At 67.7% G+C, this 227,589-nt stretch carries 204 protein-coding genes, 1 tRNA gene and 1 pseudogene (2 of these 206 running past the window's edge); 113 read left to right on the forward strand and 93 right to left on the reverse strand.

The window, feature by feature from the left end:
- Positions 1-770, forward strand: the 3' portion of a protein-coding gene (locus LGR54_RS05200) for an SDR family NAD(P)-dependent oxidoreductase (protein ID WP_230360915.1). The gene continues 4 nt to the left of window position 1, outside the view; the window shows 770 of its 774 coding nt (coding positions 5-774); its start codon lies beyond the left edge, outside the window; it ends in the stop codon at positions 768-770.
- A gap of 13 nt (positions 771-783) precedes the next feature.
- Here LGR54_RS05200 and LGR54_RS05205 read toward each other — a convergent pair whose 3' ends face one another.
- Positions 784-1,653, reverse strand: a complete 870-nt coding sequence (locus LGR54_RS05205) for a LysR family transcriptional regulator (protein WP_230360916.1) — start codon at positions 1,651-1,653, stop codon at positions 784-786.
- A 205-nt stretch (positions 1,654-1,858) separates the two neighbouring features.
- Between LGR54_RS05205 and LGR54_RS05210 the strand changes: the two genes are divergently transcribed.
- Both LGR54_RS05210 and LGR54_RS05215 read left to right on the forward strand, forming a co-directional pair.
- Positions 1,859-2,872, forward strand: a complete 1,014-nt coding sequence (locus LGR54_RS05210) for a DMT family transporter (protein WP_230360917.1) — start codon at positions 1,859-1,861, stop codon at positions 2,870-2,872.
- Between the two features lie 153 nt (positions 2,873-3,025).
- Positions 3,026-3,364: a rhodanese-like domain-containing protein gene (locus LGR54_RS05215; protein WP_230360918.1), complete on the forward strand. Its 339-nt coding sequence runs from the start codon at positions 3,026-3,028 to the stop codon at positions 3,362-3,364.
- A 163-nt stretch (positions 3,365-3,527) separates the two neighbouring features.
- On the opposite strand, the gene LGR54_RS05220 is transcribed toward LGR54_RS05215, so the two are convergent.
- Positions 3,528-4,907 carry a transaminase gene (locus tag LGR54_RS05220; RefSeq protein ID WP_230360919.1) on the reverse strand — a complete coding sequence of 460 codons (1,380 nt, stop codon included), beginning with the start codon at positions 4,905-4,907 and terminating at the stop codon, positions 3,528-3,530.
- Between the two features lie 49 nt (positions 4,908-4,956).
- Positions 4,957-6,336 (reverse strand): aspartate aminotransferase family protein, encoded by a 1,380-nt coding sequence (locus LGR54_RS05225; RefSeq protein ID WP_230360920.1) that lies wholly within the window; start codon positions 6,334-6,336, stop codon positions 4,957-4,959.
- A gap of 179 nt (positions 6,337-6,515) precedes the next feature.
- Here LGR54_RS05225 and LGR54_RS05230 point away from each other — a divergent pair, with 179 nt between their 5' ends.
- Positions 6,516-7,940: a glutamine synthetase family protein gene (locus tag LGR54_RS05230; protein ID WP_230360921.1), complete on the forward strand. Its 1,425-nt coding sequence runs from the start codon at positions 6,516-6,518 to the stop codon at positions 7,938-7,940.
- Positions 7,941-8,208: 268 nt separating this feature from the next.
- A complete protein-coding gene (locus LGR54_RS05235) occupies positions 8,209-9,318 on the forward strand; it encodes a polyamine ABC transporter substrate-binding protein (RefSeq protein WP_214009332.1) in 1,110 nt (369 codons plus the stop codon).
- A gap of 80 nt (positions 9,319-9,398) precedes the next feature.
- Here LGR54_RS05235 and LGR54_RS05240 read toward each other — a convergent pair whose 3' ends face one another.
- Positions 9,399-10,781: a PLP-dependent aminotransferase family protein gene (locus LGR54_RS05240; protein ID WP_230360922.1), complete on the reverse strand. Its 1,383-nt coding sequence runs from the start codon at positions 10,779-10,781 to the stop codon at positions 9,399-9,401.
- Positions 10,782-11,362: 581 nt separating this feature from the next.
- Between LGR54_RS05240 and LGR54_RS05245 the strand changes: the two genes are divergently transcribed.
- From LGR54_RS05245 to LGR54_RS05290, 10 genes are all read left to right on the forward strand, one after another.
- Positions 11,363-11,845 (forward strand): MSMEG_0572/Sll0783 family nitrogen starvation response protein, encoded by a 483-nt coding sequence (locus tag LGR54_RS05245; protein WP_230360923.1) that lies wholly within the window; start codon positions 11,363-11,365, stop codon positions 11,843-11,845.
- Positions 11,846-11,907: 62 nt separating this feature from the next.
- A complete protein-coding gene (locus LGR54_RS05250) occupies positions 11,908-12,963 on the forward strand; it encodes a Nit6803 family nitrilase (RefSeq protein WP_230360924.1) in 1,056 nt (351 codons plus the stop codon).
- Positions 12,878-14,008 (forward strand): MSMEG_0568 family radical SAM protein, encoded by a 1,131-nt coding sequence (locus LGR54_RS05255; RefSeq protein WP_230360925.1) that lies wholly within the window; start codon positions 12,878-12,880, stop codon positions 14,006-14,008. The genes LGR54_RS05250 and LGR54_RS05255 overlap by 86 nt, the downstream gene beginning before the upstream one ends.
- Positions 14,005-14,559 carry an MSMEG_0567/Sll0786 family nitrogen starvation N-acetyltransferase gene (locus LGR54_RS05260; protein WP_230360926.1) on the forward strand — a complete coding sequence of 185 codons (555 nt, stop codon included), beginning with the start codon at positions 14,005-14,007 and terminating at the stop codon, positions 14,557-14,559. Before LGR54_RS05255 ends, LGR54_RS05260 begins: the two co-directional genes overlap by 4 nt.
- 1 nt (position 14,560) lies before the next feature.
- Entirely contained in the window at positions 14,561-15,541 is a 981-nt protein-coding gene (locus LGR54_RS05265) for a sll0787 family AIR synthase-like protein (RefSeq protein WP_230360927.1), read from the forward strand.
- On the forward strand, positions 15,541-16,692 hold the full coding sequence (locus tag LGR54_RS05270) for an MSMEG_0565 family glycosyltransferase (RefSeq protein WP_230360928.1): 1,152 nt from the start codon (positions 15,541-15,543) through the stop codon (positions 16,690-16,692). Before LGR54_RS05265 ends, LGR54_RS05270 begins: the two co-directional genes overlap by 1 nt.
- Positions 16,685-16,990, forward strand: a complete 306-nt coding sequence (locus tag LGR54_RS05275; RefSeq protein ID WP_230360929.1) for an MSMEG_0570 family nitrogen starvation response protein — start codon at positions 16,685-16,687, stop codon at positions 16,988-16,990. The genes LGR54_RS05270 and LGR54_RS05275 overlap by 8 nt, the downstream gene beginning before the upstream one ends.
- Positions 16,987-18,249, forward strand: a complete 1,263-nt coding sequence (locus LGR54_RS05280; protein ID WP_230360930.1) for an MSMEG_0569 family flavin-dependent oxidoreductase — start codon at positions 16,987-16,989, stop codon at positions 18,247-18,249. Before LGR54_RS05275 ends, LGR54_RS05280 begins: the two co-directional genes overlap by 4 nt.
- A gap of 4 nt (positions 18,250-18,253) precedes the next feature.
- A complete protein-coding gene (locus LGR54_RS05285) occupies positions 18,254-19,093 on the forward strand; it encodes a Pnap_2097 family protein (RefSeq protein WP_230360931.1) in 840 nt (279 codons plus the stop codon).
- 145 nt (positions 19,094-19,238) lie between these two features.
- Positions 19,239-19,631, forward strand: coding sequence for a VOC family protein (locus LGR54_RS05290; protein WP_230360932.1), 393 nt, complete (start codon positions 19,239-19,241; stop codon positions 19,629-19,631).
- Between the two features lie 5 nt (positions 19,632-19,636).
- Here LGR54_RS05290 and LGR54_RS05295 read toward each other — a convergent pair whose 3' ends face one another.
- The 7 genes from LGR54_RS05295 to LGR54_RS05325 form a co-directional block, all read right to left on the reverse strand.
- Entirely contained in the window at positions 19,637-20,545 is a 909-nt protein-coding gene (locus LGR54_RS05295; protein WP_230360933.1) for a lipid A biosynthesis lauroyl acyltransferase, read from the reverse strand.
- Between the two features lie 22 nt (positions 20,546-20,567).
- Positions 20,568-21,590, reverse strand: a complete 1,023-nt coding sequence (locus tag LGR54_RS05300) for a zinc-binding dehydrogenase (protein ID WP_230360934.1) — start codon at positions 21,588-21,590, stop codon at positions 20,568-20,570.
- Positions 21,591-21,622: 32 nt separating this feature from the next.
- A complete protein-coding gene (locus tag LGR54_RS05305) occupies positions 21,623-22,402 on the reverse strand; it encodes an SDR family NAD(P)-dependent oxidoreductase (RefSeq protein ID WP_230360935.1) in 780 nt (259 codons plus the stop codon).
- Positions 22,372-23,652: a beta-ketoacyl-ACP synthase gene (locus LGR54_RS05310; protein ID WP_230360936.1), complete on the reverse strand. Its 1,281-nt coding sequence runs from the start codon at positions 23,650-23,652 to the stop codon at positions 22,372-22,374. Before LGR54_RS05310 ends, LGR54_RS05305 begins: the two co-directional genes overlap by 31 nt.
- Before the next feature lie 151 nt (positions 23,653-23,803).
- Positions 23,804-24,985, reverse strand: coding sequence for a beta-ketoacyl-ACP synthase (locus tag LGR54_RS05315; RefSeq protein WP_230360937.1), 1,182 nt, complete (start codon positions 24,983-24,985; stop codon positions 23,804-23,806).
- The gene (locus tag LGR54_RS05320) at positions 24,978-25,493 is read right to left on the reverse strand and encodes a 3-hydroxyacyl-ACP dehydratase FabZ family protein (RefSeq protein ID WP_230360938.1); all 516 of its coding nucleotides are present in this window, start codon (positions 25,491-25,493) and stop codon (positions 24,978-24,980) included. The genes LGR54_RS05315 and LGR54_RS05320 overlap by 8 nt, the downstream gene beginning before the upstream one ends.
- 37 nt (positions 25,494-25,530) lie before the next feature.
- The gene (locus LGR54_RS05325; protein WP_213360002.1) at positions 25,531-25,812 is read right to left on the reverse strand and encodes an acyl carrier protein; all 282 of its coding nucleotides are present in this window, start codon (positions 25,810-25,812) and stop codon (positions 25,531-25,533) included.
- 377 nt (positions 25,813-26,189) lie between these two features.
- On the opposite strand from LGR54_RS05325, the gene LGR54_RS05330 reads away from it, so the two are divergent.
- Entirely contained in the window at positions 26,190-31,550 is a 5,361-nt protein-coding gene (locus tag LGR54_RS05330; protein ID WP_230360939.1) for an alpha-2-macroglobulin, read from the forward strand.
- Positions 31,547-33,628: a penicillin-binding protein 1C gene (gene pbpC, locus LGR54_RS05335; protein WP_230360940.1), complete on the forward strand. Its 2,082-nt coding sequence runs from the start codon at positions 31,547-31,549 to the stop codon at positions 33,626-33,628. Before LGR54_RS05330 ends, pbpC begins: the two co-directional genes overlap by 4 nt.
- Positions 33,629-33,632: 4 nt before the next feature.
- Here pbpC and LGR54_RS05340 read toward each other — a convergent pair whose 3' ends face one another.
- The 6 genes from LGR54_RS05340 to LGR54_RS05365 form a co-directional block, all read right to left on the reverse strand.
- Positions 33,633-33,839, reverse strand: a complete 207-nt coding sequence (locus LGR54_RS05340; protein ID WP_230360941.1) for a DUF1127 domain-containing protein — start codon at positions 33,837-33,839, stop codon at positions 33,633-33,635.
- 631 nt (positions 33,840-34,470) lie between these two features.
- Positions 34,471-34,544 (reverse strand) — tRNA-Gln (locus LGR54_RS05345).
- A 290-nt stretch (positions 34,545-34,834) separates the two neighbouring features.
- Complete coding sequence (locus tag LGR54_RS05350) at positions 34,835-35,512, reverse strand: response regulator transcription factor (RefSeq protein WP_230360942.1); 678 nt, start codon at positions 35,510-35,512, stop codon at positions 34,835-34,837.
- Between the two features lie 16 nt (positions 35,513-35,528).
- Positions 35,529-35,894, reverse strand: coding sequence for a response regulator (locus LGR54_RS05355; RefSeq protein ID WP_230360943.1), 366 nt, complete (start codon positions 35,892-35,894; stop codon positions 35,529-35,531).
- Positions 35,891-36,535: a response regulator transcription factor gene (locus LGR54_RS05360; protein ID WP_230360944.1), complete on the reverse strand. Its 645-nt coding sequence runs from the start codon at positions 36,533-36,535 to the stop codon at positions 35,891-35,893. Before LGR54_RS05360 ends, LGR54_RS05355 begins: the two co-directional genes overlap by 4 nt.
- Positions 36,532-39,618: a PAS domain-containing protein gene (locus LGR54_RS05365; protein WP_230360945.1), complete on the reverse strand. Its 3,087-nt coding sequence runs from the start codon at positions 39,616-39,618 to the stop codon at positions 36,532-36,534. The genes LGR54_RS05360 and LGR54_RS05365 overlap by 4 nt, the downstream gene beginning before the upstream one ends.
- Before the next feature lie 463 nt (positions 39,619-40,081).
- Between LGR54_RS05365 and LGR54_RS05370 the strand changes: the two genes are divergently transcribed.
- The 7 genes from LGR54_RS05370 to LGR54_RS05400 all read left to right on the forward strand — a co-directional run bounded on the left by LGR54_RS05370 (position 40,082) and on the right by LGR54_RS05400 (position 46,350).
- Complete coding sequence (locus LGR54_RS05370; protein ID WP_230360946.1) at positions 40,082-41,005, forward strand: MBL fold metallo-hydrolase; 924 nt, start codon at positions 40,082-40,084, stop codon at positions 41,003-41,005.
- A 98-nt stretch (positions 41,006-41,103) separates the two neighbouring features.
- On the forward strand, positions 41,104-41,583 hold the full coding sequence (locus LGR54_RS05375; RefSeq protein WP_230360947.1) for a carboxymuconolactone decarboxylase family protein: 480 nt from the start codon (positions 41,104-41,106) through the stop codon (positions 41,581-41,583).
- A 76-nt stretch (positions 41,584-41,659) separates the two neighbouring features.
- Positions 41,660-42,415: an SDR family oxidoreductase gene (locus LGR54_RS05380; RefSeq protein ID WP_230360948.1), complete on the forward strand. Its 756-nt coding sequence runs from the start codon at positions 41,660-41,662 to the stop codon at positions 42,413-42,415.
- 44 nt (positions 42,416-42,459) lie between these two features.
- Complete coding sequence (locus LGR54_RS05385; protein WP_230360949.1) at positions 42,460-42,873, forward strand: cupin domain-containing protein; 414 nt, start codon at positions 42,460-42,462, stop codon at positions 42,871-42,873.
- Between the two features lie 47 nt (positions 42,874-42,920).
- Positions 42,921-43,874 (forward strand): mechanosensitive ion channel family protein, encoded by a 954-nt coding sequence (locus LGR54_RS05390; protein WP_230360950.1) that lies wholly within the window; start codon positions 42,921-42,923, stop codon positions 43,872-43,874.
- A gap of 617 nt (positions 43,875-44,491) precedes the next feature.
- Complete coding sequence (locus LGR54_RS05395) at positions 44,492-45,616, forward strand: Ppx/GppA phosphatase family protein (RefSeq protein ID WP_230360951.1); 1,125 nt, start codon at positions 44,492-44,494, stop codon at positions 45,614-45,616.
- Positions 45,613-46,350: an RlmE family RNA methyltransferase gene (locus LGR54_RS05400; RefSeq protein ID WP_230360952.1), complete on the forward strand. Its 738-nt coding sequence runs from the start codon at positions 45,613-45,615 to the stop codon at positions 46,348-46,350. The genes LGR54_RS05395 and LGR54_RS05400 overlap by 4 nt, the downstream gene beginning before the upstream one ends.
- Positions 46,351-46,362: 12 nt before the next feature.
- Here LGR54_RS05400 and LGR54_RS05405 read toward each other — a convergent pair whose 3' ends face one another.
- Positions 46,363-47,799 carry an MFS transporter gene (locus LGR54_RS05405; RefSeq protein WP_230360953.1) on the reverse strand — a complete coding sequence of 479 codons (1,437 nt, stop codon included), beginning with the start codon at positions 47,797-47,799 and terminating at the stop codon, positions 46,363-46,365.
- 307 nt (positions 47,800-48,106) lie between these two features.
- Here LGR54_RS05405 and guaB point away from each other — a divergent pair, with 307 nt between their 5' ends.
- From guaB to LGR54_RS05505, 20 genes are all read left to right on the forward strand, one after another.
- Positions 48,107-49,597, forward strand: a complete 1,491-nt coding sequence (gene guaB / locus LGR54_RS05410; protein WP_230360954.1) for an IMP dehydrogenase — start codon at positions 48,107-48,109, stop codon at positions 49,595-49,597.
- Between the two features lie 63 nt (positions 49,598-49,660).
- A complete protein-coding gene (locus LGR54_RS05415; protein WP_214009556.1) occupies positions 49,661-50,098 on the forward strand; it encodes an MAPEG family protein in 438 nt (145 codons plus the stop codon).
- Between the two features lie 15 nt (positions 50,099-50,113).
- Positions 50,114-51,415: an RsmB/NOP family class I SAM-dependent RNA methyltransferase gene (locus LGR54_RS05420; protein WP_230360955.1), complete on the forward strand. Its 1,302-nt coding sequence runs from the start codon at positions 50,114-50,116 to the stop codon at positions 51,413-51,415.
- A 71-nt stretch (positions 51,416-51,486) separates the two neighbouring features.
- Positions 51,487-53,058 (forward strand): glutamine-hydrolyzing GMP synthase, encoded by a 1,572-nt coding sequence (gene guaA, locus LGR54_RS05425; RefSeq protein ID WP_230360956.1) that lies wholly within the window; start codon positions 51,487-51,489, stop codon positions 53,056-53,058.
- A gap of 390 nt (positions 53,059-53,448) precedes the next feature.
- A complete protein-coding gene (locus LGR54_RS05430; RefSeq protein ID WP_230360957.1) occupies positions 53,449-54,354 on the forward strand; it encodes a BTAD domain-containing putative transcriptional regulator in 906 nt (301 codons plus the stop codon).
- A gap of 563 nt (positions 54,355-54,917) precedes the next feature.
- Positions 54,918-56,855 carry a phage tail sheath C-terminal domain-containing protein gene (locus LGR54_RS05435; protein ID WP_230360958.1) on the forward strand — a complete coding sequence of 646 codons (1,938 nt, stop codon included), beginning with the start codon at positions 54,918-54,920 and terminating at the stop codon, positions 56,853-56,855.
- 32 nt (positions 56,856-56,887) lie between these two features.
- Complete coding sequence (locus tag LGR54_RS05440) at positions 56,888-57,400, forward strand: phage tail protein (protein ID WP_230360959.1); 513 nt, start codon at positions 56,888-56,890, stop codon at positions 57,398-57,400.
- A gap of 33 nt (positions 57,401-57,433) precedes the next feature.
- A complete protein-coding gene (locus LGR54_RS05445; protein WP_230360960.1) occupies positions 57,434-58,225 on the forward strand; it encodes a hypothetical protein in 792 nt (263 codons plus the stop codon).
- On the forward strand, positions 58,225-59,076 hold the full coding sequence (locus LGR54_RS05450) for a hypothetical protein (RefSeq protein WP_230360961.1): 852 nt from the start codon (positions 58,225-58,227) through the stop codon (positions 59,074-59,076). The genes LGR54_RS05445 and LGR54_RS05450 overlap by 1 nt, the downstream gene beginning before the upstream one ends.
- A gap of 3 nt (positions 59,077-59,079) precedes the next feature.
- The gene (locus LGR54_RS05455) at positions 59,080-60,117 is read left to right on the forward strand and encodes a Pvc16 family protein (protein ID WP_230360962.1); all 1,038 of its coding nucleotides are present in this window, start codon (positions 59,080-59,082) and stop codon (positions 60,115-60,117) included.
- Positions 60,114-61,490 carry an ATP-binding protein gene (locus LGR54_RS05460; RefSeq protein WP_230360963.1) on the forward strand — a complete coding sequence of 459 codons (1,377 nt, stop codon included), beginning with the start codon at positions 60,114-60,116 and terminating at the stop codon, positions 61,488-61,490. Before LGR54_RS05455 ends, LGR54_RS05460 begins: the two co-directional genes overlap by 4 nt.
- Positions 61,487-61,720, forward strand: a complete 234-nt coding sequence (locus LGR54_RS05465; RefSeq protein ID WP_230360964.1) for a hypothetical protein — start codon at positions 61,487-61,489, stop codon at positions 61,718-61,720. The genes LGR54_RS05460 and LGR54_RS05465 overlap by 4 nt, the downstream gene beginning before the upstream one ends.
- A gap of 2 nt (positions 61,721-61,722) precedes the next feature.
- Positions 61,723-62,346 carry a hypothetical protein gene (locus tag LGR54_RS05470; RefSeq protein WP_230360965.1) on the forward strand — a complete coding sequence of 208 codons (624 nt, stop codon included), beginning with the start codon at positions 61,723-61,725 and terminating at the stop codon, positions 62,344-62,346.
- Between the two features lie 22 nt (positions 62,347-62,368).
- The gene (locus LGR54_RS05475; RefSeq protein ID WP_230360966.1) at positions 62,369-62,695 is read left to right on the forward strand and encodes a hypothetical protein; all 327 of its coding nucleotides are present in this window, start codon (positions 62,369-62,371) and stop codon (positions 62,693-62,695) included.
- The gene (locus LGR54_RS05480; protein WP_230360967.1) at positions 62,695-63,861 is read left to right on the forward strand and encodes a phage late control D family protein; all 1,167 of its coding nucleotides are present in this window, start codon (positions 62,695-62,697) and stop codon (positions 63,859-63,861) included. The genes LGR54_RS05475 and LGR54_RS05480 overlap by 1 nt, the downstream gene beginning before the upstream one ends.
- Before the next feature lie 9 nt (positions 63,862-63,870).
- A complete protein-coding gene (locus LGR54_RS05485) occupies positions 63,871-64,701 on the forward strand; it encodes a phage baseplate assembly protein V (RefSeq protein WP_230360968.1) in 831 nt (276 codons plus the stop codon).
- Positions 64,698-65,096, forward strand: a complete 399-nt coding sequence (locus LGR54_RS05490; RefSeq protein WP_230360969.1) for a GPW/gp25 family protein — start codon at positions 64,698-64,700, stop codon at positions 65,094-65,096. The genes LGR54_RS05485 and LGR54_RS05490 overlap by 4 nt, the downstream gene beginning before the upstream one ends.
- Positions 65,097-65,116: 20 nt before the next feature.
- Positions 65,117-66,331, forward strand: a complete 1,215-nt coding sequence (locus tag LGR54_RS05495) for a hypothetical protein (RefSeq protein WP_230360970.1) — start codon at positions 65,117-65,119, stop codon at positions 66,329-66,331.
- Positions 66,328-69,270, forward strand: coding sequence for a baseplate J/gp47 family protein (locus tag LGR54_RS05500; protein WP_230360971.1), 2,943 nt, complete (start codon positions 66,328-66,330; stop codon positions 69,268-69,270). Before LGR54_RS05495 ends, LGR54_RS05500 begins: the two co-directional genes overlap by 4 nt.
- On the forward strand, positions 69,267-70,961 hold the full coding sequence (locus LGR54_RS05505; RefSeq protein ID WP_230360972.1) for a hypothetical protein: 1,695 nt from the start codon (positions 69,267-69,269) through the stop codon (positions 70,959-70,961). The genes LGR54_RS05500 and LGR54_RS05505 overlap by 4 nt, the downstream gene beginning before the upstream one ends.
- A 120-nt stretch (positions 70,962-71,081) precedes the next feature.
- Here the strand turns inward: LGR54_RS05505 and LGR54_RS05510 are convergent, their stop codons facing one another.
- Positions 71,082-71,405 (reverse strand): hypothetical protein, encoded by a 324-nt coding sequence (locus LGR54_RS05510; protein ID WP_230360973.1) that lies wholly within the window; start codon positions 71,403-71,405, stop codon positions 71,082-71,084.
- A gap of 30 nt (positions 71,406-71,435) precedes the next feature.
- Here LGR54_RS05510 and LGR54_RS05515 point away from each other — a divergent pair, with 30 nt between their 5' ends.
- Genes LGR54_RS05515 through LGR54_RS05525 form a run of 3 tightly spaced genes read left to right on the forward strand, consistent with a single transcriptional unit; the run spans position 71,436 to position 79,871 of the window.
- A complete protein-coding gene (locus tag LGR54_RS05515; RefSeq protein WP_230360974.1) occupies positions 71,436-74,315 on the forward strand; it encodes a hypothetical protein in 2,880 nt (959 codons plus the stop codon).
- Between the two features lie 9 nt (positions 74,316-74,324).
- A complete protein-coding gene (locus LGR54_RS05520) occupies positions 74,325-75,923 on the forward strand; it encodes a DUF4157 domain-containing protein (RefSeq protein ID WP_230360975.1) in 1,599 nt (532 codons plus the stop codon).
- Positions 75,924-75,938: 15 nt separating this feature from the next.
- Entirely contained in the window at positions 75,939-79,871 is a 3,933-nt protein-coding gene (locus tag LGR54_RS05525) for a DUF4157 domain-containing protein (RefSeq protein ID WP_230360976.1), read from the forward strand.
- A 41-nt stretch (positions 79,872-79,912) separates the two neighbouring features.
- On the opposite strand, the gene LGR54_RS05530 is transcribed toward LGR54_RS05525, so the two are convergent.
- The 10 genes from LGR54_RS05530 to LGR54_RS05575 all read right to left on the reverse strand — a co-directional run bounded on the left by LGR54_RS05530 (position 79,913) and on the right by LGR54_RS05575 (position 91,691).
- Positions 79,913-81,694 (reverse strand): methanol/ethanol family PQQ-dependent dehydrogenase, encoded by a 1,782-nt coding sequence (locus LGR54_RS05530; RefSeq protein WP_230360977.1) that lies wholly within the window; start codon positions 81,692-81,694, stop codon positions 79,913-79,915.
- A gap of 234 nt (positions 81,695-81,928) precedes the next feature.
- Positions 81,929-82,645, reverse strand: coding sequence for an HAD family hydrolase (locus tag LGR54_RS05535; protein ID WP_230360978.1), 717 nt, complete (start codon positions 82,643-82,645; stop codon positions 81,929-81,931).
- A 4-nt stretch (positions 82,646-82,649) separates the two neighbouring features.
- Positions 82,650-83,345, reverse strand: a complete 696-nt coding sequence (rpe, locus tag LGR54_RS05540) for a ribulose-phosphate 3-epimerase (RefSeq protein ID WP_230360979.1) — start codon at positions 83,343-83,345, stop codon at positions 82,650-82,652.
- An 84-nt stretch (positions 83,346-83,429) separates the two neighbouring features.
- Positions 83,430-84,362, reverse strand: coding sequence for a CbbX protein (gene cbbX, locus LGR54_RS05545; protein ID WP_230360980.1), 933 nt, complete (start codon positions 84,360-84,362; stop codon positions 83,430-83,432).
- Positions 84,363-84,570: 208 nt separating this feature from the next.
- The gene (locus tag LGR54_RS05550) at positions 84,571-84,990 is read right to left on the reverse strand and encodes a ribulose bisphosphate carboxylase small subunit (protein ID WP_230360981.1); all 420 of its coding nucleotides are present in this window, start codon (positions 84,988-84,990) and stop codon (positions 84,571-84,573) included.
- 29 nt (positions 84,991-85,019) lie between these two features.
- The gene (locus LGR54_RS05555) at positions 85,020-86,489 is read right to left on the reverse strand and encodes a form I ribulose bisphosphate carboxylase large subunit (protein ID WP_230360982.1); all 1,470 of its coding nucleotides are present in this window, start codon (positions 86,487-86,489) and stop codon (positions 85,020-85,022) included.
- 115 nt (positions 86,490-86,604) lie between these two features.
- Entirely contained in the window at positions 86,605-87,690 is a 1,086-nt protein-coding gene (gene fba, locus LGR54_RS05560) for a class II fructose-bisphosphate aldolase (protein WP_230360983.1), read from the reverse strand.
- An 11-nt stretch (positions 87,691-87,701) separates the two neighbouring features.
- Positions 87,702-89,657 (reverse strand): transketolase, encoded by a 1,956-nt coding sequence (tkt, locus tag LGR54_RS05565; RefSeq protein ID WP_230361473.1) that lies wholly within the window; start codon positions 89,655-89,657, stop codon positions 87,702-87,704.
- An 83-nt stretch (positions 89,658-89,740) separates the two neighbouring features.
- A complete protein-coding gene (locus LGR54_RS05570) occupies positions 89,741-90,616 on the reverse strand; it encodes a phosphoribulokinase (protein WP_214009825.1) in 876 nt (291 codons plus the stop codon).
- 10 nt (positions 90,617-90,626) lie between these two features.
- The gene (locus tag LGR54_RS05575) at positions 90,627-91,691 is read right to left on the reverse strand and encodes a class 1 fructose-bisphosphatase (RefSeq protein ID WP_230360984.1); all 1,065 of its coding nucleotides are present in this window, start codon (positions 91,689-91,691) and stop codon (positions 90,627-90,629) included.
- A 186-nt stretch (positions 91,692-91,877) separates the two neighbouring features.
- On the opposite strand from LGR54_RS05575, the gene LGR54_RS05580 reads away from it, so the two are divergent.
- Positions 91,878-92,831 carry a LysR family transcriptional regulator gene (locus tag LGR54_RS05580; RefSeq protein ID WP_230360985.1) on the forward strand — a complete coding sequence of 318 codons (954 nt, stop codon included), beginning with the start codon at positions 91,878-91,880 and terminating at the stop codon, positions 92,829-92,831.
- 57 nt (positions 92,832-92,888) lie between these two features.
- Here LGR54_RS05580 and LGR54_RS05585 read toward each other — a convergent pair whose 3' ends face one another.
- The 3 genes from LGR54_RS05585 to LGR54_RS05595 are packed head-to-tail and all read right to left on the reverse strand — an operon-like array spanning position 92,889 to position 95,713.
- A complete protein-coding gene (locus LGR54_RS05585) occupies positions 92,889-93,824 on the reverse strand; it encodes a RimK family alpha-L-glutamate ligase (RefSeq protein WP_230360986.1) in 936 nt (311 codons plus the stop codon).
- Positions 93,821-94,777 (reverse strand): methenyltetrahydromethanopterin cyclohydrolase, encoded by a 957-nt coding sequence (gene mch, locus LGR54_RS05590; RefSeq protein ID WP_230360987.1) that lies wholly within the window; start codon positions 94,775-94,777, stop codon positions 93,821-93,823. Before mch ends, LGR54_RS05585 begins: the two co-directional genes overlap by 4 nt.
- A gap of 39 nt (positions 94,778-94,816) precedes the next feature.
- Entirely contained in the window at positions 94,817-95,713 is an 897-nt protein-coding gene (locus tag LGR54_RS05595) for an NAD(P)-dependent methylenetetrahydromethanopterin dehydrogenase (protein WP_230360988.1), read from the reverse strand.
- Between the two features lie 772 nt (positions 95,714-96,485).
- On the opposite strand from LGR54_RS05595, the gene LGR54_RS05600 reads away from it, so the two are divergent.
- From LGR54_RS05600 to LGR54_RS05655, 12 genes are all read left to right on the forward strand, one after another.
- On the forward strand, positions 96,486-96,866 hold the full coding sequence (locus LGR54_RS05600) for a 4a-hydroxytetrahydrobiopterin dehydratase (RefSeq protein ID WP_230360989.1): 381 nt from the start codon (positions 96,486-96,488) through the stop codon (positions 96,864-96,866).
- A gap of 8 nt (positions 96,867-96,874) precedes the next feature.
- The gene (locus LGR54_RS05605; RefSeq protein ID WP_230360990.1) at positions 96,875-98,110 is read left to right on the forward strand and encodes a formylmethanofuran dehydrogenase; all 1,236 of its coding nucleotides are present in this window, start codon (positions 96,875-96,877) and stop codon (positions 98,108-98,110) included.
- Positions 98,111-98,203: 93 nt separating this feature from the next.
- Complete coding sequence (locus LGR54_RS05610) at positions 98,204-99,874, forward strand: formylmethanofuran dehydrogenase subunit A (protein WP_230360991.1); 1,671 nt, start codon at positions 98,204-98,206, stop codon at positions 99,872-99,874.
- Positions 99,871-100,779: a formylmethanofuran--tetrahydromethanopterin N-formyltransferase gene (fhcD, locus tag LGR54_RS05615; RefSeq protein WP_230360992.1), complete on the forward strand. Its 909-nt coding sequence runs from the start codon at positions 99,871-99,873 to the stop codon at positions 100,777-100,779. Before LGR54_RS05610 ends, fhcD begins: the two co-directional genes overlap by 4 nt.
- On the forward strand, positions 100,776-101,570 hold the full coding sequence (locus tag LGR54_RS05620) for a formylmethanofuran dehydrogenase subunit C (RefSeq protein ID WP_230360993.1): 795 nt from the start codon (positions 100,776-100,778) through the stop codon (positions 101,568-101,570). Before fhcD ends, LGR54_RS05620 begins: the two co-directional genes overlap by 4 nt.
- Positions 101,571-101,776: 206 nt before the next feature.
- Positions 101,777-102,175: a cytochrome c family protein gene (locus LGR54_RS05625; protein WP_230360994.1), complete on the forward strand. Its 399-nt coding sequence runs from the start codon at positions 101,777-101,779 to the stop codon at positions 102,173-102,175.
- A 274-nt stretch (positions 102,176-102,449) separates the two neighbouring features.
- A complete protein-coding gene (locus LGR54_RS05630) occupies positions 102,450-103,340 on the forward strand; it encodes a quinoprotein relay system zinc metallohydrolase 2 (RefSeq protein ID WP_230361474.1) in 891 nt (296 codons plus the stop codon).
- Between the two features lie 450 nt (positions 103,341-103,790).
- Positions 103,791-105,596, forward strand: a complete 1,806-nt coding sequence (gene xoxF5, locus LGR54_RS05635; protein ID WP_230360995.1) for a lanthanide-dependent methanol dehydrogenase XoxF5 — start codon at positions 103,791-103,793, stop codon at positions 105,594-105,596.
- A 318-nt stretch (positions 105,597-105,914) separates the two neighbouring features.
- Positions 105,915-106,460: a c-type cytochrome, methanol metabolism-related gene (locus LGR54_RS05640; RefSeq protein ID WP_370638159.1), complete on the forward strand. Its 546-nt coding sequence runs from the start codon at positions 105,915-105,917 to the stop codon at positions 106,458-106,460.
- A 22-nt stretch (positions 106,461-106,482) separates the two neighbouring features.
- Positions 106,483-107,334: a substrate-binding domain-containing protein gene (locus LGR54_RS05645; RefSeq protein ID WP_230360996.1), complete on the forward strand. Its 852-nt coding sequence runs from the start codon at positions 106,483-106,485 to the stop codon at positions 107,332-107,334.
- Positions 107,335-107,411: 77 nt separating this feature from the next.
- A complete protein-coding gene (locus LGR54_RS05650; RefSeq protein ID WP_370638160.1) occupies positions 107,412-108,032 on the forward strand; it encodes a PQQ-dependent catabolism-associated CXXCW motif protein in 621 nt (206 codons plus the stop codon).
- 516 nt (positions 108,033-108,548) lie between these two features.
- Positions 108,549-109,145: an HXXEE domain-containing protein gene (locus LGR54_RS05655; RefSeq protein ID WP_230360997.1), complete on the forward strand. Its 597-nt coding sequence runs from the start codon at positions 108,549-108,551 to the stop codon at positions 109,143-109,145.
- Positions 109,146-109,181: 36 nt separating this feature from the next.
- Here LGR54_RS05655 and LGR54_RS05660 read toward each other — a convergent pair whose 3' ends face one another.
- The 5 genes from LGR54_RS05660 to LGR54_RS05680 form a co-directional block, all read right to left on the reverse strand.
- Positions 109,182-109,850 carry a hypothetical protein gene (locus LGR54_RS05660; protein WP_230360998.1) on the reverse strand — a complete coding sequence of 223 codons (669 nt, stop codon included), beginning with the start codon at positions 109,848-109,850 and terminating at the stop codon, positions 109,182-109,184.
- Positions 109,851-109,876: 26 nt separating this feature from the next.
- Positions 109,877-110,665 carry an ABC transporter permease gene (locus LGR54_RS05665; protein WP_230361477.1) on the reverse strand — a complete coding sequence of 263 codons (789 nt, stop codon included), beginning with the start codon at positions 110,663-110,665 and terminating at the stop codon, positions 109,877-109,879.
- Positions 110,666-110,772: 107 nt separating this feature from the next.
- Positions 110,773-111,585, reverse strand: a complete 813-nt coding sequence (locus tag LGR54_RS05670; protein ID WP_370638142.1) for an ABC transporter ATP-binding protein — start codon at positions 111,583-111,585, stop codon at positions 110,773-110,775.
- 489 nt (positions 111,586-112,074) lie between these two features.
- Positions 112,075-113,067, reverse strand: coding sequence for a PQQ-dependent catabolism-associated beta-propeller protein (locus LGR54_RS05675; RefSeq protein WP_230360999.1), 993 nt, complete (start codon positions 113,065-113,067; stop codon positions 112,075-112,077).
- A 67-nt stretch (positions 113,068-113,134) separates the two neighbouring features.
- Complete coding sequence (locus LGR54_RS05680) at positions 113,135-114,379, reverse strand: ABC transporter substrate-binding protein (protein ID WP_230361000.1); 1,245 nt, start codon at positions 114,377-114,379, stop codon at positions 113,135-113,137.
- 323 nt (positions 114,380-114,702) lie between these two features.
- On the opposite strand from LGR54_RS05680, the gene LGR54_RS05685 reads away from it, so the two are divergent.
- The 4 genes from LGR54_RS05685 (at position 114,703) to LGR54_RS05700 (ending at position 117,785) form a co-directional block, all read left to right on the forward strand.
- Positions 114,703-115,206, forward strand: a complete 504-nt coding sequence (locus tag LGR54_RS05685) for a DUF3280 domain-containing protein (RefSeq protein WP_230361001.1) — start codon at positions 114,703-114,705, stop codon at positions 115,204-115,206.
- An 11-nt stretch (positions 115,207-115,217) separates the two neighbouring features.
- Complete coding sequence (locus LGR54_RS05690) at positions 115,218-116,243, forward strand: ABC transporter substrate-binding protein (RefSeq protein ID WP_230361002.1); 1,026 nt, start codon at positions 115,218-115,220, stop codon at positions 116,241-116,243.
- Positions 116,244-116,334: 91 nt separating this feature from the next.
- The gene (locus LGR54_RS05695) at positions 116,335-117,054 is read left to right on the forward strand and encodes an ABC transporter permease (RefSeq protein ID WP_230361479.1); all 720 of its coding nucleotides are present in this window, start codon (positions 116,335-116,337) and stop codon (positions 117,052-117,054) included.
- A complete protein-coding gene (locus tag LGR54_RS05700; protein ID WP_230361003.1) occupies positions 117,051-117,785 on the forward strand; it encodes an ATP-binding cassette domain-containing protein in 735 nt (244 codons plus the stop codon). The genes LGR54_RS05695 and LGR54_RS05700 overlap by 4 nt, the downstream gene beginning before the upstream one ends.
- 326 nt (positions 117,786-118,111) lie before the next feature.
- On the opposite strand, the gene fae is transcribed toward LGR54_RS05700, so the two are convergent.
- Positions 118,112-118,618 (reverse strand): formaldehyde-activating enzyme, encoded by a 507-nt coding sequence (gene fae / locus LGR54_RS05705; protein WP_214009807.1) that lies wholly within the window; start codon positions 118,616-118,618, stop codon positions 118,112-118,114.
- A 532-nt stretch (positions 118,619-119,150) separates the two neighbouring features.
- Here fae and LGR54_RS05710 point away from each other — a divergent pair.
- From LGR54_RS05710 to LGR54_RS05765, 11 genes and pseudogenes are all read left to right on the forward strand, one after another.
- Positions 119,151-119,348 carry a hypothetical protein gene (locus LGR54_RS05710; RefSeq protein ID WP_230361004.1) on the forward strand — a complete coding sequence of 66 codons (198 nt, stop codon included), beginning with the start codon at positions 119,151-119,153 and terminating at the stop codon, positions 119,346-119,348.
- 225 nt (positions 119,349-119,573) lie between these two features.
- Positions 119,574-120,038 (forward strand): hypothetical protein, encoded by a 465-nt coding sequence (locus tag LGR54_RS05715; RefSeq protein ID WP_370638143.1) that lies wholly within the window; start codon positions 119,574-119,576, stop codon positions 120,036-120,038.
- A 74-nt stretch (positions 120,039-120,112) separates the two neighbouring features.
- Positions 120,113-120,382 carry a histidine kinase gene (locus tag LGR54_RS05720; protein ID WP_230361005.1) on the forward strand — a complete coding sequence of 90 codons (270 nt, stop codon included), beginning with the start codon at positions 120,113-120,115 and terminating at the stop codon, positions 120,380-120,382.
- 118 nt (positions 120,383-120,500) lie between these two features.
- Positions 120,501-122,201 carry an ATP-binding protein gene (locus tag LGR54_RS05725; protein WP_230361006.1) on the forward strand — a complete coding sequence of 567 codons (1,701 nt, stop codon included), beginning with the start codon at positions 120,501-120,503 and terminating at the stop codon, positions 122,199-122,201.
- On the forward strand, positions 122,198-122,899 hold the full coding sequence (locus LGR54_RS05730) for a response regulator transcription factor (RefSeq protein ID WP_230361007.1): 702 nt from the start codon (positions 122,198-122,200) through the stop codon (positions 122,897-122,899). Before LGR54_RS05725 ends, LGR54_RS05730 begins: the two co-directional genes overlap by 4 nt.
- A 192-nt stretch (positions 122,900-123,091) precedes the next feature.
- Positions 123,092-123,169: a pyrroloquinoline quinone precursor peptide PqqA gene (gene pqqA / locus LGR54_RS05735; RefSeq protein WP_213354238.1), complete on the forward strand. Its 78-nt coding sequence runs from the start codon at positions 123,092-123,094 to the stop codon at positions 123,167-123,169.
- A 57-nt stretch (positions 123,170-123,226) separates the two neighbouring features.
- Positions 123,227-124,171, forward strand: a complete 945-nt coding sequence (gene pqqB / locus LGR54_RS05740) for a pyrroloquinoline quinone biosynthesis protein PqqB (protein WP_230361481.1) — start codon at positions 123,227-123,229, stop codon at positions 124,169-124,171.
- Positions 124,168-125,223, forward strand: a pseudogene (pqqC, locus tag LGR54_RS05745) (pyrroloquinoline-quinone synthase PqqC). The gene pqqB and the pseudogene pqqC overlap by 4 nt, the downstream one beginning before the upstream one ends.
- Entirely contained in the window at positions 125,220-126,371 is a 1,152-nt protein-coding gene (gene pqqE, locus LGR54_RS05755) for a pyrroloquinoline quinone biosynthesis protein PqqE (protein WP_230361010.1), read from the forward strand. Before pqqC ends, pqqE begins: the two are co-directional and overlap by 4 nt.
- 29 nt (positions 126,372-126,400) lie before the next feature.
- Positions 126,401-127,105, forward strand: a complete 705-nt coding sequence (locus LGR54_RS05760; protein ID WP_230361011.1) for a hypothetical protein — start codon at positions 126,401-126,403, stop codon at positions 127,103-127,105.
- A 194-nt stretch (positions 127,106-127,299) separates the two neighbouring features.
- Positions 127,300-127,665, forward strand: coding sequence for a hypothetical protein (locus tag LGR54_RS05765; protein WP_370638161.1), 366 nt, complete (start codon positions 127,300-127,302; stop codon positions 127,663-127,665).
- A 97-nt stretch (positions 127,666-127,762) separates the two neighbouring features.
- On the opposite strand, the gene LGR54_RS05770 is transcribed toward LGR54_RS05765, so the two are convergent.
- From LGR54_RS05770 to LGR54_RS05805, 8 genes are all read right to left on the reverse strand, one after another.
- Positions 127,763-128,605: a quinoprotein dehydrogenase-associated SoxYZ-like carrier gene (locus LGR54_RS05770; RefSeq protein ID WP_230361012.1), complete on the reverse strand. Its 843-nt coding sequence runs from the start codon at positions 128,603-128,605 to the stop codon at positions 127,763-127,765.
- Positions 128,606-128,793: 188 nt separating this feature from the next.
- On the reverse strand, positions 128,794-129,831 hold the full coding sequence (locus LGR54_RS05775; protein WP_230361013.1) for an L-idonate 5-dehydrogenase: 1,038 nt from the start codon (positions 129,829-129,831) through the stop codon (positions 128,794-128,796).
- 53 nt (positions 129,832-129,884) lie between these two features.
- Positions 129,885-131,165: a TRAP transporter large permease gene (locus LGR54_RS05780; RefSeq protein ID WP_230361014.1), complete on the reverse strand. Its 1,281-nt coding sequence runs from the start codon at positions 131,163-131,165 to the stop codon at positions 129,885-129,887.
- Complete coding sequence (locus tag LGR54_RS05785) at positions 131,162-131,743, reverse strand: TRAP transporter small permease (RefSeq protein ID WP_230361015.1); 582 nt, start codon at positions 131,741-131,743, stop codon at positions 131,162-131,164. Before LGR54_RS05785 ends, LGR54_RS05780 begins: the two co-directional genes overlap by 4 nt.
- A gap of 141 nt (positions 131,744-131,884) precedes the next feature.
- On the reverse strand, positions 131,885-132,919 hold the full coding sequence (locus LGR54_RS05790; RefSeq protein WP_230361016.1) for a TRAP transporter substrate-binding protein: 1,035 nt from the start codon (positions 132,917-132,919) through the stop codon (positions 131,885-131,887).
- 88 nt (positions 132,920-133,007) lie between these two features.
- Complete coding sequence (locus LGR54_RS05795) at positions 133,008-133,778, reverse strand: SDR family oxidoreductase (protein ID WP_230361017.1); 771 nt, start codon at positions 133,776-133,778, stop codon at positions 133,008-133,010.
- An 11-nt stretch (positions 133,779-133,789) separates the two neighbouring features.
- Positions 133,790-134,989 carry a mandelate racemase/muconate lactonizing enzyme family protein gene (locus tag LGR54_RS05800; RefSeq protein ID WP_230361018.1) on the reverse strand — a complete coding sequence of 400 codons (1,200 nt, stop codon included), beginning with the start codon at positions 134,987-134,989 and terminating at the stop codon, positions 133,790-133,792.
- Between the two features lie 167 nt (positions 134,990-135,156).
- Positions 135,157-135,978 (reverse strand): FadR/GntR family transcriptional regulator, encoded by an 822-nt coding sequence (locus LGR54_RS05805; protein ID WP_230361019.1) that lies wholly within the window; start codon positions 135,976-135,978, stop codon positions 135,157-135,159.
- 267 nt (positions 135,979-136,245) lie between these two features.
- Between LGR54_RS05805 and LGR54_RS05810 the strand changes: the two genes are divergently transcribed.
- Positions 136,246-137,922: a B12-binding domain-containing radical SAM protein gene (locus tag LGR54_RS05810; RefSeq protein ID WP_230361020.1), complete on the forward strand. Its 1,677-nt coding sequence runs from the start codon at positions 136,246-136,248 to the stop codon at positions 137,920-137,922.
- A 35-nt stretch (positions 137,923-137,957) separates the two neighbouring features.
- Here LGR54_RS05810 and LGR54_RS05815 read toward each other — a convergent pair whose 3' ends face one another.
- Positions 137,958-138,665, reverse strand: a complete 708-nt coding sequence (locus LGR54_RS05815; RefSeq protein ID WP_230361021.1) for an LrgB family protein — start codon at positions 138,663-138,665, stop codon at positions 137,958-137,960.
- Positions 138,643-139,059, reverse strand: coding sequence for a CidA/LrgA family protein (locus LGR54_RS05820; protein WP_230361022.1), 417 nt, complete (start codon positions 139,057-139,059; stop codon positions 138,643-138,645). Before LGR54_RS05820 ends, LGR54_RS05815 begins: the two co-directional genes overlap by 23 nt.
- An 88-nt stretch (positions 139,060-139,147) precedes the next feature.
- Between LGR54_RS05820 and LGR54_RS05825 the strand changes: the two genes are divergently transcribed.
- Both LGR54_RS05825 and LGR54_RS05830 read left to right on the forward strand, forming a co-directional pair.
- Complete coding sequence (locus LGR54_RS05825; RefSeq protein ID WP_230361023.1) at positions 139,148-140,035, forward strand: LysR family transcriptional regulator; 888 nt, start codon at positions 139,148-139,150, stop codon at positions 140,033-140,035.
- Positions 140,036-140,167: 132 nt separating this feature from the next.
- The gene (locus LGR54_RS05830; RefSeq protein WP_230361024.1) at positions 140,168-141,190 is read left to right on the forward strand and encodes an LLM class flavin-dependent oxidoreductase; all 1,023 of its coding nucleotides are present in this window, start codon (positions 140,168-140,170) and stop codon (positions 141,188-141,190) included.
- A gap of 50 nt (positions 141,191-141,240) precedes the next feature.
- Here LGR54_RS05830 and LGR54_RS05835 read toward each other — a convergent pair whose 3' ends face one another.
- The 8 genes from LGR54_RS05835 to LGR54_RS05870 form a co-directional block, all read right to left on the reverse strand.
- Positions 141,241-142,065, reverse strand: a complete 825-nt coding sequence (locus LGR54_RS05835) for an enoyl-CoA hydratase/isomerase family protein (RefSeq protein ID WP_230361025.1) — start codon at positions 142,063-142,065, stop codon at positions 141,241-141,243.
- Complete coding sequence (locus LGR54_RS05840) at positions 142,062-143,330, reverse strand: CaiB/BaiF CoA-transferase family protein (protein WP_230361026.1); 1,269 nt, start codon at positions 143,328-143,330, stop codon at positions 142,062-142,064. Before LGR54_RS05840 ends, LGR54_RS05835 begins: the two co-directional genes overlap by 4 nt.
- 103 nt (positions 143,331-143,433) lie before the next feature.
- Positions 143,434-144,177 carry a GntR family transcriptional regulator gene (locus tag LGR54_RS05845; RefSeq protein WP_230361027.1) on the reverse strand — a complete coding sequence of 248 codons (744 nt, stop codon included), beginning with the start codon at positions 144,175-144,177 and terminating at the stop codon, positions 143,434-143,436.
- 83 nt (positions 144,178-144,260) lie between these two features.
- Positions 144,261-145,793, reverse strand: coding sequence for a tripartite tricarboxylate transporter permease (locus LGR54_RS05850; RefSeq protein ID WP_230361028.1), 1,533 nt, complete (start codon positions 145,791-145,793; stop codon positions 144,261-144,263).
- A gap of 28 nt (positions 145,794-145,821) precedes the next feature.
- Positions 145,822-146,328 (reverse strand): tripartite tricarboxylate transporter TctB family protein, encoded by a 507-nt coding sequence (locus tag LGR54_RS05855; RefSeq protein ID WP_230361029.1) that lies wholly within the window; start codon positions 146,326-146,328, stop codon positions 145,822-145,824.
- A 106-nt stretch (positions 146,329-146,434) separates the two neighbouring features.
- Positions 146,435-147,439, reverse strand: coding sequence for a tripartite tricarboxylate transporter substrate binding protein (locus LGR54_RS05860; RefSeq protein ID WP_230361030.1), 1,005 nt, complete (start codon positions 147,437-147,439; stop codon positions 146,435-146,437).
- A gap of 202 nt (positions 147,440-147,641) precedes the next feature.
- Complete coding sequence (locus LGR54_RS05865) at positions 147,642-148,328, reverse strand: GntR family transcriptional regulator (RefSeq protein ID WP_230361031.1); 687 nt, start codon at positions 148,326-148,328, stop codon at positions 147,642-147,644.
- A 108-nt stretch (positions 148,329-148,436) separates the two neighbouring features.
- Complete coding sequence (locus tag LGR54_RS05870; RefSeq protein WP_230361032.1) at positions 148,437-149,642, reverse strand: alanine--glyoxylate aminotransferase family protein; 1,206 nt, start codon at positions 149,640-149,642, stop codon at positions 148,437-148,439.
- A 180-nt stretch (positions 149,643-149,822) separates the two neighbouring features.
- Here LGR54_RS05870 and LGR54_RS05875 point away from each other — a divergent pair, with 180 nt between their 5' ends.
- The 4 genes from LGR54_RS05875 to LGR54_RS05890 all read left to right on the forward strand — a co-directional run bounded on the left by LGR54_RS05875 (position 149,823) and on the right by LGR54_RS05890 (position 156,089).
- A complete protein-coding gene (locus tag LGR54_RS05875) occupies positions 149,823-152,795 on the forward strand; it encodes an FAD-binding and (Fe-S)-binding domain-containing protein (protein ID WP_230361033.1) in 2,973 nt (990 codons plus the stop codon).
- A 179-nt stretch (positions 152,796-152,974) separates the two neighbouring features.
- Positions 152,975-153,961 carry a tripartite tricarboxylate transporter substrate binding protein gene (locus LGR54_RS05880; RefSeq protein ID WP_230361483.1) on the forward strand — a complete coding sequence of 329 codons (987 nt, stop codon included), beginning with the start codon at positions 152,975-152,977 and terminating at the stop codon, positions 153,959-153,961.
- Positions 153,962-154,031: 70 nt separating this feature from the next.
- Positions 154,032-154,544, forward strand: coding sequence for a tripartite tricarboxylate transporter TctB family protein (locus LGR54_RS05885; RefSeq protein ID WP_230361034.1), 513 nt, complete (start codon positions 154,032-154,034; stop codon positions 154,542-154,544).
- A 12-nt stretch (positions 154,545-154,556) separates the two neighbouring features.
- Positions 154,557-156,089: a tripartite tricarboxylate transporter permease gene (locus LGR54_RS05890; protein WP_230361035.1), complete on the forward strand. Its 1,533-nt coding sequence runs from the start codon at positions 154,557-154,559 to the stop codon at positions 156,087-156,089.
- 127 nt (positions 156,090-156,216) lie between these two features.
- Here the strand turns inward: LGR54_RS05890 and LGR54_RS05895 are convergent, their stop codons facing one another.
- The 4 genes from LGR54_RS05895 to LGR54_RS05910 all read right to left on the reverse strand — a co-directional run bounded on the left by LGR54_RS05895 (position 156,217) and on the right by LGR54_RS05910 (position 160,370).
- On the reverse strand, positions 156,217-156,429 hold the full coding sequence (locus LGR54_RS05895) for a cysteine rich repeat-containing protein (protein ID WP_214009777.1): 213 nt from the start codon (positions 156,427-156,429) through the stop codon (positions 156,217-156,219).
- 128 nt (positions 156,430-156,557) lie between these two features.
- Entirely contained in the window at positions 156,558-157,583 is a 1,026-nt protein-coding gene (gene tehA, locus LGR54_RS05900; protein WP_230361036.1) for a dicarboxylate transporter/tellurite-resistance protein TehA, read from the reverse strand.
- 98 nt (positions 157,584-157,681) lie between these two features.
- Positions 157,682-159,874, reverse strand: coding sequence for a xanthine dehydrogenase family protein molybdopterin-binding subunit (locus tag LGR54_RS05905; RefSeq protein WP_230361484.1), 2,193 nt, complete (start codon positions 159,872-159,874; stop codon positions 157,682-157,684).
- A gap of 22 nt (positions 159,875-159,896) precedes the next feature.
- Complete coding sequence (locus LGR54_RS05910; RefSeq protein WP_230361037.1) at positions 159,897-160,370, reverse strand: (2Fe-2S)-binding protein; 474 nt, start codon at positions 160,368-160,370, stop codon at positions 159,897-159,899.
- Positions 160,371-160,725: 355 nt separating this feature from the next.
- On the opposite strand from LGR54_RS05910, the gene LGR54_RS05915 reads away from it, so the two are divergent.
- Complete coding sequence (locus tag LGR54_RS05915; RefSeq protein ID WP_230361038.1) at positions 160,726-161,685, forward strand: carbohydrate kinase; 960 nt, start codon at positions 160,726-160,728, stop codon at positions 161,683-161,685.
- A gap of 13 nt (positions 161,686-161,698) precedes the next feature.
- Here LGR54_RS05915 and LGR54_RS05920 read toward each other — a convergent pair whose 3' ends face one another.
- The 4 genes from LGR54_RS05920 to LGR54_RS05935 form a co-directional block, all read right to left on the reverse strand.
- Positions 161,699-162,640, reverse strand: a complete 942-nt coding sequence (locus LGR54_RS05920; protein WP_230361039.1) for an aminotransferase class IV — start codon at positions 162,638-162,640, stop codon at positions 161,699-161,701.
- A 76-nt stretch (positions 162,641-162,716) separates the two neighbouring features.
- Positions 162,717-164,513 carry a hydantoinase B/oxoprolinase family protein gene (locus LGR54_RS05925; RefSeq protein ID WP_230361040.1) on the reverse strand — a complete coding sequence of 599 codons (1,797 nt, stop codon included), beginning with the start codon at positions 164,511-164,513 and terminating at the stop codon, positions 162,717-162,719.
- Between the two features lie 14 nt (positions 164,514-164,527).
- Positions 164,528-166,333 (reverse strand): hydantoinase B/oxoprolinase family protein, encoded by a 1,806-nt coding sequence (locus LGR54_RS05930; RefSeq protein WP_230361041.1) that lies wholly within the window; start codon positions 166,331-166,333, stop codon positions 164,528-164,530.
- Between the two features lie 14 nt (positions 166,334-166,347).
- Positions 166,348-168,420, reverse strand: coding sequence for a hydantoinase/oxoprolinase family protein (locus LGR54_RS05935; protein ID WP_370638144.1), 2,073 nt, complete (start codon positions 168,418-168,420; stop codon positions 166,348-166,350).
- Positions 168,421-168,576: 156 nt separating this feature from the next.
- On the opposite strand from LGR54_RS05935, the gene groEL reads away from it, so the two are divergent.
- The 8 genes from groEL (at position 168,577) to LGR54_RS05975 (ending at position 178,248) form a co-directional block, all read left to right on the forward strand.
- Positions 168,577-170,142, forward strand: a complete 1,566-nt coding sequence (gene groEL, locus LGR54_RS05940; RefSeq protein WP_230361043.1) for a chaperonin GroEL — start codon at positions 168,577-168,579, stop codon at positions 170,140-170,142.
- A gap of 510 nt (positions 170,143-170,652) precedes the next feature.
- The gene (locus LGR54_RS05945; protein WP_230361044.1) at positions 170,653-171,777 is read left to right on the forward strand and encodes an ABC transporter ATP-binding protein; all 1,125 of its coding nucleotides are present in this window, start codon (positions 170,653-170,655) and stop codon (positions 171,775-171,777) included.
- 63 nt (positions 171,778-171,840) lie between these two features.
- Positions 171,841-173,046 (forward strand): hypothetical protein, encoded by a 1,206-nt coding sequence (locus tag LGR54_RS05950; protein ID WP_230361045.1) that lies wholly within the window; start codon positions 171,841-171,843, stop codon positions 173,044-173,046.
- Between the two features lie 209 nt (positions 173,047-173,255).
- Positions 173,256-174,140, forward strand: coding sequence for an ABC transporter permease (locus LGR54_RS05955; protein WP_230361046.1), 885 nt, complete (start codon positions 173,256-173,258; stop codon positions 174,138-174,140).
- Positions 174,141-174,151: 11 nt separating this feature from the next.
- The gene (locus LGR54_RS05960) at positions 174,152-175,009 is read left to right on the forward strand and encodes an ABC transporter permease (protein WP_230361047.1); all 858 of its coding nucleotides are present in this window, start codon (positions 174,152-174,154) and stop codon (positions 175,007-175,009) included.
- A 110-nt stretch (positions 175,010-175,119) separates the two neighbouring features.
- Entirely contained in the window at positions 175,120-176,541 is a 1,422-nt protein-coding gene (locus LGR54_RS05965; RefSeq protein ID WP_230361048.1) for an aminotransferase, read from the forward strand.
- Positions 176,542-176,615: 74 nt separating this feature from the next.
- The gene (locus tag LGR54_RS05970; protein ID WP_230361049.1) at positions 176,616-177,308 is read left to right on the forward strand and encodes a GntR family transcriptional regulator; all 693 of its coding nucleotides are present in this window, start codon (positions 176,616-176,618) and stop codon (positions 177,306-177,308) included.
- 55 nt (positions 177,309-177,363) lie between these two features.
- Positions 177,364-178,248, forward strand: coding sequence for an NAD(P)-dependent oxidoreductase (locus tag LGR54_RS05975; protein ID WP_230361050.1), 885 nt, complete (start codon positions 177,364-177,366; stop codon positions 178,246-178,248).
- Between the two features lie 179 nt (positions 178,249-178,427).
- On the opposite strand, the gene LGR54_RS05980 is transcribed toward LGR54_RS05975, so the two are convergent.
- Positions 178,428-179,429, reverse strand: coding sequence for an AraC family transcriptional regulator (locus LGR54_RS05980; RefSeq protein ID WP_230361051.1), 1,002 nt, complete (start codon positions 179,427-179,429; stop codon positions 178,428-178,430).
- An 81-nt stretch (positions 179,430-179,510) separates the two neighbouring features.
- Between LGR54_RS05980 and LGR54_RS05985 the strand changes: the two genes are divergently transcribed.
- The gene (locus LGR54_RS05985; RefSeq protein ID WP_230361052.1) at positions 179,511-180,713 is read left to right on the forward strand and encodes an MFS transporter; all 1,203 of its coding nucleotides are present in this window, start codon (positions 179,511-179,513) and stop codon (positions 180,711-180,713) included.
- 60 nt (positions 180,714-180,773) lie between these two features.
- Here the strand turns inward: LGR54_RS05985 and LGR54_RS05990 are convergent, their stop codons facing one another.
- Positions 180,774-181,577, reverse strand: a complete 804-nt coding sequence (locus tag LGR54_RS05990; RefSeq protein ID WP_230361485.1) for an ATP-binding cassette domain-containing protein — start codon at positions 181,575-181,577, stop codon at positions 180,774-180,776.
- A gap of 308 nt (positions 181,578-181,885) precedes the next feature.
- Here LGR54_RS05990 and LGR54_RS05995 point away from each other — a divergent pair, with 308 nt between their 5' ends.
- Positions 181,886-182,335 (forward strand): PPC domain-containing DNA-binding protein, encoded by a 450-nt coding sequence (locus LGR54_RS05995; RefSeq protein ID WP_230361053.1) that lies wholly within the window; start codon positions 181,886-181,888, stop codon positions 182,333-182,335.
- A 23-nt stretch (positions 182,336-182,358) separates the two neighbouring features.
- Here LGR54_RS05995 and LGR54_RS06000 read toward each other — a convergent pair whose 3' ends face one another.
- Positions 182,359-183,384 carry an NAD(P)-dependent alcohol dehydrogenase gene (locus tag LGR54_RS06000; RefSeq protein ID WP_230361054.1) on the reverse strand — a complete coding sequence of 342 codons (1,026 nt, stop codon included), beginning with the start codon at positions 183,382-183,384 and terminating at the stop codon, positions 182,359-182,361.
- A 107-nt stretch (positions 183,385-183,491) separates the two neighbouring features.
- On the opposite strand from LGR54_RS06000, the gene LGR54_RS06005 reads away from it, so the two are divergent.
- From LGR54_RS06005 to LGR54_RS06015, 3 genes are all read left to right on the forward strand, one after another.
- Complete coding sequence (locus tag LGR54_RS06005; RefSeq protein ID WP_230361055.1) at positions 183,492-184,394, forward strand: LysR substrate-binding domain-containing protein; 903 nt, start codon at positions 183,492-183,494, stop codon at positions 184,392-184,394.
- Positions 184,395-184,492: 98 nt separating this feature from the next.
- Entirely contained in the window at positions 184,493-186,418 is a 1,926-nt protein-coding gene (locus LGR54_RS06010; protein WP_230361056.1) for a glycosyltransferase family A protein, read from the forward strand.
- Positions 186,419-187,046: 628 nt separating this feature from the next.
- Positions 187,047-187,748: an outer membrane protein gene (locus LGR54_RS06015; protein WP_230361057.1), complete on the forward strand. Its 702-nt coding sequence runs from the start codon at positions 187,047-187,049 to the stop codon at positions 187,746-187,748.
- Positions 187,749-188,584: 836 nt separating this feature from the next.
- Here LGR54_RS06015 and LGR54_RS06020 read toward each other — a convergent pair.
- Complete coding sequence (locus LGR54_RS06020) at positions 188,585-189,793, reverse strand: acetate/propionate family kinase (RefSeq protein ID WP_370638145.1); 1,209 nt, start codon at positions 189,791-189,793, stop codon at positions 188,585-188,587.
- Between the two features lie 305 nt (positions 189,794-190,098).
- Positions 190,099-190,812 carry a FadR/GntR family transcriptional regulator gene (locus tag LGR54_RS06025; protein WP_230361058.1) on the reverse strand — a complete coding sequence of 238 codons (714 nt, stop codon included), beginning with the start codon at positions 190,810-190,812 and terminating at the stop codon, positions 190,099-190,101.
- Between the two features lie 189 nt (positions 190,813-191,001).
- Between LGR54_RS06025 and LGR54_RS06030 the strand changes: the two genes are divergently transcribed.
- From LGR54_RS06030 to LGR54_RS06075, 10 genes are all read left to right on the forward strand, one after another.
- Positions 191,002-192,006 (forward strand): ABC transporter substrate-binding protein, encoded by a 1,005-nt coding sequence (locus LGR54_RS06030; protein ID WP_230361059.1) that lies wholly within the window; start codon positions 191,002-191,004, stop codon positions 192,004-192,006.
- Positions 192,007-192,016: 10 nt separating this feature from the next.
- Complete coding sequence (locus LGR54_RS06035) at positions 192,017-192,847, forward strand: ABC transporter permease (protein WP_230361060.1); 831 nt, start codon at positions 192,017-192,019, stop codon at positions 192,845-192,847.
- A 3-nt stretch (positions 192,848-192,850) separates the two neighbouring features.
- A complete protein-coding gene (locus LGR54_RS06040) occupies positions 192,851-193,654 on the forward strand; it encodes an ABC transporter ATP-binding protein (protein WP_230361061.1) in 804 nt (267 codons plus the stop codon).
- Between the two features lie 69 nt (positions 193,655-193,723).
- Complete coding sequence (locus LGR54_RS06045; RefSeq protein WP_230361062.1) at positions 193,724-194,476, forward strand: ABC transporter permease; 753 nt, start codon at positions 193,724-193,726, stop codon at positions 194,474-194,476.
- A complete protein-coding gene (locus tag LGR54_RS06050) occupies positions 194,476-195,180 on the forward strand; it encodes a fumarylacetoacetate hydrolase family protein (RefSeq protein WP_230361063.1) in 705 nt (234 codons plus the stop codon). Before LGR54_RS06045 ends, LGR54_RS06050 begins: the two co-directional genes overlap by 1 nt.
- Before the next feature lie 303 nt (positions 195,181-195,483).
- Positions 195,484-196,671, forward strand: coding sequence for an FMNH2-dependent alkanesulfonate monooxygenase (gene ssuD, locus LGR54_RS06055; protein ID WP_230361064.1), 1,188 nt, complete (start codon positions 195,484-195,486; stop codon positions 196,669-196,671).
- A 65-nt stretch (positions 196,672-196,736) separates the two neighbouring features.
- Positions 196,737-197,243: an NAD(P)H-dependent oxidoreductase gene (locus LGR54_RS06060; protein WP_230361065.1), complete on the forward strand. Its 507-nt coding sequence runs from the start codon at positions 196,737-196,739 to the stop codon at positions 197,241-197,243.
- 152 nt (positions 197,244-197,395) lie between these two features.
- A complete protein-coding gene (locus LGR54_RS06065; RefSeq protein WP_230361066.1) occupies positions 197,396-198,391 on the forward strand; it encodes an ABC transporter substrate-binding protein in 996 nt (331 codons plus the stop codon).
- Between the two features lie 3 nt (positions 198,392-198,394).
- Positions 198,395-199,207: an ABC transporter ATP-binding protein gene (locus LGR54_RS06070; RefSeq protein WP_230361067.1), complete on the forward strand. Its 813-nt coding sequence runs from the start codon at positions 198,395-198,397 to the stop codon at positions 199,205-199,207.
- On the forward strand, positions 199,204-200,061 hold the full coding sequence (locus tag LGR54_RS06075) for an ABC transporter permease subunit (protein ID WP_230361068.1): 858 nt from the start codon (positions 199,204-199,206) through the stop codon (positions 200,059-200,061). The genes LGR54_RS06070 and LGR54_RS06075 overlap by 4 nt, the downstream gene beginning before the upstream one ends.
- A gap of 13 nt (positions 200,062-200,074) precedes the next feature.
- Here the strand turns inward: LGR54_RS06075 and LGR54_RS06080 are convergent, their stop codons facing one another.
- Both LGR54_RS06080 and LGR54_RS06085 read right to left on the reverse strand, forming a co-directional pair.
- Positions 200,075-200,305: a hypothetical protein gene (locus LGR54_RS06080; RefSeq protein ID WP_230361069.1), complete on the reverse strand. Its 231-nt coding sequence runs from the start codon at positions 200,303-200,305 to the stop codon at positions 200,075-200,077.
- An 86-nt stretch (positions 200,306-200,391) separates the two neighbouring features.
- Positions 200,392-200,898: a ferritin-like domain-containing protein gene (locus LGR54_RS06085; RefSeq protein WP_230361070.1), complete on the reverse strand. Its 507-nt coding sequence runs from the start codon at positions 200,896-200,898 to the stop codon at positions 200,392-200,394.
- Positions 200,899-201,256: 358 nt separating this feature from the next.
- Between LGR54_RS06085 and murI the strand changes: the two genes are divergently transcribed.
- The 3 genes from murI (at position 201,257) to rpsD (ending at position 204,291) form a co-directional block, all read left to right on the forward strand.
- The gene (gene murI / locus LGR54_RS06090; protein WP_230361071.1) at positions 201,257-202,078 is read left to right on the forward strand and encodes a glutamate racemase; all 822 of its coding nucleotides are present in this window, start codon (positions 201,257-201,259) and stop codon (positions 202,076-202,078) included.
- A gap of 145 nt (positions 202,079-202,223) precedes the next feature.
- Positions 202,224-203,462 carry a lytic murein transglycosylase gene (locus LGR54_RS06095; RefSeq protein ID WP_230361072.1) on the forward strand — a complete coding sequence of 413 codons (1,239 nt, stop codon included), beginning with the start codon at positions 202,224-202,226 and terminating at the stop codon, positions 203,460-203,462.
- Between the two features lie 211 nt (positions 203,463-203,673).
- The gene (gene rpsD, locus LGR54_RS06100; RefSeq protein WP_230361073.1) at positions 203,674-204,291 is read left to right on the forward strand and encodes a 30S ribosomal protein S4; all 618 of its coding nucleotides are present in this window, start codon (positions 203,674-203,676) and stop codon (positions 204,289-204,291) included.
- 90 nt (positions 204,292-204,381) lie between these two features.
- Here rpsD and LGR54_RS06105 read toward each other — a convergent pair whose 3' ends face one another.
- The 7 genes from LGR54_RS06105 to purC form a co-directional block, all read right to left on the reverse strand.
- A complete protein-coding gene (locus LGR54_RS06105) occupies positions 204,382-204,693 on the reverse strand; it encodes a hypothetical protein (protein WP_230361074.1) in 312 nt (103 codons plus the stop codon).
- 146 nt (positions 204,694-204,839) lie between these two features.
- A complete protein-coding gene (gene grxD, locus LGR54_RS06110; RefSeq protein ID WP_230361075.1) occupies positions 204,840-205,178 on the reverse strand; it encodes a Grx4 family monothiol glutaredoxin in 339 nt (112 codons plus the stop codon).
- Between the two features lie 161 nt (positions 205,179-205,339).
- Entirely contained in the window at positions 205,340-205,576 is a 237-nt protein-coding gene (locus LGR54_RS06115) for a BolA/IbaG family iron-sulfur metabolism protein (RefSeq protein ID WP_230361076.1), read from the reverse strand.
- Positions 205,577-205,585: 9 nt separating this feature from the next.
- Positions 205,586-207,814, reverse strand: coding sequence for a phosphoribosylformylglycinamidine synthase subunit PurL (gene purL / locus LGR54_RS06120; protein ID WP_230361077.1), 2,229 nt, complete (start codon positions 207,812-207,814; stop codon positions 205,586-205,588).
- A gap of 84 nt (positions 207,815-207,898) precedes the next feature.
- Entirely contained in the window at positions 207,899-208,597 is a 699-nt protein-coding gene (purQ, locus tag LGR54_RS06125) for a phosphoribosylformylglycinamidine synthase subunit PurQ (protein WP_230361078.1), read from the reverse strand.
- Positions 208,598-208,607: 10 nt separating this feature from the next.
- Entirely contained in the window at positions 208,608-208,850 is a 243-nt protein-coding gene (gene purS / locus LGR54_RS06130; protein WP_230361079.1) for a phosphoribosylformylglycinamidine synthase subunit PurS, read from the reverse strand.
- Positions 208,851-209,030: 180 nt separating this feature from the next.
- Entirely contained in the window at positions 209,031-209,840 is an 810-nt protein-coding gene (gene purC / locus LGR54_RS06135; RefSeq protein ID WP_230361080.1) for a phosphoribosylaminoimidazolesuccinocarboxamide synthase, read from the reverse strand.
- 316 nt (positions 209,841-210,156) lie between these two features.
- On the opposite strand from purC, the gene LGR54_RS06140 reads away from it, so the two are divergent.
- From LGR54_RS06140 to LGR54_RS06150, 3 genes are all read left to right on the forward strand, one after another.
- Complete coding sequence (locus LGR54_RS06140) at positions 210,157-210,480, forward strand: DUF1476 domain-containing protein (protein ID WP_230361081.1); 324 nt, start codon at positions 210,157-210,159, stop codon at positions 210,478-210,480.
- A gap of 134 nt (positions 210,481-210,614) precedes the next feature.
- Positions 210,615-211,664 (forward strand): SH3 domain-containing protein, encoded by a 1,050-nt coding sequence (locus LGR54_RS06145; RefSeq protein WP_230361082.1) that lies wholly within the window; start codon positions 210,615-210,617, stop codon positions 211,662-211,664.
- Between the two features lie 152 nt (positions 211,665-211,816).
- Positions 211,817-212,446: an SH3 domain-containing protein gene (locus LGR54_RS06150; protein WP_230361083.1), complete on the forward strand. Its 630-nt coding sequence runs from the start codon at positions 211,817-211,819 to the stop codon at positions 212,444-212,446.
- Positions 212,447-212,522: 76 nt separating this feature from the next.
- On the opposite strand, the gene purB is transcribed toward LGR54_RS06150, so the two are convergent.
- From purB to LGR54_RS06185, 7 genes are all read right to left on the reverse strand, one after another.
- Positions 212,523-213,830 carry an adenylosuccinate lyase gene (purB, locus tag LGR54_RS06155; protein ID WP_230361084.1) on the reverse strand — a complete coding sequence of 436 codons (1,308 nt, stop codon included), beginning with the start codon at positions 213,828-213,830 and terminating at the stop codon, positions 212,523-212,525.
- Between the two features lie 100 nt (positions 213,831-213,930).
- Positions 213,931-214,155: a hypothetical protein gene (locus tag LGR54_RS06160; RefSeq protein ID WP_230361085.1), complete on the reverse strand. Its 225-nt coding sequence runs from the start codon at positions 214,153-214,155 to the stop codon at positions 213,931-213,933.
- An 18-nt stretch (positions 214,156-214,173) separates the two neighbouring features.
- On the reverse strand, positions 214,174-214,860 hold the full coding sequence (gene rpe, locus LGR54_RS06165; RefSeq protein ID WP_214009728.1) for a ribulose-phosphate 3-epimerase: 687 nt from the start codon (positions 214,858-214,860) through the stop codon (positions 214,174-214,176).
- Positions 214,861-215,068: 208 nt separating this feature from the next.
- On the reverse strand, positions 215,069-215,899 hold the full coding sequence (locus tag LGR54_RS06170) for a glycine betaine ABC transporter substrate-binding protein (protein WP_230361086.1): 831 nt from the start codon (positions 215,897-215,899) through the stop codon (positions 215,069-215,071).
- A gap of 105 nt (positions 215,900-216,004) precedes the next feature.
- Positions 216,005-216,853 carry a proline/glycine betaine ABC transporter permease gene (locus LGR54_RS06175; protein WP_230361087.1) on the reverse strand — a complete coding sequence of 283 codons (849 nt, stop codon included), beginning with the start codon at positions 216,851-216,853 and terminating at the stop codon, positions 216,005-216,007.
- Positions 216,854-216,865: 12 nt separating this feature from the next.
- Positions 216,866-218,065, reverse strand: a complete 1,200-nt coding sequence (locus tag LGR54_RS06180; protein ID WP_230361088.1) for a glycine betaine/L-proline ABC transporter ATP-binding protein — start codon at positions 218,063-218,065, stop codon at positions 216,866-216,868.
- A gap of 163 nt (positions 218,066-218,228) precedes the next feature.
- Complete coding sequence (locus LGR54_RS06185) at positions 218,229-219,245, reverse strand: P1 family peptidase (RefSeq protein WP_230361089.1); 1,017 nt, start codon at positions 219,243-219,245, stop codon at positions 218,229-218,231.
- Positions 219,246-219,441: 196 nt separating this feature from the next.
- On the opposite strand from LGR54_RS06185, the gene LGR54_RS06190 reads away from it, so the two are divergent.
- Positions 219,442-220,173 carry a cytochrome c biogenesis CcdA family protein gene (locus LGR54_RS06190; protein WP_230361090.1) on the forward strand — a complete coding sequence of 244 codons (732 nt, stop codon included), beginning with the start codon at positions 219,442-219,444 and terminating at the stop codon, positions 220,171-220,173.
- 10 nt (positions 220,174-220,183) lie between these two features.
- Here the strand turns inward: LGR54_RS06190 and LGR54_RS06195 are convergent, their stop codons facing one another.
- From LGR54_RS06195 to LGR54_RS06230, 8 genes are all read right to left on the reverse strand, one after another.
- Complete coding sequence (locus LGR54_RS06195; protein WP_230361091.1) at positions 220,184-220,687, reverse strand: GNAT family N-acetyltransferase; 504 nt, start codon at positions 220,685-220,687, stop codon at positions 220,184-220,186.
- A gap of 204 nt (positions 220,688-220,891) precedes the next feature.
- Entirely contained in the window at positions 220,892-221,992 is a 1,101-nt protein-coding gene (locus LGR54_RS06200; protein WP_230361092.1) for a branched-chain amino acid ABC transporter substrate-binding protein, read from the reverse strand.
- A 147-nt stretch (positions 221,993-222,139) separates the two neighbouring features.
- Positions 222,140-222,499: a DUF6867 family protein gene (locus LGR54_RS06205; RefSeq protein WP_230361487.1), complete on the reverse strand. Its 360-nt coding sequence runs from the start codon at positions 222,497-222,499 to the stop codon at positions 222,140-222,142.
- A gap of 121 nt (positions 222,500-222,620) precedes the next feature.
- Positions 222,621-223,334 (reverse strand): ABC transporter ATP-binding protein, encoded by a 714-nt coding sequence (locus tag LGR54_RS06210; RefSeq protein ID WP_230361488.1) that lies wholly within the window; start codon positions 223,332-223,334, stop codon positions 222,621-222,623.
- 26 nt (positions 223,335-223,360) lie between these two features.
- Positions 223,361-224,311, reverse strand: coding sequence for an ABC transporter ATP-binding protein (locus LGR54_RS06215; protein WP_230361093.1), 951 nt, complete (start codon positions 224,309-224,311; stop codon positions 223,361-223,363).
- Positions 224,311-225,750 (reverse strand): high-affinity branched-chain amino acid ABC transporter permease LivM, encoded by a 1,440-nt coding sequence (livM, locus tag LGR54_RS06220; RefSeq protein WP_230361094.1) that lies wholly within the window; start codon positions 225,748-225,750, stop codon positions 224,311-224,313. The genes LGR54_RS06215 and livM overlap by 1 nt, the downstream gene beginning before the upstream one ends.
- Before the next feature lie 10 nt (positions 225,751-225,760).
- Positions 225,761-226,678 carry a branched-chain amino acid ABC transporter permease gene (locus LGR54_RS06225; RefSeq protein ID WP_230361095.1) on the reverse strand — a complete coding sequence of 306 codons (918 nt, stop codon included), beginning with the start codon at positions 226,676-226,678 and terminating at the stop codon, positions 225,761-225,763.
- A gap of 437 nt (positions 226,679-227,115) precedes the next feature.
- Positions 227,116-227,589, reverse strand: the final stretch of a protein-coding gene (locus LGR54_RS06230; RefSeq protein ID WP_370638146.1) for an NAD(P)/FAD-dependent oxidoreductase. 717 nt of this gene lie beyond the right edge of the window; 474 of the gene's 1,191 nt are visible here — the last part of the coding sequence; the start codon falls outside the window, past its right edge; its stop codon occupies positions 227,116-227,118.

Genomic DNA, 227,589 nt, shown 5'->3' on the forward strand with positions numbered 1-227,589 from the left:
CCGGTTACCAGATGCTCGATCCCTCGACCCTCGTCGTCCTGATCACCGGTGCCACCTCCGGCATCGGCGCCGCCACCGCCCGGCGTTTCGTGCTGGCCGGCGCCAAGGTGATCGCTACCGGCCGGCGCGCCGACCGCCTCATCGCGCTGCGCGACGAGCTCGGCGCCAATCTCCTGCCGCTGGAAGTCGACGTGCGCGACAACGAGGCGTTCATCGCCGCCATTGCCGGCCTGCCGGCGGCCTTCGCGGGCATCAACGTCGTCTTCGCCAATGCCGGTCTCGCCCTCGGCCTCGAGCCGGCCCACAAGGCCAGCCTGAAGGACTGGGAGGACATGGTCGACACCAACATCAAGGGCCTGCTCTACACCGTCCGCGCGGTGCTGCCGGGCATGGTGGAGCGCGGCGCCGGCCATGTGGTGTTCACCGGCTCGGTGGCCGGCGACTACGCCTATCCCGGCGGCAACGCCTATGGCGGCACCAAGGCCTTCGTGAAGCAGTTCGCGCTGAACCTGCAGGCCGACCTGCTCGGCACGCCGGTGCGCGTCACCAATATCGAGCCGGGCATGGTGGAGACCGAGTTCTCGCTGGTCCGCTTCCACGGCGATGCCGGCAAGTCGGAAGCCGTCTATGACGGCGTCGAGGCGCTCACCGGCGAGGACATCGCCGAGCAGATCTTCTTCTGCTGCACCGTGCCGCGCCACGTGAACATCAATAGCCTGCAGGTGTTCCCGGTCGCCCAGAGCTTCGCCGGCTTCAAGGTCGCGCGCTGAGTTCCAGCGCCGATCAGGCCGCGACCACGGCGCTCGGGGCGGCGAGCGCGCCCCGCAGCGTGTCGGCGAGCCGGCGCGCCGCCGTCGAGGCGCTGGGCGACAGCAGCAGCCCGATCTCGAGGTCGGGCAGCGGCGGCAGTCCGTCGGCGGCGCCGAGCCGGCGCCATTCCGATGGCGCGGCGCATTCCGCCATGGCGGTGATGCACAGCCCGGTTTCCACCGCCGAATAGATCCCGCCCTGCGACGACGAGGTGCAGGCGACCCGCCAGCGCAGCCCGGCATCGTCGAGCGCGGCGGCGATATGCGGCCGGGCGCGGCAGCCGGTCGGGAACAGGGCGAGCGGCAGCGGGTCCTGCCGCTCCGGGCGATGGCCGCGCGCGGCGAGCCACAGCAGCTTCTCGCGCTTCAACAGTTCGCCGGTCGGCCGGTTGAGGTCGCGGGTGAACAGCGCCACGTCGATCTGCCCGCGCTCCACCTCCGGCTCCAGCGTCTTGGACAGGTCGCAGCGGATGGAGATCTCCACGCGCGGATAGGCGGCGGCGAAGCGGGAGATGACCGGGGTGAAATAGGCGTCGACATAATCGTCGGGCATGCCGAGCCGCACGCTGCCTTCCGGCGTGCCGCCCTTCATGTCGGCGAGCGCTTCGCTCTCGAAGGCCAGCATGCGGCGCGCATGCGCCACCAGCCGCTCGCCGGTCTCGGTCAGCGAAATGCCGCGGCGCGAGCGCTCCAGCAGCCGCACGCCGAGATTCTCCTCCAGCTGCGCGATGCGCGCCGACACCGCCGACTGCGTGCGTCCGACGCGCTCGGCCGCCGCGGTGAAGCCGCCATTGTCGACGACGGCGATGAGCATGCCGAGCGATTCGGTGTCGAGGTGTCGCATGGTGAGGTCCGGTGTTGAGGTCCGGCTTGCCGATCCGCCAATAGTATCAAATTTGCTCATCCATTCACAAATTAAATTCGTTTTCACGATCCTGAGGCATCGTGTTAGTGCAAAATCAGATCGTCGGATGCCCATATGCCGAGCAAATTGCTCGCTGGGGCGGCACGGACGGTCGGTGTTCACCTGAAATCTCCGAGTTCGGACCATGTCCCCGCCTCCTCCCATTTCCGCCGCCCTGTCGCCGACAGGTGTGGACGATGCTGCGCTGCTGTCTCCGGTCCTCGTCGAGGCCAATGAGGCGCGACTGCGACGGCAGGCGTTCGGCGCGGTGCTGCTGGCGGCGGCGATCATCGGCTTCTCGCCGATCCTGGTCCGGCTGTCCGATGTCGGGCCGGCGGCGATCGGCTTCTGGCGGATGTTCTTCTCGCTGGGGCCGACCGCGCTGTGGGCGCTGGCCGAGCGGCGGGAGGCGAAGCTCCATGCCCGCATCCGCGCCCAGACCGCGCCGCGCCTCACCGGCCGGCAGATGCTGCTGGTGGCGGCGGCCGGCGTCGCTTTCGGCGCCGACCTCATCCTGTTCCATGCCGGGCTGGCGCGCACCAGCACCGCCAACGGCGTGCTGATCGGCAATCTCTACGTCATCTTCGTCTTCGGGCTCGGCTGGATGTGCCTCGGCGAGCGGCCGACGCGCGGCCTCTTGATCGCGCTCGGCTTCGCCATGGCGGGCGCCGCGCTGATCGTCGGCTCCAGTCTCGGCGGCGGTGGCCGGCCGGGAAGCTTCATTGGCGACCTGCTCTGCGTCGGCGGTGCGCTCGCCTATGCCTTCTACATGCTGTTCGTGCGCATCCTGCGGCTCGAGAACCCCGGCCGGCCAGCGCTCGGCGGCGGCATGACGGCGCTTTTGTCCAGCGCAGTCGGCATGGTGATGTGCCTCGCCTGGGCGATCGCCGCCGGCGAGCGCATCATGCCGGCGGGGATGGATGGGCTGCTGGCGGTCGCCGGCCTCGGCGCCATCGTGCATGCCGGCGGGCAGGGGCTCACCACCTTCGCGCTCGGCCGTCTGCCGGCCGGGGTGATCTCCATGGTGATGCTGCTGCAGATCCTGGTCGGCACCGCGCTGGCGGCGCTGCTGTTCCGCGAATTCCCGCCGGCGCTGGTGCTGCTGGGCGGTGGCCTGCTGGTGGCCGGCGTGGTCGCCGCGCGTCCGCGCGGGCGCTGATCCCGCTTTCCGGTGCCGGTGCGGACGGCGCCTGCCGACGAGGCTCGCGCCGCCACTCCTTGCCGGCACCCCTTGCGCCGCCGCTCCCGCGGTATTAGGTCCAAGGCGGGTCCGGCCGGTTCCCGGATCCATCGGTTTTCAGGAGTGCGCGCAATGCAGCCCAACCCGTTCGGTGGCGTGATCGAACATCTGTCGGTCGATCAGGTGAAGGCCGGGCTCGAGGACGGCAGCATCCTCCTCGTCGACGTGCGCGAGCCTAATGAGCTCGCCGCCGAGCGCATTCCCGGCGCGGTTGAGTTCCCGCTCTCGACCTTCGACGCGGCGGCGCTGCCCGATCCCGGCGACAAGCTCCTCGTCTTCTCCTGCCGCTCCGGCCAGCGCTCGCAGAAGGCGGCCGCCGCCGCACAGGCGTCCGGCCACGACCTCTACCGCCACATGGCCGGCGGCATCCTTGCCTGGAAGGAAGCCGGCTTCCCCACCGAGCAGGGCTGAGCCCGGCCCGGCGCGGCCCTCGCGCTTCTCTCGTTTTGCTTTAGGAATATGTGCTAGCGCGTTGATTTAACGTCAACAGCGCGACCGTTTCCACGCGAATGTCACCCGCGTGCCCGGCCGGTGCCTCGTTCGGTCCCGCCGATCCGTCGGGCCGCCGCTTGGACTATCCCGCCAACCGCGCCAGCACCTCGTCCATCGCCCGGCCCATGCGCTCGACCTGTTCCGCCGTCGTCGACGGGCTGGCCAGCATCATGTCGTGGAAGGGCGAGATCAGCGTGCCGCGCACCAGCATGGCGAGGTGGATGGTCGCTTCCAGCGCGCCGAAATGCGCCGCCTTGGCCTCGGCGCCGTTGCGCAGCGGACGGGCCGAGCGCACCACTTCCACCCGCGCCCCGCAGCGCGCCACGTGCCAGGGCAGGCCGGCCTTGGCGATCACCGCGTCGAGCGTCGCCTGCATGGCGTCGGCGGTGGCGTTCATGTGGGCGTAGGCGGCCTCGGTCGCGACCTCCTCCAGCGTGGCACGCAGCGCGGCGAGCTGGAGCGGGCTGCCCGACAGCGTGGTGCCGATGCCGGAATGGCCGGGCGGCAATGCGGCGCGCGCCCGGTTCAGCCGGTCGACCACCTCTTCGCTCATCCCCCACACCGCCGCCGGCACACCGCCGGCGATCGCCTTGCCGACCACGAACAGGTCCGGCTCCAGCCCGAAGGCGCTTGTATAGCCGCCCGGGCCGGTGGAGAGGGTGTGGGTCTCGTCGATCAGCAGCAGCGTGCCGTAGCGGCGCGTGAGTTCGCGCAGCCCGGCGTGGAAGCCCGGCTGCGGCAGCACCATGGCGCAATTGGTCATCACCGGCTCGGTGATGACGCAGGCGACGCTGCCATCGGCCAGCGCGGCTTCCACCGCGTCGAGATCGTTGAACGGCGCCACCCGCGTCAGCTCGCTGAGATCGCGCGGCTCGCCGACCAGGCCGGCCTTGTTGGCGGCCCGGCCCTGGCGGTCGAGCTCGACGAAGGTCTCGTCGACCGCGCCGTGATAGGCGCCGTCGAAGACGAGGATGCGCGGGCGGGCCGTCGCGGCGCGGGCGGCGCGGATGGCGAAGCGGTTGGCATCGCTCGCCGTGGTGGCGATCTGCCATTTGGCGAGGCCGAAGCGGGCAGCGAGCAGATCGCCGACCGCCGCCGCGTCCGGGCTCGGCAGCATGGTGGCGAGGCCGCGGCTCGCCTGCGCGATCAGCGCCCGGCGCACCGGCGCCGGCCCGTGGCCGAACAGCGCCGCGGTGTCGCCGAGGCAGAAATCGTCATAGGCGTTGCCGTCGATGTCGACGAGGCGGGCGCCGGTCGCTTCCGCCACCACCAGCGGCACCGGCGTCGACCAGTCGCTCATCCAGTGCATCGGCACGCCTTCGAAAAGGTGTGCCGCCGCGCCGGCGGCCGCCCGCGTCTTCGGGCGGGTGCCGAGATAGAGCGCCTCGGCCTCGGCGCGCAGCGCAGTGACCCGTGCCGGGTCGACGCCGCCCTGCTCGGAAGCCATGAAAGGCGCGTTCATCGGCAGACCCTCCCTCAGGTCGGACGGCATTGAAGCACGGACGGGTCGATCAGCCCACCCAGCCCCAGCGCTTCAGCTCGGCATAGGTGTCGTCGAGCGTCTTCTTCGCCCGCGCCACCAGCTCGTCGGCCTCGCCATGCGAGAGGGTGAGCGGCGGGGCGATGATCAGCCGGTCGCGCACGGCGCGCATGACGAGGCCGTTCTTGAACGAGAAGTCGCGCGCCAGCGTGCCGACCTTGCCGACGTCCTGGAAGGCGGTGCGGCCCGGCTTGTCCGGGGTCAGCTCCAGCGCGCCGACCATGCCGAGCATCGGCGCCTCGCCGACGAGGGGGTGCTCGGCGAGCTTGGACCAACGCGCCTTGAGATAGGGGCCGATATCGTCGGCGACCCGCTCCACCAGCTTCTCGCGCTGCATGATGGCGAGGTTGGCGAGCGCGGCGGCGCAGGCGGCGGGATGGCCGGAATAGGTGTAGCCGTGGTTGAAGTCGCCGCCCTCCAGCAGCACGTCGACCACCCGGTCGGCCACCATCACGCCGCCGAGCGGCATGTAGCCGGAGGTGATGCCCTTGGCCATCACCAGCAGGTCCGGCTTGGTGCCGAAGGTCTCGCAGCCGAACCACGAGCCGGTGCGTCCGAAGCCGCAGATCACCTCGTCGGAGACGAACAGGATGTCGCGCTCGCGGCAGATGCGGGCGATCTCCGGCCAGTAGGTGGCGGGCGGTACGATGACGCCGCCGGCGCCCTGGATCGGCTCGGCGATGAAGGCGGCGATGCGGTCCTCGCCCAGCGCGTCGATGGTGGCTTCCAGCGCCTGCGCGGTGCGCAGGCCGAACTCGTCCGGGGTCTCGCCCTGGCGCGCCTCGCCCCAGAAATAGGGCTGGGCGATGTGGACGACGCCGGGGATGGCCACGTTTTGCGCGTGCATCGGCGCCATGCCGCCGAGATTCGCCGCGCCGACGGTCGAGCCGTGATAGGCGTTGCGCCGGGAGATGATGACCTTCTTCTCCGGCTTCTCCTTGATGTCCCAGTAGCGGCGGACGAGGCGGATCACCGTGTCGTTGGATTCCGAGCCGGAGCCGGTGAAGAACACCCGGTTGAACTGCGGCGGGGTGAGCTCGGCCAGCTTGGCGGCGAGCTCGATGGCCGGGGTGTGGGTGGTCTTGAAGAAGGTGTTGTAGTAGGGCAGCTCGCGCAGCTGCTTGGATACCGCGTCGGCGATCTCCTCGCGGCCATAGCCGACATTCACGCACCACAGGCCGGACATGCCGTCGAGATAGCGGTTGCCGTCGGAATCGGTCAGCCACACGCCGTCCGCCTTGACGATGACGCGCGAGCCCTCGGCATTGAGCGCCTTGGTGTCGCTGAACGGATGCAGGTGGTGCGCGGCATCGAGGGCGCGCAGCTCGGCGGTGGTCTTCGGCAGGGTCATGATCGGCGTGCTCCAGGGTTACCGCACAATGTGATCACATTTCGCGTGCGTCAAGCGGTTCGGCATGCCACAAAGGCGTCATCGCGGCGCGCGACGACGTCTCGGCTCCCTCGGGGATGCCTTGACCAAACCGCCCGCCGCATGACCAAAATCAGACAGGGCCTCAATCGGAAGTTATCATGCCGTCAACCGAAGCCGCGCCGGTCGCGGTCGCCGATCTTGCAACCAACCCGACGATTACTGACGCCGCCGATGAATTCGGCGCTTATGTCGCCCGCGAGGGTGTGCCCGATATCGTCGAAGTGCTCCTGCCCGACACCCACGGGGTGCTGCGCGGCAAATGGATCCCCGGCGGGGCCGGGGGCAAGATCTGGACGGACGGTGTCGCCATCCCGCTTTCCATCTTCGGGTTGGACGTGTGGGGGCGCGAGGTCATGGAGACCGGCCTGCACATGGAGACCGGCGACCGCGACGGCATCTGCCGGCCGGTGCCGGGCACGCTGAAGCCGGTGCCGTGGTCGCCGCGCCCGGCGGCGCAGGTGATGATCACCATGCATGAGCCCATCCACCTGCCGGACGGCCGCGGCGGCGAGCGCCCGTGGGAACTCGATCCGCGCCACAAGCTGGCCCGTCAGGTCGAGCGGCTCGCGGCGCTGGGCCTGTCGCCCTGCGTCGCCTTCGAGCTCGAATTCTACCTGATGAAGCAGCAGCCCGGCGCCGACGGCGCGCCGGAGCCGGTGTTCCCGGCCAAGGGGCTGGCGCGGCAGAACATGTACGCCATGTCGGATCTCGACGCCTATGCGGCGCTGCTGCACGAGGTCCGCGAGGCCGCGCGCATCCAGGGCCTGCCGGCCGACACGGTGATCTCCGAGGCGGCGCCCGGCCAATACGAGGTGAACCTCTATCACAGCACCGACCCGATGGCGGCGGCCGACCACGCCATCCTGCTGCGTCGCCTGATCGACGGCGTCGCCCGCAAGCACGGGCTGAAGGCCAGCTTCATGGCCAAGCCGCTGCTCGACTTCGCCGGCTCGGGCATGCATGTGCATGTCAGCCTGATGGACCGTTCCGGTTCCAACGCCTTCGGCAAGGGCGAGGAGGGCGAGGCGCTGCTGCGTCATGCCGCCGCCGGCCTGCTCGCCACCATGGCGGACACCGCGCTGTTCTACGTGCCGGGCTTCAACGGCTATCGCCGGCTGGTGCCGGGCAGCTACGCGCCGACCGGCATCTCATGGGGCTACGACAACCGCTCGGTGGCGGTGCGGGTGCCGAACGGCCCACCCAAGGCGCGGCGCCTCGAGCACCGCATCGCCGGCGCCGACGCGCATCCCCATCTCGTGCTCGCCGGCATTCTCGGCGGCATGCTGGAGGGCATCGAGCGCCGGCTGGAGCCGCCGGCGCCGCTGGTCGGCGACGCCTACAGCGTGGAGACGCCGCTGCTCAGCCCGGAGATGGGCGAGGCTATCCGCCGCTTCGCCGCGTCGGACTTCGTCGGCCGCGCCTATGGGGCCGAGTACCAGCGGGTGTTCGCGATCATGAAGCAGGCGGAGCTCTCCGCCTTCCAGCGCAGCATCAACCCGCTCGAATACGAGACCTATCTGTGAGCGTCGCGCGATCCCGCTCCATCCACGGTCCGGCGGGGTCACGCGATCGCGAGGGAAATGCGCAAGACTGGGGAAATACGACAGACTCAGGGGTGCCGGCGGAAATGGAGAACAATTTGATCCCCATTGCCCGCACTCTGGGCACGATCACGACTTGAGCAGGCCGGGGCGAGCTACTAGCCTTGGCCTGATCGTCGACGGACCGTTTGAGGTCCGCCGTTCCGAAGTGCCTCGTTCAACGTCTACCTTCCCGAAGGAGAACACTAAAATGGCCCGCCTACTCGCGACACTCGCGGCAGGTTTCCTGGCCGCGCTGGCGATCACCCCCGCCAGCGCGCAGGAAAAGGTCGTCAACGTCTACAACTGGTCCGACTACATCGACGAGTCGGTCCTGGAGGAGTTCACCAAGGAAACGGGCATCAAGGTCCGTTACGACGTGTTCGACTCGAACGAGGTGCTGGAGACCAAGCTGCTCGGTGGCAAGACCGGCTACGACGTCGTGGTGCCCACCGGTTCCTTCCTGCAGCGCCAGATACAGGCCGGCATCTTCCTGCCGCTCGACAAGGCCAAGCTGCCGAACATCAAGGACCAGTGGCCGGTCATCTCTGATCGCCTCGCGGTCTACGACCCCGGCAACCAGTACGCCGTGAACTACATGTGGGGCACCACCGGCATCGGCATCAATGTCGACAAGGTGAAGCAGCGCCTCGGCGACATCCCGCTCGACAGCTGGGACATCGTCTTCAAGCCGGAGATCCTCGCCAAGCTGAAGGATTGCGGCGTCTACATGCTGGACGGCCCGGAGGAGATCATCCCCACCGCGCTGCGCTATCTCGGCAAGGATCCGAACTCCAAGGACCCGGCGGACATCGAGGCGGCCGGCAAGTTGCTGGCGCCGATCCGCAAATACATCAAGAAGTTCGATTCGTCGGGCTACATCAACGCGCTGGCCGGCGGTGACATCTGCATCGCCACCGGCTGGTCCGGCGACGTCTTCCAGGCCAAGACCCGCGCCGAGGAAGCGGCGAAGAAGACCGGCAAGAAGCCGGTGAACATCGAGTACATCATCCCGAAGGAAGGTGCGCTGATGTGGTTCGACAACTTCGCCATCCCGAAGGATGCCCCGCACCCTGAAGAGGCGCTGGCCTTCATCAACTTCATGATGAAGCCGGAAGTGGCGGCGAAGAACTCCGACTACATCTCCTATGCCAGCGGCAATCTCGGCGCGCAGCAGTTCATCGACAAGGCGATCCTCGACAATCCGGCGATCTACCCGACCAAGGAGACGCAGGAGAAGCTGTTCACCGTCACCACCTATCCGCAGAAGGTGCAGCGCGTGGTCACCAAGACCTGGAACGACTTCAAGCGCGGCCGCTGAGCCGGGCTCTCGTCCCAGGACAGGCAAAGCACGATACGGAAAGGCCGGGCACGCGCCCGGCCTTTTTGTTTGCGCGGGCCTCAGAAGTAGCTCGCCGCCATTTCCGGCGAGACTTCCAGCGTGTGCGCCATGAATTCCAGCCCGCGCTCCAGCTGCGCCCGGCTCACCGGCCCGCCGAGGCCGACGCGCACCGCCTCCGGCGGCGGCCCGCCGACGGTGAAGGCGTCGCTCGCCACCACGCCGATGCCGGTGCTGCGCACATGGGCGGCGAAGGCCGGGCAGCTCCAGCCATTGCGCAGCGGCAGCCAGATGTTGAAGCTGAGCGGGTCCGACAGATAGGTGCCCGGCTCGAAGAAGCGGGCGGCGATCTTCTGCCGCGCCGCCGTCTCCGAGCGGATGAAGCGCAATATGGTGTCGGCGGTGCCGTCGTCGATCCAGCGCGTCGCCACCGCCGCCATCAGCGGCGAGGCCATCACCGACACCGCCCGCATGGCGGCGTTGAACGACCAGCCCGAGCGGGTGTCCGGCACCACCACATAGGCGAGGCGCAGCCCGGCGCCGATGCATTTGGCCAGCCCGGCGATGTGCCAGCAGATGTCGGGGGCGATGGCCGCCAGCGGCGGCGGGCCATAGGCGGCGATGAAGCCATAGGCGTCGTCCTCGACGATCGGCAGCCCGTGACGGCGGGCGATGGCGCAGATCGCCGTGCGCCGCCGCTCCGGCGTGGTGATGGTCATCGGGTTCTGCAGCGTCGGGTTGAGGTAGAGCGCCTTGGGCCGGTGGCGCAGGATCGCCGCCTCCAGCGCCTCCGGTACGATGCCGTCCGCGTCCATCTCGACGCCGGCGAGGTTGAGCTCCAGCTGCGCGGTGATCGCCCGGATCCCGGGATAGGTGATCGCCTCGGCGAGCACCGTGTCGCCGGCTTTGGCCAGCAGCGAGAAGATGCCGACCAGCGCCGGATGCGCGCCCGGAGTGATGAAGATACGCTCCTGTGCCGGCACCAGCGCCCGCCGGCCGAGCCAGGCCGAGGCGGCGTCCTTGTCGAGCGGCGAGCCGCCGAAGCCCTGGTAGCGCAGCAGCGGCATGAGATCGCGCGCCACCGCGGCATAGCCGTCCTGCATGCGGGCGATCAGTTCGGGATCGTCCGGCTCCGGCGGCATGTTCATGGTGAAGTCGGCGGCGCGCAACCGCTGCGGGGCAGGGGCCCTGGGCAGCGAGGCGGGCTTGCGCACGAAGCTGCCGCGCCCGACGGTGGAATCGATCAACCCGCGCTTGCCGGCCTCGACATAGCCGCGCGCCACGGTGGTGAAGTCGACGCCGAGCCGCGCGGCCAGCCGGCGCTGCGGCGGCAGCTGGTCGCCGGGCACCAGCAGGCCGGCGGCGATGTCGGCGGCGATCGCCTCGGCGATGGCGAGATAGCGCGGCCCCTCGCGGCCCTCGATCTGCGGCACCCAGTCCTTCATCCTGCTTCTCCTCGGCGGCCGGCCGCTGTTCTCAGGCACTTCCGCGCAACGCCCGCCGCTCGCCCTCGGCCCGGGGATGCCGGCGTCTCGATGCGCCTGCCTTCCCATCCTCTCCCCGCCCGAACTCGGCTGTTGCCAGGTTGCGTTCCGGCGAAGCGGGCCGGCGAGGGGAGACGCGATTGGGATGTGAAGAAGACCCCTCATCCCAGCCTTCTCCGACGGTGAGAGGGAGAAGAAAGCGGCTCCCGCTCGCCCATTCTCCGAAGCCCGTCGCCCCGCATCCCCGGAAAAGATGCGCGGCCCTCCTTAGCCGGCCGACCGGCGCCTGTCACCGGATCAAGCGCTCCTTCCCTGCGATTGACCGCACATTGTTGCAATTCGAAATGCGGGAAAGTTCGGCAGGTGGCGCGCTTGGCATCACAGAGAATGGTCGCTGATTGACGGGATGTCTAGCTACATTGAATGCATCAATAGTACCAAATTACCATATTTGATCGTATTTTTGATTGCTACATTGTTGGCACGGTCGTTGCTCTCTTGTTGCATGCCCCTCCGGGCAAACCCGCAACAAGGAGTGACCCATGCCCGCCGTGACCCATCCGCCCCACAAGACCGGCGACTTCTTCGTGGACTATGAGGAGAAGCTGTTCGAGGACGTCAAAGCCGCCCCCGGCGAAAAGGCGCTCGTCACCTTCCACACCGTCGCCTTCGAGGGCTCGATCGGCTTCGTCAACCTGCTCCAGGCCACCCGGCTGCAGCGCAAGGGCTACGAGACCTCGGTGCTGCTCTATGGTCCGGGCGTCACCCTCGGCGTGCAGCGCGGCTTCCCGAAGATCGGCGACGAGGCGTTCCCCGGCCACCAGAACTTCAACAACCAGATCAAGAAGTTCATCTCCGAGGGCGGCAAGGTCTATGCCTGCCGCTTCGCCCTTCAGGCGCTGTACGGCCATGGCGAGCCCTCGCTGATCGAGGGGATCATCCCGATCAGCCCGCTCGACGTGCTCGACCTGGTGCTGATCCACAAGCGCGACAACGCCTTCATCCTCGACACCTGGACCTTGTGAGCGGGGCGACGCCACGGGCGCGGGCGGTCTCGCCCGCCGACCCTCTCTCGCGAGGAGCGACGATGACAGAGAACCAGACCGTTCGCGCCGCCGCGGTGCAGATCGCCCCCGATCTCACCTCGCGCGCGGGCACCATGGACAAGGTGCTGAACGCCGTCACTGAAGCGGCGGGCAGGGGGGTGAAGCTCGTGGTGTTCCCGGAGACCTTCGTCCCCTGGTACCCGTATTTTTCCTTCGTGCTGCCGCCGGTGCTGTCGGGCCGCGAGCATTTGCGGCTCTATGAGCAGGCGGTCACCGTGCCCGGCCCCGAGACCGAGGCGATGGCCGCCATTGCCCGGCGCCACGCCATGGTGATCGTGCTCGGCATCAACGAGCGCGATCACGGCTCGCTCTACAACACCCAGCTGGTCTTCGACGCCGACGGCTCGCTGAAGCTCAAGCGCCGCAAGCTCACCCCGACCTTCCACGAGCGGATGATCTGGGGGCAGGGCGACGGCGCGGGCTTAAAAGTGGTCGACACCGCCGTCGGCCGGGTCGGCGCGCTGGCCTGCTGGGAGCACTACAACCCGCTCGCCCGCTACGCGCTGATGGCGCAGCACGAAGAGATCCACGTCGCGCAGTTCCCCGGCTCGCTGGTTGGGCCGATCTTCGCCGAGCAGATCGAGGTGACGATCCGCCACCACGCGCTGGAATCGGGCTGCTTCGTGGTCAATTCCACCGGCTGGCTCACCGAGGAGCAGATCGCCTCGGTGACGCCGGAGCCGGGCCTGCAGAACGCCCTGCGCGGCGGCTGCATGACCGCCATCGTCGGGCCGGAGGGGCGGCATGTGGTGCCGCCGCTCACCTCGGGCGAGGGGCTGCTGGTCGCCGATCTCGACCTCGGCCTGATCACCAAGCGCAAGCGGATGATGGATTCGGTCGGCCACTACGCCCGGCCGGAGCTCATGCATCTGGTGCTCGATACTCGCCCCGCCCAGTCGCTGCATGTCGAGACCCCCCTCAGCCATCCAACCGAAGCCGGGAGCCACTTCGATGGAGAACGCGACGAATCCGACGCAGGATCTGCCGACCGAGCTGTTGATCAGCGAGCTGCAATCCTTCGGCGCGCGGCTGTCTGACCCCAGGGTCGGCGCCGAGAGCCGGCGCGGCGGCGCCGGTCCCTCCGACCACAAGGCGCTGACGCTGGACGGCATGACGGTGATGGTGCCCGTGCACACCGCGCCGGCCTTTGACAGTCCCTATGTCGTCGAGAAGCCGGACGCCGCGGGCCGCAGCCAGATCATCCGCGACGGCCGTAAGGTCGGCGAGGTGAGCTTCCCGGCGCGGCCGCGCTTCTACGACCTCACCACGGCGGACGGCATCCCCTACAACAAGATCGCCGTGCTGCATGGGCGCGACGTGCTGGCCACCACGGTGCTGCAGACCTGCATCCGCTATCAGAGCCGCACCAAGACCTGCCAGTTCTGCTCCATCGGCCAGTCGCTGGCGGCCGGGCGCACCATCGCCCACAAGACGCCGGCGCAACTCGCCGAGGTCGCCAAGGCGGCGGTCGAGCTCGACGGCGTCAAGCACATGGTGATGACCACCGGCACGCCGAAAGGCGATGATCGCGGCTGCGCCATCCTCGCCGAGAGCGTGCGGGCGGTTAAGGCGGCGGTCGACCTGCCGGTGCAGGTGCAGAGCGAGCCGCCGGAGGATTTCGGCTGGTTCCAGCGGCTGAAGGACGCCGGCGCCGACGCGCTCGGCATGCATCTGGAAGCCGTCACCGAGGGGGTGCGCCAGCGCATCATGCCCGGCAAGGCGCAGGTGTCGGTCGAGACATACATGGAGGCCTTCGCCGCCTCGGTGCCGGTGTTCGGCCGCGGGCAGGTCTCCACCTATATCCTCGCTGGCCTCGGCGACACGCCGGAAGCCATCCTCGCCATCAGCGAGAAGCTGATAGCGCTCGGCGTCTATCCGTTCGTGGTGCCCTTCGTGCCGATCTCCGGCACGCCTTTGGAGAGCCACCCGACGCCCTCCTCGGCGTTCATGGGCTCCATCCTGGCGCCGTTGTCGAAGATGCTGGTCGAGGGCGGCCTGAAGTCCACCGACATCAAGGCCGGCTGTGGCCGCTGCGGCGCCTGTTCGGCGCTCGCCACCTATGAGCGGAGGCTGGCGCCATGATCATCGACGGCGGCGTTCCGTTCCCGCAGCCCTTCCTCGCCAGCGCCTATCAGGTGAAGTTCGCCCCCTCGCGCTGGGAGCGCGAGGGGGCTTATGCGCTGCGCCGGGCGGTGTTCTGCGAGGAGCAGGCCCTGTTCAAGGGCGACGATCGCGACGCGGTGGACGACTACGCCATTCCCATCGTCGCGCTGGCCATGCTCGGCGTGGCGGCCGACCGGGTGGTCGGCACGGTGCGCATCCATGAGGAAGCGCCCGGCCTGTGGTGGGGTTCGCGCCTGGCGGTGGATGTCGATTACCGCCGCATCGGTGCCTTGGGCGCGACGCTGATCAGGCTCGCCGTCTCCTCCGCCCACGCCATGGGGTGCACCACCTTCCTCGCCCATGTGCAGGAGCAGAACGCGGTGCTGTTCCGCCGTCTGCACTGGCGCATCGTCGAGGAGGTCGAGCTGCATGGCCGCAAGCATTTCCGCATGCAGGCCGACCTCGCGCATTACCCGCCCTGTTTCTCGCCGGAATGGGGCTTCACCGCCCTGCCACGAAAGGCGGCGTGAGATGGATGCGAGCGCCTTCGCCACCCTCGTCGACGAACTCCGCGCCAATGCCGGCCTTGCCGCCAAGGCCGAGATCGGCGACGTCGCCGCCCGTCTCGGGCTTTCCGGGGCACACGTGCCGGTCGGCGACGACTGCGCGGCGATTCCGGACGGCGACGGGCACCTGCTCTTCGCCATAGAGGGCTTCATCAACGGCTTCGTCGCCGCCGATCCCTGGTTCGCCGGCTGGTGCGGGGTGATGGTCAACCTGTCCGACATCGCCGCCATGGGCGGGCGCCCGCTCGCCGTGGTCGACGCGGTGTGGGCGAAGGATACTGACAGCGCAGCCGCGGTGCTCGACGGCATGCGCGCGGCCTCGCGGGCCTATGGCGTGCCGATCGTCGGCGGCCATTCCAATCTGCACACCGCGCAGGAGCAGCTGGCGGTGGCGGTGCTCGGCCGTGCCGGCACGCGGCTGCTGACCAGCTTCGACGCCCGCCCCGGCGAACAGCTGATCGCCGCCATCGACCAGCGCGGCGCCTATCGCGCGCCGTTCGATAATTGGCAGGCGGCGCTGGCCGCCCCGCCCGAGCGGCTGCGCGCCGATCTCGCGCTGCTGCCGGAGATCGCCGAGCGCGGCCTGTCCCGCGCCGCCAAGGACATCAGCCAGGCCGGCCTCGTCGGCACGGCAGTGATGCTGGCGGAATGCTCGGAGGTCGGCATCGCCATAGACCTCGATGCCATCCCGGTGCCGGAAGGCGTCGCGCTGGCGCGCTGGCTGCGCAGCTTCCCGAGCTTCGGCTTCCTCATCACGGCGGCGCCGGCGGATGTGCCGGCGATCCTCTCTCTATTCGCCGCGCGGGATATCTCGGCCGCCGCCATCGGCACCGTCTCGGCCGGCCATGCGGTGAGCGTGGCGAGCGGCCGGCACCGCGCGCTTGTCCGCGACTACGCCGCCGAGCGGCTGATGGGGCTCGGCGCGAAGCAGGAGGAGATGGCGTGATGGCGGCCTCCCTGCGCATCGCCGTGCTCTCCCACTCGACCAATCCGCGCGGCGGCGTCGTGCACGCGATGCAGCTTTGCGAGGCGCTGGCCGATCTCGGCCACCGGCCGGTGCTGCACGCCCCCGATGCCAAGGGCACCGGCTTCTTCCGCACGCCGCGCTGCGAGGCGGTGGCCTTCGAGGTCGGCCCGGCGCCCGCCGGCATGACCGAGATGGTCGAGCAGCGCATCGCCGACTACGTCGCCCATTTCGAGGCGGCGGGAACGGAGGGGTTCGATCTGTTCCACGCCCATGACGGCATTTCCGGCAATGCGCTGGCGACGCTGAAGGCGCGCGGCCGCATCCCCGGCTTCGTCCGCACCGTGCACCACATCGATGCATTCGCCGATCCGCGCCTCGCCGCCTTGCAGGAGCGCGCCATCCGCGCCGCAGATGGCTGGCTCACGGTGAGCCGCCTGTGGCAGGCCCACCTCGCCGAGGTCTACGGTCTCGCCGCCGATCTTTCCGGCAACGGCGTCGACGGCGCCCGCTTCCGCCCGCAGCCGGATGGCGGGGAGGGCGCGTTGCGCGCCCGGCTCGGCCTCGGCGCCGGTCCGATCCTGCTGGCGGTCGGCGGCATCGAGGCGCGCAAGAACACCCTGCGCATCCTCGACGCCTTCCTGCAATTGCGCGCCTTGCATCCGAAGGCCGAGCTGGTCGTCGCCGGCGGCGCCTCGCTGCTCGACCACGGCGCCTATCAGGCCGAGTTCCGCGCCATGCTGGCGCTGCACGGCGCGCACGGCGTCCACGTCACCGGCCCGCTCGCCGATGCCGACATGGCGCGGCTGTACCGGATCGCCGACGCGCTCGTCTTCGCCTCGGTGAAGGAGGGCTTCGGCCTCTGCGTGCTGGAGGCGATGGCCTGTGGCGTGCCGGTGGTGGTCTCCCGCATCGCGCCGTTCACCGAATATCTCGCCGATGACGAGGCGATCTGGTGCGACCCGCAGCGTCCGGCTGCCATCGCCGATGCCATGGCGCTCGCCTTGCGGCCGGGCAGCCGCGCCACCTTCGCCCCGCGCGGGCTGGCGGTGGCCGCCCGCCACGACTGGACGCGCGTCGCCCGCGCGCACCTGCCCCTCTACACACGCCTCGCGGAGACGGCTCATGCCTGAGATGCGCTTCACCATCGCCTGGCCCGACGGCGCGCGCGAAGACTGCTACTCGCCCTCGCTGGTCATCCGCGACCATCTCGCCGAGGGAGCCGTCTATCCGCTCGCCGATTTCATGGCCCGCGCCCGCACCGCGCTCACCATCGCCTCCGACCGCGTGGCCGCCAAATACGGTCATCCCTGCTCGCTGGCACTCGGCCAGCTCGACCGGCTCGAACGCCGGGCCGCCGGCTTCAAAGACCAGCCGCAGGCCGAAGTCGCCTGCCTCCGCTTCCAGCTCCCCCAAGGATTTGCCCGATGAACCCCAGCACCGCGCATTACCGCGCCATCGTCGTCGGCGGCGGCCAGGCCGGCCTCTCCGCCTCCTACCACCTCGCTGAAGCCGGCATCGACCATCTCGTGATCGAGAAGAAGACCGCCATGCACAAATGGCGCGACGAGCGCTGGGACGCCTTCTGCCTGGTCACGCCGAACTGGCAGTGCCAGCTGCCCGGCCATCCCTATGATGGCGACGATCCCAACGGCTTCATGGTGAAGGACCAGATCCTCGGCTATCTCGACCGCTTCCGCGCCAAGGTGAAGCCGCCGATCCTCGAGCACACCGCCGTCTCCGCCGTGGAGCGCCACGGCAGCGGTTTCCGTGTCGAGACCTCGGCCGGGACCTTCACCGCTGACGCGGTCATCCTCGCCACCAGCCTCTACGGCACGCCATCGATCCCCCGCGCCGCCGAGCGGCTGCCGGACGACATCGTGCAGCTGCACACTGTCGATTACCGCAACGCCGATACCCTGCCACCGGGCGGGGTGATGGTGGTCGGCTCCGGCCAATCCGGGGCGCAGATCGCCGAGGACCTGCACCTTTCCGGCCGCAAGGTACACCTCGCCACCGGCAACGCGCCGCGCTGCGCCCGCTTCTATCGCGGCCGCGACGTGGTGGACTGGCTGTGGGACATCGGCCAGTACGCCATCACCGTCGCCGATGACGGCATGGGCAAGAAGCGGCACGACACTAACCACTACCTCACCGGTCGCGACGGCGGGCGCGATATCGACCTGCGCCGCTTCGCCCTCGACGGCATGGCGCTCTATGGCCGGGTGCAGGGCGTCTCCGGCGGCCGCATGCGGTTCGCCGCCGACCTCAAGGCCAATCTCGACGCCGCCGACAAGGTCTATAACGGCATCAACGCCCTGATCGACCGCCACATCGCCGAGAAGGGCATCGAGGCGCCGCCGGCCTCGGTCTATTTCCCGTTGTGGGAGCCGGCGGAGGAGCCGGCCGAGCTCGACCTGAAGGAGGCCGGCATCACCAGCGTCATCTGGGCCACCGGCTTCAGGCCGGACTGGTCCTTTGTCGGCCTGCCGATCTTCGACGGCACCGGCTATCCGGTGCAGCGGCGCGGCGTCACCCATGTGCCCGGTCTCTATGTGCTCGGCCTGCCCTGGCTGTGGACCTGGGGCTCGGGACGCTTCCTCGGCGTCGCCGCCGATGCCGAGCATGTGGTGGAGCATCTCGTCGGCGCGGCCTCGGCGCCGCGCCAGCTGCTCGCGCAGGCGGGGTAGCGCCATGAGCGTCGATCTTCCCGCGCATCGTCTCGTCACCGAGCCGGCCTTGGAGACCGTGGTGCGGCTCGGCATGCCGCATCTGGCGCCGCAGGGCCTGTCGGAAAGCTGGCTGCTCAAGCGGCTCGGCGACCTGCACTGGCAGATGCTCGCCGCCCGTCTCGGCCGCCCGGCCTCGGCGGTGGAGGATCGCGAGGGCAACCGCGTCTATGCCGCCTTCCGCCAACTGCGGCTGGAGGCGGCCCGCCTCGACCGCGCGGGGGAGGATGACGCACTGGTCATCCGCTCGCGCCTGTGGCGGCTGACGCGCACCCAGCTGATCAGCCGGCACACGCTGGAGATAGGTGGCGAGGCGTTGGGACGGGTGACGCTGGTCTCGGCCTTCATCCGCCGCGAGGGCGGCTCCAACCGGCGTGTCTGCCGGGTCGAGGTGCCCGGCCTCGCCGAGCTGCCGCTCTGGGGGCCTCCGCAGCCGGACCCGCCGTCGCTCGATGAGGGGGAGGGGCCGTCGGCGGAATTCGCCTTCACGCCGTGTCCGCCGGAGGATTTCAACGGCGCCGGCTTCCTGTATTTCCCCGCTTACGTCGCCATTGCCGAGCGCGCGCTCTACGCCGCCGGCTGGATGCCGCCGGCTGGCCTGCCGGTGCGCGAGCGCACGGTCCGCTTCCACGCCAATCTCGATCCCGGCGACCGCGTCGAGGTCCGCGCCCATCTGCTGCCCGCAGAGCCGGGCGAACTACATGTTGCCGCCGTGCTCAGCCGGGGCTCGGATGGCGCGCGGATGGCGGAGATCGTCACCCGCCGTCATGGCGCGCTCGCTCCGGCGCCGCTACAAGCGATCTAGAGCGTTTTCGAGCGAAGTAGAATCCGGTTCGCGTGAAGAAAACGCGTCCGAACAAGACCCTAGAGCCTTTCCGGTGAACCGGAGTTCGCCGGAAAGGCTCCAGGCGCGGAGCGGCATCCCGGCCGCGAGCAGGGGGGAGACGGCGATGTTCTCGCATGTGCGTGTCGGCGTGAGCGATTATGAGCGCGCCTTGGCCTTCTACGCGCCGCTGATGGACCTGCTCGGCCACGCGCTCAAATTCGCCGAGCCGGAAAACGACTGGGCCGGCTGGAAGCCCGCCGATGCCGACCGGCCGCTGTTCCTCATCGGCGGCCCGTTTTCCGGCGCGCACGACCCCGGCAACGGTCAGATGACCGCCTTCCTCGCCCCGGACCGGGCGACGGTCGCTCGCTGGCACGCTCTGGCGCTGGAACTCGGCGGCACGGATGAGGGCGCGCCGGGCCTGCGCCCGCACTATCACGCGAATTATTACGGCGCCTATGTCCGCGACCTCGACGGCAACAAGCTGTGCGTCTGCTGCCACGCGGCGGAGGGGTAGGCCGGCTACGGCTCGCGCCAGCGCCGGTAGAACCACGTCCACTGCTCGGGATGCTCGCGCACCCAGCCTTCGACCACCGAGGTGATCGCCTGCATCGAGGCGTCGACGTCGATCTTGCCATTGGTGTCGCGCGGCAGGTCGAGCGGCGGCGTGCAGGTGATGCGGAAGCGCCCGCCGGGCAGGCGGATCACCCGCACCCCGTGCACCGGGCACTCATAGAGTCGCGCCAGCCGGGCGATGGTCGGGTTCGCCGTGCAGGGATGGCCGAAGAAGTCCACCACCGGCCCGCCGCGCCGGTCCTGGTCGACGAGGATGCCGAGATGCTTGCCCTGGTCGAGCACGGTGGCGAGCTCGAACACCGCCACATGCGAGGCGGCGACGAGGTTGCCCATCACCTGTTCGCGCTGCTTCAGCAGCAGGCCGGCGAGGAAGTCATTGTCCGGTGGGCGGAACAGCACCGCGCTGTCGAGGCCCTGGGCGGCGGCGGCAATGGCCGGCAGCTCCCAATTGGCGAGATGCGCGGTGAAGATCAGCGCCGGCTTGCCGTCATAGCGCATCGCGATGAACTGCGTCGCGCCGGACACCTCGATCCGGCTCTTGGCCGGCTCCCACATATTGTACTGCCAGATGTGGTCGAGATGGACGAACTCGCCGCCGACGCGGCCCATATTGTCCCACATGCCGAGCGCGATCGCCTCGCGTTCGGCCTCGGTCTTCTCGGGATAGGCGCGGCGCAGATTGCGCAGCGCCCGCTGGTGCACCGAGGTGCGGGGCCCGATGAGCTTGGCCCAGAAGGCGCCAGCCTCGGCCGCCCGCTCGGCGCTCACCAGCCGCAGCAGGCGCACCACTCCCCACACCGTGCCGGAGATCACGGAGTTGCGCAGGCGCTTGTGCCAGGGTAGGGCGGTGCTCACCCGTGTCGGTCCGTCGGTGGGATCAGAAGGTGATGACGACCTTGCCGAACACCCGGCGGGTCTCCAGCCGCTCCAGCCCCTTGCTGAAATCCTCCAGCGGGAACTGGCTGTCGATCACCGGCTTCACGCCGCGCGCCATGCGGGTCAGTCCGTCGGCGATGGCGCGGATCGGCGCGCCGAACGAACCGATGATGCGGTACTGCCGCTGGAACAGCTGCATGAGGTTCATGTTCACCGACACGCCGGAGGTCGAGCCGCAGGTGACCAGCCGGGCGCCGGGGCGCATGGACAGCAGCGAGCCGTTCCAGGTCTCGGCGCCGACATGCTCGAACACCACGTCGACGCCCTTCTTCCTGGTGATCTTGCGCACCTCGTGCTCGAAGCGGTCGGTCTTGTAGTTGATGACGTGATCGGCGCCGAGCGCCAGTGCCTTGGCGCACTTCTCGTCGTCGCCGGCGGTGGTGATCACCGTGCAGCCGATCTCCTTGGCCATGCGGATCGCTACCGTGCCGATGCCCGAGCCGGCGGCGTGGACGAGGATGGTCTCGCCCGGCTCCAGCTTGGCGTTGTCGAACAGCATGTGCTCGACGGTGGAGAAGGTGACCGGGGCGGTGGCGGCGTCCACCCAGTCGATCCCGTCCGGGATCGACACGCAGAGCCGCTCCTTGATGTTGAGCTGGTCGCGGGCGAAGCCGTCGACATGGAAGCCCATGACGCCGGCGACCTCCTCGCAGAGATTGTCGCGGCCGGACTTGCACATGCGGCACTGGCCGCAGGTCAGCGCACCGTACATGGCGACCTTCGAGCCCGGCTTGAAGCGGGTGACGCCCTCGCCGATGGCGGTCACTTCGCCCACCGCCTCGGCGCCGACGACCAGCGGCATCTTGCGCTTGGCGAAGGCCATGCCGCGCCAGCCCCACACGTCGATGTGGTTGAGCGCCAGCGCCTTGATCGAGACCTGCACCTCGCCGGGGGCCGGCGCCTCGGGGGCGGGCAGGTCGACGAGATCGAGCTGGCGGTCGGAGACGAGTTGAAGCGCGCGCATGGCGTGGCCCATCCTTCAGAAGATCGTAAAATTCAGCGCTGGATGGCTAGAGCAGCCGTGAGGCCGCCGTCAACCGGCAGTGTCGCGCCGGTGACATAGCCCGCGCCGGGCGAGAGCAGGAAGCCCACCACCGACGCGACGTCCTCCGGCCTGGCGAAACGCCCGGCCGGGATCTGCTTCTCGACATTGGCGCGGTAGGCGGCATAGGGCGCCAGCATCTCGGTGTCGACGAAGCCGGGGGCGACGACGTTCACCGTCACGCCGCGCCGGGCGCCCTCGATGGCCAGCGTGCGGCAATAGCCGCCCAACGCCGCCTTGGAGCCGGCATAGATCGCGTTGCCGGCATTGGCGACATCGGCGGCGATCGAGCCGATGGCGACGAGGCGCCCGGCCCGCGCCCGCGACATCGGGCGGATCAGCGCGCCGGCCAGCTTCACGAACGACCAGTAATTGACCTGCATCAGCCGCTCGGCCTTGTCCTGGTCGACCATGGCGGCGAGCGTGTCGTAGCTCATGCCGGCATTGTGGACGAGGCCGAAATACGGCTCCTCCGCCACCTGCGCGGCGAAGGCGTCGACCGCGCTTTTGTCGGCGAGGTCGAGCGGGCGCGCCTCCAGCACGGCCTCGGGGCGCGCGGCCCTGATCTCGGCGATCAGCGCCTCGGCCTCGGCGACGGCGGTGCGGACGGTGAACACCACCTCGAAGCCGGAAAGCGCCAGCGCCTTGACGATGGCGGCGCCGACACCCCGGCCGCCGCCGGTGACGAGAACGCGGGATGCGCTCACGCCGGCTCGCCCGTCATGATCACGCACACATTCTGCCCGCCGAAGCCGAACGAGTTCGACATCACCCGGTTCACCTGCGCGTCGCGGGCGACGTTCGGCACCACGTCGAGCGGGATCGCCGGGTCCGGCGTCTCGTAATTGATGGTCGGCGGGATGCGGCCGTTCTGGATGGTCAGCAGCGACACCACCGCCTCGATGGCGCCGGCAGCGGTCAGCGTGTGGCCGATCATCGACTTGTTGGAGGACAGCGGGATCGAGCCGATCCGCTCGCCGAACACCGCGCTCATGCCGGTGAACTCCATGCGGTCGTTCTCCGGCGTCGAGGTGCCGTGGGCGTTGATGTAGTCGATCTCGTCCGGGCTCACCCCGGCATCGGCCAGCGCGGCGCGCATGCAGCCGATCACCGGCTTGGCGTCCGGCGAGGAGCGGGTCCGGTGGAAGCTGTCGGCCATCTCGCCGACGCCTTCGACCACGCCGAGGATCTTCGCCCCGCGCGCCACGGCGTGCTCCAGGCTCTCCAGCACCAGCGCGCCGGCGCCCTCGGCGATGATGAAGCCGTCGCGGTTCTTGGAGAACGGACGCGACGCCGCTTCCGGCTTCTCATTGTTGGTCGACAGCGCCGAGAGCAGCGAGAAGCGGATGAGGGCTTCCGCGGTCACCGAGCCGTCGGTGGCGATGGACAGCGCCGCGTCGCAGTCGCCACGGCGGATCGCCTCGACGCCGAGCTGGATCGAGGTGTTGCCGGAGGCGCAGGCGGTGGACAGCGAGATCGGCTGGCCACGGGTGCCGAAGCGGTCGGCGAGGTGGTCGGCGATCGAGCCGTAGAGGAAGCGCTCGTGCCAGGCGCCGTGCTGGTGCGTCTCGGCGGCGCGCAACAGGTCGTCATAGGTCACGGCGGCGTTGGCGGCGGCTTCCTGCGCGAGGATGCGGCGCTGCGGCCATTCGATCTCGATCGGCGGCACGGCGCAGAACAGCGGGCCGGGGAAATTGCCCTTCGAGCCGATGCCGGACTGGTCGATGGCCTCGTCGGCGGCGAGCTGCGCCAGCTGCTCGGACAGGTCCGGCGCGGTGCGGCCCGATTCGGATAGGAAGTCGACCGTGCCGGCGATGGTGGTGCGCATCGAATCGAGCGGGAAGCGGGTGATGCGGTGGATGCCGGACTGGCCCGCGGTGAGCTTCGCCCAATTGTCCTCTTTGCCCTGGCCGAGCGACGTCACCAGGCCCATGCCGGTGACGACGACGATCGGCCGACCGGCCTTGTCGGTATAGGACGCCATCATGTGCTCCTCGGGAGCGTAGTGCTCCCCTGTGCGGTTTTAGCTCTTGTCGATCAGGCCCTTATGCCGGATCGCTAAGAAAACGCCTTAGAGGCGGTCGGCTGAAATCCGTTCCGGTCGCAAGGGTTCCTCGGCCCTTGCGGAACGGCCCTCAGTCGACGCTCTCGACCAGCGCCACGCCTTCCCCGCGCCAATGCCCCACTCCGGTGACGATGACACGCTTCAGCGCCTCATCGAAAGGTTTTTCCAGCGTCTCGCCGGCGAGCGGCGGGAACAGCCGGCCCTGCGCGACCGAGAGCGCCGCGATGGCCAGCGCCACCGGCATCTGCGCTTCCAGCCCGTGGCCGACGCGGTCGGTGACCGAGCGTACCGGCAGGCCGGAGCGCTCCAGCACCAGCGCCTCGGCCTTGGTCGGCTCGGGCGCGCCGGAGGCGGCGGAAAGAATGGCGGTGCCCTCGGCGGTGTCGCCGCGCGCGGTGGCGATCATCGTCGCCAGCGTCGCCTCGACGGCGCCTTCGTCGCCGCGCCGCGCCCGCTCGGACCAGATGCCCGACAGCTTGGCGATCGGCCTGGCGCCGCGCGCCGTGGCGTGCTCCGGGCTCTCCAGCACCAGGAAGGCGCCGGCCGAGCCGGTCGGCACGCCATTGGCGCTTTTCAGCACCGGCGACCAGGGAGCGTGCTTGGCGAGATGCTTCAGCGCGTAGAGCAGCAGCATGTCGCGCCGCTCGGCATTGTAGGCGCCGCCCACCAGGGCGATCTCGCTGGTGCCGGCGGCGATGCGCGAGAAGCCGATGCGCACCGCGTCGGTGCCCGAGCTTTCCTCGCCCATGAAGGTGCGCGAGGAGCCGGTGACGCCGTGCACGATGGAGATGTTGCCGGCGAGCAGGTTGGACAGCTGGGCGAGGAACAGAGTCGGGCGCAGGTTGGATTGCAGCTGCTCGTTCAGGAACACGTCGGGCTTGGGCTGCTTCTCGATCTCGGTGAGGATGGCGCCGTCGACCGACTGGTCGCGCTCGCCGCCGCCGGCTGCCACCACCATGTCGGTGGTGCCGAGAATGTCCTTGTTGCCCTTGATCCCGGCGGAATCCAGCGCCAGCCCGGCGGCATAGGTGCCGATGCGCTGCCAGGGCTCCATCTGCCGCTGATCGCCCTTCTTGGCGATCTGGCTGTCGAAATTGATCTTGGCCAGCGGGTGGACGACATAGGGCGCGAAGCCCGTCTCGTCGACCACCGGCTTGCCTTCGTTCAGCGCCGCCCAGTGGGCCTCCAGCCCTTCACCGAGCGACGAGACGAGCCCGATGCCGGTGATCCAGACGTCGCGACGGTCAGACATGCGTAAGGTTTCCTGCGCTCGCCGGGGCGGCGGAGCCGAGTTCGGCCGGGGCGCCCATCGGCATGCCGATGCGCTCGGCGGTTTCGAGGAGGTAGCCGCGCAGCTCCGGGGCCGGGAACGGCATGGTCTTCAGGGTCACCTCGGCATTGCACACGAGCTTGCCCTCGACCCGCCCCTCGGCCTTCAGCCGCGCATAGCCGGAGCCGTCATGCACCATCTCGGCGAACACCTCGATGACCTGGCCGGGCACGACGAAGGTCCGCAGCTTGCCCTTGTCGACCGAGGCGAGGAACGCCATGCGGTCGTAATTGTTCAGCCGGAGCAGCAGCATGCCGCAGCTCTGGGCCATGATCTCGAACAGGAGCACGCCCGGCAGCAGCGGATGGCCGGGAAAGTGCCCTTCGAAGATCGGGCTCTTGTCCGGAACGGTATTGGCCGTCCTGAGGGTACGGGCCTCGAGATCGAGAGCCAGCACCTTGTCGACCATCTGGAAATATTCGAGCCGCATGTCTGCTTGCGCCTGCTCGTATGCCGTGCCAGTCCGCTCAGGCGGACTTGGCGGCGATCAGCTCGTCGATGCGGGCGCACAGGTTCTTGAGCACGAAGTACTGCTCGGTGGTCGCCTTGCCCTCGTTGACTTCCTGCGTCCAGCTTTCCAGCGGCAACTTGATGCCGAACGCCTTGTCGATGGCGAAGGCGATGTCGAGGAAGTCCAGGCTGTCGATACCGAGATCGTCGATGGCGTGGCTCTCGGGCGTGATGTTCTCGCGCGGGATATCGCAGGTTTCGGCGATGATGTTGGCGACGGTCTCGAACGTGGAAGACATGGAATGCCTCTGGTCTCTGTGGCCGCGTCCGGCCACGATGTGAATCGGAGTGCGCCCGTCGGAACTCTCGTCCCGGCAGGCCTCCCGCTTGGGTGACGGCCCGTATACCTAAGCGCGCCCGGCTATTCAATGGCGCTGGCGCAGCAATCTCTTGTGCCCGCTCCTGTGCCCACAGCGCCGTGTCACCGGCATGTCATGCGTGCCCGCGCCCCGAGAGCGCACGGAACGGGGCGGAACGGACATGGCGAGCCGGCCGATTCCGGCCTATCCTCGCGCCACGTCACCCGACCGTCGCTCGCACGGCGGAGAGTGGCGCGCCGCTGCAGCCGGCGAGACGGCAAAAAATATCGGCAGGAAACGCCCCGGGGAGAGTCGAGATGTCCGCAGCCCTTCGTCCCGCGACGCTGGTGCGGGCCTTCGCCGCGCCGCTCGTCCTCGCCCTCCTCGCCGGCGCCGCCATGGCGCAGACCGCCCCGCCCAAGACCGCGCCCGTCCCGCCCGCCAAGCCGGCGGCGAGCGCACCGGCCAAGCCCGTCGCCGTCCAGCCGGCGCCCGAGCCGGCGCTGCCGAAGACTTATAGCCGTCCCGATCTCGTCGAATCTGCCCGCCGCCTGCAGTCGCTGGTCGACCGCGACCGCGTGCCCTTGGAAAAGCCCGCCGCCCAGCTGCGCCGCGACGCCGACGCCGCCTTGCAGGCCGGCGATGCCCGCGCCGCGGCCGGCCTCTATTCCCGGCTGGTGCGCCTTGCCCCGGACGATGCCGGCCTGTGGATGCGGCTGTCGCGCGCGCTCACCCGCATCAAGCCGAACCAGGACGAGAGCGCCGACACCTTTCTCGACCGTGCCAGCGCGGCCGCCTTCCTCGCCTACCGCAAGGCGACGACGCGCAACGGCCAGGCCGACGCGCTGTTCGCTCTCGGCCATCTCTATGCCGAGCGCTCGCTCTGGCGCGCCGCCCTCGACACGCTGGCGCTGGCGCTCACGGTCAGCGACGTGCCGGCCGAGCACGGTTTCTACGACAAGCTGCGCGCCGAGCAGGGCTTCCGCATGCTCGACTACACCGTCGATTCGGACGCGGCGAACCCCCGCGTGTGCGTGCAGTTCTCCGAGGAGCTGGCGAAGGGCCCGGTCGACTTCGCCTCCTTCGTCGCGCTGTCGGGTCCCGGCGGCGCGGTCGACAAGCCGGCGGTGTCGGTGGACGGCCAGCAGCTCTGCATCGAGGGGCTGCGTCATGGCGAGGCCTACGATCTCACCTTGCGTGCCGGCGTGCCGTCGGTCATCCCGGCGGAAAAGCTGCAGAACACCGCCGACCTGACCATCTATGTCCGCGACCGCAAGCCCGGCGTGCGCTTCACCGGGCGCGCCTATGTGCTGCCGCGCACCGGCCCGCGCGCGATTCCGGTGGTGACGGTGAACACCTCGCGCGTGGCCGTGGAGGTGCTGCGGATCGGCGACCGCTCGCTGATTCCCACCGCGCTCGACGGCGATTTCCGCCGCGACCTCGGCTCCTACGACCTGTCGCAGCTGAAGGACGGCCAGGCCGAGCTGGTGTTCTCCGGCGAGCTGGAGACCGCCTCGCCGCTGAACGAGGACACCACCACCGCCTTCCCGGTCGACGAGGCGGTGGGGACGCTGAAGCCCGGCGTCTATGTGCTCGCCGCCCGCCCGGCCGGCGACGCCGCCAATCCGGACGACGACTACTCGACCCGCTCGGCGCAGTGGTTCGTGGTGTCCGATCTCGGCATGACCGCGCTGTCGGGCTCGGACGGCCTGCATGTGCTGGTGCGCGCGCTCGGCTCGGCGAAGCCGGTCGCCAATGCCGAGATTCGCCTGCTCGCCAAGTCCAACGAGGTGCTGGCCACGGCGCGCACCGATGCCACCGGCTCGGCTGTGTTTGACGCCGCCGTCACCCGCGGCGAGCAAGGCTTCGCGCCGGCGGTGGTCGTGGCGCGGGGGGAGGGTGACGACTACGCCTTCCTGTCGCTGGAGGACCAGGCCTTCGACCTGACGGATCGCGGTGTCGGCGGGCGTGCCGCGCCCGGCCGCATGGACGCCTTCCTCACCACCGAGCGCGGCGTCTACCGCTCGGGCGAGACCGTGCATCTCACCGCGCTGCTGCGCAATCCGCAGGTCGCGGCGGTCGCCGGCGTGCCGCTCACGCTGGTGCTCAAGCGCCCGGACGGCGTCGAGGATCGCCGCGCCCTCGTCGACGACCAGGGCGCCGGCGGCCGTGCCACCGCCTTCGAGCTGATGGCCGGCGCCATGACCGGCACCTGGCGCGTCGACGCCTATGTCGATCCGCGCGGTGCCCCGGTCGGCTCCGCCACCTTCCTCCTCGAGGACTATGTCCCCGAGCGGCTCGCCCTCGACCTCTCGACTTCAGCGAAGCAGATCGCCCCCGGCGTCCCTGTTGCCATCGCCGTCGAGGGCCGCTGGCTGTTCGGCCCGCCGGCCGTCGGGCTCGACGTGTCCGGCGAGATCGAGCTGAAGGTGGCCAAGGAGCGTCCCGGCTGGGCGGGCTGGCGCTTCGGCCGCGCCGATGACGGCTTCACCGCCGTGCGCGAGCCGCTGCCGGACATCCGCGTCACCGATTCGGCCGGCAAGGCCAGCCTTTCCGCTGCTTTGCCGGCGGCGCAGACCACCGGCCAGCCGCTGGAGGCCGAGATCTTCGTCGAGCTCGACGAAGGCGGCGGCCGCGCCATTCGCCGCTCGCTGACCCTGCCGGTGGCCGCGTCGGTGTCCGGCATCGGCGTGAAGCCGCTGTGGACCGGCTCCGGCCCGGCCGAGGGCACCAGCGCCGCCGTCGAGGTCGCCTTCGTCGACCCTGCCGGCAAGCAGCAGGCCGCCGCCGGCGTCGCCTGGACGCTGTACCGCATCGAGAATCGCTACCAATGGTACCGGGTCGGCAATAGCTGGGACTTCGAGCCGGTGCAGGCGACCCGCAAGGTCGCCGACGGCACGCTGGACCTCGCCGCCGACAAGCCGGCGCGGCTGGACGTGCCGGTGGAGTGGGGCCGCTACCGGCTGGAAGTGACCTCCGGCGCCGGCGCCACCCGCCTGTCCACCGCGGTCTCCTTCGAGGCCGGCTGGGGCGGCGGCGCCACCGCCGACGCTCCGGACCGGCTGGAACTCACCCTCGACAAGCCGAACTATGCCGAGGGCGACCGGCTCGACGTGCACATGACCAGCCGTACCGCCGGCTCGGCCACCGTGCTGATCGTCGGCGACGGCGTGCTGGCGTCGAAGACGCTGGAGGTGCCGGCCGGCGATTCGACGGTCAGTTTCGACGTCGCGGCGGGCTGGGCGCCGGGCGCCTATGCGCTGGCCTTCCTGCATCGCCCGCTCGATGTCGCCGCCGGCCGCAATCCCGGCCGCGCCATCGGCCTCGCCTGGTTCGGCGTCGACCGGGCGAAGCGGGTGCTGGAGGTGGCGCTCGATGCGCCGGAGCGCATCCGACCGGAGACCACGCTCTCCGTGCCCGTGCAGGTGAAAGGCAACGGGGCGGGGGAGGCTTATGTCACTCTCGCCCTCGTCGATGTCGGCATCCTCAACCTCACCGATTTCAAGACGCCGGATCCGGATGGCTTCTATCTCGGCCAGCGGCAGCTCGGAACTGAGGTGCGCGACTTCTACGGCCAGCTGATCGACGGCATGCTCGGCGCACGCGGGCGGCTGCGCTCGGGTGGCGACGCCATGGATGGCGGCTTGCAGGCCGATCCGCCGACCCAGCCGCCGCTCGCCTTGTTCTCCGGCCCGGTGAAGCTGGACGGGCAGGGCCGCACGAACATCGATTTCGCCGTCCCCGCCTTCGACGGCACGGCCAAGCTGATGGCGGTGGCGTGGTCCGGCGAGGCGGTCGGCCATGCCGGCAAGGATGTCGTCGTCCGCGACCCAGTGGTGGCGACCACGACGCTGCCGCGCTTCCTCGGCGCCGGCGACCGTTCGACGCTGAACCTCGCCCTCGACAATGTCGATGGCCCGGCCGGTGACTATTCCCTGTCGCTGGTGACGGACGGACCGGTGAAGCTGGGCGCCGCCGCCGCCAAGGTGACGCTGGCGCCCGGCGCCCGGCAGAACCTCAAGGTGCCGCTGGAAGGCACCGGCATCGGCCCGGCCCGTGTCTCGGTGCGCCTCGGCGGGCCGGATGGGCTGAGCATCGTGCGCGACTACGCGCTGGAGGTGCGCCCGGCCTATCCCGCCATTTCCCGCCGCAGCGTGACCGCGCTCGCCACCGGCGCCTCGCTGACGCTGAGCGGCGATCTCGTCGCCGATCTGGTGCCCGGCACCGGACGGGTGACGGTCTCGGCCGGCGGCGATCCCGCCTTCGACGTGCCGGCGCCGATGGTGGCGCTCGACCGCTATCCCTTCGCCTGTTCCGAGCAACTGACCAGCCGCGCCATGCCGCTGCTCTATGCCGCCGAACTGGCCAAAAGTTCTGACTTAATGACCGGGCTCGACCTGAAGAACGATCCCGGCAAGACCATCCGCGACGCCATCGCCCGGCTGGTGGCGCGGCAGGGCTCGGACGGCTCCTTCGGGCTGTGGCAGGCGGGCGGCAACGACCTGTTCCTCGATGCCTACGTCACCGACTTCCTCACCCGCGCCCGCGAGCGCGGCTTCGCGGTGCCGGACGTGCCGTTCCGCCTCGCCCTCGACCGGCTGCGCAACGCGCTCGCCTATGCCAATGACGGTGCCACCGACGATGGCGCCGCCTATGCTATCTATGTGCTCGCCCGCAACGGCCGCGCCCCGCTCGGCGACCTGCGCTACGTCGCGGACGCCAAGATGGGCGACGTCTCCTCGCCCTTCGCGCGCGGCAACATCGCGGCCGCGCTCGGCCTGCTCGGCGACAAGGGGAGGGCGGAGAAGGCCTTCGCCGCCGCGCTGGAGCTGTTGCCCGAGCAGCCGGAGGCCGATTTGCTCGGCCGCGCCGATTTCGGCTCGCAGCTGCGCGACGCCGCCGGGGTGGCGACGCTCGCCGCCGAGGGGGGCTTCCCCGGTCCGGCGCGCACCGCCCGCGCCCGCGCCGTGACCATCGGCAACGACGTCACGGCCACCTCGACGCAGGAGGATGCCTGGCTGCTGATGGCCGCCCGCGCCGCCCGCGAGGGCAGGGGTGTCAGCCTCGACATCGACGGCACCGCGCATTCTGGCCTGTTCGAACGGATTTTCGAGCCGGCTGGCCTCACTGCACACCGCACTATCCTGACCAATCGCGGCGCGGCGCCGGTCGACGTCGCCGTCAGCATCGACGGTCCGCCGTCCAGCCCTGAGCCGGCCGCCGCCAACGGGTTCTCGCTGAAACGCTCCTATTTCGACCTCGCCGGCAACCCGGCCGACCCGTCGAACGTTCAGCAAAATCAACGTCTTGTCGTGGTCATCGAGGCCCAGGAAGACGAATACGCCCCCTCCCAGGTGATGATCGTCGACTGGCTCCCCGCCGGTTTCGAGATCGATAACCCGGCGCTGGCGGTCGGCTCGGATGCCGGCGCGCTCGCCTGGCTGGGGGATACCACCGAGACCGCCCATGCCGAGTTCCGCGACACCCATTTCATGGCGGCAGTAGACCGGACCCAAGGCTCTGAAGAAGCTGAACTTTTGCGTGTCGCCTATATCGTGCGCGCCGTCTCGCCGGGCAACTACGCGCATCCCCCGGCGACGGTGGAGGACATGTACCGCCCCGGCCGTTTCGCCCGCACCGAGGCCGGCACCACGGTGGTCAGGGAGCGCGGGCGGTGAGCGATAACCCGCACCCGCTCTGGCAGCGCTGTGCGGTCGCCGCCCTGCTGGCGGGGGTGATTTTCATAGGCGGATCATATGCTTGGCTCGTCGGCGTGCGTGCCGCCGCCCCGCCACCGCCGGCCATCGCCACCTCGGTCGAGGTGCTCGACCGCGACGGCCGGCTGCTGCGCCCCTTCGCGCTGCAGGATGGTCGCTGGCGCCTCGCCGCCGATCCCGAACGCATCGACCGGCGCTATGTCGACATGCTAATCGCTTATGAAGACAAGCGTTTTTACGATCACGCCGGCGTGGATCCACTGGCTCTGCTGCGTGCGGCCTGGCAGTTCGTGACCCATGGCCGCGTCGTCTCCGGTGGATCGACGCTGACCATGCAGGTCGCCCGCCTGCTGGAACCCCGGCCCGCCCGCACGCTGGCGGCCAAGCTCGCCGAAATGCGCCGCGCCATCGAGCTGGAAGCGCGGCTCAGCAAGGCTGAAATCCTGAAGCTTTACATGAGCTTGGCGCCGTTCGGCGGTAATCTCGAAGGCGTGCGCGCCGCCAGTCTCGCCTGGTTCGGCAAGGAGCCGCGCCGCCTGACATTGGCCGAGGCGGCACTGCTGGTCGCCCTGCCGCAGTCCCCCGAGGCGCGCCGGCCGGACCGCCAGCCAACCGCCGCCGGCGCCGGGCGCCATCGTGTCATCGAACGGCTTGAAAAGACAGGGCTATTCGGCGAAGCCGAGGCGCGCTTCGCACTCGCCGCCGATCTCCCCACCGCTCGCCGGGAGCTTCCGAACCTCGCCTTTCACGCCGCCGAGACGGCACGCCGCGAGCGTCCGACCCTTTCCGTCCACCGCCTGACCATCGATGCGGCCCTGCAGGAGCGGCTGGAAGCGTTGGCCGCCGAGCGCATGGCAATGTTGGAGCCCGGCGTTTCCCTCGCCATGGTGGTTGTCGACAACGCATCCGGCGAGGTGCTGGCCCGCATCAGCGGCGCCGACCCGCAGGACCGCTCCCGCGCGGGTGCCGTCGATCTCACGCGGGCGTTCCGCTCGCCGGGATCGACGCTTAAGCCGTTGATTTATGGGATAGCTTTCGAGGATGGCCTCGTCCACCCGGAGACGCTGATCGAGGATCGGCCGATGCGTTTCGGCGCTTATCGGCCACGTAATTTCGACCTCGACTACCAGGGAACGGTGCCGGTGAAGCGGGCGCTGCAAATGTCGCTCAACGTGCCGGCGATCGCGCTTCTGCAGGCGGTGGGGCCGCAGCGCCTCGCCAGCCGACTGAACGCGGCAGGGGTGGAACTCAAGCTGCCACCGGGCGAGGTGCCGGGACTGGCAGTCGGGCTGGGGGGCGCCGGGGTGACGTTGGAGGGGCTCACGGCTCTCTACGCCGCCATCGGCAATGGCGGCGACGTCCATCCGCCGCGCCGAAGGCTCGATGACGCGCTAATGCGGCCGGACGTGGGAAGCAGGAAGATTCTATCGCCGGTCGCCAGCTGGTATCTGGCGCAGACATTGGCGGGCTCACCACCGCCCCGCAATGCGCGCGGCGGGCTGATCGCCTTCAAGACGGGGACGTCTTTCGGCTATCGCGATGCCTGGTCGGTAGGGTTCGACGGGCTGAGGACGGTGGGGGTATGGATTGGTCGGCCGGATGGCCAGCCGGTACCCGGAATGATCGGTCGGGAGAGGGCAGCGCCGCTGCTGTTCGACGCCCTTGCGCGCATCGCGGTTCGTCCGGCTTCACTGTCGGCGCCGCCCCGCGAAGCGTTGACGGTGCGAAACATCGAACTGCCGCCACCTCTGCGACGTTTCCAGCCACATGATACTGGCATCGGGACCGGAAAGGAGCCGCAAATTGCCTTCCCGCCATCCGGTGCGACCCTCGATATCGAGCCGTCGGATCCGGTACCGCTGAAGATACGCGGCGGGGAGGGGCTAACGGTGTTCGTCGACGGCATACCGGCCGGCACGACGGATGCGTCCGGCGTCTTCCTCTGGCAACCGACGACCGAGGGGTTCGTCCGACTGACAGTAATGGACGCTGCCGGTTTGGCCGACAGCGTATCCATTCGGCTGCGAACGAGTCGCTAGCAGCTCAGCAGCCGGAGACGGCGGCGCGAGCGATGTCCTGACGAGCCAGGCCGCGACGGGCGAGGGCGGCGTCGGACAGACGCGACAGGGCTTCATAGCGCTGGGCGATACGGCGGCCTTCGCTGACGGCGTCGAAGAAGGCAACAACGGCCTCGACGGCGCGCGAGAGGAAGTCAGGGGAAGTACGACGGGAAAGCGACACGGTGCTCATGGGAGCCTCCAATCAAAGGCATTCTGTATGCCAGTGAATATAAGCGATCTGGTGCGATGCAAAAGCCGATATGCTGCATGGCAGCACTGAGTGGGTTGCATGCCGCAGCGTGACGTCAATCGACTGAAACGCACTCCGCCCGGCGCATGAACATCACTCAGTTCGCAATAGTGGTATTATATGGCCTTTAATCGATGCTGCCATGCGCCTGTTGCGGAGCTCTCATGACAATTCGTCATGCGTTGGGCGCAGCCGTGGATCGGCATTTGGATGGGCGATGTGCCCCGCATGGTTGCGAGCAAAGCGCACCCGGCCACCTGTCAGACCTCGTCACGGGATCGTCGTGGCAGCAACCGTTCGATGTGACGATAGGTGGGGCGATCGCGGGTCTTCAATCATCAACCGACGCCGACGACGTCCCTCGTTCGGCGTGCCCATAAATCCTTTGCTTGAATCCGTTACGCGCACGCGATGCGCGGCATTCGTCGGGCGGGAACTAGGCTTTGGAAGTTGGCCGACGAGCAGCCGGCAGCGGAGGCCAAGCTCTCCTACATAATATTAACCGCATGGCCGCCGAGCGAGGCGGGCCAGATCCTGTATGTCGATGATCGCTCGTTCGTCGCCGAAAATTTGGCTGGGGGACCAGGATTCGAACCTGGACTAACGGAGTCAGAGTCCGCAGTTCTACCGTTAAACTATCCCCCACCGAAGACTTTGAAAAGGCAAGCGAATAGCGCCTGACTAGTCATAATCGGCAGTCGGCTTTGCAAGCCGTCGGCGAACGGATGGGCATATAGCGCGCTGTTCGTTCGTGGTCTACCCCCTAATGCAGGATATCTGGGGATGGCTCGCAATGAGCCAAGCCGTTGTCATCCGCGTGGTGCCGGCGCTAACTCCACGGAGGGCATGAAAACAAGTGCTGCCAACGTGCCCGCGATCCATGCGGTGGGGGGAACTCAGGGAACAAACCGCCCGAGCATTCTATGGGGAACGGCTCATTCCCGCGCTTGCCGCAATGGCGTCGGCAGGGTTCCCCATGCCCGGATCAGCTGGCCGACGGTCGCGACCTGCATCTTCCGCATGGCGTTGCTCCTGTGAAGTTTCACCGTCACCACGCTGATGCTGAAGTCGTGGGCGATCTGCTTGTTGAGGCGTCCACGCACCACCTCGACAAGAACGGCACGCTCCCTAGGCGTCAGCAATCCAAGGCGTTCAGCGTTGCGTTTCGCGACCTCCCAGGTCGCCCGCTGCGAGCGGTCGCGCTCGAGCGCGACCGTGATGGCGTCCAGAAGCACCTGGTCACGGACCGGCTTGGTCAGAAAATCGACGGCGCCGGCCTTCATGGCCTGCACGGTCATCGGGATATCGCCGTGCCCGGTGAGGAAGATGATTGGCTTGGTGTTGCCGCTGGCCGCAAGGCGGCGCTGAAGATCGAGCCCGCTGGCACCGGGCATGCGCACGTCGAGGATGAGGCAGCCGGGCTCGTCCGGGTCCCACGAGTCCAAGAATTCCTGGGTCGATGCAAAGCAGACCGGGGTCAGCCCGATCGACGAAATCAGCTCGCTCAAGCCCTCGCGGACCGCCGCATCGTCATCCACCACCAGAACGACGGGGGAGCTCACTCCGGCTGAAACGGACGATGATTGGGCTGGGCGTGACACTTGCTGCAACATGATCCCTCTCCCAGCTTCAATCGATGAAGGTCTTTTCCACGGCCGCCAGTAACAGCTGGCCATCGATCGGCTTGCGGAACAGAACGGTCGCCAGGGCCGATTTGCCCGGATGATCCGCAATCTCGTGGCGGCCGGTCACCAGGAAGATCGGCAGGTTCGGGCGCGTTCGGCCGATGGTTTCGCGAAGCTGGAAACCGTCCATTTCGGGCATGCCGATATCCGTGATCAGGCAATCGAGATCAGACAGTCCCGCCGCGAGAAGAGCCCTCGGCGAAGAGAACGTCCGAACGGCATAGCCGGCCGATTCCAGAAGATTCTCCAAGGACTCGAGCAGGCGGATGTCGTCGTCGACGATCGCGATGATACGCTTGGAACTGCTCACGCTTCTCTCTCTCCGCGACGCGAATGTGTAACCGGGATACTCAGTCGCTCGGCGATCCTCACCAGATCGGCGAGCGAGGCGGCGTCCATCTTTCGGAGCACGTTTCGTCTGTGCAGCTGGAACGTGACCTCGCTGAGATCCAGTGCGGCGGCGGCCTGCTTGTTCAGCAAGCCGCTGACAATGAGCGGCAGGACCTCGCGCTCGCGCGGCGTCAGCGTTGCATACCGCGCCTTGAGGCGATCGAGATCGGCGCGCTCGGCGCGCAGGCGCCTGTCCTGGGTGAACGCGGCTTCGAGGGCGGCCATGAGGGCCTCCTCGGTGAACGGCTTGGTGAGAAAATCCACCGCGCCGTGCTTGATCGCCCGCACCGACGAAGGGATGTCGCCATGGCCGGTGATGAACACGATCGGCGGATGGTTGGTGCCGGCCAGTTGCCTCTGCAAATCGAGCCCGTTGATGTCGGGAAGCTCGATGTCGAGGAGCAGGCACGCAGGCGCGTCGGGCCGGCCGGCACGCGCATAGTCGCCGGCCGACGCGTAGGCGGCTACGCGAACGCCGTGCGATTCCAGCAATTCGCTTAGGGCTTCGCGCACGCTGGGGTCGTCGTCCACGATCAGCACGATGGGCATCTCCGGCGTCATGAGGGCTCGAACGCCTGGATCGGCAGCGTGAAGGCGAATGTCGCGCCCCCGGCGTCGTTGCGCTCCACCCACAGCCGGCCGCCATGGGACTCGATGATCGACCGGCAGATCGCCAGCCCCATGCCCATGCCGGTCTGCTTGGTGGTGAAGAAGGCGTCGAAGACCTTCTCCGGCTGCAGGACGCCGGGTCCGTTGTCGCTCACCTCGACTCGTACGACGTCGCCGTCGCGAACGGCGCGTACGCCGAGACGGGGCTTCGGCGTGTGGCCATCCATCGCCTCGATCGCATTGCGCATGAGGTTGACGAGCACCTGTTGAACCTGGACGACGTCGAACGCGATGTCCGGCAGTTCGGCATCGACATCTGCCGCGACGCCGACCCGCGTTTGCGACGTCCGGTCCGCGAGCAGCCGCCCGACATCGGCGATGACATCCCCGATCGACGCGCGATACCGCGGCACGACCTCCTGCTTGAACAGGGCGCGGATCCGGCTCACGAAATCCGCTGCGGCGTTCGCGTCGCGAATGATCCGTTCAACGGTGATCTGGGCCCGCTCCAGATTCGGTGGATTGGCGGTCAGCCAGCGCTGGCAGGCCTGAGAATTCCAGACCACGGCTGCCAGGGGCTGGTTCACCTCATGGGCGATCGACGCGGACAGCTCGGCGAGGCTCGCCGCCTGGCTCGCGCGGGCGAGGCGCTCCCGCGCCAATCGCAGATCTTCCTGCGCCCGGACCTCGGCATCGATATCGAGGCAAATCACGTTCCACTGGACGATGGCGCCATCGGCGCCGCGCATCGGCGCCGCGCGCGTCTCGATCCAACGGTATTCGCCGTCATGGCGCCGCAGGCGGTGGCGGCGCGCATAAGGCTCGCCCGTCAACAGGGAGTGGGCGTAGTCCGTCTTCACGGCCGCGAGGTCGTCGGGGTGGACGCCGGCCTCCAGGGTCTGCGCCAGGCGCGACCCATCCGCCTCGCTCAGCTCTTCCAGCTGGTATCCGAGGAACTCGCGGAGCTGTTGGCTACGGTACACCGGTTCGCCGTCCGGCGCTGCGCAGTCGATCATCGCCGGCAACGTTTCCACGAGCTGCCAGAGGAACCGCTCTCTCTCGCGCAAGGCGGCCTGCGCCTGCATCTCCTCTTCGATATCGATCGAAGCGATGTACCATTGGATGATCTCGCCATTCGCATCGCGCAACGCCTGCGCCCGGGCCTCGATCCAGCGATACACGCCATCGCTGCAGCGCCGGCGGAAGCGATTGACGAACGGCTCGCCCGTCGTGAACCCGTGCAATGCCCTGCGCAGCATGATGGGAAAGTCTTCCGGGTGGGCGACATCCCGGGCCAGGTCCTCGAAATCCTCGATGTGACCCGGCGCCCCTACGGTGCCGAGATATCGCTTGCTGGCATAGGTCAGCTTGCGCGCGCGATCGAAGCTCAAGATGTTGACCGGCACCGCGTCGATCATCTGCTCCAGTTGCTGCTTGCTGCGCCGGAGCGCCGCTTCGGCCACGACCTGATCGTCGATATCGTGGCAGAGGCCATACAATTGAGCGATGCGACCATTCTCATCCCTCGTCGCTTCCGCGCTGGCCTGCATCCAGCGATACACGCCATCGGCCCGACGCATGCGCCACCTCATGAAAAGATGCTCGCCTGTCGCAAAGTGGCGTTCGAACGCGGCGTAAACATCGGCGCGATCGTCCGGATGGATAATCGCATCCGTTATCGCAGCGAACCTGCTTTTGCCCGGCAGATCCAGGTCCGAGACGTCAAATCCCAGGTAGTCGACGAACCGCTTGTTGAAGAACACTGGCAATCTGTCCGCGTTTATCCGCCAGAGATAGCCAGGCACGATGTTCACGAGTTGCGAGAATTCTCGTTCCCGCTCGCGTACTGCCGCCTCCGCGCGCTTGCGTTCGGTCAAGTCAAGAATGTAGGCGACCCCTTGCCGGGACTGCCCGTCGAAGCAGGCCGCGCCGATCAGTACCGGGACCCGGCTGCCATCCTTCCGGAAGTACTCCTTCTCACGGGGTTGCATCTTGCCTGTGATGGCCAGTTCCTCGGCCTCTTCCTCGGCGTGCACCGCCTGCCATTCGGGCGGCGTCATGTCGAGCCACCGGATGCCGGCTTCGACGTCGGCCCTGTCGTACTGGACCATGCGGAGAAACGCGTCGTTGGCGTCGATGAGGGTTCCGTCCAGATCCCAGATGACGATCCCGATAATGTCGGCATCGACGAGTTGACGGAGCCGTCCCTCGCGCTCCTGCAACGCCTCCTGCGCGACGACGCGATCATGGACATCGACGCACACGCCGTACCATCGGATGATCGCCCCAGTTTCGCTGCGCAGGGGTTCGGCGCGCCCCTCGGTCCAACGGAACCCGCCATTGGCGCGCCGCTGCCGGTAGGTCATGCAGAACGGCTCGCCGGTCTCGAAGGCGTGGCCGAGCGCCTTGCCGACCGCCGGCATGTCCTCGGGATGGATATCGGCAAGCGACCGCGACCCGTCAGCCTCGATAAGGTCGCCCAGCTCGACCCCGACGGTGTCCGCCAGCCGCTTGTTGATGTAGGAGGGCTCGCCGTCCGGCATGACGCACCAGATCATCGCGGGCACGGCGTCGACCAGTCGCTTGAGTTCCTGCTCGCGCAGCCGGAGTGCCTCGGCCGCCCGGGCCTGATCGTCGATGTCGTGGCACACGCCGTACCATTGCAGGATGTCACCCGCCTGGTTGCGCAGCGGCTCGGCCCGGCTCGACATCCAGCGATAGGCACCATCCACGCGACGCAGCCGGTAGCGCAGCGCGAAGGGCGCGCCGGTCGCCAGGCTGAGGCCGAGCGTATCGCGGAACGCCGGTGCATCGGCGGGATGGACGGCGGCGATCAACGCCTCCAACCCGTCAGATGAGCTGCCGGCAACCTCCGGGCCCAGATAGTCCGCCATGCGCCTGTTAAAGAAAGTCGGCTCGCCGTTCGGCGTGAGGCGCCACACGTGACAGGGAACCATGTCGACAAGCTGCGAAAGCTCTCGCTCACGATCGTGCAGAGGTTCGTCGTGCGTTGTCTCGATTGCGATGGACGACACGTCACGTCCTCCTATGGGCCCACGTTCCCGGGGCCTGCGACCATGGCGGCAGACTATCACTCCTTCCGAGCGGGTGATCCCGACTGGCAGGAGGGTAGGGGGGCCAGGGGCAGCAGGCATCCTATGGAAATCCATAGGTTGCCGGGGAATGGCGACCCGGTCGGTGCGGTCGCACCAGCTCACGCGATCGCCCGGAGAGCGCGACCGTGCGACATGCGATCCGCGGCGCATCCCGTGGGAGGCGGCGCGGCGATGAGCCGCGTGAAGAATGCGCACTCCCGAAAACAAGAGAAGACAAGGCGTGCGGAAGCCTCTTGCTTGTCACTCTAGGTGACGCGCCGATCCACTCACACAAGACCACCTATGCCACGGCATAGGTCGTGCTCTGCCTCGATCCAATCGACGGATGCCGGCCCTCTCCGTAGCGTCATCCCTGCTGAAAATAAGACCCGATCAGCAGGAGATGAACATGAGCCTCGACATTACACCGCCCCCCGTCAGATCGGGGGCCGACGAATTGGTGCCGTCGCGCTATGCCGTGAAGGTTGGCGAGATCGATGTACTGGTCATCAGCGACGGGGTGCTGCCGCTCCCGACCAAAATGCTGGGACACAACGCGGATTCTTCCGCTCGGGCCGCCTGGCTGAAGGACATGTTCCTACCGCCGGACGCGTTCGACTGGTCGCTGAACGTGGTGCTGGTGCGCAGCGGCGACCAGATCATCCTCATCGACGCCGGGCTTGGGCTGGACCCGGATCTGAACCTGCCGCGGGCAGGGCAGTTGGTGAAGCGGCTGGCCTCCGCCGGCATCGATCTCGCCTCGGTGACCGACATCGTGCTGACACACATGCACATGGATCACATCGGCGGGCTCCTCGTCGACGGGGTGAAGGGCAAGCTGCGCCAGGACCTGCGGATCCACGTGGCGGCCGCCGAGGTCTCGTTCTGGGAAGCGCCCGACTTCACCCACGTCAACATGCCGCCGGGGTTCCCCGACGCGCTCCGTTCCGCTGCCACGCGTTTCGCGAACGAGTATCGCAGCCAGCTTCGGCTGTTCGACGACCAGTATGAGGTGGCTCCGGGTGTCGTCGTCCACCGCACCGGCGGCCATACGCCCGGCCACAGTGTGGTCCGCCTCGCCTCCGGCAGCGACCGGCTGACCTTTGCCGGCGATGCCGTCTTCACGGTCGGGTTCGACCACCCCGACTGGTACAACGGCTTCGAGCACGATCCCGAGGAGGCCGCCCGCGTGCGGGTGCGCCTTCTAACGGAGTTGGCCGCGACCGGCGAACAGCTGGTGGCTACCCATCTGCCGTTCCCCTCCGTCGGCCGGGTGGCGATCGATGGCGACGCCTTCCGCTGGGTGCCGGCCTACTGGGACTACTGACCTTTCGCCCGATCAGGGCCGGAACAAAGCGTGGGCTCGTGAATCCCGCGCGCCCACGCCCGACCACTCGCCTCATCGCAAACGAAACAGAGCCCGCAATGTCCCAGCGCCTCAACTATCCTCAGCAGTCCCCCGAATTGTTCAAGAAGTTCATGGATTTCAGCGTCGCCCTGAAGGACAGCGCCATCGAGGAGAAGATCCGCGACCTCGTCCAGATCCGTGCCTCGCAGCTGAATGGCTGCGCCTTCTGCCTCGACATGCATGTCAAACAGGCAAAGATTGCCGGCGAGACTGAACTCCGCCTCTATCACGTCGCCATCTGGCGGGAGTCCAACCTCTTCGTGCCGCGTGAACGCGCCGCGCTCGCCTGGACCGAGGCGCTGACGAAGCTGCCCGAGGGCGGTATCTCCGACGACCTCTACGAGCGCGTACGAGGCCAGTTTTCCGAGAAGGAACTGTCCGATCTCACCTTCGAGGTGATGGCGATCAATGCCTGGAACCGCGCCGCAATCGCCTTCAAGACCGTGCCGGGTTCCGCCGACAAGGCGTTCGGCCTCGACAAGGCCGGTCTCAGCTAAGCCGCCACCCCCTCGTTCCATCCCCGTCGAACGCATCACGCACCGCCTCGCGCGGCTGCGAAAGGAGACTTGTGTCATGAAGATCGTCATCATCGGCGGAACCGGCCTGATCGGTTCCAAGACCGTCGACCGCCTGCGCAAGCGCGGCCACGACGTACTGCCTGCGTCGCCGAATTCCGGCGTCAATACCATCACCGGTGAAGGCCTCGCCCACGCCCTCGCCGGCGCCGAAGTGGTGTTGGACCTCGCCAACTCGCCGTCCTTCGAGGACCAGGCGGTGCTCGACTTCTTCGGCGCTTCCGGCCGTAATTTGCTGGCCGCCGGTAAGGCAGCGGGCATCCGCCACCATATTGCTCTATCGGTGGTGGGCACCGAGCGGCTGCAGGAAAGCGGCTATTTCCGCGGCAAGCTGCTGCAGGAAAAGCTGATCCGCGAATCCGGTCTGCCCTACACCATCGTGCACTCGACGCAGTTCCTCGAGTTCCTGCCCGGGATCGTCAAGTCGGCGACGAGCGACGAGACGGTCCGGCTGTCGCCGGCCTATGTGCAGCCGATCGCGTCCGACGACGTGGCCGATGCGATGACCGATGTGGCGCTCTCAGTGCCGGTCAATGGCATCGTCGAGATCGCCGGCCCCGAACGCGTCGCTCTGAGCGAACTCGTACGGCGCTATCTGCGTGCTATCGGCGATGCCCGCTCCGTCGAGGCTGATCCCGAGGCCCGCTATTTCGGCGCCCAGCTCGACGAGAAGAGCCTCGTCTCCGACGCCAATCCCCGGCTCGGCGCCATCACCTTCGAACAATGGATGAGCACGCAGCGCTCGGCCGCCTGATCGGCGCCGACCGCTCCGTCCGCTGACACTCTTGGGAGGATCCCATGTTTCGTACGCTTGGCGCCGTCTTCATTCTCGCGCTGTCCCTTGGAGCCGCCCATGCTCACGGCGCCGACAAGGAGTCTAAGGTTACGCTGGTCTATGAGCACGAACTGCCCAATGTGCCGGGCAAGAGCATGAGGGGAGTGCTGGTCGAATATGGTCCGGGTGGCTTCTCCGCCGCCCATACCCATCCGACCTCGGCCTTCATCTATGCGACCGTGCTGGAAGGCGCGATCCGCAGCCAGGTCAATGACGGGCCGGTCGTCACCTATCGCGCCGGCGAGAGCTTTTCGGAACTGCCGGGCGACCGTCATGGCGTCAGTGAGAACGCCAGCGAGACCGAACCCGCCAAACTCCTCGCGGTGTTCGTCGTCGACACCGACCAGAAAGAGTTGACCTACCCGCTGACGAAGTAGCGCTCCACCGCCCACCCGACGGCTCGCGCCATGGGTGGGCGCCGGCCTTGGGGGAACGTCCGATGACAATAATCTACGCATGGTCTCCGCTGGCGCTGCTCAATCTGTTCGGCGTCGCGGGGATCATCGTCTGGCATGTGGTGCCTCGCCGGCGCACGATGACGCGCCTCGTCGTACAACTCGGCTTCTTCGCCGTCATGACGGGCGTGCTGCTGTATTACGGCGTCGTGCCCTACCGGCTGGAGGGATATGGCGACTATCAGTTCACCGACGTCACGCTGATCCTCGCCAAGCTACTGTGGTGGATCCACCTCGCATGGGCCGTCATCGGCTTTGTCCGGCTGTATCTGGTGATCGAAGGGCATCCCCAGCAAGCGCGGCTGCTGCAGGACATTTTCGTCGCCGTGATCTATCTCGGCGTCGCGCTGGCGATCCTGTCCTTCGTGTTCGGCATGAACGTCTCCGCCCTCGTGGCGACATCGGGCGTCGTGGCGATCACGCTTGGCCTCGCGCTGCAAAACACCCTGGGGGACGTGTTCTCCGGCATCGCGCTGACTTTGGGGAGGCCTTACCGCCTCGGCGATCTGGTGGTTCTCGCTGACGGTACCGAAGGGCGTGTCGCTGAAACCGATTGGCGCTCGACCCATGTCCGGACCGTCGCCAATAACGTCATCGTGCTCCCCAACAGCGTGCTCGCCAAGATGACGATCACCAACCTCGGACGGCCCGACGGCTCGCATATGCAGAGCGTCGTCATACGCGTCGCTCCGACACAAACGCCGTCGATGGTGACGGGCGTGATGCGCGAGGCGCTTGCCAGTTGCGGCGTTCTCATGCGCAGTCCCGAACCTCTGGTCGCGCTCAAAAGCGTCGATGCCGCCGCGATCGTGCTCGAACTGAGCTATTGGGTCGTGACACCGGCCGACCGCATCCCGGCGCGCAATGAGGTGCTCGATGTCGTCTATCGCCATAGCAAGACGGCAGGCCTCGAGTTCGCCTGACCACCTTCCAGCTTCCTTTGCAGGGAGGCCGCGGCACGACTGGTCTCTCGTGAAAAGCGTCGCGATGTGGTTCGTCGGTCGTCTCACCGGAGGTGAACAAGTCGCGGCATCCCTTTCAGAGGGCGATGGAAAACGTCACGGCATTGCGGGCCTGAACGGTGCCGGGCGTAGGGGGGCAGCGCAGCGATAGGGCGCTCGATGAGCGCGTGCGCGGTAGCTGCCGGGCGGGCGAATTCGGCGAGGGCGACATCTCCGTGAATGCCTCGGGCCATTGGCTCGGCGGAACAGCGCCACGCTCCACAGATCGCCCGATAACTACCTCTGTCGCTTGCCTTAAGCTCATCGCGGGGATTTTCGAGCGCCGACCATCGGTGAACCGTGGACCGCGGCGATCATCCGGGCTGGAGCCCGAGCCCGCGATTGGTACATCCAGTCGCCATCGCCAGACGGAAGAACCGCTCGGGCAGCACGCGCCGCCACCGGATTGGCGAGACGTCGATATCAAGCTCATTGCACAAGCTGGCTTGGATGCTACATTTCATGCAACTCATGAAACTGGGCCGAGCTGCCGCTTCGTGCTGGCGGCCGGCTGATCGGCTTCGGCCGGGGATAGAACAATGGTCGACGAGACCCACAAGCCGGCAGATCTCCGGTCTGCCGCGTGGTCGTGCAGGGAGGAGACGTCGCATTCACGTCACCGCTCGCGCCCTTGGCAAGGGCGGCGCGGCGATGGCGCGACGGCGGATCGACAATCCACCGATTCCTGTTATGCGGCGCTCGATCTGGGCACCAATAATTGCCGGCTGCTGGTTGCGCGCCCGACCTCCGGCGGCTTTCGCGTCGTCGACGCCTTCTCGCGAATCGTGCGTCTCGGCGAGGGCCTGATCGGATCGGGACGACTTGGCGAGACGGCGATGAACCGCGCCGTCGAGGCGCTCGGCGTCTGCGCCTCCAAGCTGTCGGTGCGGCGCATCGCGGGCCAGCGGCTCATTGCCACCGAGGCCTGCCGCTCGGCCGCTAATGGCGACGCCTTCATCGCTCGCGTCGAGGCGGAGACCGGCCTCAAGCTTGAAATCGTCGACCGCGAAACCGAGGCGCGACTCGCCGCCGCCGGTTGCACCCCGCTGGTCGACCCGTCCTCGGATGGCGCGCTGTTGTTCGATATCGGCGGCGGCTCGACCGAGGTCGTCTGGCTCGACCGGGTGGAGACATGCGACGGCGGTCCGCCGGCGGCGGTGATCCGCGCCTGGGTGTCGGTGCCGCTCGGCGTCGTCACCGTGGCGGAGCGGCATGGCGGCGTGCTGGTGACGCGCGACGGCTTCGAGGCGATGGTGAACGAGTTCCGCCCGCATCTCGACGGCTTCGTGGCGGCGGTCGGCCCGCATGATTGTGGCCGACTGCACCTTCTGGGCACCTCGGGCACCGTCACCACCATCGCCGGCGTGCATCTCGACCTGCCGCGCTATGACCGCTCGCAGGTCGACGGGACCTGGCTCGACGCGCCGCAGGTGTGCGGCGTGGTGGACCGGCTGCTGGCCATGCCGTTCTCCGAGCGCGTCGCCAATCCCTGCATCGGCGCCGAGCGGGCCGATCTGGTGCTGGCGGGCTGCGCGATTCTCGAAGCCGTGCGCCGCGCCTTTCCTTGTGACCGTCTTCGCGTCGCCGATCGTGGCCTGCGGGAAGGTATTCTGGTCGAGCTCATGCGAGCCGACCGCGTCTGGCGTAGCGGAGCCTATCGATGAGTGAACGCGTACCGGGAAAGGGACCGGGGGCGACCCGCGGCGAGTCGAGGCCGCTGAAGGTGCGGCTGAAGAAGGCGCGTTCGCTGTCTTCGTCGTCGCAGAAATGGCTGCAGCGGCAGCTGAACGATCCCTACGTGGCGCGCGCCAAGCGGGAAGGGTGGCGGTCCCGCGCGGCCTTCAAGCTCATCGAGATCGACGAGAAGGCCAAGCTGCTGCGCCCCGGCCTGCGGGTGGTCGACCTCGGCGCGGCGCCGGGCGGCTGGAGCCAGGTGGCGGCGAAGGCGGTGAAGGCCGAGGAAGGTCGCGGCAAGGTGGTGGCGATCGATCTGCTGGAGATCGATCCCATCGCCGGCGTCGACTTCGCCCAGCTCGACTTCCTCAAGGACGAGGCCCCCGCCCAGTTGAAGCAGATGCTCGGCGGCGAGGCCGACCTCGTGCTGTCCGACATGGCCGCCAACACCACCGGCCACCGGGCGACCGACCATCTGCGCATCGTCGGGCTCGTCGAGCTCGCCATCGACTTCGCACGGCAGGTGCTGGCGCCCGGCGGCGGCTTCGTCGCCAAGGTGTTCCAGGGCGGTACCGAGAACGAGCTGCTCGCCGAACTCAAGCGCAACTTCGCCACGGTGCGTCATGTGAAGCCGCAGGCGAGCCGGGCGGATTCGGCTGAGCTCTATGTGGTGGCGACCGGCTTTCGCGGGCGCCAGGACGAGACCGGCCGGGACGAGGACTGACGCCGCCAGTAATCAGGCGGTGCTGCCCATCTCGCCCGGCGCCTCGGTGGGCGCGGCCGGCTTGCTGCCGGGCTTGCGCGCCAGTTCCGCGCCGGCGTCGTCCGGCAGGCGCAGATAGAAGAACACCGAGCACACCGCGATCAGCGCGATAACAGTGAACGCCACGCTGAAATCCCCCAACTGGATCGTGCCGTCGCCGCGCCATGTCCGCATGCCGTCGAGGATCAGCGCCGCCACCGCGACGCCGGTGGAGATCGACACCTGCTGCGCCACGCTGGCGAAGCTGGTGGCCCGGCTCATCGCCTCGTTAGAGATGTCGGCATAGGACAGCGCGTTGGTGCTGGTGAATTGCAGCGAGCGGAAGAAGCCGCCGAACAGCAGCGCACCGATCAGGATGAGATGCGGCATGTCCGGCCGGAAGAAGGCGGAGATGCCGATGAAGGTCGAAGCGATCACGCAGTTGACGATCAGCACCCGGCGGAAGCCGAAGGCGCGGATGATCGGCGCCGCAGTCAGCTTCATGGTCATCGCGCCGGCGGCAGAGGCGAAGGTGATCATGCCCGAGGCGAAGGGCGTCATGCCGAAGCCCAGCTGCAGCATCAGCGGCAGCAGGAAGGGCAGGGCGCCGATGCCGATGCGGAACAGCGAGGCGCCGACCACGCCGGCGAAGAAGGTCGGGACCTTCAACAGCGTCAGGTCGAGGATCGGCCGGTCGGTGTGCCGCGCGTGGCGCACATAGAAGGTCATGGCGACGGCGCCGACCGCGATCACCGTCAGCGCGATCCACGGCGCCACCGCCTGCTGGCCCAGCAGCGCGAAGCCGAAGACGAGGCCGGCGAGCCCGACGCTCGACATCAGCATGCCGTGCAGATCGAACGGCGCCACGTCCTCCTCGCGGATATCCGGGATGAAGAGGCTGGCGAGCACCACGCCGACCATGCCGATCGGGATGTTCAGGAAGAAGATCAGGCGCCAGTCGAAATAGGTGGTGATGAAGCCGCCGATCGGCGGGCCGAGCACCGGGCCGAGCAGCGCCGGGACGGTGAGCCAGGCCAGCGCCGAGACGAGTTCGCCCTTGGGCACGGTGCGCAGGATCACCAGCCGCCCGACCGGTACCATCATCGCCCCGCCCATGCCCTGGATGATGCGGTAGATCACGAAGTCCGGCAGCGAGGTGGCGAGCCCGCAGAGCAGCGATCCGGTGGTGAACACGACGATGGCGGTGCGGAACACCGTGCGCGAGCCGAAGCGGTCGGCGAACCAGCCGCTGGCCGGGATGAACACCGCCAGGCTGAGCAGGTAGGAGGTGAGGGCGAGCTTCAGCGAGATCGGGTCTTCGTGCAGATCGGCGGCGATCGCCGGCAGCGAGGTGGAGATCACCGTCGAATCGAGCTGTTCCATGAACAGCGCGCAGGCGACGATGAGCGGGACGAGACGTTCGGGGCGCACGTGACTTTATCCGTCTTGACCAGTCGGATCGGGTAGCAGGCACGTCTCTATAGACGCTAGGTTGTCATCCCGCGAGTGTGCCGTTTCGTCATCTCGCGTCTTCGTCATTGCAATGCGCAAGGGCGGCTCGACGCGGGGCGGCAATGCGTTTCGCACAGAGCGAGACCGCTAGGAATGGCGACCATGCCATGGTATGAGCCCTCGCCAACTCGGAGAGAGCGGGCGACCTTGGTGCCCGTGTCGCTTTGACCATCCATCCATCGGGCACATGCGGGTCGTTCCGCCTGCCCCAAATCGGGAGTTGGCGATGCCGGTGATCGACGGCCTCGCGCGGGAAGCGCTTACATTCGACGATGTCCTGCTGAAGCCCGGCCTGTCCGATGTGATGCCTGGTCAGGTTGATATCCGCTCGCGGGTCACGCGTTCGATCCTGCTCAACCTGCCCATCCTGTCCTCGGCGATGGACACCGTGACCGAATCGCGCATGGCCATCGCCATGGCGCAGGCCGGCGGCCTCGGCGTCATCCACCGCAACCTCGATCCCGAGGTGCAGGCCGAGCATGTGCGGCAGGTGAAGAAGTTCGAGAGCGGCATGGTGGTGAACCCCGTCACCATCCACCCCGACCAGACGCTGGCCGACGCGCTGGCGCTGATGAAGCTGCACTCCATCTCCGGCATCCCGGTGGTCGAGCGCGGGCCGAACGGGCGCGGCGGCAAGCTGGTCGGCATCGTCACCAACCGTGACGTGCGCTTCGCCACTCATCCCGACCAGCCAGTCGCCGAGCTGATGACCAAAGACCGGCTCATCACCGTCAATGAGGGCGTCGAGCAGGCGGAAGCCAAGAAGCTGCTGCACCAGTACCGCATCGAGAAGCTGCTGGTGGTGGACGACGACCATCGCTGCGTCGGCCTCATCACGGTGAAGGACATCGAGAAGGCGGTCGCCAATCCCAACTCCACCAAGGACGAGCAGGGCCGCCTGCGCGTCGCTGCCGCCACCACGGTGGGCGAGGACGGTTTCCACCGCACCGAGCTGCTGATCGACGCCGGTGTCGACCTCGTGGTGGTCGATACCGCCCATGGGCATTCCCGCAAGGTTCTCGACCAGGTGAGCCGCATCAAGCAGCTCTCCAACAAGGTGCAGATCCTCGCCGGCAACGTCGCCACCGGGGAGGGCGCCCGCGCGCTGATCGATTCCGGTGCCGACGCGGTGAAGGTCGGCATCGGTCCGGGCTCGATCTGCACCACCCGCATCGTCGCCGGCGTCGGCGTGCCGCAGTTCACCGCCATCCTCGATGCCGTCGAGCAGGCCAGCAAGCTGGACACGCCGGTGATCGCCGATGGCGGCATCAAGTTCTCCGGCGACCTCGCCAAGGCGCTGGCCGCCGGCGCCGAATGCGCCATGATCGGCTCGCTGCTGGCCGGTACCGACGAGAGCCCCGGCGAGGTCTATCTCTATCAGGGCCGCTCCTATAAGTCGTATCGCGGCATGGGTTCGGTCGGGGCCATGGCGCGCGGCTCGGCGGACCGTTACTTCCAGGCGGAAGTGAAGGACACGCTGAAGCTGGTGCCGGAAGGCATCGAGGGCCAGGTTCCCTATAAGGGCCCGGCATCCGGCGTGCTGCATCAGCTCGCCGGCGGCCTGCGCGCCGCCATGGGCTATGTCGGCGGCGGTACGCTCGGCGAGTTCCGCGAGAAGGCGGAGTTCGTGCGCATCTCCGGCGCCAGCCTGCGCGAGAGCCATGTCCACGACGTGACCATTACCCGCGAGAGCCCGAACTACCCCTCGCGGACCTGACGAACGCGCCGCCGGGAACCGGTTTCCCGGCGGCCATCCGCAGCTTCGGGGGCCTCCGACGCCATGACCTATGCCGCGATCCTGATGCCGGTCTTCGCGATGGTGCTGCTCACTTTCGCAGTGCTCATCCGGCTTGGCGTGCTGCGGTGGCGGGCGGTGAAGGCCGGGCTGGTCGCCGACCGCGAAGGCGCGGTCACCGGCGACGAGCGGGTCTGGCCGGTGGCGGTGCGGCAGGCGTCCAGCTGCTTCCGCAACCAGTTCGAAGTGCCGGTGCTGTTCTATGTGCTGAGCGTGCTGGTGCTGGTGACGCGCAAGGCCGATTTTCTCTATATCGTCCTCGCCTGGATCTTCGTCGCCAGCCGCTGGGTGCATGCCGGCATCCATTGCGGTCCGAATCTCGTCGGGCCGCGCTTTTCCCTGTTCTTCGTCGGCGTCCTCGTGCTGATGGCGATGTGGCTGCTTTTCGCCCTCTCCATCCTCGTCGCGCCGATCGTGCCGTGATTGTCGGATCGTAACATGACCCCTGCCGCGCGCCTCGCCGCCGCCATCGACATCGTCAACACCATCGCCGCCGACCGGCGCCCCGCCTCCGAGGTGCTGAAGGAGTGGGGGCGCGGCCACCGTTTCGCCGGTTCCGGTGACCGGGCGGCCATCGCGGCGCTGGTCTATGACGTCGAGCGCCGCAAGGCCTCCGCCGCCTATGTGATGGGCGCCGAGGAGGGGCGGGCGCTGGCGCTCGGCGCGCTGAAGCTCGCGCGGGGGCTCGACGTGGATGCCATCGCCGCGCTGTGCGACGGCTCGCGCTTCGGGCCGACGCCGCTCACCGACGAGGAGCGCGCCAGGCTGGAGGCCGGCAGCCTCGACGGCGCCCCGGCGCCGGTCGCCGGCGACTATCCCGAATGGCTCGACGCCTCGCTCGCCGCGGTGTTCGGCGAGGCACGGGCGGCCGAGGGACAGGCGCTCGCCGAGCGGGCGCCGCTCGATTTGCGCGTCAACACGCTGAAGGCCGCGTCGGAGAAGGCGACCGAGGCGCTGGCGCACCTCAACCCGGCCACCACCGACTGGTCACCGCTGGCGCTGCGCATCGGTTTCGAGGCCGACGGCAAGGCGCACGCGCTGACCGCCGAGCCGGCCTTCATCAAGGGGCAGGTCGAGATCCAGGACGAGGGCTCGCAGATCGCCGCCATCCTCGCCGCCCCGCCGCGCGGCGGGCAGGTGCTGGACCTGTGCGCCGGTGGCGGCGGCAAGACGCTGGAGCTGGCGGCGCTGATGGATAATGCCGGCCAGCTCTACGCCTATGACAGCGACATGCGCCGGCTGGCGCCGATCCACGAACGCCTGCAGCGCGCCGGCGTGCGCAACGTGCAGGTGCGCACGCCGCGCGGCGCCGCCGACGTGCTCGCCGATCTCGAAGGCCGCATGGACCTCGTGCTGGTCGACGCGCCCTGCACCGGCACCGGCACCTGGCGTCGCAACCCGGACGCCAAGTGGCGCATGCGGCCCGGCGCGCTTGCCGAGCGGCAGAAAGACCAGGCCGAGGTGCTCGACGCCGCCGCGCGCTTCGTCAAGCCGGGCGGGCGCATCGCCTATGTGACCTGCTCGCTGCTCGACGAGGAGAATGGTGGGCAGGTGCGGGCCTTCCTCGCCCGCCACCCCGATTTTGCCGTCGTGCCTCCGGACGAGACCGTGCTGGCGCTCGGCGAGCGCGGCATCCGCCTGAAGCAGGCGGCGCTGGCGAGCGCGGAGGGCCTGCTGCTGACGCCGCGGCGCACCGGCACCGACGGCTTCTTCGTTAGCCTGCTCGCCCGCGCGGCGTGACGGTGAAAGTGCCTCTCGCAGAAGTGCCTTTGATTGTGGACGTGACACAGGACAGCGATTAGAAGCCCGCCATGACCCAGACCGCTGACACCCCGACCCACGACACCCTGCTCATCATCGATTTCGGCTCGCAGGTCACGCAGCTCATCGCGCGGCGCGTGCGCGAGACCGGCGTCTATTGCGAGATCCACCCCTTCCAGAACGCCAACGAAGCGTTCGAGCGGCTGAAACCGAAGGGGGTGATCTTCTCCGGCGGCCCGGATTCGGTCATTCGCGAGGGCAGCCCGCGCGCCCCGCAGGCGGTGTTCGACAGCGGCGTGCCGATCCTCGGCATCTGCTATGGCCAGCAGACCCTGGCCACCCAGCTCGGCGGCGTCGTCGAGGGCGGCCATGCCGCCGAGTTCGGCCGCGCCGATGTCGAGATCAAGGCGGCAAGCCCGCTGTTCGACGGCATCTGGGAGGTCGGCAAGCGTTACCCGGTGTGGATGAGCCATGGCGACCGGGTGACCCAGCTGCCCGAGGGCTTCAGCGTCATCGCCACCTCGGAGAACGCGCCCTTCGCCATCGCCGCCGACGAGAGCCGGCAGTATTACACCACCATGTTCCACCCCGAGGTGGTGCACACACCGGATGGCGGTAAGCTGCTTGCCAATTTCGTGCACAACATCGTCGGGCTGAAGTCGGACTGGACGATGAAGGCCTTCCGCGAGGAGGCGATCAAGCGCATCCGCGAGCAGGTCGGCACCGAGAAGGTGATCTGCGGCCTGTCGGGCGGCGTGGACTCGTCGGTGGCGGCGGTGCTGATCCACGAGGCGATCGGCGACCAGCTCACCTGCGTGTTCGTCGACCACGGCCTTCTCCGCCTCGGTGAGGCGCAGAAGGTGGTGACGCTGTTCCGCGACAGCTACAACATCCCGCTGGTGCATGTGGACGCTGAGGAGATGTTCCTCAAGGCGCTGGAAGGTGTCACCGACCCCGAGGTGAAGCGCAAGACCATCGGCAAGCTGTTCATCGACGTGTTCGAGGCCGAGGCGAAGAAGATCGGCGGCGCCGCTTTCCTCGCCCAGGGCACGCTATACCCGGACGTGATCGAGAGCGTGAGCTTCACCGGCGGCCCGTCGGTGACGATCAAGAGCCACCACAATGTCGGCGGCCTGCCCGCGCGCATGAACATGAAGCTCGTCGAGCCGCTGCGCGAGCTGTTCAAGGACGAGGTGCGCGCGCTCGGCCGCGAGCTCGGCCTGCCGGAGGTGTTCGTCGGCCGCCATCCCTTCCCGGGGCCGGGCCTCGCGATCCGCTGCCCGGGCGAGATCACCCGCGAGAAGCTGGATATCCTGCGCCTCGCCGACGAGGTCTATCTCGAGGAGATCCGCCGCGGCGGGCTCTACGACCAGATCTGGCAGGCCTTCGCGGTGATCCTGCCGGTGAAGACGGTCGGCGTGATGGGCGACTACCGCACCTATGACTATGTGGTCGGCCTGCGCGCGGTGACCTCGGTGGACGGCATGACGGCGGATTTCTACCCGTTCGACATGGCCTTCCTCGGCCGGGTGGCGACGCGGATCGTCAACGAGGTGAAGGGCGTGAACCGCGTCGTCTACGACGTGACGTCCAAGCCGCCGGGCACGATCGAGTGGGAGTGACGGATACAAACGGCGGCAATAGCGTAGCTTCGGCGGTGGTTTTCGCCGCCGAATAGCTGTCATTCCTGCCTGTTTTCCGGTCCATTGATACAGCCGGTCTCCTTCTCTCTATTTCGCATCTTGAAACCGCCCTCGTTCTCCGACTGGGGGCCGCTTCAAGAAGCGAGAGCGCTCTCGCGTGGACCCACGTGCACACAGGCTGGTCCACCGGGTGTGTAATCGCGTCGCGAGCAATGTCCGGCCGGCGCAAAGCCGCCTGGCAGGGGCGGGCTGTCGCGTCGGACGGCCTCGTTCCGATCGAGCCGCGCGGATTCTGCCGTTACGGAAAAGCGGTCTCTTGTGCAACCCAAGGAATCTGTTAACCTTTCGGTAGGGTTGCGGGGCAATCGCATGGCTTCGAAAGCGCATCTTGCTCCTGCGTTGTCTGTTGCCTTGTCGGGAACCGGCCTGTTCCGCTACGGCGACGAGCCGCTCGAGCTCGGCCTGAAGGGCACAACCATCGAGTTGCTCTCCTATCTCGCCTGCAATGCCGGGCATCCCGTGCGTCGCGAGTATGTGGCCGAGCGGCTCTGGAACGCCTCCACCGGTGAACGGCAGCGGTCGGCATTGAACTCGGCCGTCTGGCGCATCAGCAAGAAACTGCCGAAACATCCCGGACTGCGCCTGGCGGTGTCCGATACCACATTGTGCCTCACCATCGATGAATCCATCCCGGTCGACATCCGCGAACTGCGTGCCGCTGTGCGCGGGGCGACAGGCCCGCAAGGCATGACGCGCGAGGCGGCCGGCAAGCTCGAAGCGGCGCTTGCCGCCACCGCCGCGCCCTTCATGGATGGCTTCGACGCCGACTGGATACTCACGGAGCGCGAACGCGTTTCCAACACCCGCATTCGCGGTATGATCGCGTTGATGCACTGGCGCGGCATCAATCGTCACTACGAGGATGCGCTCGAGATCGGTCGCAGCCTGCTCAGCGAGGACCCGTTTCGCGAAGCTGTCCAGATCGATGTGATGTGGCTCTACGTGCTGAACGGGCAGCGCGTGCAGGCGCTCAAGCAGTACATGGCCTTCGCCGCGATGCTGCGAAACGAATTGTCGATCGAGCCGATGCGCGAAACCAGGGCGCTCTACGAGCACATACGCCATCAGCTCACCGGCCGTCCCGATCTTCTGCTGGCTGAAGCTCCCGCCGCGCCCGGGCCGGACCACACCCACGAGAACCTGGCGCTCGGACTGGCCGCCGCCGAGCAGTCGCGCCGGGAGTTCTATCAGACCCTGCGCGCTCAACTCGGCTAGCCGCCCCCTCCGCGACGAAATCCTCCCAAGCAAGCCTCATCTGCTTATGGCCAGCGCTCGTCATGAGCGGGGCTCGTCATGACACGGTTGCCAATCGGCACGCCGGTCATGTCCGGTACCCGGCATCGCGGGATGACCGTCCGGTGACGCCGCGGTGATCCCGTCGACATCGCCGGACACGGACTGGTGCATGCGGTCGGCAGCAGGAGCGATTCGAGGACGACTTATAAAGGGCATAGGTGGGTTGGTGTCCCGGTCGATCCGGCAACCGCGCGGAAGTACGCCTTGGCTCGGAGTGCGCACATACCCGACTGGAAATCAGGTCGCGGGCGGCAAGCGGCCCGTGCCGGCGAGGAGGACTACGCCTTCTTCATGCGGATACGCATATCGGTCGCCTCGGACGGCAGCGAACGTCGGCCGCAATTCAGCATCGTGGACCTCGCGGCGGGACGGACAGAGCGTTTCGCGACGTATGAACGCGCTGCCGCATGGCTCGCGCGAAATGTTCAACGGATTGTCTCGGGTCCGCCGGGCGATGTGGCCGACCCCTAGGGAGAATGCCAATGTACAAGCATCCGGGTGTCTACATTGAACATGTCCCGTCGGGCTTGCTGGCGATCGAGGCAGCTTCCACCTCTGTTGCGGCCTTCATCGGACCGGTCAAGCGCGGGCCGGTCGGGGAGCCGGTCTTCATCACCAGCGTGTCGCAGTTCGCGCTGCAGTTCGGCTTGCTCAATGACGGCACCAACGGCATTCGCGACGAAGGCGACAACGCCGATAGCTTCGGCCACGCGGTCAATGCCTTCTTCGGAAACGGCGGCAACAAGGCCTATATCGTGCGTGTGGCCGAGGCGAGTGGCGGCAATGCCCCGACGGCCGCCACCGCCGCGATCCCCAATCCCGAGTCGAACACGACCGGCTTCCTGCTGACCGCGAAATCACCCGGTGCCTGGGCCAACGACATAATCGTGCGGCTCTCGACCACCGACACGAGCACCGTTCCGGACCTCGACCTCGGCTATACGCTCCGGCTCGGGGTGCTGGCCGACGGCAAGTTCCAGGCGCTCGAGGTCTTCTCGGGGCTGCAGTTCGATGCGGCCTCGCCGCGTTCGCTCGAGAAGGTCGTCAGCGAACAGTCGGCGCTCGCCACGCTGAAGCCGGCGACGATCGGCACCAATCCCGGCGAGATCCAAGTCATCGCCAAGGCGCTTCAGGGCGTGGCGACGACCCTGCCGACGGCCCTCGCCCTCGGCGGCAAGAAGCTCGACGTGAAGATCGGCGACAGCCCGAAGTTCACCATCGAGTTCGCCGAGGACAGCGGTGACGCCAACGCCATCGCCGCGCTCATCCAGAGCGCGGCGCGAGCCAACCCCGCCGGCTCTCCCGAGTTCGCGGTCACCGTCAGCGGGGGGAACGCCTTCCGCCTCGCCTCGAAGATCGCCGGCCCGGCCGGCAACGTCTCCTCGCCGTCGGGAACCGCACGGACCCTGCTCGGCCTCGGTGCCGGCGTAACGGCGGTCGATGATTCCGAAAGCACCTTGCCGACCGGCACCTCCACCATCGAGGGCTTCTTCGACGACGGAACCGATGGTACATCGGCTCCGGCCAAGTCGGCCTATGACACGGTGTTCGAGACGCTGCGGGACTATCGCGACGTCTCCATCGTCCTGCTGCCTGGCAAGGCGTGGATAGAGGCGGGCGACAATTCCGTCATCGAGGCGGCGATCACCCATTCCGAGTTCATGCAGAACCGGATGGTTATCGTCGATCCGCCGGTTCCGGTCGGCAACGACACCCTCGTGTCGCCCAAGGACGTGAAGGATCTCGGCGCGCCGACATCTCCCTATACCGCGCTCTATTATCCCTGGCTCAATGTCGGCAACCCGCACTACAATCCGGACACCGCCGCCAACAAGCCGAAGACGTTCCTGATACCGCCATCGGCCTTCGCCGCGGGCATGTGGGCGCGCATCGACACGCGCCGCGGCGTCTGGAAGGCGCCGGCCGGCCTCGAGGCGGACGTGCGCGGCACGCTCGGTCCGAACATCCTCATCGGCAACGACCTGCAGGACAATCTGAACGAACTGGGCATCAACTGCCTGCGCGCCATCATCGGGCCGACCGTCGTCTGGGGCGCGCGCACGCTCGCGACGAAGACCAAGCCGGAATACCGCTACGTATCCGTCCGGCGCACCCAGAACATGATCGGCGAGAGTCTTTACGCCGCCTTGCAGTCGGTCGTCTTCGAACCGAACGACCACCGGCTGTGGGCCAGCCTGCGCGCCTCGGTCACCGCCTTCATGGATGGCCTGTTCCGGGCCGGTGCCTTTCAGGGCGAAAAGGCGTCGGATGCCTATTTCGTCCAGTGCGGCCTCGGCTCGACCATGACGCAGGGCGACATCGACGCCGGCATCGTGCGTGTCGCGGTCGGCTTCGCGGCGCTGAAGCCGGCCGAGTTCGTCGTTGTCCAGATCAAGCAAATCGTTGGTCAGAACGCCTGAGACGGCCAAGCGCGAATGGAGGAGATGGACCCATGCCCGCCCCTATGTTTCCCGCAAATGCCCACCGGTACGATCCTTACCGGACGTTCAAGTTCCAGGTGGTGATCGGCGGCCGCACCGTCGCCGGCCTGTCCAAGATGGGAGCGCTGAAGCGCACGACGGAGGCCGTCAAATGGCGCGGCGCCGGCGATCCGTCGTCGCAGCAGGTCATGCCCGGCGGTTCCAGCTTCGAGGCCGTGTCGCTGGAGCAGGGGCTGAGCCACGATACCGTTTTCGAGGAATGGGCGAACGCGGTGAACAATGTCGCCGATGGCGACGCCGGCATGAGCCTGAAAAACTATCGCCGGGATGTCGTCATCAACGTGCTGAACCTGCAGGGGGTCCCGGCGATCACCTACCAGTTGCGGCGCGCCTGGGTATCGGAGTTCACGGCGCTGCCCGAACTCGACGCCAACAACATGAATACGGTCGGCATCCAGTCGATCACGATCCAGCATCAGGGTTTTGTCCGCGATCCGGGAACGGCCGAACCGGCCGAGACCTGAGGAACGCGACGTTCCGGAGGTGGAGCCGCCGCCATGGCCAGCACCTTTCCATTTGCACGCCTGCGTCCTCTCGACGGCGCGGTGGAGCTTGCCGCCGCTACCGCGACGGCGGCGACGTCGACGCGGCCGGAGGCCGTCACGGCCCTGCTCTGCGTCCTGCTCGACAGCGTCGGGGACCAGCCGGCGACCCGGCAGGCCATTCGTGCGCTACCCTGCGCCACGCGCGAATGGCTGGTGCAGTGGACGGCTGCCCGCCTGAACCCCGGCCTGCGCTGGTTCGAGGCGCGTTGCGCGCACTGCCGCGAGCCGTTCGACTTGTCGCTCGACCTGGCGCGGCCGATCTGGCGCGCCCCGGATGAGGCGCTCACCGAAATCTCGGTGGCCACCAGCCTGGGCCCGCGGCGGTTCGCCGTGCCGACCGGCGAACATGAGGAGCAACTGGCGCTCCGCGAGCCCGGCGCCGACCCCCGGCGCGATGTCGCGAGCCTGTGCGGCCTGTCGCCGGCCGCCGATGAGGAGGCCGACCGTTTCGACGAACACGACTTGCAACTGATCGACGAGGCGCTGGAGCGGGCATCTCCGGACATCGCCGACATGGCTGCCGCCCGGTGCCCAAGCTGCGGTCGGGATACCGAGTGCTGCGTCGATCCGCTGTTGTTCGCCTTTCCACGCGAGGCCGACATCCTTTCCGAGATCCACCTGATCGCCAGTGCCTATGGCTGGGACCATGACGGGATCCTGCGGCTGCCGGCGCGCCACCGGGCCGCCTATGCCGGCATGATCGCGCGCGAGCGCCGCGCGCAGACATCGATGGCGAGGCGGTGATGAGCTTTCTTGCGCGCCTCTCGCTCCGCTCCCGCCCGACGCTGTCGCGCGTCTCGGCGGTGATGCCGAAGGGCCTCGCGGTGCGCCAGCCCGCGCCGGTCTATCGCGCGGCCGAGACGCCCGACGACGAGGAGGAGCAAGCACAGCCCTTACGTCGTGCCGCTACCCGTCCGATCCGTCGCGTGGAGGGGGCCGCGCCGGCCGAGGACGAGATACCGAGAGCCACGGCGCCGGCGCCGGAGCAGCACGAGGACGAGGAGCCGCCGGCAACGGCCCGGCGCGCGCCCATGTCGCTGAACCGCGCCCATGAGCAGAATGAGGAGCCGCAGGAGGAAGGCGAGCCGGACGAGCCGACGCCCGCTTCGCGCCTCATCCGCCGGGCCGAAGAGGTTCCGCTCGAGGACGGCGACAGACCCTTGCGCCAGCCCTTTCAGGAGGACCTGTCGCCGGGAGCCTCGCCGCTGCCGCCCGACATGGCCACCGAAGAGGAGCCGCCGGCGATGCAGGCGCTGCGGAGGGCAATTCCGCGCCCGGCCGGCCCGTCGCCACGTGGCGAGGTGGGGGTGCCGCCGCCCCCCGGCGGTGTCTTCGACGAAGGAGCGCCGGACCGATCCCATCCCTTCGCGCCTGCGTTCGGGGGCGAGGCGGCCAGCCTCGCGCATGCCCTGATGCCTTTCGATACGGGATTTGCCCCTGCGGGCGGTTCCGGGCCCGACCGGTCCGAGCGGCCGCAGGTGATCATCGATCAGGTCGATGTGGTGATCCACGAGCCCGCGCCACCGGCGGTGGCCGCGCGAGCGCCCTTCGACGCCGCGCGTGCCATGCGCGCGCGCTATCTGAGAAGGCTGTGAGCCATGGCTGTCCCGGTCTCGTCGCTGTCGGTGGCCGTGCAGGGCATCGCCGATTTCCTGGACGGACAGTTCGGCGAGGACGTCGTCATCTCGACGGACAATCCGCAACGCGCGGCCGAGCGGGTGAAGGGGGGCGATAAGCACTTCCTCAACCTGTTCACCTACCGTGTCATGCCGTCCGGCTTCCATGCGTCGGCCTCGGCCAGGGAGCCGTTCTTCATCCGGATCAGCACACTCCTGACGCCATTCCTGAGCGACGCCCAATCGAATGTGCCGGACGCGGACCTGCGCATCCTCGGCCATGCGATCCGGGTGCTCGCCTCCAGCCCGGTGGTTCCCGTCTCGGCGTTGCCGGGTAACAGCGCGGATCCCGAGGATTTTCGCTCGCAGCCGCATCTCGACTACCGGCTGCAGGCGGTGTTGCAGGCCCCCACGATGGAGGAGCTGAACCACATCTGGACGACCCAGGGCGGCGAACTCGCCTACCGTCTGTCGGCCGCCTACGAATTCGCGCTGATCCCGGTCGAACCGCTCGAGCGCCAGCCGGCGGCCGGTCCGATCACCACGGCGATCATCGACACGCGCTCGCGGGTGAAGCCGCAGCCCGAGGGATATAACGAGCTCGGCGTCGAGGCGAGGGCGGTTCCACTGGCGGCCACGACGACGACCAAGCAGCCGCCGCCCGTCGACATTCTCCCGGTGGTCCTGTTCGCGCTTTCCGGGGGGCTGGCGAGCGCCGCGACGATCGCGCCCGCCGCGGCATCGACGAAGCTCGCGATTTCCGGCCTGCCGGGGAGCAAGGTGTCGGTGACTGTGACCTGGACCCGCGCGGACACCTCGATCGAGGTCCAATCCAAGCAGTCCTTCACCATCGCCGCGGTGCGTCTCGACGACCCGGCCGCCATCGTCGCGCTGGCGCTGGACGCGCCACAGGCGGGTGACGGGGCGCGGATCACGATGCGGCCGGCCGACGCCGGCGGCGTCGAGGTGGCGAACGCTCCCTTCGCCAACACGCTGACACTTTCGGTGGCCGAGTCATGACCATCGCCGCGGGGAGGATCACGCCGGACCGCAACGCCCTCGACGGCGAATGGGCGCGTGTCGAGTTGCTCGTCATGCTGGCGGAATCGCTGCGTTCCGGCGCCACCCTGCCGGATGCGTTCCCGGCCCGCTTCGACGACGCCGGCGAGCGGGTCGCCGGTGAGCGCGCCAATGGTTCGTGGGCGGCATTGCGCAACGTCACGGCCGAGACGGTCCTACACCAGTTCATCCAGTTAGATCTCGACATCCTGGCACTGGCGCTGGCGCCGGAGGCGCGCCCGGCCCTGGCGCCCCGGTTCCACTCGCTGCAGCCGCATACGGGCGAGGCCAACCCTTGCCTCGCGCTGATCCAGGAACTTCTGATGCTCGACGGCGGCGAGCAGATCGGCATGCTGTTCGACCGGCTTGAGCCGCATTCACCGCTGGTCGCCTCCGGCATCGTGCGCGTGGTCGGCAAGGGCGCCTACCAGTCGGTCAGCGCCTCGCCGGTGGCCGCGAAGGCCTTACTAGGCCGGGCCACCGACCTGTCGCCGCCGCCCGGCGCGCATCTGGTCACCGTGGAGGCCTCCTGGGACGATCTGGTCCTGCCGCCTGCCGCGTTGGCTGACCTGCGCGGTTTTTCCACCTGGATTCGCTGTCGCGACGGGGTGATCGACGACTGGAAGGCGCGGCCGTTGGGCGGGCCGCTGGCCCTGTTCTGCGGCCCGTCGGGATCGGGCAAGAGCTTCGCCGCTGCCGTCATCGCGACTGAGCTCACGGCTCGGACCGGCGAGAACTGGGCTCTCTACGCGCTCGATCTCGGCCGCATCATGTCGAAATATGTCGGCGAGACCGAGCAGAATCTGAATGCCTTGCTCGACGCGCTCGACGGTCGGCGCGCGATCCTGCAGATCGACGAGGCCGACGGGCTTCTCGGCAAGCGGGGAGAGGTGACGGACGCCCGCGACCGCTACGCCAATCTCGAAGTCTCGCACATGCTGTCGCGGTTCGAGCGCCACGCCGGGCCGGTGATCCTCACCACCAATTTGCGGGCCAACATCGATGCGGCGTTCCTGCGCCGTTTCCAGCAGATCGTCGACTTCCCGGCGCCCGACACGAAGGCGCGGCGCCTGCTGTGGGAAAGGCTGCTGCCGGCCCGCGCGCCGCGCGCGGCCGACCTCGACATCGAGGAGCTGGCGAGCGGGGTGCGGCTTTCCGGCGGTGCGATCCACAACGCCGCCTTCTTCGCATCGGTGCTCGCCTTCGAGGACGGCGGGACCATCGCCGGCGAGCATCTGGCGCGCGCCGTCTGGGCGGAACTGTCGAAGGACAACCGCCAGGTGCGCCGCTCCGAACTCGGCCCGCTGGGCAGATATCTGGAGGAAACCTCATGAGGATCCGGCGCATCCGGCTTGTGCTGCCGTCCCGCATGCGAGGGGCTGCCGACGGCGATGCGCGGCAGATTGCCGAGACGGTCGCCCGGGCACTGTTGCGGGAAGGAGCCACGGCCGGAACGCTGCGGATCGAGGTCAACGGCGCCGGTCGGTCGGCGGGTCACATGGCGGCGGATCTGGCCGGCGTTGCCTCGCGCGCCGCGAGGTCGGCGACCATGTGGGAGGGATGACGATGGCGGTAGCGACCAAAGGCATGCTGTTCGAATACGGTCTGTCGCTGCCGCCGCTGGCGCTCGTCTTCGATTTCAATCCTCAGCAGATATCGCGGTCCCGCTCGGTAACCGTCCGCACTGGTAACGCACCGGGCGCCCGCCTCGGTTACGATTTCCTGACGCCGCTGGACGCGCCGCGCGCCGCGCAAGGCGTCGAACTGCAGGGCGAATCCATCTCGATCACCATCCTGCTCGACGCGACCGACAAGATGCTGGAGGGCGACACCATCGCGGCGCAGTTCGGCGTGCAGCCGCAAATCGATACCTTGCGCTCGATGCTCGAGCCGAAGGTCCAGGGACCCGGCGGGCTGCAAGTCCTGTCCAGCCTCACCGGCGGCGGCGCGCGCGCCTTCGAGCGCCAGGAGACGGCCTCGGTGCTGATCTTCGCCTGGGGCTTGCAGTTCTTGCCGGTCTTCCTGATCAGCGTCGGCCAGAACGAGACGCTGCACCTGCCGAGCCTCCACCCCTACCGGGCGGAGATGTCGCTCACGATGCAGGTGATCGAGTCCAACAACCCATTCTTCATGGCGGAAAAGGTGCGCCAGACGGCCATGGCGGCGCTCAACGCCGTCAGCGGCTTCTGAACGCCGTTGCGAGGAGGTGCCGATGGTTTTCTTCAAGGGCTCCTACTACGAGAACGTGCCGCTGTTCGAAAAGGACGAGGAGGGCCGCAGCAGCTTTGCCGGCGTCCAGCCGCGTCCGATGGCGAAGGTCGAGCCGGTGCTCGAACATTCGGTCGCGCTGAAAGAGCGTCTCGACTCCCTGGCGCAGCACTACTACGCCCAGTCGCGCGACTGGCGCCGCATTGCCGAGGCCAACCCGGATGCGCTTTTCGCCGAGGACCTGCTCTACGAGCCACAGCCGATCGCCGACAATGGCAGTGAGCGCATCGGCAGCGTCGTGCTCATCGCGCGCCGCAGGGAGGTGCGCTGATGGTCTCGCTCGGTGCCCTGCTCGATCCTGGCTTCCGCCAGCCGGCAAGCTGCCTGATCGAAGTCGGCACGACCCTTGCCGACATTGGTGGCCTCGCCGAGTTGGTGACCCTGGTCGAGATCACGACCAGCCGCGCCGAGGCGGCGACCGGAACGATCGTCATCGAGGACCGGCGCAAGGAGGACGGCCAGTGGATCGCCGCCGACTGCGGCCTGTTCACGCGCTGGGCGCCGATCAAGGTGTCCGCCGATTTCCGAACCCATGTCGAGGAGATCTTCCGCGGCTACATCGTGCAACCGAAGCCGTCCTATCCCAATTCCGGTGGCGAGACGAAGCTGGAGCTGCTGATCCAGGACGAAAGCGCAGCTCTCGATCGCGAGCATATGCGCAGCATCTGGGGCGACACGGCGCCGATGAGCGACAAGGACATCCTCGCCGCGCTGATCGCACCGCTCAGCCTCTCCGTCGATCCCGAATCCGGTGCCGGCCAGTCGAGCCGCTCGCTGTCGCAGGACGCCACACCCATCGTCTTCCTCCGTGAGCGGGCGAAGGCCAATGGCTACGACCTGCTGTTCTCGGAAGGAAAGGTCTACTTCGGCCCGAAACGTCTCGACGGCGAGCCGCAGGCGCCGATCATGGTCTATGCCGGCCGCTCGACCAACTGCCTCGCTCTCGACATCACCGACGACGGCCAGCGCCCGGATGCCGTCCGCTTCGACCATGCTCCGCAGACCGAGGGCGCGAAACCCGTCGTCGAGACCGTCAAGCCGGACGTGCGTGCGCTGGGTCTGTCGCCGGTCGCCGACGAGGGCGCGTCGCTCGGCACGCCGTCGGTATGGCGCGTCTCCAAGGAGGGCGACGAGACCGAGGAGGAACTGCGCGCCCGCGCGCAGGCGCTCGTCAACGAGCATTCGTTCCGCATCCGCGCCAATGGCGAGATCGACGGTTCGCTCTACGGCCATGTGCTCAAGCCCGGTCGGACCGTTACCGTCGACGGGGTAGGGGCACGCTATGGCGGCACCTATTTCGCCGACAAGGTCGTGCACCGCTTCGCGCCGGAGGGCTATCGCCAGCAATTCGAGCTCATGCGCAACGCCACCGGCGAAGAGGCCGGCCCGCTTGGGCCCCTGTCGGGCGCGGCGTCTGCGATCGCATCGCTCTTCTGAGGTGACGAGATGGATGAGTTCACCGCGATCGAGAAAACCGTAAGGCAGCAGCAGACCCGCTATTACGGGAAGTACCGCGCCTTCGTGTCCGACAATGCCGACCCGGAAAAGCTCGGCCGATGCAGGCTGGTGGTGCCGAGCGTGCTGGGCGAGACCACGACCAATTGGGCGCTGCCCTGCACGCCCTATGGCGGCGCGGCGAATATCGGCTTCCTGGCGGTTCCGCCGGTCGGTGCGCAGGTGATCGCCGAGTTCATGGAGGGAGACGTTTCCTCGCCGCTATGGACGGGCACGTTCTGGCGCAAGGCTGACGAACTGCCCGAGGAGTTCGCTGCCAATTCGGAGCCGAGCGCCAAGGTGCTGCGCACCGAAAGCGGTCATGTCCTGTTGCTCGAGGACAAGTCCGGTGACGAGAAGATCACGCTGAAAAGCTCGGCCGAGGCGGTGGTGGAGATGATTTCCGACGGCTCGGTGTCCATCACCGATTCCGGCGGGGCGACGGTCACACTCGATGCCAATACCAGCGAGATCCGTATCGAGGACGCCAATGGCAACTCCTGCGTCCTGTCGGCTTCCGGCATGACCTTCAAGGATCCGTCTGGCAACGAGATCACCACCGAGGCCGGCGGCATCACCGTCAAGGCTCCGGCGACGGTGACGATCCAGGGGGCCTCGGTCGCGGTGGGCGGTTCCGGTGGCGAGCCGCTGATCAAGGGCACGTCGTTCCTCGCCGCCTTCAACGCCCACACGCATCTGTGCTCCGCGCCCGGCTCGCCGTCGGGACCGCCGGTGCCGCCGCTCACCCCGTCCTCCCTCACGACAAAGTCGACAGCCCTATGACCCGCGCGCTCGAAACACGTCTGCCCCGCGTCCGCTATATGCGCTTCCCCTTCGAGATGACGAAGGCGGGCGCACGGACGTCGGAGCGCGTCGATCACATCCGCGAACAGATCATGCAGGTGATCTTCACCAGTCCGGGGGAGCGGGTCTTCCGGCCGGAATTCGGCTTCGGCGCGCGCCGCTATGTTTTCGAGCCGAACTCGGCGGCGCTGTGGGAGGCCGTACGCGGCGGCCTGCAGGGTTCGCTGGTCGAGGCACTTGCCGGCGAGGTCGATCCGAAAACGATCCGCGTCACCGTCGGGGCGCCGCCCGGCAATCCCGAGCAGCTTCTGGTGACCGTCACCTATGTGCTGGCCGCCATGCAGAAGGAGGAAAGCCATGCGTTCCGCCTCTAGTCGCCGTACCGGGTGGCGCCATGGCTGAGCTGGCTTCACCCGCCCTGACCTTCGGCCTCGGCTGCCCGGACTGCGGCGAACGCCGCGCGGTCCTGCCGCTGCCCATCCCGTCGATTTCCGACGATTTCGACTGGCGCATGCGCGACTACGACAGCTTCCGCCTGTTCATGATGCAGGAGCTGTCTTCCCGCTTTCCCGAGCGCCGGCGCTGGACGTCGGCCGATGTGGAAGTGGTGATCGTCGAATTGCTGGCGGCCGCGCTGGACCGCGCGTCAAATGCGCTGGATGCCGTCCATGCCGAGCGTTATCTTGAGACGGCGCGCCGACCTCAGTCGATCCGGCGGCTGCTCAAGTTGATCGGATATGACGCGGTCGAGCGCGTCGACCCGGCGGTCCTCGCCAGCCTGCCGCCGCCGGCGACCGGGATCACCGAAACGCCTGCTCAACAGCTCGAACGCTATTGGCGCCTCGACCCCCAGGCGATGGAGGCGGCCCGCACCGACGGTCCCCGGTTGACCGGGGAAGTGCGCCGCATGGTGACGCTCGGCGACCATGAGGCCATCCTGACCCGGCATCCCATGGTGGCGCGCGCCCGCGCGCGGCTGGTCTGGAGCGGTGCCTGGAGCACGGTGCTCGTCGCGACGCTGCTTGAGGACAATCGCGGTCTCGACGAGCCCCTGCATTCTGGACCGCTGCCTGCCGACGGCAAGCCGAGCGGCCTGGACGAGGGACTGTGGCGGGAGATCGTCGATTTTCACCGGGTCGAGCGGCTGCCGTTGCCGCCGGTCAACGAGAGCCTGACGGCGCGCGCCCTGCTGCGCGGCATGGTCGAGCTGAACCGCATGATCGGTACCGAGGTTTTCCTGGAGGTGGCGAAGGCGGCGCCAGTGTCCATCGCGCTGTCGGTGCGCGCGAAGAGGGGATATTTCCGCTCCGAGTTGAAGCAGGCCCTTTATCAGGTCTTTACCGACGCAGAGGACGGGTTCTTCGAGCCGGGCCGGCTCGGCTTCGGTGAAGATCTCTTCGCCTCGGACATCATCGATGCGGCCATGCGCGTCGAAGGCGTTGCCGTCGCGTGCCTCAACCGCTTCAAGCGCGTGGGATCCTATCCCGACCAGGCCGGCACCGGTGTCGTCGCCATCGCCGACGACGAGTTCGCCTTCTGCGCCAACCATCCCTCACGACCGCAGGACGGCACGTTCCGCATCTCCGTCAACGCGGGAGATGGCCTATGACACGGCTCCCTCCCATCGGTCGCCGGGATTATCGTTTCGATCTGACGCGGTGGAACCGCGCCGGGCTGACCCGCTTCCAATACGTCGATGGCAATGCCGCCGTGTGGCTCGAAGAACTGCGGCTCGGCATGCTCGCGTTCTATCTGCGCGGCGTCGACCCGGAGGAACGCGAGCCCGAAAAGTGGCGCGAATTGTTCATGAAGCCGTTCTCGGAATCGGAGCTGCCGGGGCCGATGCGCCGCTATGTCGAGGCGGTGGCCTGGGCGGACCTGCTGCCGGCGGTACCCGCGAAACCGGAGAACGCCGGCCATCGCAGCAGGCGGCTTATCGACCAATATGCGCGTGCGCCCGGCGAATATGGCTGGGAGATCATGCGCGCCTTCGCCCGCGCCTCCCATGTGTTGCTCGGCCACGTCGACGCCTATGCCAACGAGGGTTATCTGCGCACCGCGACGCAGTGGGACAATCTGCGCAAGCTGGCGGCGATGGTGAACTACCAGCCCGCGCCGCCGGCATCCGCCACCGCGACCGTGGCGATCGAGGTCGCGCCGGGCATCGGTGCCATCGAGGTGGCACGGGGACTGGCGATGAAATACACCCCGCAGGAGGGTGGCGCGCCGCTGATCTTCGAGACGCTGAAGCCGGTCGAGGCGCACCCGGCGCTCAACCGGGCGCGCGCGGCGCAGTGGAACATCAATCCGCGCAACCTTGTTGCACCGGCCAGCCAGCCTTGGATCGTGCCGCCCAAGACAAAGCTCGCACAGGGCGACGTAGCGGTGCTGGGCGAGCGGGGGGCATCCGGTTCTGCGCGTTTGCTGACGGCCATAGAGCATGATGCGGCCAGCGGCACGGCGGTGATCGCCTTCGAGCCGCCGACGGGGCTCGACACGCCGCTGGCGCAGAGTTTCCTTCATGTCGAGCCGGACGCCGTGCGCCTCGGTCTGCCGGCGACGGTGGAAGGACATCTCGTCGTCAAGGTGTCGGGTGCGACCCAATTCGAGCTCCACGCGGTCGTCGAGGTGAGCGTCGACGATGGTCGGTCGGAATCGATGCTGGCGACGGTGGTGGGGGTCTCGGGCGACGAGCTCGTCCTGGTGGCGCCGAGGTCGGCCGGCGGTGCGGTCAAAGTGGAAGCGCTATCCGCCGTGGCAGCGAATGCCGACGGCCGCTTCGAGACCCCGCTCAGCGTCGACCGGCTGCATTTCGCCGGCAGCGTCCTGGGCAGCGCGGTGGTCAGCCAGTCCAGTTACACGACCCGCAGGGCAGGGGAGAGCGAACTGGGCGTCGCCCGTACGTTCAGCCGGCCCGGCGGAGCCGCCGGGCTTGCCTTTGCCCGGATGGCGGGCAACCCGGTTCACAATGGCCATGTCGTCTCCGATCCGAACTTCAATGCCATCGGCTCGGGTGGAAGCGTGAGGTTCGCCGGCAAGCCGTCCAAGGGCCTGAGGGAAGGCGACTGGTTCGTGGCGCGGCCGATGGGCAGCGACGGGCTGACCGCGCTGAGGGTCGTGGGGGTCCGCAGCGAGGCCGATGTCCACCACATCCTTTTCTCCCCGGCACCGCCATCGGCGCCGGAGCGCACCGAATTTTTCGGGCCGATGAGCCGGCAGTTGCGCGCGCTCGGCTTCGACCGCAATCCCGAGGACGCCATCGTCGGCGGTATCTGCGAACTCGAGGGCTTGCCTGCCGAGGCGCGGAGCCTGGTGAAGCCGGGCCGGACGCTGCTCATCGTCGACGAGCGGCCGGAGCCGAAGCGAGCCGCATCGGCCGTCGTGATCGAGATGGAGGCCCTCGCCAGCGGCAATCTGCGCCTGACGCTCGCCAGCGAAACGGACTTCGCCGGCTGGCAGAAGGGGTGGACGGTGTTCCATCTCAATACAGCGACGATCTCCCATGGCGAGACCAAGGACCCGAAGACGCTCGGTTCTGGCGACGCCGAGAAAGGCCGACAGGACTTCCTGTTCAAGGCGACGACACTCAGCTTCATCCCGTCCAATATCGCGTTCGCCGGCGTCGCTCCCGACATGGATGTCGTGGTCGACGGCGTGCGTTGGGAATATCGCGACCTCAGCGATCCTTTGGCGGAGGAGACGGATTCCTGGTCGGTCAGGCTGAACGACGACGATACGCTGCAGATCCAGTTCCGCCGCCGCCTGCCCACCGGCAGCAACAATGTCGCCGTGCCGCGCCATCGCCTCGGCAGCGGCCTTGCCGGCACCGGCGTGCCACCATGGTCGTTTACCGCGCCGATGAAGAACAACCGCTTCGTCACCGCGATCGTGCAGCCTTTCGCCACCGCTGGCGGCGCCGACCGCGAGCCGGTTTCCGCCATGCGCGAGAATGCCCCCGCCAATCTGGCCGCCAATGGACGCGCGGTCTCGCTCCGCGATTTCGAGCGGCTCTGCGCGCGCCATGCGAGCGTGTGGCAGGCGAAGGCGCGGCAGATCGTCGGTCCCCAGGCCGGCGTGGCGGTCGACGTGGTGATCGTTCCGGCCGGCGGCGGCGCGGTGACCGAGCGGCTCGCCGACGATCTGACGGCATTCGTGCTGGCCCGCTCGGCGCCTGCGTCGACGATGAGCGTCACCGGCTACTCCGCCGTGCCGGTCCGCATTGCCGTCACGGTTCAGGTCGACATCGATCGTTACGAGACGTCCGATGTTATCGACCGCGTGGCCACCGCCCTGCTCGACGCCTTTTCGCTTCGGCGTCGCCGGCTCGGCCAGCCGCTCTACATCGCCGAGATCCTTGCCGCTTGTGAGCGCACCGATGGCGTATCGAATGCCGTCGTCGACACATTCGCGCGCAAGACCGGCGGACCCGAGCCGCTGAGGGAGGCAACGGTCGGCACGATGCTGGCGGCGATTTTTGCCCGCGAGGGACAGGTCGTCCATCTGCTGGCGGGAGCTGACCTCGTCGTACGGGCGGAGGCGTTGGCATGACCGATATCAACGATCTGAAAACCCGCGCCGGTCTGCTGCTCTTTCGCCAGCTGCCCGAGGAATACCGCTTCCTCGACGGTCCCGGCCCCGATGCCCCACCCGGCGAGCCCGGCGACCTCGAAGCCTATCTCCACGGCTTCGGCCACCTGCTCGACCTGATCCGCGGCACGACCGAGCAGTCCTATGCCGATGCCTTCGGCGATCCCATCGATTTCCCCCACCAGGACATCGAAACCAATCTCGAGATCCAGACCTGGCTGCTACCCTATCTTGCCGACCTCGTGGGGGCCGAGCTGCTCGCGCCTGATCCTGCCCAGCGCAACGACGAACTGTCGAACACGGTCGGCTGGTACAAGACGAAGGGCACGCTCGGCAACGCCGATTCCATCGCCGACACGATTAGCGGCACCGAGACCGTGACCATCGAAGGTTGGCGGCGGGTGCTGCTGACGCCGCGCATGAAATTGCCGCCCTTCACCGCGCCGAAGGCTGCACGTGGCGACGGCGATCCGCTTGGGGCTTCGGCGATGCCGCTCGGCACGCCCGACCTGCGCAAGGCCAACCGGGCGATCGTCGATCCTTCCGGTGCCAATCCGCTTTACCGCCTCGCTTTCCCGACACGCGACGCCGATGGTCTGCCGGGAGCCGCCGACGTGCTCTACTGGAAACCGCGCGCCTATGAAGGTGCGCCGTGCTTCCCCAATGCCTATGACGATACCAGCGTCCGCACGCCGGACCTGCGCAACCCGGCCGATCCCGCGGTCGGCCCGCATCCGCGCCGCTTGCTGCTGCATGTGCGCCCGCCCTACGGATTTTTCGAGCCGGGCCTGCGTCGGGTAACGCTTCCGGCGACGCCGAATCCGCTCGGCTTCGATCTTTCCGGGACCGGCCAGTTCCAGGAGTTCGGCCCCGAGGAGGTACTGAAGGCGCTTGGCGATCCGGTCGGATCCGATGGCGACCTGCTGACGCCGGCGCCCGACAAGATCGTCATCGACGGCGATCTGGCCATTCCCGGAGAGGTAATGGCCTCCTTCCGCGATCTGTTGTTCCTCGGCCGTGTCGAGGTGGTCAGCAATCCGGCGCAGCCGACACGTCTGAAGCTGTCGCGTAGCGCGGTGGGGCGCCTTGTCATCGGCCTGCCGGGCGACACGCCGTCGGTCGAAGCCGACGACTGCCTGTTCGACGAAATTCTCAGCCCGTCCGGCTTTGCTCGGCTGGTTCATTGCACGGTGATGGGCGAGACCCATCTCGAACGGGTGTGGGCCTCGGACTGCGTGTTCGCCGGCGATCTCATCGACGTGATCTGCGGTGGCCCCAAGACCTGTGTCCGCTATTCGCGCATTGCCGATGTCGGCGCGTTGCCCGGCTGCGATCTGGGGCGCAATCCGCATATCGTCACCGACGACCCCAATTTCGTGCGTCTCTGGTTCGACGACCCCGCACTCGCCGGCTGCAATCTGCGCTCCGCCCGCTACGGCGAGCCGGGTGCCGGCGTGCTCGATCTCACCACATTGCCGCGCATTGCGGCCGGTGCCGAGAACGGCGGAGAGATGGGCGCCTACAACCATCGCTTCTACAGCGCCGGCATGGCCGCGGTGGCACGCAAACTGGTCGATTTCCTGCCGCTCGGACAGGACGTCTCAATCCGATTCGATCCGCATCTCGCGCGCCGGCCGGCGGCTGTGGCGTGACAGGAGAACGCTGAGATGAAAGCGCAGATATCTCGCGAAAGTCACCGGCCGTCGCGGCGTTACTCCGGCGTCTATCATAACCAGGGCGCCATGGTCACCGACGCCGATCTCGACGAGCGCTCAGAGATCGACCGCATGCGGACCGACAATCTCGGCAACGACGCCGTGCACGACGGTGTCCCGGGAGAGGGCGGGGCCGTTGCGATCGCGCCCGACGGGACGGTCACGCTCGGGCCGGGTGTCATTTATGCGGACGGCGTGCGCGGCCAGCTCGCGGCGCCCGACGGCGCGGCGCTGAACGGACCGCTTGCCATACTGGCGCAGCAGGCCGACTTGCCGCTCCCACCGGCGCTGCCGTCCGGCGACCAGATCGTCTATGCCGACGTCTGGGAGCGCCCGGTCTTCCCGCTCGAGGATCCCTATCTCGCCGATGCCGGCCTGCACGGCGCGGTCACCGGCTTCCGCACCCGCACCATGACGCAACTGAAGACGGCGCCGCTGGCCGCTCGACCCGATATCGAGGCGGGCACCGGGGCCTTCCCGCTGATCGGCACCGCGAAGCTGGCGGTGACGCCGCTCAATGCGGAGATCCTCGCCGACGAGTGCGACCCGTGCGCCGAGGTGGTGAGTGCCGAGCAGAATGTCGCCAACGCGTTGTGGCGGCTGGAGATTGTCGGCGTGACCGGCACGCCCGGCAATCCCCAACGGATCGCGCTGGCTTGGTCGGAGGAGAACGCCTGCGAGATCGCATCGGCCGACATCTCGCCCGAGGCGTTCGAACGGGCCAGCAAGGTCTACGAGTACTTCTCGCCGATCACCGAAGCCTATGCCGGCGTGTTCGCGAACGCCGCCGATTCACGGCGTTCCACCTTCGTCGACGACCTCTCGGCGACACCGAACCCGGCGACCGACCACGGCGGCAATGCCTGGCCCTTCGTGCGGCGCTGGGATGGCTTCGCCGAATTCGAAACCGCCAACCCCGGTGCGCCGACGACGCTTGGCGGCGGGTTCGACATTTCGATGACCGGCGGCAGGATCACGCTGCGGGTGACGGCCTTCGAGGCCGTGCTCGACATTACAGCGGCAGCCGTGGTGCGCGGCGACTACTGGCTGGTCGAACTGCGTACCTTCGCACCCGAGGGCGAACGCCTGCGGCTGGTCAAGGAGACGCCGATCGGCATCCAGCATCACTACTGTACGCTGGTCACCGTCAATGGTGCAGCGATCAAGCCGCTCGCCGACGCCGAGCGCCGCAAGCTGTCCTTTCCCGTGCTTTCCGACCTGCCGGCCAGCCATGTCGGTTACGACAACCATTGCGACAAGCTTTTCGGCGATGCCGAGAACGTTCAGCAGGCGCTCGATAATCTCTGCTCGATCTCTGCCGAGGACATCGGTTTCACGTCCAACTGCCCGGTGCTTTTCGGCGATTCCGACAATGTCCAGGAAGCGCTCGACGCGCTCTGCAACGTCGACTTCTCGGTGCAGGAACCGTTCCGGCACATGTTCGACTGGGGCGTCGTCTGCGGGATCGTGCCCTCGCTGGTGAAGAAGGGGACCGGGCTGATCACGATCACGCCGGGTGCCTATCTCGACCGGGCCGGGCGCTTCCGGAAATTCGAGGGCGTAACCGGATTTGACCTGTCATCGCTGAAGATCGGCGAAGGCATCGCGTTCGAGGACGAGCGCGAACTGAGCAAGGCCCTGGCCGGTGGCGAGGTCTGCCTCGCACTTGCCGGCGCTGACGGCGGCACGACCACGATCCACATCGTGCCGAAAGCGATCGCCTTCGGCCCTGAGGATCCCGGCTTCGCCGAACGCGTGCGGCGCTGCGTCGAGAAGAGGAAGATCATCAAGTTCGACGATCTGGTCGCCCCGCTCTCCGAGCGGCAGAAGATCATCGCCTCCAAGGTGCTGCTGGCGTCGACCGGCGGTGGGGCCTTCAGCGGCACGGCGCGGCTGAGCCGGGCCGAATTCGCCGACAGCCTCACGTTCCGCGCGCAGGTGGTGAAGACGTTCGCCAGCGTCGCCGAACCCGACGACGTGGCGACGCTGAACACGCGCATCGCCAAGGCGGAACAGGACTTTCCGACCGCCAACCTTGCCGGCCCCGCCCTTGAAGTGCGGCAGATGCAGCAGTCGATCGCGGTGTTCGCGGCCTATCAGGAAACCGACCAGCAGCGCCTGCAGCGCTGCATCTGCGAAGCGCTGTTCCCGACCTGTCCGCCCGGCGTGGGGGCGCCGCCCTATTTCGTGCCGATCGCCTGCATCAAGGGCGGCCGCGACCAGCCGCAATTCTACCTCGAAGAAGTGTGTGCCTATTGTTGCCGCAAGCAGGCGATGACCTGGCGCTCGCTGAACTATTTCATCGGCGAGATGCGCGCGAACCTGGCCAAGGCGCTGGATCGCATCTGCTGCGGCGACAAGCGGGGAGGCGTCGGTAGTTTTGTGCGCGATCCCCGCCGTTTCGCGACCTTCAACGTCAAAACGTTCGCCGAGGACTTCAGGCTGGTAAACGCCTTCCTCGACCAGCCGGAGAAATTGCCGAGCGACTTCATCACCAGGGTCGATGTCGCGACCCTCGGCGCCGAGCAGGCGCGCACGGTACTGCGCGGCACTGGGATCGAGGTCGCGGAGACGGTCGACATCAATGATGCCAAGGCTTTGGATGTTGTCCAGTCTAAGATGGCCGGCCTCGACGCCACCGACATCCTCTACAGCGCCGGCGAGGTTCGGCCCGGCGACAAGGTCGCGTTGCTGGTCCAGGAGGGCGTCGCACGCGGCTATGTGCTGCTGGAGCGCGGCGCGGGCAAGCTGCCCTTCGAACGCCCGGCGCTTACCCTGACGGGGGCGGTCACCGAGGCCGACCGCGCGCTTGCCGACCAGCTCACGCGAGATGTCGCCGCCGCGCGCGCCGAGATCAACACCCTGTCCAAGACGCGCGAGGCGCTTGTTTCCGGCCTCGGCGACTTGCGTGAGCAAATCGTCACGCTGGAGCGGGAACGCGATCTCGCCGCAGGTAGCTTGACCGGCGTGCTCGGGCAGCTCGATGAACTCGCGCAGAAGCGTGAGAGCATCGCGACGCAAATCGATGCGATGCACAACGATCTGGCGTCCGCCGATGAAAGCCGCCAGGCGATGCTGGCCTCGCTGCGAGGCGCCCAGCCGGTCAATGTGGTGCTCGGCAACGAGGCCGACGTGATCGCCAAGCTCGCTGGCGAGGGTATCACCACCGTCTCGGATTTCGAGAAGCTCACCCCCGCGCAGATGAAGAGGATGGAGCGAGCCGGCATCCTGACGGAGGCCCGGCTCACGGAGCTGAAGGTCAAGGCATCCGACTTCCTGAAGCGCAGATAAGGAGGCGCAATGGCCCGGCACATGCGTATCCGAAGGAAGGTGCGGCGCGGCCACCCGCCGTTGCGGCGCGCTCCGCAGGGCTCGGCCCTCGCCTTGCGCGCCGGTGTGCGGCAAGGCGGGGAGGGGGGCGGCGGCTTGATGATCGGCGGCATCCAGGACCCGGCCGAGAAGGCCGCCGACAGGATGGCTGACCGCGTCATGCGTATGAACGCGGCGGTGGTCCATCGCAAATGCGCCGAGTGCGAGGCTGAGGAGAAGGAGTCGAAGCGCCCGGTGCGCGCGCCGGAGGAGGACGACAGAACGGTGGAGAGGAAATCGGCTCCCGGCGTCGCGCCGGTGGCGGCCGGCGCAGCGCCAGCGGCGGCTTCGACCGGAGCGACGCGGGCGATCGGCGCGCTCGACGGCGGCCGTCCCATGGCATCGGCCGAGCGTGCCTTTTTCGAACCGCGCATGGGCATGGACCTGTCGGCGGTGCGTCTGCATGAGGGGCGGGCGGCCGACCGTGCCAGCCACGCGATCGATGCGCGCGCCTTCACGCTGGGCAAGGATATCGCCTTTGCCCACGGAGAATATCAGCCGGGTACCGAGGGCGGGCGCCGGCTGCTGGCGCATGAGCTGGCGCACGCGGTGGGCGAAGGCGAGGGCCGCGTCGGGCTGCGGCGCAAGCCGAAGGCCCCCGATCCGCTGTGCACCAGCTACAAGGCCGCGTCCGATCTGAAGATCGCCGAAGGCTGTGTCGACAAGCTGGCCGCCAAGGACGACACGGAGCTGCGCCTCGCTCTCGTCCGTGCCTTGAAGATCATCCATCGCTGCGCCAGCGAGGACGAGAAAAAGCAGATCCGCTCCTACATGAATTCCAAGCTCGGCGAGAAAAGCGCCAGGCAGATCTGGGAGGAGTCACAGACGGTCTTCGGGGGCTACCGGGGTTCCTATCCGGGGTATTATTCCGGCGGCAAGACGCGGCTGCAAAATCTGGGCGTCAAGGAGGCCATCGGCTTCAAGCCCTTCGACTATCCCGAGGAAGCGATCGACGACACGATCTTCCAGCCGCGCGCCGAAAAATCCGCCAAGGCGATGGCCAAGACCATCGAGGCGACCGACATTCTCTATTTTTACGGGCATCAATACGCGCAGTACGGCAACCCGGGGGCTTTCGCCAACGGCGCGCAGGATCAGTTCGTCGATCTTCGCGAGCTCGAAGGCGAGGGCAAGTTCGACCGCGTCAAGTTGATCATTTCTACCTCGTGCGCAACCATCTGCAAGGAAGCGCTGGACGTCTTCACCAAGCTGTTTCCGAAGGCCGTGATCCTCGGCTACCGCAAGTCGGCACCGATCAAGGGCGACAAGGTGCGCGACAGTTTCGACAGCGCGATCAAGAGCTTGAAGAAGCCTCTCCTGCTCGACAAGCCGGTGGATGTCTCGGCGATCATCAGTGTCTGGAAATCCGTCGTCGAGCAGCAGCATCCCAACGAATCCGAACGTCTGCCGGGCTATTACCAAAATGGAACGGTAAATTACCTGAAGGACAGCAAGTGGGGGACGATCTCGGGATCTGATGCGGCAAACAGCTGCAAGAAGAAGGGAACCCAGATCCAGCAGGCGCGGTAGAGCGGGCACATCCCGATGGCGGACAAGGCGATCAAGACGGTGGCCGGACGGCAGCGCGGTGGCCGCGCGCGCGCGCCACCCAGTGTGCGCCGCTTCCCCTCGTCCGTGTCCCAGGGAGGGGCCGTGGCCGGGGGGAGCGCTGCCGTCCGCCTTGTGCAGCCGGCCTTGAAGGTCGGCGCGTTGAACGATCCGATGGAGCGTGAGGCCGAAACCATGGCCGAGCGCGTCGTTGCGATGCCCCGACCGCAAATGGCCTGGCCGGAGGCGGCGGGCGATGCTGCCGGCTCGCCGCGCGACGCCATGCGCACCTCGGCCGACGACCAGCCCAATACCGATACGCTCGAGGCGGATCCCCCGATCCCCGACGACCATCTCGACCCCGAGGTACCCCCGGTCGAGGACGTCGACACGCCGTCGCTCGGCTCCGCCGACATGAACGAGATCGAAACCGGCCAGCCGACGGACACGGCGGGCGATCCCCCCTTGCCGGAGCCGCCGAGCTCGCCGGGGGGCCGTGCGACCGGCGACGACACGGCCATGCCCGCCCGCGGCGAAGGTGCCGTTGTCGGCGCGGAGGGTGGACCCGCCCCGCCGGACGTCGCGCGCCGCGTTGCCGATCCCGGAGCAGGACGGCCACTGCCGCGCGCCGTGCGCGAGTTCATGGAACCGCGTTTCGACCGCGACTTTTCGGGAGTGCGGATCCACGATGCGCCCGATGACCACCGCATCGCGCACCGCATCGGTGCACGCGCCTTCACCCACCGCGACCATGTGTGGATCGGTCCCGGCGAAAGCGTGTCCGACCGGAAGCTGATGGCGCACGAACTGACCCATGTCGTGCAGCAGACCGGGGCCGAGCCGGCCAAGGCGGCCGCGCGCGTGGTCGCGGCGGCCGAACCGGCGTTGCGCCGGGGGTACATCCGCAACAAGGCGGAGAAATACGCGCGCAATATCCCCGGCTACAGGCTCATCTGCCTGATCATCGGCAAGAGCCCGATCACCGGCGACACCGTCGAGCGCAACGCGGTCAACGTGCTCGGCGCGATGATGTCGCTGATCCCCGGCGGCAATCTTCTGTTCGAACGGCTGGAGGAAACGCGCGTCATCGAGGAGGCGTTCGAATGGGTCTGGACACGGCTTCTCCAGCTCAACATCACCTGGACGCGTATCAAGGGGCTGGTCAGCGATCTGATCGACTACCTGCCGGACTGGCCGTCCGACGTGATCGACTACGCGATCAAACTGTTCAAGCCGCTGGTCGACGACATCCTCACCTTCATCAAGGACGTGGTCAAAAAGATCCTTGAGTTCATCGTTCGCGGAGCTCTCAAGCTTGCCGGCCCGTGGGGCGAGAAGGTCTGGGAGATCATCCAGGCGGCGGGCGCGGTGCTGATGACGATCCTGGAGGATCCTCTTGGCTTCGCCAAGAACCTGTTCGCGGCGGTTGTCAGGGGATTCAAGCAGTTCGGCTCGAACATCTGGGAGCACATCAAGAGCGGCCTGCTGGCCTGGCTGTTCGGCACGCTGGAAGGCCTCGACCTCCAGATGCCGGAGCGCCTCGACTTCAAAGGCCTGATCTCCATCGGTCTCCAGATCGTCGGACTGACCTACGCCAATTTCCGCGCCATCATGGTCAAGAAGCTCGGCGCCAATGGCGAGCGCAAGATGGCCTTCATCGAGAAGTCCGTGGAGGCGGTGAGGTTGCTCGTCAAGGAAGGCTTCGCCGGCCTGTGGCAGCGCGTCTTCCAGATGATCGACAATTTCCGCGCGACGGTGATCGGCGGGATTCGCGATTTCGTCATCAAGCAGCTGATCATGGGCGGCATCAGCTGGCTGGCCGGGTTGTCGAACCCGATCGGCGCGGTGGTGAAGGTCGTGCTGTCGATCTACAACATGATCGTCACGTTTCTCGAACGCCTCGACCAGATCCTCGAGGTGGCGCGTTCGATTTTCTCCTCCATCGGCGCGATCGCCGCCGGCCGCATCCAGGAGGCGGCCGATTTCGTCGAGCGCACCATGGCGCGCACCATACCGATCGTGGTCTCGTTTCTGGCCGCGCTGGTGCCGGTCACCGGCATCGTCAATTCGATCCGTGGCATCATCGCCAAGCTGCGCGGCGCCGTGAAAGGGGCCATCGAGAAACTGGTCGGGTTCGTCGCGAAGAAGGCGAAGAAGCTGTTCTCGAAGCTGATCGCCAAACTGAATGCCAAGCGCAAGCTGCCATCGGCGAACTTCAAGATCGGCGACACGCCGCACCGCATGTTCGCCGAGAAGGCCGGGGCGAAAGTCGACATCTTCGTCCAGTCCAACAAGATGACGTCGGACGAGGCGCTCGCGGGGATGCAGCAGCAGGTTGTCGACTTCAAGACCAAGGCGTCACCCGAAACGCTGAAAGAGGTGATTGCGTTCATAAACACCTTCAAGAAGGAGGAGACAGACGCCGAGAAGAAAGCCGACAAGGTGAATCCGAGCAGCCAGAAAGAGCCGGCGCTCAAGACCGTCGAGGACCTGAAGAAGGAACTTGCACAAGGCAGCGAGCGATTGACGCAACTCGGGCTGTCTCTGGCGGATAACGGCGATGTCCTGACGACGGATCCCTCGCTGCTGATCCGCTATCAGCGCTCGTCATATGCCCTGGAAGGCGCAGCCGGCATCTACAGCGAGCTCGAAGACCAGATGAAGGGCCAGAAACACGATGGCATGGAGGCGTCCACGCTCTATGAGCGCGACCACATACCGGGCCAGGCGCCGCTCCAGATATTGAAGCAACTCTCGGAGGGCCTGAATGCCGGTGCCGGTGGAGCGCCGACACCTGTCCGCGATGGTCCTGAGACGCCGCCGGCAAAAGAAGGAGCCGACGCTGCATCACCGGCGCCGCTCGGGGCGTTCCACAAGCGGATGAACGCCAAGGGAACCAATCTGAGGGCCATCGTCATCGACCGGAAGTTCAACCTGCGTGGCGGAGCTACCCAGAAGAACGATGCCTTTCAGGAGGCGCTGAACAAGAAAAAGCCGGACGAACAGATCGCCGCTGCGGAGACGGCGATCGCTCAGCACGTCGAGGCGCGGGCCAACCAGATCGCCGGGGAATACGAGAAGATCGAGGACAAGGACACGCGCACCCGTGTCCAGGCGGGGCTGACCAGGATCCGGGAGTTCGCCAAGACGGATTTCGGGCTCGGTAGTGCCATTAAGGCGGAACAGCCGGACATCAAGGCGCCCGCGCCCGGCAAGGGGAGGTCGGCGAGCATTCCCTTTTCCGACCCCAAGAACCCTGCCGAGCGCAATTTTGCCGATGGCGAGGGCCAGTCGGGCCCCTATCGCCCGACACGCACGAGGTACAAGAACGATCTGCTCGAATTCGATCACGTGCTCGACAGCTCGTTCGCCTTCGCCGTGCAGGATCTGAACGCCAACAAGATCTGGGCCCCCGCGCTCGCCAAGATCAAGGATGCCACCAAGGGCAACGAGGAGGCGGCTCGCCGCAAGGACGAACTGTCGCGTACGAAGTTGTTTCGCAGCAGCGCGCTCAAGGACTACAGCAAGGAAACCTCGCTCGCGGTCGGTATCTTTCTTCGCGTCAATGATCGGGTCTCGGGTGAGGCGAAAACCTACGATCAGGCAAAGGCTGGCGAGCGGATCGCCAGTGCCGTCCGTTCCGATAGCCTTGAAAGCATGGTGTCCTTCGTCGCGGACGGCAAGGTCGGGCCAAGCCAGGCCGTCGAAGCCGCCAGGGCAGATGCCAAGAGCGCCATCGACCAGCGGTTCAGGGAGCACGGGGCGGTGATCGAACGCGCCTACGAGGCCGAAAAAATCGAGGTGGCCAAGGCAAATGCCGAGCCGGCGGCGCGCAAGGCGGCTGCGGAAGCTCAGATGAACTTCATCCTTGCGCGCGTGAAGACGTCGCTGCGCAGCATGAGTGACGAGAAGGACGCCCTGTTCAAGTGAAGCCGCACGGCGGCGGTGCGCGCGCGGGAACGGGATTCCGCCTAGCGGCCTTCCGGAAGGGCGAAGACGGTCAGCTGGCCGCCGAGCGCGGTGTAGCTGCTCAGTGCCGCATAGGCGTCCTTGGCTCCCGATCCCGCATTGGGGTCGGAGAGGCCGGCGGCGAGGCCGATGCCGGCCCAGCCGCCGATGCCGGACAGCACGGCGATGTATTGCCGGCCGCCATAGGCATAGGTGGTGACGTTGCCGACGATGCCGGACGGGGTCTTGAAGCGGTAGAGCTCCCTACCGGTCACCGCGTCCACCGCCTTCAGATAGCCTTCCAGCGTGCCGTAGAACACCACGCCGCCGGCGGTGGCCAGCGCCCCCGACCACACCGAGAACCGCTCCGGTACCGACCAGGCGACGCGTCCCTTCAGATTGTCCCAGGCGATGAAGCGTCCGGTCTGCCCGTCGCCGCCCGGCGGCGGATACATGTTGAGGGTGGCGCCGACATAGGGCTGGCCGGCGGCGTAGTCGACGTGGAACGGCTCGTAATCCATGCACAGGCGGCTGGTCGGGACGTAGAACAGGCCGGTCGACGGCGACCAGGCCGCCGGCTGCTGGTTCTTGGCGCCGATCGCCGCCGGGCAGATGCCGGAATAGGTGACGTCCTCGCCCTCGGCCTCGGTGCCGTATTTCGGGTCGAGGATGGGGCGGCCATAGGTCGGGCTGGCCTTGTCCATGTCGATGCCGCGGGCCCAGTTCACCCCCGGGTCGAATTTCTCGGCGACCAGCAATTCGCCGGTGGCGCGGTCGAGCGTGTAGGCGAAGCCGTTGCGGTCGAAATGGGTCAGCAGTGGGCGCGCGCGACCGTCGACGGACTGGTCCGTCAGGATCATCTCGTTGACCCCGTCATAGTCCCACTGGTCGTGCGGCGTCATCTGGTAGACCCAGCGCGCCATGCCGGTATCGGCGTCGCGGGCGAAGATGGCGTTGGACCATTTGTTGTCGCCCGGCCGCTGCGAGGGGTTCCAGGTACCGGGATTGGCGCTGCCGTAATAGACGAGGTTCAGCGCCGGGTCGTAGGCGAACCAGCCCCACGGGGCGCCGCCGCCCATCCTCCATTGCTCGCCCTCCCAGCTGGCGAGCGAGGAGTCCCTGCCGACCGGCTTGCCGAGTTCGGTGGTCCGGTCCGGGTCGATCCGCATCTCGGCGTCCGGGCCGGTGGAATAGGCGCGCCAGGCCAGCGTGCCGTCCTTGAGGTTGTAGGCGCTGAGATGGCCGCGCGCGCCGAACTCGGCGCCGGCGATACCGACGATCAGCTTGTCCTTCACCGGCATCACGGTGGCGGTGTTGGATTCGCCCTGCCGGGGATCGCCATTCGCCACGCGCCAGCGCACCGCGCCGGTCCGGGCGTCGAGCGCGACGATGGTGGTGTCGGCCTGCTGGAGGAACACCATGCCCTCGGCATAGGCGAGGCCGCGATTGACGAGGTCGCAGCACATGATGGCGGCGACGTCGCGCGATTGCTGCGGCTCGTACTTCCACAGGATGCGCCCGTCATGGGCGAGGTCGAGGGCGTAGACGATGTTGGGGAAGGGGGTGTGCACATACATCACGCCGTCGACGACGAGCGGCGCGCCCTCATGTCCCCGCAATACCCCGGTGGAGAAGGTCCAGGCGACCTGCAGCGCGCCGACATTGGCGGCGGTGATCTGGTCGAGGCGGGAATAGCGCGTATTGGCGTAGTCGAGCGTCTGGATGACCTGCGTGGCGGGATCGGCGAGGCGGCGCAGCACGTCGTCATTGGCGCGAGCCTGCGCCACGCCGAGCAGCAACGCCATGGCGGCCAAGATCCCTGCTGTCCCGCCGATCCTCGCTGTCACGCCCGCCCTCCATGGCTGTGCCGCAGTGGGGGAGTGCTGGATGGTTCCGCCACCCCCTTCACCGAAGCGATACCATGCGACACGCAGGGGAAGGCAACGGGCGGCGCGGCGGTCGCGGCAGGGCGAGACGCCGCAGGGGCCGGCCGTCGTCGGGCAAGCCTTCGTTGGGCAGGTTCTCGTCAGACAGGCCGTCTACCAGCCGGAATCGGCGGCGCGCCACTTGGCGATGGTGTCGAGCGATACCGGCGGCGTGTCGAGATCGGGAACCACGGCCATGGCGCCCGGGAAGGTCTGGTGATTGGTGTAGACGCTGGGGGTGACCAGCGTCGGCAGGCCGGCCGCCCGCGCGGAATCCAGCCCGTTGCGCGAATCCTCGATGGCGATGCAGGCGAAGGTCGGCATGCGCAGCTCGTCCAGCACGTAGCGATAGATGTCCGGCGCCGGCTTCTTCGCTGCGACGATGTCGCCGGCGCCGATCACCTCGAAGATGCTGGATGCCGGCGCGCCGAAGGCCGCTTGGAGCAGGGCCTCCACATTGGGCAGGCTGGTCGTGGTGGCGATGGCGAGGCGCACGCCCTTGTCCCGCGCCTCGCCGATGAGCCGCAGCACGCCGGGCCGCAGGCGGGCAGCACCGTCGGCGATGAGCTGGGTGTAGATCTCCGTCTTGGCCGCATGCATCTCGGCGACGCGCTCAAGCGCCCGCGCGCCGTCCGGTGGCTCATGACCGGCGACGAAGGCGCGGATGCGCTCCTTGCCACCGGTGACGTCGAGCAGCTGGCGGTACAGCGGACGGTTCCAGTACCAGTCGAAACCGAGGCGGACGAAGGTTTCGTTGAAGGCGAGACGGTGGATCTCCTCCGTCTCGGCCAGCGTCCCGTCGACATCGAAGATGATCGCCTCGGCGCGCATGACCTCAGGCCGCCTTAGCCTGTGCGCGGGCACCGGCGGCGCGGATAGCGGCGATGTTGGCGCGATAGCCCTCGATGCCGCTCAGATTTCCACTGGGCTTGAAGACGGCCGAGCCGGCCACCAGTACGTCGGCGCCAGCGGCGACGCAGCGGGCGCCGGTCTCCGGATTGACGCCGCCGTCGATCTCCAGATGGATCGGGCGGTCGCCGATCATGGCGCGCAGCCGCTCCACCTTCGGCAGCACGTCGGCGATGAAGGCCTGACCGCCGAAGCCGGGATTGACCGTCATCGGCAGGATGAGGTCGACCTTGTCGAGGATGTACTGCACGACGCTTTCCGGCGTCGCCGGGTTGAGCGCGACGCCGGCCTTCTTGCCCAGCGAACGGATCACCTGCAGGCAGCGATCGAGATGGTCGGTGGCTTCCGCCTGCACGGTGATGATGTCGGCGCCGGCCTTGGCGAAGGCTTCGAGATAGGGCTCGACGGGGGAGATCATCAGGTGCACGTCGAACACCTTGTCGGTGTGGGGGCGGATCGCCTTGATGACGTCCGGCCCGAAGGTGATGTTGGGCACGAAATGCCCGTCCATCACGTCGAGATGGATCCAGTCGGCGCCGGCCGAGACGACGTCGCGCACTTCCTCGCCGAGACGGGAGAAATCGCTGGCGAGCATCGAGGGGGCGATCAGCGGAAAGGTCATGGCGGTGTCCTCGTCACCCGCCCCAAGAGGGCAGGGCACTTTGAAGGAATGCGGATCGCGCCGACGCTTCCGTCGGCGCCGGGTTCAGCTCCGGATCGGCGGATAGCTGTCGATGCCGCCGGAGAACACGCGGCTCACCAGGATGTCCTCGGCCTCGATGGTGATGAGGTCCTCGGCGGTGACTGGCTTGCCGGCGGCGAACAGGCGGTTGGCCTGGCGCAGCCGGGCGCGGTCGAGCGCGTTGCGCACCGAGCGGCCATTGGCGAAATGCGGCTGCAGGATCCGGAGCTCGATGTAACGGGTGAAGGCCTCGCCGGCCTCGGCGCTGAGCTTATAGTTCATGCCGCCGAGGATGCGCCCGCCAATCTCGAACAGCTCGCCCTGCGAATAGTCGGGGAAGTCGATGTGATGCGCCACCCGCGAGCGGAAGCCCGGATTGGCCATGAAGAAGCGCTCCATCCGGTCGGCATAGCCGGCGAGGATGACGACGAGGTCGTCGCGCTGGTTCTCCATCACCTGCAGGAGGATCTCGATGGCTTCCTGACCGTAGTCGCGCTCGTTCTCGGGGCGATAGAGGTAGTAGGCCTCGTCGATGAACAGCACGCCGCCCATGGCGCGCTTGAGGATTTCCTTGGTCTTCGGCGCGGTGTGGCCGATGTACTGGCCGACAAGGTCGTCGCGGGTGACGGTGACGAGGTGGCCTTTGCGGACATAGCCGAGGCGGTGGAGGATCTCCGCCATGCGCAGCGCCACGGTGGTCTTGCCGGTGCCGGGGTTGCCGGTGAAGCTCATATGCAGCGTCGGGCTCACCGCGTTCAGCCCGAAGCGGGCGCGGGCGCGGTCCACCAGCAGCAGCGCGGCGATCTCGCGCAGGCGCTTCTTCACCGGGGCGAGGCCGATGAGGTCGCGGTCGAGCTCGTCGAACACCTCGACGAGGCCGGAATTGTTGAACTCGGCCGCGAGGTCCACGGCCTCGGTGGCGTCGGCGGTCTTAACGTCGTCGATCAAGGCATTCATGGGACATCACTCCGTTCCGCTTCAGTCGGACGGTACCGCTGCGTCGCGGGGGGCTTCCCGGTCGCCGCGGCGGGCCCGCACGGAGAAAAAAGAGACCGGTCCGGGAGCGCGGGATCCCGGACCGGTCGGTTCGCTGCCGTGGGAGGAACGGATCAATCAGCGAACCAGTCAGCCATGAAGACAAACACCTGTCGGGTCGTCCTCAGTCTCAGTAACGGGTGCCCTCGGGGCGCTGGGCGGCGTAGGAGCGGGTGGTGTAGCGAATGGCGCGGCCATCCACTTCCTGGCGCTCCAGGGCGAAGCCGGGCTCGTCCGCCGGCCGGTCCGTGATGAAGGACAGGCGGAGCGATTCCCACGTGTGGGTCGAGTCGAAGGCGCTGACGCGGATGTAGTTGTGGCCGGCGTGCGCCTTGCGGCACTCGTTCAGCTCGAACACGATGCCGGCGGCGTCCTTCACGTCGAACATCGGCATGCCCCACATCTCCCAATAGGTGTTGCGGGGGTGGGGGTCGTCGGTGAACTCGATGTTCACCGCCCAGCCCTTGTCGATGCAGTACTGGATCTGCTTGGCGATCTGCGCGTCGGTCAGATCGGGCAGGAAGGAGAAGGCTCCCTGAGTCAGTCGCATGGTGGTCTCCCTTTAGTCTCGTGTTGTCGTCACTCGGCCGCGGTGACCTGCGGGACGAAGTCGGGGGTGTCGGTCGAGGAGTAGTTGAAGGTGACGTCCTTCCAGGTATCCAGCGCCTGCTTGAGCGGCAGGCAGTGCTTGGAGGCGGCCTTCAGGATCTCCGGACCTTCGTTGACGATGTCGCGGCCCTCGTTGCGGGCGAAGATCATCGCCTCGAGCGCGACGCGATTGGCGATGGCGCCCGCCTGGATGCCCATCGGGTGACCGATGGTGCCGCCGCCGAACTGCAGCACCACGTCCTCGCCGAGCAGGTCGATCAGCTGGTGCATCTGGCCGGCATGAATGCCGCCGGAGGCCACCGGCATCAGCTTGCGGGTCGAGGCCCAGTCCTGGTCGAAGAAGATGCCGTGCGCCAGGTTCTGCGGCACGAAATCCTCGCGGCAGAGGTCGTAGTAGCCCTTGGTGGTGTGGGGGTCGCCCTCGAGCTTGCCCACCACCGTGCCGGCATGGATGTGGTCGACGCCGGCGAGGCGCATCCACTTGGTGATGACACGGAACGACACGCCGTGGCTCTTCTGCCGCGTATAGGTCGAGTGACCGGCGCGGTGCAGATGCAGGATCATGTCGTTCCTGCGCGCCCACTTCGCCATGGACTGGATCGCGGTGTAGCCGATGATCAGGTCGATCATCACGATGGACGAACCGAGCTGCTTGGCGAATTCGGCGCGCTCGTACATCTCCTCCATGGTGCCGGCGGTGACGTTGAGATAGGTGCCCTTGATCTCGCCGGTCGAGGCCTGCGCCTTGTTCACGGCCTCCATGCAGTAGAGGAAGCGGTCGCGCCAGTGCATGAAGGGCTGCGAGTTGATGTTCTCGTCGTCCTTGGTGAAGTCGAGGCCGCCCTTGAGCGCCTCATAGACCACGCGGCCATAGTTGCGGCCGGACAGGCCGAGCTTCGGCTTCACCGTGGCGCCCAGCAGCGGGCGGCCGAACTTGTCGAGACGCTCGCGCTCCACGACGATGCCGGTCGCCGGGCCGTCGAAGGTCTTCACATAGGCGACGGGCAGGCGCATGTCCTCGAGGCGCAGCGCCTTGAGCGGCTTGAAGCCGAACACGTTGCCGATGATCGAGGCCGAGAGGTTGGCGATCGAGCCGTTCTCGAACAGGTCGAGGTCGTAGGCGATGTAGGCGAACCAGGAGCCCGGCGTGTTCGGCACCGGATCGACGCGGTAGCACTTCGCCCGGTACTTGTCGCAGGCGGTGAGGCGGTCGGTCCACACCACCGTCCAGGTGGCGGTGGAGCTTTCGCCGGCGACCGCCGCCGAGGCCTCGATCGGATCGACGCCGTCCTGCGGGGTGACGCGGAACAGGGCGATGACGTCGGTGTCCTTCGGCTCGTAATCGGGCTGCCAATAGCCCATCTTACGGTATTCCATGACGCCGGCGCTGTAGCGGTCGCGCTTCTTCTCGGTGGGCTTGGTGGTCTCGAGCGTGGTCATCGGGCTACTCCCATGGCTCTCCCGTCGACGCGCAGCGATGCTGGCGCCTGGGATCACTTCGTCGTTGGTCGTTGCGGTCCCTCAGCAGAGGGGGTGGTTCACTACGCCGCCACAGTTATTCGGCGGCAACCCTGGCGCCGCCGATCACCGGATCGAGGGCGCCGCTGGCATAGCGCTTGGCCATTGCCGCGAGCGGCAGGACCTTGATTTTCGAGGCATTTCCGGCGGTGCCGAACTGCTCGAAACGCTCCCGGCACAGGTCGCGCATCGCGTCCATAGCCGGCTTAAGGAATTTGCGCGGGTCGAACTCGGCCTTGTTGGCCTGGGCGACCTTGCGGAACTGCGCGGTCATGGCGAGGCGGCAGTCGGTGTCGATGTTCACCTTGCGCACGCCGTGGCGGATGCCGCGTACGATCTCCTCCACCGGCACGCCCCAGGTCTGGGGCATCTCGCCGCCGGAGGCGTTGAACAGGTCCTGCAGCGCCTGCGGCACCGAGGAGGAACCGTGCATCACCAGATGCACGCTCGGCAGGCGGCGGTGGATCTCCTCGATCACGTTCATGGCGAGGATGTCGCCGTCCGGCTTGCGCGAGAACTTGTAGGCGCCGTGCGAGGTGCCCATGGCGATGGCGAGCGCGTCGACCTTGGTGCGGGCGACGAAGTCCACCGCCTGGTCCGGGTCGGTCAGCAGCTGGTCATGCGACAGCGCGCCTTCCGCTCCGTGGCCGTCCTCCTGCTCGCCGGCGCCGTGCTCCAGCGAGCCGAGCACGCCGAGCTCGCCTTCCACCGAGGCGCCGACCCAATGGGCGGCGTCGACGACGCGGCGGGTGATGCCGACATTGTAGTCGTAGTCCGCCGGGGTCTTGGCGTCCTCCTTCAGCGAGCCGTCCATCATCACCGAGGTGAAGCCGTGCTGGATCGCCGAGAGGCAGGTCGCCTCGTTGTTCCCGTGGTCCTGGTGCATGCAGAGCGGGATGTGCGGGTACATTTCCGCCAGCGCCTCGATCATCTTCGAGAGCATGATATCGTTGGCGTAGGAGCGCGCGCCGCGGCTCGCCTGCATGATCACCGGAGCGTCGACCGCATTGGCCGCTTCCATGATGGCGAGGCCCTGCTCCATGTTGTTGATGTTGAAGGCGGGCACGCCGTAGCCATGTTCGGCCGCGTGGTCGAGAAGCTGGCGAAGGGTGATACGGGCCATTTTCCGTCTCCTCAGGCGCAGGTCAGGAGGTCACAGGCGGCGGCGACCACCCCCTCCGGCGTGATGCCGAAATGCTCGTACAGGGTCGGAGCCGGGGCGGAGGCGCCGAAGCCTTCCATGCCGACGAAGCGGCCGCGATCGCCGATCCACCGGTCCCAGCCGAGCCGGGCGGCGGCCTCGATGGCCACGCGCGGCGCGGTGCCGAGCACTTGCCGGCGGTAGTCCTCGCTCTGCTTCTCGAACAGTTCCCAGCAGGGCATCGACACGATGGCGGCGTCGACGCCCTTGGCGGCGAGTAGGTCGGCCGCCTTGAAGGCGATGTCGAGCTCGGAGCCGGTGGCCAGCAGGGTGACGTCGCGCCACTTCTGCGGCTTGCGCACGATATAGGCGCCGCGCGAGCTCAGATTCTCGTCGGTGTGCTCGGTGCGGAAGGTCGGCAGGTTCTGCCGCGACAGCGCCAGCACCGTGGGGGTGCCCTCCGAGGCGAGCGCGATCTGCCAGGCCTCCAGCGTCTCCACCGCGTCGGCCGGTCGGAACACCTGCAGGTTCGGCGTCGCCCGCAGCATGGCGAGATGCTCGATCGGCTGGTGGGTCGGACCGTCCTCGCCGAGGCCGATGCTGTCATGCGTCAGCACATAGATCACGCGCTGACCCATCAGGGCGGAGAGCCTTATGCCGCCGCGAGCATAGTCGGCGAACACCAGGAAGGTGCCGCCATAGGGAATGAACCCCTTGTGCAGCGCGATGCCGTTCATCACCGCGCTCATCGCGTGTTCGCGAATGCCGTAGTGGATGTAGCGGCCGGCATATTTGCAGGGCGCGACCGAGGCGAGGCCCTTGGTGAGGGTGAGGTTGGAGTGGGTGAGGTCGGCCGAGCCGCCCACCGTCAGCTCGGTGGCCTCGTTGATCACCGCCAGCGCCATTTCGGACGCCTTGCGGCTGGCGACGTTCGGCGCGCTCTCGGAAAGCCCGCGCTTGTAGGCGCGCAGCTTGTCGTCGAAATCGGTCGGCAGCTTACCGGCGAGCGCCGTCTCGAAGGCCTGGCGCTTGTCGGAGGCCCGCAGCCGGTCCTCCCACGCCTCGCGCGCCTCGCGGCCGCGGTCGGCGATCTGCTCCCAGGCCGAGCGGATGCCAGCCGGGATCTCGAAGGGAGCGTGCGGCCAGCCGAGCCGGTCGCGGGCACCCTCGATCTCGGCGGCGCCGAGCGGCGCGCCGTGCACCGCCTCGGTGCCCGCCTTGTTGGGGGCGCCATAGCCGATGGTGGTGCGGCAGGCGATCAGCGACGGCTTCTTGCTGTTGCGGGCCTTGGCGATGGCGTCGATTAGCGCGTGGTGCGAATGGCCGTCGACGCGGAACACGTCCCAACCCGCCGCCTCGAAGCGCGCCAGCTGGTCGGTCGAGGTCGACAGCGAGGTCGAGCCGTCGATCGAGATGCCGTTATCGTCCCACAGCAGGATCAGCTTGCCGAGCTTGAGATGTCCCGCGAGGTCGATGGCCTCGTGGGAGATGCCCTCCATCAGGCAGCCGTCGCCGGCGATCACATAGGTGTAGTGATCGACGAGATCGTCGCCGAAGCGGGCATTCATCATGCGCTCGGCCAGCGCCATGCCGACGGCGGTGGTGAGGCCCTGGCCGAGTGGGCCGGTGGTGGTCTCGACGCCGAGCGTGTGGCCGTATTCCGGGTGGCCGGCCGTCTTCGAGCCGAACTGGCGGAAGCTCTTGATCGCCTCGATGTCCATGTCGGCATAGCCGAGCAGATGGTTGATCGAGTAGAGCAGCATCGAGCCGTGCCCGGCGGAGAGCACGAAGCGGTCACGGTCCGGCCAGTGCGGCTGGGTCGGGTCGATCTTCATGAAGCGGGTGAAGAGGACCGTCGCCGCGTCGGCCATGCCCATCGGCATGCCCGGGTGGCCGGACTTCGCCTTCTCGACGGCGTCCATGGTGAGGGCGCGCAGCGCGTTCGCCATGTCGCCATAGGGGATCTCGGTCGCCCCATCCTGCGGGCACAGGACCGGAACAGTGGTCTTGGTCAGCATGGTTTCCTCCGGGGTCACGCGGCACGCCGCTTCTTGTCGACGAGGTTGAGGATCATCGGCGTGAGGATCAGCTGCATCGCGATGTCGAGCTTGCCGCCCGGGATCACGATGGAGTTGGCGCGGCTCATCCAGCTGCCCTGGATCATCGAGAGCAGGTAGGGGAAGTCGATGCCGCGCGGCGTCTTGAAGCGGATCACCACGATGGATTCGTCGGCGGTCGGGATCCAGCGGGCGATGAACGGGTTCGAGGTGTCGACCGTCGGCACGCGCTGGAAGTTGATGTCGGTGTGGGTGAACTGCGGGCAGATGAAGTTCACGTAGTCCGGCATGCGCCGCAGGATGGTGTCGGTCACCGCCTCCGTCGAATAGCCGCGATGCGAGCGGTCGCGGTGGATCTTCTGGATCCACTCGAGGTTGATCACAGGAACCACGCCGATCTTGAGATCGGCATAGCGGGCGACGTCGATGTTGCCGCTCACCACCGCGCCGTGCAGGCCTTCATAGAACAGAAGGTCGGTCGGCCGGGGGATGTCCTCCCAGGCGGTGAAGGTGCCGGGCGGGCCGCCGTATTCCTCCGCCTCCTTGGCGTCGTGGACATAGTGGCGGGTCTTGCCGGTGCCGGTCTGGGAGTAGGCGCGGAAGGTCTCCTCCAGCTCCTCGAACAGGTTCGAATCCGGCCCGAAATGGCTGTAGTGATGGTTGCCGCGCGAGGCTTCCTCGGCCATGACGCGCTTCATCTCGGCGCGGTCGTAGCGGTGGAAGGCGTCGCCCTCGATATAGGCGGCGTCGACTTCCTCGCGCCGGAAGATCTGCTCGAAGATGCGCCGCACCGAGGTGGTGCCCGCACCGGACGAGCCGGTGACGGAGATGATCGGATGATGGATCGACATTACGTCCCCCTCAGGCGCGCAGCAGGCCGCGCCGTCCGAAGAGCGGCGAGCGTTCGGGAAGCTGGCTGGGATCGCAGTGGTAGCGAGCGATGCGCTCGACCTCTCCCCGCGACCCGAACACCAGCGGGATGCGCTGATGCAGCTCGGAGGGAATGATGTCGAGGATGCGCCGCCGACCGTCGGTGGCACTGCCGCGCGCCTGCTCCATGATGAAGGCGATCGGATTGGCCTCGTAGACCAGCCGCAGCCGGCCGTTTGCGTAGCCCTTGCGGGCGTCGCCCGGATAGAGATAGACGCCGCCGCGGGTGAGGATGCGGAACGCCTCGGCGACCATCGAGGCCGTCCAGCGCGTGTTGAAGTCCTTGCCGCGCGGGCCGTCGGTACCGGCCTGGCAATCCTCGACATAGTAGCGGATCGCATTGTCCCAATGCCGGGCATTGGAGCCGTTGATCGCGTATTCCGTCGTCTCCGGCGGCACGATGACGCTGTCGCGCACCTTCAGGAACACCGGGTTCCGCAGCACCGGATCCTGCACCTTCACGAAGCGCAGCGAGGCCGGGTCGAGGATGAAGACATGGGTGCCGGCGCCGAGCGTGAGCACGAGCGCGACCTGCGGCCCGTAGACCAGGAAGCCGGCGGCGAGCTGGCGCGAGCCGGGCTGCAACAGCGCGTTGGGGCCGGTGAAGGGCAGGATCGAGAAGATCGTGCCGACGGAGATGTTGATGTCGATGTTGGACGAGCCGTCCAGCGGATCGACCGCGACCGCCAACGTACCGCGCGGATCAAGAGCGACCGGCTCCGGCAGCTCCTCCGAGCCCAGCACGGCGACCGGCGCCGTACGAAGGGCGTCCATCACCAATTGGTCGGCGAGGACGTCGAGTTCCTTCTGGCTGTCGCCATCCTCGTGATAACCACGAACCGTGGCCATGGCGCCGGCAAGCGGCCCGGCGGCGATGAGCTCGGATATGGCGATGCCCGCGCCTGCCAGGGCAAGCACCGTCGCGGCGACTCCCTGACGCAGGGAATCGGTCTCGGCCCACCTCTCAAGGTGGTCCTGCAATGTCTCGTGTGTCACGGCGTTTCCCCAGTGCTCGATTTGGTCTTCGGACCTTTTTGGCGTGTCGTTTCCGTATGGCCTTCGAGTGGGGGACCCGAAGCGGCGGACGCCTTTTATTGAGGCTACCTTGCCTGACTTTGCGGCGTAAGGAAATTCGAATATTCTTTTCTAGGTTTTTAGTATTTCTGAGTGCTGGAATACATCATGCGGAATGTCACGCTTAAGCAGCTACGCGCCCTGGCGGCAGTGATCGACACCGGCACCGTCACCGCCGCGGCACGCCAGCTCAACGTCACCCCTCCGGCTGTCACCATGCAGATCCAGCTCCTGGAGGAGCAGCTCGGCCTGCCGCTGCTGGATCGCGCCGGCGAGCGCTTCCAGCCCAGCGACGCTGGCCGCGAGGTGCTCGCCGCCGTGGCGCGAATCGAGCGCGCGCTGGCCGATTGCGGCGCCTCGCTCGACGCGATGAAGGGGCTGGACGCCGGCCGCGTCTGCGTCGGTATCGTCTCGACCGCCAAATATTTCGCGCCCAACGCCCTCGGTGTGTTCGCCCGTGCCCATCCCGGCATCGACGTGGCGCTGGTGGTCGGCAATCGCGAGGACATCATCGCCGCGCTCAGGGGCGACGTGATCGACGTCGCGATCATGGGGCGACCGCCGCTCGACATCGAGGTGGACAAGACGCTGATCGGCCCGCACCCCCATGTGATGATCGCGCCGGTCGACCACCCACTGCTCGGCCGCCGAATCACGCCAGACCTGCTGGCCGGCTCGACGTTCCTGGTGCGCGAGCCGGGTTCGGGCACGCGCACGCTGATGGAGCGATTCTTCCAGGATGCCGGCGTCGTGCCGAAGATCGGCATGGAGATCGGCTCGAACGAGACCATCAAGCAGGCGGTGATGGCCGGGCTCGGGCTTTCCTTCATCTCCGCCCACACCATCGCGGCGGAGGTGGCCGATGGCCGGCTCGCCGTGCTCGATGTGGAGGGCATGCCGGTGGTGCGGCAGTGGTTCGTCGTGAAGCGCTCGGCAAAGCGACTGACGCCGCCGGCGGCCGCGCTGAACGAATTCCTCTCCGACCGGGGCTCGGAATTCCTGCCAAAGCCGATCAAGCCGGCCATTGCCGGCAGTGTCAGGCCGGCCGAACCGGTCGACTGACGGGAGCGTGATGGGCGCGGCGCGACGACGCGCCGCACGGCCCGGCGGGGGCGTGCCTCACGCCACCGATACGGGGTGCAGGCAATCGACGAGATGGCGCGCCATGGCCGCCGCGACATCGGTTGCGGTGGTCTTCTGCAAGCCTTTCCAGGCCGGCATCGAATTGACCTCCAGCACGGTGAAGCCGCCGGTAGCCTCCTCGATCAGGTCGACCCCGGCATAGTCGGCGCCGACGGCGGCGGTGGCGGCGATGGCGATGTCGGCCGCCGGTCCGTCTAGCGGGGCGGGCTCGCCGGCGGCGCCCTGGTGGATATTGGTGATCCACCGTTCCGAGCGGCGCACCATCGCGGCGACGGCGCGACCACCGACGACGAAGACGCGCCAGTCCTGGAACAGGCCGTCCTGGCGGCGCCCCTCGACGAACTCCTGCAGATAATAGACGCCGCCGACCTTTTCCGGCTCGGGCAGGGGCTGGCGCGGTGCGATGCGGCGCAGTCCCTTGCCCTGGGCGCCGAACAGCGGTTTCAGCACCGTGTCGCCGGGCGCCGCGTCGATCAGCGCCTGCATCGCCGCCGCCGCCTCGCGCACGAAAGTGCGCGGCGTCGGCAGCCCGGCACGGGCGACGAGGAAGCTGGTCATACTCTTATCGACGCAGCGCTCGATGGCGCGGGCGTCGTTCATCACCATCACGCCGAGCTCGCGCAGCGCGTGCAATACGCCGAGCCGCATGGTGATCTGCTCGGTGGTGCCCTTGGCGATCACCCGCACAAAGGCGGCGGCCGGCAGCCGGCCGTCAAGGCCGGGCAGCAGCAGCCCGTGCGGAGTCTCGCCGATGGCGAAGCCGCAATCGTTGAGCGAGAGCACGAGCACCCGCAGGCCCTCGCGCTCCAGCGCGCGACACAGCGTACGCGTGTGCCAGTCGGCATCCTCGGTGAAGATGACGACCAGATCCCGCGCTACGTCGCTCGCGGCGTCCTGCTCGGCATTCCTCATGCGAAGGAACGCTCCAGGATCTCGTCGTGGAAGGCGCCGAAGGTGAAGCTGCGCCCGGTCTCCAGCGCCGTGACGGTGACGCGGGCCGGGGAGAACAGCATCGGATCCATGGCGTAGAAGTCGCCCTTATAGGCGGTGAAGATCTCCGCGAAGGTGCGGCCATGGTCGCGCGAGGAAGAGGAGGGCAGTCCTTCCGCCAGCTCGCGCGCCTCGCTTTCCGGCCCGGTGACGAAGAGCTGCACGTCGCCGCCATAGAGCGTGGCGTCGTTGGTGCGGCCCATGGCGCTGACGAAATCGGGCGCCGGCGGCGGCAGCGGCGAGGAGCCGACTCCATCTACCACCCGGTCGAGCGGGAAATGCAGCGCATGCGTCTTGTGCAGCGCCACTTCCAGCACGCGCGCCACGATCTGCACCGTACCGGCGAGGCTGGAGGTCGGGGTGAGGATCAGCGTCAGCTTATCGGGCGAAATGCCGCACTCCTCGGCGATGCGGGCAACGAGGCTGTCCGGCGGCGTGCGGTCGACCTCCAGCACCAGCGCCGCATGGTCGGCGTTGTCGCGGTAGCCGAGCTCCTCATAGAGCTTCTCCTTGGCCCACAGCGCGCGGCCGGGGCCGGAGCCGAGGGCGAAGAAGTCGCCTTCCGCCAGGCTCCAGCCGGCATACTGGCTGCCGAGGCAGGCGGTGACCGGATCGGTGGTCGTCACCGTGATCATGGTGCCCCAGCGCGGGAACCGCCCACTGGTGGCGATGCCGACATGGCCGAGGCCGCCGAGGCAAATCTCGGCGATGCGCCGGCCGGCCTCGATGCCGCCGCGCGCGGCGATGCCACCGTCGACGATGCGGGCGCCGCAGGGACTGCGGCTGACTCCAAGCCTCAGCACCCCGGCGTCGGCGACCAGCGCCTCGACCAGGGGCGCGGACAGCGCGGCTACACTCGGGCGATGCTCGCTCATGTTTCCCTCCCTCTTCGACGGCTGACCCGCGTGTCCGCCTCAGGCGGCCAGCGAACGGGCGAGCTCGAAGGCATCTTCAAAGCCGATGGTCAAGGCGGTGTCGGTCGCGCGCATCCGCTTCAGCAGCTCGTGCTGCACCCGGTACTTGAGATGGCCGATGGCGAGCGCGCCGATGCCTAGAGCCCCGCCGCCGATCGGCTTGCCGTCGTCGAGTGCATCGATCCCGGCGATGCCCGAGGGCGGCACGGCGTTGACGTCGGCGGCGACCAAGAGGCCATGCGCCTCGGCGAGGTGATCGGCGGTGAGGATCTGCACGCCCGCCTTGCCGCAGGCCAGCACCACCTCGGCTTCCGGCAGCAGCTTGAATTTCTCGGCGTCGTCGCGCGCGACCGCGCTGAGCAGATCGACGTTGAAGCGGACCTTGAAGTCGGCCGCCTTCAGCCGCACCGTGTCGACGTCGCGATGGCTGACGAGCGTGACCTCGGCGCCGGCCTGCGCCGCGATGACCGCCGCGATGCCGCCGACGACGCCGGTGGCGCCGTAGACCTGCACCTTCGCCCCCTTGAGGCCGCCCGTCCGCCGGCCGCGCAGCTTGCGCTCCACCTCGGCGATCATCGCCGCGGCAGTGGTGAAGGAGCCGGCGGGATCGACGAAGACAGAGATCTGGAACGGCGGGAACAGCGCGGAGCGGGCCTCCTTGGCCATGTCCAGCGCCAGGCTGGCATCCTTGCCGCCGATGAACAGGCCGGTGCGCGAGGCATGGTCCGGCGGGCGCGAGAACATCATGTCCTGTGTCAGGTCGACCATCTCCTCCAGCTTCACGCCCGAATAGGGAAGGATCGTCGTGTAGCCGGCATCCACGGCCATGTTCACGTCGAACGGGCTGACGTGCCGGAGCGGCGAGACGATGTGAAGAATCGGCGCTATGTCCGCCATGGCGTTTCAATCTCCTAGGTGGAATCGGGCCGTTGCGGCCTCTGATCGGGAGAGAAGACTAGCGACGCGGGCTTCCGCCAAACCGCCGCTCCGCGCTGCCCGTGGCAGGCAAGCCGTTCGCTCCGCCTCCGGCATTGCTGCCGCGCCGGCGGTCGAAGGCCAAGGGAGGCGACGCGCGGAAACGCGCGCCCGCCTCGATCGTCAGTCGTCCGGCCCCAGCCGGTCGACGCCGGCGAGAACGGCACGAGACAGCCATCGCATCACCCGACGATCCGATGGCTCGTATAGCGGCCCGCCTGCACGCCTGCAAAGGGCCGGCTGGGAATTCTTCGCATTTCTCCGCACGTCCTGCCGAAATGCCGCAGGTTTTGCGAAGGCCCTTCCGCCGACGTGCGGCATTTTCGACCGTGCGGGCCCTCGATGCTGGAGCCGGTCCGGCGGCGGCGTGCCGCGTGGCATGTCGAAGCAGCCGGCCCCGGCCGGCGGCGGACCCGGCAGGGCTCGGACGTCGATGAAAGCAAGGCGCCAACGAGCCGGGACGGCGGCGTGCGCCGCTGTGTTCCGACCGGTCTCGTGCGCCGCTTCGAAGGTGAGCGTTGTGTTGTTCAAGAGCGTTTCCTCGCCCTCATGGTAAAACCAGCCGGCTTTCGCCGACAAGCAGAACCGTGCGGAAGATGATCAGAGCATTTGCGGCGGCGGCCTCCGACGTGATACCGAATCGGGAAATCGGTTCGCGACAGAACGGGCCGCAAAGACCGGGAGGAGAGGCGCGATGGCGATCGATCCTAAAAAGACATTTTCCGACAACGAGATAGTGGAGCGCTTGAAGGCCGATCTCCCCAAGTGGCGACTGGAGGATGGCTGGATCCGGCGCACCTATCGCACGTCGAGCTGGAAGGGCACGCTGATGGTGATCAACGCCGTCGGCCACCTCGCCGAGACGGCGTGGCACCATCCCGACATTACCGCGTCCTATGCCTGGGTCGAGGTGCGTCTGATGAGCCACGACGCCAAGGGCGTGACGGAGCGCGACTTCCAACTCGCGAAGAAGATTGAGGAATTCATCTCCTGGCGGCCGGGTTCGGTCGAGGGAAGCGCATTGGCGGGGACGCCGGAAGGCGATCTTCGCTTTGCCTACATCAAGCATGATTGAGCGCGGCGATGAGCAGTGAAACGAGCGCGGGTGCTCCGCTAATTGTGAAGGACGTGGTCTGCGGCTTCTGCGGGCTCGGCTGCGACGATCTCGTCGTCGAGGTGGCCGGCCGCGAGGTGCGTCCCAAGGCCTCGGTATGCCCGGAGGCGGCCAGGCTGCTGCGGCGCCTGGAACCCGCCGGCGAGGCCGGCCCGGTGACCGATGAGGTGTACGATCAGGCCAGAAGGCTGCTCGATGTGGCGCGTGCGCCGGTCTTCGCCGGCCTCGGCGCCGATATCGAGGGCGGGCGGGCGATTCTCGACCTCGCGATCCGTCATGGCGGCGTGCTGGATCATGCCGCCTCCGACGGGTTGTTTGCCAACTATGCGGCGGTCCAGCGCACCGGCTGGCTGTCGACGACGCTGGCGGAGGTCCGCAACCATTGCGACGTGCTGCTGGTGATCGGCGAGGACCCGGCCGCGGCCTTTGGCCGCTTCTTCGAGCGGGCGCTGCCGGCGGAGGCCCTGTTCGCCGCGTCCCGCCACGTCATCGTGCTCGGTGGCAGCCTCGGGGCCTCGGCCCGGCGGCAGCTCGGCGGGGCGACGGTGACGGAGCTGGCTGCCGACGATCCGGTGGCGGCGCTGGCGGCGCTCTGCCAGATGGTGTCCGGCCCGGCGCCACGCGGCGCCTCCTTCGGCGGCGCGGCGGCGGAGGCTCTCGCCGAGGCGGCCGCGGCTCTGAAGGGCGCCGCCTATGCGGTGGCGGTGTGGAACGCCGGCTCGCTCGACCGGGCCGACCTGATCGCCGAGCGGGCGACGCGACTTGTCGACGCACTGAACGTTACGACACGGGCCGGGGTGTTCCCGCTCGGCGGGCGCGACAATGTGATTGGCATCAACCAGCTGCTGCTCTGGCGGCTCGGCTACCCGCTGCGCACCGCGATCCGCGGCGAGGCGTCCGAACACGACGCTTCGCTTTACGCCACAGGGGCGGCGCTGAAGGATGCCGACCTGCTGGTCTGGGTCTCGGCGTTCCGGCCGGAGCCGCCGCCGGCCTTCGACGGGCCGGTGATCGTCATCGGCCACCCGGACACCGAGTTCGCCACGCCGCCGGATGTGTTCATTCCGGTCGGCACGCCGGGAGTTGACCACGCCGGCACCGTGTTCAGAATGGATTCAATTGTAAGCCTGCCGCTCGGCGCCTTGCGCGTCGCGACGCTCCCCAGCGTCGCCGAGGCTGTGCGCCGGCTGGAGCCCGTCCGCTAGCAGGGGACAGGACCCGGCCGTTCAACCGAGAGCTCCGCTATCCGTCCGGCGTTCGCGCCGGCAGGGCAGGGGTTCCGAGCGGGAGGGGACGACATGCGTATCAGGCTGCGGGGCGGGCGGGTGCTCGACCCGACGAACCGCGAGAACGCCGTGGCGCGCGACGTCGAGTTCGTCGACGGCCGCGTCGTCGCGCCGACAGGCGAGAGGGCCGACGCGGAATATGAGCTCGGCGGCGCCATCGTGATGGCTGGTGGTATCGACCTGCACAGCCACATTGCCGGCGGCAAGATGAACCTTGCCCGGCTGCTGATGCAGGAAGACCGGCGGGCTTATCCCGAGAAGATCCTGCCGGGAATGTCCGGGTCGTTCTGCGGCTGCGGTGGCGGGCGGGCGGTGCCGACGGCACACGCGACCGGCTGCCGCTATGCCGAGCTCGGCTACACCACGGTGTTCGAACCGGCGATGCTCGGCTCGAATGCCCGCTCCGCGCATCTCGAGATGGCGGATATCCCCAATCTCGACACCGGCGCCTATCTGGTGCTCGGCAATGACGACTTCATCCTGCGGCTGATCGCCAGGGGCGCGCCGCAGGAAGAGATCAACGCCTATGTCGGCTGGATGCTGAAGGCGACGCAGGCCTTCGCGATCAAGATCGTCAATCCCGGCGGCATCAACGCCTTCAAGTTCAACGCCCGCAAGCTCGACCTCGACGAGGCCAACCCGCATTACGAGGTCACCCCGCGCACGGTGCTGACCACGCTGATCCGCGCGGTGACCGAACTCGGCGTGCCGCACCCGATCCATCTGCATGGCTGCAATCTCGGCGTGCCCGGCAATGACGAGACGACGCTCGCCACGATTGCCGCCACCGAGGGGCGGCGACTGCACCTGACGCATCTGCAGTTCCATTCCTACGGCACCGAGGGCGACCGGCGGTTCTCTTCCTCTGCCGCACGCATCGCCGCGATGGTGAACGCCAATCCCAACATCTCCGTCGATGTCGGGCAGGTAATGTTCGGCCAGACGGTGACGGCGTCGGCCGACTACATGTCGCAATACCGCAACCGTGGTCTTGCGAACCCCAAGAAATCGATCGGCATGGACATCGAGCTCGATGCCGGTTGCGGCGTGGTGCCGTTCGAATACCGCGACAAGAACTTCGTCAACGCGCTGCAATGGGCGATCGGGCTGGAACTGTTCCTGCTGGTCGAGGATCCCTGGCGGATCTTCCTCACCACCGACCACCCCAATGGCGGGCCGTTCACCACCTATCCGCACCTGATCCGGCTGCTGATGGACCGCGACTTCCGCAACGCCCAGCTCGCCACGCTGAACAAGACGGCGCAGGCGCACACGCTGCTCGGCGGCATCACCCGCGAATATTCGCTGGAGGAGATCGCCATCCTGACGCGGGCGGCGCCGGCGCGCATTCTCGGGCTCGCCGACAAGGGCCACCTGGCGCCGGGCGCGGTGGCCGACATCGCCGTGCATGACGAGAACGCCGACCGCGAGGCGATGTTCTCCAAGGCGAAGCTGGTGTTCAAGGACGGTCGGCTGATCGTCCGCGACGGCGAGGTGGTCGACCTCGCGCCGGGCACCACCCATGTGGTGCGCACCGAGTTCGACACCGCCATCGAGGGCAAGCTCGACGCCTGGTTCGACCGCACGGTCGGGCTGAAAGCCAAGCATTTCCGCATCGCCGACGGCGAATTGCGCGGCGGGCGCGGCCCGACGGTACTGACCTGCGTGGGAGGTGCGTCGTGATCCTCAACGGCGTCGAGATCCGCGACAGCTTCGCCGAGGCCTTCCCGATGGTGGGCACGCGGCTGATCATCACCGCCGACACGCCGGACTGGGCGATGACGGCCGGGCGCGTCACCACAGGATTTGCCACCTCGGTCATCGGCTGCGGCTGCGAGGCGGGGGTGGAGCGGGTCATCGCCCCCGAGGACACGCCCGACGGGCGGCCGGGGGTGGCGATCCTGATCTTCGCCATGGACTTCAAGAGCCTGAAGACCGTGGTCCCGCTGCGGCTCGGCCAATGCATCCTCACCTGCCCGACCACCGCCTGCTATGCCGGCGTCGAGGGCGGCAAAAGGGTGCCGCTGGCCAAGACCATCCGCTACTTCTCCGATGGCTACCAGATCTCCAAGAAGTTCGGTGACGAGCGCTTCTGGCGCCTGCCGGTGATGGATGGCGAGTTCGTCTGCGACGAGGACACCGGCTCGGTGGAAGGCGTCGGCGGCGGCAACATCCTGATCCTCGCCCGCTCGCGGGGACAGGCGCTGCACGCCGCCGAGCAGGCGGTGAAGGCGATGAGCCGGGTCGAGGGCGTCATCCTGCCGTTCCCCGGCGGGGTGGTGCGCTCCGGCTCCAAGGTCGGCTCGAAATACAAGGCGCTGTTCGCCTCCACCAACGATTCCTACTGCCCGACGCTGCGTGGCGTGGCGGCCACCTCGGCGCTGCCCGACGAAGTCGGCAGCGTGATGGAGATCGTCATCGACGGGGTGAGTTTCGATGCCGTGGCCGCGGCGACGCGGGTCGGTATCGAGGCGGTGTGCGCGGTCGGCAGCACCGGCGGCGTGGTGGCCATCGACGCCGGCAATTACGGCGGCAATCTCGGCCCGTTCCACTTCAAGCTGCGCGACATCATGGGAGGCGTGGCATGAGCGTCGTGCTGCGACTGAAAGCGCCGCTTGCCGCGCGGCTCGACCTCGAGGGCGTGACGCCCGCCGCGCTGGCCGGCAAGGCGCTCGCCGAGGTGGAGGCGCTCGCGCTGCCGCATGGCGGGCGCAGCGTGCCGCTCGGCGAGCTGTTCGCGGTGCGCGCGGGCGGCGAGGGGCGGCTGGTGATCGAGGGCGGCGATGCCCGGCTCGACGGGGTCGGCGCCGGCCTCTCGGCGGGTGAGATCGTCGTTGAGGGTGACGTCGGCGCCCATGCCGGGCGTGGCCTGGCGGGCGGCCTGCTGCGCATCTCCGGCGATGCCGGCGACGAACTGGCGGCCGGCATGACCGGCGGGCGGATCGAAGTGGCCGGCAATGCCGGCGCGCGGGTCGGCGCGGCGCCCTCTGGCGCGCGGCGCGGCATGGCGGGCGGCGTGGTCGCGATCCGCGGCAGCGCGGGCATCCGTGCCGGCGAACGCCAGCGCGGCGGGCTGATTTTCGTCGGCGGCGATGTCGGCGACGAGGCGGCGACCGACATGATCGCCGGCACGCTGGCGGTGGCCGGCCGATTCGGCGCCGGCACCGGGCGCGGCATGAAGCGTGGTACGCTGCTCGCGCGCACGGCGCCGGAGCTCCCCGAGGGGTTCGCCGACACCGGCACGCACGACCTCGTGGCGCTGCGGCTGATGGCGCGCCGGGTACCCGATCTCGCGGCGCTGATCGGCGCCGCCGTCACCGCCCGCCGCCTGGTCGGCGACCGCCTGCAGGGCGGGCTGGGCGAGGTGCTCGTGCTCTAGGATCGCCGGCGGCGTTCCCGCGCGACGCCGTGCCGCACATCGGCGGAACCGGCTTACCGAGGGATATGCGGCGAATTGTCAAGGCCTTGCCGCGGTTGTGAGCGATCCTCAGTCTAGGATCGTTCCAGGCAAGGCGCTAAGCTTCAACCGGGTCAAGCGCCGCAGCGACGGCGCCGTTCAATGACAAGCACTTAGGAAGGAAACCCATGAACCGTCTTCTCGCCGCCGCTACCCTCCTCGCCCTCGGCTCCACCGTCGCGCTCGCCGACGGCGACGCCACCAAGGGCGCCAACGTGTTCAAGAAATGCATGGCCTGCCATGCCGTCGGTGACGGCGCCAAGAATAAGGTCGGCCCGGAGCTGAACGGCATCGTCGGCCGCAAGATGGGCGCGGTGGAAGGGTTCAACTATTCCGACACGCTCAAGGAGCACAACGCCAAGGGCGACGTGTGGACCGCCGAACAGCTGAGCACCTACCTCACCAATCCGCGCCAGGCCATGCCGGGCGTGAAGATGGTGTTCGCCGGCCTCCCGAAGGACGACGACCGCGCCGACCTGCTGGCCTATCTCTCGCAGTACGACGCCACCGGCGCCAAGAAGCCCTGATGGATCGGTCCTGAGCGACCGGTCCTGAACGGATCGGCGTCCTAGGCCGATCGGTTGATCCCGGCCGGTACTTCCGGTCGGGGAGACCGCGCGCCGGCCGCTACGGCGGATGCGCGGCATCGTCCGGCCAAGGGTTCCCGGCCGGGCGGGAACAAGGGAGGCGACCGGCAGCCGGATGACCATGAGGTTTCCGCCGAGGTTTCCCGTTTTGAACCGCCGCGCCGCGCTTGCCTTCGGGGCATTCGCGGCGGGCAGCGTGTTCCTCGACGGTGCGATGCCGTTCTGCGGCTGCGCCTTTGCCGCGCCGGATCGGGAGATCTCGCTCGGCGAGATTGCGCCCGGCGTGTTCGTCCACCGCGCGCCCTATGAATTGCTGGCGCCCGATAATGACGGCGCCATCGCCAATGTCGGCCTCGTGGTCGGCACCGAGGCGGCGGCGGTGATCGACACCGGCAACAGCCACATCGCCGGCCAGCGCCTGCTTGAGGCGGTGCGCCGCGTCACCGACCGGCCGCTGCGCTACGTCATCAACACCCACATGCATCCCGACCACGTGCTGGGCAACTCGGCCCTGCAGGGCGAGGGGGTGCGCTTCGTCGGCCACCGCAAGCTGCCGCGCGCGCTCTCGGTGCGGGCCGACACCTATCTCGACCAGGTGAAGCGCCTGCTCGGCCCGGCGGGGGAGGGCACGCGGATCGTGCTGCCGGATCTCCTGGTGGAGGACCGGCTGGTGCTCGACCTCGGCGGCCGGGCGCTGGAGCTCGAGGCCCATCCCACCGCGCACACCGACAACGACCTGACGATTCGCGATTCGGCGAGCGACAGCTGGTTCCTCGGCGACCTGCTTTTCGTCGGTCACGTGCCGACTCTCGACGGCAGCCTGCAGGGCTGGCTCGGCGTTCTCGACGCGCTGACGGCCCGCACGGCCGCCCGCGCCGTGCCCGGCCACGGTCCGGGGGAGGTGGGGTGGCCCGAGTCTGCGGCGGCCGAGCGCCGGTATCTGGAGACGCTGCGCGCCGACGTGCGGCGCTTCATCGCAGACGGTGTCCCGATGGGGGAAGCGGCCGAGCGGACCGGGCTATCGGAGCGGGCGGACTGGGCGCTTTTCGACGAATTCAACGCCCGCAACGCGATCGCTGCCTATCACGAATTCGAGTGGGAATGACCCATCGGCAGTCCCCGGCAGCTGGCGCGGGCGCTGCGGCAGGCATGGCGACCGGCGGGCCCCAAGGGGGGAATCCAACGAATTCACCAAAAAATTAAAGTATTCTTCTCTGGTATACAGTACATCACTTCGCAGGTGCAGCAACTCATAAGCGCCTGCAGCAATTTCATAATAAGAGAGTTTCGGCGGCGCGGTTCTTATTGCGCGTTGTTCAAAATCGGTCTAGGGTCACCACATCTCCGGCTTCAATGACTTTCGGGGCCCAAAACCTCGAAATTCACTTCGCAGGCCAGCTTGGGGCGAGGCCCCCGTGATTTCCGGCTGTTCTCCCCCCAGCCGGTCGTGACACGCTGTCGGAGATGAACGTGAAAAGAGAATAATAAACCGATCACGGCACGGCTGAATACAGCCCCTGTGGCCGGAGGAACGCGTTGAGGAGGAGATATACGCATGCGCAAGCTTGCCTGTGCGGCGCTGCTTTTGGGTGTTGCCGTCTATGCTTGGCCTGCCGCGGCCAATGACGGACTGACCAAGATCATCAAGGACCCCAAACAATGGGGTATTCAGACCGGTGACTACGCCAACACCCGGTATTCCAAGCTCGATCAGATCAACGCCGGCAATGTCGGCAAGCTGCAGGTAGCCTGGAGCTTCTCCACTGGCGTACTGCGCGGCCACGAAGGTGGACCGCTGGTGATCGGCGACGTGATGTATGTGCACACGCCGTTCCCCAACATCGTCTACGCACTCGACCTGAACAATGACGGCAAGATCCTTTGGAAATATGAGCCCAAGCAGGATCCCAACGTCATTCCGGTGATGTGCTGCGACACCGTCAACCGCGGTCTCGCCTATTCCGACGGCATGATCTACCTGCATCAGGCCGACACCACTCTCGTCGCGCTCGACGCGAAGACCGGCGAGAAGAAGTGGTCGGTGCTCAACGGCGATCCCAAGAAGGGTGAGACCAACACCGCCACCGTGCTGCCGGTGAAGGACAAGGTCATCGTCGGCATCTCCGGCGGCGAGTTCGGCGTGCGCTGCCACGTCACCGCCTACGACACCAAGACCGGCAAGCAGGTGTGGCGCGGTTATTCGATGGGCCCGGACAGCGATCTGCTGGTCGACCCGGAGAAGACCACCGCTCTTGGCAAGCCCGTCGGCAAGGACTCTTCGCTGAAGACCTGGGAAGGCGATCAGTGGAAGATCGGCGGCGGCTGCACCTGGGGCTGGTATTCCTACGATCCCGAGACCAACCTCGTCTATTACGGCTCGGGCAACCCCTCGACCTGGAACCCCAAGCAGCGTCCCGGCGACAACAAGTGGTCGATGACGGTCTGGGCGCGTGACGCCGACACCGGCGTCGCCAAGTGGGTCTACCAGATGACCCCCCACGACGAGTGGGACTATGACGGCATCAACGAGATGATCCTGACGGATCAGCAGTTCAACGGCGCTCCGCGCAAGCTGCTGACCCATTTCGACCGCAACGGCTTCGGCTATACGCTGGACCGCGTGTCGGGCGACCTGCTCGTTGCCGAGAAGTATGACCCGGCGGTGAACTGGGCCACCAAGGTCGATATGGACAGGAACAGCCCGACCTTCGGTCGTCCGCTGGTCGTGGCCAAGTATTCGACCGAGCAGAACGGCGAAGACGTGAACTCGAAGGGCATCTGCCCGGCGGCGCTCGGTACCAAGGACCAGCAGCCGGCGGCGTTCTCGCCCAAGACGAACCTCTTCTACGTGCCGACCAACCACGTCTGCATGGACTACGAGCCGTTCCGCGTCAGCTACACCGCGGGCCAGCCCTATGTCGGTGCGACCCTGTCGATGTACCCGGCCCCCAACAGCCATGGCGGCATGGGTAACTTCATCGCCTGGGACAACACCAAGGGTAAGATCGTCTGGTCGCTGCCCGAGCCGTTCTCGGTGTGGTCGGGCGCTCTCGCCACCGCCGGCGACGTGGTCTTCTACGGCACGCTGGAAGGCTACCTGAAGGCGGTCGACGCCAAGACGGGTAAGGAACTGTACAAGTTCAAGACCCCGTCGGGCATCATCGGCAACGTCACCACCTATGAGCATGGCGGCAAGCAGTACGTCGCCGTCCTCTCGGGTGTCGGCGGCTGGGCCGGCATCGGCCTCGCGGCCGGCCTGACCGACCCGAATGCCGGTCTCGGCGCCGTGGGTGGCTATGCGGCCCTCAGCAGCTACACCAACCTCGGTGGCCAGCTGACGGTGTTCGCCGTTCCTAACTGAAACTGACGGAAGCGCCGTCTCCTCACGGGGACGGCGCCTGTTCCCACCGACGGCAACGGGGCCTGGCCATCGTCGAGGCGATGCGCCAGGCCCCCGCGTCTCGGGCTACCGAACCTTATGAGAATCTTAGAATCATCCCAGGTCGTGTGCCGGCTGCGCGTCGCCATCACGGTGCATTCCGACCCCAAATTCTGGCCTGGTGCCTTCGGGAGTGACCCCATGACGAATTCCGCTTTCGGACGGTCGAACCCCAGCCCGGCGCGCAAGCGCCCCGCAGGGCGCGTACTGTCCGCGTTGCTGGCCATCGCTCCGCTGGTCATGTGCCTTGCCCTGCCGCCCGCCGCCGCACAGGCGCAGGAGCAGCCCGCCGCTTCGGCCAACGCGGTCGGCACCGCGCCTGACGGCTCGAAGACCCATGGCGGCCAAGAGGCGAGCGTGGACGATCTCGGCAAGTACACCCTGCCCGACGGCACGCCGACCTACCGCATCGCTCCCGATGGCACGATGGACTGGTTCACCTATTCCGGCTACCGCCGCTATCACGCCGAGTGCCATGTCTGCCACGGCCCGGACGGCATGGGCTCGACCTATGCGCCGGCGCTCGCCAACTCTCTGAAGACGCTCACCTACGAGCAGTTCATGGAGACGGTGGTGAACGGCAAGAAGACCATCGGCGTCGGCACGGCCGATCAGGTGATGCCGGCCTTCGGCGAGAACCTGAACGTCATGTGCTACATGGACGACCTCTACGTCTACCTCAAGGCCCGCGCCGACGGCGCGCTCGACCGCACGCGCCCCAGCAAGCGCGAGGACAAGACGAAGGCCTATGGTGAAAATGAGAACCAGTGCTTCGGCCGGAAGTGACCGGTTGGGCCGGCTTGGCGGGATGACCCGCTCCGCCGGTCCACGGGCGGCGACCCTCGCCGGGCTGATCGTCGCGGCGCTGCTGCCGGGGACGATCCGGCCGGCGGCGGCGCAGGTCTCCGATCTCGTCGACCGCTCGACGCTGAGGGTGTGCGCCGATCCGGCCAACATGCCCTTCACCGACGAGAAGGGCGAGGGGTTCGAGAACCGGATCGCCGATCTGCTCGCCAAGAAGCTCGACGTTCCGCTCGACTATACCTGGTTTCCGCAGGCGACGGGCTTCTACCGCATGACGCTCGGCCTCAAGCGCTGCGACATCGTCATGGGCTATGTCGCCGGCGGCGATCCGGTGCTGAACACCAATGCCTATTACCGGTCCGCCTGGGTGCTGATCTCCCGCAAGGGGGGACCGCTGGACGGGATCGACAGCCTCTCCGATCCGCGGCTCAAGGGCCTGCATATCGGCATCGTGGCCGGCTCGCCGCCGGGCGACCATCTGCAGCGCAACGGGCTGATGGGCTTCGCCCGGCCCTATGCGCTGATGGTCGATCGCCGCTATGAGAGCCCGGCCGAGCAGATGATCGCCGACATCAATGCCGGTACCATCGACGCGGGCATCCTGTGGGGGCCCATCGGCGGTTATTATGCCCGCCGCTCCGAGGCGCCGCTCTCGGTGGTGCCGCTGACCAAGGAGCGCGGCGACCCGCAGATGACCTACCGCATCACCTTCGGCATCCGGCCCGGGGAGCTGAACTGGAAGCACCAGCTCAACGAGTTCATCGCCAGCGAACAGCCGGAGATCAACCGCATCCTGCTGGAGTTCGGCGTGCCGCTGCTGGACGAGCGCAACCAGCCGATCGAGGCTGGCAAATGACCGCGCGCGCGGTTCGGCGGGAGGAGCCGTCCCGCAGGGCGGCGGCTCTCGCCGACCGCCTGCTGCCCCGCTCGCCCATGGTGCGCATCGCCTGGCTCGGCATGGCCGGGCTAGCGGTGGCGCTCATCGCCTTCACGCCCGCCAAAGCGCAGAACCCGGCTGCCGGCGGAGCGACGCCGGCGGCCGGGCAGTCGGCGGCTGAGCCGCCCGTCGCCGAGCTGGCCGTCGCCGAGCCGGAGGGCTACCGCATGGAGGCCTTCCGCGCGCCGACCCCGGCGACGCTGAGGGGCGCCCGCGTGATCGATACCGGCGAGGCGGAGCGGCTGTGGCGCGCCAAGGCGGCGCTGTTCGTAGATGTGCTGCCGCGCGACGTGAAGCCGGCAAACCTTGCGCCCGGCACTATCTGGCGTGACAAGCCGCGCGACCATCTGCCCGGCAGCACGTGGCTGCCCAATGTCGGCTATGGCACGCTGAGCGAGCCGATGGACGGCTATTTCCGCCACAGCCTCGAGGCGCTGACCAATGGCCGGCGTGCAGCGCCGGTGGTGTTCTACTGTCTCACCGATTGCTGGATGTCGTGGAACGCCGCCAAGCGGGCCATGGCCTATGGCTACACGGACGTCGCCTGGTACCCGCAGGGCAGCGATGGCTGGGCCAAGGCCGGCCTGCCGCTGGAGCCCGCCACCCCGCGCGAGTGAGATCGCCCGGCGCCCGACCCTCCGCCGCACCCCACTGCCCGAATCCGATGCCGCCCAGCGAAGCGCAGCGGCAGGAGGCCGTTTCACGAGGGCGGCGTTGGCGTGGACGCGTGCGGATGACCCTTCCCACATGTGACACGATTTCGGCGCCGCGCGCGCCCATCGTGGCAAATCGTTCTCTTCCGCAGATGCGGATGGAGGGCCTCGGCTGGTCATCCGGCGCTGCCGCGCTACACTCTCGGTGTCGCAAGGGAATTCGCCCCGCCACGGGGCTTGGGACGCCAAGGAAGATTGGTGTCTCAGCACAGCTTTGGGGTCTCGATGATGCTTGAGTTCTCAAGGAAGCCGAGGGACTCAAAGAAGCTTCGGGGCTTAAGGCAGCTTCGGGGCTTAAGGCAGCTTGGGGTCTCAAGGCAGTTCGGTGCGCCACGAGAGCTTGCCCGCCAAGGGGGCTCGAGGGCGCCGAGGGGCGGTGCGCCCACGGGAGTTCGGCGCGGCAAGAGGGAGGGCCACCGCATGGATCGGTATTTCGGCCGCCGCGCCGTCTACTGGCTGGCGGGTCGCTGGGTGGCAGGTGCCGGCTTCATGGCGGCGGCGGTGCTGGCGCTGGTGCCGGGACTGGCGCGGGTGCTCGACCTGCCGACATTGCTGATCCTTCTCCACAGCCCGGTCTACATGGTGCATCAGGTGGAGGAACATGCCGGCGACCGTTTCCGCCGCTTCGTCAACGACCGCCTGCTGCACGGGCAGGACGGGCTGAGCGTGGCGACGGTGCTGGTGGTCAACCTGCCGCTGGTCTGGGGACTGAACCTCGCCGCCTTCTATGCGGCGCTCCTTTGCGGGCCGGCGGCCGGACTGGTCGCGCCCTATGCGGTGCTGGTCAACGCCGCGATCCACGTGGTCGGGGCGGTGAAGCTGCGGGCCTACAATCCCGGCCTCGTCACCAGCCTGCTGCTGTTCCTGCCGCTCGGCCTCGTCACGCTGGCCGTCACCGATGCGACGGCGAGCGCGCACCTGATCGGGCTCGCGCTCGCCGTGCTGCTGCACCTGCTCATCGTGCTGCATGTCGCCCGGCGGCTTGCCGCCCGCCGCGGCCGGATCGTCTCCGGCTGAACGGCGGGGGCGAAGGTAGACGTCGCCAGGCCCGGCTCAGTCCATCTGGGCCCGAATCGCCCGGGCGAGGGCGAAGGCGCGCTGCTCGAGAATCACCGGGCTCTCGCACACCGCGGTGACCGCCTGGGCGCGGGTGTCGTAGATGCGGGTGTCCCAAAGCAGCTGCTTTTCGGCATCGGCCGCCTTGGTCTTGTCGGCATCGGTGGTGGCGGCCTTCTTCAACTTCGCCAGGTCCAGGCTCTCCGCCCGGATGCGGTCGGAGAGGCCGATCTGGTGCTTCGAATAGCGCTCGATGCCGGTGAGGATGCGCGCGCGCAACCCGTTGATCTGGTCGAACACGCCAGCGAACAGCAGAGTGAGCCGCGCGTCCTTGTTGGCGCCGGCCTGCTTGGCGAATTCCTCGATCTTCGTGCCGGCCTCCTCGATAGGCGTACGCCGGGCCGCGAGCACCGGTACCAGATCGGCGACCGCGGCATCGTCGCGCCAGGCGAGCCCGTCGATCGGCGGGCCGTCCCACATTTGCGCCGCGGCAAGGCTGTCGACGCGTGGCTGGATGCAGGGCCACAGCCCCCCGGCGGGGGCGGCGGCCTCGGCGGCCGGCACGATGGCCAGGAGCAAGGCGGCGGCGAGGCCGGCACGCAGGGGCGTTGCAGTCCGCTCCAGCAAGGACAGGGGCCTCGCGAAGCGTGTGCGGGTCGAGGGCATAGGCGTCTCCCGGGCATTCATTCTTGTCATTTGACCGCCTCCGGACCGCCGCGGCGGCCCATCAGTCCGGCGGAAGGATCATAGGCCACAATGGCGGCGCAGAGGAATGCGACCGCACAGCCCGCCACCACCATCGCCGAGAACGGATCGAACTGGCCGTAGAGGGCGAAGCGGATCAGTTCCACCGCATAGGTGAACGGGTTGAACAGACAGATGTAATAGAGCGGCAGGCTGCTCTCCTGCACCTTCCACAGCGGGTAGAGCGCCGAGGAGGTGAAGAACATCGGGAAGATGACGAAATTCATCACGCTGGCGAAGTTCTCCAGCTGCCGGAACAGCGAGGACATCAGCAGCCCCATGGCGCCCAGCATCAGGCCGGAGAGCAGCAGCGCCGGCAGCACCGTGAGATAGCCGATGGGCGGCGCTTCCACCTCCCAGAACCAGGCGATGGCGAGGAAGGCATAGGCCTGCAGCAATGAGACGCAGATGCCGGCCACCAGCTTGGAGAGCAGCAGGTACCAGCGCGGATAGGGGCTGACGAGCAGGATGCGCATCGCCCCGACCTCGCGGTCATAGACCATGGACAGCGAGGATTGCAGCCCGTTGAACAGCTGGATCATCGCCACCAGCCCCGGCGCCACATAGACCTCGTAGAGGATGTAGGTCTCGTAGGGCGGGATGATCGACACGCCGAGCACCGAGCGGAAACCGGCGGCGAAGATGAACAGCCACACCAGCGGCCGCACCAGCGCCGAGAGGAAACGGCCGCGCTGGTTGAGGAAGCGCAGCGCCTCGCGCCAGCAGATGCCGGCCATGCAGATGACATAGCCGGAGAGCGGCAGGCGGGCGGGATGTGCTTCGGGCGCAGGCGAGATGCCGGCCGGCGAAAGGGAGGACGACGGGGCGGATTCCGGCACGATACTCATCCTTGCTCGCCATGTGCGTCGCCGGCTTCCGCCGCGCCGGTGAGCGCGAGGAAGGCCGCCGAAATATCGGCCGCGTTGCCGGCCGCCAGCACTTCCGCGAGCGTGCCCTGCGCCCGGATCCGCCCGCGGTGCAGCACCACGATGCGATCGCCGGCCTCGATTTCCTCGATGATGTGGGTGGCCCAGAGCACGCCGATGCCCTCGCGGGCGATCAGCCGGCGCACCTCGGCGACCAGCGCCGCGCGCGAGCCGATGTCGAGGCCCACCGTCGGTTCGTCGAGCAGCAGCAGCTCCGGCCGGTGCATCAGCGCGCGGGCGATCTCCACCCGCCGCATCTGGCCCCCGGAGAGCTGCCGCACCTTGTCGCGCGCCCGGTCGGCGAGGCCGACATTCTCCAGCACCTCCAGCCCCCGCGCCTTCGCCCGCCGAAAGCCGATTCCGTGCAGCGTCGCGTGATAGACGAGGTTCTGGATCACGGTGAGATCGAGATCGAGCGTGCGGGCCTGGAACACCACGCCCAGCCGGGACAGCGCCGCCGCCGGCTCGCGGCGCACATCGTGGCCGAGCACGCGGATCGCGCCGCTGCGATTGTCGTAGAGACGCGTGATCAGCGAGAACAGCGTGGTCTTGCCGGCGCCGTTCGGCCCCAGCAGCGCGGTGAAGCTGCCGCGCGGCACGTTAAGGCTGACATCGTCCAGCGCCTTGCGGGCGCCGAAGGCGTGGGTCACGCCATCGATGGCGAGGGCAGAGGCCGGGTCGACGGCGGGCGTCTCCGGGCGGTCGATGGCGGCGAGGTCGATCGGCATCATTCCGACATATTCCGCTGCGGAAGGTTGGGTGGTACCAAACGGCCATCCCCGGCATGGGCCAGGGATGGGAGAATAGGGCGGCGAGGCGAGAGGATCACCACAGTGAGATGTCGAAATCCTCGTCTCCGGGATTGATCTCGTCCCTAGGTGGCCGGCCATTGGCCGGGCCCCGTAGGAGGGCGGTGCGGGCGAGCGCGGCGCGCCTCCTTCGAGGTTCGCTTCGCTCGCACCTCAGGATGACGGCCTGCTAGCGGGGGAGCTTGAGCGTTGAGAGGGCACTGCGGCTTTTCCTTCCCAATGATGGGTCAGACACCCGGGGCTCGACCCCTTCTTTCCCTCTCCCCATTGGGCGCGCGCGAAGCGGGTCGGCGAGGGCCTACACGATCGGGAAGCATCGAAGACCCCTCACCCCAACACCCTCCCCGACGGGGAGAGGGAGCCTATCGTTCTTTCGAGCATTCGAGCCATCGCGGCAACGCATCCGCTCCCTCACGGCACCACCACGACGCCCCAGGGCGAGCGGCCGACGGCCACCGACTTCGTCACCTTCTCGCTGGCTACGTCGATGATCGAGACGTCGTTGGAGTTGCCATTGGTCGACAGGAGCAGCTTCTCGTCCGGCGTGAAGGCGAGCTGCCAGACCCGCTGGCCGACCAGCAGATACTTCTCCACCGCCAACGTCTTGGTGTCGACGATGGCGACGCGGTTGGCCGGCCCGAGCGCCACGAAGGCCTTCGACCCGTCCTTGGTGATGCGGATGCCGACCGGCTGGATGGCATCCTTGTTCACCCCGGGGATCTCGAAGGAGATCTTCTTGACGATCTTCCACTTGTCCTTGGGATCGATCACCGCCACCGTGCCGCCGACCTCGGCCGAGACCCAGAGCTGGGTGCCGTCATGGTTGAACTGGGCGACGCGCGGGCGGGAATCCACCAGGATGTTCTCGATTACCTCATTGGTCGTGGTGTCGATGACATGCGCCATATTGGTGGTTTCGGAGGTGTTGACGAGATATTTGCCGTCCGGCGAGACGCCCATTCCCTCCGGTTCGACGCCGACCGGGATCTCCGCGACCAGCTCGTTGTTCTCGACATTCACCGCCGTGACCATGTTGTCGTCTTCATTGGCGATGTAGAGCGGGTTGCCCGAGGGGGCGAGCACGAACAGCTCCGGGTCGGGGCCGGAGCGCAGCGTCTTCAACATCTTGAAGGTCTTGGAATCATAGACCTCGACGCGGTTGTCGTCGGAGGCGGCGACATAGATGAGCTTGCCGTCCGGGCTGGCGGTGACGCCGCGCGGGCGCCGTCCGGTCTTGATGGTCTCGAGCACCTTCAGGGCGTCCATGTCGACGACGCTCATCGTGTGGTCGCGCTCATTGGTGACGAAAGCGCGCATCTGCGCCTGCGCCGGCAGGGTCTCCCCCATCACCATCAGGCCCGCCGCGGCGGCAAGGCTGGCGCTCAGCAAGATACGGCGTGTCATCGTTTCCTCCTTGGGCAGTGGCGCTCTCAGCGGCGCCTCGTCCTGCGGCTTTGGGTCGAGCGAAAGCTCAGTTGAATTTGCAGCGGGTCTCGGGCTGGTCGAAGCCGAGCGTGTCGAGCGGGGTGCGCTGGTGCAGATAGGCCTGCTGCGGCGACAGGGTGACGGTGTTGGTGGCGTGGGTGAGCAGGATCGGCTGGCGCAGCTGGTGGTCCCAGGGCCGGAAGCTCGCCGCCACGCCCTTGAACACCGGCAGGTCGTAGTCGGGCGCGAGGATCTGCGCGCGGATCTTGCCCACCTCGCTGGAGCGGGTCTTCATGCCGGCGGAGGCGATGGCGAACACGCCCTCCCACATCTGGAAGTCGAGCGGCTGCATCATGCGCTGGTGCTGCTTGAAGAAGCGGCTCTGCAGCTGCGCGGCGCCCCAGTTCTCCATGGTCGGGTGCCAGGCGAGCGGCATCAGCCCCTGGGTGCCGGCCGTGGGGCGCGCGAGCCAGGTGTTGTAGGGCAGGATGTCGCCGAACTCGCCCTGCTCATCGGCGATGATCAGGATGTCGTACTCGGCGACCTGGGTAGCACGTGGCACTTCCGACTGCGCGGTGGCGCGGGCGTCGGGGCCGTAGTCCCAGACCTTCTCGGCGACGATCTTGGCGCCGAACTTCCTCGCCGAATTGCGCACCGCCTCGGCATAGAGCTTGTCGCCGTCGGTGCGGCCGGTGAACAGGAACCAGTTGCGCCAGCGCTTGGTCATCAGGAATTGCGCCAGCGCGTCAGTGAGCATGGCGCGATTGGGCGCGACGTGCAGCACGTTGGCGCGGCAGTCCTGCTGGCGCAGGCTGTCGTCCGGCGCCCCCACATTGACCAACAGGACGTCCTTGTCCTTCAGCGCGTCGGCGATGCGGATGAGCTGGGCGGCCGGGACATCCAGCAGGATGTAGTTGTTGCCGGCCTCGACCAGCTTCTGCGCGACGGGCAGCGGATCGCCGTCGGTCGGCACGATCTCGGTGGCGAGCGTATAGTCGAGCTTGAGGAAGCGGCCGGAGGCGAGCGCGTCGCGAATGCCGAGCTCGGCGCCGGCGACGCCGAGATTCTCCGGCGGCGCGGTGAGCGGCGCGATCCAGGGCGGCAGCTCCGGCATCTGGCGAACGAGGCCGATGCGAAAGGTCTGCGCGGCCGCGACGGTAGCGGCCGGCTTCGGCGCGGCGGGCGTGGGAGATTCCTGCTGGGCCGAAGCGGGCAGGGGCACCCCGGCCATTGCCAGCAGGGCCATAGCCAGCACGGCTCTGGCCGCCGCAGCGCGGACCATCCGTTTCATGAGCGTCCGTCCCGTATTTTTCCGGTCGAGCGTTCGTGCGCCTGACCTTTGGTTATCTTTGAAAGAAGACTATCAAACGTCGTGAAGTCTTCAATAGTTTAAGTTCCATAAGAAATTAATAAGCGGGAACAATTTCTCCGCTATATTGGGAAATCAACCGCCAGCCTGACGGAAAAGTGAAGGGGATGTCTTGCCGCCGGTGGGCGCAGGGATATGATCCCCGCGACAACAGGCGCAACTGAGCGGGAGGTCGCCCGATGATCCCTCAACGACCGTCCAATATTCGCCGAAGGCGCCTGGCTCGGGCGGGATGGGCGGCGACCGTGTCGCTGGCCGTGCTGCCGTTCTGGCTGGCGGCCGCGCCGGCACAGGCGGCGACCCGGGTGGCGGTATTCGAGTTCGAGCTGCTCGATACCAGTGGCGAGGCCGGCCCCGGCGGGCCGAAGCCGGAAGAGCGGCGCCGGCTCGACCTCATCACCCAGGATGTGCGCCAGCGCCTCACCGCGGCCGGCTACGAGGTGATCGACCTCGCCCCGGAGGCGGCGCGAATCGAGGACGCCTCGCCGTTCCGCAACTGCAACAGCTGCGAATTGCCGATCGCCCGCGCGCTCGGCGCCGACATCGAGGTGATCGGGCTGGTGCAGAAGGTATCCAACCTCATCCTCAACATCAATTTCCAGCTGCGTGACGTCGCGAGCGGCAAGGTGCTGCGGGCCGGCAGCGCCGATATCCGCAACAACACCGACGAATCCTGGACGCGCGGCATCTCCTATCTGATACGCAACCGCCTGCTGGATCCGCCGCTGACCGGCAAGGCGGCGCCGTGAGGAACCAAGGCATGACGGGTAAGGGCGGTATGATGGGCGGTATCATGGAAGGTATCCGGCCAAGCCGGCGGGCGCTGCTGGCGGCGCCGCTGCTGCTGGCGCTGGCGCCGCGTGGGGGGCGCGCCGCCGAGGAGCCGGCGCTGCGCATCGGCTCGCTGAAATTCGGCACGCTCAACTGGCTCACTGAGACCATCCGCGCCGAGGGCCTCACCACCCGCGAGGGGCTGGCGATGGAGACCATCGACTTCGCCGGCGGGCAGGCGACCACGGTGGCGCTGCAGGCCGGCGATATCGACCTGATCGTCAGCGACTGGCTGTGGGCGATGCGCCGCCGGCAGGAGGGCGAGGATCTGCGCTTCGCGCCGTTCTCCAACGCGCTGGGCGCGCTGATGGTGGCGGCGGGCGGCCCGGTGCGCGCCATCGCCGACCTGAAGGGACGCAAGATCGGCGTCGCCGGCGGGGCGCTCGATAAGAGCTGGCTGTTGCTGCGCGCCTATGCGCAGCGCACAGCCGGCCTCGACCTCGCCAAGGACGCCGAGCCGGTCTATGGCGCGCCGCCGCTGATCAACCAGCAGCTCTCGCTCGGGCGCATCGACGCGGCGCTGACCTTCTGGCCCTTCGCCGCCCGACTGGACGCGCAGGGCTTCTCCCGCCTGATCGACATGAAGGAGGTGGTGGCCGGGCTCGGCATCGCGCCCACGCCGCCGCTGGTCGGCTTCGTCTGGCGCGAGCGCACCGCCGCCACCAAGGGCGCCCAGCTTGCCGCCTTCTTCCGCGCGACCGCGGCGGCCAACCGTGTGCTGGCGTCCTCCGATGCGGCGTGGGAACGCTTGCGCCCGCTGATGCAGGCGGCCGACGAGGCGGAGTTCGTCAAGCTGCGCGACTATTACCGGGCCGGTATACCCGGCCCCTTCGACGCTGCGGGCATCGCGGCCTGCGGCAAGCTCTACGACGTGCTGGCCGGGATCGGCGGGGCCGAGCTGGTCGGGCCGAAGCCCGGTTTTGACGCCGGGCTGTTCGCGCTGTCGAAGGACTGAACCGGTGGCCTTTCTCCGCAGTGGCACGGCGACGGTCGGCGGCACGCGCCGGGAACGGCCGCGTGCCGGCCTCGGTGGCGCGGGCACCACGCTGGTCTCGCTGGTGCTGCTGGCACTGGCCTGGCAGGCGGCGGCGCTCATCGTCGCCTCGCCGCTGCTGCCCGGCCCGCCGGCGGTCGCCGAGGCGATGCTGCGTGCCAGCGCCGACTACGCCCTGCCGCGCAACATCCTGATCACGCTCGGGCGGGTGGCGGCCAGCTTCCTCGTCGCCATGCTGCTGGGCTCGGCGATCGGCATCGCGCTCGGCCGCTCCCGCGCGCTCGACCGGGTGTTCGGCCCGTGGCTGATCGTGCTGTTGAACCTGCCGGCGCTGGTGGTGATCATCCTCTGCTATGTCTGGTTCGGGCTCACCGAGGCGGCGGCGATCACCGCTGTGGCGGTGAACAAGATCCCCAATGTCGCGGTGACGCTGCGCGAGGGGGCGGCGGCGCTGTCGCGCGAGCTCGACGAGATGGCGCTGGTCTACCGTTTCGGGCGCCTGCGCACGCTGCGCCACGTGGTTCTGCCGCAGCTCGCGCCGTTCTTCGCCGCCAGCGCGCGTTCCGGCCTCGCCCTCACCTGGAAGATCGTGCTGGTGGTGGAACTGCTCGGCCGCTCCAACGGCGTCGGCTTCGAATTGCAGACGGCGTTCCAGCTGTTCGACGTCGCCACCGTGCTCGCCTATGCGCTGGCCTTCACCGTGGTGGTGCAGCTCATCGAGCTGACGCTGATCCAGCCCTGGGAGCGCCGCGCCAACCGGTGGCGCCGGTGACCGGGATCATCCTCGATATCGCCGAGAAGCGTTTCCCGGCCGCCGCCGGCGCGCCGGCGCGGCTGATTTACAGCGATTTCCGGCTGGAGGTGGCGCCGTTCGGCTTCCTCGTGCTGCTGGCGCCGTCTGGCCTCGGCAAGACGACGCTGCTCAACATGGTGGCCGGTCTCGACCCGGACTTTGCCGGCGGCATCCGCTTCGAGCCGTCGCCCGGCCGGTCGTTCTCCGCTGAGGGGCCGCGCATCGCCTATGCCTTCCAGAGCCCGCGGCTGCTGCCCTGGCGCCGGGTGCGCGACAATGTGGCGCTGCCGCTCGGCCGCGATCCGGCGGCGGCGGAAAAGGCGATGGCGATGCTGCGCGAGGTCGGGCTGGAGGAGCAGGCGGACGCCTATCCCGAGAGGCTGTCGCTGGGCCAGCAGCGCCGGGTGGCGTTGGCGCGGGCCTTCGTGCTCGATCCCGACGTGCTGCTGATGGACGAGCCCTTCGTCTCGCTCGACGAGGCGGGCGCGGCGCGACTGCGCGACCTGCTGCGCCGGCTGCTGGCGCGGCGGCCGGCGACGGTGATGTTCGTCACCCATGACAGCCGCGAGGCGGTGGAACTCGGCACCCGCATCGTGCGGCTCGACGGCGTGCCGGCGCGGATCGTTGCGGACATTCCGGTGGGGCTGAGCGCGGACGAGCGGCGCAATCCCGCCCTGGTCGAGGAATGTCGCCGGGCGGTGTTCGGCTGAGACGCCGCGCCGGGGCGGATTCGGCCGGAGCCAAATCCTGCCGGGAGCTCCTCGTGCCGGGGCCGATCTAGTGGTCGCCCCTCCTCCCGCCGGACATGAGGAAGCCGGCCTATCCCTCAGACAGTACAAATGAAAAGGGCCCGAGATCGAAACCTCGGGCCCGAAAGTCGGCGGTCATTCAAGCGGCAGGGCCGCTTTGGTACGCACGAGCCGAGAGTGGCGAGCCACCCTCATTTGTCGAGGAAGATCGCCGCCAACCGCTGGAGCAGGCCCTTCGGCAAAGGAGCCGCGGGCGGAGGTATTGTCTGCTCAGGGCTGCTTCCGATCTAAGCCGCGAAGGGGTGCTTCGCGCTGGCGGCGCCGGCGACGACTTCCTTCACCGTCGGCTGGCCATTGATGGCGCGGGCGAGGGCTTCCTTGGTGGCCTGATAGTTGTACTGCTGGATCTTGGCGTCGTCGGCCGCTTCCCAGTGGATGAACACGCCGACCGAGATGAACAGGTCGTCGGCTTCTTCCTCGGGGATGACGCCTTCGGCGACCGAATCCACCACCGCCTTGGCGACGGCGTACTGGGCGGGGCCGAACATCTGGACGGCCTGGCGGGCGTCCTTGATGGTGACCTTGTTGAACAGGATGGTGTTCGGCTTGGCCAGCAGGTTGGGGGTCACCACCGCGAGCAGCGAGGTGAAGCCGTCCTTATTGTTGGTCAGTGCGTTGACGAAGGCACTTTCCGCCGCGCTGCCGCGCGGGCCGATGATGAGGTCGATGTGGGCCACTTCATTGCCGTCGCCGACAAGCGATTCACCGATCAGAACCTTGTTGATCTTGGCCATCTTAATCCTCCCAAACGGGGTTGCTCATCAGAAGGGCGGGGTGCCCCTCTCCGATGTCCCGGCTATCTTTGTTGCAGCGTTTGAAACACCAAACCGGTTGGCCCGATAGCGCGACCAGACGGGCGAAGACTAGTTCCGCTTCGCGACTTCCCGCAAGGGGGACGTCGTTGCAATCGCTGATTTTGAGCCACTTTTGCGCCGCTCGCGACGTGGTTTCGCCGCTGCCGCGCCGATGCGGCGGTCGCGTCGCGACCATAGGCCGCGCATTTCGGCCGTGATCAGCGTTTAGTCAGGGGTGGATCGGGTGCGCCCAATCCTTGGTCGGCTCCGGCCGGACGTCCGCGCGATCGCACCGGAAGTGGGGAACGACTGCGCCGATATGGCGTCGGGGTATGGCGTCCGGGACAAAAGCGCGCAGCTTTGGTCGGGCTTGTTTATCTGGCATGCCATTTGCTAATCGACGAGACGTCTAAGGGGAAACGCTCGGGTAGCTCAGGTCCACACTTTAAAGGGTCCCGCTATGGAGCTCATTTTGTCCATCTGCCTGATCGCCTCGCCCGGCGTGTGCAAGGAAGAAGCCGTGTCCTTGAATGTCGAGCAGGTTTCCCTCCCCACCCAATGCATGATGGGTGCCCAGCCCGTGATCGCCGAATGGTCGGAAAGCCATCCCAAATGGCGCGTGACCAAATGGCGTTGCGGCCGTCCGGGCATTGCCGGCAAGGATATCTGAAGCCAACCTTCGCCCCACCCGGTGCCCCGGCATCGGGCGGGGGGACGCATGGCTGCCGGACCGACGCGGCGCCGAACGCGAAATCATAAAATATTCATAAGAATCAATCTTCTAGACACAGATACAGCTCGCCCATAGGCTCTCTGACGGGAAACATCCCGGCTCGACTCTCCCCGCCATCAGGGCGGCGCGCGGGTCGGCGCCAAGAAACGTCAGGAGGAAGCTATGAAGGACGGGCATGGCCGTCGCGCGGCCATCGGCTTGATCGCCGCGGGATTGCTGGGACTAACCGCCGGTGTGGCGACCGTGAGTGGCGCGATGGCGGGAGATCTCGCCAAGGGTCGGCAGGACCTGCCGGAAATCGTGCTCGGCGACACCAACGGCAACGATTTCACCGTGTCGGTGAAGGACATCACCATGGAAGGCGGCAAGTCCTACCGCCTCAATGTGACGTCGAACGGCGGCAAGGAATACAAGTTCATGGCGCCGGAGTTCTTCCGGAACATCTGGATGAACCAGATCGTCATCAATCACCTCGAAATCCATCCCTATGGCGCGCCGCACCACATCGAGTTCGACGATGCCGGCACCATCGCGCTCGAATTCGTGCCGATCCGCACCGGCACCTATGAATGGTGGATCGAGGGACTGAAGGACAAGGGCATGTACGGCACGCTGACGGTGAAATAGGCGCGCGTGCCTTCCGCTCGCTTCACTCATTGCCATGAAAGCGCCGGCGCAGACCGGCGATAGGGGAAGATACCATGGGACGATTCACGCGCAGCGCCGTCGCTGGCGCCGTATTGACCGCCGCCTTCGGGCTCGGGCTGACGCTGTCCGCATCGGCCGACGAGGCGAAGGACTGCTCGGCCGGGATTGCCCTGCTGAAGGCCGAGGCGGCCAAGAACCCGCCCAAGGCGACGCTGGACAAGATCAACAAGGCGCTCAAGGGCGCCGAGCGCGAGCTCGGCGAGAAGGAATATGACGAGTGCCTCGACTTCGTGAACGACGGCAAGAAGGCGCTGAAGAGCTGAAGCCGCAGGCCCGGATGCGGTAAGGGCGCGCGTGCTGCGCCGCAGCGTGCGTTGCCTCGCCGGACATGAAATCATCGGACCTCTTCGCGCGAGGAGCTCGATCCGGGAAGCTGCCTGAATGCTGCGCCTATCCTTCTCTCCGCTGCGGACACGCCTCGCCGCGCTGCGCGGGCGGATGTCGTCGTTGCGCGTGCGGATGGCGTTGCTGCTCGCGGTCGCGGTGCTGGTGACGGCGGTTTCGGCCGCCTCGCTGGTGACGGTGCTCGGCTTCGTCAATGGCGAGGTCGACCGGCTGGTTTCCGCCCAGCAGCGACTGGAGTTGCTCTCCGGCCTCTCCGGCCGCATCGGCGATTATGCGCTGGTGGCGCTGCAGGCCTCGCAGGTACCGGACGGGCTGGGCAACCTCCCCGCCGCCGGCGACCGTGCGCGCGAGGCCTTCCGCCGCTTCGAGACGGCGCTGGGCGAGGATGTGGCGCGCCAGTCGGACGAGGAGCAGCGCACCCTGATGGCGGCGCGCAGCCGGACCATCGCCCGTCTCAAGGCGCAGTTCGAGATGCTCGACCAGCGGGTCAAGGCGGCGATGATTTCGCCGCAGCGCGCTGTGGGCGTGCGGATCGCGCTCGACGTGTTCGCCGCCGGCTTCGGGGCACCGCTCGGCCAGGCGATCGAGGAGGAGCGCGCCAGTGCCCAGGCGGCGCAGGAGGCGGTGCGCGACCTGCGCGCCCGCACGCTGCGCTGGGGGATCGCCGTCGTGGTTCTCGCCCTTCTGGTCGCGGCACTGATCTATCACCGGCTCGGCCGCTCGCTGATCCGGCGGGTGGCCGACGTTTCCGCCGCCGCCGCCGCCGTCGCGCGGGGGCATACCGACACCCGCCTGATCGTGACCGGCCATGACCAGCTCAGCCTCGCCATGGCGCGCTTCAACCGCATGGCGACGCAACTTGCCCGCCGGGAGGCGCGCCTCGTCGCCGACCAGCAGCGGTTGCAGGAGATCGTCGATGCCCGGACGGCCGAACTGCGTGGCGCCAATGAACGGCTGGAGAATGTCGATCAGGCCCGCCGCCGCTTCTTCACCGATGTGAGTCACGAATTGCGCACTCCGCTCACGGTCATTCTCGGCGAGGCCGAGGTCACGCTGCGCCCGGCCGCCCCCCGCCCCGACGACATGCGCGCCGCGCTCATGGTGATCCAGGCGCGGGCGCGCCGGCTGCATCGACGCGTCGAGGATCTCCTGCGCATCGCCCGTTCCGAGACCGGCCAGATCGAACTGGAGCGCCGGCCGCTGTCGGTCGCGGACCTGTTCGCCGAGGCCGCCGAGACCGTGACCCCGCTCGCCGCCGCCCGCCAGCTGACCCTGGAGCGCGAGGACGCGGCCGGGCTGGCCGTCGAGGCCGACCGCGAATGGCTGCGGCAGGTGATCGAGGGTCTGGTCGCCAATGCCGTGCGGCATTCTTCCCCCGGTGGGACGATTCGGCTGGAGGCGGCGGAAGAGGCCGGCGAGGTCGTGCTGAGGGTGCGCGATGCGGGCGAAGGCATCCCCCGCGACGAGCTGCCGCACGTCTTCGAGCGCTTCTGGCGCGGTAGGGGTAGCGGCCGAGAGGGCAGTGGCTTCGGCATCGGTCTCGCACTTGCGAAATGGATCGTCGAGCGGCATGGCGGGTCCATCGCCGTCGAGAGCCAGGCGGGGGCGCCGGCGGCCTCGGATGCCGGGAACGCCCCTGTCGAGAGTGCACCTGCCGACAGGGAGGGGGCGGGAACCTGCGTCACGATCCGCCTGCCTGCCATCCTGCCGCATGTCATGCTGGAGCCTGCCGAATGACCATCCTGATCGTCGAGGACGATGCCGATATCGGTTCGCTGCTCCGCCGCGGATTCGCCTCGGAGGGCTACCATGTCGAACTGGTGGGCGACGGCGATCTGGCGTTGAAGGCCGTCAACGGCAAGGTGCCGGAGGCGATCATCCTCGACGTGATGCTGCCCGGCCGCTCCGGGATCGAGGTGTGCAAGGCGTTGCGCGCCGCCGGCCAGACCGCGCCCATCATCATGCTCTCCGCCCGCTCCAGCGTGAATGAGCGCACCGAGGGGCTGCTCGCCGGCGCCGACGACTACATCATCAAGCCGTTCGCCTTCGAGGAGTTGCTGGCACGGGTGAAGGTGCAGGCCCTGCGCCGCAGCGCCGGCGACGAGGAACCGCGGGTGTTGACCGCCGGGCCGCTCACGCTCGATTTGGAGGTGCGGCAGGTGCAGGCGGGCGAGGCGCGGGTGCGGTTGACCGAGCGCGAGGTCGAATTGCTCGCCCTGCTCATGCGGCATGAAGGCGAGCCGCTGGCCCGCGCCGACATCTTCGCCGCGCTATGGGCCGGCCATGGCGGCGCCTCGCTGAACGTGGTGGACGTCTATGTCGGTTATCTCCGCCACAAGCTCGGCGAGGCGCTGGCGGATGGCGAGCAACTTATCGTGACGGTGCGCGGCCGTGGTTTCATGTTCGAGCCGGGAGCGGAGCCGAAAGCCAGCTGAGGTCGCGTGGCGACGAAGTGCTGCACTGCGGCGGCGGTGACCGAGACGCGAAGAATTCCAGACTTGTTCTTGACGTTCTGCGTCGGAGTGCTCACACTAATATTGTTGTCGCCACGAAAAGTAAGTGGCGATTGTCTCTTATAAACTTCTTAGAAAAGTATAGAGAGACGTTTTAACCTGGAGGAAGTGGAAATGGCCTGGAACACCCCGCGTATCGTCGAAGTTTGCGTCGGTCTCGAAGTCAACGCGTATATGCCGGCGGACTTCTGAGTTCAAAGGGGCGGGGCGGGCCTCCGAGGCAGCATCATGCCCGAACGCTCGCCCCGCTTGCGGCTGATGGTTCTCGGCTCCGCGGCCGGCGGCGGCTTCCCGCAGTGGAACTGCCGATGCCCGGTTTGCACGCTCGCCTGGGAAGGCGATCCGCGCGTCCGGCGGCGCACCCAGACCTCCATCGCGGTGAGTGCCGACGGTGAAAGCTGGGCGCTGATCAACTGCGCGCCCGAGATCCTGTCGCAGATCCAGTCCCTGCCGGCCTTGCAGCCGCAACGCGGCCGCCGGCACACCCCGGTGGCCTCCGTGCTGCTCACCAATGCCGACATCGACCATGTCGCCGGCCTGCTCAGCCTGCGCGAGGGGCAGCCCTTCGCGCTGCTGGCGACGGCGGCGATCCATGGCGGGCTGCGCGCCAACCCGGCCTTCGACGTTCTCGCCGAGGGTGTGGTGGAGCGCCGGCCCGTCGGGCTCGATGCCGCCTTCGAACTGGTCGAGGGCGTGACGGCGGAGATCTTTTCCGTGCCCGGCAAGATCGCGCTTTATCTGGAAGCCGGCGAGATCGCCGCGCATGGCGCGGTGGACACCACGCTGGAAGGCGAGCAGACGGTGGGCGTCGAACTCAGCGACGGCGTCTCTCGGGTGCTGTTCATCCCCGGCTGCGCGCGGATGACCGAGGCGCTGGCAGCACGGATCGCCGGGGCCGACGCCGTGCTGTTCGACGGCACGGTGTGGCAGGACGACGAGATGATCCGCGCTGGGGTCGGCACCAAGACCGGCGCCCGCATGGGCCACATGGCGATGTCGGGGACGGGCGGCTCGATCGCCGCCTTCGCCGACCTCGACGTCGGCCGCAAGATCTACGTGCACATCAACAACACCAACCCCGTGCTGATCGAAGGCTCGCCCGAACGCCTCGCCGCGCAGGCGGCGGGATGGGAGATCGCCGAGGACGGCATGGAAATCGTGCCCGCGGGGGCAACGATGGAGACCGCATCATGACGACGCTGCTCTCGCCGGAGGAACTGGAGGCGCGGCTGCGCGACGTCGGCCGGCGTCGCTATCACAGCCTGCACCCCTTCCATAAGCTGCTGCATGGCGGCGAGCTGAACTTCGGCCAGGTGCAGGCCTGGGCGCTCAACCGCTATTACTATCAGGCGATGATCCCGGTGAAGGACTCCTCCGTGCTGGCGCGGATCGAGAGCCCGGAACTGCGGCGCGTCTGGCGCCAGCGCATCATCGATCATGACGGCGACCGGGAAGGCGAGGGCGGCATCGCCCGCTGGCTGAAGCTCACCGACGGGCTCGGCCTCGACCGTGACTACGTGACTTCGCTCGCCGGGCTGCTGCCGGCCACCCGCTTCGCCGTCGACGCCTATGTGCATTTCGTGCGCGACAAATCGCTGCTGGAGGCCATCGCCTCCTCGCTCACGGAGATGTTCTCGCCGGGCATCATCGGCGAGCGTGTGGCGGGCATGCTGAAGAACTATGATTTCGTCTCCAGGGAGACGCTGGCCTATTTCGACAAGCGCCTCACCGAGGCGCCGCGCGATGCCGATTTCGCGCTCGACTACGTCAAGCGCCACGCCCGCACGCCGGAAGAGCAGCAGGCGGTGATCCGGGCGCTGGAATTCAAATGCGACGTGCTGTGGGTGCAGCTCGACGCGCTCTATTTCGCCTATGTCGACCCGGCCATGCCTTATCCCGGCGCCTTCGTGCCGCAGGCCGCGCGGGTGGCGCAGGAGGCCTGAATGACCGCAGAAACCACCAGCACCCGGCTTCCCGCCAACGGCGTTCCCAAGCTCGCCCGTGGCGTGCGGCTGCGCCATGACGAAGCGCGCGGCCAATGGGTGCTGCTGGCGCCCGAGCGGGTGCTGCAGCCCGACCCGGTGGCGGTGGAGATCCTCAAGCGGGTCGACGGCGAGCGGACCATCGAGGCCATCATCGACGACCTGATCCTCGCCTTCTCCGTCGAGCGCGGGCGCGTCGCCGCCGATGTCGACGCCTTCCTCGCCGGTCTCGCCGAGAAGGGCATGGTGGAGGTGAGCTCATGAACGAGAGGGTGAACGTCGCTTCCCACGCCGCGCCGGCGCCGCTGCGGGCCCCGCTGCCGATTCCCTATGGCATGCTGGCCGAGCTGACGCATCGCTGCCCGCTCATGTGCCCCTATTGTTCCAATCCGGTCGAGCTCGACCGTCGCAATGCCGAGCTCGACACCGCCACCTGGCTGCGCGTCTTCGAGGAAGCGGCGAAGCTCGGGGTGTTGCAGGTGCACCTGTCCGGCGGCGAGCCGACCGCCCGCCGCGATCTCGAGGAGATGATCCGCCACTGCGTGAAGGTGGGGCTGTACACCAACCTCATCACCGCCGGCGTCGGTGTCACCCCGGAGCGGCTGCAGGCGATCTCCGACGCCGGCATCGACCATGTGCAGCTGTCCTTCCAGGGCGCGACGCCGGAGGTGACCGACCATGTGTCCAACTTCAAGGGTGCGCATGAGCGCAAGCTGGCGGTGGCCCGCGAGGTGCGCCGGCTCGGCCTGCCGCTGACCATCAATTCGGTGGTGCACCGGGCCAATATCCACCAGATCCCCGACTTCCTCGAACTGGCGCTGTCGCTCGGCGCCAGGCGCATCGAGATCGCCCATGCGCAATATTACGGCTGGGCGCTGCGCAACCGTGGCGCGCTGATGCCGACCCGGGAGCAGGTGTTCAAGGCGCTCGACGTGGTCGAGGAGGCGCGGGTACGGCTGAAGGGCGTGCTGACCATCGACGCGGTGGTGCCGGACTATTACGCCAAATACCCCAAGGCCTGCATGAATGGCTGGGGTCGGCAGTCGCTGAACGTCACGCCGTCGGGCAAGGTGCTGCCCTGCCACGCTGCCGAGATGATCCCCAGCCTCGACTTCTGGAACGTGCGCGAGCACTCCCTCGCCGAGATCTGGCAGGCCTCGCCGGCCTTCAACGCCTTCCGCGGTACCGACTGGATGCCGGATCTCTGTCGCTCCTGCGAGCGCAAGGAAATCGACTGGGGCGGCTGCCGCTGCCAGGCGATGGCGATCGCCGGCGACGCTGCGGCCACGGATCCAGCTTGCCACAAATCGCCGCTGCACGCCCATCTGCTGGCGCTGGCCGAGGCCGACGCGGCGGCCGACGTGGCGGAATACGACTATCGCCGCTTCTCGACGCCCGACCGGGCGCAGTGACGCCTTCCCCGGAGATACGCATGCGCCTGATGCCCCGTTCACTTCTGCTCCGCCTCGCCCTCGCCGCGACCCTGCCGATGCTTGCCGGCGCCGCCGTGCTGCCGGTACGGGCGGCGATCGCCCAGCCGGGCCCGATCGAGCTGTTCTTCGAGACCCCCTATCTCGCCAAGCTGCCGAACGGCACCCAGCTTTCCTACGACTACGCCCACACCACGGCGCGCAAGGATCTCGGCGACAGTTTCGACGAGAAGATGCAACTGACGCTCACACCCGCCGCGGACGACGCCTCCAAGCAGATGGCCAAGGTGGACATACGACGCGGCAACGCCGACCAGGGCGCCGGCCCGTTCCCCGCGCTCAGCAACCCGCTGACGCTGGTGCTGATGGAGCGCGAGGCCAAGGAGATCACCGATCTCAGCAAGGGCAGCCCGTTCTATATCCGCAACCGCCTGCGCACCGCTCTGGGCGAAGCTACCGTGGAACCGGCCAGCTTCGACTATGACGGCAAGTCCGTCGCCGGCTGGAAGATGAGCATGGTTCCCTTCGCCCAGGACCCGCACAAGCAGCAGCTCGCCGAGATCATCAACCGGCGCTACGAGTTCCTGTTTTCCGACGCGGTGCCCGGCGGCCTCTATGCGATCCGCGTGGTGACGCCGCCGGCAGATGGCGGGGCTAATCTGATCGAGACCAAGCTGACCCTCATTGATGGGGCGGCGTCCTCGCCGGCCAAGTGAGCTTTCAATCCGCGCTCCGCATGGCGGAGCCGGAGAACGCGGAACGCCGGCCAACGGCGAAGAAAGGGAGCAACGCCATGCGCATTCTGGTCGCGGCCGCCATCGGCCTTTGCCTGTCCATCACCGCCGGCACCGCCTCTGCCCAGGACGGTACGTCACCATCGCAGGCCGGCGCGACCGCCGCACCCGGCGCGATGGCGGGGAGCGATCCCGCCGGCCTGCTGGTCGGGCAAGCGGGGGTGAGCCGGCCGGCGCCGACCGCCAACGTGCCGCCGGGCTTCGTCAATGATTACCCGACGGTGGCGCGGGCCGACTATGTGTTCGGCTGCATGGCGTCGAACGGCCAGACCCGGCCGGCGCTGGAAAAGTGTTCCTGTTCCATCGACACCATCGCGACGATCCTGCCTTACGAGAAATATGTGGAGGCCGAGACGATCATGAGCGTCGGCCAGGTCGCGGGGCAGCAGGCCGAGGTGTTCCGCTCCACCGGCATGTTCCGCGACATCGTCGCCGATCTCCGCCGCGCCCAGGCCGAGGCCGAGGTCACCTGCTTCTATTGATCGTCCGCTACAAACGACAACGGCGCCCTTCTTTGGAGGGGCGCCGTTCGTGTTTGGCGGTTCGGGAAACGTCGGCGCGCGGGAGTGGCGCGGTGCCTCAGCCGGCGGGCTTGAGTTCGCCCTCGAAGCTGCGCCCGTCGGTGTCGCCGGCATCGACATGGATCTGCTGCCCGGTCGGCTCGTAGGAGAATTGCAGGTTCGGATCCTCACTCAACGAGATGCCGCCCTCCATGGACAGGATGAGCGCGTCGCCCTGCTTCACCTCGATGCGGTCGACATATTTGGCGGGAATGTAGAGCCGGGTGACCTGATCCATCTGCAGGCCGGAATAGTTCGGGTGCCGGATCATCAGCTGGACGCGCGAGAAGCGGTTCGCCTGGGTGGCGTCGCCCTGCTGGCCGGGTTGGACCAGCCGCAGCTTCATCTGGCCGATATTCCTGAGCGCCGCTTCCTCGTCCTTCATCGCCGGGGCGGAGCAGCCGCCCGATGCCTTGACGAAGCGCTGCGCCATTTGCAGCGAGCCGTCGGAGAGCTGCGCCACCGCCCGCACATAGCTGTAGGAATTCACCCGGAGGCGGGTGGCGAGGGTGAGGTCGCGGCGCTCGCCGCCGAAGGTGAAGGTGGCGGCGACGGGCGCGGGGTTCTCGTCGACGATCAGGGTGAGCTTCTGCACCGTGCGCGTATCGCCGGCCGGCAGTGCCACGGCGATCTCGACCGGCACCATGGCGGCGTCTTCCGCCCGGACCGGCGCGGTGAGGGTCATCAGCGGCCCGGCGTCGACCACCGGCCGTTCGCCGAACACGTCGGGCTTCAGGGCCTGCCAGGTGGCGTCGGCGCCCGCTTCCTGTGCCGAGCCGGCAGCAGTGAGGGCGGCCAGCAGCGTGGCTGCCAGGACCACGGTGGCAAGGGTCGCCTTGAAGGTCGCCTTGGCGAGGCGCATGGCTTTGTCTCCCGGTATGCCCGCCGGGTCGTTTGCCGCCCGGCGGTTCAAGCCGCCATCATAGGCCGGCATGCCGTGGATTGCAGGTCAAATCGACTTGCGGCCCGGGCCGGGCCGCCATCGACGGCATGGCCGTGCGTTCCTCGCGCGGCGGTACGCGGACGGCGCGGTGGCCTTCGTCCGACAGCTTAGTCGCCGAAGCGGAACTGTACCTTCATCGCCCGTCGACGGTCGGAGGCGAGGGCGAAGGCGGCCTCGGCCTCCTCGATCGGCAGGCTGCCGGTGAGCAGCGGGCGAAGATCAACCTCGCCGTCGGAGATCAGCTGCGCCGCGCGGGCGAACTCCTCGTCGAAGCGGAAGCTGCCCTTTATGGCGAGTTCCTTGGCGACAATGGTGTTCATCGGCAGCGGCTGGTCGCCGCCGAGGCCGACCAGTACCAGCGTGCCGCGCGGGCGCACCAGCCCGATGGCGCCCGCCAGCGCCCGCGCATTACCGGAACATTCGAGCGCGGCATCGACGCGTCCCTTGTCCTGCCCGAGATCGGTGAGCGCGTCGGTGCCGCCGGACACGTCGACGCAGCGCGTCGCGCCCAGCTTCGCCGCGATGGCCAGCGGCTCGGGCGTGATGTCGGTGGCGACGATCGCGGCGGCGCCGGCCAGCTTCGCCGCGGCGATCACCAGGCAGCCAATGGGACCGCAGCCGGAGACCAGCACCGTGCGGCCGTCGAGCGGGCCGGCCTGCGCCACCGCGTGCAGCGCCACGGCGAAGGGCTCGCACAGCGCGGCAAGGCCGAGATCGACCTCGCCGCCGACCTTGACCGCCTGCGCCGCCGGGATGGTCATCTCCTCCCGGAAGGCGCCCTGCATGTGCGGGAAGCGCATGGCGCTGCCGTAGAAGCGCATGTCGAGGCACTGATTGCGCAGGCCGCGCCGGCAATAGTCGCAGGCGTCGCATGGCCGCGAGGGATTGACCGCGACGCGGTCGCCGACCGCCACCGAGGTGACGTTGGCGCCCAGCGCCGCCACCGTGCCGGCCACCTCGTGGCCGAGCACCATGGGCTGCATCAGCCGCACCGTGCCGAATCCGCCCTGATGGAAATAATGCAGGTCGGAGCCGCAGATGCCGCCCGCCCCCATGCGTACCGTGACCTCGTCCGGTCCCGGCGCCGGCGCCGGCATCGGCTCGATGCGAAGATCGTGCGGGGCATGGAGGACGATGGCACGCATGGTCGTAGGTCCTTGGGCGGGAAGCGAGGGGACGGCAGGCGGATACCCGGTAGTCACCGGGTCATCCAGGCGAGCGGCCACATGACGATCTGCGGGAACAGCACCAGCAGGAACATCACGATTGTCTGGGCGATCAGGAAGGGCAGCACGCCGCGTATCACCCCGCTCATCGGCACCTTGGCGACGCCGCACACCACGTTGAGCACGGTGCCCACCGGCGGCGTCACCAGCCCCAGCGCGTTGTTCATGATGAACAGCACGCCGAAATACACCGGGTCGATGCCCGCCTGCTTGATCACCGGCATCAGCACCGGGGTGAGGATCAGCACCGTCGGGGTGAAGTCGAGCGCGGTGCCGACGACCAGCACCAGCACCATCAGCGCGGCCGTCATCAGCATCGGGCTGCCCATGAGAGGCTCGACCAGTCCGGCCAAGGCCTGGGGAATATCGGCGGTGGTGATCAGCCATGCCGAGACGCCGGCGGCGGCGACCAGGAACATGATGACGGCGGTGGTCTCCGCCGCGCGATAGATGAGGTGGAACAGGTCGCGCGGCTTGATCTCGCGATAGATCACCACGCCGACGAACAGCGAGTAGACCGCCGCGATCACCGCCGCCTCGGTCGGGGTGAAGATGCCGAATTTCAGACCGCCGATGATCACGATGGGCAGCAGCAGCGCCCAGAAGGCGTCGCGCGTCTCGGCGAGCCGCTCGCCCATGCTGCGCTTGGGTTCGGTGCGCGGATTGTCGTGCTTGATGCACCAGCGCCAGGCCAGCATGATCGCCACGCCCATCAGGATGCCCGGCACGATGCCGGCGATGAACAGCTTGGTGATCGACACCCCGCCGGTGACGCCGAAGATGATCATGCCGATCGAGGGCGGGATCACCGGCGCGATGATGCCGCCGCAGGCGATCAGGCCGCAGGAACGGTTGACGTCGTAGCCGGCGTTGCGCATCAGCGGCACCAGCACCGAGGCGAGCGCGGCGGTATCGGCCACCGCCGAGCCGGACAGCGACGCCATGATCACCGCCGCCATCACCGCGACATAGCCGAGGCCGCCGCGTATATGCCCGACCCAGGCCATCGCCATGGTGATGATGCGCCGGGTCATGCCGCCGGCGTTCATGAACTCGCCGGCCAGCATGAAGAAGGGCACGGCGAGCAGCGGGAACGAGTTGGCGCCGTCCCACATGTTCTGGATGATGATCTGCGGGTCGGTGAACCCCATGTAGAACATCATGACGAGGCCGCAGCCGATCAGCGCGAAGGCCACGGGCATGCCGAGCGCCATCAGCGCGAGCAGTGAGCCGACAAAGACGAGGACGATCATCGGGCGGCCCCCTTGTGCGCAGCCTGGTCGGCGAGTTCGTGTTCGATCTCCTGCACCTCCGACATGCCTTCCTCGTTGACGTCGATGAGCTCGTGCTCCTCGACCAGGCCGAGGGACAGCCGGATGAGATTGGCGATGCAGATGATGCCGATGGCGGTGCCGGTGACGTAGCTGACGCCGTAGACCCAGAGCGTCGAGATCTGCGCCACCGGCGAGGCGTTGCCGGCGATGATCTCGTGCTGCAGCCAGGTGCCGTACAGGATGTAGCCGGCACAGACGAGCATGATGGCCTGGCTGAGGCCCCAGCAGATCTTGCGGCCGAGCAGCGGCAGCGCCCGCACCACCATGTCGACGCCGAGATGCGCGCGCCGGTGCAGGCCGACAATGGCGCCGAGGAAGGTCAGCCACACGAAGGCGAAGCGCGGCATTTCCTCGGAAAGATCGATGCCGCTGTTGAAGAACAGCCTCAGCATCACATTGCCGAAGACCATGACCAGCATGACCACCATGCACAGGACCATGACGACTTCGAGCAGGCGGTAGAACGCGGCGACCGCCGCTTTCAGCAGCTGGTTCATCGGAACACCTCGGGAGTGGGGAGGGGCACGGACACGCCGACCCGGCCGTCGATGCCGTGGGCATCGTGCCGTTCCTCAGGCGATCGGAAAGACGAAGGGAACGGGTGGCCCGCGAGCGAACCGCCCGTTCCCCGGATCGGCTCAGTTGCCGGCGCGCGCCTTGGCGATCTCGGCGTAGAAGCCGTCGACGAACTCGCCGCCGATCTGGTCCTTGAACTTGGCGACCACCGGCTTCACCTGGTCCTGGATGCGGGCGAGCTGCTCCGGCGGCACCGCGTCGACCTCGACGCCGGCCTCCTTGAACTTGCCGATGACCTCGCGGTCGCCCTCGTCGAGCAGCTTGCGCTGCAGGAGGCCGGCCTCGATCGCCGCCTTGCGGATGCCGTCCTGGTCGGCCGGGGTCAGCTTGTCCCAGAACTTCTTCGACGCCACCAGCGCCACCGGCGTGTAGACGTGGTTGGTCAGCGAGATGTACTTCTGCACTTCCTGCATCTTGTTGGCGTACATGTGTAGCAGCGGGTTCTCCTGCCCGTCGATGGCCTTCACCTCCAGCGCCGGGAACACCTCGGAGAACGGCATCGGGGTGGCATTGGCGCCGATGGTCTTCCAGGTGTCGAGCGCCACCGGATTGGCCATCACCCGCAGCTTCAGCCCCGACACGTCCTCGAGCTTGGTCACCGCGTGCCGGCTGTTCGACAGGTTGCGGAAGCCCATGCCGCTCCAGGTCAGGCCGACGAGGCCGGTCGGCTCCAGCTTCTCGAAGATCTTCTTGGAGGACGGGCCGTCGAGGACCGCGTAGACCTCCTTGGTGTTCTGGAACATGAAGGGCAGATCCCAGATCTGCACTTCCTTCACCCGGGTCGACAGCGGCGCCAGCGTGCCGATGTAGAATTCCTGGGTGCCGGCCTGCACCGCCTGCAGCTGCTTCTCGTCGCTGCCGAGCAGGGCGCCGGAATAGGTCTGCACCTTCACGTCGCCATTGGTGTAGGTGCCGACCAGCTCGGCGAACTTGTTCATCGCCGCCGCCTGCGGGTGCGAATCCGGCATGGCGTGGCCGATCTTCGCCTTGATCTCCGCCGAAGCCGTGCCGGCACCGAGCAGGGCGGTGGCGGCGATCAGGGCGGCATAGGCGACGCGCATTCCAAGATGAGGCTTCATGCCAAGATGGGACTTCATCGGGGTTCTCTCCTTGGGAATATTGTTGTTGTTCTTTTGGGTCTTCAGTCTTTGGGTCTGGGTCTTTCCGCGGTGGCGCCGCGGTGGTCTAGAGAACGGCCAGCATGCCTCCGTCGACATAGATGATCTGGCCGTTCACATAGTTCGAGGCCGGCGAGGCGAGGAACACCGCCGCACCGACAAGCTCCTCCGGCAGCCCCCAGCGCCGCGTGGGGGTGCGGCCCTTCACGAAGCTGTCGAACTTGGGATCGTTCATCAGCGCCTCGTTCATGTCGGTCGCCATGTAGCCGGGGCCGATGGCATTGGACTGGATGCCATGCTCGGCCCATTCGGCAGCCATGGAGCGGGTGAGCAGTTTGATCCCGCCTTTGGCCGCCGTATAGGGCGCAACCGTCGGACGGGCCACTTCGCTCATCAGCGAGCCGATATTGACGATCTTGCCGCCACGGCCGCGGGCGATCATCCGCCGCGCCGCCTCGCGCCCGATAAGGAAGGCGCTGGTGAGGTTGATGTCGATGACGCGCCGCCAGTCGGCCGGATCGAGATCCAGCATCGGCTTGCGGAACTGGATGCCGGCATTGTTGACGAGGATGTCCACCTCTCGGCCCTCGGCGTCGAGGCGCGCAAAGGCGGCGAGCACCGCCTCGTCATTGGCGACGTCGAAGGCCAGCGCGGTGGCGTTCAGCCCCTCGGCGGCGAGGGCCACGGCGGCGGCGGCGGTCCGCCCGGCATCGGTGCCGTTGAGGATGATGCTGGCGCCGGCCTTGCCGAGGCCACGCGCGATGGCGAGGCCGAGGCCGCGCGCGGAGCCGGTGACCAGGGCGGTCCTGCCTTCGAGCGAGAACAGTTCGAGCGACATGCAGGCCTCCCTCAGAGCGCGCTGCGACGGACGGTGAGGTCGTCGCGCTTGAAGATTTCCGGCCGCAGCTCGACGCCGAGGCCGGGGCCTTCCATCGGATAGGCGTAGCCGTTCTCGATGCGTGGCATTGTGGTGACGAGCTCGTTGTACCAGCCGTGATAGAAGGCGCGCACCGATTCCTGGATCAGCGTGTTGGGCTGGCTGAACGAGCAATGGATCGCCGCGATGAAGGCGACCGGCCCGGTGCAGTCATGCGGCGCGAAGGGGCGGTGATAGGTGTCGGCCTGCGCGGCGATCTTGCGGCCCTCGGTGAGGCCGCCGGTCCAGCACAGATCGACCATCACCACGCCGGCGGCGTCGACATTGAGATAGTCCTGATAGGCGAAGCGCGAGCCGAGCGTCTCGCTGGCGCATACGGGCACAGTGGTCGAGCGGGCATATTCCGCCAGCGCCTGCGGCGAGTTCATGCGGATCGGATCCTCGTACCAGGTCGGCGCGTAGGGCTCGAGCGCGCGGGCGATCTTCTTGGCGGTCGGCAGGTTCCACAGCGAGTGGAACTCGACCATGATCTCCATCTTGTCGCCCACCGCCTTGCGGATCTTCTCGAACGGGACGATCGCCGCCTTCATCTGCTCGGCGGTGATGTAGTTGCCGCCGGTCTCGATACCGGCCGGGTCGAAGGGCCAGATCTTCATGGCGGTGATGCCCTCGTCGAGCAGGCTTTCCGCCAGCTCGTCGGCGCGCTTCATGAAGGCGTCGAGGTCCTCATAGGGACCTTCGCTTTCGCCGATGCCCCAGGTGGAGACCGGCTTGATGCTCATGGAGCGGACATATTTGTAGCCGGCGCAGGTGTTGTAGAGCCTCAGCTTGTCATGGGCGAGGCCGCCGAGCATCTGGTGGACCGGCTGGTTGCAGACCTTACCGAAAATGTCCCACAGCGCGAAGTCGATGGCGGAGGCGGCGCGGTATTCGACACCGGTCGAGGCCTGCGCCAGCGGCAGGTTCAACATCTCGCGGTTCAGCGCCTCGATGCGCAGCGGGTCACGGCCGAGCAGGCGGCCGGCCAGCGTGTCGTGGATATGCGCTTCCACGGCGGCGGCGCCGTAGAAGGTCTCGCCCAGGCCAACAACGCCCTCGTCGGTGTGGACGTGGACCCAGAGCAGATTGGCGAATTCGGCGAGGCGTATGGTCTCGATGGCGGTGATTTTCATGTTCGCAACGAATGTGAAGCCGGCACAGGACACAGGTTCGCGACCGCGCGGCAGACGAGGCCGACGAAGGCAACCGGAGCGCGCGACACCGCAGGCGGTCGCGCGGCGGCGATCACCGGCGAGAGATTTCCGTGGAGGGGGCGGCCCGTCGGGCGGGTGGCGCGGGCCTAGCTCGGAACGGCATCGTCATGGGTTTCCTTCCTGGATTTGTTCTTGTCGTTGTTCGTGCCCGCTTGGCGGCGGGAGGACGGGGCGGCGCGCTTGCGCGCGGCGGCCGGCGGTTCGGCGCTCATCGAGCCCTCGGCGTCGAGGATCTGCCGCAGGTCGTTCTCCGCGAGGTCGAGCAGGGCGAGGATGGCCGCCTCGGCCTCGAGGCCCCGGCGCTGCTCGATCGCCTCGCAGACGGTACGGTGCAGCGGCAGCGAGCGCTCCGGGCCGCCGGGCGTCGCGGCCACCCGCTCGAAGCCGATGCGCAGCACAGTCGACATCACGCTCTGCAACTGGCTGACGAAGGGATTGGCGCAGGCCCGGATGATGACGTCGTGAAAGGCGAGATCGGCTGCCACATAGTCGGGCTGGCTGGCGACCGCGCCGGCCATGGCGTCGAAGGCCGCGCGCAGCGCCGCCAGTTCCACCGCGCTGGCCCGCTCGGCGGCGAGCCGGGCCGCGGCGGGCTCGACGATGCGGCGCAGTTCCATGATGTCGTTGGCCAGCGCCCGGTCGATGCCGGTGGCCTCGGCGCGCCAGATCATCACCTCCGGGTCGAGCAGGCTCCAGCGACTCTGATCGAGCACCACCGTGCCGGTGCGGCGGCGCGCCTCGACCATGCCTTTAGAGGCGAGGCCCTTGATCGCTTCGCGCACCACGATGCGGCTGACCCCCAGCCGGGCGCACAGGACGGGCTCTGCCGGGATCACCTGGCCGGGAGGGTAGATCCCGGCACAGATATCCTTGCCGAGCCGGGCGAGGGTGCTGCGATAAAGCGTCATGCGAAACATCATACGTATGATGATTGGGGAGTCAAAGCCCTCTTTTTCCCACGGGCTGCTTTCGGCCACTTTTGGCTGTTCTGCTTCGCCCGCAGAAGGCACGGGAAAGGCCGAGCCGACTTATCGGTGTCCGGGAAGGGTGCGCGGCATGTTGTGATCCGCGAGCCATGCATTTTCGATAGGAGGCGAGGAGCAATCTGCTAAGCTGCCTCGCAAGATTACAATGTTGGCAGTCGGTTGATCCGTGTTTTTCATTGAGGTCAATAGATGCACGAACAAGACGCATCCCGTATTTCTCGGTCCAGCCCGCGTGTGCTGCTGGTCTTTCCTCGCTTTAATCCCAATTCCTTCTGGAATTTCCGGCCGGCCTACGAGCTCTACGGCGCCCGCAGCGTGGCGCCGCCGCTCGGCCTGATGACGCTCGCCGCCCTGCTGCCGGACAGCTGGGAGCTTCGGCTGGTCGACCGCAACGTCAGCGAATTGCGCGACGACGATATTCTATGGGCCGACCTCGTGCTCACCGGCGGGATGCTGCCGCAGCAGAACGACACGCTGGCGGTCATCGATCGCTGCCAGGGCCTCGGCAAGCCGGTCTGCATCGGCGGGCCGGACCCGACCTCCAACCCGGATGTCTATGCCGGCGCCGACTTTCTCGTCCTCGGCGAGGCCGAGGGCATCATCGACCGTTTCGTCGAGGCGTGGGAAAGCGGGGCGCAGACCGGGCGCTTCGATGCCGAGAAGTTCAAGGCCAATGTCGAGGCGAGCCCGATACCGCGCTTCGACCTGATCAATTTCCACGATTATCTCTATGTCGGCGTGCAGTTCTCGCGCGGCTGTCCGTTCACCTGCGAGTTCTGCGACATCATCGAGCTCTATGGTCGGGTTCCCCGCACCAAGACCAACGGCCAGATGCTCGCCGAACTCGACCGGCTCAGGCAGCTTGGCTACGAGGGACATGTCGATTTCGTCGACGACAATCTGATCGGCAACAAGAAGGCGATCAAGAAATTCCTGCCGGAGCTCATTCGCTGGCAGGAGGCCAACGGCTATCCATTCATGTTCTCGACGGAGGCGTCGCTCAACCTCGCGGATGATGCCGAGCTGCTCGGCCTGATGAGCGCAGCGAATTTCTTCGTGGTCTTCACCGGCATCGAGAGCCCCGACCAGGAAACGCTGGTCGCCATGCAGAAAAAGCAGAACACCCGGCGCAGCATCGCCGACAGTGTCGAGCGCATCTATGCCGCCGGCATCTATGTGACGGCGGGCTTCATCGTCGGCTTCGACACCGAGCGCGGCGACATGGCGACGCCGATGATCGACTGCGTGCAGTCCAGCAATATTCCTGTCGCCATGGTCGGGCTGCTGCACGCGCTGCCCAACACCCAGCTGATGCGGCGGCTGCGGCGCGAGGGGCGGCTGTTCGAGGGCTACAATGTCGCGCTCCCCGAGGCCGGCGACCAGTGCACCGGTGGGCTCAATTTCACCACGCTGCGCCCGCGCGTCGAGATATTGAAGGACTATCGGCGGGTGATCGAGGAGATCTATGCGCCACAGGCCTTCTTCGAGCGGGTACGGGAGATGACACACAAGCTGAAGCGGCGCCCGCTCGGCCCCAAGCTACGCCTGCGCGAGGCCATGAAGGAGCTTCCTCTGCTGATGCGCGCCTGCGGGCGGTTGACGTTCCAGGGGCGCGACATCGCCCGGCACTTCTGGGCCACCTTCATCGACTGCGCCCGCCGCAATCCCGATGCGCTGGAGGCGGCGATGATGAACATGGTGCTGTACCTGCACCTCTATCCGTTCTCCCGCCATGTCATCGCCGAACTCGACGCCCGCATAGCCGAGCTGGAGGGAGGCCGCTGGCACGAGCCGGCGATCATGCCGGCGGAGGTGCTGGAAGAACCGGTCCTCGCCATCCCCGGCCTGCGCGCGGCACACGCCTGAACGCGCGGCCGATCCTCCTCAGGCAGAGGCGCGCCCTATCGGAGAAGCTGGGCGACGAGCGGGGCCGCCAGCACGTTGAGCAGCCCGACCAGCACCATAACCAGCCCGGCGACGGCGCCTTCCGTCTCGCCGATCTGTGCGGCGCGGGCGGTGCCGGCGCCATGCGCACCGACGCCGAACAGCGCCCCACGGGCGAGCGCCGAGGCGATCGGCACCCGTGCCAGGATGATGTCGCCCATCGCCGCGCCGGCAATGCCGGTGATCACGACGAACACCGCCGTCAGATCGGGAATGCCGCCGATATCGCCGGACACTTCCATGGCGAAGGGCGTGCTGATCGAGCGCGGCAGCAGGCTGAGCCGCAGCGCACCGTCGAGGCCGGCGAGCGTCGCCAGCGCCCAGCTGGTCAGCACCGAGGTGCCGCTGCCGACCAGCATGCCGATCAGCAGCACCGGCCAGTGCCGGCGGATGAGCCCGCGCTGCTCGTAGATCGGGATCGCGAAGGCCACCGTGGCCGGGCCGAGCAGCAGCACCAGCCAGTGCGTGCCGCCGATATAGTCGCGGTAGCTCGCATGCAGCGCGAGCACCACGGCGGCGATCAGCACCGGCGTGACCAGCAGCGGCGACAGCCACCAGCGCGGCCAGCGGCGGTAAATCTGCTTGGCGCCCCAGTAGAAGCCGACCGTGACGGCCGACCACAGCAGGATGCGCAGGGCGGAATCAATGAGGAGCGGATCCGGCATGATCGGCCCTCCAGCGATAGCAGCGGTCGACGGTGAAGGCGGTGGTGATCATCACGCTGACCGTGCTGACGAGGATGACCGCGAGGATCTTCAGCCCGGTGAGGCCGAGCAACTCCTGGTGATCGAGCACGGCGAGCACTGCCGGCACGAAGAACAGCAGCATGTCGGCCAGCAGCCACTGGGCACCCCGGCGCATGCTGCGCGTCCTGACGCGCCGGCTGGCGAGCAGCGCCAGCACGATCACCAGCCCGACGATGCCGCCGGGCAGGGGCAGGCCGAACAACCGCACGATTCCCTCGCCGGCCAGCCAGAAGCCGATGACGACGCCGACCTGCAGTGGCGCGCTGTGGCGCAGGACATGGGTGGCGCGGGCGGTGACGGTGCGGGACGACATGACATACCTCTCGCCGCCCTATGTATGCCGCGATGCACCATGATCAAAATGAATTGACTGACTACAGTTTATTCCATTATGGAATTTTATGGATTTCCGAACCCTTCGCGCCTTTGTCGAGGTCGTGCGGCAGGGCGGCTTCTCGCAGGCCGCCAAGACGGTGTTCGCCACCCAGTCCACCGTCAGCAAGGCGGTGAAGCAGCTGGAGGACGAGATCGGCACGCCGCTGCTCGACCGCATCGGCCATCGCAGCGTGCTGACGCCGGTGGGCGAGGTGGTCTATCGCCGGGGCGTGAAGCTGCTCGCCGACCGCGACGATCTCCTCGCCGAACTCGACGAGATTCGCGGCTTGAAGCGCGGCGTGCTGAAGCTCGGCCTTCCGCCGGTCGGCAGCGCGACGCTGTTCGCCCCGCTCTTCGCCATCTATCGCCGCCGCTACCCCGGCATCGAGGTGAGGCTGACCGAGCATGGCAGCGACGAGCTGGAGGCGAGCCTGCGGGCCGGCGAGATCGACTTCGCCGGCATGCTGCTGCCGACGGCGGAGGAGTTCGAGTGGCAGGAGGTCGGGGGCGAGCCGCTGGTGGCGTTGCTGCCGGCGGCGCATCCGCTCGGCACGCGCGACAGCCTTGCCATGAGCGACCTCAGGGAGACGCCGCTGATCCTGTTCGACAGCGGCTTCACCCTGCACCGCATCATCCTCGACGCCGCCCGGCGGGCGGGCTTCGAGCCGGATGTGGTGGCGCAGAGCAGCCAGATCGATTTCATGGTGCAATTGGTGGCGGCCGGGCTCGGCGTCGCCTTCCTGCCGCGACTGATCGCCGAGCAGCGCCGCACGCCGGCGGTCGCGCAGGTGCTGCTCGACGAGCCCGGCACCGAATGGGTGATGGCGATGGTCTGGCGACGCGGCGCCTTCCTCTCGGAGGCGGCGAAGGCGTGGCTGGCGCTGGTGCGCGAGGTACACGGCCGCCCGGCCTGAGCATGGCCGCTTCGAGCATACCCGGCACGCATCCCTGCCGTGCACCGTTGCTCGCGCGATCCGCATAGGCGTCACCCGGCGGCCGGCCTAAACTTACCGGGAATCTTCCCCTTTCCCAGTCGCGGGATCATCGTGAAAAAGATCGGTTTTCTGTCATTCGGGCATTGGACGCCCTCCGTGCATTCGCAGACACGTTCGGCGGCGGATACGCTGCTGCAATCCATCGAGCTGGCGGTCGCCGCCGAGGAGCTTGGCGCCGACGGCGCCTATTTCCGCGTGCACCATTTCGCCCGCCAGCTGGCCTCGCCGTTTCCGCTGCTGGCGGCGGTCGGGGCGCGGACCAGCCGCATCGAGATCGGCACCGCCGTCATCGACATGCGCTACGAGAACCCGCTCTACATGGCCGAGGATGCCGGCGCCGCCGACCTGATCGCCGGCGGGCGGCTGCAACTTGGCATCAGCCGCGGCTCACCGGAGCAGGTGATCGATGGCTGGCGCTATTTCGGCTACGCACCGCCTGAGGGGCAGAGCGACGCCGATATGGGCCGGCATCACGCCGAGGCGCTGCTGGAAGTGCTGAAGGGCGAGGGCTTCGCCCAGCCCAATCCGCGCCCGATGTTCCCCAACCCGCCGGGCCTGTTGCGGCTGGAGCCGCATTCGGAAGGCCTGCGCGAGCGGATCTGGTGGGGCGCCAGCTCCAATGCGACGGCGATCTGGGCCGCCGAGCGCGGCATGAACCTGCAAAGCTCGACGCTGAAGGACGACGAGACAGGCGAGCCGTTCCATGTGCAGCAGGCGGCGCAGATCCGCGCCTATCGCGCGGCGTGGAAGGAGGCGGGACATCAGCGCGAGCCGCGCGTCTCGGTCAGCCGCAGCATCTTCGCGCTGGTGAGCGATCAGGACCGCGTCTATTTCGGCCGCTCCGGGCAGGAGGCGGATTCGATCGGCTTCATCGACGAGAAGACCCGCGCCATCTTCGGCCGTTCCTACGCCGCCGAGCCCGACGCGCTTGTCGAGCAGCTGAAGGCCGACGAGGCGATCGCCGAGGCCGACACGCTGCTGCTCACCGTCCCGAACCAGCTCGGCGTCGCCTACAACGCCCATGTCATCGAAGCGATCCTCAAGCATGTGGCGCCGGCCATGGGCTGGCGCTGAGCGACCTGCGAAGAAGGCGCGGCGAGGGGGGCGCCTCTCGCCGCCCGCCGCTATTCTCCGCGCCAGTTCGGCGGGCGCTTGCCGAGAAAGGCCTCGACGCCCTCGCGGAAATCGGCCGAGCCATAGGTCTCGCGCACCAGATCCGCGTCGGCGGCGTCGGGATCATGGGCGAGCCGGCGCAGCATCTCCTTGGTGACGCGCAGGGTGATCGGCGCGTGCGCGGCGAGGCGGGCGCACAGTTCCTCGACATGGGCGTCGAGCTGCTCGGGCGGCACCACCGTCACATAGCCGGCCGGCAGTTCCTCGGCCTTCGGCGTTTCGGCGAGCAGCAGCATGCGCTTGACCAGGCTGACTCCGAGCGTCGCCACCAGACGCTGCACATTGGACGCCGACAGGCAGTTGCCAAGCGTGCGGGCGATCGGCACGCCGAAGCGCGAGCCCGGCGTCGCCACGCGGAAATCGCAGGCATTGGCGAGCGCCATGCCGCCGCCGACCGCCCAGCCCTCCACCACGGCGATGGTGGGCACGGCGAGCGCTTCCAGCGCGCCGACATAGTGCTCGACCTTCTCCTCATAGGCGATGCCGTCGGCGCCGGAGGTGAAGGAGCGGAACTGCTCGATATCGGTGCCGGCGATGAACGCCTTGCCGCCGGCGCCGCGCAGCACGGCCACCCGCACCGCGGGCGTGGCGGCGATGGTGCGGCAGGCCTCGGCGAGCTGCTCATACATCCGCCAGGTCATGGCGTTGCGGGCCGCCGGCCGGTCGAAGGTGAGGCGGGCCACCGCTCCCTCGATTGCGAGACGGAGGGCACCCTGGGCGTCCTCGGCAGTGGGGTCCACCGGCTGGCCGGCTTCTGGTTTGGCGACGGCGTTCATGACGCAAAGGCTCCGCGAGCGGTGAGGGCGTCGATGGCGGCGCTATCGAGGCCGATCTCCTTCAGCACCTCGTCGGTGTGCTGGCCGAGCAGCGGCGGATGGCGGCGAACCTCCTGCGGCGTGCCGGTGAGCTTCACCGCGAAGCCGATATTCGACACCTTGCCCTCGTTCGGGTGGTCGATCTCCATGCGCATCTGCCGATGGCGCCCGTGCTCGCTTTCGAACGCCTCGGGATAGGTATACATGGTGCCGGCCGGGATGCCGACGGCGAGCAGCGCCTCCACCCATTCGTCCGAGGTGCGGGTGACGAAGGTCTTCTCCAATTCCTCGATCAGCACCTCGCGATGGGCGAGGCGGTCGGGATTGGTCTTGAAGCGCGCATCCTCGACGAGCTCGGGGCGAGCGAGCGTGTCGCAGAGCAGCAGCCAGAGCTTCTGGTTAGTAGCGCCCATGACGAAATAGCCGTCCTTGGACTTCACCGCCTGATAGGGCGCGCTCATGCGGTTGGCGGTGCCGAGCGGGATCGGCTCGGTGCCGCGGCCCCAATATTCTGAGATGTCCCACACCGAGAAGGCCAGCGCCGCCTCGAACAGCGAGGCGTCGATATACTGGCCCTCGCCGGTGTTCTTGGCGCCGATATAGGCTCCGAGCACCGCATAGGTGGCGAACAGGCCGCAGCCGATATCGGCCACGGGCACGCCGGCCTTCACCGGCAGCCCGCCGGGATGGCCGGTGACGCTCATCACGCCGGACATGGCCTGCGCCATCAGGTCGAAGCCGGGCCGGCCGGCCCAGGGACCGGACTGGCCGAAGCCGGAGATCGACGCATAGACGAGGCGCGGATTGTACTGGCGCACCGTCTCGTAGTCGCATTTCAGCTTCTTCATCACGCCGGGCCGATAGTTCTCGACCAGGATGTCGGCGCTCTTGACCAGCTCGTAGAACAGCTCGCGGCCGGCCTCGCTCTTCAGGTTCACCGCCACCGAGCGCTTGTTGCGGTTCATGTTGAGGAAGCCCATGCTGTCGGGCCCCTTCATCTTGAATCCCATGGCGCCGCGCGTTTGGTCGCCGGTGCCCGGCGGCTCGATCTTGATGACGTCGGCGCCGAGATCGCCGAGCAGCATGCAGCTATAGGGCCCGGCCATCACCTGGCTGACGTCGAGCACGCGCACCCCGGTCAGGGGGAGGGGGCGCGGTGCCGGCGCTTCGTCGGCCCGGCGCTGGGTGGCCGGCTTCTCCCGCGAATGGTCCAGAAGATCGGTCATCGGTTTCGAGCCTTTCTGCGGGCGAGTCCCGCATGCACAATCAATAATTACGAATGCGGAAGCCGTTCCCCGGGGGGAACGGTGACGCGGAGCGGTGATGCGATCAGTCGGTGAGGACACCCGAGAGGCGGCGGCCACGGGCACGGGGCTTGGCCGGTGCTGCTTCCGTCGGCGCCGCGTCCGCGTCGATGCGGCGGATGAAGGCGCGGGCGATGCCGACCGTGGTGCCGGTGACGTGAGTCTCCAGCAGGGCAGCGAGGCGCATTGCATCGCGCGCTTCCAGCGCTTCGATCATCTGCGTGTGCTCGTCCACCGCCGCCTGCCAGTGTTCGCGGTTCTTGCGTACCACGAAGCGGCAGGCATGGATGCGGGTGAGGATCTGCTGGTAGAACGCCGAGAGGGTGGCGTTGCCGGCGAGGGTGAAGAACGCCTCGTGGATCAGCCGGTTGTGGCGCAGATACTCGATCTCGTCGCCGGATGCGTAGCATTCCAGCATCCGCTCATGCAGCGCCCGCACCCGCGCAATGTCAGCATCGGTGGCGTTCTGGCAGGCCAGCAGGCCGGCGAGCCGCTCCAGCGAGGCCATGATCGGGAACAGTTCCTCGATCTGCTCCTCGGTGATGCGGGCGACGATGGCGCCGCGATGCGGCAGGATCTGCAGCACGCCTTCCGCCGCCAGCACCTTCAGCGCCTCGCGGATCGGCGTGCGCGAGACGCCGAATCGCTCGCTCAGCTGCTCCTCCGGCACCTTCTCGCCCGGGCGCAGCTCGCCCTGCAGGATCATCTCGCGCAGCGGCGCGACAAGGGATTCGTGGAGCGAATGGCGGACGATAGGGGCGGAGGACATGCGGTCTTTTCCTGGCGGCTTCTGCGAGCCTGTGCGTTTCCCGGTTGAAGAATAGGCGGGAACCGCCGGTATCGGAAAGTCGATCATGCCGACCTCCCTTCCGGCGCGCCTGCGGCGCCATCCTTCTGGCCCCGGCCGCCCTTGAGGAGCGCCGAGATCACCGGCAGGCACAGCAGCAGCAGGCCGAGGCCCATCATGGTGGCGACGAGGCCGTTGGAGAAGAAGATCGCCGGCGAGCCGTCCGAGGTCAGCATGGCCTGGCGGAAGGAATCCTCCGCCTTGTCGCCCAGCACCATGGCGAGCACGAAGGGCGCCAGCGGGTAGTCGAGCTTCTTGAACACATAGCCGACGATGCCGAAGCCGAGCGCCAGCCAGACGTCGAACATGTGGTTGGCCACCGTATAGGCGCCGATGACGCAGACCACGGTGATCAGCGGTCCGACCACGGTGAAGGGCGCGCGCAGGATGAAGGCGAACAGCGGCACGGTGGCGAGCACCAGCACGACGGCGATGATGTTGCCCATATACATGGAGGCGATGAGGCCCCACACGAAGTCCGGCTGCGAGGTGAACAGCATCGGGCCGGGCGACAGGCCCCAGATCATCAGGCCGCCCATCATCACCGCCGCGGTGGCGGAGCCGGGAATGCCGAGCGCCAGCATGGGCAGCAGGGCGCAGGAGCCGGCGGAATGGTCGGCGGTCTCCGGCGCGACGATGCCTTCCGGCTCGCCCTTGCCGAAGAAACGGCCGCGCCGGGAGAAGCGGCGCCCCAGCGCGTAGCTCATGAACGAGGCGGCGGTCGGCCCGCCCGGCGTGATGCCCATCCAGCAGCCGATCAGCGCGCTGCGGATCAGCGTCGCCCAGTAGCGCGGCACCTCGGCGACGGTGCGCGCGATGACGCGGATGTCGAGCTTGGCCTTCACGCCCTCGAATTTCAGTCCCTCTTCCATGGTGAGCAAGAGCTCGCCGAGGCCGAACAGGCCGATGACGGCGATGAGGAAGGAGATGCCACCGATCAGCTCGTCGAATTCGAAGGTGAGGCGCGCCTCGCCGGAGATGGTGTCGATGCCGACTGTGGCGGCGGCGAAGCCGAGCATCATCGACACCAGCGTCTTGAACGGCGAACCGCCGGACATGCCGATGAAGCTGGCGAAGGCCATGAAATAGACGGCGAAATACTCGGCGGCGCCGAAGCGCAGCGCGAAATTCGCCACCCAGCCGGACAGCAGCGTGATCACCAGCACGCCGGTGAGCGCGCCGATGCCGGCGGAGGTGAAGGCAAGGGTGAGCGCCCGCGCCGCTTGTCCCTGCTTCGCCAGCGGATAGCCATCGAAGGTGGTGGCGACCGAGGAGGGTTCGCCGGGAATGTTGAACAGGATGGAAGTCGTCGATCCGCCGAACAGCGCGCCCCAATACATCGAGGTCAGCAGGATGATGGCGGAGATCGGGTCCATGGTGAAGGTCAGCGGCAGCAGCAGCGACACGCCGTTCGGCGCGCCGAGCCCCGGCAGCACGCCGACCACCAGCCCGAGAAGCACGCCCATCACCATGATCATCAGGTGATGGGCGGTGAGCGCGACGGCGAAGCCGTCCATCAATTGCCCGAAATTGCCCATGGCGCGTCCCTCGTTGTTTTCTTGTTCGTCAGTAGATGCCGAAGGCTTCGAGGATCGGCCCCTTAAGCAGGGGGACCATGAACAGCTTCTCGAAGATGACGAAGTTCACCGCCACCACCGCCAGCGCCGCGAGCAGCGAGGGGAGGGTGCGGAAGCCGGCGGCGACGCGCAGGGCGTAGAAGATGTAGAGGCCCATGCCGATATAGAGGCCGAGCCAGGCCGAGACGGCGACCATGGCGACGATCGGCAGGAAGAAGGCGACGATGGTGCGCAGCCGTTCGCCATCGAGGAAGGAATCCGCCTCGGCATGTCCGGCCACGTGCCCCGCCGCGTTACGGCGCAGCAGCGTCTGCACGATGGTCCCGGCGCTGCCGAGGATGATCAGGCAGCCGACATAGAAGGGGAAATAGCCGGGCTCCGGCCCGGAAGGCCCCCAGGCGAAGCCGTTCAGCGTGGCGCCGTAGCAGACCACCGCGCCGACGGCGGCGGTGACGCAGGCGGCGGCGATGTCCATGGTGCTGCGCGAAATATCCATATGCCTCGCTCCGACGCGGCGGGAGGGAAGGACGGACGGCGACTGGGCGCCGTCCGCAAGGGGATCGTCCGCGGGGGGAACACGCGCCGGACGACCTCGAAGAGCGTCACTGCTCGGCGCGCAGCCAGCCGTTGCGCTTGTAGATCTCGGCGTAACTCGCCTCGTGCTTCTTGATGAAGTCCTTGAAGGCGTCGCCGGTCAGCAGGCGCGGGATCTGCGCGCCGCGCTCCTGGTAGGCCTTGAACTCGGGAGCCGCCGCCGCCTTGATGAACAGGTCGGTGTAGTAGGCGAGGGCTCCCGGCGGCAGGTCCGCCGCCGCCCAGATGGTGCGCGGCTGGGCGAAGCTGTCTACGGCGATGCCGGCCTCCTTGCAGGTCGGGATGTCGTGCCAGGACAGGTCCTCGGCGATCACGGTGGTGTCGGCGAGGCGTTCGTTCTCGAACACGCAGAGCGGCTTCTGCACGCCGGCCTTCCACTGCTCGACGCTCTCGCTGGGATTGTTGACGTTAGCGGTGATGTGCCCGCCGGCAACCTGGATCGCCGCCTCACTGCCGCTCTTGTAGGGAATGTAGGTGAGGTCGACGCCAGTCGAATATTCGATGAGCGTCATCAGCGTCTCGTCGGCTTCCTTCGCCTTGGCGCCGCCAAGCTTGAGCTGGCCGGGCGCTTCCTTCGCCTTGGCGATGAAGCCCTTCACGTCCTCGATGCCGGAGGTCTTGGGGTTCACCCACAGGATGAAGGGATCGAACACCATCGCGGCGATCGGGGTGAGGTCCTTCAGGCTGTAGGACAGCTTGTTGGCGAGCGGCAGCACATAGGCGTCCTGCGTGCCGAAATAGAGCTTGTAGGGGTCGCCCTTGTTGGTCTTGGCGTAGATGAAGGTCTCGGCGCCGGAGCCGCCGGCCTTGTTGCTGACGATGATCGGCGTGGTCAGCAATTCGTTCTTGCTGAGCGCCGACTGCACCACGCGGGCGAAGGTGTCGGTGCCGCCGCCGGGGCCGGCCGCCGCCACGAATTCCACCGGACGATTGGGCTTCCACTCGGCGAGGGCCACGCTCGGCGCGGCAAGGCCGAGGTAGAGCGCAAGCGCAGTAAGGGCGTGTTTCGGCATCAGTCTCTCCCATTGGATTTGTTGGGCGGATCGTGGCTGTCCGCGCTTATTGAGGCGACGCTATCGCATCGCTCATTTCAAATCAATAATTACAGATTACGTTTTCTGCGCACCTTCCAAACAGCACCGCGCGGCGCACACGGGAGTACGCGCCGCGCCGGGAGCGCTGCGATTGCGGAGGGGGAAGGCGTGGGAAGGGCCGCTATTCGGCGGCTTCGGAATCCAGCTGATTCAAGGCTTCCAGCACCATCGCCGCCTTGTGGCGCAGGTGCTCCTTGAGGATGGCGCCGAGCCGGGCGCCGTCGCGGGCCTTCAGCGCGGCCATCATCTCTTCATGGTCCTCGACCGCCTCGCGCCAGCGCTCCATCGACTTCTGCGCGGTGAAGCGGACGGCATGGATGCGCACCATCAGCGTCCGGTAGAGCTGGGTGAGCGAGGTGTTGCCGGCGATGTCGAAGAAGCTCTCGTGGATCTGGCGGTTGAGCCGCAGATAACCGGCCGGGTCGCCGGCGCGGTAGAAGGCCAGCATCTCGTCGTGCAGCGCCTGCACGACGGCAATGTCGGCATCGGTAGCGCGGGCGCAGGCGGTCTCGCCGGCCAGTGCCTCCATCGCGCCCATGATCGGGAACAGCTCGTCGACCTCGCCGGGGCTGATGCGAGCGACGCTGGCGCCGCGATTGGGAGCGAGAATCACCAAGCCGTCGCTGGCGAGCACCTTCAGCGCCTCGCGCAGCGGGGTGCGGGAGACGCCGAAGCGCTGGCACAGCGCCTGCTCGTTGATCTTGTCGCCGGCCTTGAGATCACCGCGCACCATCATGTCGCGCAGCTGGGAGGCCAGTTCGTGATGCAGGCTGCGGCGCGGAATGAGGGCGGTTTCGGACGGCACCATGCGACGATCTACTCTCGATGCCCGTCACGCGAGTGAACGGAGGAGCGACGATTCGCTCATAAATTGCCCCGGCCGGCAAATTTCGCAAGCTGGCCGGGGCGATGCGGCTTACGCGGCCGCTTGCAGCGGCTTCACCGCGCAGTCGGTGAGATAGTCCATGGCGGCTTGCACGCCGCCCTTCTTGTGCGGCACGCCGGCCACCGACAGACCCATCTCCACCCCGGACAGCGCGCCGAGGATCGTCAGGTCGTTGGTGTCGCCGAGATGGCCGATGCGGAACACCCGGCCGGCGAGCTTGGTGAGGCCGGTGCCGAGCGACATGTCGAAATGCTCGAGCGTCTTCTCGCGGAAGGCGTCGGCGTCGTGGCCATCGGGCATCAGCACCGCGGTGAGCGAGGAGGAATAGTACTTCGGGTCGCGGCACAGCACCTCGAGGCCCCAGGCGCGCACGGCGCGGCGCGTCGCCTCGGCATGGCGGTCATGGCGGGCGAAGACGTTGCCGAGCCCTTCCTCGTGCAGCATGTCGATCGCCTCGGCGAGGCCGTAGAGCAGGTTGGTGCCGGGCGTGTAGGGGAAGAAGCCCTTGGCGTTGTGCGGCAGCATCTCCTCCCACGACCAGAACAGCTTGGGCATGGTCGAGGCCTTCGCCGCCGCCAGCGCCTTGTCGGAAATGGCGTTGAACGACAGGCCCGGCGGCAGCATCAGCCCCTTCTGCGAGCCGGAGACGGTGACGTCGACGCCCCACTCGTCGTGGCGGTAGTCGATCGAGGCCAGCGAGGAGATGGTGTCGACCATCAGGAGCGCCGGATGGCCGGCGGCGTCGATCGCCCGGCGCACCTCGTCGATGCGCGAGATGCAGCCGGTCGAGGTCTCGTTATGGACGACGCAGACCGCCTTGAATTCGTGGTTCTTGTCCTCGCGCAACCGCGCCTCGATGGCGTCGGCATCGGCGCCGATGCGCCAGTCGGAGGCGATGAACTCCGGCTTCAGGCCGAGCTTCAGCGCCATGTTCTTCCACAGCGTGGCGAAATGCCCGGTCTCGAACATCAGCACCTTGTCGCCGGGCGACAGCACGTTGGCGAGCGCGCCCTCCCACGCCCCGGTGCCGGAGGCGGGATAGATGATCACCGGATTGGCGGTCTTGAAGATCGACTTCATGCCTTCCAGCACGCGCTTGCCGAGCTTCTGGAACTCCGGCCCGCGGTGATCGATGGTCGGCATGTCCATGGCCCGCAGGATGCGGTCCGGCACTGGCGTCGGGCCGGGGATCTGCAGGAAATGGCGACCCGCGACACGGGCGGCATTGCTGGACATCGGCGTGTTCTCCCTTGGCCGCGCGGCGGTCCCCGCGCCTTCGGCCATCCTTTCCATCCGGTGGGAACCGAGCTTCCCGATCCGTGACCTCTTGCGTAAATGAATTATGAATGCAGAATGCAGTCAAGCCCGCCGATGTCGTTCGCGACATGAAGAGCGCGGTAGCAGGGAGCAATCACCATGGCGGCACGGCTGGCGCCGGGACTGGAACGGCGCCTGAAGGCGGAAATGTCGGGGGATGTGTGGTTCGACCGCTTCAATCGCGGCCGCTACGCCACGGACGCCTCGTTCTACCAGATCATGCCGCTGGGCGTGGTGGTGCCGCGCAGCGTCGAGGAGGCCGAGCGCGCCATCGCGCTGGCCCGCGCCGAGGGCATTCCGGTCACCGCGCGCGGTGGCGGCACCTCGCAATGCGGCCAGACCATCAACGAATCGCTGATCGTCGACGGCTCGAAGCACCTCAACCGCATCCTCGACCTCGACGTGGCCGGGCGGCGCTGCGTCGTCGAGCCGGGCATCGTGCTCGACGACCTCAACCGCGCGCTGAAGCCGCACGGCCTGTGGTTCCCGGTCGATGTGTCGACCGCCTCGCGGGCCACCATCGGCGGCATGGCCGGCAACAATAGCTGCGGCGGCCGCTCGCTGCGCTACGGCACCATGCGCGACAACGTGCTGTCCATCGACGCGGTGCTGGCGGACGGCACGCCGGGGCATTTCGGGCCGGTGGACCACAACCTTGCCGGCCTGCCCCCCGATTCGTCGCTGGCGCCGCTGGCGCGCGACCTGTTCGACATCGGCCGCCGCGAGGGGGGCGAGGTGGCGGCGCGGTTCCCGCAGGTGCAGCGCCGGGTCGGCGGCTACAATCTCGACGCGCTGGTGCCGGACCAGCGCGGCACCAATCTCGCCCATATCCTCGTCGGCTCGGAGGGCACGCTCGCCTATTCGACGCGGGTCGAGCTGAAGCTATGGCCGCTGATCGGCAAGAAGGTCATCGGCGCCTGCCATTTCGGCAGCTTCTACGCGGCGATGGACGCGGCGCAGCATCTGGTGAAGATGAAACCCATCGCGGTGGAACTGGTCGACGCCACCCTGCTGGCGCTGGCCAGCGAAATCCCGATGTTTCAGGCGACGCTGAAGCAGTTCGTGCAGGGCAGCCCGGAAGCGATCCTGCTGGTCGAGTTCGCCGAGGACGAGGCGGAGAATGAGCGGCGGCTGAAGCTGCTCGCCGACACCATGGGCGATCTCGGCTTCGGCTGGGATCGCGACGGCGCCCGCTGGGGCGGCGTCGTGCCGGTGCGCGAGGCCGGGCTGCAGGCCGCCATCGCCGATGTGCGCACCTCCGGCCTCAACATCATGATGTCGATGAAGCAGGCGGGAAAGCCGGTCTCCTTCGTCGAGGACTGCGCGGTGCCGCTGGAACATCTCGCCGACTACACCGCTCGGCTGACCGAAGTGTTCGAGCGCAACGGCACGCGCGGCACCTGGTACGCCCACGCCTCCGAGGGCTGCCTGCATGTCCGCCCGGTGCTGAACCTGCGGCAGGAGAAGGACGTCAAGGCGATGCGCGCCATCGCCGAGGAGGCCTTCGCCATGGTGCGCGAATACAAGGGCTCGCATTCCGGCGAGCACGGCGACGGCATCGTCCGTTCGGAGTTCCACGAGGCGATGTTCGGCTCGCGGCTCACCCGCGCCTTCGAGGAGGTGAAGGACCGCTTCGACCCGGCGGGGTTCTACAATCCCGGCAAGATCGTCCGGGCGCCGAAATTCGACGACCGCTCGCTGTTCCGTTACGCGCCCGACTACAAGGTGGAGCCGATCCGCGCTGCGCTCGACTGGACCGGCTATTCCGGCGAGGGCGGCGGCCTGCAGGGCGCCATCGAGATGTGCAACAACAACGGCGCCTGCCGCAAGGCGGCGGGCGGCGTGATGTGCCCGAGCTACCGCGTCACCCGCGACGAGCGCGACGTCACGCGCGGGCGCGCCAACACGCTGCGCCTCGCCATTTCCGGCAGGCTCGGCCCCGACGCGCTGGCCTCCGACGAGATGATGGAGACGCTGAAGCTGTGCGTCTCCTGCAAGGGCTGCCGGCGCGAATGCCCGACCGGCGTCGACATGGCCAAGATGAAGATCGAGGCGCTGGCGGCACGGGCGAAGTCCAAGGGCATCAACCTCCATCAGCGCCTCGTCGCCTATCTACCGCGCTATGCCGGCCTCGCCTCCCGGGTGCCGTGGCTGATGAACCTGCGCGACCGCCTGCCCGGCGCGGCGCGGCTTTCCGAAAAGCTGGCGCAGTTCAGCGCCCGGCGCAGCCTGCCGCGCTGGCGCTCCGACGGCTTCCGCGAGGGCGCGCTCGCCGTCGGCCCGGCTGATGGACGCGAGGTGGTGCTGTTCGCCGACACCTTCAATCGATGGTTCGAGAGCGAGAACCTCGACGCCGCGCTCGCCGTGCTCACCGCCGCCGGCTATCGCGTGCATCTGCCCCTCCCGGTCGATGGCCGGTCGCAGCCGCTGTGCTGCGGGCGCACCTTCCTGTCTGCCGGCCTCGTCGAGGAGGCGAGGGCGGAGGCGCGGCGGGTGATCGACACCTACGCACCCTTCGTCGCGCGCGGCGTCCCCGTCATCGGGCTGGAGCCGAGCTGCCTGCTCGCCTTCCGCGACGAATTGCCCTCCCTGCTGCCGGGCGAGGCGACGCAGCGGCTCGCCGCCCATGCGCTGCTGATCGAGGAGTTCATCGCCCGCGAGATCGATGCCGGCCGCTTCCAGCTGCCTCTGGCGCCGGTGGCGGACACCGCGCTGCTGCACGGCCACTGCCACCAGAAATCCTTCGGCGCCATGGGGGCGGTGGAGAAGGCGCTACGGCTGGTACCCGGCCTTGCCGTGGAGGTGGTGGAGTCCAGCTGCTGCGGCATGGCCGGGGCCTTTGGCTACCACGCCGAGACCATCGACACCTCGCTCGCCATGGCCGAGCTATCGCTGCTGCCGGCGGTGCGCAAGGCCGGGCCGGGCACGCTGATCGTCGCCGACGGCACCTCCTGTCGCCACCAGATCCATGACGGCGCCGCCCGCGAGGCGGTCCACGTCGTCCAGGTGCTGGCGGCCAGCGTGGCGGCGGCGCGGGCGGGCGAGGGGCGCCGGCTGGAGGCCGCCGAATAGGCGGGCGAGGCGCGACCCCGCTCAAAACGTGCTTGCGTCACTTACTTCCTATTTGCATTATGAATTCATAACTCAAAAAATCCGAGGAAACGCCTGGGCCGACCCGAAGCAACCGGGCGCCCGAACAAGAGAGGAAACATCGCATGCTGAAGAGCTTCGTCGCCAAACGAACCGCCCTTATGGCCGCCTGCGTGACCGCCTGCCTTGGGGCCACCGCCCTGTCCCCGGCGATGGCGGCGTGGCAGCCGACCAAGCCGGTGGAGATCATCGTGCCGGCCGGCGCCGGCGGCGCCTCCGACCAGATGGCGCGCATGATGCAGGCCGCCATCCAGAACAACAAACTCTCGCCCACGCCCATTGTCGTGACGCTGAAGGGCGGCGCCAATGGCGGCGAGGGGCTGATGGACATGCTGGGCAGCGCCGGTGACCCCTACAAGATGGTCATCTCCAACTCGGCCATCTACACACTGCCGCTCGCCAACAAGTTGCCCTTCGACTGGCGCAAACTCACCCCGGTGAGCATCCTCGCCTTCGACAATTTCGTGCTTTGGGTGAATGCCGAGGCCCCCTACAAGACCACGCAGGACTTCGTCGAGGCGGTGAAGAAGGAGCCGGCCGGCGCCTTCAAGCTCGGCGGCACCGGCTCCAAGCGTGAGGACCACATCCTCGCCGCCACCGTCGAGCGCATCGCCGGGGTGAAGTTCAGCTACATCCCCTACAAGTCCGGCGGCGAGGCGGCGACCCAGCTGGTCGGCGACCACATCAAGGTCAACGTCAACAACCCCTCGGAGAACGTCGCCGTGTGGCGCGCCGGGCAGGTGCGGGCGCTGTGCGTGTTCGACACCGAGCCGATGAACTACCCGGCCAAGGTGACCGCCGACCAGTCCTGGAAGGACATCCCCACCTGCAAGTCGCAGGGCATCGACTTCCAGTGGATCATGCTGCGTGGCGTGTTCCTGCCCTCCGGCGTGACGCCGGACCAGGTGGCCTTCTACCAGGACCTGCTCGGCAAGCTCGTCGAGACGCCGGAGTTCAAGGACTACCTCGAGAAGCAGGCGCTGAAGCCTTCCGACCTCAAGGGGCCGGAGATGGTGAAGTTCCTCGAGAAGGACGAGGCGCTCTATCGCGACCTGATGACCCAGGCGGGCTTCGTCGCCACCAACTGACGCGATCTGCCGCGTGCCGGTGCGGCCACGCGCCGGCACGTCCGCTCACGCCTTCTTCTGGAGAATTCCGATGTCGGACGGACCGCACGCGGATGTCGATCCCGCCCTGGTGTCGACGCGCAGCGTCGAGCTGGCGGTGATGGCGCTGCTCTTCTGCCTGTCGATCTTCCTCGGCTGGGACAATTGGCGCATCGGCGCCGGCTGGGCGCCGGACGGGCCGCAGGCCGGCTATTTCCCGTTCTATCTCTCGGTGCTGCTCGGCGGCTCCAGCCTGTGGGGCATCGTCGCCGCTCTGCGTAGCGAGGAATTGCGCGAAGAGATCTTCGTCGGCCGCTCCGCCTTCGGCCGGGTGCTTAGGGTGTTCCTGCCCACCATCGGCTTCGTGTTCCTGGTGCAGCTGATCGGGCTCTATGTCGCCAGCTTCATCTTCGTCGCCGCCTTCATGGTGTTCGTCGGCAAGTTGAAGCTCTGGAAGTCGCTGCTCACGGGTTTCATCTTCTCGGCGCTGATGTTCTACGTCTTCGATGTCCAGTTCAACGTGCTCATGCCCAAAGGTCCGCTCGAAGCGGCCTTCGGTTTCTGACGGGAGGATGTGATGGAAGCTCTTGAATCCCTCCTCCACGGCTTCGGCGTCCTGCTGACCTTCCACAACATGCTGCTGATGCTGGTCGGCATCTGCCTCGGCATCCTGGTCGGCGTGCTGCCCGGCCTCGGCGGCCCGAACGGCGTCGCCATCCTGCTGCCGCTCACCTTCACCATGGACCCGACCTCGGCCATCGTGCTCTTGTCCTGCATCTATTGGGGGGCGCTGTTCGGCGGGGCGATCACCTCGATCCTGTTCAACATCCCGGGCGAGGCGTGGTCGGTCGCCACCACCTTCGACGGCTACCCGATGGCGCAGAAGGGGCAGGCGGCCGAGGCGCTGACCGCCGCCTTCACCGCCTCCTTCTTCGGCTCCATCGCCGCGGTGATGCTGATCACCTTCCTCGCGCCGTGGATCGCCACCTTCGCGCTGCGCTTCGGGCCGCCGGAATTCTTCGCGGTCTATTTGCTGACCTTCTGCACCTTTGTCGGCCTCGGCAAGGAATCCCGCCACAAGATCGTCATCTCGCTGGCGCTCGGCTTCCTCCTGGCGGCGGTCGGCATGGACACGGTGTCGGGCGAGCTGCGCATGACCTTCGGCTCGGTCGAACTGCTGCGCGGCTTCGACTTCCTCGTCGCGGTGATCGGCCTGTTCGGCATCTCCGAGATCCTGCTCGCCATGGAGGAGCACCTCGCCTTCAAGGGGCAGGAGGCGAAGATCCGCCTCTCGGTCGTGTGGCGCACCTGGCTGACGCTGCCGCGCTACTGGCTCACCTTGCTGCGCTCCTCCGCCATCGGCTGCTGGCTGGGCGTGACGCCGGGCGGCGCCATCGCCGCCTCCTTCATGGGCTACAACCTCGCCAAGCGCTTCTCCCGCGACGGCGCCAATTTCGGCAAGGGCAAGATCGAGGGCGTGCTGGCGCCGGAGACCGCCGCCCATGCCGCCGGCACCGCGGCGCTGCTGCCGATGCTGGCGCTGGGCATTCCCGGCTCCGGCACCGCGGCGGTGCTGCTCGGCGGCCTGATGGTGTGGGGCCTCCAGCCCGGCCCGCTGCTGTTCGTCGAGCAGAAGGACTTCGTCTGGGGGCTGATCGCCTCGATGTATCTCGGCAACATCGCCGGGCTGATCATCGTGCTCGCCACCGTGCCGTTGTTCGCCTCGGTGCTGCGCGTGCCGTTCGCCACCATCGCGCCAATGATCATCGTGTCCTGCGCCATCGGTGCCTTCGCGGTGCAGAACGCCATGTTCGACATCTGGCTGATGCTGGGCTTCGGCGTGGTCGGCTACCTGTTCAAGAAGACCGGCATCCCGCTCGCGCCGATGACGCTGGCCCTCGTGCTCGGCGATAAGGCGGAGGACGCCTTCCGCCAGTCGATGATCGGCCTCGATGGCGGGCTCGGCATCTTCTGGTCGAACAAGCTGGTGGGCACCATCACCACCCTGGCGCTGATGATGCTGTTCTGGCCGCTGATCGGCAAGGCGATCGACATGGTGCGCGGCTCCGGGCGCGGCGTGCCTGCCGGCAGCGAGAGCTCGCGCGCCTGAGCCCCGGCCGGCCTTCCAGCGGACGGCAAACAAAAGCCGCCGCCGCGCTCAAGCCTTCCGGGTAGGAGGGGGAGCGCGGCGGCGGTTTCGTTTTGCGGCGTCGTCAGCGACGAGAGGCGAGCGGCGCTCAGCCCTTCATCTTCTGCAGCGCCTGGGCGCAGCCGACCGACATTTCCTTGCTGTGCGCCTTGAGGCACTTCATCAGCCGGCCGCCGCCGGGCTGGATGCCCTGGCAGAGGCGGTCGATGTCGGCCTTGCAGTATTTCGCGAGGTCGCTCTCCTGCGCCTGGACGGCGCCGATGGAGGCGGTGAGGGCGAGGGCGGCAAGCAGGATGCGCATGGACATGTCTCCTCCCGAGAGTGGTCCGTGCGGTCTAGCCAAGTCCGGCCGGGGCGGCGATGGCGATTCTTGAACGCATCTCCCGGGCGCATCTCGTGGGCGCATCGCGAAAGCCCCGCGCGAGCCGTTCATCCCGCCTTGCCGGGCACCGGCGCGGCAGCCGGCGGCAGCAGCCGGCCGTTGACGAGCAGCCACAGCGTGTGCAGCGCGGTGATCGCCACCACCAGCGTCGCGCCGGCCAGCAGTAGCGGCGCCAGCCAGGCGATGGCGCCGGTCTCGCCGCGCCCGACCAGCCGGAGCGCGGCGGTGGCGAAGGCGGTGCAGCCGAAGGTGAAGGCCCAGTAGCCGGGCGACAGCGGCTGGCGGAGGATCCACGGCAGCAGGCGCATCAGCAGCAGCGTCTGCAGCAGCGCGTAGCCGAGCAGGGCGCGGGCGAACACGTCCGGCGGCCCCTGCGTCACGCTGAGATAGGCGAGCGCGCCGACGGCGGGCGGCGCCAGCTGGATACCGAGCGTCGGCCGCAGCGCCGGCGCGAGCGGCGAGGCGTTGTAGAGCCGGCCGAGCAGCACGGATTCGATGGCGAGCCAGGAGAAGACGCCGGCGCCGAAGGCGAGCTGGCCCCACTCGGTCAGCCCCAGTGCCTCGCAGGCGATCGCCGTCACATAGGAGCCGGCGACGGTGGGGAGATAAAGCACCGGCGTGGTGTGCGCCGGGTCGCGCTCGCCGCGCCACAGGAGCCCGGTGCGCCACAGCGCGAAGCCGAGCGTGAACAGTGCGCCGAGCGCCAGCAGCACCCGTGCCGCCGCATCGGAATAGGGCGCGGCGGCGATGGCGACCAGCAGCGCGCCGACGCCGGCGAGGCCGATGAAGCAGCACTGCACCGGATGGGCGGCCTCCTCTAGCGCCTTGTCGCGGGCGAAGATCCATTTGAGCGCGAACAGCACCGCGAGCACCGCCCACACCGTGGAGCCGGCGAGCATCAGCGCCTCGCCGATAAAAGCCGGCAGGCCCCACACCGCATGCGCCGCCCGCCAGCTGCCGCCGAGGCCGTTCAGCCCCAGCACCATGCCGAAGAACGAGGCTGGCACCAGCGGCACGGCGATGGAGCGCGTAGTTCGTGCCGTGTCCGTGCCGCCGTCGACCCGCTGATCCATCGCTTTTCGTCCCCGTCCCGGTTTCCGCCACGATAGAGCGGACCCACCGGGCCCGCTCTATCGCAAACGCATGGCGAGACGCGTTCTCCGGTGCCTTCTCACGCTCCCTTCAGCCGGTCGGGGTCGATCGGCAGCTGTCGCAGCCGCTGCCCGGTGGCGGCGAAAATGGCGTTGACCACGGCAGGGGCGACGCCCGCCGTCGATGGCTCGCCCATGCCGCCCGGCGCCTCGCGGCTGTCGACGATATGCACCTCGATCTCCGGCATCTCCTCGATGCGCAGCGCCTGGTAGTTGTCGAAATTGCTCTGCTCGACGCGCCCGTCCTTCAGGGTGATCTGTCCGTACAGCGCGGCGGAGAGACCGTAGACGATGCCGCCCTGCACCTGCGCCTTCACCGTGTCGGGATTAACAACCACGCCGCAATCCACCGAGCAGACGATGCGCCGCACCTTCACCGCGCCGTCCTTGCCGATCTCGACGTCGGCCACCTGCGCCATATAGGTGCCGAAGCCGAACAGCACGGCGATGCCGCGCCCGGTGCGCGCCGGCAGGGTGGTGCCCCAGCCCGCCTTCTCCGCGGCGAGGTCGAGCACGCCGCGCGCCCGCGCGTCGTTCGCCAGCAGGCCGCGGCGGAACGCCACCGGGTCGGCCTTGGACTCGACGGCCAGCTCGTCGACGAAGCCTTCGACGATGAAGGCGTTGTGGGTGATGCCGACACCGCGCCACCAGCCGGTGACGAAGCCCTCCGGCAGAATGTGCCGGACATAGTCGACATGCAGGTTCGGGAAAGCGTAGGGGCCGGCGGCGCCGTCCACCGCGTCGAAGTCGAGGCCGTTGGCGAAGGCCTGCGGCAGCCAGCGCGCCACGATGGAGGAGCCGACCACGCGGTGGCGGAAGCTTGTCACCTTGCCCTGCGCGTCGAGCCCGGCGGCGAACTGGTCGTAGTAATAGGGGCGGTAGATGTCGTGCTGGATGTCTTCCTCGCGCGTCCACACCACCTTGACCGGCCCGTCGACCTGCTTGGCGATCTTCACCGCCTGGGTGACGCTGTCGACCTCCAGCCGGCGGCCGAAGCCGCCGCCGAGCAGGTGATTGTGCACAGTCACCTTCTCGGCCGGCAGGCCGGTGACCTCGGCGGCCGTCGCCTGCGCCCGTCCCAGCACCTGCGAGCCGACCCACACCTCGCAGCTGTCGGGGCGGACATGCACGGTGCAGTTCAGCGGCTCCATGGTGGCATGGGCGAGGAACGGCATCTGGTAGGTCGCCTTCACCGTGCGGGCGGCGGCGGCCTCGGCTGCCGCGACGTCGCCGACCTTCTTGTCGTCGACGGCCGGTCCCGAGGTGGCCAGCGCCGCCATCTGCTTGACGATCTCCTCGGTGGAGAGCGTGGCGTTCGGCCCCTCGTCCCACTCGATCTTCAGCGCCGCGAGGCCTTTCTTGGCGGCGCCCATATGGTCGGCGACCACGGCGACGGCGTCGTCGATCTTAACGATCTGCCGCACGCCCTTCACCGCCCGCGCCTCGGTGTCGTCGACGCTCTTCAGCTTGCCGCCGAACACCGGGCAGGCGGCGACGGTGGCGACCTTGAGGCCCGGCAGCTTGACGTCGATGCCATAGGTCGCGGTGCCGTCGACCTTGCCGGCGACGTCGAGCCGTTTGGCCGGGGTACCGATCAGCGTGAACTTGTCGACCGGCTTCAGCGCCACCTCCTTCGGCACCGGGATCGCCGCTGCCTTCTCGGCGAGCGAGCCATAGGTCGCCCGCCGGCCGGACGCCGGGTGGAGGACGACGCCCTTCGCGGCATCGCACGAGGCGGGATCGACGCCCCACATCTGCGCCGCCGCCGCCACCAGCATGGTGCGGGCGCTGGCGCCAGCCTTGCGCAACGGCTCGTAGAAGCCGCGGATCGAGGTCGAGCCGCCGGTGACCTGAAAGCCGATCGCCGGGTTGGTATAGAGCTTGCCGTCCGGCGGGGCGTGTTCGAGCCGCACGCCGGCGAGGTCGATCTCCAGCTCTTCGGCGATCAGCATGGGCAGCGCGGTGTAGATGCCCTGGCCCATCTCCACCTGCGGCATCACCAGGGTGACGGTGCCGTCGGTGGCGATGCGGATGAAGGCATCCGGCGCGAAGGGGCCGTCGGCCGCCAGCGCCTCGCCGACGAATCTCGGCAGGCTGACGGCGAGCAGCAGGCCGCCGCCGGCGGCGAGGCTGGCGGTGAGGAAGGAGCGCCGGGAAAGCCCGGGGGCCGGCGTGTCGGAAGCGGGTTGTGCGGGAGCGTAGGTGTTCAGCATGGCGTTGTTCAGCATGGCCGCCTCACTTCGCTTCGCCGGCATACGCCGTGGCGGCGTGCTTGATCGCCTCGCGGATGCGGGCATAGGTGCCGCAGCGGCAGATATTGCCGGACATGGCATTGTCGATGTCGTCGTCGGAAGGCGTCTTGTTGTCGGAAATCAGCGCCGCCGCCGACATGATCTGGCCGGACTGGCAGTAGCCGCACTGCACGACTTCGAGGTCGAGCCAGGCCTGCTGGATGTGCCGGCCGGCCGGCGAGGCGCCGACCGCCTCGATGGTGGTGATCGCGGAATCGCCCACGGTGTCGATGGTGGTGATGCAGGAGCGCGTCGGCGCGCCGTCGATATGCACGGTGCAGGCGCCGCACAACGCCGCGCCGCAGCCGAACTTGGTGCCGGTCATGCCGAGCACGTCGCGCAGCACCCACAGCAGGGGCGTGTCGTCGTCGACATCGACCTCGTGGCTGGTGCCGTTGATCTTGAGGGTGAAGGACATCGTGGACCTCGCAACTTCATTCAAACGTTGCTTCCCGGCGCATCCGTCGCCGCAGGGAACGGCGGCAACCGGCACGCGCGGGGGGTATGTCCGCGTGCCGGCGATGCACCCTAGTTTAGAAACTATAGCATCTATGACCTGCCACGCATGCCGGCTTCAATGCCGCATCGGTCTCGGCCACCCGCAACCAACGGGCGAGCGCGACACACCTTGGTATGGCTTGATCGGCGGGGCGGGCAGGGCTTGCGCGGGAGCCGTCGTGCGGTGCCGGCGGGCGTGCTAGTCAGTGGGTGCGAGCCGAGTCCCGCATCGGGGAGTTCGGCGCGTAGCGACAACACGACAGGGGGCGGGGCGGATGGCCAGCTCGGAGAAGACGGCGGCACCGGCCCTGCTCTGCGTGGGCGAGGCGCTGATCGACATGGTTCCGCGTGAGACGCCGGAAGGGCAGGCCTTCCTGCCGCTGCCCGGCGGCGCGGTGTTCAACACCGCCATCGCCGCCGGCCGGCTCGGCGTGCCCACGCTGTTCTGGTACGGCCTGTCGACCGACCTATTCGGCGACCGGCTGCGGGCCGCGCTCGCCGACGCCAGCGTCGATGCGCGCCTGTGCCGTCCTTCAGACCGGCCGTCGACGCTGGCCTTCGTGACGCTGGTCGAGGGGCAGGCGCGCTATCTGTTCCTCGACGAGAACACCGCCGGCCGCATGCTGACCACGGCGGATATCCCCGAGGTTCCGGCCGAGGTCGGCGCGCTGTTCATCGGCGGCATCAGCCTGGTGGTCGAGCCGGTCGGCGCCACCATCGAGGCCATGGCGGCGCGTTTCGCCGCCGATGGGCGCGGCCGGCTGATCATGCTCGACCCGAATATCCGTCCGGGCTTCATCCGCGACGAGGCGGCCTATCGCGCCCGCATCCGCCGGCTGATCGGCCTCAGCCACGTCGTCAAGCTATCCGACGAGGACCTCGCCTGGCTGGTCGGCCCCGGCGAGATCGCCGCGCAGGCGGCGGCGGTGCTGGCGCTGGGGCCGCGCCTGGTGCTGGTGACGGTGGGCGGGCAGGGCGCCCATGCGTTTACCGCCGGCTTCACGGGCCATGTCGCCGCGCCAGCGGTCAAGGTCGCCGACACGGTCGGCGCCGGCGACACCTTCAATGCCGGCTTCCTCGCCGCGCTGGCGGAACGGGAAGCGCTCGCGCCCGACGCGCTGGCGCATCTCGACCGCGATGCCGTGCTGGCAGCGCTCGACTTCGCGGTGCGGGCGGCGGCGATCTCCGTCACCCGCGTCGGCGCCGATCCGCCCTGGCGGCGCGAGCTGGCCTGAGCGCGAACGGACCTTAGGCCTCCGCTGGCTCCGCCACGGCGGCATCATACTTCACCGGCGTGGCGTGCCAGCCCTCGGCGCGCTTGGCCCAGAACAGGTCCTTCAGCTTCGAGGAGATGACGCCCGGCCGATCATTGCCCATGATGCGGCCGTCGATGCGCGACACCGGCATGATGCCGCCGGCGGTAGTGCAGGTGAAGATTTCGTCGGCCTGCCGCAGCTCGTCCGCCGGTACCGCTCGAGCGACGCAGGGAATGCCGAGCTCCTCGCACATCTCGAACACCGACTGGCGGGTCATGCCGTCGAGGCCGCCGCGGATCGGCGTCGCCACCACGCCGTCGGTGATGGAGAACACGTTGAAGCCCGGTCCCTCGGTAACGTTGCCATCGGTGTCGAGCAGCACGGCGGTGTCGGCGCCCTGGTCAAGCGCCTCGAACAGGCCGGCAGTGAGGTCGCCCCAGTGGAAGTTCTTCACCCGGGGGTCGAAGGATGCCGGCGGGATGCGCAGCGTCTGGGCGATGATCATGTGCACGCCGCGCTCATATTGCTCGTCGGTAACGATGGAGATCCACGGCACCGCATAGGCGACGAGGTAGTTGCGCGCATTGGCGGGGTGGCGCAGCTTGCCGGGCATCGGCAGGCCGCGCAGGCAGTCCATCGCCACATAGGCCGAGCGCAGGCCGGTGAGGCTGACCAGCCTGTGCAGGATCTCCTTGATCGCGTCGTCGCTCTCCGCCGGGTTCAGCCGCAGCGCGTTCATCGAGTTGCGGAAGCGGGCGATGTGATCGTCGAGCCGGAAGAAATTGCCTTCCCACACGCCGACGACGTCATAGGTGACGTCCGAGCGGCGATAGCCGAAATCGTTCACCGGAATGACGGCCTCGGCCATCGGCTTGAAGGCGCCGTCGACATAGGCGGCGCCGGCGGCGAAGCGGTTGCTCTCCATCTCATTCATCTCGTTCTTGTTGGGGACGCGACGGTGGGTACGGCGGGAGCCCTGTCCCGCCGCGATCTCGTTGGGGCGCCCGGCGTCAGGCGCCGGCGCGCAGCGTCGCCGTGGCGGCGGCGTCGATGGCGAGCGTGTCGTCCTCGGCCGCGCCGCTCACCGCGAGGCCGTAGACCTCGCGGGCGCGTTCCGGCGAGATCCAGCCGTCGCGGACGTCGGCGAGCACGCTTTCCGGCTTGCGCTGCCTGGGTTCGCCATAGCCGCCGCCGCCGGCCGAGACCGAGATGACGGTCTCCCCCGGCTTCAGCTCGACGCCGTAGCAACCCGGCAGCCGGGTGAGGCTGCCGTCCAGCTCGCGCTTGAAGGCGTTCGACAACCCACCGGGCCCGCCGCCCAGCGCGCCGACCGCCGGGTTGATCGTGCCGTCGGCGGTGTAGATCACCTTCATGGTGCAGCCCTCGATGGGACCGAACTCGGCCCGCATCGAGGGAGCGCCCCGCTGGGTGCCGGCCCCCTCGGTGTCGGCCAGCAGCCGGCGGTCGGTGACGAAGAGCGGATGGTGCAGCTCGTCCACCTCGACGCTATCCTGCCGGCACAGGCCGGCATTGCCGCAATGGATGATGGTGAGGAAGCCGTCCGTCACCGGCGTGCCCGCTCCGCCGGTGACGCCGAGGAAGATCTGGTTGACGAAGGATTCGCCGCTGCGCGGGTCCTTGCCGGAGATCACCCCCATAGCCGGCGGCATGATCGGCCCGGTCTCCGCCATGCCGAAGCCCGGCGCGATCTCGGCGATCGCCCGCTGCACCGGCGTCGAGACGCGGTCGGCGAGGTTGGTGGTCGCCACCGAGCAGGAATGCGGGTGGCTGGGTATGCCGACGACGCAGTTCTCGCGCAGCCTGATGTCGACGCGGCGGAAGCTGCCGGCATTGGGCGGCACGCTGTGGTCGATCAGCCCGTTATAGATGCCGATCATCGCCGCCGTGCGGGCGCAGCCTTCCGACAGATTGAGGCCGGAGGGCTGGCAGTCGATGTTGTCGGTGAGGTCGACGGTGATGCGCCCCGCCGCCGCGTCCACCTCGACGGTGACGTTGACCGGGATGCCATTGGGCACGCCGGGGAACGGGTCGTGGCCGGAATGCACCGTCACCTTGCCGGAGGGCAGCCGGGAGATGGCCTGCACCATCTTGTCCTCGGAATACTGGAACCACGCCTCGGCATAGTCCTCCAGCGCCGCCCAGCCGATCTCCTTGCCGAGCGCCAGCAATTCGCGCTCGCCGATGCGCACCGCGCCGAGCGTGGCGAGGTAGTCGCCCCACCACTGCTCGGGCACACGGATGCGCGAGCGGCACATGCGGATCAGGTCCTGGTTGTCCTCGTAGCCGGACTGGATCTTGGCGGCGGAGAAGATCAGCGCGCCTTCCTCGAACACGTCGCGGGCGCCGCCCATATAGGTGGTCGGCTGCGAGTTGCCGCAATCGGCCTGGTGCGCCTTGGCGAGCACGAAGAAGCGGGTGATGCCCTGCTCGTCCACCACCGGGACGATCAGGCAGTGGTCGGCGGCGTGCGAGTCGCCCTCATAGGGGCTGTTGTGCAGGTAGCAGTCGCCGGCCTTCAGCACCGGATGGTACTTCTTGACGTATTGGCACATCAGGTCCGGGCCGATCAGCGTGTGGATCGGCAGGCTTTCCGCCGTGGCCAGCAGCTGGCAGTCGGCGGTGAGGATGACGCAGGAGAAGTCATGCGCGGTGTTCAGCACGCCGGAGCGGGCGGTGCGGAACAGCGTGTTCTGCATCTTCCGCGCGATGCCCTCCATGCGGTTGGAGATGATCGCCATGCGCACGCCGGTGGCGGGCGCCTCGAGCGTCTTGGTGATGATCGACATGGAATCCTCTCCCTTCACGCAACGGAGGCCAGCACGGCCCGGCGGGCCCTGGTGGCGGCGACATCGACGGCCAGCGTGTCGTCCTCGGCGCGGCCGGTGGTGACGAGGCCATAGACCGCGTCGGCGCGGGCGGCGGTGATCCAGCCCTCGCGCAAATCGTGCAGCACGCGGGCGGGATCGCGTTCCAGCGGCGAGCCGTAGCCGCCGCCGCCGGAGGAGTAGGAGACGATGGTCTCGCCGGCCGCGAGCTCTGCGCCGTAGCAGGCCGGCAGCTCGGTGAGGTCGCCGTCGCGCCCGCGCTTGCGCGCCTTGGTCTTGCCGCCGGCGCCACCGCCGCGCGTGCCGAGCGCCGGGGTGATGGTGCCGTCGGCGGTGTAGAGCACCTTCATCGCGCAGTCGTCGATCGGGCCGAACTCCGCCAGCATGGACGGCGCGCCGCGGAAGGTGCCGGCGCCCTCGGTGTCGGGCACCAGCCGGCGGCCGGCGATGAACACCGGATGGTGCAGTTCGTCCACCTCGATGCAGTCGAGATGGCACATGCCGGCATTGCCGACATGGATGATCGACAGGAAGCCGTCGGTCACCGGGGTGCCGGCCCCGCCGGTCACGCCGATATGCACCTGGTTGACGAAAGCCTCGTTGTCATGGCGCGGGTCGCGCCCGGAGATGACGCCCATGCCGGGCGGCATGATCGGCCCGGTCTCGGCCATGCCGTAGCCCGGCGCGATCTCGGCGAGCGCCCGCTGCACCGGGTTGGCGACGCGGTCGGCGAGATTGGTGGTCGCCACCGAGCAGGAGGCCGGATGCTGCGGGATGCCGACGCAGCAATTCTCGCGGATCTTGATGTCCAGCCGGCGGAAGCTGCCGGCGTTCACCGGCACGGTGTGGTCGATCAGGCTGTTGAAGATCGCCACCATGGCGGCGCTCATCGAGGTGCCCTCGGTGAGGTTGAGGCCGCAGGGCTGGCAGTCCGGGTTGTCGGTGAGGTCGACGCGGATCATGCCGGCCTCGCTGTCGATCTCCACCGCCGCCTTCACCGGGATGCCGTCGGGAATGCCGGGGAAGGGGTCGTGCGCCGTGGTCACCAGCCGCTTGCCGGAAGGCAGCTTGCAGATGGCGTCGGCCATCTTGCGCTCGGAATAGTCGAACCAGCTCTCGGCATAGTCCTCCAATTCGTCCCAGCCGAAGCTCTTGCCGAGCTCCAATATCTCGCGCTCGCCGATGCGCACCGAGCCGAGCGTGGCGAGATAGTCGCCCCACCATTGCTCGGGCACGCGGATGCGGGCGCGGCACATGCGGATCAGGTCCTCATTGTCCTGGTAGTCGGACTGGATCTTCGCCGCCGAGAAGATCAGTGCGCCTTCCTCGAACACGTCGGCGACGTCGCCGAGATAGGTCGAGGGCCGGGAATTGCCGCAATCGGCCTGGTGCGCCTTGGCGAGCACGAAGAAGCGCAGGATGCCGTCCTCGTCGATCACCGGCACGATCAGGCAATGGTCGGCGGCGTGCGAATTGCCTTCATAGGGGCTGTTGTGCAGGAAGCAGTCGCCCCGGCGCAGCTTCGGGTGATACTTCATCACGTAGCGGCACATGATGTCCGGCCCGGTCAGCGTGTGGCTGGGCAGGCTCTCCGCCGCCGCCAGCAGGCGGCAATCGGCGGTGAGGATCACGCAGGAGAAATCATGCGCGGTGTTCAGGATGCCCGAGCGGGCGGTCCTGAACAGGGTGTTCTGCATCTTGCGGGCGATGCTCTCGAAGCGGCTGGCGAGGATCGCCGTCTTCACGCCGTCGGTGCGGCGGATGCTGACGTTCACGTTCATCCGGTTCCGCCTCCTCAGAAGGTGATCTTCAGGCCGCCGCCATCGGTGCGCAGCGCATGCGTGCCGGGGTCGACGACGACGGTGGTGAAGGAGGATTCGATGATGGCGGGCCCGGTCACCGGCGCGTTGGGTGGCATACTCTCGAAGCGCAGCACCTGGGCGTTGGTCCAGCCGGTCTGGGTGAAGTAGATCGGCCGCTTCTCGGTCTGCGCCGCCACCTCTTGCGCCGGCAGCCGCCCGGTGCCGCCCTCGCGGATCTTGCAGGCCACCTTGGCGCGCCAGGTGACGAACTCGATGTCGGAATCCGGGTCGGTGATCTCGAAGATCATCTTGTGGGTGGCGTGGAACGCCTCCTTCAGCGCCTCGAGGTCGGCCTCGTCCTTGACGCGGCCGAGGCCCATCGGCACCTCGATCTCCCAGATCTGGTGCATGTAGCGCGCCTCGACCGAGAACTCGGTCGTCACTTTCAGCGCCCCGGCGCCGGGTCCTTCGGCGAACGCCTTGCAGCGCGCCTCCAGCTCGGCGAGCACGGCGTTGACCTGGTCATAGGCGAAGCGCCGGCTGGTGGTGTAGTGCATCTGCGCGTAGTCGGAGGAGATGTCCGACATCAGCGCGCCGGCCGCCGACAGCACCGAGCCGGCCTCGGGGATGAGCACGCCGGCGCAGCCGAGCCGCCGGCCCACCGCCACCGCGTTCAGCCCCGCCGCGCCGCCGCCGCCGATCAGCACGGCGTTGGAGGGGTCGATGCCCTGGTTGATGGTGATCTCGTCGATGGCGCCGACCATCTTCTCGGTCGCCAGCGTCAGCACCGAGGCGGCGGCTTCCTCGACGCTGAGGCCGAGCCGGTCGGCGATCTTCTCCTTCAGCACCTTTCGCGCCGCCTCGCGGTCGAGCACCATGGTGCCGCCGAGGAAGAAGTCGGGGTCGATATAGCCGAGGATGATCGAGCAGTCGGTGACGGTCGGCTCGGTGCCGCCCTTGCCATAGGCCACCGGCCCGGGGGTGGAGCCGGCGCTCTGCGGGCCGACGCGCAGCAGCCCGCCATCGTCGACCCAGGCGATCGAGCCGCCGCCGGCGCCGATGCTCTTGACGTCCACCGAGGGGAAGCCGGTCATGTGGCCGCGGAAGCGCTGGCCGATCCAGGTCTCGCGGGTCCACGGAATGCGGCCGTCGCGCACTAGGCTGACGTCGTAGGTGGTGCCGCCGGTATCGGCGACGATGGCCTCGGCGTGGTCGAAGTCGCGGTCGGTGTAGAAGCGCCCGGCGATCGGCGCCATGGCCGGGCCGGAATTGATCGAGTGGATCGGCGCGCGCGCCACCGCCTCGGCGTCCATGATGCCGCCGCCGGAGGTCACCATCAGCGTGCGGCCGGCAAAGCCCGCCTCGCGCAGGCGGCGGGTCAGGCTGTCGAGATAGTCGAACATCAGCGGCTTCAGCGAGGCGTCGATGGCGGTCGCCGACGCCCGGCGATATTCGCGCAGCGTCGGGTTGAGCGCGTGCGACAGCGTGAACGGCACGCCCGGCAGGTGCTCGGCGAGCAGCTCGCCCATGCGCTTCTCATGCTCGGCATTGACGATCGACCACAGGAAGCAGACGGCGACCGCCTCCACCTTCAGCGTCTTCAGCTTCTCGATCACCTTGAGCGCGGCGGCCTCGTCCAGAGGCGTGCGGACGTTGCCGGTGGCCTCGATGCGCTCGGGGATCTCGAAGGTCAGCCGGCGCGGCACATAGGGCTCGGGATAGGGCACGGTGAAGTTGAACGGCTCGATGCGCCCGCCCTCGCGGATCACCAGCACGTCGGGATGGCCCTCGGTGGTGAGGAAGGCGGTGCGCGCGGTGTTGCCGGTCAGGATGGCGTTGATCGCGCGGGTGGTGCCGTGGATGAACATGTCGGCGCGGGCGAGGAAGTCCGTGCGGTCCTCGCCGAAGTGTTCGGCGGCCAGCGTCAGGGCGTTGAGGACGCCGCGCACCGGATCGTCCGGCGTCGTCGACGCCTTGAACAGCCGGATCTCCTCACCGTTCTCCACGACGAGGTCCGTGAAGGTACCTCCTGTATCACACGCCAGACGCATCGCTTTCGACCTCATCTCGTAGTGAATCTTGGGCAAAATCTTCGGCAAAATCGGAATAACTGTGATCACAGTTTGCCCTTGAAATCGAAAGCAACCATCGTGCCATATTGGCCGGTGGCGCGATCTGTGCGTCGCGAAATGCGTGACCGAGATGGGTGCAAGGAGCGGGATGTGAGTGCAGCGACAGTGCGTTTCGATGCCGGGGCGAAGCGGCCGCTGATGCAGGGCATCGACCTTGTGGCCGATCTGGTGGCGACCAATATCGGCCCCGCCGGCCGGGCGGTTCTGTCGTCGCGGCTTCATACGCGCCCGGCACTGCTGCGCGGCGGCTATGCCATTGCCAAGGAGGCCGAATTCGACCAGCCGGGCCTACGCGCCGGCGCGGTCGCCATGCGCCAGCTGGCGGCGGATGTCGACGCGCAGGCCGGCGACGGCACCGCCCGCGCCCTCATCCTCGCCCGCGCGCTGCTGCAGGGCGCCACCCGCCAGCTGCAAACGGGAATTTCAGTTCCCGCCCTGCGCGAGGCTCTGCTCGCCCATGGGGCCGTCGTCTCCGGCGAGATCGAGGCGGCGGCGCGCCCGGTCACCGATCCTGCCTTTCTCGACATCATCGCGGCCCGCGCGGCGGGAGGCGATCGCGACATCGGCCATCTGGTCGCGCGGGCGCATGCGCGGGCAGGCGCGGAGGGTGTCGTCACCATCGAGTCCGGGCACGGTGTCGGCGACGAGCTGAGCGTTGAGGCCGGCATGAGCTTCCCGCAGGGCTGGCTGTCGCCGCACTTCCTCACCGATGCCGAGGCTCAGCGCATCGAGCTCGCCAACCCATTGATCCTGCTGCATCAGGGGCCGATCGACAGCTTCACCTCGGTGGCGCGGATCCTTGAGATGATCGCGCAGTCCGGCAAGCAATTGCTGATCGTCGCCGACAGCTTCGATGGCGAGGCGATGGCGACGCTGATCGCCAACCGGCAGAGCGGCCTCAAGGTCGCGCCGATGAAGGCGCCCGGCGCCGGGACGTGGCGGGCGCTGCAACTGGAGGACATCGCGGTGGCGACCGGCGCGACCGTCATCGGCGCCGCGCTCGGTACCACTCTGAACGACCTGCGACCCGCCATGCTGGGGCGCGCGGAAGCGGTGCGCATGGCCCGCCAGGCCACCCACCTCATCGGCGGCAAGGGCAGCGAAGTCGCCATTTCCGCGCGCTGCGAGGCGATCCGGCAGCAGATCGGCAAGGAGCACTACCTCGCCTTCGACCGCGAGCAGCACCAGGCCCGGCTGGCGCGGTTCGGTGCCGCCATTGCCCGGCTGCGGATCGGCGGCGCCACCGAGACCGAGATCGCCTTCCGCGAGGCGCGCGCCCGCTCCGCCGCGGCGGCGTTGCGGGCGAGCGCGGCGGGCGGCGTCGTGCCGGGAGGTGCGGCGGCGCTCATTCATGCCGGGCGACGCGGCCGGTCGGCGCTGCCGGCAGGCGAGGCGGGGCGGGCCGTCGGCGCCGTCTTCACCGCCGCGCTGTCGCAGCCCTTGGTCGCCATCGCCGGCAATGCCGGGCTTGAGGGTCCGTCCATCGCCCGCCTGCTGGAGAATTCGACGGAAAATCAAGCGTTTGATGTCGAATTGCGCGCGCTGGTCGATGGCGCCGCCGCCCCCGAGCCGGCGCGCATCCTCGCCGGCGCCCTGCGCGCGGCGGTCTCCTTCGCGGCGACTTTCATGGCCGTCGAGGTGTCGATCTCGACATAGGCGGGAGATGTCTCTCGCCCTCACGCCGACCGCCGGAGGGCGCCGCACTGTTCCAGGCGCGGCCTCCGGCGCCGCTACCCGAGGAGCGTCATTCCCTCCGGAAAGCGCCGGTCTCCCATGGAGCGGCTCGATTGAGCGGCTTCCACCTCAGCCTCCTGCGGGCCTCCGCTTTCATGCCGGCGCTCGGTGCGCGCCCTCGCATCGGTCGGCCGCTCTCAATTCTCGCGAGATCCCCTCTCCGCGTCGGCCCTTCGAGCCCGTGCTCGGCCCTCCGCGCCGGCAGTGCGGCGTGAAATTGCCCTCAGCCCATAGGCAATCGATTATTTTTTGATCAGCTCGTCGAAAGCTCACGAAATGACCAATCATGTCCATGGGGCGGCTTTTTCGCCGAGCGGTCGCCATTTCCCGTCTGGCACGATGATTGCGTTGTGATCACAGATTGCGAGGCCCTTTCGTTCGATTGCGCAACCCATCCTGTCTGGAAGTCCCCTGTTCTGGAGGTCCGGTTCCTTGCCCAGCTCGACGACGTCAGCAGATGCCCCTGCCGCCACCCGGTCGGCGCCGCCCATTCTGGAGATCGTCAACGCCGTCCATGCCTATGACGGCGTCGTCGCCCTCGACAATGTCAGCGTCTCGGCGGCGCCCGGCGAGTTTCTCACCATTCTCGGCGAGAGCGGCTCGGGCAAGACGACGCTGCTGCGGCTGATCTCCGGGCTGGAGAAGCCCTATCGCGTCGGCACGCTGAAGCTCGAAGGCGTCGACGTGCGCGAGGTGCCGGCCTTCCAGCGCAACTGCACCACCGTGTTCCAGAACTACGCGCTGTTCCCGCATATGAGCGTCGGCGCCAATGTCGAATACGGCCTCAAGGTGCGCGGAGTGCCGGCGAAGGATCGCGAGGCCCGCGCCCGCGAGGCGCTGCGGCTGGTGCAACTCCAGGAGATGTACGACCGCAAGGTCCACCAGCTGTCCGGCGGCCAGCGCCAGCGCGTGGCGCTCGCCCGTGCCCTGGTGCCGCGCCCGGCGATCCTCCTGCTCGACGAGCCGCTGGGCGCGCTGGACGAGAAGCTGCGCGTCGACATGCAGGTGGAGCTGATGCAGCTGCACAAGCAGCTCGGCATGACCTTCATCTACATCACCCACAGCCAGGAAGAGGCGCTCACCATGAGCGACCGCATCATCCTGATGCGCAAGGGCAAGATCGAGCAGGCCGGCCCGCCGGCGGAGATCTTCGACAGCCCGATCAGCAGCTTCGCCGCCAGGTTCATGGGCGTCGACAACTGCTTCGAGGGAGAGCTCGTCGCGGTGTCCGATGGCTGGGCCAGCGTCGCGGTGGGCGAGCGCCGCATCGACGGGCGCTGGACCGGCAAGTCCGCCCCGCAGCCGGGCGCCAAGGTGGCGGTCGGCATGCGCGCCGAATGGCTCCAGCTCAGCGACGCGCCGCCCGACGCCTCGGGGGAGCACAACGTGCTCGACTGCGTGGCCGAGGCCTCGATCTACAAGGGCAAGTATCTCGACCGAACGGTCAAGACCGCGCTCGGTCCGCTCAAGGCCCGCATCTGGGATGCGGCCTCGTCGGCCCGGCACCCGTCCTTCGTCCGATGGAAGAAGGGCGACTGCATAGTGATGAACGCCTGAAGAGTACTGAACCCGCGAAAAACAACACCCTTCCAGCACGCCTTACCGGCGAAGGAGACCGTAATGACAGACGGCAAGATCGCTAAATCCGACTTCGACATGTCACGTCGCGACTTCCTCAGTACCGTGCTTTCCATGTCGGCGCTCGGCGCCGCCGCCTCGGTGATGCCGGGCATCTCGCAGGAGGCCTGGGCCGCCAGCCAGACGGTCAAGGGCTATGGCGTCACCACCGCCCAGCTCAAGGACTGGTCGATCATGACCAAGTCCACCGGCCTCTCCATCGACTACACGCCGACCAACGCCGATATCGGCGTGTTCATGCGCGACGTCATGGGCAACAATCTCGGCGCCACCCACGACATCTTCATCTTCGACGGCGGCTCGGAGGACATCCTCGGCCCCGAGGGCTTCTTCGCCGAGATCGACGAGAAGAATCCCGAGCTGACGTTGTGGGAACGCACCCCGGATGCGTGGAAACGCGCCGCCTATCTGCGCGCCAACGACAAGCAGTATGGCGTGCCGGTGATCGGCAATGGCGACTGCTTCGGCTACTTCGCCGCGGCGATCGACGCCAATCCGAACGGCATGGACGAGATCCCCTGGACCACCTTCTTCGAGGGCGAGAAGGTCAAGGGCCGCGTCGCGATCGACCGCAGCTGGCTGCAATCGATGTCGGAGACGGCAAACTTCCTCAAACATCACGGTCGGCTCGACGTCGAGGACCCGGCCGACCTGCCGGCGGACAAGGCGCGCGTCGTTGCCGACTATCTGGTCGAGCGCAAGAAGGCCGGCCATTTCCGCACCATCTTCTCGGCCTTCGAGGAGCAGGTGCAGCTGCTCTCCAACAAGGAGGTCGACATGATCAACTGTTGGGAGCCGGCCACCAAGGAAGCCAACAACGCGCTGGGGCCGAACGCCACCATCTACGCCTTCACCGTCGAGGGCTACTATCTCTGGGGCCACGGCGCCAATGTCGCCACCGCCGCCATGCAGCGCGACAACGTCGCCAACATCTACAAGCTGCTCAACTACTTCCTCGGCGGTGAGTACCGCGCCTACCAGGCCAAGGAGCGCGGTTATGCCGGCCCCAACATGGATCTCGGTGTGCAGTACGCCATCGACCATGGCTGGTCGCAGGCCGACATCGACAACCTGAAATGGACCGATGAGAAGGTGAAGCGCAAGTTCCAGAAGCCTTTCTACTGCAAGGTCGTGCCGGAAAACGCTGCGGTGATGGAAGAGGAGTGGCAGCGCTTCCTCAACGCCTGACGCGACGCCCGCTCCGGCCGCGCCGGAGCGGGCTCGCTTGCAGGAGACCGCTTGCCCGTGCCGCGGCGAGGCCGCGCGGCACCCGCCATGGGCAAGCGGGCTTTCCGTCTCCGTCCCGGCCTTGCGACGTTCAGGGAACCCTGCCGATGACCGCGATCCTCGATCATCAAGACGCCGGCCCACGGGATACCGGCCCGCGCCGGTCGCTCATGAAACGTATGCTCGACGGGCTGTCGCCGTCGCGGCTGATGGTGCCGGGCTTCCTGCTGTTCTGGTCGCTTCTGGTGATCGTGCCGCTGGTGGTGATCGTGCTGTTCAGCTTCCTGCAGGTGCGCCAGTTCCGCGTCGTCTACGAGCCGACGCTGGCGACCTGGATCTCGCTGATCGATTCCGGCCGCTGGATGGCGGTGGTGCGCACGCTGCGCGTCGCGCTCACCATGACGGTGATCGAGTTCCTGCTCGCCTTTCCCTTCGCGCTGTGGCTCGCCAAGGGCTGCCGGTCGAAGACGGTGAAGGCGGCGGTCATCACCCTCTTGACCATCCCGTTCTTCCTCGATGCCGCCTCGCGCATCATCGTCTGGCGCTCGATCCTCGGCACCACCGGCGCCATCAACACCGCGCTGATGTCGCTCGGGCTGGTCGACCAGCCGGTGGAATGGCTGCTCTATTCCGAGTTCGCCGTGCATTTCGGCCTGCTCGGCACCTATTTCCCGCCGATGGTGTTCCCGATCTTCATGTCGATCGCGCTGATCGACGACGAGTTCATCCAGGCCAGCGGCGATCTCGGCGCCAGCCCGGCGCAGACCCTGTTCAACGTCATCCTGCCGCTGGCGCTGCCCGGCATCGTCGCCGGAATCGTCTTCACCCTGGTGCCGCTGATGGCCGCCTTCGTCGAGCCGCAGCTGCTTGGCGGCGGCTTCGTCGACCTGCTCGGCAATTCGGTCAATTCGGCGCTGCAGCAGCTGAAATACCCGACGGCAGCAGCGCTCTCGACGCTGGTCGTGCTGCTGCTCGGCCTGTGTCTGGTGGCACTGATCCGCGTCGTCCATCGGCGGATCGATCTTGCCGCCATGTTCGTCGCCATGCGTCGCTGAGGGAGGCCGATATGTCCGCCACCGCCATGGAAACCTATTCCCGCCGCGCCGTCGCCGCGCCTTCCGCTCGTCGTCGCTTCGGCACTTCGCCGCGCTGGACGACGCTCGCCAAGGGCGCCGGCGTCTTCGCCATCGTCATGATCTACATCCCGCTGGTGTGGCTGGCGGTGATGTCCTTCACCGCCAATCCGCTGGCCGGCATTCCCTATCCGCTGACCTTCCAGAACTACGCCACCCTGTTCGCCGATGTGCGCTGGCGGCCGCCGCTCTACACCAGCCTTTTGATGAGCGCCGGCGTCGCGCTGGTCTGCATGGCGCTGTCGACGCTGGTCGGCCGGGCGCTGACCCGCATGGCGCGGCCGGGCGCCTCGCTGCTGCTGGTGCTGATGCCGCTCTTCGTGCCCGGCCTCACCATGGGCGCGGCGCTGTTCATCTTCCTGCGCACCATGCTCAACCTGACGCTGGGCATGTGGTCGATCTTCCTCGCCCAGTTGGTCTGGGCGCTGCCCTTCTGCATCCTGCTGGTGCTGGTGGTGGCCAGCCGCTTCGATTTGCGCCTGCTCGACGCGGCGGAGGATCTCGGCGCCTCGCCCTGGCGGCGCTTCTGGGACATCGAGATGCCGATCCTGCGTCCAGGCATCCTCGGCGCCGGCATTTTCGGCTTCCTGCTGTCGTTCAACGAATTGCCGCGCTCGCTGTTCGTGCGCGGCATCGAGACCACCATGCCGATCTACAACTGGGCCATGGCGGCGTCGCAGCAATCGCAGGTGCCGATCATCTTCTCGCTCACTACCATCCTGCTGGCGGTGACGCTGCCGGTGATGGGCGCGTTCTTCTGGGTGCTGTTCGTGAAGCTCGACAAGAACTGAAGCTCGACAAGAACGGAAGCCCGCAAGAACTCGCCCGGCTTCCCCCTCGACCCCCTCCTGTGCCGGCGGCCGCCGCCGGTTCCCTCCCGCCGCCTCGGAAAGTCCCTGACATGCTCGATCTCGATACGTCCGACAGCAATTATTCGCTCGAGGAGATGGACCGCAACAGCCTGTTCCATCCCCTGACCTCGATCTCCCAGCACATGGCGAACGGCCCGCAGATCATGGGCACTGCCAAGGGCGTGCGCCTCATCGACCACAAGGGCAAGCCGATCCTCGACTGTTCCGGCGGCCTGTGGTGCGTGAATATCGGCTATGGTCGGCCGGAGATCGCCGAGGCGGCGAAGAAGGCGATCCTCGACCTCAATTACTGGCACCTGTTCGGCTCGGCCTCCAACGAGGCGACCATCCGCCTGTCGGACCGCATCCTCGGCCTGTTCCACGACCATGCCGGCGCCGACCATCTGGCGCGGGTGTTCTACGGGACGTCCGGTTCGGACGCCAACGACACCAATTTCAAGCTGGTCCGCTACTACGCCAATCTGCGCGGCACCCCGGAGAAGAAGAAGGTCATCTCCCGCATGGGCGCCTATCACGGGCTGACCATGGCGGCGGCCAAGCTCACCGGCATCCCGTCCTACCACAAGGCGTGGAGCCTGCCGGACGGCGAGGTGGTCTACACCGAGTGCCCGCACTACTACCGCTTCGCCGCGCCCGGCGAGAGCGAGGCCGCCTTCTGCGACCGGCTGATCGCCGATCTCGAGGCGCTGATCGCCCGCGAGGGCGCGGACACCATCGGCGCCTTCATCGCCGAGCCGATCATGGGCACCGGCGGCGTGCTCATCCCGCCGGCCGGCTATTTCGAGCGGGTGCAGGCGGTGCTCGACCGCCACGATATCCTCCTGATCGCCGACGAGGTCATCACCGGCTTCGGCCGCACCGGCGAGTGGTTCGCCACCGGGCTCTACAAGCTGAAGCCGGACATCGTGACGCTCGCCAAGGGGCTGACCAGCGCCTATTTCCCGATGTCGGCCTCGGTGATCTCCGAGCGCATGTGGAAGGTGTTCGAGGCCGGCTCGGCGGAATACGGCCCGGTGATGCACGGCTTCACCTATTCCGGCCACCCGGTCGGCGCCGCCATCGCCATGGCCAATCTCGACATCATGGAAGGCGAGGGGCTGATCGGCAACGCCGCCGATACCGGCGCCTATCTGCTCGCCGGCCTGCGCGAGCGGCTGGCGGAGCATCCTTTCGTCGGCGAGGTGCGCGGCGAGGGGCTGATGATCGGCGTCGAGTTCAGTGCCGACCGCGCCACCCGCCGTCCGTTCCAGGCCGCCGATGCCGTGCACCGTCTGGTTGCGGGCAAGGCGCAGGAGAGCGGGCTGATGATCCGCGCGCTGCCCTTCATCGAGGTGGTGTCGTTCTCGCCGGCGCTCTGCATCACCAGGGCAGAGTGCGACGAGGCCATCGACCTGTTCGGCAAGACCATGGACGGCCTCACCGCCCAACTCGCCGAGAAGGCCGGCGCCTAGCTACGTGGCCTGGGAGTTCCGTGATATTGCCGGCGGTAAAGACAATATCGCCGGCAATATCTGGGGGGAGTGGCATGGTCGAAGACAGCGTCGTGGACCGGCCGGGACTGTCAAGTTCCACGCTTGCGCATCACATCTATCGGGAGCTGGAAAGCCGTATCGTCGACGGCGCCTGGCTTCCCGATACGCGGATCAGCCTGCGCAAGCTCGCCACGCTCCTCAACACCTCCATGCAACCGGTCCGCGAGGCGGTCAGCAAGCTGGTCGCGGATTCGGCGCTGGAGGTGATCCCCGGCCGGGCGGTGCGCGTGCCGCAATTGTCGCGCGAGCAGGCGGACGAGATCTGGACCATCCGCATGCTGCTGGAAGGCGAGGCGGCGGCGCAGTTCGCCGCCCGCAAATGCCCGGAGGAGGCGCGCCCGCTCTACGGGCACACCGACACGATGCGGGTGCACTATCCCGAGCAGGACCACCTCGCGACGATGAAGGCGATCCGCGGCTGGAACATCGCGCTGGTGCATGGTTCGAAATCGCCGGTGCTGATCGACATGGTGATGCGGCTGCGGCTGCGCTACGCGCCGTTCATCGCCTCCTGCCTCGCTGTCGACCAGCCGCACGACCCGGATTTCGTGAGCTTCACCCTGCACATACAGGACGAACTTGTGATGGCGATCGAAGCCGGCGACGCGGCGGCGGCGCGGCATCTGCGCTGCTCCGACCTGCGCTCGTTCCAGCGCTACCTCTACAGCCGCCGGGGATGGCGGTGAACCGACCGGGGCGCCCGGCAGGACGCGCTCCCTCTCCAACCACAGATGACGGGTCATGACGAAAGAACGTATCGGCTTTATCGGCGTCGGCCTCATGGGCCATGGCATGGCGAAGAACCTCGTCACCAAGGGCTGGCCGCTCACGGTGATGGGCCACCGCAACCGCGCGCCGGTCGAGAACCTGATCTCCCTCGGCGCCACCGAGGCGAAGACCCCGCGCGAACTGGCCGAGAAGGTCGATGTGGTGGTGCTGTGCGTCACCGGCTCGCCGCAGGTGCAGGCGCTGTTCGAGGGGCCGGACAGCCTGCGCGCCGCCGGCCGGCCGCTTTTGGTGATCGACTGCTCGACCTCCGATCCCTCGGTCACGCTCAAGCTGGCGGCGGCGCTGGCGGCCGACGGCATCACCCTGATGGACGCCCCGCTCGGTCGCACCCCGGTGGAGGCGGAGGCCGGCACGCTCGACGTGATGGCCGGCGGCAGCGACGAGACCTTCGCCCGCGCCAAGCCGATCCTCGACGCCTTCGCCGGCAAGGTGGTGCATACCGGCCCGCTCGGCTCCGGCCACACCATGAAGCTCATCAACAACTTCCTGTCGATGGGCTATGCCGCGCTCTATGCCGAGGCGCTGATGATCGCCGACAAGACCGGCATCGCCGACAAGACCTTTGACAGCGTCATCCGCGGCGGGCGGATGGATTGCGGCTTCTACCAGACCTTCTCGAAATGGTTCCTCGACAAGGACCCGGAGGCGCACAAGTTCACCCTGAGCAACGCCTTCAAGGACACCACCTATCTGGCGAGCCTCGCCAACGCGCTCGGCACCGGCAACCCGATGGGCGCGGCGGTGCGCAATTCCTTCGGGCTGGCGGTGGGCCTCGGCCATGGCGACGACTACGTGCCGAAGCTGGTCGACATCGTCCGCAAGGCCAATCAGGGCTAGAGCCCTTTCCGATCAGGCGGAAACACCTGATCGACAGGAAAGCGCTTTAGCGGCAGTCCCGCTACTCGGCCGCGCCCTGGAGCCCTCCCGGCGAACTCTGGTTCACCGGGAGGGCTCCAGGGTCCTGCGCGGACGCGTTTTCTTCACGCGAACCGGATTCCACTTCGCTTGAAAACGCTTTAGCTCGCTTCTCCCGCGCGGCTGCCGGCCCGCATGGCGCCCGGCGCGTGGCCGATCACCCGCTTGAAGGCCCGGCTGAACGCCGCCTGCGAGCCGTAGCCGAGCCGGTGCGCCGCGTCCTCGATTGAGACGCGGTCGCGGGTGATCCACTGCGCCGCCAGCCGCATGCGCAGCTCGGTGAGGTAGCGCAGCGGCGTCATGCCGGTCACGTCGAGGAAGCGCTCGGCGAACACCGAGCGCGAGGAGCCCATCTCGGCGGCGAGGTCGGCCACCGTCCAGTCGCGGCCGGGGTCGCGATGCACGGCGGCGATCACCCGGCCGAGGCGCGGGTCGCGCAGCGCCGCCGGCCAGCCGGTGGCCGTGCCGCAGCCGCTTTCCACCCATGCCCGCACGATGAAGGCCGACACCACCTCGGCGAGCCGCGCGAGGATGCCGGCGAAGCCCGCCCGCTCGCCGCGCGCCTCGCGCTCCATCGCCTCCAGCATCGGCAGCATCTCGGGATAGCGGCACAGCAGTGTCGAGACCGACATCACCGCCGGCATCACCGCCACCAGCGGCGTGAGGCTGCCGAGCTCGAAGCCCATGCAGCCGCTGAAGATCACCACGTCCTTGCTGCGGCAGACGCTGTCGTCGCACTCCTTGATGTCGCCCACCGTCCGGCACAGCGGCGCGGCGCAGAAGGCGGCGATCTCCCGGCTCGGCACTTCCGGCTCGGAGACGAGGTCGTGCCCGCTACCATGCGGCAGCAGCACCGCCGAGCCGGCCTCCAGCTTCTGGTCGGGCTCGCCCGGCCGGCGCAGGAACACCGTGCCCTGCGCGACGAAATGGAACTGCGCCCGCTCCTCCGCCCCGCCGAAGCCGAGCCCGAAGGGCGGCGAGATCTGGATCCGCCGGTAGTTCAGCCCCACCAGGCGCATGCCGACCAGCAGCTCGCTCACCACGTCGAAGGGGAGCGGGGCAGGGAACGGCATCGCAGCATTTTCGGACGAACGATCAAGCATGGCGGACAGGCTGGCATATCTCGTCCGGGGAATCCAGCCTAGCCTGCTGCCATGCAACATTCCTCTTCGAAAGGATTCGAGATGAGCGACGCGCTCACGCTTGAAGAAGCCGCCGCGACTCAGGAACAGCCGGCCTGGGCCGCCGTCGGCGCGATGACGCTCGGCGTGTTCGGGCTGGTGACGGCGGAGTTCCTGCCGGCCAGCCTGCTCACGCCGATGGCGGCGGAGCTCGGCATCACCGAGGGCGCCGCCGGGCAGGCGGTCACCGCCACCGCGCTCGTGGCGCTGGTCGCCAGCCTGCTGGTCGCCGCCGTGACCCAGAAAATCGACCGCCGGCATCTGCTGATCGGCTTCTCCGTATTGCTGGTGGTCTCCAACCTCCTGGTGGCCTTCGCGCCCAACCTGACCCTGCTGCTGGCCGGGCGGGTGCTGCTCGGCGTCGCCATTGGCGGCTTCTGGGCGATGTCGGCGGCGCTCGCCATGCGGCTGGTGCCGGAGGCGCTGGTGCCGCGCGCGCTGTCGATGATCTTCTCCGGCGTCTCGGCGGCGACCATCTTCGCCGCGCCGGTCGGCAGCTATCTCGGTCATCTCATCGGCTGGCGCGCGGTGTTCCTGCTGGTGGCGGGGCTCGGCGTGCTCACCATCGTCGCGCAGATCGTCACCCTGCCGCGCATGGCGCCGAGCGGTTCGGCCAGCCTGCGCACCCTCGCCGAAGTGCTGCGCCGGCCGGGCATCGCCCTCGGCATGCTGGCGGCGATGCTCGCCTTTGCCGGCCATTTCGCGGTGTTCACCTATATCCGCCCGTTCCTGGAGACGGTGACCGGCGTCGGCATCAACGCCATGTCGGGCATATTGCTCGGCTTCGGCCTCGCCAATTTCGTCGGCACGCTGCTCGCCGGCCCGCTGATCGAGCGCAGCCTCAAGCTGGCGCTGCTCTCCATGCCGCTGCTGATGGGCGCGCTCGGCATCGCCCTCGTCACCCTGCAGGGCAGCCCGATGGGCCATGCCGGGCTGATCGCGCTGTGGGGCCTCGCCTTCGGCGCGGTGCCGGTCGCCTGGTCCACCTGGCTCACCCGCACCGTGCCGGATCAGGCCGAGACCGCCGGCGGCCTGCTGGTCGCCGCCGTACAACTGGCGATCTCGCTGGGTGCCGCCGGTGGCGGACTGGTGTTCGAGATGGACGGCGCGGCCGGGGTGTTCGCCGGCGCCAGCGTGGTGCTGCTCGGCGCCGCCCTCATCGTGCTGCTCGGCGTGCGCACCCGCCGCGCCGCCATCGCGACCTGAAGCAAGATCCGAGGCAGAAACCCCATCTCCCGGCGGCCGGATCCCGGCCGCCGGTCGTCTTCAGGCCGGCACGGCGAGCGGCGTGCCGTCGCCGCGTGCCAGCACTTCCATCGGCACGCCGTAGATCGTCTCCAGCCGCGCCGGCGTGACGATCTCGGCCGGCGTGCCGCGAGCGATCAGCTGGCCCTCGCGCAGCGCCAGCAGCTCGTCGCAGAACCGCGCGGCCATGTTGATGTCGTGCAGCACGGCGATGACGCTCAGTTCCTTCACCGCCGACAGCCGCCGCACCAGTGCCAGCACTTCGAGCTGATGGGCGATGTCGAGCGCCGAGGTCGGCTCGTCGAGCAGCAGGCAGTCGGCGTCCTGCGCCACCAGCATCGCCAGCCAGGCCCGCTGCCGCTCGCCGCCGGACAATGTGTCGACCTGCCGGTCGGCGAAGCCTTCCATGCCGGTCAGCTCGATCGCCTCCTCGACCTTGCGCCGGTCGAGGTCGGAGAAGCGGCCGAGCGCGCCATGCCAAGGATAGCGGCCGAGCGCCACCAGCTCGCGCACCAGCATCCCGGCCGCCGCCGGCGTCGCCTGCGGCAGGTAGGCGAGCTTGCGGGCGAAGCCGCGATCGTTCCACTCGCCGAGCGCCCGCCCGGAAAACCGCAGCGACCCGGCCGAGGCGGGCTGCTGGCGGGCGAGGATCTTCAGCAGCGTCGACTTGCCGGAGCCGTTATGGCCGATCAGCCCGATGACGCGGCCGGCCGGCAGCGACAGCGTCAGCGGCGCCAGCAGCACCCGTCCGGGCACGGAGAAGGACACGCCGTCGAGGTCGAACAGCGGCGCGGCGTCGGAAGTCAGCGGCGTGGCGGAGGCCAGAGGCGAGATGAGCGGCGAATTCAAGCGGTGTCCTTCCTGAAGACGGGGCGCCGTCGGCGGGTCATCGCCTTCCGCTTACGCCATCGCCTCGGTCAGCGTCAAACCATCCTGAGTATAGATCATCCGTCGCCAAGGTCATCGCGCTGTCGCCGTGGTTTTTGTGGCTTTCAGTTTGTAACGATTACAGAGAAAAGCCTTTTCGCGCCGCCTCCACATCGCGCGCCCTTCCAGCTTCACGATGCCGCGCGCGGGGGGAACGTCCGGCATGTCGCGCCGTTGCCCGTCTCGTAACCGACGACGAGGTTCCCATGCAGACGAAGAAGCTTGCCGAGGCGAATGGCCTGCGCACATTCGCGATCATCCTGGAGACCGGCGACGAGGCGATGGCCTCGCTTCAGGCCTTCGCCGCGCGGGAAGGCCTGTCGGCCGCGCATATCTCCGCCATCGGCGCCTTCCGCGAGGCGGTGATCAGCTATTTCGATTGGGAGCGGAAGGCCTATGACAAGATCCCGGTGCGCGAGCAGGTCGAGGTGGCGTCGCTATCCGGAGACGTCGCGCTGGACCCGCAGGACAAGCCGGCCATCCATGTGCATGTGGTGCTCGGGCGACGGGACGGCAGCGCCCTGGCCGGCCACCTCACCGAGGGCCATGTCCGCCCGACGCTGGAGATCATCCTGACCGAGACGCCGGCGCATCTGCACAAGCGTGTCGATGCGGAGAGCGGCCTCGCTCTCATCCGCATCGACGGGCCCGGCTGAGCGCCGGCGCAGGCGAGCGCCCGCTACGCCATCTCCACCACGATCTTGCCGAAGGCGCCGCGGTCGAGATGGTCGAGCGCGTCCTGCAGCGCGGCGAGCGGGTAGCGGGCGTCGATCACCGGTTGGAGCCCGGTGCGTTCGACGGCGGCGACGAAATCCTCCAGCGCCCGGCGATGGCCGACGCTGATGCCCTGAAGCGTCACGTGCTTCAGCATCAGCGGGCCGCCGGGCAGGGTGATCTCGAAGCCTTCCAGCACGCCGATCTGCGAGATGCGTCCGCCCACGGCGGCGACCTGCACCGACTTGCCGGTATGCGCGCCGCCGACGGTCTCGATGATGTGGTCGACGCCGCGATCGCCGGTCAGCGCCAGCACCGCCTCCACCCAGTCGGTGCGCGAGCGGTCGATGCCGTGGCGGGCGCCGAGCGCCTTCGCCCGCTCCAGCTTGTCGGCGCTGCCGGAGATCACGATCACCTCGGCGCCATGGGCGTGGGCGATCTGCACGCCGAACAGCGCCACCCCGCCGGTGCCGGCGATCAGCACCGTCTCGCCGGCATGCAGCCGCCCGGTCTCCACCAGCGCGAACCAGGCGGTGAGCCCGGCGCAGGGCAGGGTGCTCGCCGCCGCGTCGTCGAGGCCGGCCGGCGCCCGCACGAACCAGTCCTCGGGAAAGGCGACATACTCAGCCAGCACGCCGGGAAGCGTGCCGCCCAGCGTGCGGTAGGGCGGGCGGCGGGCATCGCCGTTCGGCCGCCCCTCGATCCAGCCCGGCGAGAAGGTGGAGATCACCCGCTCGCCCTCCCGGAAGCGGGTCGCGCCCGCGCCGGTCGCCACCACCGTGCCGGCGAGGTCGGAGGCCGGGGTGAACGGGTAGGCGAGGGCGAGGCCCATGCCGGTCTCGATCATCAGTTTGTCGCGATAGTTCAGCGACGCGGCGCCGACCTGCACCAGTACCTCGCCGGCGCGCGGGGTCGGGCGTGCCACCTCCCGCAGTTCCAGGCTGTGGCGGCCGAGGCCGTCCATCTCCCAGCGTTTCATCGTCTCGCTCATGGCCAACTCCTGCTTGCGCGATAGGGTGGCTTCCGATGTATCGTTGATCGCTGGGACGCAGTGGCGATAAGAATTCACCGAATTGTCGCTAAAGAGGAGCCAATCCGATGCGCGAGGTGCTGAGCGGACTCGATGTCTTCGTCGCGGCGGTGGAGGCGGGCAGCTTCGCCGCCGCCGCCGAGCGGGCCAACCTCACCCGCTCGGCGGTCGCCAAGACGGTGGCGCGGCTGGAAGCGCGGCTCGGCACAAGGCTGTTCCAGCGCACCACGCGCAGCCAGGCGCTTACCGAGGATGGCCAGCTCTATTACGAGCGCTGCCTGCGCGCGCTGGAGGAGCTGCGCGCCGGGCAGGCGGTGCTGGAATCGGGCCGGCGCGAGGCGACCGGACGCCTGCGGGTGTCGATGCCCGTGCTGTTCGGCCGGCGCTGCGTCGCGCCGGTGCTCGCCCAGTTGGCGGCGCGGCACCCGAATCTGGAGCTCGACCTCTCCTTCAGCGACCGGCCGGTCGATCTCGTCGAGGACGGCTTCGATCTCGCCATCCGCAACGGCGCCCTCGGGGACGGCGCCGGGCTGATGGCGCGCACGGTCGGCATGCAGCGTATGGTGGTGTGCGCCGCCCCGGCCTATCTCGCCGCGCACGGCGCCCCGCGCGATCTCGCCGCTCTCGCCGCCCATCACGCCGTCACCTATGGGCGCGCCGGCCGCATCCGCGTCTGGCAGTTTCCGCTGGCGGACGGTGTGCGGGAAGTGACGCCGCCGAGCCGGCTGCGCCTCGACGACCTCGAAGCCATCGCCGACGCGGTGGAGGCCGGCCACGGCCTCGGCTGGCTGCCCTGCTGGCTGGTCCGCGACCGGGTGCGGGCAGGCACCCTCATCCCGGTGCTGAAGGACCTACCGCAACTGGTGTTCACCACCCATGCGCTGTGGCCGCAGGCGCCGCACATGCCCTTGCGGCTGCGCCTCGCGCTCGACATCCTCGCCGCCGAGCTGCCCGGCAGCGCCGAATTGTGACGGCCGATTGTGAAGGCGCCTCGGATTCTCTAAACCGGGCGGGGAGCGGTCGCCGCTGAGGCAGGACCGCTGCGGTTCCAACTGGCGGACGCACGACCTTGGCCGAGCCTCAATCCGACGAGTTCCTGCCCGCCTATGTCCGGCCCGTCCTGGCCGGCTTCCGCAAGTTCCGCGGCTTCCTGCACGAGACCGGCTTCCCCGAGATCGCCGCCCACCCGATCTTCGCGGTGCGCGACGACACCGCGAATCTCGTCGCCTCCTATCTCGGCAGCGCCAGCGAGCGCGGGCTGGCCAGCTGGATCGGCGATCAGGTGGCGGCGGTGCACACAAGCCGTGCCTTCGAGCGCCATGCCGAGGATCTGCGCGGCCGCCTGCCGGAGCAGCGCATCCCGCGCATGCGCGACGTGCTGCCGCCGCTGCCGGAACCGGTCGAGATGCGGGAGGACCTCCAGCGCGAGCTGGCCGCGGCGCTGGAACGGGTGCCACACGCGCAGGTCGACGCCCTCTTGCGGCAGGTGCTGCGCACCGGGCTGTTCGCCGAAGCCTTCGGCCAGCAGAGCGTGGCGACCTGGCTGGAGGATTTCTTCCACGCCCAGCGGGCGACGGCGCTGCGCATGCTCGAATGGCTGGACACGCCGGAAATCGTCGGGCCGGAGCGGCAGATGCTGCTCGACATCGCCGTCCGCCATTATCTCCAGGTCCGCTATTTCGAGCGCGCCCACGATCTGCTCAGTCGCGCGGCGGCGCGGCGGACGCCGGGGCAGGATCTCGATCCGCGCTTCCTGGACGGCCTGTGGTACACCGCCTTCCGCCTCGGCCGCCACGAGGAGGCGCGGGCCTGGCTGGACGAATGGGCGAATATCCGCCCGCTGCTGAAGCAGCCTCTGGTCAATCGTGCGGTGCTCGCCGCCTATGACGACAAGGACGAGGCCTGCCGCCTGCTGGAGCGGAGCGGCGTGCTCAGCTGTCGCTCCACCGTGTCCGGCCAGGTGCTCTATTGCGAGTACCATCTGGAGCGCGGCCGGTCGCACGAGGCGGAGGTGTCGATCCGCCAGGCGATCGACGCCCAGCCGCCCGAGACGCTGCCGCCGGTGCAGTACCTGATCGCGCTGCATAACGTGCTGAGCCAGCGCGGCGAGAAGACCAAGATCCTGCGCGACGTGTTCCGCCGCGACGAGATGGAGCTCGCCTGGGACGAGTTCGGCCTCGATACGGTCGTCGATCTCAGCCGCGACGTGGCGGCTCCCGCGGCGCGGGTGGCGGTGGTGATGACGGCCTTCAATGCGCAGGAGCACCTTGCCCGCGCCATCGAAGGCGTGCTCGGCCAGAGCGTGCCGGATGTCCGGCTGATCGTCGTCGACGATTGCTCGAGCGACGACACCGAGGCGACCTGCGCGCCGCTGGCGGCGGCGGGGCGGCTTACCTATCTGCGCACCCCGCGCAATGTCGGCACCTACGCGGCCAAGAATATCGGCATCGCCGAGGCTCTGCGGGCAGGGTGCGACTATGTCGCTCTGTGCGATTCCGACGATTTCTGGCTACGTACCCACGTCGCGCATCATCTGCGTGCGATGCAGGCGCAGCCGGAGCTGAAATGCACGACGTCGCAATGGCTGCGGGTGCGTTCGGACGCCACCATCGAATGCGGCATGCGCGGGCGCTATGTCGAGGAGTGCCCGCATTCGACCTTCTTCACCGCCGACGTCTTCACCGAGGTCGGGCTGTTCGATGCCGTCCGCTTCGGCGCGGATCGGGAATTCCTGCAGCGTGTGCGGCTACATTTCGGCTCGACGGCGCTGTCCGTGATGCGGATCGTGCTGACGCTCGGCCGCCGGCACGGGCTGTCGCTCACCCAGCACGGCGCCGGCGCGATTTCCGAGTTCAGCGAGTCGCCGATGCGGATCGCCTACTGGAAAGCGTGGAACGAGTGGCACGACACCGAGGTCGCCGCCGGCCGCCGGCCGCGCTTCGACGGCACGCTGGACAGCCGGCCGTTTCCGGTGCCCGAGGAAATGCTGCCCTGAGGTGGCTTCCAGCCCCGCTCCTCATCACAGGGCGGTGATGTGGAAAGCTGCACCCTGTGGCCAAATTGCAACGGCCGCTTCCGGGGCTTCGGCGAGCCCTTGTTGCCGTCGCGGCATAGGCGCTCGGCACATCCGCTCACAACCCAGAATACAGCAGTTCAACGCCCGGTGTGGTGGGGGAGGAGCGCCCTGCAATCGGCGATTCCCGGAACAATGCAACCGCGGCGGTGAATTGCTCCAAATTGTGATGGTGTAAATCCAATGAATTATTCGCCGATCCCTGATGTTCCGGCTATGGCGCAGGCGAGTGTCCGGATGAAAACTATGCCTGTCGGAAAAAGATAGGGAATATTAACCCACGCGATGAAGGTTTATCTGTAAGGCAATCCCGCTCCCGACGCGTGGGAGTGCGGGTGACAGGTCGCCCTAGACTAGCGGCGGCATCGGTCCGGGGCCGCCTCGGCCGGGTTCGCGGGGTGGCGGCGCGATGAATGACTTGGGCGTGTGACATATTTATCATTTTATCTGCCGCTGCGTTGCTGCATGATCAGGTCATCAAGTTTCCAGTGGTTGTTGGCGTGTGGGCTGGGTAGCTGACGTCGACTTCAGATTTCGAAGGGTTCTGGCCATGAAGAAGTTTCTCCTTGCTGCTGTAAGCGTCATCGCTCTGGCCAGCCCGGCTCTCGCTGCCGATCTGGCTGCCAAGTATCCGGTGAAGGCTCCGATCGCCCCGGTGCCGGTGTTCACCTGGACCGGCTTCTACATCGGCGCCAACGTCGGCTATCTGTGGTCGGACGGTTCGGGCGGCTCGACGATCGACACGTTCGGCTCCGGCATGTGGGCCGGCACCAATGACGGCTTCGTCTATGGCGGCCAGATCGGCTACAACTACCAGCTCGACAACAACTGGGTGATCGGTATCGAAGCCGATATCCAGGGCGTCGCCACCAGCGGCAGCAACTTCGGCGGCGTCGTCGGCAGCACCTGGTACGGCAATGGCGCCGACTATGACTATTTCGGCACCGTCCGCGGCCGCCTCGGCTACGCCGTCGACCGCCTGCTGGTCTACGGCACCGCCGGTGTCGCGTATGGTTCGACCTCGGTCAGCGGCTCGATCAACGGCGTCGGCTACGACGTGTCGTCCGACTTCGTGACCTGGACCGTGGGTGCCGGCGCCGAATACGCCTTCGCCGACAACTGGACCGTGAAGGCCGAGTACCTCTACCTCGGCAACAGCGACGACATGGTGCCGGAGCTTCCCGGCAACGTCGACAGCTGGGGTCACGTCAACACCAACATCGTTCGCATCGGCGTGAACTACAAGTTCTGATCGGCGGGCCGGTCGTAAGGCCGGCTTACCCGACCGGACGGGGTCGCGAGATCCCTTCGGCAGAATTCGAAGGGCGGGGTTGGACCGGATGGTCTGGCCCCGCTCTTTTCGTTTCAGGTGGGTCGTTCCGAAGCCGGCCTGTCCGGAACGAAGCGAAAGCGGTCCGATCGGGCTCATTCGATCCAGCCCCCGATCGACATCCCCTGGTTGGACGCCGCTCCCGGTCGATGCGCTCTAAGTCGAGGCGTTCCCAGTCAACGACTCTCCGAGCCGGCATCACGACGGCTGCCGCCTGCCGCCTCGCCGTTGCCTGACCCGCCCGATGCGTGAGTTTTCGGATCGTATCGCATTCCAATGGATCGGCACTCGCGATGACGCGCACGTCCGGCGCGACGCGCACTTGACGACGTGTGGCTGTCGCTCCTGCTATCGGACGCCATAACCGCCGACGATGCCGAGGCCCTCCCACCGTCGCAGCGCGTTGGAGCAGGGAGCCGGCCCCCGAAACGTAGCGCCGATCTTGCTGCCAGGGGCGGTCTGCCATCCTCGCAGCAAGCTGAAGCCCGTTATGTCGTGTCACGCGGAGCGCGATGGCATGCGCGCTCGGCGCAACGGTCACTCCATGACGTGCGGCCGGCACTCCCGCCCCCGGAGACCCTGACTGCCGACGATGCCGACGCCCCCTCTGTCGTGACGCACTGAAGCAGAGCCGGACATCCGGCGCTGCCATGCCGGAGCGCGGCGTGGCGGGGCGCGGCGCCATCGGAGCCCGGCTCCAGCCCGCCGGGCCTCACATCCCGCCTGTCGCAAAGATCGCCGCCGAGAAGGTGATCCCGCTATCCGGCCCGCCCCGCCAGCATGTGCAGCGTGTGCCGGCCGATCATGCGCTCCTCGTCGGTGGGTACCACCAGCAGCGGCACGGCGCTGCCGGCCGCCTCGATGTGCGGCGCGCCGGCGGCGTTCGCTTGCGCGTCGAGCCGCACGCCAAGCCAGGCCAGTCGCTCGGCGATGCCGGCGCGCACCTCCGGCGAGTTCTCGCCGATACCGGCGGTGAAGACGAGGGCATCGAGCCCGCCGAGCGTCGTGGCCAGCGACGCCACCGCCTGCGCCACCTTGAGGCAGAAGAACTCCACCGCCAGCGCCGCCTCCGGTGCTGGGCTGGCGATCAGCTCGCGCATGTCGTTGCTGATGCCGGACAGGCCGAGCAGCCCGCTCTGGTTGTACAGCATGCGGCCGACCTCGGCGGCAGACAGTCCCTTCTGCTCGATCAGGTGCAGCACCACGCCGGGGTCGAGAGCGCCGGAGCGCGTGCCCATCGGCAGCCCGTCCAGCGCGGTGAAGCCCATGGTGGATTCGATGCTGCGTCCGTCGCGCAGCGCGCAGGCGGAGGCACCGGAGCCGAGATGCGCCACCACCACCCGGCCGCGCGCGATCTCCGGCTCGGTGAGCCGCAGCGCCGAGGCGACATACTCATAGGACAGGCCATGGAAGCCATAGCGCCGCACGCCTTCATCATAGAGCGCGCGGGGCAGAGCGAAGCGTTCGGACAATTCGGGGTGGCCACGATGGAAGGCGGTGTCGAAGCAGGCGACCTGCGGCAGCTCCGGCCGCCGCTCGCGCAGCACCCGAATCGGATCGAGATTGCTCAATTGGTGCAGCGGCGCCAGCGGGATGAAGCTGGCCAGGGTCTCCATGACCTGGTCGTCGACGATCACCGGGCCGGAGAAGGTGGGGCCGCCATGCACCACGCGATGACCGATGCCGATCATATGGTAGCCGTCGAGGCGCGGCAGCAGCCAGTCGCCGATGACATGCTGGGCGACGGTGGCGGTCGCGACCTCGTCGGCGGCGAAGGAGCGGTCGACCAGCGTCGTGCCGTCGGCGTCCTTCACCTTGAGGCGCGGCAGCCGGCCGATGCCATCCAGCGCGCCGCCGAGTTCGAGCGCGATGTCGTCGCCCTCCACTCGGTAGAGCTTGAACTTGATGCTGGAGGAGCCGGCATTGACGACGAAGAGGGCAGGGATGGTGGCGGCGGAATCGGTCACGGCGGAGCCCCCGGGGTTGCGGTGCGGCATCACAGCCTAGCAGCCGCCGCGCCTCTCGGCACTGCTCCTTCGGTCATGTCGTCCTGATCGGCCATTCCGGGCGGCGGATCGTTCCGACCGTACACCTCATCGGTCCCATCGGCGGCCTGTTCAATGGGGCCGCCGGACCGACCGGATCGATCCGGCCCGGCACCGACAGGACCGGCGCGTCGTCGAACCGGTCGCCCTCGATGACCCGAACCATACCCTGTTGAGTGCGACCGGTATTAGACCAATTATAATATTGGCGGTGTATTGGTCGGAAATCAGTCCTCTTCGGCGGCGCGCAGTTGCTTATCCAGCAGCTTGCGCTCGACCGTGCGCAGATGGTTGCGCATGGCATTGGCGGCACCCGCCATGTCGCGATGCTCGATGGCGTCGACGATGGCTTCATGCTCCCGGAAGCTGTGGTGATCCGGCGCCGGCTTGACCGGCAGGGCACGCAGGCGGCCCCAGGTTACCGCGCGGCGCACCGCGTTCAGCGTGTCGAACAGGCCGAGCAGCAGCCCGTTCTGCGTCGCTTCGGCGATGGTACGATGCAGGCGGGTGTCCCAGCCCTCATATTGCCGCCAGCTGTCGGCCTGCCGCGAGCGGGCGAGGCACAGCCGCATTTCGGAAATGTCCGCCGGCGTGGCGGTGAAGGCGGCGGCGCGGGTGATCTCCGGCTCGATCACGATGCGGGCGCGCATCACTTCCGCCGGGTTGGAGCGGCGGGCCAGCGCGGCGATGTCGGCGAAGGTGTCGAGCGGCCGACTGCCCATGAAGGTGCCCTTGCCGACATGCCGCCAGATCTGGCCCTCGGCCTCGAGCACATCCAGCGCCTTGCGCAGCTCGGTACGGGAGATGCCAAGCGCGGTCGAAAGCTCGCGCTCCGGTGGCAGTCGGCCGTCATCCGGCAGGTTGCTCTGGGCGAGGAACGCCCGCACCTGCGTCACGGTGCTCTTCTGTGTATGCGGGTCGGCGTCGGTCAGGCTGTCCATGTGCTTCAACCAAATATAGCATTGGTTCAATCTATGTCGCGGCAGCGACGCTCGGTCAAGCCGCATTTGAACTTGACCGTTGGTTAGCTCCAATGTAAACCAAAATCAAATTGGTGTCTGACCTCGCGGCTCGATCCGCAGGTCGATCAGGGGTGGAACCAACCGCCCGACCTTCATGGGAGACTGGAAATGCTCAAGAATTCGTCGAAAGGGACGTGGAGTTTGTCCGGCGCGGCGCTCGCCATTGGTTTCGGTGCGGTGCTGCTGGCGGCGCCGCAGGCCGAGGCGAAGGTGCGCGTCGCCTACGGCGACATCGCCAGCGTCGAGAATCTGCACCTGCTTGCCGCCTTCGAGCTCGCCAAGACCAAGGGTGTCGAGGTCGAGATGACCTATCTGAAGTCCGAGGACATCGCCGCCCAGGCGGTGGTCAGCGGGCAGGCGGATATCGGCGTCGGCGGGCCCTACGCCCTGATCCAGAAGGTGAAGGTGCCGGTGCGCATCTTCCTGCAGCTCTCCACGCTGCGCTTCTATCCGGCTGTGAATGCCGAATTCTACAAGACGTGGAAGGATCTCAACGGGCAGGAAGTCGCGGTGCATTCGCGCGGCTCCGGCACCGAGGCGATCATGAAGCTGATGGAGCAGAAGCAGGGGATCAAGTTCTCCAAGATCAGCTACATTCCCGGCTCTGAAGTGCGCACCGGCGCGCTGCTGCAGGGCAATGTGAAGGCCACGATCGTCGATTCCAATGGCCGCCGGCTGCTGGAGCAGAAGGCGCCCGGCAAGTTCGTCATCCTGCCGATGGACGGCGTCAACGCCACCGACGAGGCGCTGTTCGCCCGCCAGGACTATCTCGACAAGAACCAGAAGGACGTCGACATCATCGTCGAGTCGATCCTCACCACCTGGCGCGAGGTCACCAAGAACCCGGCTGTCGTCGCCGATTGGCGCGCCAAGTACAAGCTGCTGCCGGATCTGCCGGCCGACCAGGTGGCGGAGATCACGCCCTATTTCACCGAGCTGGCGGAAGGAAAAGCCTTCCCGCTCAATGGCGGCGGTGCGGCGGCGGCCAAGGACGACTTCGCCTTCTACACCCTCTCGGGTCAGCTGACCGGCGAGCCGGCCAGCCTGAAGGTCGAGGAGTTCTGGGCGCTCGAGCCGCTGAATCGCGCGCTCGGCAAAGTCGGCACGAACTGAGGCGGGTGGCATGTCGGCACCCGCTCACGCGAACGGCACGCCACGTGCCGTTCCCAGCGCCGAGGCTTCCTCCTTGCGGGGGAAGCTTCTGGAGCATCGCACGGCCCTTTGGCGAGCCGCCTCGATCGGCCTGTTCTTTCTCGTCTGGGAGATCGCTGGGCGCATTCCGATCAGCTTCGCCTTCCCGACCTTTCTGGAGACGCTGCGCGCCTTCCTGGTCATGCTGTTCGACGGCTCCTTCGTCGCGGCCTATGCCGAGACCCTGCAGCCGCTGGTGATCGGCATCACCATCTCCGCCATCCTCGGGGTGGGGCTCGGCATCGTGATGGGGCTGTCGCGCTTCGCCGAATGGCTGGTCGCGCCGATCTTCATCGTACTGCAGGCGGCGCCGATGGCGGCGCTGATCCCGCTCATCACCTTCGTCTACGGCATCGGCCTCGTCTCCAAGACGCTGGCGGTGGTGATGCTGGCCCTACCGGTGATCGCCCTCAATGGCTACAAGGCGGTGCGGAATACCAATCCGTCATTGGTTGACATGTGTCGCTCCTTCCAGGGAAACTGGTGGCAGCGGATCGTGAAGATCATCCTCCCCGATGCCTCCCCCATTATCTTTGCCGGCTTACGTTTAGGTCTCGCCGCGGGCTTCATCGGCGTCATTCTCGCCGAGCTGCTGATCACGCCGACCGGCATCGGCGACCTCATCACCTATCACCGCTCGGTAGCCGACTACCCCGAAATGTACGCCGCCGTCGTCTCCATCATCCTCGTCTCGACGCTAACCCTTTCAGTCCTCGAAGCTTTCGAGGTCCGGGTGCTGCGTCCGGAAAAGAAGAAGGGCTGAGCCATGCGCAACATCACCGCTGCGGCCAGCGCGGCCGCCACCGCCCCGTCGCCGGACGCGGCCGTCGAAGTGCGCGGCATCTGCAAGATGTACGCGGAGATGGAGGCCCTGCGCTCCATCGACCTCGACTTCCCGGCCGGCAAGCTCACCACGCTGCTCGGCCCCTCCGGCTGCGGCAAGACCACGCTGCTCAAGATCATCGCCGGCCTCATCCCAGCCACCTCGGGCGAGGTGCGGGTCAACGGCAAGCCGGTGACCGGTCCCGGTCCGGAGCGCGCTTTCGTGTTCCAGGACTTCGCGCTGATGCCGTGGGCCACGGTCATGCGCAACGTCGCCTTCGGCCTGGAGTTGAAAGGCGTCGGCAAGGACGAGCGCCAGGCGGTCGCACAGAAATACATCGCCGAGGTCGGGCTTTCCGGCTTCGAGAACAAGTACCCGCACGAGCTTTCCGGCGGTATGCGCCAGCGCGTCGGCCTCGCCCGTGCCTTTGCGGTGAATGCTGACGTGCTGCTGCTCGACGAGCCGTTCTCGGCGGTGGACGAGCAGAACCGGCGCAAGTTCCAGGAGGACCTGCTGCGCCTCGTCGAGCTGGAGAAGAAGACCTTCATCTTCGTCACCCATTCGATCGAGGAGGCGGTCTACTGCTCCGACCGCATCGTCATCCTGTCGCGCCGGCCGGGCCGGGTGGCGCAGATTATCGAGCCGGAAATCGACCGCACCGCCAGCCCCGACGCCATTCGCCGCGACCGTGGCTATCTCGATACGGTTGAGGAGATCTGGCAGGGCCTCAAGCGCTATGTGGATTGAGAACATGGCGAAAGGTGCAAGTCGGTCATCGAGGGCTCCCATGTCCCGAACCCGTGAATGGAGGCCGGCATGACGATGTTCGGTTACCGCGTGCCGATGATGGCCTCGCTGCTGGCGTGGTGCATCGTCTGGGAAATCGTCGGGCAGATGGGCGTCTCCTTCCTGGTTCCGCCGCTCTCCGACGTGTTGGTCGCCGCCTTCTCGCTGGTGCAGACCGGCTCTTGGCAGGCGGCGGCATTGACCACGCTGAACAGCTTCCTGGTCGGCATGGCCTTGGCCATCGTCGTCGGCGTGGTGCTCGGCGTGGCGATGGGACGCTCCAGCCTGGCGGACAACCTGCTCGGCATCTGGGTCAACATCTTCGTGTCGGCGCCGCTGTCGGCACTGGTGCCGGTATTGATGATCCTGTTCGGCATGGGCGAGACCACGGTGGTGGTCACCGTGTTCCTGTTTGCCGTGTGGATCATCGTGCTCGACACCCGCGCGGGCATCCAGGCGGTGCCGCGCTCGCTGGAGGAGATGGGCCGCAGCTACGGGGCAGGGGGGCTCCGCCTTTATTCCAAGATCATCCTTCTCGCCGCGCTGCCGGAAATCCTCGCCGGCATCCGTCTCGGCATGGTACGCGGCGTGAAGGGCGTGGTGATCGGGCAATTGCTCGTCTCCATCATCGGCTATGGCGAATTGTTCGAGCTCTATTCGCGCAATTTCGACATGGAGAATTTCTGGGCGCTGACCATCATCCTGTTCGCCGCGGCGATGGGACTGTCGGCCCTGATCGAGAACATCGAAAAACGCGTCGAATATTATGCAGGAGTCCGCTGATGAACGCGCCGCTTGACACCACCGCCTATGTCATCGCCCCGCCGGGCATTCCCACCTTGCCGGTGGTCGGCAGCGACAAGCTGTTCCCGATCCATCGCATCTACTGTGTCGGCCGCAATTACGCCGAACACGCCATCGAGATGGGCCACGATCCCGACAAGGAGCCGCCCTTCTTCTTCCAGAAGAATCCGGACAACGTCATCACCACCGGTTCCTTCCCCTATCCCGACAAGTCGAAGGACGTGCACTACGAGCTCGAAATGCTCGTCGCCATCGGCAAGGGCGGGGTGAACATCCCGGTCGAAAGCGCCATGGAGCATGTGTGGGGCTATGGCATCGGCCTCGACATGACCCGTCGCGACCTCCAGGGCGAGGCCAAGAAGCTCGGCCGTCCGTGGGAAGTCGGCAAGGCCTTCGAGGCGTCGGCCCCGTGCTCGGCGCTGGTGCCGGCCTCGCAGATCGGCCATCCGACCGACGGCAAGGTGTGGCTGAAGGTGAATGGCGCGCTGCGCCAGAGCGGCGACCTCAACCAGATGATCTGGAAGGTGCCGGAGATGATCTCCTACCTCTCCGGCCTGTTCGAGCTGCGGCCCGGCGACATCATCATGTCCGGCACGCCGGCCGGTGTCGGCGCCATCGTGCGCGGCGACAAGATGGAAGGCGGTGTCGACGGTGTCGGCACGCTCGACGTGACCGTCGTCTGATCGTCACAGCGATCCAAATAGCTTGCCTTCAAGCCCGCCGGCCCTTTGTGGCCGGCGGTTTTTTATTGTCCGCCAATAATTTGCACGCCCGCCGCCTGTGATTGAACCTAAATACCATAGACTCTATAGAAAATATGTTGACCCCGCTGCGATCCTGCGTTCTTCTGGAAGGGCAACAGGTGGCGAGGCCGCCGCAGCTGAGGACAGGAAATGAGCTGGATGTGGTGCCGATGTCGGTCCTGAACTGGGCGTTCTGACGCTCGATCCGCACATAGGCCGACCCCATTTCCTAAGGGTATTACGATGACTCTTGCGACATTGCCTCAGACCTCTTCCGGCGGTCTGGACGTTTTGTGGTTCCTGCCGACGCATGGCGACGGTCGCTATCTGGGTACGGCGACGGGCGGTCGGGCGGTGACGCTCGACTATCTGCGCCAGGTCGCCCAGGCAGCGGATTCGCTCGGCTTCTACGGCGTGCTGATCCCGACGGGTAAGAGCTGCGAGGATTCCTGGCTGGTCGCCTCGGCGCTGGCGCCGGCCACCAAGCGGCTGCGCTATCTGGTGGCGGTGCGCCCGGGGCTGGCCTCGCCGACCCTCTATGCCCGCATGACCGCCACCCTCGACCGCATCTCCGAGGGGCGGCTGCTGATCAACATCGTCACCGGCGGCGACCCGGTCGAGAATGCCGGCGACGGCATCTTCCTCGATCACGACGCCCGCTATGAGGTGACGCAGGAATTCCTCGACATCTACCGGCCGCTGCTGGCCGGCGAGACGGTGAGCTACCAGGGCAAGCACCTGAAGGTGGAAGGCGGCAACGTGCTGTTCCCGCCCGTGCAGCCAGGCGGGCCGCCGCTGTATTTCGGCGGCTCCTCGCCGGCCGCCAGCGCGGTCGCGGCCGAGCATGTCGATGTCTACCTCACCTGGGGCGAGCCGCCGGCGGCGGTGAAGGCGAAGATCGCCGAGGTGCGCCGGCAGGCAGAGGAGCGCGGGCGCAAGGTGCGGTTCGGCATCCGTCTGCACGTCATCGTGCGCGAGACCAATGCGAAGGCCTGGGAGGCGGCGGAGGAGCTGATCAGCCACGTCGACGACGCGACCATCGCGGCGGCGCAGAGCGTGTTCTCCCGGCTGGATTCGGTCGGGCAGGCGCGGATGAGCGCGCTGCATGGCGGGCGCCGCGACAAGCTGGAAGTGAGCCCGAACCTGTGGGCCGGCGTCGGCTTGGTGCGCGGCGGGGCCGGCACCGCGCTCGTCGGCGACGGCGCGACGGTAGCGGCGCGGATCGAGGAATATGCCGAACTGGGCATAGAGAGCTTCATCTTCTCCGGCTACCCGCATCTGGAGGAGGCCTATCGCGTCGGCGAACTGGTGCTGCCGCGGCTGAAGCTCAACCACGACATCGCCCGGGCCGAGACGACGGTGAACACCGGGCCGTTCGGCGAGACCATCGCCAATGACTATCGGCCGGCAAAGCAGGCAGCGCAGTCATGAGCGGAAAACTCAACATCGTCGGTATCAGCGGCAGCCTCTCAGCACCGTCCCGGACTCTTTCGCTCGTGCAGTTCGCAACCGAGCGGCTCGGGCGCGAACTCGGCACCCGCGCCCAGGTGGTGGATATCGCGCGCCTGCCGCAACTTGGGCTCATGCGCTCGCGCGAAGCCGCCGGGCGCGAGGAGGCGGCCGCCTTCGCCGCCGTGGAAGCGGCGGATCTGTTGGTGATCGGTTCGCCGGTCTACAAGGGCTCCTATTCCGGCCTGTTCAAGCACTTCATCGACTTCGTCGACTATGGCGGGCTGGTGGGCAAGCCGGTGGCGCTGCTGGCGACCGGCGGCAGCGAACGCCATGCGCTGGTGATCGAGCATCAGCTGCGGCCGCTCTTCGCCTTCTTCCAGGCGCAGCCGCTGGGCACCGGCCTGTTTCTTACCGAACGCGAATGGTCCGGCACGGCGCTGATCGGCGAGCCGGCAGAGCAGCGTTTCGAGCGGCTGGTGCACGAGGCGGTCTCCGCGGTGCGTCATGACGCTCACTCCTTGGCCCATCCCTTGGCCATCGCGGCGGAATGAAAATGGGCCTCGTCGTCGTCCGATCGAGGGAACGATGTAGGGCCGTGCGCTGAACGCCCGCCGCGTCCAACTTTGCCTCGCCATTTCTGAAGCCGCCGCCACGGGATGACCTTTCGTGCGCTGGCTGGCGCTCGAGCTCAAGGATTCCGTCAATGAAACGCTTTATCCACGCCGCCGCGCTTTCCCTCGCCATGCTCGGCGCCGCCGCCGGCTCGGCCTCCGCCGAGGGGCTCATCCGCATTTCCGAGCAGTTCGGCACGCTCTACATTCCCTTCCATATCCTGCGCGACCAGAACCTGATCGAGAAGCACGGCAAGGAGCTGGGCATCGACGTCAAGGTCGAGTGGGCAAAGCTGTCCGGCGGCAATGCGGTGAACGATGCGCTGCTGTCCGGCTCGGTGGATATCGCGTCCGCCGGCATCGGCCCGTTCTTCACCGTGTGGGATCGCACCAAGGGCGCGGTGAAGATCGTCGGCGCCTTCGGGGCGACGCCGAACTACTTGCTCACCAACAAGCCGGACATCAAGAGCCTGAAGGATTTCGGGCCGAACGACCGCATCGCCACCCCGGCGGCCGGCGTGTCGGTGCAGGCGCGCACGCTGCAGATCGCCGCGGAGAAGGAGTTCGGCCCCGGCAATCAGGGCAAGCTCGACGGGATCCAGGTGACCTTGCCGCATCCCGACGCCACCGCGGCGCTGATCTCCGGCTCCACCGAGGTCACCGGCCATCTCTCCAACTCTCCGTTCCAGGAGCAGGCGCTGAAGGACCCGAAGGTTCACAAGATCTGGTCGTCCTATGACGTGCTGGGCGGCCCCTTCACGCCCACCGTCGCCTACACCACGCTGAAGTGGCGCGACGCCAATCCCAAGACCTATGAGGCGTTCTTCCGTGCCTTCAAGGAAGCGACGGAGATCGCCGCGAAGGACCATCAATTGGCTGCCGACACCTATGTGAAGGTGGAGAAATCCAAGCTCGCTCCGGCCTTCGTGAAGCAGATCATCGACAATCCGGAGGTGCAGTTCACCCTAGTTCCGCTGAAGAGCGAGGTGTTCGGCGACTTCCTGTTCCGCACCGGGGCGATCAAGACCCAGCCGGGAAGCTGGAAGAACTACACCTTCCCCGAATTGCATGATCAGGCCGGGAGCTGAGCGATGCTCGCACCGACCATCGAAGCGGCGCCTCAGGTGAAACCGGACAAGCCGCTCTTCGAGGCGCGGGGCCTTACTCTCGATTATACGACGGAGCGGGGGACGGTGCGGGCGGTCGATGCCGTCGATTTCACCCTTGCCGAGGGCGAGCGGCTGGTGCTGCTCGGTCCCTCTGGATGCGGAAAATCCTCGATCCTCAAGGCTGCCGCCGGTTTTCTTGCCCCAAGTGCCGGGACACTCACCCTGAGTGGCCGGCCGATTACCGGCCCGGGCCCGGACCGCATCGTGGTTTTCCAGGAATTCGATCAGCTGCTGCCCTGGAAGACGGTGCTGGACAACGTTGCCTTCCCGCTCACGGCCTCGCGTCGCAAGAAGAAGGACGAGGCGCGTGAGATCGCGACCGCTGCGCTGCGGCGGGTCGGGCTGGAGCGGGTGCTGCACAGCTACCCGCACACTCTGTCCGGTGGCATGAAGCAGCGCGCCGCCATTGCGCGGGCGCTGGCGGCCAGCCCGGACGTGCTGCTGATGGACGAGCCCTTTGCCGCGCTCGACGCGCTCACCCGGCTCCAGATGCAGCGCGACCTGCTCGACATCGCCCGCGAGACCGGCCTGACGCTGCTGTTCGTTACCCATGACATCGATGAAGCCGTGCTCATCGGCACAAGGCTGCATCTGCTCAGTGCGCATCCGGGGCGGACCATTACCACGCTCGATGTCTCCGCCTTCGACATGCGCGACCTCGGCACAGCGGCTTTCGAGACCGTGAGCCGACGGGTCCACGCGGCCCTGTTCGGTGGAACGGGAGGCGAGCCGTGAGCGACATTCCGGTGTTCGACGCCACCCATCCGGCTCCATCCCCTGCCATCCCGACGACACGCCGCCGCGACGGGCTGCGACGCATTACCCGCGCGCTCTGGTTCCGCCGTCTCACCGTGCTGGTCATCCTGGCGCTCGCCTGGGAACTGGCGGCCCGCTGGCAGGACAATCCCATCCTGCTGCCGAGCTTCCTCGAAGCCTTCGCGGCCTTTCGCGAGGCGAGCCTGAACGAGGGCCTGCTGTTGGCGGCCGCCGCCTCTCTCGCCGTGCTGGTAAAGGGCTATGTGGCGGCGATCGTCATCGCGACCGTCATTGTCGCCTTTGCCGTCGCCAACGGCTTCGTGCGCGATGCCCTACAGACGGTGGCGGCGATGCTGAGCCCGCTGCCCGCCATCGCGCTGCTGCCGCTGGCACTCTTGTGGTTCGGCCTCGGCGAGGTGAGCCTGCTGTTCGTGCTGATCAATGCGGTGGTGTGGCCCTTTGCGCTTGCGGCACTCCAGGGCTTCGAAGGGGTGCCGGAGACGCATCGTCTGGTCGGCCGCAACTACGGACTGAAGGGACCGGCCTATGTCCGGCAGATCCTCATCCCGTCGGCGCTGCCGGCGCTCATCTCCGGCATGCGGGTCGGCTGGGCCTTCGCCTGGCGCACGCTGATTGCGGCCGAGCTAGTGTTCGGGGTGAGCTCCAGCTCCGGGGGCCTCGGCTGGTTCATCTTCCGCGCCCGGAACGAGCTTTATACTGATCGCGTCTTCGCCGGCCTCGCCACCGTGATCCTGATCGGCCTGCTGGTCGAGGCGGTGGCGTTCCGTGGCCTGGAGAGCGCCACCGTCCGTCGGTGGGGCATGCTGCGTTGACGTGAAGAGACGGCTATCTCGCCACCGGTACCGGGCGAGCATTGCCCGGCACGCGACCGGAAACGGGTTTGCCGGATGTCTTCTGGCGGTCGCTTTCCGACAGGGGGCGAGGATGCGAAACCTCGTCCAATGCCGGTTTCAGCGGATGTCCGGGCGGAGTGGGGCGGTCGTCGAGCACGGCATCGACGTCGGCAGGGTCGATGACGATTGGATTCTGATCGAGCTGTCGCGGATCGCGTACCATGGCGGCTCCCTTTGCTTCTGGCGGTCCGACTATTCGAGACGGGCGATCCGGTGCGGCCACCCGTCTCGTCACATGGATACGAGCGCCTAGCTGACGGCACGCATGTTGAGCTTGGACATCGCCACCTTGGAGAGAAGGGCGTCGGCCTTCTTCTCCTCCTCCAGCGTGCGCTGGAGCACGCGGGCACAGTCGGCGCGGCCAAGCTGGTTGGCCCAGGCGATCAGAGTGCCGTAGCGGGTGATCTCGTAATGCTCGACGGCTTGGGCTGCGGCGGCAAGGGCGGCGTCGAGCACCTCCTTGTCGACGACTTCGCCGCTCACCTCGTCAGCTTCCTTGATGATGCCGTCGATCGCCGGGCAGGTGACCGGCTTGGCCTCGGCGCCATGCAGCTGGAAAACCTCCAGCAGTCGCTTCACATGCCCCTCGGTTTCCTTCAGGTGGTTCTCGAAGCCCGCCTTCAGCTGAGGGTCGCTGGCTTTCTCGATCATCGACGGCAGCGCTTTGAGAATCCGATTTTCCGCATAATAGACGTCACGGAGCGTATGGACGAAGAGATCGTCCATGGTCTTGATATCTTTCGAGAAAAATCCCATGATCTTTCCTCCGGTATGCCGGTAATAGAAGGTATTTTCTGACCTGCAACGTCGCGCTGGAGCGTGACGTCTGGGAGGTCAACCGGTTGTCCGGAGCGATGTTCCGTTCTTTTTTGTTCAACGCGACGCTTTACCTTCGATCCGGGGACGGGCTGTGCGGCGAAGAAAGCACAGGCCATAAGCCCCTCGAACCGGCAACTAAGTCTTCACCTTGATGCGCCACAATGCCGCCCGGTTGGAGGGCAACAAGATGGGCGTCGAGGCTTCCTCTGTTTCCGGCACATTTTCCGCTGATCTTGGCCGCGGATCTTCCATCGGACCGTCACTGGTGTCGCCACTCACTCCCGTTTCCGCGCCCATGCCAAGCCTCCGCGCTCCGACCATCCTGCTGTTCGATTCCGGTCTCGGCGGTCTCTCGGTGCTGCGGGAGCTGGCACGGCAGCGCCCGGACGCACGCTATGTCTATGCTGCGGACGATGCCGGCTTTCCCTACGGCGCCCTCGACGAGGCGACGCTGATCGCCCGGGTCGTGTCGGTGATGGACGCGCTGGTCGCCCGGCTGGCACCGGATGCGGTGGTGATCTCCTGCAATACGGCGTCCACAGCGGTGCTGCCGGCGTTGCGCGCGCGCTTCTCGATTCCCTTCATCGGTACCGTGCCGGCGATCAAGCCGGCCTGCGAGGGCTCGCAGACCCATCTCATCAGCGTGCTGGCGACCCCCGGCACGGTGAAGCGGGATTACACCAAGGCGCTCATCCGCGATTTCGCCGGGTCGTGCCGGGTCACGCTGGTCGGGAGTGCGCGGCTGGCGCCGCTGGTCGAGGCGACCTTTGCCGGCGAGGCGGTGGCCGATGCCGATTTCGCCGAGGAGATCGCGCCAGCTTTCGTGCGCGAGGCCGGCAGCCGTACCGATACGGTGGTGCTAGCCTGCACCCATTATCCGCTGGTGCGCGAGAGGCTCGAACGCGTGGCGCCTTGGCCGGTGCGCTGGGTCGATCCAGCACCGGCCATCGCGCGTCGCACGGTCTCGCTGGTGGGCTCCGCCAAGGGCGAGCGCAGCCCCGCCCCGTTGCGGCTGTTTTCGACTGGCACTCCCCTCGATGCCGGCTTGGTTGGCCGCATTGCCGGCATCCCCGCCCGCAACGGCGAATTGGTGCCTATGAGCGCTGAACTCGCCTGACCGCCTGGTCATCCGCGCGCGGACGCATGTCTCGTGCCCGTGTCTCAGGTCCGTGTCTTGCCTCGATCGCCTTCGCCGGTCACCATGACCCAAAGTCAGAGACCGCCCGATTCCGGCCTGTCGCTGGGGAAAGCGAGCGAGGGCAATGCAGCTTCGTCACGGCTCCGTCCTGTCGCGCCGTTCGGTGCTCGTCCTTGCGGGCGCGCTGGTGGCGGTTGGCACCGGCGCCCATGCGCAATCCGTCAGCCAGTCCTTCGACGCCTGGCTACGCGATTTCCGCGCCAAGGCGCGGGCGCGCGGCATTTCCGACGAGGTCTATGACCGGGTGACGCGCGGCCTCGAGCCCGATACCAGCGTCTATGCCAAGGACCGGGCGCAGCCGGAGTTTCGCGAGGAGCTGTGGCAGTATCTCAATCGCCGCATCTCGGAATGGCGGCTGATCACCGGCCGGGCGGCGGCGAAGAAGAATGCCGCGCTGCTGAAGCGCCTCAACAAGGATTTCGGCGTCGAGCCGGACGTGCTGCTGGGCTTGTGGGGGATGGAGAGCGCCTTCGGCGAACTCGTCACCGACGAGGACCATATGAAGCCGGTGTTTCCCTCGCTCGCGGCGTTGGCCTGGGGCGAACCCCGCCGCCGCCGCTACTGGGAGACCGAGTTCCTCAATGCCCTCGCCATCGTCCAGCGTGGCTGGGGCGCGCCGGACATGATGCTCGGTTCCTGGGCCGGCGCGATGGGGCATACGCAATGGATGCCGGAGGTATGGCTCAATCTCGGTATCGACTATGACGGTGATGGCCGCGTCTCGCCCTATGAGGTTGGCGATGCCTTGGCCGGCAGTTCCCGCTACCTCATCAAACGGGGCAAGTATCAGGCCGGGCTCCCCTGGGGGTTCGAGGTAAAGGTGCCAGACGGTGCTGCCCGCTATGCCGACGCGCAGTCGATGCGCACCGTGGCGGACTGGAGCAAGCTCGGCGTCGCGCCGGCCGGAGGAGGGCGCTTCAGCCATCCGGCGGCCCGCACGCGGCTGTGGGCTCCCATCGGCACCGAGGGGCCGAGCTTCCTGCTGACGCAGAATTTCTACGCGGTGAAATCCTATAATCCGTCGATGAACTATGCGCTCGCGGTCTGCCACCTCGGCGACCGCGTATTGGGCGGCTCGGATTTCGTCACCCCGTTCCCGGGCGGCGAGCCGGCTCTGTCGCTGGCGGAAATCCAGGAGGTGCAGAAGCGCCTCACCGCCGCCGGCTTCGATACTGGTGGCGTCGACGGGCGGGTCGGCAACCTCACCATGCGTGCCGTCGCCAATTTCCAGCGCCAGGCCGGACTGACGCCGGATGGCTATGCGGGAAAGGACGTCCTGGCGGCCCTGCGCAAGGGTCGGTAGAGCGGATTCGCCGGAATCGCTTGACCTTGTGTCGCTTTCCGCTTATTCACGCGCCCACTCGCGGGGCTGGCAACGGCCCCGTGAGTTGTTTCACGCACCCGTGGTTCCGTCCGGCGCGTTCGGCTGGAGCCTGTCGGTCCCGAGAGATACGTCTCATGGGACAAAGGAGGGGGCGCGATCCAAACCGCAACCTTGCGAAGAGGACCAGCGCATGAGCAAGCGCGTTTCGGCCAAGCACAAGCTTGACCGCCGTATGGGCGAGAATATCTGGGGTCGCCCGAAGAGCCCCGTCAATAAGCGTGAATACGGCCCCGGCCAGCACGGCCAGCGCCGCAAAGGCAAGCTTTCCGACTTCGGTGTGCAGCTGCGCGCCAAGCAGAAGCTGAAGGGCTACTACGCCTCGATCGGCGAGAAGCAGTTCTATGCGGTCTATGTGGAAGCCGCGCGCCTCAAGGGCGACACCGGCGCCAACCTGATCGGCCTGCTCGAGCGCCGCCTCGACGCCGTCGTCTACCGCGCCAAGTTCGTCCCCACCGTGTTCGCCGCCCGCCAGTTCGTGAGTCACGGCCACGTGAAGGTGAACGGCCGCCGCGTCAACATCCCGTCCTACCAGGTGAAGGTCGGCGATGTGATCGAGGTGAAGGACGCCTCCAAGCAGATGGCGCTGGTCATGGAAGCCGCCGCTTCCGGTGAGCGCGACGTGCCGGACTACCTCGAGGTCGACAGCCACAAGCTGACCGCGAAGTTCGCCCGCGTGCCGGAGCTCAACGAGGTGCCCTATCCGGTGGTGATGGAGCCGAACCTCGTCGTCGAATATTATTCGCGCTGATTTGGGGTTCACCCCAGACGAGAAAGCCGCCCTTCGGGGCGGCTTTTTTTGTTGGCGATTCGCCGGCGGGGCGACCGGAGCCGCTCCGGTTCAACGGCCGCGCCGGACGATCAGGAAGAGATGCAGCAGATGCGCGCCGATGAAGGCCAATGTCGTCGCGGCGAGCGCGGGAAGGCCCTCGGGGTGCTCCTTCAGGGCGATTGTCAGCGCGCATAGCACGATAGCCGCGAGGGTCGGCGTGAAGGCGAGGGCGAGCGGGCGGGGCGCCGACCAGTTGACGCGCCCTGACAGCGACCACTGCATGGGCAGCCGCCATTGGTCATGAAGCCGTGCATTAGCCGCGAGCGACAGGCCGGCCAGAACCAGGACGTACGTGGCGGATAGCAGAAGCCCGGTGATCACCGTCCGTCCCCGAAGATGCAACGCCCTGCCATGTTAAGGGCTACGCGAAGGGAGAGGCAATGCCGGCAGGCGACGAAGCGCCATGCCAAATGAAAAGGCCGCCCCGAAGGGCGGCCCGCATCATCGGAGCCGAAGCGCGGGGCGCCTCAAGCCGAGGCGCGCCCCATTACCGGCACGCCCTTCTCCTCGAGAAGGGTCTGCAACTCGCCGGCCTGGAACATCTCGCGCACGATGTCGCAGCCGCCGATGAACTCACCCTTGACGAAGACCTGCGGAACGGTCGGCCAGTTGGTGTAGTCCTTGATGCCCTGGCGGATCTCGTCGGAGTCGAGGACGTTGATGCCCTTATAGTCCACGCCGAGATGGTTGAAGATCTGCGCCACCTGGCCGGAGAAGCCGCACATCGGGAACTGCGGCGTACCCTTCATGAAGACGACGACGTCGTTGCTCTTCACCTGGTTGTCGATGAAATCCTGGATGCTCATGTAGCGCTCACCCGTCTTGGACCTCTTGGGTCCTGTGTGTCTCTATGCGGTCATAGGTGATGGCGCGCCGGCGCCATTCAACCCTTCGCCTCTACATATAGATGAAGCCCGGCACGCTGTCGCGGCCGGGCTTCATGATGTCGTCCGTGCGCGGCGGCCGGTCAGGCCTTCGGCACTTCGGTCTGCAGGGCGAGTGCGTGCAGCACCCCGCCCATCGGCGCGCCAATGGCGGCGTAGACCATCTGGTGCTGCTGCACCCGCGACTTGCCGCGGAAGCTCTCGCTGACCACCGTGGCGTGCCAGTGATTATTGTCGCCGGCCAGATCGCGCATGACGACCTGGGCGTCCGGCAGGCCCTGCCGGATCAGCTTCTCGATCTCGGATGCTTCCATCGCCATGGTCGGCCCTCACATCATGCCCGCGCCCATATAGATGGGCAGCCAGGATTCGGAACGCTCGCGCAGCGCATCGATGACGATGGGGCGCTCGCCAGGAATGGTCAACTTGTCGCCGCCGGTGCTGCCGAGCTTGGCGATCGGTACGCCGGCCGACTCGGCGCGCTTGAACACCGTCGCCTTCTCGCCGCCCGAGACGGTGACGATGTAGCGGGCCTGGTCCTCGCCGAACCAGAAGGCATGCGGGTTGACCTCGGCCGGTTCGGCAAGCAGCGACGCGCCGATGCCGGAGGCCATCGCCATTTCGGCGAGCGCCACCAGCAGACCGCCATCGGACACGTCGTGAACGGCCGAGACGAGGCCCTCGGCGATCAGCTCGCGCACGAAGTCGCCATGCTTGCGCTCGAGCGCGAGGTCGACCGGCGGCGGCGCGCCTTCCTCGCGATCGAGGATCTCCGACAGGAAAGCGGACTGGCCGAGCCACCCGGTGGTTTCACCAATCACCAGAATGATTTCGCTGGTTTCCTTAAAGGCGATTGTCGCCATCTTCTCGACATCGGCGAGCACGCCGACACCGCCAATGGTGGGGGTCGGCAGGATGCCGCGGCCATGGGTCTCGTTGTAGAGGCTGACATTGCCGGAGACGACCGGGAAGTCGAGCGCCAAAGCGGCCGCGCCGATGCCGCGCAGGCAGCCGACCAGCTGGCCCATGATCTCCGGCTTCTCGGGATTGCCGAAATTCAGGTTGTCGGTCAGCGCCAGCGGCGTGCCGCCCACGGCGGTGATGTTGCGCCACACTTCGGCGACCGCCTGCTTGCCGCCCTCGAACGGATCGGCCTCGCAATAGCGCGGGGTGACGTCGCAGGCCATGGCCAGCCCCTTGGGGCCGTCCTCGATCCGCACCACCGCGGCATCGCCGCCGGGGCGCTGCACGGTGTTGTTGAGGATCAGGTGATCGTACTGTTCCCAGATCCAGCGCTTGGATGCGAAGTCCGGCGAGCCGATCAGCCGCTCCAGTGCGCCCGGAATGGTGGCGCTGATCTCCAGCGAAGCCGGGTCGATGCGCTGCTGCTTGGGTGTCTCCACCCACGGACGATCATAGAGCGGCGCCTCGTCGCCAAGTTCCTTGATCGGCAGGTCGGCCTTCACCTCGCCCTTGTGCTTCACCACGAAACGCAGCGTGTCGGTGGTGCGGCCGACGATGGCGAAGTCGAGGCCCCATTTGCGGAAGATCGCCTCGGCCTCGTCTTCCTTGCCGGGCGCGATCACCATGAGCATGCGCTCCTGGCTCTCGGAGAGCATCATTTCATAGGCGCTCATGCCTTCTTCGCGGCAGGGCAGCTTGTCGAGGTCGAGCTCGATGCCGAGATCGCCCTTGGCGCCCATCTCCACCGCCGAGCAGGTGAGTCCGGCGGCACCCATGTCCTGGATCGCGACGACGCAGCCGGCCGCCATGATCTCGAGACAGGCCTCGAGCAGCAGCTTTTCGGCAAAGGGATCGCCGACCTGCACGGTGGGGCGCTTCTCCTCCGCACCCTCGCCGAACTCGGCCGAGGCCATGGTGGCGCCGTGGATGCCGTCGCGGCCGGTCTTCGAGCCGAGATAGACCACCGGAAGGCCGACGCCGGTCGCCTTGGCGTAGAAGATCTTGTCGGCTTCCGCGAGGCCGACCGCCATGGCGTTGACGAGGCAGTTGCCGTCATAGCGGGTGTGGAAGCCGACGAGGCCGCCGACCGTCGGTACGCCGAAGGAATTGCCGTAGCCGCCGATGCCGGCGACGACGCCGGCCACCAGATGCTTGGTGCGCGGATGGGCGGGATCGCCGAAGCGCAGCGCGTTCAGCGCCGCGATCGGGCGGGCACCCATGGTGAACACGTCGCGCAGGATGCCGCCCACGCCCGTCGCCGCGCCCTGATAAGGCTCGATATAGGACGGGTGGTTGTGGCTCTCCATCTTGAACACCGCGGCGAGGCCGTCGCCGATGTCGATGACGCCGGCATTCTCGCCCGGTCCCTGGATGACCCACGGCGCCTTGGTCGGCAGGCCGCGCAGATGCAGCCGCGACGACTTGTAGGAGCAGTGCTCGTTCCACATCGCCGAGAAGATGCCGAGCTCGGTAAAGCTGGGCTCGCGGCCGATGAGCTTCAGGATGCGCTCATACTCGTCCGGCTTGAGGCCGTGATCGGCGACGAGCTGGGGCGTGATCTGCGGTTCTTTGGCAGGCGTATCGAGGACAGTCATGCTCGGGCCGTCACATTCCGTTTCGCTGGCAGGCGGGCACGTCGGGGCGGGCGCAAAGGGCAGGCGAGGGAGGCCGGAAGGCGATCACGCCTTCTCCAGCATCCCGGCGATGCTCTCGAACAGGGCGCGCCCGTCGGTGGGGCCGACCAGCGGGTCGACATGATTTTCAGGATGCGGCATCAGACCGAGCACGTTCAGCTTCTCGGACAGGATGCCGGCGATGGAGTTGGCGGCCCCGTTCAGCACCTGGGTGTCGTCGCGCTTGCCATCCGCCATCACATAGCGGAACGCCACGCGGCCCTCACCCTCGAGGCGGGCCAGCGTCTCGGCGTCGGCGGTGTAGTTGCCCTCGCCATGCGCCACCGGGAAGCGCACCACGGCGCCCTTGGCATAGCGGCGGGTAAACGGCGTATCGATGCGCTCCACCTTGAGCAGCGCCTCGCGGCAGATGAAGCGCAGCCGGGCGTTACGCACCAGCACGCCGGGCAGCAGGCCGCTTTCGCACAGGATCTGGAAGCCGTTGCAGATGCCGAGCACCAGGCCGCCACGCGCGGCATGGGCGCGCACGGCCTCCATGATGGCGGCACGGGCGGCGATGGCGCCGCAGCGCAGATAGTCGCCATAGGAGAAGCCGCCGGGCAGCACCACGAGGTCGGTGCCGGCGGGGAGGGCGGTCTCGGCGTGCCAGACGATCGCCGGCTCGACGCCGGTGACGTGCTTGAGGGCGCGCGCGACATCGCCCTCACGGTTCGAGCCGGGGAAGAGGAGAACGGCGGCTTTCATCGGTGCAGCCTCACCCGACGAATTCGATGCGGTAGGTTTCGATCACCGTATTGGCGAGCAGCTTCTCGCAAGCCTCTTTCAGCGTCGCCTCTGCCTTGGCGCTGTCGCCACCGTCGAGCTCGACGTCGAACACCTTGCCCTGGCGGACGCTGGCGACGCCGGGCACGCCCAGCGAGCGCAAGGCGCCCTCGATGGCCTTGCCCTGCGGGTCGAGGACCGCGGATTTGAGGGTGACGAGGACGCGCGCCTTCATGGAACCACTCTTCAGATCGATCGTCGCCGGGGACGATACTGGGAAACCGGCGGAAAACGGAAACGGGGGCATTTCAGCCCCCGCCTATCATCGGATGGCGCGGGGCTCAATGCCCCAGCGCGACATAGCAGGCCTGCGAAGAGGTCGGCCGGCGCGACGTGCTGCCGCGCCGGCCGGATCTCACTTCTCGGGCTCGGATTTCACCAGCACCGGGCCGGCCGGCTGGGCACGCTCGCCCTCCGACATGATGCCGAGGCGGCGGGCGACTTCCGAATAGGCCTCGACGAGGCCGCCCATGTCGCGGCGGAAACGATCCTTGTCGAGCTTGTCGTTCGACTTGATGTCCCACAGGCGGCAGGAATCCGGGCTGATCTCGTCGGCGACGACGATCCGCATCATGTCGTTTTCCCACAGGCGACCGCATTCCATCTTGAAGTCGACGAGGCGGATGCCGACGCCGAGGAACAGGCCGGAGAGGAAGTCGTTCACGCGGATCGCGAGAGCGATGATGTCGTCGATCTCCTGGGTGGTGGCCCAGCCGAACGCCGTGATGTGCTCTTCCGACACCATCGGGTCGTTGAGCTGGTCGTTCTTGTAGTAGAACTCGATGATCGAGCGCGGCAGCTGGGTACCTTCCTCGATGCCGAGGCGGGTCGACAGCGAGCCGGCGGCGACATTGCGCACCACCACTTCGAGCGGGATGATCTCGACCTCGCGGATGAGCTGCTCGCGCATGTTCAGCCGCTTGATGAAATGGGTCGGGACGCCGATCTCGTTCAGCTTCAGGAATACGTATTCCGAGATGCGGTTGTTGAGGACGCCCTTGCCATCGATGACGTCGTGCTTCTTGTTATTGAAAGCAGTGGCGTCATCCTTGAAGTGCTGAATCAGGGTGCCGGGCTCGGGGCCTTCGTAAAGGACCTTCGCCTTACCTTCGTAAATGCGGCGGCGGCGGCTCATGGGGGGGTACCGTCGATTGAGGAAATCCATCGGTGCCGGGGCTCCGGTTATAGCTGGTCCACGGCTGGGGGTTGGCTGTGCTCGCTCTGCGACGGGCAAGGCCGATTCGTATCGCGCTGCACAAGCTCCCGCGTCCGGACACTAGCCGATCAGCGACCGCGATACAACGCAATGCACGGGCAGGGCGGCCAAAACGTACCATTCACGCCGTTCCCGCACCTGGCAGCGGCAGATTGACGTAAGGACCGCGCCCATGTCCGGGTGCCGTTGATTTGGGGGCAGGCTCGCTATAATCAAGCCCGCAAGCCGCACCCCGCAGGCGGATGACAGACAGGGCGAGGGACACATGAGCACGTTCGACAACCGCGAAGATGGGTTCGAGGCCAAGTTCGCCCATGACGAGACGCTGAAGTTCAAGGCGCATGCCCGTCGCAACCGCGCGCTCGGCCTGTGGGCCGCCGACAAGCTCGGGCTGACCGGCGACGAGGCCGTCGCCTATGCCCAGTCGCTGGTAGAGGCGGATTTGCAGGCCGCCGGCGACGAGGACATCTACCTCAAGCTGAAGGGTGACTTCGACGCCAAGAGCCTCGACATCTCCGAGCACCGCATCCGGCGGACGATGGAAGAGCTGCTGAGCGAAGCCGTCACCTCGATTAAGGCCGGCCACTGAAGGCATAGCCGCGTCGCCCCGCCCTCTGGCGCGACGCGGTTCCCACGGCTTTTCGATGCCTCTCGTTGCGAAAGTTCGAATTTCATAGTAATTTCGAACGATGGTCGCCGTGAGGGGCGAGGCGGGAGGCTGAGATGCGCATTGTCGGGACATGGTTGCTGGGCGCCGGGCTGGCGGTCGTCGGCGTCACCCCCGCCGCTGCCGCGCCCGCTGCCATCCGCGCCGTCGCCGAGTTGCGCGCGGGACCGGGGGGAACCTATGCCGTGATCGGCCGGCTGCCGGCCGGCACCCCGGTGGAGGCCACCGCCTGCGCCGGGGGCTGGTGCCGCACCCAATATGGCTATGTGGCCGCGACGCTGCTCGGCGCGGCAGGCCAGCCGGCTCTGACGGCCCCGGCACCCGTTGCGGCCGCTCCCGCCCTCCCGGCGACCAATCCCGGTATGGGCGTGTCGATGAGCGGTACCCGCACCACTATCGGCACCGCCAATGTGCGGAGCGGGCCGGGCACCGAACACGATATCGTCAAGACGCTGCCGGACGCCACCTCGGTGACGGTGCAGGGCTGCGCCAGCGGCTGGTGCCGCGTCGAGGGCGGCTATGTCAGCATCTACGTGCTGTCGCGCGGACCGGCGCGGTTGGTGCTGCCGCCCGATGCGCAGCCGCGGATTCCCGATCCGGCGACGCAGGAGGCCATGGATGCGACTCAGGGGCTCGCCACCTCCGGCCTCGCGTCTCCCGCCGCCGCTCCCCTCTCGGTTTCGCCGGCAATGGATTCCGGCTCGATGAGTGACAGTACGTTAGGCTTCGCGACGGCTCCCGCCGTGCCCGTCGGGCGCGCTTATGCGCCGGGCGCGGCCGCCGATAGTCGTGTCACCACGTCGGCCACCGCCGATGTCCGCGGCGGTCCCGGTACGAACTACCAGCTCCTCGGCACGCTGCCGGCCGACTTCCCGGTGACCGTCGAATCCTGCACCGGCAACTGGTGCCGCACGCAATATGGCTATGTGGATGCCCGGCTGGTCGGCCGCGCGCCGGCCGTCACGCCCGTGCGGAACGCCGTCCGCCGCCGGACTTCCGCGCCGGTGGCGACGATCGGCTATTGGGGTGCGCGTCCCGGCTACTGGGGCGGGCGTCCGAGCTATGTGAGCCCGCAGCCAGGCTATCCGCTGCCGGCGCGTTCCTGAGCGGCCGCGCTCTGCGGCGCCGGTCGCGTATTCGTGACGCTGGTGGCATGAAACCTGTGATCCCATGGGGCGTTATCGCCGGCACAGTAACGTCGCCGGCTTTCGCCGGTAGCGGGGCGGAGCTTTAGGATCCGCCCGCGAGGGAGGTATCCATGCGTATGCGGATGACCGTATTGGCCGCCATCGGCCTGCTGGTGGCGGGCATCGCCACCGCCGAGGCGCGGCCGGCAACCGTCGTCAACGCTCTCAATGTGCGCAGCGGCCCCGGTACCGGCTATCCGGTGGTCGCCACCCTGCCGGCCGGCGCGCAGGTAAATGTCGGCGGCTGCACCGGCAACAACTGGTGCCAGATCGGCGGTGGCTATGTCAGCGCCAGCTATCTTGCCTTCGGCGGTGCGCGCGTCGCCGTCAGCCCCGGCTATTATGACGGCTATTACGGAGATCCCGCGCTGGGCGTTGGCGCTTTCGCACTCGGCGTCGGCGTCGGCTCGGCCTGGGGTGGACCGGGTTACTGGGGCGGTCCCGGCTATTGGGGCGGCCCGCGCTACCGCTACTGGGGCCCCGGCCGCTATTACGGGCCGCGTGCCGGCTACTGGCGCGGCGGCCCCGGCTGGCGTGGAGGCCCGGCCTATTACCGGGGCGGCGCCGGTTGGCGCGGCGGTCCCGCTTATTATCGCGGTGGCTCCGCCTATTATCGCGGTGCTCCCGGCTGGCGCGGCGGCTATGCCGGACCCCGGCCGGTGATGTACCGGCCGCAGATCGGCGGCATGCGCCGTCCGTGAGAAAAGAAAAAGAGCCGGCCCGAATATCGAGCCAGCCCAATCTCTTGGCGGAAGATGCTGAGATAGCTTCTCAGCGTCAGGCGCGGCCGAACACCCGCTTGAAGATGGTGTCGACATGCTTGAGGTGGTAGCCGAGGTCGAACTTCTCGGCGATCTCCTCCTCCGACAGGTACTTGCGCACTTCGGCATCGTTGGTCAGCAGGGTCTGGAACTCGCCCTCGCCGCGCCACACCGGCATGGCGTTACGCTGCACCAGCCGATAGGCGTCCTCGCGCGAGGCGCCCTTCTGGGTGAGCGCCAGCAGCACGCGCTGCGAATGAACGAGGCCGCCGAGGCGATCGAGGTTCTTCTGCATGTTCTGCGGATAGACCAGCAGCTTCTCGACCACACCGGCGAGCCGGTTCAGCGCGAAGTCGAGCGTCACCGTGGCGTCCGGGCCGATGCCGCGCTCCACCGAGGAGTGCGAAATGTCGCGCTCGTGCCAGAGCGCGACGTTCTCCAGCGCCGGCGTGACCATGCCGCGCACCAGACGTGCGAGGCCGGTGACGTTCTCGGTGAGCACCGGGTTGCGCTTGTGCGGCATCGCCGACGAGCCCTTCTGGCCCTCGGAGAAGAACTCCTCGGCTTCCAGCACCTCGGTGCGCTGCAGGTGGCGAATCTCGATGGCGACGCGCTCCATCGAGGAGGCGACGACGCCGAGCGCGGCGAAATAGGCGGCATGGCGGTCGCGGGGGATCACCTGCGTCGACACCGGCTCGACCTTCAGGCCGAGCTTGGCGGCGACATATTCCTCAACCCGCGGGTCGATCTGCGCGAAGGTGCCGACCGCGCCGGAAATGGCGCAGGTCGCGACTTCCTCGCGCGCGGCCACGAGGCGGGCGCGGTTGCGCTGGAACTCGGCATGCGCCTGGGCGAGCTTGAGGCCGAAGGTGGTCGGCTCGGCATGGATGCCGTGCGAGCGGCCGATGGTCGGGGTGAGCTTGTGCTCGAAGGCGCGGGCCTCCAGCGCCGCCAGCAGACGGTCGACGTCCTTGATCAGGATGTCGGCGGCGCGCACCAGCTGCACGTTGAGGCAGGTATCGAGCACGTCGGACGAGGTCATGCCCTGATGGACGAAGCGCGCCTCCGGCCCGACGATCTCGGCGAGATGCGTGAGGAAGGCGATCACGTCATGCTTGGTGACGGCCTCGATCTCGTCGATGCGGGCGACGTCGAAGGTAGCGTCCTTCGCCTTCTCCCAGATCTTCGCCGCGGCCTCCTTCGGCACCACGCCGAGCTCGGCCAGCGCGTCGGTGGCGTGGGCCTCGATCTCGAACCAGATGCGGAAGCGCGTCTGCGGCTCCCAGATGTCGGCCATTTCGGGACGGGTATAGCGCGGGATCACGGGCGGCTCTTTCGGCAATCTATGGATTGCCGCGCATTAGCAGATCGGCGGGTGCGCGACAAATGCCATCCCGCTTGCCATGCGGACCCGCTACCTCCGCTCAGCCCGTAAAAGGGAAGCCCTGGCGCTCAAACCTCACGCCATCGGTCTCCTGATAGCAGACGCAATGGAACTGGCGGGCGATGTCCTCCACCAGCAGGGCGCGGCTCACGCGGGTGCCGGTGATATTGCGGTCGAGCCACCGGTCCGGCACGGTCAGCACCATGCCCATCTCGAGACGGCAGAGGATTTTGCGGAGTTCGTCTCCGTTCACGACGGTGTCCATTTCCAACCTCGTCCCGATCTAGACCAGCTCGCCGCGCTCGCGCGCCGCGGCGTTGCGGATGCCGGCGATGTTGCCGGCATAGGCCTCGGCGCCGCCCTTGAACGCCGCCGAGCCGGCCACCAGCACGGTGGCGCCAGCCGCCGCGCAGAGGGGAGCGGTCTCGGCCGTCACGCCGCCGTCGATCTCGATCTCGATCGGGCGGTCGCCGATCATCGCCTTCAGCTCGCGCACCTTGTCCATCATCCCCGGCAGGAAGGCCTGGCCGCCGAAGCCGGGATTGACCGTCATCACCAGCACGAGGTCGACGAGGTCGAGCACATGCGCCGCCGCGCTCGCCGGGGTTGCCGGATTGAGCGCCACGCCGGCCTTCTTGCCGAGGGAGCGGATGTGCTGGAGCGAGCGATGCAGATGCGGGCCGGCCTCGGCATGCACCGAGATCAGGTCGGCGCCGGCCTTGGCGAAGGCCTCGAGATAGGGATCGGCCGGCGCGATCATCAGATGCACGTCGAAGAACTTGGCGGTCAGCGGGCGGATCGCCTTCACCACGTCCGGGCCGAAGGAGATGTTCGGCACGAAATGCCCGTCCATGATGTCGATATGCACCCAGTCGGCACCGGCGGCGTCGATGGCGCGCACCTCCTCGCCGAAGCGGGCGAAGTCGCTCGCCAGGATGGAGGGGGCGACGAGGATCGGATGGGCGGCCATGGCGGTCTCCTCAGCAGAACGCGGCAGGTCGCCTCGCTTGGCCAATCCCGCCGATGGCGGCGCCGTAGCATCCGCGTCCGGGCAATGCAATGACGCCGCCCCGAGGCGGCGAGGAAAAGACCGGCAAGGAAAAGGCCGGGACAAGCCCGGCCTTTCAGGTAGGAGGAGCGCGGGGAACGGGCGGTCGCCCGTCCTGATGCCGGGCGGACTATTTCGACCAGGCCTCGACCTTGGCCTTGTTGGCGGCGACCCAGGCCTTGGCGGTGGCGGCCGGATCGGCGCCGGGCTTGTTGTTCTCCACCATCACCGCCTGCTCGTCGGCGAGCGAGAGGTTGAAATTATCGAGGATCTTGAAGGCCTCGGGGGCCTCCTCCTTCAGCTTGGTGGAGACGACGGTGTTCACCGTCTCCTCGCCGCCGAACACGCCCTTGGGATCGGCGAGGTACTTCAGATCCCAGGTCGCGAACATCCAGTGCGGCGTCCAGGTGGTGATGACGATCGGCTCCTTCTTGGCATAGGCGTCCTTCAGCGCCGCGACCATGGTGGCGTCCGAACCTTCGACCAGCTTTACCGGCAGCGCGTAGTCCTTGATCGCCTTTTCCGACGCCTTCATCAGCCCGGCGCCGGGATCGATGCCGATCACCTTGCCGCCGAACTTGGCCGGGTCCTTCTTGATGTCCTCGATGGTGGCGATATCGACATAGGTCGGCACCGCCCAGCCGATCTTGGCGCCGGTGACGTTCGGCCCGAGATCGGCCACCTTGTCCTTCAGCTTGGCGTAATAGGCGGCATGCGTCGCCGGCAGCCAGGCGGCGACCATCGCGTCGGCCTCGCCGGTGGCGACCGCCTGCCACATGGCGGCGCCGGACAGCGGCACAATCTTGACCTTGTAGCCCTTCTCCTCCAGCGCCGCCTTGACGATGTTGGTCGCGACCACCGCGTCCGACCATTCGACATAGGCGATGGTGAGGTCCTTCTTCTCCGCCTGCGCGGGGCCGAAGGCGAGGCCGAGGGCGGTGGCGGCAAGGGCGGCCGTCATGGTCGCCGTCTTCGCTAGTCTACCGAGGATGGACATAGGCGGTCTCCAGTCTGGAAGGGGGAAGGTTGCTGCCGGAAGTCGTTGCGCCGCTTCCGTTGGTCGTGGTCACGCCTTGTCGCGCCGCATGTGGCGGGCGACGTGCTGGGTGATGCGGTCGAGGATGACGGCCAGCACCACGATGGCGATGCCGGCCTGGAAGCCCTGGCCGGCCTCCAGCCGCTGGATGGCCTTCCACACCTCGCCGCCGAGGCCGCCTGCGCCGATCATCGCCGCGATCACCACCATGGAGAGGGCGAGCATGATGGTCTGGTTGATGCCGGCCATGATGGTGGGGATGGCGAGCGGCAGCTGCACCTTGAACAGCTTCTGCCAGCGGGAGGAGCCGAAGGCGTCCGCCGCCTCCACCAGTTCCGGCGGCGTCTGCATGATGCCGAGCGCGGTGAGCCGGATGGTTGGCGGCATGGCGAAGACGATGGTGGCGAAGCAGGCCGACACCGCGCCGAGGCCGAAGAACGGGATCGCCGGGATGAGATAGACGAAGCTCGGCATGGTCTGCATCATGTCGAGTGCCGGCGCGACGATGCGCCAGAACCGCTTGCTCACCGCCGCGCCGATGCCGATGGGTATGCCGATGGCGAGCGCGAACAGCGTCGACACCAGCACCAGCACCAGCGACTGCATGGTGGCGCGCCACAGATCGAGATTCCACAGGAAGGTGAAGCCGAGCACGCTGAACAGCGCGATGCGCGCCGTGGTCAGCCGCCACACGCCGAGCCCGAAGGCGACGATCACCAGCCAGGGCGGCAGGTCGACGAGGAAGTCGGTGGTCGCCTCGATGCCGGTGCCGACCACAGCGCTGAGCGCGCGGGTGACGCCGGAGAAATGCGCAGTCGCCCAGTCCAGCGCGACGTCGCACCACTCGGCGAGCGGGATGCGGGGAATCTCGAAAGCCATGGCCCGTCTCCCTCACTGAACCGGATGCGTGCGGCGACGGGCGAGCGTCGCCACCAGATCGGCATTGGCGATCACCCCGCGCAAGGATCGGTCGGCGTCGATGACGGCGATCTCGCCGCGCCCGCCGGCGAGCTTGGCCACCGTCTCGTTCAGCGTGGCCGAGGCCGGCACGCAGGCATCGGCATCGCTGAGCAGCAGGCGCAGCTGCGTCTCGCCGGCGCCCTTCAGCGCCTCGGCATCCACCGTGCCCTGGAAGCGGCCCTCATGGCACACCACGGTGACTACCGGCTCGCCGGTCTGGGTGAGGCTGGCGAGCGCTTCCGCCGCCGTCGCGTGCCACGGCTTGACGGCGGAGGGCGTGCGCATGGCGTCGCCGGCGGTGACGACGCCGAGCACGTCGATATGCTCGACGAAGCGTCGCACATAGTCGTCGGCCGGGTTAGCGAGGAAGTCGGCGGCGGAGCCCTGCTGCACCACGCGCCCGTCCTTCATCAGCACGATGCGGCCGCCGAGCGCGATGGCCTCGTCGAGGTCATGGCTGACGAAGACGATGGTCTTCTTCAGCCGCTTCTGCAGCGCCACCAACTCGGCCTGCATGTCGCGGCGGATCAGCGGATCGAGCGCGCTGAACGCCTCGTCCATCAGGAGCACGTCGGGATCGAGCGCCAGCGCCCGGGCGAGGCCGGCGCGCTGCTGCATGCCGCCGGACAGTTGCGAAGGGTAGTGCTGGTCCCAGCCCTTCAGCCCCACCGTCTCGATGGCGGCCATGGCCCGCTCGCGGCGCTGGGCCGTCGGTACGCCCTGGATTTCCAGCCCGTATTCGACGTTCTTCACGATGGTCCGGTGCGGGAACAGCGCGAATTGCTGGAACACCATGCCGAAGCGGGTGCGGCGGAACTCCATCAGTTCGCGTTCGCCGAGTTTGGTGACGTCGACATCGTCGACGAGGACCGAGCCGGCGGTGGGCTCGATCAGCCGGTTGATGCAGCGCAGGCAGGTCGACTTGCCCGATCCCGACAGCCCCATCACCACCAGGATCTCGCCCTCGGCGATGTCGAAGCTGACATCCTGCAGCCCGACCACGGCGCCGGTCGCCTTCAGGATCTCGGCGCGGCTCTGACCGGACTTCAGCAGCGACAGCGCCGCGTCTGGCCGGTCGGCGAAGATCTTGGTCAGTCCGTTGACCCTGATGCGAGGCCGGCTCTGCGTCATGCGCCCCTCTTTTTTCTAAAGAGAGTGTCCGGCGCATCGCGGCCCCGTCGATTGGACGGATGCGACAGGTGCGGTAACGAAACACGACAAAACCGTGTCATCGGCACGGGCTTATTGCGCCGGCCGCAATAAGCCCGAGGACCGCCCCGGCGATGATACCTCCTCAGCGCCCCCAGCGGTCGCGCCAGGCGGGCAGCGCGCCGGGCTGCGGCAGGGCGGTCGCCTCGTAGACGCCGCGAGCGCAGGCACGCGCCAGCGCCTCCACGGCGGCAACGCCGAGCCAGGCGAGATCGCGCACCGGCTCAGCGAGCGGCTTCAGCCCGGTGGCGGCAGTGAACACCGTATCGCCGTCGAGCGGCGTGTGCACCGGCCAGATGGCGCGGGCGAGACCGTCCTGCGCCATCACCGCGAGGCGCTTGCACTGCGCCTTGGTGAGGAGGGCATCAGTGGCGACGATGGCGATGGTGGTGTTGGCGAGCGTCGCCGCCTCCGGCTCCTCGACTGCCGGCATGCCCTTCATCGCCGGGGCGAGGCGCGGGGCGGGCAGGGGGCTCGGCAGGCCGAGGCCGCCGAACTCGCCGTCGCGCTCGAAAGGCGCGGCCCAGAAATGCGGCCCGTCGCCCACATTGACCGAGCCGACCGCGTTCACCGCCACGAGCGCGCCGACCATATGGCCGCTCGCCGCCCGCACCGAGGCCGAGCCGAGCCCGCCCTTGAGGATCGCCGTGGTAGCCCCGGTGCCGGCGCCCACCGTGCCGAGCGGGAAATCGAGACCCGCATCGGCGGCGGCGCGGTAGCCGAGGTCGCGATAGGGCGCGAAGCGTCCCCATTTCTTGTCGCCGCCGTTCAACAGGTCGAACAGCACGCAGCCGGGCACGATGGGAATGCGGGCATCGCCGATGGCGAAGCCGATGCCCTGCTCGGCGAGGCAGGCCATCACCCCGGCGCTGGCGTCGATGCCGAAGGCGGAGCCGCCGCTGAGCGTCAGGCCGTGTATGGCGTCGACGGTGGTGTCGGCGGCGAGCAGGTCGGTCTCGCGGGTGCCTGGCCCGCCGCCGCGCACATCCACCGAAGCGGTGGTCGGCCGGTCGAACACCACAGCGGTGACGCCGGAGGCGAGGACGAGGTCGGTGGCATTGCCGACCTTGAGCCCGGCGACGTCGGTGATCAGATTGCGCATCGACCCTTCTTCCCATTCCTGTTCCGCGTGGCCCGCGCGGCCATCACATCCCGGCGATGGCGGAAATCGCCGCATTGCATTCGCCGCCCCGGCCGTGCATTGGACGCAGGTCGGCACCTGAGGCGCGGCCGGCACGGGAGGCGGTCCGGGCCGTGGCCGGGGTCGCCAGTCAATTCGCTCACGGGTGCCAAGGTCAATGGCCGACGTCACGCTTCCGGCCGCTTTCGTCGCCGGCATCGCCAGCTTCGCCTCTCCCTGCGTGCTGCCGCTGGTGCCGCCCTATCTGTGCTACCTCGCCGGCACCAGCCTTGAGGAGATCACCCACAAGGCGCCGACCGACGCGGCGGCGCGGCGCACGCTGGCGGCCGCGTTGCTGTTCGTCGCCGGCTTCTCCACGGTGTTCGTGGCGCTCGGGGCCGGCGCCTCGGTCGTCGGCGGCTATCTGCGGCTGTATTCGCAGGAGCTCTCCATCGTCGCCGGCATCGCCATCCTGCTGATGGGGCTGAATTTCCTCGGCGTGCTCCGGCTCGGTTGGCTGACGCAGACCAAGCGGGTGCATGTCGATGCCCCCACGACGCTCGCCGGCGCCTATGTGATGGGCCTCGCCTTCGCCTTCGGCTGGACGCCGTGCATCGGGCCGGTGCTGGCGGCGATCCTGGCGGTGGCCGCCTCCGAGCAGACGCTGACGCGCGGCGCCGGCCTGCTCGGCATCTATTCCGCCGGGCTCGGCGTGCCCTTCCTCCTGGTGGCGGCGATGGCGCGACCGGCGCTCGGCGTGCTCGGCCGGGCGCGGCGCTATCTGCCGATGGTGGAGAAGGGGATGGGCGCGCTGCTGGTGCTGACCGGCATCGGCTTCCTCTCCGGCTGGATGGCCAATATCAGCTACTGGATGTTGGAGACCTTCCCCGGCCTCGCCAGCTTCGGCTGAGCCTCTCGCGCTAGCGCGTCAGTCGCTTGCGCATGCGCAGGCAGGCCATGCGGCGTCCGCCGCGCAGCAGATGCTCGCCCTTGCGCTCCACCGTATAGCCGTGGCGCACATAGAACGCCTCGGCATTGAGCGAGGCGTCGAGGACGAATTCGGTGAGGCCATATTTGCGCGCCCGCAACTCGAGTGCCTGCAGGAGAGCGCCGCCGATGCCGAGCCGGCCATGCTCGGGCGCGACATAGACCGCCCGCAATTCGCGCCCACCCGGCACGAAGGAGCCGAAGGCGATGATCGTGCCGTTGCGCGCGCGGGCGACGACCGCCTCCTCCTCGCCGGTATCGAGACGGTGGGCGAGGGCGTCGATATGGTCGGGCCGCAGCGGCAGCGGTGCCCAGGCTTCGATGATGTCGGGCTCGTAGAAGGCGGCGGCGCTGGCGCGAATGGCCGCGCGATGCACCACCAGCATCGCTTCCGCGTCTTCCGGACGTGCTTTCTCCAGGCGCGGTTTTGATTCCATCGGCACGTCGACCCTCACGCTGGAACGATTTTATCCCGGCCTCGCCGGCTGGCAATGTCCCGAAGCGGAAGGGGCGATACTTGGGGGCGAACCAAAGAAAAACCCGCCGGCTCGCACCGGCGGGTTCGTTCTTTAGGCAGTAGGCTTTGCGGCAGGAGGCGACGCCGGAACGGCGCCGCGCCTCACAGCCACATCGCGGCTCGATCAGAGCTCGGTGTAGCCGCCGTCCTTCCAGACATAGACGACGTAGTCGAGGTTGGTGCGGTCGCCCTTCTTGTCGAAGGTCAGCTTGCCCAGCACGGTGTCGAAGGGCTTGCCGGAGTGGATGTACTCGGCGACCTTCTTGGGGTCGAGCGACTTGGTGGCGTCGGCGGCCTGCTGGATCACCTGGCCGGCGGCGTAGGAATACAGCACGTAGCCTTCCGGATCGATGCCCTTGGCCTTGAAGGCCGCGACGACCTTGGCGGCGGCCGGGTTCTTGCGCGGATCCGGGCCGAAGGTCATCAGCGTGCCCTCGGCGCCCGGACCGGCGATGGTCCAGAACTCCTTGTCGGTGATGCCGTCACCCGAGAACAGCACGGTCTTCAGGCCCTGGTCGCGCATCTGGCGAACGAGCAGACCGGCTTCGGTGTGCAGGCCACCGTAGTAGAGCACGTCGACATTGGCGGCCTTCAGCTTCGAGACGAGAGCCGAATAGTCCTTCTCGCCCGGGTTGATGCCTTCGTAGACGACTTCCTTGATGCCGGCCTTGTTCATCGCCTTCTGCGTCTCGTCGGCCAGACCCTTGCCGTACGGGGTCTTGTCGTGGACGATGGCGATCTTCTTGCCCTTCAGGTTCTTCTCGATGTACTGGGCCGCCACGGCGCCCTGCTGGTCGTCACGACCGCAGGTGCGGAACACGTTGGTGAGGCCGCGCTCGGTCAGCTTCGGGTTGGTCGAGGCCGGAGAGATGGCGACCACGCCGCCTTCGGCATACTGCTCGGAGGCCGGGATCGACACGCCCGAGTTGAAGTGGCCGATCACGAACTTCACGCCGTCGGCGATGAACTTGTTGGCCACCGAGACGCCCTGCTCGGGCTTGGAGGCGTCGTCGCCGACCAGGATTTCCACCTTCTGGCCCTGCAGGCCGCCGGCGGCGTTGACGTCGGCCGCCCACTGCTCGGCGCCGTTCTTCAGCTGAGCGCCGAAGGTGGCGTTGGCACCGGTGATCGGGCCGCCGACGCCGACTTTTACCTGCGCCGAGGCCGGTACCGCCAGCGCCAGGCTGGCGCTCAGCGCAAGGCCGGCAAACAGAAACTTCTTCATGGAAGGTCTCTCCTGCTTCTGAAAGGGTTGGTTATTCGCTGGTCCGTCGGCCAGGCCAGTCGCCCCAAGGGCATTTGTCGCCCGGGGGCAAATGTTGCTCTTTTTCAGGCGCCTGTCGACGGCATAAACGAAAGGTTTCCGGCCGGCTTACGCCGCGTCCTCCCGCGACGTCTCCGAGGCTCCCCGCTGCCAGCCGAACGGGCCAGCCTGGCGGTAGAGCCAACCATAGCGTGTCGCCATCTGCGTCGCCCGCTCGGCGCGGAAACCGAGCGTCGCGAGCGCCAGCACATAGGCGGTGTCGGTGACGAAATGCGGCAGGCTGAACAGCGTGCCCTCGAACAGCGCGAAGTGGAAGAACCTCACGGCGCAGCCGAGCAGCAGCGCGTAGATTACCGCCTGCCGATAGTCGCGCCAGGTTGAGGCCACCGCCCGGCCGGACAGCCAGGCCGCGCCGCCGCCGAGGAACACGGTGACGAGGTAGAAATCCGCCCGCGAGGCTTCGACCACGAGCGAGGGGGCGAAGACGCTGGCGACGAGGATCGCCACCGCCACCGCCGCCGGCAGCATGACGGCGAGGCTGGTGGGCGATCCCTGGGCGATGAGGGAGGGGCGTGTCTGCGCGGCCATTTCAGTGCCTCCCGCCTTCGAGATAGGCGGCGCGCACTTCCGGCCGCTCCAGCAGTTCGCGGCCCTCGCCGGACATGGTGACGGTGCCGTTGACCAGCACATAGCCGCGATGCGCGAGCTTCAGCGCGTGGAAGGCGTTCTGCTCGACCAGGAACACGGTGAGCCCCTCGGTGCGGTTGAGCTCGCGGATGGCGTCGAAGATCTGCTTGACGATCAGCGGCGCGAGGCCGAGCGAGGGCTCGTCCAGCATCAGGAGGCGCGGGCGGCTCATCAACGCCCGGCCGATGGCGAGCATCTGCTGCTCGCCGCCGGACAGCGTGCCGCCGCGCTGGTTGATGCGCTCCTTGAGGCGGGGGAACAGCGTGAACACCCGTTCCAGATCGCTGTCGAAATGCTCGAAATTGTCGATGGAGGCACCCATCTGCAAATTCTCGAACACCGTCATGCGCGGGAAGATGCGCCGGCCCTCGGGCGACTGCGCGATCTTGAGATGTGCGATCTCGTGGGTCGGCATCCGCGTGATGTCGCGCCCCTCATAGAGGATCTGCCCTTCGCGGGCGCGCGGCTGGCCGAAGATGGTCATCATCAGCGTGGACTTGCCGGCGCCGTTGGAGCCGATCAGCGTGACGATCTCGCCGCGATGGACGTCCACGTCGACGCCCTTGAGCGCCATGATGTTGCCGTAGAAGGTCTTGACGCCGCGCACGGCGAGCATGGGCTCGGAAGAGGTCACGGCAGCGCTCACGATTGCGTCCCCGTGGCTTCGTCGAGCACCGCCTCGACGTCCTCGACCGCGTCCTCGTCGACGCCGAGATAGGCGGCGATGACGCGCGGATCGTGTTTCACCGCCTCGGGCGTGCCGTCGGAGATCTTGGTGCCGTAGTCGAGGACGACCACGTGGTCGGAGATTTCCATCACCACGCTCATGTCGTGTTCGATGAGAAGGATCGAGGTGCCGTGCTCGGCGCGGACGGCGCGCAAGAGCTCGTTGAGCTCCAGGCTCTCGCGCGGGTTGAGGCCGGCGGCCGGTTCGTCGAGGCAGAGCAGGATCGGACCCGAGCACATGGCCCGGGCGATCTCCAGCCGCCGCTGCGCACCGTAGGGCAGGTCGCCGGCCGGGTCGTCGGCGCGCTCGGTGAGGCCGACCTTGTCGAGCCAGTACTTCGCCCGCTCGGTGGCCTGCTTCTGCGCGCTGTTCCAGCTCGGCAGGCCGAACAGGCCCTTCAGCGAATAGCCGGAGGCCGACATCAGCACGTTGTGCTGGGCCACCATGAGGTTTTCCAGCACCGTCATGCCGGTGAACAGCCGGATGTTCTGAAAGGTGCGGGCCACCTTGGCTTCGCCGGACACCTTGTAATCGGGCATCCGCTCCAGGAGGTACACGCCGGAATTACTGCCGACGAGCGCGCGCTCGCCGTTCAGCGTCACCGTCGCGAGTTCTTCCTCGGTCGGCGCCCGGCCATGGCCGAGCACGAGGCGCCCCTCGCTCGGCTTGTAGAAGCCGGTGATGCAGTTGAACACCGTGGTCTTGCCGGCGCCGTTCGGGCCGATCAGCGCGGTGATGTCGCCGCGCCCGACCTTGAAGGACAGGTCGTTGACGGCGATCAGGCCGCCGAAGCGCATGAACAGGTGTTGGACCTCGAGGATCGGATCCTTGTCCCAATTATGGACGGGAGCAGCTATCTCAGCCATCAGCCGTGCCCTTCCTTTACGAGACTGCCGGAAACCGCCTTCTTCTCCTTGAGATAGATTGTCGGGTCGCGCGAGGAGACCAGGCCGCGCGGCTTCCAGATCATGATCGCCACCATGGCGAAGCCGAACAGCAGCATGCGGTACAGGCTGGGGTCGAAGCTGTCGCCGAACACCTGCTTGAGGAAGCCGAGATTACGCAGCATCTCCATGCCGCCCATCATCACCGCCGCCGCGACCGCGACGCCGATCTGCGAGCCCATGCCGCCGAGCACCACGATGGCGAGGATCATCGCCGAGATGTCGAAGGTGAAGCTCTCCGGCGAGACGAAGCCGGCGCGCACCGCGAAGAAGCAGCCGGCGAAGCCGCCGAACATCGCGCCGGTGGCGAAGGCGGACAGCTTCACATTGGTGGTGTTGAGGCCGAGCGAGCGGCAGGCGATCTCGTCCTCGCGCAGCGCTTCCCATGCCCGCCCGACCGGCAGCCGACGCAGTCGCACCGTGGTGAAGGCGGTGATCAGTGCCAAGGCGAGGATGACGAAGTACAGGAAGACGATGCGGTGCATCGGGTTGAATTCGAGCCCGAACAGCGCCGCGAAGCCGTCCTCGCCGGCGGTGAAGGGAATGCCGAAGAAGGTGGCGCGGGGAATGGAGGCGATACCGGCGCCGCCGCCGGTGAAATCCACCCAGTTGATCAGCACCAGGCGGATGATCTCGCCGAAGGCCAGCGTCACGATGGCGAGGTAGTCGCCGCGCAGGCGCAGCACCGGGAAACCGAGGATCATGCCCCACAGGCCGGCGAACATGCCGGCCGCCGGCAGGCAGAACCAGAACGCCCAGTTGGCCCAGAAGGTCTCGCCGAGGAAGGAGGCGAAGAAGGCGTTCACCGGCTCGGAGGTGGCGAGCAGCGCATACGTGTAGGCGCCGACCGCGTAGAAGGCGACATAGCCGAGGTCGAGCAGGCCGGCGAGGCCGACCACGATGTTGAGGCCCCAGCCCAGCATCACATAGGTGAGGATGAGGATGCCGAGGTCGATCAGGTAGCGGCTTTCGCTCAGCCCGCCGGTCATCGCCGCGGCGAGGAGGGGAAAGCCGATCGCGAAGGCAAACAGCGCCGGCTTGAACGCCGGCGAGATGGCGACCACGCCGCGGGCGATGGGCCCGGGCCCGGCCTGCGCCTTGGGCGGCCGGTTGGGCGACCAGACGGTGAGGTTGAGGATCAGCCGGCCGGCGAAGATGATGCCGACCATGATGGCGACGACCAGCGGGCGATAGGCGAGGCCGAGCGCCCCGTCGATCACCACCGTCTCGAAGCCGACCAGCGGGCCGAGCAGGCCGAGCGCGATCAGCCCGGTGAGGAAGGCGTCCTTGAGGGCGCCGGGAAGGATGGACGAGCCGGAGCCTGCGACGGCGCCGGCCGAATGTGCGGTGTCGACGGCCATGGACGTCGCCTCACACCTTCTCGACTTCCGGCCGGCCGAGCAGGCCCTGCGGCAGGAAGATCAGCGTGATGGCAAGAATGGAGAATGCCGCCACGTCCTTGTACTCGATCGAGAAATAGGCCGACCAGAACACCTCGATGAGGCCGATCAGCAGCCCGCCGAGCACCGCGCCCGGCAGCGAGCCGATACCGCCCAGCACCGCGGCGGTGAACGCCTTCACCCCCGGCACGAAGCCGTCGGCGAAGTTCGCGACGCCATAATACATCAGGTACATGGTGCCGGCGACGGCGGCGAGCGCGGCGCCGATGACAAAGGTCAGCGAGATGGTGTGGTCGACATTGATGCCGAGCAGCGCCGCCATCTTGCGGTCCTGCTCCACCGCGCGCTGGGCGCGGCCGAGCGAGGTCTTCTGCACCAGGTACCAGAAGCCGGCGAGCAGCACCGTGGTCAGCACCATGATGATGATCTGCTTCCAGGCCAGCGTGACCTGATAGCCGTCGCGCTCCATGATCACGATGACGTCGGTGATCATCGGCGGCACCGGCTTGTTGCGCGGGCCCTGAGCGACCTGGACGAAATTGGCGAGGAAGATCGACATGCCGATCGCCGAGATCATCGGCGCCAGCCGGAAGGATCCCCGCAGCGGCCGGTAGGCCACCCGCTCGATCGCCCAGTTCATCAGCGATGTGAAGAACATCGCCACCACCAGCACGATGGCGAGCGCGAGGAAGATCGAGGTGATCCCCAGCACGGTCGTCACCAGCAGGAAGCAGATGAGCGCGATGAAGCTCGACACCATGAACACGTCGCCATGCGCGAAGTTCACCATGCCGATGATGCCGAAGACCATGGTGTAGCCGATGGCGATCAACCCGTAGATCGATCCCAGCGTCAGCCCGTTGATGAGCTGCTGAACAAAAACGTCCATAATGTATGCCGGCTCCCCTCAGCCGATGTCGCCACCCCAGCTCCCGTATGGTTTGCCCATATTGTGATCGTGCCCGGGAGATGGGCTTCGCAGAGTCTTAGCCTGCGCCGCGATCCGATACAATTCGATCGAAAGACGAAATGCAAATCATCGAAAGAAATGATGTATCGGTTCTCTGATACCGTAAATGCCGAAAATCTAATCAATTTCAGATCGTTGCGGCAGGCGATTTCACGCGGGTCCGGCGGTATTCAGTGTCCGAAAAATGTCGCACGGGCGACACAATCCCCATTTTTGAACGACTGAGCAATAAGTAGGGGGTGGCCGGGACAGCCGGGCACGGCGCCGGAATACCGGCGTGGCGAGTCGCGCTTGATCGGCCCGGCGACGCGGAGCGGGGGGATGCGGCGGATGGGGGCGGGAAGGGCTTCGGAGGCTCAGGCCGCCTGGCCGGCGGCCCAGCCGGACGACCAGGCCCACTGGAAATTATAGCCACCGAGCCAACCGGTTACGTCCACGACCTCGCCGATGAAGAACAGGCCGGGTACCGTCTTGGCCTGCAGGGTCTTCTGGTCGAGGCCGGCGGTATCGACGCCGCCGAGCGTCACCTCGGCGGTACGGTAGCCTTCCGAGCCGGTCGGCTTGAACCGCCATTCATTCACCGCGAGCGCCAGCTGGCGCAGCGCCTTGTCCGACAGGTCGGCGAGGTTGCGGCCGGCGGCATGAGTGTCGGCGACCAGCTGCGCCAGCCGGCGCGGCAGCAGAGCGGCGAGCGCGCTGGCCGGCGCCTGCCGTCCATTCTCCGCCCGCGCCGCCTTGAGCGCGGCGAACACGTCGATGCCGGGCGCGAGGTCGAGCGCGATCTCGTCGCCCTCGCGCCAATAGGAGGAGATCTGCAGCACCGCCGGGCC

Origin of the sequence: Ancylobacter sp. Lp-2, from assembly GCF_020523795.1 — a bacterium.
Lineage (GTDB): Bacteria > Pseudomonadota > Alphaproteobacteria > Rhizobiales > Xanthobacteraceae > Ancylobacter.

Excerpts from the sequence above, each read along its gene's own strand:
- LGR54_RS06180 (WP_230361088.1), bottom strand. The coding sequence starts at position 218,065 with ATGACGCAGAGCCGGCCTCGCATCAGGGTCAACGGACTGACCAAGATC.
- LGR54_RS06170 (WP_230361086.1), bottom strand. The coding sequence starts at position 215,899 with ATGACGGCCGCCCTTGCCGCCACCGCCCTCGGCCTCGCCTTCGGCCCC.
- LGR54_RS06160 (WP_230361085.1), bottom strand. The coding sequence starts at position 214,155 with ATGGACACCGTCGTGAACGGAGACGAACTCCGCAAAATCCTCTGCCGT.
- tehA (WP_230361036.1), bottom strand. The coding sequence starts at position 157,583 with ATGGATCAGCGGGTCGACGGCGGCACGGACACGGCACGAACTACGCGC.
- ssuD (WP_230361064.1), top strand. The coding sequence starts at position 195,484 with ATGACTCTTGCGACATTGCCTCAGACCTCTTCCGGCGGTCTGGACGTT.
- LGR54_RS05570 (WP_214009825.1), bottom strand. The coding sequence starts at position 90,616 with ATGTCGATCCATCATCCGATCATCTCCGTCACCGGCTCGTCCGGTGCG.
- LGR54_RS05645 (WP_230360996.1), top strand. The coding sequence starts at position 106,483 with ATGACCCGCTCCGCCGGTCCACGGGCGGCGACCCTCGCCGGGCTGATC.
- LGR54_RS05850 (WP_230361028.1), bottom strand. The coding sequence starts at position 145,793 with ATGGGCAATTTCGGGCAATTGATGGACGGCTTCGCCGTCGCGCTCACC.
- LGR54_RS05760 (WP_230361011.1), top strand. The coding sequence starts at position 126,401 with ATGCCCCGTTCACTTCTGCTCCGCCTCGCCCTCGCCGCGACCCTGCCG.
- LGR54_RS05535 (WP_230360978.1), bottom strand. The coding sequence starts at position 82,645 with ATGCGCGCCGAGGCGATCATCTTCGATGTCGACGGGACGCTGGCCGAG.
- LGR54_RS05620 (WP_230360993.1), top strand. The coding sequence starts at position 100,776 with ATGAGCGTCGTGCTGCGACTGAAAGCGCCGCTTGCCGCGCGGCTCGAC.
- LGR54_RS06210 (WP_230361488.1), bottom strand. The coding sequence starts at position 223,334 with ATGCTCGCCGTGCGCGGCGTCAAGACCTTCTACGGCAACATCATGGCG.
- LGR54_RS06065 (WP_230361066.1), top strand. The coding sequence starts at position 197,396 with ATGAAACGCTTTATCCACGCCGCCGCGCTTTCCCTCGCCATGCTCGGC.
- LGR54_RS05895 (WP_214009777.1), bottom strand. The coding sequence starts at position 156,429 with ATGCGCATCCTGCTTGCCGCCCTCGCCCTCACCGCCTCCATCGGCGCC.
- LGR54_RS05875 (WP_230361033.1), top strand. The coding sequence starts at position 149,823 with ATGGCGGCACGGCTGGCGCCGGGACTGGAACGGCGCCTGAAGGCGGAA.
- LGR54_RS05810 (WP_230361020.1), top strand. The coding sequence starts at position 136,246 with ATGCACGAACAAGACGCATCCCGTATTTCTCGGTCCAGCCCGCGTGTG.
- LGR54_RS05770 (WP_230361012.1), bottom strand. The coding sequence starts at position 128,605 with ATGCGCCTCGCCAAGGCGACCTTCAAGGCGACCCTTGCCACCGTGGTC.
- LGR54_RS06085 (WP_230361070.1), bottom strand. The coding sequence starts at position 200,898 with ATGGGATTTTTCTCGAAAGATATCAAGACCATGGACGATCTCTTCGTC.
- LGR54_RS05275 (WP_230360929.1), top strand. The coding sequence starts at position 16,685 with ATGCCTGAGATGCGCTTCACCATCGCCTGGCCCGACGGCGCGCGCGAA.
- LGR54_RS05515 (WP_230360974.1), top strand. The coding sequence starts at position 71,436 with ATGACGCAACTGAAGACGGCGCCGCTGGCCGCTCGACCCGATATCGAG.
- LGR54_RS06185 (WP_230361089.1), bottom strand. The coding sequence starts at position 219,245 with ATGCGCAATCTGATCACCGACGTCGCCGGGCTCAAGGTCGGCAATGCC.
- LGR54_RS05585 (WP_230360986.1), bottom strand. The coding sequence starts at position 93,824 with ATGAGGAATGCCGAGCAGGACGCCGCGAGCGACGTAGCGCGGGATCTG.
- LGR54_RS05795 (WP_230361017.1), bottom strand. The coding sequence starts at position 133,778 with ATGTCGCTCGAACTGTTCTCGCTCGAAGGCAGGACCGCCCTGGTCACC.
- LGR54_RS05325 (WP_213360002.1), bottom strand. The coding sequence starts at position 25,812 with ATGTCTTCCACGTTCGAGACCGTCGCCAACATCATCGCCGAAACCTGC.
- LGR54_RS05245 (WP_230360923.1), top strand. The coding sequence starts at position 11,363 with ATGCCCGCCGTGACCCATCCGCCCCACAAGACCGGCGACTTCTTCGTG.
- LGR54_RS05385 (WP_230360949.1), top strand. The coding sequence starts at position 42,460 with ATGTTTCGTACGCTTGGCGCCGTCTTCATTCTCGCGCTGTCCCTTGGA.
- LGR54_RS05915 (WP_230361038.1), top strand. The coding sequence starts at position 160,726 with ATGGCCAGCTCGGAGAAGACGGCGGCACCGGCCCTGCTCTGCGTGGGC.
- LGR54_RS06045 (WP_230361062.1), top strand. The coding sequence starts at position 193,724 with ATGACGATGTTCGGTTACCGCGTGCCGATGATGGCCTCGCTGCTGGCG.
- LGR54_RS05680 (WP_230361000.1), bottom strand. The coding sequence starts at position 114,379 with ATGAAACGGATGGTCCGCGCTGCGGCGGCCAGAGCCGTGCTGGCTATG.
- LGR54_RS05970 (WP_230361049.1), top strand. The coding sequence starts at position 176,616 with ATGGTCGAAGACAGCGTCGTGGACCGGCCGGGACTGTCAAGTTCCACG.
- guaB (WP_230360954.1), top strand. The coding sequence starts at position 48,107 with ATGCCGGTGATCGACGGCCTCGCGCGGGAAGCGCTTACATTCGACGAT.
- LGR54_RS05430 (WP_230360957.1), top strand. The coding sequence starts at position 53,449 with ATGGCTTCGAAAGCGCATCTTGCTCCTGCGTTGTCTGTTGCCTTGTCG.
- LGR54_RS05285 (WP_230360931.1), top strand. The coding sequence starts at position 18,254 with ATGAGCGTCGATCTTCCCGCGCATCGTCTCGTCACCGAGCCGGCCTTG.
- LGR54_RS05555 (WP_230360982.1), bottom strand. The coding sequence starts at position 86,489 with ATGACCACGCTCGAGACCACCAAGCCCACCGAGAAGAAGCGCGACCGC.
- livM (WP_230361094.1), bottom strand. The coding sequence starts at position 225,750 with ATGGCCGTCGACACCGCACATTCGGCCGGCGCCGTCGCAGGCTCCGGC.
- LGR54_RS05440 (WP_230360959.1), top strand. The coding sequence starts at position 56,888 with ATGCCCGCCCCTATGTTTCCCGCAAATGCCCACCGGTACGATCCTTAC.
- grxD (WP_230361075.1), bottom strand. The coding sequence starts at position 205,178 with ATGAGCATCCAGGATTTCATCGACAACCAGGTGAAGAGCAACGACGTC.
- LGR54_RS06000 (WP_230361054.1), bottom strand. The coding sequence starts at position 183,384 with ATGAGCGAGACGATGAAACGCTGGGAGATGGACGGCCTCGGCCGCCAC.
- LGR54_RS06005 (WP_230361055.1), top strand. The coding sequence starts at position 183,492 with ATGCGCGAGGTGCTGAGCGGACTCGATGTCTTCGTCGCGGCGGTGGAG.
- LGR54_RS05455 (WP_230360962.1), top strand. The coding sequence starts at position 59,080 with ATGGCTGTCCCGGTCTCGTCGCTGTCGGTGGCCGTGCAGGGCATCGCC.
- LGR54_RS05955 (WP_230361046.1), top strand. The coding sequence starts at position 173,256 with ATGAAACGTATGCTCGACGGGCTGTCGCCGTCGCGGCTGATGGTGCCG.
- LGR54_RS05885 (WP_230361034.1), top strand. The coding sequence starts at position 154,032 with ATGTCGGACGGACCGCACGCGGATGTCGATCCCGCCCTGGTGTCGACG.
- guaA (WP_230360956.1), top strand. The coding sequence starts at position 51,487 with ATGACCCAGACCGCTGACACCCCGACCCACGACACCCTGCTCATCATC.
- LGR54_RS06140 (WP_230361081.1), top strand. The coding sequence starts at position 210,157 with ATGAGCACGTTCGACAACCGCGAAGATGGGTTCGAGGCCAAGTTCGCC.
- LGR54_RS05580 (WP_230360985.1), top strand. The coding sequence starts at position 91,878 with ATGCGGAATGTCACGCTTAAGCAGCTACGCGCCCTGGCGGCAGTGATC.
- LGR54_RS05815 (WP_230361021.1), bottom strand. The coding sequence starts at position 138,665 with ATGCCGGATCCGCTCCTCATTGATTCCGCCCTGCGCATCCTGCTGTGG.
- LGR54_RS05465 (WP_230360964.1), top strand. The coding sequence starts at position 61,487 with ATGAGGATCCGGCGCATCCGGCTTGTGCTGCCGTCCCGCATGCGAGGG.
- LGR54_RS05890 (WP_230361035.1), top strand. The coding sequence starts at position 154,557 with ATGGAAGCTCTTGAATCCCTCCTCCACGGCTTCGGCGTCCTGCTGACC.
- LGR54_RS06030 (WP_230361059.1), top strand. The coding sequence starts at position 191,002 with ATGCTCAAGAATTCGTCGAAAGGGACGTGGAGTTTGTCCGGCGCGGCG.
- LGR54_RS05480 (WP_230360967.1), top strand. The coding sequence starts at position 62,695 with ATGGTCTCGCTCGGTGCCCTGCTCGATCCTGGCTTCCGCCAGCCGGCA.
- fae (WP_214009807.1), bottom strand. The coding sequence starts at position 118,618 with ATGGCCAAGATCAACAAGGTTCTGATCGGTGAATCGCTTGTCGGCGAC.
- LGR54_RS05775 (WP_230361013.1), bottom strand. The coding sequence starts at position 129,831 with ATGCGTGCCATCGTCCTCCATGCCCCGCACGATCTTCGCATCGAGCCG.
- LGR54_RS05800 (WP_230361018.1), bottom strand. The coding sequence starts at position 134,989 with ATGAAAATCACCGCCATCGAGACCATACGCCTCGCCGAATTCGCCAAT.
- LGR54_RS05665 (WP_230361477.1), bottom strand. The coding sequence starts at position 110,665 with ATGGCCGGCATCTGCTGGCGCGAGGCGCTGCGCTTCCTCAACCAGCGC.
- LGR54_RS05375 (WP_230360947.1), top strand. The coding sequence starts at position 41,104 with ATGTCCCAGCGCCTCAACTATCCTCAGCAGTCCCCCGAATTGTTCAAG.
- LGR54_RS05935 (WP_370638144.1), bottom strand. The coding sequence starts at position 168,420 with ATGAGGTCGAAAGCGATGCGTCTGGCGTGTGATACAGGAGGTACCTTC.
- LGR54_RS05965 (WP_230361048.1), top strand. The coding sequence starts at position 175,120 with ATGCTCGATCTCGATACGTCCGACAGCAATTATTCGCTCGAGGAGATG.
- LGR54_RS05240 (WP_230360922.1), bottom strand. The coding sequence starts at position 10,781 with ATGAAGGACTGGGTGCCGCAGATCGAGGGCCGCGAGGGGCCGCGCTAT.
- LGR54_RS05215 (WP_230360918.1), top strand. The coding sequence starts at position 3,026 with ATGCAGCCCAACCCGTTCGGTGGCGTGATCGAACATCTGTCGGTCGAT.
- LGR54_RS05380 (WP_230360948.1), top strand. The coding sequence starts at position 41,660 with ATGAAGATCGTCATCATCGGCGGAACCGGCCTGATCGGTTCCAAGACC.
- LGR54_RS05920 (WP_230361039.1), bottom strand. The coding sequence starts at position 162,640 with ATGAATGAGATGGAGAGCAACCGCTTCGCCGCCGGCGCCGCCTATGTC.
- LGR54_RS05280 (WP_230360930.1), top strand. The coding sequence starts at position 16,987 with ATGAACCCCAGCACCGCGCATTACCGCGCCATCGTCGTCGGCGGCGGC.
- LGR54_RS05400 (WP_230360952.1), top strand. The coding sequence starts at position 45,613 with ATGAGTGAACGCGTACCGGGAAAGGGACCGGGGGCGACCCGCGGCGAG.
- LGR54_RS05225 (WP_230360920.1), bottom strand. The coding sequence starts at position 6,336 with ATGACCCTGCCGAAGACCACCGCCGAGCTGCGCGCCCTCGATGCCGCG.
- LGR54_RS05715 (WP_370638143.1), top strand. The coding sequence starts at position 119,574 with ATGAAGGACGGGCATGGCCGTCGCGCGGCCATCGGCTTGATCGCCGCG.
- LGR54_RS06025 (WP_230361058.1), bottom strand. The coding sequence starts at position 190,812 with ATGGACAGCCTGACCGACGCCGACCCGCATACACAGAAGAGCACCGTG.
- purS (WP_230361079.1), bottom strand. The coding sequence starts at position 208,850 with ATGAAGGCGCGCGTCCTCGTCACCCTCAAATCCGCGGTCCTCGACCCG.
- LGR54_RS06195 (WP_230361091.1), bottom strand. The coding sequence starts at position 220,687 with ATGGAATCAAAACCGCGCCTGGAGAAAGCACGTCCGGAAGACGCGGAA.
- LGR54_RS05675 (WP_230360999.1), bottom strand. The coding sequence starts at position 113,067 with ATGACACGCCGTATCTTGCTGAGCGCCAGCCTTGCCGCCGCGGCGGGC.
- LGR54_RS05905 (WP_230361484.1), bottom strand. The coding sequence starts at position 159,874 with ATGCTGAACACCTACGCTCCCGCACAACCCGCTTCCGACACGCCGGCC.
- LGR54_RS05785 (WP_230361015.1), bottom strand. The coding sequence starts at position 131,743 with ATGAACCAGCTGCTGAAAGCGGCGGTCGCCGCGTTCTACCGCCTGCTC.
- purC (WP_230361080.1), bottom strand. The coding sequence starts at position 209,840 with ATGGATTTCCTCAATCGACGGTACCCCCCCATGAGCCGCCGCCGCCGC.
- LGR54_RS05855 (WP_230361029.1), bottom strand. The coding sequence starts at position 146,328 with ATGGATATTTCGCGCAGCACCATGGACATCGCCGCCGCCTGCGTCACC.
- rpsD (WP_230361073.1), top strand. The coding sequence starts at position 203,674 with ATGAGCAAGCGCGTTTCGGCCAAGCACAAGCTTGACCGCCGTATGGGC.
- pqqA (WP_213354238.1), top strand. The coding sequence starts at position 123,092 with ATGGCCTGGAACACCCCGCGTATCGTCGAAGTTTGCGTCGGTCTCGAA.
- LGR54_RS05445 (WP_230360960.1), top strand. The coding sequence starts at position 57,434 with ATGGCCAGCACCTTTCCATTTGCACGCCTGCGTCCTCTCGACGGCGCG.
- LGR54_RS05825 (WP_230361023.1), top strand. The coding sequence starts at position 139,148 with ATGGATTTCCGAACCCTTCGCGCCTTTGTCGAGGTCGTGCGGCAGGGC.
- LGR54_RS06095 (WP_230361072.1), top strand. The coding sequence starts at position 202,224 with ATGCAGCTTCGTCACGGCTCCGTCCTGTCGCGCCGTTCGGTGCTCGTC.
- LGR54_RS05450 (WP_230360961.1), top strand. The coding sequence starts at position 58,225 with ATGAGCTTTCTTGCGCGCCTCTCGCTCCGCTCCCGCCCGACGCTGTCG.
- LGR54_RS05730 (WP_230361007.1), top strand. The coding sequence starts at position 122,198 with ATGACCATCCTGATCGTCGAGGACGATGCCGATATCGGTTCGCTGCTC.
- LGR54_RS05485 (WP_230360968.1), top strand. The coding sequence starts at position 63,871 with ATGGATGAGTTCACCGCGATCGAGAAAACCGTAAGGCAGCAGCAGACC.
- LGR54_RS05520 (WP_230360975.1), top strand. The coding sequence starts at position 74,325 with ATGGCCCGGCACATGCGTATCCGAAGGAAGGTGCGGCGCGGCCACCCG.
- LGR54_RS05235 (WP_214009332.1), top strand. The coding sequence starts at position 8,209 with ATGGCCCGCCTACTCGCGACACTCGCGGCAGGTTTCCTGGCCGCGCTG.
- LGR54_RS05265 (WP_230360927.1), top strand. The coding sequence starts at position 14,561 with ATGGATGCGAGCGCCTTCGCCACCCTCGTCGACGAACTCCGCGCCAAT.
- murI (WP_230361071.1), top strand. The coding sequence starts at position 201,257 with ATGCCAAGCCTCCGCGCTCCGACCATCCTGCTGTTCGATTCCGGTCTC.
- LGR54_RS05840 (WP_230361026.1), bottom strand. The coding sequence starts at position 143,330 with ATGACCGATCTTCTGGACCATTCGCGGGAGAAGCCGGCCACCCAGCGC.
- LGR54_RS06215 (WP_230361093.1), bottom strand. The coding sequence starts at position 224,311 with ATGGCTGAGATAGCTGCTCCCGTCCATAATTGGGACAAGGATCCGATC.
- LGR54_RS05985 (WP_230361052.1), top strand. The coding sequence starts at position 179,511 with ATGAGCGACGCGCTCACGCTTGAAGAAGCCGCCGCGACTCAGGAACAG.
- LGR54_RS05205 (WP_230360916.1), bottom strand. The coding sequence starts at position 1,653 with ATGCGACACCTCGACACCGAATCGCTCGGCATGCTCATCGCCGTCGTC.
- LGR54_RS05360 (WP_230360944.1), bottom strand. The coding sequence starts at position 36,535 with ATGACGCCGGAGATGCCCATCGTGCTGATCGTGGACGACGACCCCAGC.
- LGR54_RS05835 (WP_230361025.1), bottom strand. The coding sequence starts at position 142,065 with ATGAACGCCGTCGCCAAACCAGAAGCCGGCCAGCCGGTGGACCCCACT.
- LGR54_RS05950 (WP_230361045.1), top strand. The coding sequence starts at position 171,841 with ATGACAGACGGCAAGATCGCTAAATCCGACTTCGACATGTCACGTCGC.
- LGR54_RS05690 (WP_230361002.1), top strand. The coding sequence starts at position 115,218 with ATGACGGGTAAGGGCGGTATGATGGGCGGTATCATGGAAGGTATCCGG.
- LGR54_RS06040 (WP_230361061.1), top strand. The coding sequence starts at position 192,851 with ATGCGCAACATCACCGCTGCGGCCAGCGCGGCCGCCACCGCCCCGTCG.
- LGR54_RS06225 (WP_230361095.1), bottom strand. The coding sequence starts at position 226,678 with ATGGACGTTTTTGTTCAGCAGCTCATCAACGGGCTGACGCTGGGATCG.
- LGR54_RS05655 (WP_230360997.1), top strand. The coding sequence starts at position 108,549 with ATGGATCGGTATTTCGGCCGCCGCGCCGTCTACTGGCTGGCGGGTCGC.
- LGR54_RS06080 (WP_230361069.1), bottom strand. The coding sequence starts at position 200,305 with ATGGTACGCGATCCGCGACAGCTCGATCAGAATCCAATCGTCATCGAC.
- LGR54_RS05525 (WP_230360976.1), top strand. The coding sequence starts at position 75,939 with ATGGCGGACAAGGCGATCAAGACGGTGGCCGGACGGCAGCGCGGTGGC.
- LGR54_RS05230 (WP_230360921.1), top strand. The coding sequence starts at position 6,516 with ATGCCGTCAACCGAAGCCGCGCCGGTCGCGGTCGCCGATCTTGCAACC.
- LGR54_RS05975 (WP_230361050.1), top strand. The coding sequence starts at position 177,364 with ATGACGAAAGAACGTATCGGCTTTATCGGCGTCGGCCTCATGGGCCAT.
- LGR54_RS06050 (WP_230361063.1), top strand. The coding sequence starts at position 194,476 with ATGAACGCGCCGCTTGACACCACCGCCTATGTCATCGCCCCGCCGGGC.
- LGR54_RS05860 (WP_230361030.1), bottom strand. The coding sequence starts at position 147,439 with ATGCCGAAACACGCCCTTACTGCGCTTGCGCTCTACCTCGGCCTTGCC.
- LGR54_RS05930 (WP_230361041.1), bottom strand. The coding sequence starts at position 166,333 with ATGAACGTGAACGTCAGCATCCGCCGCACCGACGGCGTGAAGACGGCG.
- LGR54_RS05650 (WP_370638160.1), top strand. The coding sequence starts at position 107,412 with ATGGTGCGCATCGCCTGGCTCGGCATGGCCGGGCTAGCGGTGGCGCTC.
- LGR54_RS05845 (WP_230361027.1), bottom strand. The coding sequence starts at position 144,177 with ATGTCCTCCGCCCCTATCGTCCGCCATTCGCTCCACGAATCCCTTGTC.
- rpe (WP_230360979.1), bottom strand. The coding sequence starts at position 83,345 with ATGACCTTTCCGCTGATCGCCCCCTCGATGCTCGCCAGCGATTTCTCC.
- purQ (WP_230361078.1), bottom strand. The coding sequence starts at position 208,597 with ATGAAAGCCGCCGTTCTCCTCTTCCCCGGCTCGAACCGTGAGGGCGAT.
- LGR54_RS06190 (WP_230361090.1), top strand. The coding sequence starts at position 219,442 with ATGGCCGACGTCACGCTTCCGGCCGCTTTCGTCGCCGGCATCGCCAGC.
- LGR54_RS05255 (WP_230360925.1), top strand. The coding sequence starts at position 12,878 with ATGGAGAACGCGACGAATCCGACGCAGGATCTGCCGACCGAGCTGTTG.
- LGR54_RS05550 (WP_230360981.1), bottom strand. The coding sequence starts at position 84,990 with ATGCGACTGACTCAGGGAGCCTTCTCCTTCCTGCCCGATCTGACCGAC.
- LGR54_RS06175 (WP_230361087.1), bottom strand. The coding sequence starts at position 216,853 with ATGGCTTTCGAGATTCCCCGCATCCCGCTCGCCGAGTGGTGCGACGTC.
- LGR54_RS05960 (WP_230361047.1), top strand. The coding sequence starts at position 174,152 with ATGTCCGCCACCGCCATGGAAACCTATTCCCGCCGCGCCGTCGCCGCG.
- LGR54_RS05435 (WP_230360958.1), top strand. The coding sequence starts at position 54,918 with ATGTACAAGCATCCGGGTGTCTACATTGAACATGTCCCGTCGGGCTTG.
- LGR54_RS05820 (WP_230361022.1), bottom strand. The coding sequence starts at position 139,059 with ATGTCGTCCCGCACCGTCACCGCCCGCGCCACCCATGTCCTGCGCCAC.
- LGR54_RS05780 (WP_230361014.1), bottom strand. The coding sequence starts at position 131,165 with ATGATCGTCCTCGTCTTTGTCGGCTCACTGCTCGCGCTGATGGCGCTC.
- LGR54_RS05925 (WP_230361040.1), bottom strand. The coding sequence starts at position 164,513 with ATGTCGATCATCACCAAGACGCTCGAGGCGCCCGCCACCGGCGTGCGC.
- LGR54_RS05290 (WP_230360932.1), top strand. The coding sequence starts at position 19,239 with ATGTTCTCGCATGTGCGTGTCGGCGTGAGCGATTATGAGCGCGCCTTG.
- LGR54_RS05870 (WP_230361032.1), bottom strand. The coding sequence starts at position 149,642 with ATGTCCAGCAATGCCGCCCGTGTCGCGGGTCGCCATTTCCTGCAGATC.
- LGR54_RS05595 (WP_230360988.1), bottom strand. The coding sequence starts at position 95,713 with ATGGCGGACATAGCGCCGATTCTTCACATCGTCTCGCCGCTCCGGCAC.
- LGR54_RS05505 (WP_230360972.1), top strand. The coding sequence starts at position 69,267 with ATGACCGATATCAACGATCTGAAAACCCGCGCCGGTCTGCTGCTCTTT.
- LGR54_RS05670 (WP_370638142.1), bottom strand. The coding sequence starts at position 111,585 with ATGATGCCGATCGACCTCGCCGCCATCGACCGCCCGGAGACGCCCGCC.
- LGR54_RS05475 (WP_230360966.1), top strand. The coding sequence starts at position 62,369 with ATGGTTTTCTTCAAGGGCTCCTACTACGAGAACGTGCCGCTGTTCGAA.
- LGR54_RS05660 (WP_230360998.1), bottom strand. The coding sequence starts at position 109,850 with ATGCCCTCGACCCGCACACGCTTCGCGAGGCCCCTGTCCTTGCTGGAG.
- LGR54_RS05340 (WP_230360941.1), bottom strand. The coding sequence starts at position 33,839 with ATGAGCACCGTGTCGCTTTCCCGTCGTACTTCCCCTGACTTCCTCTCG.
- LGR54_RS05500 (WP_230360971.1), top strand. The coding sequence starts at position 66,328 with ATGACACGGCTCCCTCCCATCGGTCGCCGGGATTATCGTTTCGATCTG.
- LGR54_RS06035 (WP_230361060.1), top strand. The coding sequence starts at position 192,017 with ATGTCGGCACCCGCTCACGCGAACGGCACGCCACGTGCCGTTCCCAGC.
- LGR54_RS05600 (WP_230360989.1), top strand. The coding sequence starts at position 96,486 with ATGGCGATCGATCCTAAAAAGACATTTTCCGACAACGAGATAGTGGAG.
- pqqE (WP_230361010.1), top strand. The coding sequence starts at position 125,220 with ATGAACGAGAGGGTGAACGTCGCTTCCCACGCCGCGCCGGCGCCGCTG.
- cbbX (WP_230360980.1), bottom strand. The coding sequence starts at position 84,362 with ATGAATGCCTTGATCGACGACGTTAAGACCGCCGACGCCACCGAGGCC.
- LGR54_RS05725 (WP_230361006.1), top strand. The coding sequence starts at position 120,501 with ATGCTGCGCCTATCCTTCTCTCCGCTGCGGACACGCCTCGCCGCGCTG.
- LGR54_RS05865 (WP_230361031.1), bottom strand. The coding sequence starts at position 148,328 with ATGGTGCCGTCCGAAACCGCCCTCATTCCGCGCCGCAGCCTGCATCAC.
- LGR54_RS05310 (WP_230360936.1), bottom strand. The coding sequence starts at position 23,652 with ATGGCGTCCTATACCGACAAGGCCGGTCGGCCGATCGTCGTCGTCACC.
- LGR54_RS05610 (WP_230360991.1), top strand. The coding sequence starts at position 98,204 with ATGCGTATCAGGCTGCGGGGCGGGCGGGTGCTCGACCCGACGAACCGC.
- LGR54_RS05420 (WP_230360955.1), top strand. The coding sequence starts at position 50,114 with ATGACCCCTGCCGCGCGCCTCGCCGCCGCCATCGACATCGTCAACACC.
- LGR54_RS05720 (WP_230361005.1), top strand. The coding sequence starts at position 120,113 with ATGGGACGATTCACGCGCAGCGCCGTCGCTGGCGCCGTATTGACCGCC.
- LGR54_RS05495 (WP_230360970.1), top strand. The coding sequence starts at position 65,117 with ATGGCTGAGCTGGCTTCACCCGCCCTGACCTTCGGCCTCGGCTGCCCG.
- LGR54_RS05270 (WP_230360928.1), top strand. The coding sequence starts at position 15,541 with ATGGCGGCCTCCCTGCGCATCGCCGTGCTCTCCCACTCGACCAATCCG.
- LGR54_RS05605 (WP_230360990.1), top strand. The coding sequence starts at position 96,875 with ATGAGCAGTGAAACGAGCGCGGGTGCTCCGCTAATTGTGAAGGACGTG.
- LGR54_RS05260 (WP_230360926.1), top strand. The coding sequence starts at position 14,005 with ATGATCATCGACGGCGGCGTTCCGTTCCCGCAGCCCTTCCTCGCCAGC.
- LGR54_RS05980 (WP_230361051.1), bottom strand. The coding sequence starts at position 179,429 with ATGCTTGATCGTTCGTCCGAAAATGCTGCGATGCCGTTCCCTGCCCCG.
- xoxF5 (WP_230360995.1), top strand. The coding sequence starts at position 103,791 with ATGCGCAAGCTTGCCTGTGCGGCGCTGCTTTTGGGTGTTGCCGTCTAT.
- LGR54_RS06015 (WP_230361057.1), top strand. The coding sequence starts at position 187,047 with ATGAAGAAGTTTCTCCTTGCTGCTGTAAGCGTCATCGCTCTGGCCAGC.
- LGR54_RS05625 (WP_230360994.1), top strand. The coding sequence starts at position 101,777 with ATGAACCGTCTTCTCGCCGCCGCTACCCTCCTCGCCCTCGGCTCCACC.
- LGR54_RS05630 (WP_230361474.1), top strand. The coding sequence starts at position 102,450 with ATGCCGTTCTGCGGCTGCGCCTTTGCCGCGCCGGATCGGGAGATCTCG.
- LGR54_RS05460 (WP_230360963.1), top strand. The coding sequence starts at position 60,114 with ATGACCATCGCCGCGGGGAGGATCACGCCGGACCGCAACGCCCTCGAC.
- LGR54_RS05910 (WP_230361037.1), bottom strand. The coding sequence starts at position 160,370 with ATGTCCTTCACCCTCAAGATCAACGGCACCAGCCACGAGGTCGATGTC.
- LGR54_RS05470 (WP_230360965.1), top strand. The coding sequence starts at position 61,723 with ATGGCGGTAGCGACCAAAGGCATGCTGTTCGAATACGGTCTGTCGCTG.
- LGR54_RS05880 (WP_230361483.1), top strand. The coding sequence starts at position 152,975 with ATGGCCGCCTGCGTGACCGCCTGCCTTGGGGCCACCGCCCTGTCCCCG.
- LGR54_RS05220 (WP_230360919.1), bottom strand. The coding sequence starts at position 4,907 with ATGAACGCGCCTTTCATGGCTTCCGAGCAGGGCGGCGTCGACCCGGCA.
- LGR54_RS05765 (WP_370638161.1), top strand. The coding sequence starts at position 127,300 with ATGGCGGGGAGCGATCCCGCCGGCCTGCTGGTCGGGCAAGCGGGGGTG.
- LGR54_RS05300 (WP_230360934.1), bottom strand. The coding sequence starts at position 21,590 with ATGCGCGCGCTTCAACTCGTCTCCGACCGCCAGCTCGATCTCGTCGAC.
- LGR54_RS05320 (WP_230360938.1), bottom strand. The coding sequence starts at position 25,493 with ATGCGGCTCGAATATTTCCAGATGGTCGACAAGGTGCTGGCTCTCGAT.
- LGR54_RS05250 (WP_230360924.1), top strand. The coding sequence starts at position 11,908 with ATGACAGAGAACCAGACCGTTCGCGCCGCCGCGGTGCAGATCGCCCCC.
- LGR54_RS05995 (WP_230361053.1), top strand. The coding sequence starts at position 181,886 with ATGCAGACGAAGAAGCTTGCCGAGGCGAATGGCCTGCGCACATTCGCG.
- LGR54_RS05490 (WP_230360969.1), top strand. The coding sequence starts at position 64,698 with ATGACCCGCGCGCTCGAAACACGTCTGCCCCGCGTCCGCTATATGCGC.
- LGR54_RS05315 (WP_230360937.1), bottom strand. The coding sequence starts at position 24,985 with ATGTCTGACCGTCGCGACGTCTGGATCACCGGCATCGGGCTCGTCTCG.
- LGR54_RS05330 (WP_230360939.1), top strand. The coding sequence starts at position 26,190 with ATGTCCGCAGCCCTTCGTCCCGCGACGCTGGTGCGGGCCTTCGCCGCG.
- LGR54_RS05805 (WP_230361019.1), bottom strand. The coding sequence starts at position 135,978 with ATGACGCTTTATCGCAGCACCCTCGCCCGGCTCGGCAAGGATATCTGT.
- LGR54_RS06200 (WP_230361092.1), bottom strand. The coding sequence starts at position 221,992 with ATGAAGAAGTTTCTGTTTGCCGGCCTTGCGCTGAGCGCCAGCCTGGCG.
- LGR54_RS06115 (WP_230361076.1), bottom strand. The coding sequence starts at position 205,576 with ATGGCGATGGAAGCATCCGAGATCGAGAAGCTGATCCGGCAGGGCCTG.
- LGR54_RS06150 (WP_230361083.1), top strand. The coding sequence starts at position 211,817 with ATGCGTATGCGGATGACCGTATTGGCCGCCATCGGCCTGCTGGTGGCG.
- rpe (WP_214009728.1), bottom strand. The coding sequence starts at position 214,860 with ATGGCCGCCCATCCGATCCTCGTCGCCCCCTCCATCCTGGCGAGCGAC.
- LGR54_RS05640 (WP_370638159.1), top strand. The coding sequence starts at position 105,915 with ATGTGCCTTGCCCTGCCGCCCGCCGCCGCACAGGCGCAGGAGCAGCCC.
- mch (WP_230360987.1), bottom strand. The coding sequence starts at position 94,777 with ATGAGCGAGCATCGCCCGAGTGTAGCCGCGCTGTCCGCGCCCCTGGTC.
- LGR54_RS06145 (WP_230361082.1), top strand. The coding sequence starts at position 210,615 with ATGCGCATTGTCGGGACATGGTTGCTGGGCGCCGGGCTGGCGGTCGTC.
- LGR54_RS05370 (WP_230360946.1), top strand. The coding sequence starts at position 40,082 with ATGAACATGAGCCTCGACATTACACCGCCCCCCGTCAGATCGGGGGCC.
- LGR54_RS05790 (WP_230361016.1), bottom strand. The coding sequence starts at position 132,919 with ATGAAGTCCCATCTTGGCATGAAGCCTCATCTTGGAATGCGCGTCGCC.
- LGR54_RS05530 (WP_230360977.1), bottom strand. The coding sequence starts at position 81,694 with ATGGCGTTGCTGCTCGGCGTGGCGCAGGCTCGCGCCAATGACGACGTG.
- purL (WP_230361077.1), bottom strand. The coding sequence starts at position 207,814 with ATGACTGTCCTCGATACGCCTGCCAAAGAACCGCAGATCACGCCCCAG.
- LGR54_RS05415 (WP_214009556.1), top strand. The coding sequence starts at position 49,661 with ATGACCTATGCCGCGATCCTGATGCCGGTCTTCGCGATGGTGCTGCTC.
- fba (WP_230360983.1), bottom strand. The coding sequence starts at position 87,690 with ATGGCCCGTATCACCCTTCGCCAGCTTCTCGACCACGCGGCCGAACAT.
- LGR54_RS05350 (WP_230360942.1), bottom strand. The coding sequence starts at position 35,512 with ATGTTGCAGCAAGTGTCACGCCCAGCCCAATCATCGTCCGTTTCAGCC.
- LGR54_RS05210 (WP_230360917.1), top strand. The coding sequence starts at position 1,859 with ATGTCCCCGCCTCCTCCCATTTCCGCCGCCCTGTCGCCGACAGGTGTG.
- LGR54_RS05395 (WP_230360951.1), top strand. The coding sequence starts at position 44,492 with ATGGTCGACGAGACCCACAAGCCGGCAGATCTCCGGTCTGCCGCGTGG.
- tkt (WP_230361473.1), bottom strand. The coding sequence starts at position 89,657 with ATGGCGAACGCGCTGCGCGCCCTCACCATGGACGCCGTCGAGAAGGCG.
- LGR54_RS06070 (WP_230361067.1), top strand. The coding sequence starts at position 198,395 with ATGCTCGCACCGACCATCGAAGCGGCGCCTCAGGTGAAACCGGACAAG.